Source organism: Pseudomonas sp. JUb42, assembly GCF_024807945.1.
Classification (GTDB): Bacteria; Pseudomonadota; Gammaproteobacteria; order Pseudomonadales; family Pseudomonadaceae; genus Aquipseudomonas.
On sequence record NZ_JANUFD010000003.1, the window covers coordinates 56878 to 284048 of the forward strand.

Consider the following 227171-nt stretch of genomic DNA (forward strand, 5'->3'; position numbering starts at 1 on the left):
GAGCCGCATCTATCTGCACTATAGTGCATTCCACGACTTAAATGCCTGGAGAATATGCAATTTAATGCATTTAAAGGCGAAGAGCGTCGTTATGTCTGCAATTAAATGCAGCTCCGTTTCAACGGGCAAAAAAAGAGGGAGCCAAGGCTCCCCAAGAGGTTAATCGTTAGCGGGTTTGTCGAAGGCGATATCAGCCTTCAATCTCAATCAGGATCTCGCCCGGATTGACCCGATCGCCCTTGGCGACGTGAATGGCGACGACTTTGCCGGCGATGGAGGCCTGGACTTCGGTTTCCATCTTCATGGCTTCGGTGATCAGTACGGCCTGGCCGGCCTTGACCATGTCGCCTTCCTTGACCAGCACGTCGACGATGTTGCCCGGCATGGTGGTGCTGACGTGGCCGGGGCCGGTGGCCTGGTTGCGCTTGCTGGCGCCGCCGCCGACGAATTCGTTGAGCGGTTCGAACACCACTTCTTCCGGCATACCGTCGATGGACAGGTAGAAGTGACGCTTGCCACCGGCCTTGACGCCGACGCCGGTGATATCCACGCGATAGCTTTCGCCGTGTACGTCGATGACGAACTCAGTCGGCACGCCCTCGCCACCCGCCTTGGCTACGCCGCCCGCTTCCGGGATTGGCAGCAGGGCTTCAGGCGCCAGGGTGCCGGCGGCGCGTTCTTCGAGGAACTTGCGGCCAATGTCCGGGAACATGGCGAAGGTCAGCACGTCCTCTTCGGACGCTGCCAGGGTGCCAATGTCAGCGCGAAGCTTGGTCATTTCCGGCTTGAGCAGGTCGGCCGGACGCACGTCGATCAGCTCTTCGTTGCCGATGGCCTGGCGACGCAGTTTTTCATCGACCACACCCGGTGCCTTGCCGTAGCCGCCTTGCAGGTACAGCTTCACTTCATTGGTGATGGTCTTGTAACGCTCACCGGCCAGTACGTTAAAGAACGCCTGAGTGCCGACGATCTGCGAGGTCGGGGTCACCAACGGTGGGTAGCCCAGGTCCTTGCGCACGCGCGGGATCTCAGCCAGCACTTCGCTCATGCGGTTCAGGGCGCCCTGTTCCTTGAGCTGGTTGGCGAGGTTGGAAATCATCCCGCCCGGCACCTGGTTGACCTGAACACGGGTATCGACCGCAGTGAATTCGCTCTCGAACTGGTGATACTTCTTACGCACGGCGTAGAAATACAGACCGATTTCCTGCAACAACTCCAGGTCCAGACCGGTGTCGAACTCGCTGCCCTTGAGCGCCGCGACCATGGACTCGGTGCCCGGATGGCTGGTGCCCCAAGCGAAGCTGGAGATGGCGGTGTCGATGTGGCTGGCACCGTTTTCGACGGCCTTGAGCTGGCACATGGCGGCAAGGCCAGCGGTGTCATGGGAGTGGATGAAGATCGGCAGGGACTGCTCGGCCTTCAGCGCCTTGACCAGTTCGCCAGTAGCGTATGGAGTCAGCAGACCGGCCATGTCCTTGATTGCCACCGAGTCGCAACCCATGGCTTCCATTTCCTTGGCCTGGGCCACGAACGCCTCGATGGTGTGCACCGGGCTGGTGGTGTAAGCGATAGTGCCCTGAGCGTGCTTGCCAGCGGCCTTCACCGCTTCAATAGCCACGCGCAGGTTACGCACGTCGTTCATGGCGTCGAAGATGCGGAACACGTCGATACCGTTGTCCGCCGCCTTGGCCACGAAGGCCTTGACCACGTCATCGCTGTAATGGCGATAACCCAGCAGGTTCTGCCCGCGCAAGAGCATCTGCAGACGGGTGTTAGGCAGGGCGGCACGCAGTTGGCGCAGACGCTCCCACGGGTCTTCCTTGAGGAAGCGTACGCAGGCGTCGAAAGTGGCGCCGCCCCAGACTTCCAGGGACCAGTAGCCGACCTTGTCGAGCTTGTCGCAGATCGGCAGCATGTCTTCAGTGCGCATGCGGGTGGCCAGCAGCGACTGGTGGGCGTCACGCAGAATGGTATCGGTGACGAAGATTTTCTTGCTCATTGTTCTATTCCTCACAGGCCCGCGTGGGCGGCGATAGCAGCGGCGATGGCCAAGGCCAGCTCTTCGGGTTTGCGCTTGATCGAGTAGTTGGTCAGTTCAGGGTGGGCTTCGACGAAGCTGGTGTTGAACTGGCCGCTACGGAATTCCGGGTTACGCAGGATTTCCTGGTAGTACGCCGCAGTGGTCTTGACCCCTTGCAGACGCATGTCGTCCAAAGCACGCAAGCCGCGGTCCATGGCCTCTTCCCAAGTCAGCGCCCAGACGATCAGCTTCAGGCACATCGAGTCGTAGTACGGCGGAATGGTGTAGCCGGTGTAGATCGCCGTGTCGGTGCGCACGCCAGGGCCGCCGGGGGCGTAGTACCGGGTGATCTTGCCGAAGCTGGGCAGGAAGTTGTTCTTCGGGTCTTCGGCGTTGATGCGGAACTGCAACGCGAAACCACGGTGAATAATGTCTTCCTGCTTGACCGAGAGCGGCAGGCCGGAGGCGATGCGGATCTGCTCGCGAACAATGTCGATGCCGGTGATTTCTTCGGTGATGGTGTGCTCCACCTGCACTCGGGTGTTCATCTCCATGAAGTACACCTCGCCCTCGGCGAGCAGGAACTCCACGGTGCCGGCGTTCTCGTAGCCCACGGCCTTGGCCGCACGCACCGACAGGTCGCCGATATAGGCGCGCTGTTCCGGGGTCAGTTGCGGGCTTGGAGCGATTTCGATGAGTTTCTGGTTGCGGCGCTGAATCGAGCAGTCGCGCTCGAACAAGTGCACGACGTTGCCGAAGCTGTCACCGAGAATCTGCGCCTCGATGTGCTTGGGATTGACGATGCATTTTTCCAGGAAGACTTCCGCCGAACCAAAGGCCTTGGTCGCTTCGGAGATCACCCGGGGGAACGCCTGTTCCAGTTCCTCACGGCTGTTGCAACGACGGATACCGCGCCCGCCGCCACCGGAGGTGGCCTTGAGCATCACCGGATAACCAATGCGATCGCCTTCCAGCAGGGCCTCGTGGATATCGGCCACGTTGCCCTCAGTGCCCGGCGTGACCGGCACACCGGCCTTGATCATGCTGCGGCGCGCTTCGGTCTTGTCGCCCATGCGGCGAATGACTTCAGCGGACGGACCGATGAACTTGATCCCACGTTCGGCGCAGATGTCTGCAAGTTCGGCATTTTCCGACAGAAAACCGTAGCCAGGGTGCAGGGCATCGCAACCGGTTTCGACGGCCAGGTTCACCAGCTTGCGTGGATTGAGGTAACCGGCGAGGGGTTCGGCACCAATGCTGTGGGCCTCATCCGCCCGCTTCACATGCAGGGCGTGCCGATCAGCGTCGGAATAGATCGCTACCGAGCGGATGCCCATTTCGGCGCAGGCGCGCACGATCCGGACAGCAATTTCACCGCGGTTGGCGATCAGGATTTTTGTTATCACGAGTATGTCCTCGACCGTTGAACAGACGAACCAGCACAGCGGCAAGCTATGACAAGTTGTTGCGAAGCCACCCTATGCCGGATCAGGGATTAACAAAAATGAGTTAAAGTTGGGTGAACCATAAGTAAAACCTTATAGTCATCACTTCAGCTATTGGCAGGGGTCTATAAAAATGCGTAAGTCATTGATGCGTATGACATTACGTCAGCTGCGAATTTTCAACGAGGTCTGCGACCTTCGCTCCTACAGCCGTGCTGCCGAGGAAATGTCCCTCACGCAACCGGCTGTCAGCTTGCAGATTCGTCAGTTGGAAGAGCTGGTCGGCCAGCCTTTGTTCGAATACGTCGGTAAGAAGTTGTACCTGACCGAGGCCGCCGAGGCTTTGCAAAAGGCCAGTCGCGACATTTTCGGGCGCCTGGAAAACCTCGATATGCAGCTCTCGGACATGCAGGGTTCGCTGCAAGGGCAGTTGAAGCTGGCCATCGAATCCAGCTGCAAATACTTCATGCCGCACCTGTTTGCCGCCTTCAAGCAGCGTTATCCGGAGGTGATGCTGAATCTGACGGTAGTCAACAGGGCCCAGGTCATCAAGCGCCTTTCCGATAATCGTGATGATTTGGTGGTCATGACCATGGTGCCCCAGGACATGGGCCTGGAGTTCCTGCCGTTCCTGAACAACCCGATCGTCGCCGTGGCCCGGGCCGATCACCCGTTGAGCGCGATGGAACAATTGAGCCTGAAGGATCTGGAACCCTACTCCCTGGTGATCCGCGAGCCGGGCTCGGGCACGCGCAAAGCGTGTGAGGAGTACTTCAAGGACAAGCGAGTACACTTTGCCCAGACCATGGAGGTGTCTTCGGCAGAAGCGCAGCGCGAATGCGTAGTGGCTGGCCTGGGGATCGCCGTGCTGACGCGCCACGCTCTGAGCCTGGAACTGGCCACCGGCACCCTAAAGGAGCTACCGGTGACCGAGTTGCCGTTGTATCGCAGCTGGTGCGTAGTGCAAGGCCAGGCCAAGCGGCTGTCGCCGGTCGCCCATGCCTTTCTGGCGTTTATCCGCAGCGAACGTACGCAGATCAGCCAGCTTGTCGAGCGTTTCGACGGGCGCCTTCCGCGGGCGTGACTGCCTGCCAGAAGTTGGCCGACATATCGTCAGCGCCGTAACCGGCCAGTTCCTGATTCAGGCGGCGTTCTTCCGAGTAGCTTTCAATCGCTCGCCGAAAGGCCATGCGACGCTGGTCTTCCTGCTGGCGGCGAGTCTTGGCAGTGCTGTTCTGTTGCGAGTCATCGTAGTGCCGAGGCATATCCTGTCTCCCAATCCGTGTGCGGGAGTACAGAGTGGCCTCGCGCAATGACGATCAGGCGGCGAAAGCATGACAAGTTGGTGAAGGCTGGCGACAGGTCACACTCAGTCTTCGTGGGCCTTGATCGACTTGGGCGACAGACGCAGGCTGCGAAGGCTGCGCTTGACGCTCTTTAGGTGATTGACCAGGCTCGGCCCGCGCGCCATGGCAACGCCCATGGCCAGCACGTCGATCACAACCAGATGGGCGATACGCGAGGTCAGCGGGGTATATATCTCGGTGTCTTCGTGCACGTCGATAGCGAGGTTGACCGTCGACAGCTCGGCCAGCGGTGTCTGGCTCGGGCACAGGGTGATCAGGTTGGCGCCGCTTTCACGAACCAGGTTGGCGGTGATCAGCAAGTCCTTGGAGCGCCCCGACTGCGAAATACAGACCGCAACGTCGGTGGGCTTGAGGGTCACAGCCGACATCGCCTGCATATGCGGATCGGAATAGGCCGCCGCGCTGAGCAGCAGGCGGAAGAACTTGTGCTGGGCATCTGCTGCCACGGCACCGGAGGCACCAAAACCATAGAACTCGACCCGCTGCGCAGTGGCCATGGCCGAGACCGCCATCTGCAAGGCGTGAGGGTCAAGGTTCTCGCGCACTTCCATCAGGGTGTGCAGAGTTGTATCGAAAATTTTCAGGCTGTAGTCGGCGACAGAGTCATCTTCGTGGATCGCGAACTGACCGAAGCTGGCACCGGCGGCCAGGCTCTGGGCCAGTTTAAGCTTAAGGTCCTGAAAACCGGTGCAACCGATTGCGCGACAGAAACGCACAATGGTCGGCTCGCTGATACCTACGCTGTGTGCCAGATCGGCCATGGAACTGTGCATGACGGCCGCAGGGTCAAGCAGCACGTGATCGGCAACCTTGAGCTCCGATTTGCGTAACAGATGGCGTGACTGGGCGATGTGTTGCAGCAGATTCAAAGGACTGACTCGACAAAGAGGGCCGTCTTGGGCCGGATTGTTGTAGCTTTCTTGTAGTTATACTACATGAGCTGCGGCCCGCACAGTTAAACGAGCCTGGCCCTGCATCCGTGCGGCGTTTTTGAGAAAGCCGGCCTGTCGATACGGGGTACCTACAGATCAGTAATCAGTTTCCTTGTGCGCTCGCAGCAGCGCCGCCAAAGCCTCGGCATCAATCGGCCGACTGATCAGATAACCCTGCACCTCATCGCACCGATGCTCCTTGAGGAACGCCAGTTGCTCCTTGTCCTCGACTCCCTCCGCCACTACCTTCAAACCAAGACTGTGGGCCATGGCGATAATGGCGCGGGTGATCGCCGCATCCTCGCTGCCCTCGCCCAGCCCGCGAATGAAAGCCTGGTCGATCTTCACGTAGTCCACCGGGAAGCGCTTGAGGTAACTCAGGGAAGAATAGCCGGTCCCAAAATCGTCGATGGCCAATTGCACGCCCAGCTCATGCAACTGCTGGAAGGTCGCGATGATGTGCTCGACGCTGTCCAGTAACTGGCTTTCAGTAAGCTCCAGTTCCAGCCAGTCAGCCTTCAGGCCGGTTTCTTCCAACACCTGGCGCACCAGACTGACCAGCTTGCCCTGGCGCAACTGATGCACCGACAGGTTGACCGACACGCGGATCGGCCGCATGCCCTGACGTTGCCACTCACACGCCTGCCAACAGGCCTTGCGCAGGACGAACTCGCCAATGGCACCGATCAGGCCGGTCTCTTCGGCCAGACCGATAAAGTCCCCCGGTGGCACCATGCCCAGACTCGGATGGCGCCAGCGCACCAACGCCTCGGCGGCTTCGATACGCCCGGTGGCGAGGCACAGCTTGGGTTGATAGAAAACCTCCAGTTGCTGCTCGTCGATCGCCTTGCGCAGTTGGATCTCCAGTTGCAGACGTTCCAGAGTGCTGGCTTGCAGGCTCTCGGTGTAGAACTGGAAATTATTGCCGCCCAAATGCTTGGCGTGCTGCATCGCCATGTTCGACTGGCTGACCAGCGCCGAGATTTCACGGGCCGAATCCGGTAACAGGCTGATGCCCACCGAAGCACTGATAACCAGCTCATGCCCGGCAATCGAGATCGGCGTGCGCAACTTGGCCAGCAGCCGACTGGTGACCCGGGCCAGGCTCGACAGGTTGGCATAGGCGTCGAACAGCACGGCGAACTCATCGCCGGACAAGCGGGCAATGGTATCGGCCTCGGGCATCGCACTGCCCAGGCGCCGCGCAACATGACGCAGCAATTGGTCGGCAACTTCGTGTCCCAGGCTGTCATTGAGCAGCTTGAAACGGTCCAGGTTGATATGCAGCAACGCCAGGCTTCTGCCGCCCTGGCGCACGCGCTGGTTGCCTTCGCGCAGGCGTTCCTTGAACAGCGAGCGGTTGGCAAGGCCCGTCAATTCGTCGTAATGGGTCAGGTAGCGCATGCGCTCTTCGGATTCGCGGCGCGCGGATAGATCGGCGAAGAAGCCGACAATATGGCTCAATTCGCCGCTCGAATCGCGCACTTCGCTGAGATGAACCCACTGCGGATACAGCTCGCCGTTCTTGCGCGTCTCGACCAGTTCGCCCTGCCAGTTGCCGGTCAAGTCCAGTGAATGGCGTATCGCGGCGAAGTGGCGGCGGATATCACGACTGCTGGCGATATCGGTAACCGTGCGCCCGACCATTTCTTCCTCGGTAAAACCGGTGACCTGACTGAATGCCTGGTTGATCGCCAGAATGCGATAGTCAGGGTCGAAGATGACGATGCCTTCACTGGCCGCCTCGAACACCGTCGCCGCAAGGCGTGGCGGGCTTTTGCTCAGGGTCAGGTTGGCTTCTTCCAACTCGCGGGTGCGCAGGGCCACGCGCTCTTCCAGCTCGGCATGAGCCTTGATCAGATCGCGCTCGGCACGGCGGCGCTGCTCGATTTCCCGCGCTAGTTCGGTATTGAGCTGGTCGCCCTTGATCTGCGCCTGCTGCAAGGATTCGATCAGCGCCTGGTTTTGGAAACGTCGCACCAGCCCGCGCTGAATCAGCCGATTGACCTGCCAGGCCACTACCAGCAAGGCGAGCATCAGGATCAGCCCCAGCCAGCCCCAGCCGCGCATCGGTACATCGCCGCCCCAGAACAGGTAAAGAACCGGTGGCAGCAGGCAGGGCAAGGTAAAGGACAGGAACGCAGGAATACTCGCGGCATAACCGACGCTGGCCGACAGCGTCGCCGCGCCGATCAGACCGAAGACCCAGGCCTGTTGCTCGAAGTTTTCCACCGGCACCAGCGCCAGGGCCGCACTGGCCAGGGTCAGGCCACTGCCTATGGCACCGAGCAGGAACATCCGCCCCCATATCGGCTGGGCCTGGCGTTCAGGGGACGCCGCAGTGAAGGCAGCCACCTGACTGACACGCAGACATACCAATGCCGACAGCCAGCCGACCCAGACGCCGACCATCAGATAGCGTTGCGGGCTCCACAGCAGCCAGGCACAGACCAAACCATTGATGAACATGAGCAGCGTCGGCAGCATCGAGCCTTGATACAACAGGCGCGTACGCTCAACCGCCAGTTGGGTCGCGAACTGCTGTCGTATGGCCCGACGGCTGGTGACAGGCGCATCGGATGCGTTGAAGCTGAATGACATGGTGATGTTCTTATAATAGTGGTGCCTCAAACGTGCACGGAGCATACACAAGCGACGGAGCAGACCAAACTGCCATGCATCATAAAAATATCAATTAGCCAGTAGTTGAATCGGGACTTGTGCTCATACGATAACTGGCCTCGATAGTATGACGTTAAGTTTGCCGACCCAAGCCGGGCGCCATAGAATGCGTCGATGCGCGATGACCTCTCCCTTCTGCTTAATTCACTCAACGATGCCCAACGCCAGGCTGTAGCAGCCTCCGTGGGTCGTCAGTTGGTCCTGGCCGGTGCCGGCTCCGGCAAGACTCGTGTGCTGGTGCATCGTATCGCCTGGTTGATCCAGGTCGAACAGGCCTCGCCCCACTCGATCCTGTCGGTGACCTTCACCAATAAGGCTGCCGCCGAGATGCGCCACCGCATCGAGCAACTGATGGGCATTAGCCCGGCAGGCATGTGGGTCGGCACCTTCCACGGCCTGGCGCACCGCCTGCTGCGGGCGCACTGGCAGGAAGCCGGGTTGGTACAGACCTTCCAGATTCTCGACAGCGACGACCAGCAACGCCTGGTCAAGCGGGTAATCCGCGAGCTGGGCCTGGACGAACAGAAGTGGCCAGCCCGACAGGCCCAGTGGTTTATCAACGGCCAGAAAGACGAAGGGCTGCGCCCGAAACACATTCAAGCGGGCGGCGACCTGTTCCTCGCCACCATGCGCGGCATCTACGAAGCCTACGAAAATGCCTGCCAGCGCGCCGGGGTGATCGACTTCTCGGAGCTGCTGCTGCGTGCCCTCGACCTGTGGCGCGACAATCCCGGCCTGCTGGCCCACTACCAGCGCCGCTTCCGTCATGTATTGGTCGACGAATTCCAGGACACCAACGCCGTGCAGTACGCCTGGTTGCGGCTGCTGGCTCAGGGCGGCGACAGTCTTATGGTGGTCGGCGATGACGACCAGTCGATTTATGGCTGGCGCGGGGCGAAGATCGAGAATATTCACCAGTATTCGTCAGACTTCCCTGATACCGAAGTCATCCGCCTGGAGCAGAACTATCGCTCCACCGCCAGCATCCTCAAGGCGGCCAACGGCCTGATCGTCAATAACAGCGGTCGTTTGGGCAAAGAGCTGTGGACTGACGTCGGTGATGGCGAGCTGATCAGCCTTTACGCCGCCTTCAATGAGCACGACGAAGCGCGCTACGTGGTGGAAACCATCGAAAGCGCGATCAAGACCGGGCTGATGCGCAGCGATATCGCCATCCTGTACCGCTCCAACGCCCAGTCGCGGGTGCTTGAAGAAGCCTTGCTGCGCGAGCGCATTCCGTACCGCATCTATGGCGGCCAGCGCTTTTTCGAACGTGCCGAAATCAAGAACGCCATGGCTTACCTGCGTCTGCTGGAAGGTCGCGGCAACGATTCGGCACTGGAACGGGTGATTAACGTTCCGGCCCGTGGCATCGGCGAGAAAACCGTCGAAGCCATCCGCGAACACGCCCGCCACGCCGACGTGTCGATGTGGGAAGCCATGCGCCAGCTCATCGCCAATAAAGGCCTGACCGGCCGCGCCGCCAGTGCCCTGGGCGCTTTCGTCGAGCTGATCGAAAACCTTGCGGCCAAGGTCATGGAGATGCCGTTGCACCTGATGACCCAGACCGTCATCGAGCAGTCCGGGCTGATCACCTATCACCAGGAAGAAAAAGGTGAAAAGGGCCAGGCACGGGTAGAAAACCTTGAGGAACTGGTCAGCGCAGCACGAAACTTCGAAAACTCCGACGAAGATGAAGAGCTGACGCCACTGGCGGCATTCCTCGGTCATGCCTCGCTGGAGGCTGGCGATACCCAGGCCGACGAGCACGAAGACAGCGTCCAGTTGATGACCCTGCACAGCGCCAAGGGCCTGGAGTTCCCCTACGTGTTCCTGGTGGGTATGGAAGAGGGGCTGTTCCCGCACAAGATGAGCCTGGAAGAACCGGGACGTCTTGAAGAGGAACGACGCCTGGCCTATGTCGGCATCACCCGGGCCATGCAACATCTGGTCATGACCTACGCAGAAACCCGACGCCTGTATGGCAGCGAGACCTACAACAAGGTGTCGCGTTTCGTACGGGAAGTACCGCCCGCGCTGATTCAGGAAGTGCGCCTGTCCAACAGTGTCAGCCGCCCGTTCGGTGGCACTCAGAAAGTCAGCACCAGCAGCCTGTTCAACGGCACCGGCATCCCGGAAACCCAGTTCAGCATCGGCCAGAGCGTGCAACACGCCGTGTTCGGCGAGGGCGTGATTCTCAACTTCGAGGGCGCAGGCGCCCAGGCCCGGGTGCAGGTCAACTTCTCCGAAGGCAGCAAGTGGCTGATGATGGGGTATGCCAAGCTGGTTGCGATTTGACGGAGTGCGGTCATCCACGCAATACCGTAATTGAAATACGTTTGTAGGAGCCGGGCTCGCCCGCGAAGAACGATAACGCGGTGTACTTGATGCACCGCAGCGCCTGATTCGCGGGCAAGTCGGGTCGCCGCATCGCTCGCGCCAACGGATCATCATGTTCACTGACGCGCTGAAGCTGTCCGCTTCCTGTCAGCAAATAAAGAAAAATCCTACAGCGCTTTAACTATTGCCTTACAAGCCCCATAGAAAGGGTATCTGCGAATTTATGCAAAAGCCGGAAACATTTGCTCGCTAGCCAGCGACCTGTCCGCTATGCAAGATGCCGCACGTGCAATCCACAAACGGGAATTCCCTCATGCAACGTTTTCTTAGCATCGTTCTGGCGCTGTGCATCGGGCTCACCATGAGCCTGGACGCCAGCGCAGCACGCTTCGGCGGCGGTAAGAGCATTGGCTCGGCGCCGACTCACCAGGCCCGCCAGACCGCCCCATCCGCGCCTGCAGCCGCGCCTAACGCTGCCGGTCGTCCGACTCCTGCCGCTGGCGGCGCGTCCCGCTGGCTGGGCCCATTGGCCGGTCTCGCTGCCGGTGGTCTGCTCGCTTCGATGTTCATGGGCGGCGGCTTCCAGGGCATGCAGTTCTTCGACATCCTGATCATGGCGGTCATCGCTTTCGTGATCTTCCGTTTCATCGCTGCGCGTCGCCGCAAGCAACAGCCTGAAATGGCCGGTGCCGGTGCGCCGTATCAGCGTGAAGCCGCGCCGCAGCCTGCGCAGAACTCGATGTTCGGCGCCAGCGCCGCATCTTCGGCAGCGCCCGTCATCAATGCACCTGCCTGGTTCAACGAACAGCGCTTCCTGGAGGCCGCCCGCAACCACTTCCAGTCCCTGCAACAGCACTGGGACGCCAACGAAATGGACAAGATCGCCGAGTTCGTGACCCCGCAGATGCTGCAATTCCTGCGCAAGGAACGTGCGGACCTGGGTGATGGCTTCCAGTCGACCTACATCGACAACCTCACCGTGCAACTGGATGGCCTGGATGATCGCGCCGATAAAACCATCGCGACCCTGACGTTCGCCGGCGTCTCCAAGACCTCGCGCTTTGACCAGGGCGAAGTGTTCAGCGAAAGCTGGAACATGGAGCGCGCTCAGGGCGATAACCAGCCATGGCTGGTCGCCGGTATCCGCCAGAACGGTTGAACCACTACGTTTTACCCATGATCAGAACCCCGGACTTGTCCGGGGTTTTGTTTTATCCGTTCGGGTAGTTATTTTGAGAAAGCCTTTACGCTACTGTATAACCCGCGCCAACACGTTAGAGGATCCAGGTCGTGGAAGAAGTCATTGAACAATTGCGTGAAGCCAACGAGCCGGTGCCGGTTCCGCTTGAGCTTCCTGACGAGGACCAACTCGTCGAAGTCGAAGAACAGCTGTTCATCAACATCCCCTTCGTCTTCAAGGAATTCCTGCTGACCGTCAGTGATGTGGTCTACGGCAGTCTTGAACCGGTAACAGTGACCGACCCGCAGTCACACACCTATCTGCCTGAAGTCGCGGCCAACGCCTGGGACATCGGCGTGCCTCGCGAGCTGATCCCGATCTGCCAGGACGGTGAGGACTACTACTGCGTCGAAGAAGACGGCACCGTGGTGCTGTGGTCCGGCGAAGAAGAGTTGGTCACCGAGGAAAGCTGGGAATCGGTCTGGCACTGGGCCCGCGACGTCTGGCTGGAAAGCTGATCGTCGGTGCACCGGAGTGCGCCGGGGCAATCAATGCTCGGGCGGCTCCTGGTGGTTATCCAGAGTCTCCAGCAAGGCAACCTGCATGCGTGTATGCACACGGATGAGCCAGCGCCAGAGCAGAGCCGCGACCAAAGCGGCCAGTGCGACGACCACGAAGAGCAATTCGCTGGTCGGCAGAATGCTCGCCGACAACGCAGCGAGCAGCAGGAAGATCACCAGTAGCGACAACAGCGGGATGACTTCAGCGATCACCTTGCGTACCCGCACCGTATGGCGCCCCGCCATTTCCGGCTTGACCCCCATTTCCGCCAGCAACATCGATAACGCCTTGAGCTTGCGATAAGCCGCAATCAGGAACGGCAGAGATAACAACAGCGCCGCGCCACAGATCACGGCCTTCTGCAGACCGCTGTCGTTGACCCACTCGCTAAGCGTCACGCTCAGCCGTTCGGCGAAATACCCGCCACAGAAGAAAATCGCCACTACCAGCGCCAGGTTGACTCCGACCTGCAGCAGGATCCGGCGAATCATCGAGGCCAGCAACGCACCCTCGCCCTGGGGCTGAATACTGCGCAGCCACTCTCCGTACAGATTGAAAACCCTGGCGACTCGCACCGGCATGGCGCCGGCCAGCTTGTGCGACAGCGGGTCGGCAGCGCGGATCAGATAAGGCGTGAGCAAAGTGGTAATAGCCGAGACCGCTACAGCCACTGGATAGAGGAAATCACTGGTGACCTGCAAGGTCATGCCCAGCGCGGCGATGATGAAGGAAAATTCGCCAATCTGTGACAGCCCCATACCGACCCGCAATGAGGTTCGCCCGTCGTTGCCCGCGATAAACGCTCCCAGGCCGCAGGACAGCATCTTGCCCAGGACCACGGCGACCGTGATCACAGCAATGGGCCAGGCGTAGTCGAGGAGAATCCCCGGATCAATCATCAGGCCGATGGCGACAAAGAAGATCGCGCTGAACATGTCACGAACGGGCTCGATCAGGCGCTCAATCTTCACCAATTGGCGGGATTCAGCCATGATTGCGCCGATTAGAAACGCGCCCAGCACCATGCTGTATTCGAGTTTCACCACCAGCAGGCAGAAGCCGAAACACAGGCCTAGCACCGTCACCAAAAGCATCTCATTACTTTCAAAACGAGCGACGTAGGCCAGCAGGCGTGGCACCAACAGGATGCCTACCACCAGGGCCACGATCATGAATAACGAAAGCTTACCGACCGTGGAAAACACTTCGCCGGAGCTGACCGTGCCACTCACCGCAATGCTCGACAGCAGGGCGATGATGCCGATGCCGAGAATGTCTTCAACGATCAACACACCAAAGATCAGCTGGGCAAAGCGCTGGTTTTTCATCTTCAGGTCATTGAGTGCCTTAACGATGATGGTGGTCGAGGAGATCGCCAGGATCGCGCCAAGAAATAGCGAATCCATGGTGTCCCAGTCGAAGAAGCGGCCAATTTCGTAGCCGATCCAGATCATCAGGACAATTTCCAGGAAGGCGGCGACAAAGGCCGTGGCGCCCACCTTGAACAACTTGCGCAGGCTGAACTCCAGTCCCAGACAGAACATCAGGAAGATCACCCCCAGCTCGGCCAGGGTTTTGATGGTCTGCTCGTCGTGGATCAGGCCCACGGGCGGCGTATGCGGGCCAATAAGGAAACCGGCGACGATATAACCCAGCACCACCGGCTGCTTGAGCCGATGGAAAATAATGGTCACAACCCCGGCCACCAGCATGATCACGGCCAAATCCTGGATAAAACTGATGGCATGCATGGGTAGGGCTCCCTGTCCTGAGTGTTCAGCCGCACCTTGAGTCCGACCAATCAGCGGGCTGGGTAAGGTAAATCGGGCTGTTAACTGCGAAAAATCCGACTTAAATGTAGGAATTGTCCCGTTCCACGGGTTTTCGCAGGTTAACACTGCACATTCATGGGAAAAGCCGGTGCAATATATGGAAACAGATGTGTGTCAGGCGTGACGGCAACCGACCCGCTAGCGTCCCGATATCTGTTGTCTGCAAATCCGCGAGCACCGTCAACAGGTGCCACTTTTGAACGCCTTGATCGTGAGTACGCTATGGAACCCGGAAACGCCCAGCTGTCGATGACTGTATTGATGACCCCGGACATGGCCAACTTCTCTGGCAACGTCCACGGCGGCACCCTGCTCAAGTACCTCGATGAAGTCGCCTACGCCTGCGCCAGCCGTTATGCCGGCCGCTACGTAGTGACCCTGTCGGTAGACCAGGTGATTTTCCGCGAGCCCATTCACGTAGGTGAACTGGTGACCTTCCTGGCATCGGTGAACTACACCGGCAACACCTCCATGGAAGTCGGCATCAAGGTCGTGACCGAGAACATTCGCGAGCGTTCCGTACGCCATACCAACAGCTGCTTCTTCACCATGGTGGCCGTTGACGACCAGCGTAAACCCGCCAGCGTCCCGCCATTGGAGCCGGAAAGCGGCGAAGGCAAGCGCCGCTTCATCCAGGCACAACAACGTCGCCAGATCCGCCAGGAACTGGAAAAGCGCTATCGCGAGATCAAGGACGAGACGTTGTAATCAGGTTGGAATGCTGTTGTGGGAGCCGGCTTGCTGGCGATGGCGGAGAATCAGTCAATGATGCCATTGCGAGCGCTTCGCACTCGATCGCCACCAAGGCGGCTCCCACAAAATCTCACTCTGACTCAATTACAACTGCACCGCCTCAAACCGTACCCGCGGATGGGCGATACGGTCCTGAGCCCTGACCAGCTCCAGTTCATAGCTACCGCAAGCCTGGGTTTCCAGCAGTACCTCGTGCACCGCCGATGCGGCGAACTCGAACGCTGCGACCAGGCTATCGCCCAGCAGCAACCGCGCCAGGAACAACCCCGAGGTCAGGTCGCCGACACCCACCGGCTGACGAGGAAAGGCCAGCAGAGGCCGGCGCAGGTGCCAACTGCCTTCGGGGGTCACCAACAACATCTCGAAACCATCTGGCTCTTTGCCCGGATAATCCAGGTGCTTGACCACAATCGCTTTCGGGCCGCGCTCCAACAACGCCCGCGCCATGCCCAGGCAATCAGCCAGGGACGTCGGCTTGCGCCCTGCGAAGCTGTCCAGCTCCAACTGGTTGGGGCACAGGAGGTCAGCAACTACCGCTGCTTCATCCAATAGAAACCGGCTGACCTCCGGCGCCACGATGCAGCCTTTTTCCGGATGGCCCATTACCGGGTCGCACAGATACAGCGCCTTGGGATTGGCCGCCTTGATCCGCGCCACCCCTGTAAGGATCGCCCGCCCCTGATCGGCAGTGCCCAGATAGCCCGACAACACCGCATCACAGTTGCCCAGCTCGCCAATGGCGGCGATGCCGTCGATCAGTGCCGGTATCTGCTGCGACGCCAGGACCTCTCCCGTCCATTGCTTGTATTGCGTGTGGTTGGAGAATTGCACCGTGTTGAGCGGCCAGACGTTCACCCCCAGGCGCTGCATCGGGAAGACCGCCGCGCTGTTGCCGGCATGACCGAAAACCACATGGGACTGAATGGCGAGCAAATGGGGCGTACGCTTCATGATGGGGTCCTGAACACGATGCAAATGCATTCATTAGAAATTTAAGTCGCGCAGTATGGCCGCAAATCATCGGACACGGTTAAGCTGCAACTACTTAGTTGGAGCGCCCTGCCATGCTGACCCTGGGAAACATTTTCGTGCTGATGCTGCTCTTGAGTGGCGCGGCGTGGTTGTGGCACGGCCACGGCTTGCGTGAGCGGGCATTGAGCCGGGTCAAGCAGCATTGCGCGCGGCTTGATCTGGAGCTACTCGACGAAAACGTCGCCTTTCGCCGCTTTGCCTTTACCCGCGACGCCAACGGCCGCAAGCGCCTGGCCCGTGTGTATAACTTCGAGTTCACCGTGACCGGCGAGCAACGTCATCCCGGCACCATCACCATGTTCGGCGCCAACACCGCGCAGATCGAGCTGGCGCCCTACCCCTTCGAAATCAAGACACCGCCACCGCGCAGCGCCGAGATCATTCAACTCAGCGAATGGCGTCAGGAACACAACAAGTGGAAGCAGTGATCGCCTAAACCAGGCAGGCCGCCAACTGCGCCTGCAGGAAGGCAGCGTCCTGCTCGCGGGCAAAAATCAACTCAAGGCGTGAGTCCCTTCGCCATTCGCTAGGCTGCCAGCTAAACGCCGCGCCATCCAGCGCATTACCGGATACCCAGCCAGCATCGCTGTGGATAACCAGCTTGGCCCGCCGCCAATCCAGGCTTTGCAGCCAGTCCTGCAAGGCTCGCCGATCAAAGCATTGCGATGGATGCCAGCGCCAGCCGATGCTCCAACCTTCCTGCTGGCTTTGACTCAGGCAAATAGGCTGGCGCGGACAGGTCCAAATTGTCGGCATCTGCGCCAGACTGGCGGCAGGCTTGTCCACAGGCAAATTGTCCCCACCGACCTGGCTCTGGTTATCCACACCCGGCAACTCACTCAGCGGCAACACGCCCTGCTCGGTCCAGTACAACGCCCGATCCGGCAAAGCCGCCACCAGTTGCTGACGCACCGCCTCATCGAGCCCGGCAGACTTGTTCAATATCAGCAGCCCGGCATCCGCCAACGCTTCCTGCTGGCTCGATGGCAGCGCCTGTCCTGCTGCCATGGCCGTGGCATCGAGCACCATCACACTGGGCTGTAGCGCCAGCACACCGAGCCATGGTGCCTGCCGCAGCTGTGCCAGCAACTGCGCGGGATGGCCCAGGCCGGAAGGCTCGATAAACAAGCGGTCAGGCCTGGCCTTGCGCAGCAGCCGCCCGAGGCCGATCTGGAACGGCGCGCCATTCACACAGCACAGGCAGCCCCCAGCCACTTCGCCAAGTGCGATACCATCGGCAGCCGTGGTCAGCAGGGCGGCATCCAGGCCGATCTGACCGAACTCGTTGATCAGGATCGCCCAGCGTTCAGCGGCCGGTTTCTGCGCCAGCAGATGCTTGATCAGACTGGTTTTGCCCGCGCCCAACGGGCCGGCAATGAGATGGGTAGGAATGTTTTGCAACATGATGGCGGCTTCTGAGAATGCTTGAGACGACCGGAACAGACGGGAAGATGACGATGCACAGCCTGCGCCTGACAGTGATGATCCTGGTCTTGAGCGCAAGCCAGGCCTGGGCCGAAGCTTGCATCGTGCACAGTCAGGGCGAACGGGTGGACGTCAAGGTCTGCCAGAGCAACCGCACGATCCCGCCGCAACTGTTCCACGACGGTTTTTGCAAACCGCAGCTGGCGGGGCAGAAGGTCGATGTGACCTTCGCCGAGCAATGTCCTACCGGGGCATTTGGCGTATGCAGCAACGCACTGGTCGCCAATATGCCCTATCGCCAGGATATTCACTATTACGGCGTCGCCACCGACACGCGCTTTCTCAAGCCTTTCTGTGAGCAGCAGAGCCAGGGCAAATGGTCGTTAGGCGAGCCAATCCAGAGTCAGCAATAGGCGCCGTTCATTCCGCCCCGGCTGCGGCGAACGATGCACCAGACCGTGCCCCTCATTGCCAATCCAGCGTTCGCCCTTGAGCAGGGCGACATCGCCGCAATTGATTTGCTGGATCAGTTGCGGGTCTTGCGGCTCGGCCTCGGCGCTACCCAGGGCCTTGCGGTCGATAACCCCTTCCTTGAGCCACTGGCTGCCGATACCGGCATAGGTGCTGATCAAGCGCACCGGCACATGATCGACGTGGAAGCGCGGGCACATGGCCTTGTCCAGAATGCGCAGGCGCAAACCCACGCACGAAGCGCCCAGTAGGCAGGCGTAGGCGCTGACCAGCCAGGACACATCGGCGATAAACCCGGCATAGCCCTGCAAGTCGGTGTAGCCCGCCGCCAAGCCCTGTAAATTGGGCTCGCCGTCACCTTCGCCCATTTCCAGGGTCATGGACTCCGCCAGGGGCTGCCCCTGGGCCAGCAGCAAGGCACCGAAGTCTTCGATATGGGCGGGCAATTGCCGTTGCCAGATCGACAGGTTCACACCGTCTTCCAGTATCTGGCTGAGCACCCCGGGGTTGTCACCGCGAATCTGCCGCACCTCAGGGTGCCACCTCAAATCAGGAGCGAGCATCAGGCGGCCTCTTCATGCCAGTCGCCGAACGGATCCGGCAGTTTCTGCCAGCTAATCACGCCTTCGGCCATCTCGGCGTCGGTCAGCAGACAGTCGTTCAACTCTTGGGTCAGCAGCGGGAAATCGATGTTCTGACCGATAAACACCAGCTCCTGGCGGCAGTCACCGGCTTCGACGTTCCAGTTTTCCATGATCGCCTGAGTGTCCTGCTGATCCTGCGGCCAGTGCTCGCGCGGCACAAAACGCCACCAACGCCCGGCAAAGCCATGACGCATCAAGCCACCGGCCTGGGACCAACTGCCAGCCTCTTTGTACTTGCTCGCCAGCCAGAAGAAACCCTTGGAGCGCAGCAACTTGCCGTTAGTCCAGGGCCGGTTGATAAAGGCAAAGAAACGCTCCGGGTGAAAGGGCCGACGTGCCCGGTAAGCGGTGGAGGCGATGCCATATTCTTCGGTCTCCGGGACATGCTCGCCGCGCATTTCCCTGAGCCAACCGGGCGCCTGGGCGGCACGTTCGAAGTCGAAACGGCCGGTATTGAGGATGGTTTCCAAAGGAATCTGGCCCATGACCATGGGCACGACATTGGCTTGAGCATTGAGCCGCTTGAGAATGGCCATCAGCTCTTCACGATCGCTTTGGCTGATGAGGTCGATCTTGCTGATCAGGATCACATCGGCGAACTCGATCTGGTCGATCAGCAGGTCGGTGATGGAGCGCTCGTCGTCCTCGCCCATGGTTTCGCCACGGGTCGCCAGGCTCTCGGCAGCCTGGTAATCGGCGAGAAAATTCAGACCATCAACCACCGTCACCATGGTGTCCAGGCGCGCGATATCGGCCAGACTGACGCCCTCCTCGTCGCGGAAAGTAAAGGTCTCGGCAACTGGCAGCGGCTCGGAGATGCCGGTAGATTCGATCAGCAGATAATCGAAACGGCCATCCCGGGCCAGACGGCTGACTTCTTCGAGCAGATCTTCGCGCAAGGTGCAGCAGATGCAGCCGTTGCTCATTTCGATGAGTTTTTCTTCGGCGCGGTTTAGGCTGACATCGCGCTGGACTTCGCCGCCATCGATGTTGATTTCGCTCATATCGTTGACGATGACCGCAACGCGCAGGTTTTCACGGTTGCGCAGGACGTAATTGAGCAGGGTGCTTTTGCCCGCGCCAAGAAAGCCGGACAAGACGGTAACGGGGAGAGGATTGGACATGTCGGTTCTCATCAGCGGTTTCAGGGTGCCGGCTTTGTTTGCGCTCGGTCGGCCCGTTCAGATCAATGCCAATGTTATATTATAACAATGCAAATTAGCCAACCCCGTTCATCGAAGGACTGCACATGACTTCCCTTGTGAAAACTCTGCTGGTGCTGAGTCTGCTTGCCAGCACGATGGCCATGGCTGCGCCGCCGCAGACGGGCAACGGGCGGGCGCTGTGTGCACAAAGTGCGAATCTGTTGGCGTGCTACGACCCGGACGGCAACACCTACAGCGTCGCCACGGCGGGCAAGACCACCTGGTTGCGGGGGTATGAAGCGGGGACGAATCGACACTGGGTGCAGACCAGCAGCCGCTATGGCCAACTGACCTTTTTCAGCGGCCTGGCCACCGACGGCGAGGCTTGGATCGGCACCATTCAGAGGGTGGGCTGGACGACCATCAGCCGGGTGTCCAGCTCAAGCGGCACGCGCACGAAGATCATTTGCAGCCGGGTGACCGGCTGCCATCAGGGCTAGGGTTTACACCAGCGCCTGATTGATGAGCTTCTGCTCCTCCTGCCAGGCCACGTAGGAACCTACCGGAGGGTTGCGTCGGAAGTACTGTTGCAAGCCATCGAACAGGCCGTCGGCGACTGCCTGTTGGTGACGCGCTGTAACCAGCCGCTGACTGTCCTTGGCGTTGGAGATAAAACCGGTCTCGACCAGAATCGACGGCACATCCGGCGACTTGAGCACGGCAAAGCCGGCCTGCTCGACACGCTTCTGATGCAGCGAGGTGACGTCAGCCAGGCTGCCGAGAATGGTGTTGCCCAGTTGCAGGCTGGCCGCGATGGTGGCGTTCATCGACATGTCGAGAATCACCCCGGCCAGCATCGGGTCCTTGTCCTTGAGATTGAGCAGGCTGTTGGCGCCCAGCAGGTCAGCACCGTTCTCGCGCTGCGCCATGAAACGCGCCGTCGCCGACGTAGCGCCGCCCTCTGACAAGGCGAACACCGAGGCTCCGGAAGCCGTCAGACGCGGTGCAGCATCGGCGTGAACCGAAATGAACATATCGGCGTTGTACTTGTGGGCCAGGTCCACGCGCTTGCGCAGCGGCACGAAGAAGTCATCGTTTCGTACCAGACGCACGTCATAGCCCTTCTCACGCTTGAGGCGCTTGGCCAACAGCTGTGCGATGGAGAGCACCACGTCTTTTTCCCGCTCGCCGCGAGAACCGATAGCACCCGGATCCTTGCCCCCATGACCGGCATCCACCACGACCATAATGTCGCGCTTGCGCTGGCCCTTCTCCGGCGTCGGCAGGCTCGGCGGGGCACTGACTGGCGCTGCTGCGATTACCGCTGCCGGTGCATGGATATGCGCCGAATCGCCCATGTCCAGCACCAGGCGATGGCCCTGAGAGCCCTCCGGGCCAAGCAGGAAGCTGTTGAGCTTCACCGGCGCCGTCAGGTCGAGGACGATCCGCGTGTCTTCGCCAGTGCCGTAGTGCCCGGAGCGAATGGACTTGATCGGGGTATTGGCCAGGGCCAACTGATTGAAATCACCGGTCAGGCGCGCACCGCTGATATCGATGATCAAGCGATCAGGCGAGGTCAGGGTGAAAGTCTTGTATTGCACCGGGCCGCTGAGGTCGAGTACCAGGCGCAACTTGTCGTCGCTGCGCCAGATACGCGCGTTGCGGATTTGCGTTGCGTAAGCGCCCAAAGGCAACGACAGCGCTGCGCTGGCAAGCAGCATATTGAGCAGCATTTGACGTCTATGCATGACATGTCCCACTGAATAAGAGCGAGCATCCCAGCTCAAAAAAGAAATCGTCGCTACAAATGTAATAATATAACATGATGTTTCATACCGACGATGGACCCTTTCATGAATGCCGTGACCCTGCCTGATATCGCCGCGCAAACCGCCAAACAATCTCTTTCACTGAACTGGGTCGGCATGTGTGGCATCGCCCTGCCTGTGCAGCTCGAAGGCCAGCAGGTCAGCGCCGAGGCCGACGTCGGCGTCAGCCTGGATAACGGTGAAGCTCGCGGTATTCATATGTCGCGCCTGTACCTGGCACTGGAGGACCTGGAGAACGGCAACCTGACGCCAGAGCAACTGCGCCAGGTATTGCAACGCTTTCTGGACAGCCACCAAGGCTTGTCCAACAGCGCCTATCTACGTCTTCACACCGAAATCCTGCTGAAACGTCCGGCATTGGTCAGCCCCCTCGCGGGATGGAAATCCTATCCAATCAGTATCTTTGCGCAGTTGGAAAATGGAGTGTTCCACGTGGAACTAAATTTTGACGTGGCCTACTCCTCGACCTGCCCTTGCTCGGCGGCACTGGCAAGGCAGCTCATCCAGCAACAGTTCACTGACGACTTCGCCAGCAAGCATCTCGACTATGACGCCGTACTGGAGTGGCTGGGCTCGACACAAGGCATTGTCGCCACGCCGCATAGTCAGAGAAGTAACGCTAAAATCTGCCTGCAACTCAATGAATTTACAAATGAATTTCTCTTTAAAAATCTCATTGATCAGACCGAAGCTGCACTGGGAACCGCCGTGCAAACCGCGGTGAAGCGTGCGGATGAGCAGGCTTTCGCCTTGGCCAATGGGCAGAATCTGATGTTTTGCGAGGATGCCGCCCGTCGCCTGCATCGCATGCTCAAGCGCAATCCGGCGATAGGCGGTTTCAGTCTGACGGTCGTGCATGCCGAAAGCCTGCATGCCCATGACGCCGTCGCCCAGAGCAGCTGGAACTGGCGAGCTGCCTGAGAGCTGAACAAGCGCAGAGAAATCATGTGTGTGATCGCGGTTCCCTCTAAACTTGGCGACCGCTCCCTTGTTCACATGCCATGAGGTTTCACGATGCGAGTTTTGCTCGTACTGCTTAGCGCGCTGCTGCCGCTGTCATTGTCGGCCGCCGAAAAATTGAATGTTGTGACCAGCTTTACTGTGCTGGCTGATCTGACCCAACAGATCGGCGGCGATCATGTGCAAGTGGTGAACCTGGCCGGGGCCGATCGCGATCCGGCGACTTACCAGCCCGTCGCCGAAGACGCCAGGCGCGTGGGCAAGGCTCGTTTGATCATTGAGAATGGTCTGGGCCTGGAGCCGTGGCTGGATCACCTGGTCGCAGGTGCCGGTGCGGCTTCCCGCATAGTGGTCGCCAGTAAAGGCGCGACGCCGCGCCCATTCGACCCGGAAGGCAAGACCGCGCCTGATGCCTACGCGTGGAACAGCATCGCCAATGCCCAGCTGTACGCGAACAACATCGCCACCGCGCTGATCGCCGCCGACCCGGATAATGCCAAGGCCTACGCGAGCAATGCCAAGAACTACGCGCGCCAGGTGCACCTGGTCATGGCCCAGAGCAAAACCCGCTTCGCTACCCTGCCGCAGAATGGCCGCCACATTCTGGTGACCAGCGATGGCGCGAAATACCTCGGTCATCCCTATACGGTCGATATCGAGGTTGCCAAAGGGCTGCCGCTGGATCGCGAGCTGAATGCCGATGAGGTCGCGTCTCTGATCAACCAGATCAAGCAGAACAAGACCGATGCGGTCTTCGTCGACAACCTCAAGGACACAGCCACCCGGCAAAAGATCGTCGAGCAGATTGGCGTGCGCTTCGGCGGCCCGCTACGCACCCGCTCACTGGCCGCCAGCGGTCCATCGGCTACCTATCTAGGCGCGTATCAGGTGAACATGGATACCCTCTACAACGCCCTGCTCAAGCCTTGATTCAGGTGCGGGGTTTCACCGCCCCGCATTGCTGACCCAGCCATAGCGAGCGCGTATCCATGCTGCCATTCTGCGGCTTGCCCGTGGCATTGAAAGTGCCGGTCACATGCGTGGTGAATTCGCGATCACTCTGGAACTGCGCTTGCCCCGTGCCCTGAGCCTTGGGGCAACTGAACTGGAACTGCCAGGTGTTGCCGGCGCGACTGGTGATCTTCTGCGTGCAGCCTGATTGCGGGTCGGTCAGCGGAATGTCATCCGTCTTGACCTGCTCTGCCGTCAGACACACCCGCACACCCTTGCCACCAAGGGTCACACCCTGCTTCTGCAGCATCTGCTCCATCATCGCCCGCTGCTCCGGCGCCATGGCTTGCAGCTGCGCCAGCATCACTTGCATGTCCGGCAGCGCCTGGCCATCGACCTGCATATTGCTCGTGGTCAGTTCCCACAGGCCAGGTTGCAGCATCTGCGCCTGGGCCAGGGGTGCGGCCAGACAAAACATCCACGCCACTATGCGCTTGTTCATTTCAAAAGCTTCCTTGTCAAAGCGGTTACTTGAGTAAATCGCGGCCCACGGACACGCGATGATGGGGCTTAGACGACAGATGCGTCGCCGCGTTGCATGGATAATAAAATAGCGACAATCCAAGGCAGCTGTGGTCTGTTAGGCAGCAACGATCTTGAGCAGTGGGCACATGGATTATCACAGTCCTTATTTTTTCGGCTACATCATTGGCTTCATTCATCTACTGGGCATTATTGCAGCCATACATGCACTGTTGACCGTTCGTACAGCACAAGGCGCCATCGCCTGGGCCATGCCGCTGTTCTTCATCCCTTACTTCACGCTGATACCGTACCTGGTCTTTGGCCGCAGCTCGTTCGATGCCTATATCAAAGCCAGGCGCCAGGCCAACGAAGAGATGCGTGCAGCCATCAGCCATCAAAACTGGCGGCCCTGGGTCAACGAAGCGGTGGCGGCACGTCGCACCGAGGGCTACGCATCGCTGCGCGCCATGCCCAAGCTGGGGCGCATGCCGGCGCTGACCAATAACGAAGTGAAACTGCTGATCAACGGCAACGCCACTTTCACTGCGATCTTCGACGCCATCACCCATGCCCGGCATAGCATCTTCGTGCAGTTCTTCATTATCCATGACGATGAACTGGGCCGTCGCCTGCAAAACCTGCTGTTGGAAAAAGCCGCCGAAGGCGTCGCTATCTATGTGCTCTACGACCGCATCGGCAGCCATGCCCTGCCCGCCGAGTACAGCGAGCGCCTGCGGGCGAGTGGTGTACAGATCAAGGCATTCGCGACCCGCAGCGGTTGGCTCAATCGCTTCCAGATCAACTTCCGTAACCACCGCAAGATAGTGGTGGTCGATGGCGTGCGCGGCTTTCTCGGCGGGCATAACGTCGGCGATGAATACCTGGGCCTGCACCCGCCCCTGGCGCCCTGGCGCGACACCCATGTCGAAGTGAGAGGCCCGGTGGTGGCCTGCCTGCAGGAGTCATTTGCCGAAGACTGGTTCTGGGCCACCCGCGAGCTGCCGCCGTTGACCCTGCCCGAATCCTTTCCGGAAGACGGCGTGCTTTGCCAGCTCCTGGCCAGCGGCCCGGCCGACGAGCAGGAAACCTGTTCGCTGTTCTTCGTCGAAGCCATTCATGCCGCCACCGAACGGGTGTGGATCACCAGTCCCTATTTCATCCCCGACGAAGCAGTATCCGCCGCCCTGCGCCTGGCGGTGTTACGTGGCGTAGATGTACGTCTGCTGCTGCCCTCGCGGCCGGATCACTATGTGGTCTACGCCGCCTCCAGCCTGTTCGCCTTCGAAGCCGTGCGTGCCGGGGTGCGCGTGTTCCGCTATGAGCCGGGGTTTCTGCATCAGAAAGTGGTGCTGGTGGATGACGAAATCAGCGCAATCGGCAGCGCCAACCTGGACAACCGCTCATTCCGTCTGAATTTCGAATTAATGCTACTGACGGTCGATAAAGCCTTCGCCAGAGAGGTTGAGCACATGCTCAATGAGGACTTTGCTCTTTCTCGGGAAATATCCACCGAAGAGCGCTATGAGATCCATCGCCTGAAACAACTGGGCATGCGCATTGCCCGGATCATCTCGCCCATTCTCTGAACGCCGTTACCGTTTCAGCGGCAACCCACCACTGAAACGGTAATCGCCCAGAAGCTCAGCGGTAGATGTCTTCCCGCGTCCAAGGCAGATCATGGCTGCCATCAGCGAAAGGTTTCACCGCCAGGATCTGGTGCAGGTTGATCCAGCCTTTGCTGAACGCGTAAGAACAACCGGCCAGATACAGACGCCAGATTCGCAGGATATGGGGAGGCACCATCTCCGCCGCCTCATCCAGCTTGTTCTCCAGCCGCGTGCTCCAGTGCTCCAGGGTCTTGGCGTAGTGCAGGCGCAGGCTTTCGACGTCGACGACTTCCAGACCGGCTTCGCTGATGTCGGCACTGATCCGCGCGACATGAGGCAACTCGCCATTGGGAAACACATAGCGGTCGATAAAATCCCCCGCACCACGCCCCACCGGACGACCATCGACGTGCTTGGCTGTAATGCCATGGTTCATCACCAGGCCACCCTCCTTCACCGCACCAAACAGCAACTTGGTGTAGAGCGGCAGGTTGGCATGACCGACGTGCTCGAACATGCCGACGCTGACCACTTTGTCGAAACGACCATCCTGAGGCAGGTCACGGTAGTCAAACAGTTGCAGATCGACCTTGTCCTGCAAGCCTTCAGCCTTGACCCGGGCACGGCCCAAGGCCAGTTGCTCGCGACTCAAGGTAATACCGAACACCTTCACCCCGTACTCACGGGCGGCAAAGCGCGCCAGCCCACTCCAGCCGCAGCCAACGTCCAGCAGGTATTCGCCGGGCTTAAGGCGCAGCTTGCGGCAGAGGTGATGAAACTTGTCCTGCTGCGCCTGTTCCAGCGTTTCTTCACCGGTCTTGAAGTAGGCGCAGGAGTAGACCATCTCCTTGTCGAGCCAGAGCTGATAAAACTCATTGGACAAATCGTAGTGGTAGGAAATGGACTCAGCGTCGGTCGCTTTGTCGTGTTGCGAGCGTGTAGGGAAATTATCGTCATCATCATCCACCAACGCCTGGCTCAGCTCATCGCAGACCCGCACGACTTCGCTGATCGAGCCTTCGAGCTCGAGGCGACCCTCGACAAACGCACTGCCGAGCAGGTCGAGACTTGGATGAGTGAATTCGGAAACCAGCTGAGGATCTTTGACGACGATAGTGACGCTGGGCGTTGGGCCCAGATCCAGCTCGTGGCCGTCCCAGAGTTTCAGTCGCAATGGAAGGTGAAGACTTTGTAAGGCCGTGGGAAGTTGCGCAAGCATTTCGGTAAACCCCCTGATCCAGAAGACCTAAAAAAGGTAATCCAAATGGAGCTCCAGTACTGGAACTCTCAGGCTATCGGCTTAATAGCGACCTGCTATGAATCGACCCCAGGGAACGGCCTTGTGCCCACTGATTCTTGCCAATAGACAGCCTGAAATGGAAAACCCATCCGTAGCTGGCTATTAATTTGTAACAGAATTATTCAAAGCTCAAGCGAATTTTTATACTTAGCCCAGCGCTCTAGCCCGGCTGTTTGCGCCGGGCCAGCGGATTCTCAGGCCTGTGGAGGCGTCTGCAACTTTAGTAGAGGCTCCTGAAAGCGCAACAGACGACCCGCATTTCCGAGGACCAAAAGCGTACTCAGATTATGAAGAATAGCCGCCACCATCGCCCCGGCTGCCCCCAGCAGACCGAAGGCAGCAAAAGCGACAATTGCCAGGGTCCAGCCCAGGCCAATGATAACGTTGACCTGCAGGGTCTGCCGGCATTGGCGGCTCAAGCGAACGCAGGTTCCCAATCGACGAAGATCGCTGCCGATTAGTACGATATCTGCGGATGCGAGCGCAATGTCGGCACCACCGGCACCCATTGCAACACCTACTACACCCGCCTTCAAAGCCAGCGAATCGTTAATCCCGTCACCTACGACCATAGGCCTGAAACCACTGCTGATTTCAGCCGTAACACGGTTCAGTTTGTCCTCCGGCAGGGCCTGGGCCTGGATGTCGCGAATCCCCACTTCACGACCGAGTGTGTCAGCAACACTTTGCCGGTCGCCGGTCAGCAGCAACTGACGGCCAATGCCCAGCTCGCGCAACTCGGCCAGGGCCGCTCGCGCCTCGGGTTTCAGACTGTCGGCCAAAAGGAACCAGGCCAGGAACACACCATTGACCGACAACCCGGCAATCGGTCCGTCGTGACCGGGCACCGGCGTGGTGGCAATACCCAGCTGTTCAAACAGCTCGGGACGCCCCAAAGCCGCCTCGCCGCCTTCAGTGTTGGCAATGACGCCCAGGCCCTGGCGCTCGCGGATATCGCTCAGGGGCAACAACTGATCCTTCTCCAGCAACCCAGCCAACGCACGGCTGACCGGGTGACTACTGGCCGAGCCCAGGCTGGCCGCCAGAGGTAGCAGGTCATCCTGTTCCTCAGTGGCTGCGAGCACCGATTGCAGGCGCAGGCTGCCGTAGGTCAGGGTGCCGGTCTTATCCACCACCAGGGAGGTCAGGTCGGCCAGCTCTTCGAGGAACGCCGAGCTGCGAATCAGAATCCCGTGACGCGCCGCCACGGCGATCCCGGCAATTGCCGTGGCCGGGGCAGAGAGCACCAAGGCACAAGGACAGGCCGCGACCAGCACTGCCAGCATCGCCTGAGCGTTGTTGGTGATAAACCAGGTGACAGCGGCAATCAACAGCACCAGCACCATGTAACTGCCTGCGTAACGCTCCAGCAGGCGAGTGATCGGCGGCTTGGAGCGCTCGGCGCTCTGCATCAGAGCAATGACCTTGCCCAGCGTGGACTCGTTGCCGATGCGAGTGACTTCGATACGCAGCAGGCCATCGAGGTTGATGGCGCCGCCAAACACCTCCATGCCCACCCGCGCTTCCAGGGGCACCGACTCACCGGTGATCGGTGCCGTATCAAGGCTGGCCTGGCCCGACAGCACGCGGCCGTCGGCCGGGACGCGGTCTCCGGCGCGTACTTCGACCACGTCACCTGCGACCAGCGTCGAGTTATCCACTTCGCGAACACTGCCGTCGGCGCCGATCAGCCGCGCATGGCTGCGGGTCAGGCGCCCCAGTGCTTGAATGGCTTCCTGGGAACCGATCACGCTGCGCTCTTCCAGCACATGGCCGAAGATCATGATGATCGGCAACAACGCCGCGGTCATCAGGTCACCCGTGGCCCAGGCGCCCAGCATCGCCAGGGCGATCAACTGGTCGGTGATGCCGTGCAGGCTCGGGTAACGCAGGCTGTGCCAACCGGCGCTGACAACCGGAATCGCTACCAGCAGAGACGCTGCACCGAGCAGCAACTGGCTGACGCCTGTCTGCTGCGGGGCAAAAAATCGCCAGACCAGCCCCAGCGCCAGCAGCCCCAGGGCCAACATCGCCAGGGTCAGCTGACGGGCAGCGCTGCGCTGTTCGGCGCGGCTCAGCATGCTGACGGCAGGTGGCGCTTCGACATGCTCGGCATCATGGTTGTGAACGGCTTCGCCACTCATTGTTCAGCTCCCTGGATGATCAGGCGGGAATCGTCATGGGGATCGACGGTGGTGACCGAACCGGCCTGGCCGAGGATCTTCGGCACATGCTCGCGATACAGACGCAGCAACAGGCCCGGATCGCTCTTGTCGCGGATCGACTCGGCGAGACTGGCGACCGTCGCAGTATCGGTCTGCGCCTTGGCCAGTCGCTCGGACGCCTGGGCGTGAGCCACTTGCAAGGTGCGATCGGCCTGTTGCGTGGCGCTCTGGGTGAGACGCTCGGCGTCGGTACGGGCGTTGGCAACGGCCTGCTCGGCTTGTTGGGTCGCAGTGAGAACCGCGTTGAAGGCACTGACCGCAGCGGCAGGCAGGCTCGATTGCACATCGACCCGGGCGACCTCGATACCAATGCCAACGCCCGAAGCGGTCAGGTCGGCCAGACGCTTATTGATACCCTGCACCAAATCGCCACGCAGCCGCTCACGGCGCTCGGCGGCCTTGCTGTCGGCACTGACCATCTCCGGTCGCGCTACCAGAATGGTGTCCAGGTCACGGGCTGCGGTCAGGGCCACGGCGCTGCGATTAACCAGTCGATCCAGGGCCGGCAGCACATGATCGGTTTGCAGGACATAGGCGTACGGGTCGGTCACCTTGTAGTACACCGTCACATCCAGCTGTACGACACCGGCATCACCGGTCAGCAGAAAACCTGAACCGGCCAAGGCATCGCTCATGGGCGTGGCGAAACTGGCAGTACGGTCGGCCTGCACCGCCGCCGGGGAGCGCAGCAGAGTTTCCACATGCCGCTCGATCACCCGGTCTGCCGAAGGCAACAGCACCACTTGTTCGAAGGGCTGCGGCCAGGCGGTGAGCAGACCGGCGTTCTGAATCCGCTCCAGCGCACCGAGACGCAACACCACCGCGCGATTCTGCGGATCGATCTGGCGCACATTGGACGCCGCCCAGGCCAGAGCGGCCAGCAAGGTCACCGCATACAGGCCGAGGAAGGCCAGGCGGCTGGCTTGCAGCCAGGCACTGTTGCCGCCGGGGCGCTCATGGCTCGCTTCGGGCTCGAGATGTTCACTCATGGCTGGGTTCCAGCCTTGCCGTCCAGGGTTTTGCTGTCCGGCGGACCATCGACCAATACGCGGAACGGCGCAGCGTCGGTGCGCAGGATCAGCTTGGTGCCCGGCGTGACCACAGTGCCCAGGGTGTCCAGGGAACGCAGCATGTTGTACAGCGCCGGCGAGCCGTTATAGGCCTTGCCGTAGATCTGCGCCGCCTCGACCCGGGACTGCGCTTCGATATCGGCAGCCTTGACCGTGGCGTCGGCTTCGACGATCCGCGCATCACGCTCGGCAGCAGAGCGGATCTGCGCCGCCTCACGCTTGCCCACGGCAGTGCGCTCGGTGGCGATGGTCTCGCGCTCAGCACGCATGCGGTCAACCGTGGCATTGAGGGTGACCGATGGCAATGTCAGACGCTCGACTCCCACCTGCAGGACGCGCACGCCGTAGGTAGTCAGCAATTGCTGATCGATCTGCTGGCGCAGCTGGTTTTCGAAATCGCCGATACGCACCTGGCTGGCGTCGGTATTGACCAGGCTCGACAGGTCGAAACTGGCGGCCGTGGTCTCCAGCGCGGAACCGACGAAGGTACGGATCTGCCGTGCGGCTTCGTCCGGCTGGTTCTGCACCGCACGCATGAAGCGTTGCACGTTGTCCGGGTCGCCCTGAACCTGCCAGGCCACATAAGCCTGAACGATGATGCGCAGGCCATCGCGCGTGCCGACATCCTGCAGGCCGCTTGAAGTCGTGCGCAGGCGCAGGTCCACCGGAATTGTCGCCTCGAACGGCGCCGGCCAGCGCCAGCTCAGGCCCGGATCAAGCAGCACCCGGGAAGGATTGCCAAAGCGGGTGATGACCGTGGCTTCACCGGAACGCACCTGAACCAGGCTCGCCGCCGCCACCGCAAAAGCGATCAGCAGCGCAGCCAGGGCCGAACGGCGCCAAGGGAAAGGCGCTGGCGAAGAGCTGTCACCGTGATGGTGATGACCATGGGAATGGCCATGCCCGCTGTGGTCGTGACCGGCGTGATCGTGATGATCGTGGTTATGGAACAGACTCAAGGGGTGACTCCTTACTGATCGGCTTTACGCGGCGTCAACGGGTCTGCCGGTAAGGTGAAAGTTCGCAGGTCGATGGTCGGCGCGCTGCTGCCGCCCAGACGATGATCGAGGACCAGCAGCTTGGCGTGGGCCAGACCCTGGGTCAGTTGGGCCAGATATTGCTCCAACAGAAAGGCCTGCCCGGCCTTGGCGTAGCCCTGGCGTTCGGCGCTGAAGCGCAGGTCTGCGGCCTGGGCGGCGGACATGACTTCCCGTGCCGAGGCGGCAGCCTGATCGCGCGCGACACTGGCATTGAGCTGGGCCAGGTTGGCCTTGTCACTGGCCGCACCGCGCTCGCGGGAAATCAGCGCCTGGGCACTGATCTGCGCAGCCTGCACGCCGTGGTAAGCATTGGCGGCGCCAGCGGGTGGGTGGATCGATTCGACCACCGTGGCGAGAATTTCCACGCCGCTGTCCAGTTTCTTCAGATCAGCCTGCACCGCCTCGCCAATGTCCTGGGACAGCGACGCACGCTGCTCGCCCAACAATTCGTCCAGGGTCCGCGTTGCGAAGTCATGGACCAGCACGCGGCTGGCGGTACTGCGAATCAGCGTCGGCACATCGGCGCTGTTATAGGTAGCCGCCAGCGCCGCCTGATCGTTCAGGCCGATGCGATAGACAAACCGCACATCCATATTGACGATCTGGAAGCCCTGTTTGTCGCCGGTACTGCTGGCGATGACCTGGGATTTCTCGTTGATGTGGCTGGCATCCCACAGACGGTTGGCGCTTTGCGGCGACGGGCCTTCGGCCGGCTCCTGCACCAGCTCGACAGCCGTGGCATCGGAAACACTGGTGGCCAGTTCATGCACCACACCATTCTCCACCGCGATAATCCGCCCGAACGGCCAAGGCAATCCGGCATGCAGGCCGGGACCGACCACCTCGACCGGCTTGCCGAAGCGCTCGTAGATGCCACGCCCCTGCATTGGAATTTCCTGCACGCCGCTCAAGATCCAACCGAGCGCTACAATCACCAACAGCACGGGCAAAAAGGCCCGACGCATGTAGGTAAAGGCCCAGATTTGCCGCAGATCAATACCAAAGCGGTTATGCAATTCGCTCTGCAGTGCCAGCAGAGGTTGTGGCGGCCAGCGCAGCAGACCGGCGACAAAACTGCTGGCGGTCAGACGAGGCTCGAGGCGCTCATTACGCGGGCTGAACAGCGACAACAGCGCACGCAGCAGCAGCTCAATGGCTACCAACCCCGGCAGCAGCCCCATCAACACGGCCAGACGGGCTGGCCATACGCGGTCGGGACTGGACAGGAACAGGCACATGGCACCGATCAGCAGGACCGCGATGGCAACGCGGGTCAATTGCGCCAGCTGCCCGGCTTCCGGCCATTGCGACTGCTGCTCGTGAGCGAACTGGCGCTCGAGCACCAACAGGCCGAAAGCCAGCAGCAGCATGACGCCCGCCGCCAGATTGCCCAGTTGGGACAGCGCGCTGCCTGGCAGCGCCAGATTCCAGGTCATGTCCAGGCTGATCAGCGCCAGCACAGACCAGCCCGCCAGCCAGAGTGTCGATGCCCCCACCTGGGTCAGCATCGATCCGGCACCGCCACTGATGCGTGAAAGCAGGCGTTCGTACCAGCCGTGATCTTCGACGACGCCGGGATCCGCTTCGACAGCCACGACGCTGACAATGGAGCCCAGCGCCCGACCACGCCACAAGGCAATGCCCTGCGCCGACTGCAACGCCGCCGCCAACAGCAGGAAAGCAGCTGCCTGGGTAGTCAGCACCGCTGTCCATAGAGAATTGGGAGAAAAGAGATCAACGAACAGCGACAGGACCAGTCCGAAAATGCCCAGCCCGGCCGTCAGATAAGTCAGTTGCAGTAAGCGCCGAGCCTGAAATGCAGCCCCTTGAAACCGTGGCAGGCTATCCAGCCCTGCGTGCTCAACATCCAGATCAACCTGCATCGATACCCCAGAACCTATTGGAGGCCAGCTCCCATCGCGAAATTGCTTGCCCGGTTGCCAGCCGAGAAAGCGTTACGATATAACAAAAAACGTGAAATTTCTGTCGCTCGGCTGAATTTCACAAACCGTTCAGCCAACGGAAAGGTTGTGACCCCTTGGCACTAGCCTGAATAAAATAAATTATCTTTCAGAATTCCATTTCCCTCGACCATTCAATAACCAAAGCTTTCAACTTACAGCGTTTATATATAAGTCCTACGAACAGAAAGGAAATAGCCACTTTTCGAAAGAATTAAAACGCTTTAGAGACTTAACTTCGCAACATAATCCAACACCTGCACAGCTTGCTGTAGACATGTCCGGTGACTATATTTACATACGTTTCCACGCTCATGATCGACGCTGAAACAGGCGAATCGGAACGCCGGAGGGCCCGCAAGGGGCTGCTCCACATGTAAGGAGTCCACATGCACAAGTTCAAACTTCATCCGCCTGTGCGGCATACAAGCCTGTGTGATCAAGCGCAAAACTGCCTGACCATCAATATTCCCAACTCGACTCTAGGCCTGGATAACTTGCTCGATCTGGTCCGGCACGAAATCATCCACGAGCAGCAGAAACATATACATCGGCTGACCTTTAAAAGCGGTAGAACACTTCATATTGAAGCCGACCAGCAATGGGTCACCGTACGCGGTGCCCATATCAATTATCGCACCCCTGCCGATATGCCATCCGCCACACTGCTCGGCGATCCGGCCCAACCAGTAACCCCCGTCCCCCTCTAAACTGCCGCCTCGGGCCAGCCTCGCCCGGTCGTGGAATCGCGCAGGAATATGCCGGTCATGAGACCTGCCGCACAAACAATGTGGCGTGCCAACGGTTGTGTTGTGTTTCACTAGACGATGAGCCTGGCGCGCCTGCTCATCAGCGCATCGTATTGTTATCCACAGGGCTCTGGATTCACTTCTCGACAAGGACGACTGCCCGTTGATTTCGATCTACCAGCTCAAGCCCCGTTTCCAGAACTTGCTGCGCCCTCTAGTTCAACGTTTGTTCGACCGTGGTATTACCGCCAACCAGGTAACCCTTGGCGCGTGCGCGATTTCCCTGGTAGTGGGTGGTCTGGCTGCCGTTTTCGCCGCCCATGCCTGGGTCTTCGCCCTGATCCCGCTGTGGATGATCGTGCGCATGGCACTCAACGCCATCGACGGCATGCTGGCCAGGGAGTTCGGCCAAAAATCGCGGCTGGGCGCCTATCTCAACGAATTGACCGATGTCATCGCCGACAGCGCCCTGTTTTTGCCCTTTGCACTGCTGCCGGAAGTGAACCTTGTGCTGGTTGTGCTGGTCACTTTGCTGGCGATTTTCAGTGAGTATGCAGGCGTCCTCGGCCCCATGGTCGGCGCTTCCCGCCGCTACGACGGCCCAATGGGCAAGAGTGACCGGGCATTCTGCTTCGGCGTACTGGGCGCAGGCGTGGCCATTGGCTGGCTTTCGGCCCTATGGATAAATAGTGTTCTCGCTGTGATCGCCGCCCTGCTGGTCTATACCCTGATCAACCGTATCCGTCGTGGCCTGGAGGAAGTCTCCAGCCAGGCCGATGCGCCTGGGGAATAAGCAGCCCGCAACATACCGATCGGCATAAGGAAATCGAAATGCGTGAAATGCATGAGCTGCGCTTCAGTACCCACGATGGGGTTGAGTTGTTTTATCGCCACTGGCCTGCCACCGCTCCTGACGTCGACGCGCCGCGCCAGGCGGTGCTGCTGTTTCACCGCGGCCACGAACACTCCGGGCGCATAGCCCACCTGGTCGATGAACTGGACTTGCCGGGTTTCGATTTCTTCGCCTGGGACGCCCGTGGTCACGGCCAGTCGCCGGGAGCACGGGGCGATAGCCCGAGCTTCGCCACCAGCGCCCGTGACGTGCAGACTTTTGTTGATCACCTGGGCGCCACCTTCGCCATCGCCGAGCAGGACATCAGCGTGGTCGCCCAGAGCGTCGGCGCGGTGATCGTCGCCACCTGGGTGCATGACTACGCACCGAAAATCCGCTCCCTGGTACTGGCCTCGCCCGCCTTCCAGGTCAAACTGTACGTGCCCTTCGCCCGGACCGGCCTGGCCCTGATGCAGCGCTTGAAAGGCAATTTCTTCGTCAACAGCTACGTCAAGGCGCGCTTCCTCAGCCATGACCCGGAGCGCGTTGCCTCTTATGACAACGATCCGCTGATCACCAAGGCCATTTCCGTCAACGTGCTGCTCGGCCTGTACGAAGCGGCCGACCGCGTTGTAGCCGATGCCAATGCTATTCAAGTGCCTACGCAGTTGCTGATCTCCGGTGCCGATTTCGTCGTGCATCGTGGCCCTCAGGATCGCTTTTTCGAGCGCCTGGGCAGCCTGCGCAAGGAGAAACACGTCCTGCCTGGGTTCTTCCACGACACCCTGGGCGAACGTGACCGGCACCTGGCAGTCAGCCGGGCCCGGCGCTTCATTCTGCAAAACCTCGAACAACCGGTATCGCGCCCATCGCTGCTGGACGCCGATCGCCTCGGCGCCACCTGTGCCGAGGCTGAAGAACTCGCCGCGCCGCTGCCGCACAACTCGTTGCGCGATCTGTACTGGCGCATGACCCGCGCCAGCATGCGCTTGGGCAGCAAGTTATCCACAGGGGTTAAACTGGGTTTTGACACCGGCTTCGATTCCGGCAGCACCCTGGATTACGTCTACCGCAACAAGCCCACCGGCACTGGCGCCCTGGGCCGCATGATCGACGGCAACTACCTGAAGTCCATCGGCTGGCGCGGTATTCGTCAGCGCAAGGTGAATCTCGAAGAACTGCTGCGCCTGGCCATGGCGCATCTGCGCAATCAGGGCAAGCCTGTGCATATCGTCGATATCGCCGCCGGTCACGGTCGGTACATTCTCGAATCCCTGCAGGGTGTCGACCCGCTGCCCGAATCGATATTGTTGCGCGACTACAGCGATATCAACGTGCGTGACGGCAACGCCTTGATCGAACAAAAGGATCTGGACCCGATCGCACGCTTCGTCAAAGGCGATGCCTTCGACCGTGCCGACCTAGCCGCACTGGAGCCCAAACCAACACTGGCAGTGGTCTCAGGCCTCTATGAGCTGTTTGCCAGCAACCAGATGGTCGGTGACTCCCTGGCCGGGCTTGCTGCAGCGGTGGAACCGGGCGGTTATCTGGTTTACACCGGTCAGCCTTGGCATCCGCAGCTGGAACTGATCGCCCGCGCCCTGACCAGCCACCGTGCCGGCCAGGCCTGGGTGATGCGTCGGCGCACCCAGGCGGAAATGGATCAGTTGGTCGAAGCGGCCGGTTTCCGCAAGATCACTCAGCGGGTGGACGAATGGGGGATTTTCACCGTGTCCCTGGCGCAGCGCATCAAGTGAAACCGCTACGCGAGCCGGGGCTGTGGAAACGTGCCGTGCTGTGGCTGGCGCTACTGGCACCGTTGTTCTTTGCCAGCTACGGCTTCGCCACCTGGCTCACTGCACGGCGCACGGACGTCGGCACGCTGGTCTTCGACTGGGAACAGTACATGCCATTCTGGGCGTGGACCATCGTGCCCTATTGGTCGATTGACCTGCTCTACGGTTTCTCGCTGCTGGCGTGCCTGACACGCCGCCAACTCGATACCCACGCGTTGCGCCTGCTCAGCGCCCAGGTGATCGCTGTCAGTTGCTTCCTGCTCTGGCCCCTGACGTTCACCTTTGCACGGCCGCCGCTGGACGGCGTGTTTGGCTGGATGTTTGCGGTGCTGGCCGGGTTCGACAAGCCGTTCAATCAGGCGCCATCACTGCATATCGCCCTGCTGGTGATCCTCTGGGTCTGTTATGAACGCTACCTGCGCGCGGCTCACCCGGCGTGGCGCTGGCTGCTGCATGGCTGGTTCGGGTTGATCGGCATTTCCGTGCTGACCACCTATCAGCATCACTTCATCGACTTACCCACAGGGGCGCTGGCGGGTTGGTTGTGTGTCTGGCTTTGGCCGGACAACGGCCGTAGCCCGCTGCGTAACGCCCGCCTGACAGGGCAACCACGGCGCCTGCGCCTGGCCTTGGCTTATGGCCTGGGCGCGGCGCTATTGGCGGCGCCTGCATTTACCCTGCGCGGCACTTGGATGTGGCTGGCCTGGCCCGCAGTGTCTTGCCTGTTGGTCAGCCTGAACTATGGGCTGTTTGGCGCCGAGGGCTTTCAAAAACGCAGCAACGGGCGATTGAGCCCGGCGGCCCGCTGGCTGCTGGCGCCCTATCTGGCTGCGGCGTGGATAAACTCTCGCCTGTGGACAAGAAACCAGCCCGATGCCCAGCAGATTGTGGATAACATCTGGCTCGGCCGCCTTCCCGAACGTGGACAATTGCGCCCATTCGCCGCTGTTGTGGATATGTGCGCCGAGCTGTCCATCGTCCCACCCGGCAAACGCGGTTACCAATGCATTCCCGTGCTCGATCTGACCCCACCGGATGCCGCGCAATGCCTGCTGGCCGCCCAGGCCATCGAGCGTCTGCGCGTTAAAGGCCCCTTGCTGGTGTGCTGTGCGCTGGGTTATTCACGTAGCGCCACCGCTCTTGCCGCTTGGCTTTTGTACACTCATCGCGCCCGCACTGTGGATAACGCCATCGACATGGTACGCAATGCCCGGCCGCAGGTAGTCCTGCACGAGGCGCAGTATCAGGCGTTGACGGCGATGCTCGCGTATTTATCCACAGCGCGGGCGGAGCAACATCATGTCTCTTGAAATGCAGTTGCATGTCGTTGCCAGCCTGCTGCGGCGCGGGCGGGCTTTGGATAATTTGTCCACAGGTGTAATGCTGCTGGGCCTGGCATTGGGCCTCAGTCAGCTGTGGATAAATACTGTCAGCCCTTTGTTGCTGATACTAGTGGCGGCGATCGTTCTGATTGGCTTGATCGAAAAGTACTACGCCTTTCGCGTCGCTTTCGATGCCGACCTTTTTCAGAACATCGCCAACGATGCCAATCAGTTGAATGACCGCACCGTCGATCTGGATCATGCATTGATCACGCTGGGTTTGCTGCCTGTGGATAAACAGACCCGGTCCTGGGCTGTTCGCAGCCAGGGCGCCCTGAAACTGTTGCGCCAGCAAGTCTTGTTCCTCGCCCTTGAGCTGGTATTGGTGCTCGGGGCGATTCTGATTTTCCCCTGGTTGCCTTTCGTCCATTAAGGAAACGTCATGTTCGAACCCTTGGTCGCCACGATCATCACCGCCGGAGCGCGCAGTGTGACCGGCGCACGCAGCCTGTGGCTGGGCTGCACGCCCGAGCCCAATCAGCGCATTTATTTCGCCAACCACAGCAGCCACGGCGATTTCGTCCTGCTCTGGGCTTCACTACCGCCACAACTGCGCAAGCTGACCCGCCCCGTCGCCGCAGGCGATTACTGGCAGAAAACGCCGCTAAGGCGCTACATCATCAGTGGCGTATTCAACGGCGTGCTGATCGACCGTGAGCGCAAGACGCCGGAGAGCAATCCGCTGCAGCCGATGCTCGACGCCCTGCAATGGGGGGATTCGCTGATTATCTTCCCTGAAGGCACGCGCAATCTGGAAGACGGCCTGCTGCCGTTCAAGAGCGGCTTGTATCACCTGGCCAAGAGTTATCCACAAGCGGAACTGGTGCCGGTGTGGATAGCCAACCTCAACCGTGTCATGCCTAAAGGCCGGGTCCTGCCGCTGCCATTGTTATGCACAACCAGCTTCGGCGCGCCGCTGCGCCTGGAAGAAGACGAAAGCAAAGAGCAATTCCTCACCCGCAGCCGTGACGCGCTGCTGGCCCTGGCCCCGGAGCAGCATTGATGGATAGGCAGACACAGATGTTGTTCATGGGGATCGGCGCCATTCTGCTGCTGGCCTCGTTGATTGGCTTCATTCTCAAGCGCCGCGCGGGCAGTGAGCCCAACTCGGTGATCGACAACCTCAATGCCCGGATCAACGCCTGGTGGGTCATGGTGGTGGTGATCGGCATCGCCTTCTGGCTTGGCTACAGTGCGGTGATCCTGCTGTTCTACGCCGTATCGTTCTACGCCCTGCGCGAGTTCCTGACCCTGACGCCAACCCGGCGCAGCGATTATCCGGCCCTTGTAGCAGCGTTCTACCTGGCGCTGCCGCTGCAATACATCCTCATCGCCACCAACTGGTATGGGCTGTTCTCGATCTTCATTCCGGTCTACGTGTTCCTGCTGCTGCCGATCCTGGCGTCACTGGGCGGTGACAGCACGCACTTTCTGGAGCGAGCCTCGAAGGTACAGTGGGGGCTGATGATCGCAGTGTTCTGCGTGTCCTATGTGCCGGCCCTGCTGACCCTGGAAATCCCCGGCTACGAAGGGCGCAACCTGCTGTTGATCGCCTATCTGGTCATCGTCGTGCAGCTCTCCGACGTGTTGCAATACGTGTGCGGCAAGCTGTTCGGCAAACGCAAGATCGCGCCGAACCTGTCGCCCTCCAAGACCGTTGAAGGCTTTGTCGGCGGCATCGCCCTGGCTTCACTGATCGGCGGCGCGCTGTGGTGGATCACCCCGTTCAATATCTGGCAATCGACCCTGATCGCCCTGTTGATAAACCTGCTCGGTTTTGCCGGTGGCATCGTTATGTCGGCGATCAAGCGCGACCGTGGGGTCAAGGATTGGGGGCATATGATCGAAGGCCACGGCGGCATGCTCGATCGCCTGGATTCGGTGTGCTTCGCGGCGCCGATCTTCTTTCACCTTGTGCGCTATTGGTGGACGTGAAGCAGCCGCAAGCTGCAAGCCTCTAGCTGCAAGCAAGAGCAAACCGCACCCGCTTTTGCTTGCAGCTTGTAGCTCATCACTTGAAGCTGGTCGCTCCGCGGCCTATATTACGATCATAATTTAATTTCTTGCGACGAACTTCCCCAGGAGTAAGACCATGAGCAGTTATGACGTTGTCATCATCGGCGGCGGCCCCGGCGGCTATAACGCTGCCATTCGCGCTGGCCAGTTGGGCCTGTCGGTGGCCTGTGTCGAAGGTCGCGAGACCTTGGGCGGCACTTGCCTGAATGTCGGCTGCATGCCGTCCAAAGCCCTGCTGCACGCCTCCGAGCTGTACGAAGCCGCTGTGGGCGAGGAATTCGCCAATCTGGGTATCGAGGTCAAGCCGACCCTGAACCTGGCGCAGATGATGAAGCAGAAAGGCGAAAGTGTGGCGTCCCTGACCAAGGGCATCGAGTTTCTGTTCCGCAAGTACAAGGCCGACTGGATCAAGGGCTGGGGCCGTATCGCCGGGCCGGGCAAGGTCATCGTCACCGATGCTGCGGGTGTCGAGACCGAACTGCAGGCCAAGGACATCATCATCGCCACCGGTTCCGAGCCGACCCCGCTGCCAGGGGTAGAGCTCGACCATGAGCGTATCATCGACTCCACCGGCGCCCTGTCCCTGCCGGAAGTGCCCAAGCACCTGGTGGTGATAGGTGCTGGCGTCATCGGCCTGGAGCTGGGCTCGGTGTGGCGGCGTCTCGGCGCCAAGGTCACGGTGGTCGAATTTCTCGACCATGTGGCCCACGGCAGCGATCTGGAGGCGGGCAAGACCCTGCAGCGCTCCCTGACCCGTCAAGGCATGAGCTTCAAGCTCAGCTCGAAGGTGACCTCAGCGGTCCGCTCGGAAAACAGCGTGACCCTGCGCGTAGAACCGGCTGCCGGCGGCGAAGCGGAACTGATCGAAGCCGATTACGTACTGGTGTCCATTGGCCGTCGTCCCTATACCAAGGGCCTGGGCCTTGAGACCGTGGGCCTGCAGGTCGACAAGCGCGGCATGCTGGAGAACAAGGGCCATCGCACCGAAGCACCGAATGTCTGGGTGATCGGTGATGTCACTTCCGGCCCCATGTTGGCGCACAAGGCCGAGGACGAAGCCCATGTCTGCCTGGAGCGTATTGTCGGCAAGGCGGGCGAGCTGAATTACAACCTGATCCCCGGTGTGATCTACACCCGTCCGGAACTGGCCAGCGTCGGCAAGACCGAAGAGCAGCTCAAGGCCGAAGGGCGAGCGTACAAGGTCGGCAAGTTCCCGTTCAGCGCCAACAGCCGGGCCAAGATCAACCACGAGACCGAAGGCTTCGCCAAGGTTCTGGCCGATGAGCGTACCGATGAGGTGCTGGGCGTGCATCTGGTCGGGCCGAGTGCGGGCGAATTGATCGGTGAAGCGTGCGTGGCTATGGAGTTTGCCGCGTCCTCCGAGGATATCGCGCTGATCTGCCATCCTCACCCGACCCGCTCCGAGGCCCTGCGTCAGGCGGCCATGGGCGCGAATGGGCATACCACTCAGGCGTAAGGTGCCCAAACTCGATGTGGTGGGAGCGGATTTATCCGCGAAGACGGTATTTCAGTCGATGAAGATTCAGCGAGTGTACGGGCCCATTCGCGGATGAATCCGCTCCCACAAAAAGTTATCCACAGCGCTCCAATTGGTATCACCCCGGCAAATGCCCCAACGGCAGCGGTCCAGGTGACTTGATCACCTGAATCGCAAAGTTGCTGCGGATATCCCGTACCCCCGGCACCTTCAACAGGCTGCCATTGAGAAAGCGCTCATAGCCGCGCAAATCCGGCACCACGACGTGGAGCAGGAAATCAACCTCCCCCGACACCAGATAAGCGGAAATCACCTCCGGTAACGCCAGTACGGCCAGGCGAAAGCGTTCGGCTTCGCCTTCGTGATGGCGCTCGACCTTGACCCCGACGAAGACCGTCAAACCCAATCCCACCGCTTCACTGTCCAGCGTGGCCTGATAGCCGCGAATCACCCCGGCGTCTTCCAGATTACGCACCCGGCGCAGGCAGGGTGAGGCAGACAGACCGATCTCATCGGCCAGTTGCACATTGGTCAGGCGTCCATCCCGTTGCAGGGCAGCAAGGATTTTGCGGTCGTAGGCATCCAGTTTCGGTGTTGGCATATCAGCGCCTTATGACTAATTGGATTGGCAGATTGTGCCAATTCTAGATCTATATAGGGTTAAAGACGCAAGCACCTGCCCCGCCCTTGGGCCGTAGAATTTTCCTTCATCGCTTCCTTACCGAGACCTTCGACGATGGAAAATATGGCGCTCTACCTGACAGCCCTGATTATGATCATCTTGATGCCGGGGCCGGACATGATCCTTCTGTTGCAGACCGGTGCCCGCCAAGGTCGAGCGCTGGCACTGGCCACTGCACTGGGCCTGGCACTGGCCCGAGCGGCTCATGTCACCCTTGCAGCACTGGGCCTGGCCACCCTGTTCAAGGCGGCACCCTGGACCTTTGACCTGGTGCGTTTCGCCGGGGCGGCCTATCTGCTCTGGCTCGGCGTGAAAATGCTCAAGCCCGGCGCCCTTGGCTCCCTCAGTGGTGCGCCACAAGGCAGCGTGCCACCTTCATGGCTCGGGGCGATCGGTCGTGGCGTGCTGACCAATCTGCTCAACCCCAAGGCGCTGCTGTTCTGTTCGGTGCTGCTACCGCAATTCATCGATCCGAACGGCGCTGCCGTTAGCGTGCAATTCGCCACCTTGGGCGTGATTCTGGTGCTGCTTGCACTGCTGTTCGACTGCGCCTATGCCCTGGTCGGCGACAGCCTGGGCCGCTGGCTTGAACGCAGCCCTTCGGCACGGCGGATCCAGCAATGGCTGTTTGGCGGCTTGTTGATCGGTTTCGCTGTACGTCTGGCATTTATTCAGCAGGCATAAGCCGGTAAACCGGCGTCTGCGGCATATGCCTTGCAAGTCTCTGAGACCTCACAAAAAACCTCCGTTTGCGACTTTTTTGCCTTTTTTTCGAACCGGATGCAGAGTTTGTTATCTGTTGTGGGTAACTTGCGTTCGGCAAGGAGTCGTTGGCGCGTTCTGTGTGCAGGAAGCACAAGCATTATTCAGAGGCTTCACGTTTATGAATCGCAGGAATCTCCTCAAAGCATCCATGGCATTGGCGGCCTACAGCAGTTTGCCTGCCAGCGGGCTATTTGCCGCCCGTGCCCTGGCAGCCGCCGCCGACGGTGAAATCGAGCACTTTGACTTCGAGGGCCTGCAAGCCCAGGCCAAGCAACTGGCCAGTAACGCTTACGTCAGCACCAAACAGGCCTTGCCTCCTGTGCTGGCCAATATGACACCGCAGCAGTTCAACGCCATCAAGTACGACGCCGGGCATTCGCTGTGGCATGACGTGCAGGGCCAGTTGGATGTGCATTTCTTCCACGTCGGCGCCGGTTTCAAGACGCCGGTGCGTATGTACAGCGTCGATCCGGCGAGCCGCCAGGCCCGTGAGGTGCACTTCCGTACCGACCTGTTCAACTATGACAACAGCGGCATCGACAAAACCCAGCTCAAGGGCGCGGGCGATCTGGGCTTTGCCGGGTTCAAGCTGTTCCAGGCGCCGGAAATCGCCATCAACGACATTCTGTCATTCCTTGGCGCCAGCTATTTCCGCGCCATCGACAGCAACAAGCAATACGGCCTGTCAGCCCGCGGCCTGGCCATCGACACCTATTCCTCCAAGGGCAAGGAGGAGTTTCCCGACTTCACCAAGTTCTGGTTCGAAACGCCGACCAAAGACGCGACCCGCTTCGTGGTCTACGCCCTGCTCGACTCGCCGAGCGCGACCGGCGCCTATCGTTTTGACATCGATTGCCAGGCCAACCAGGTGGTGATGGATATCGACGCCCATATCAATGCCCGCGCCGATATCGAGCAGATGGGCATCGCCACCATGACCAGCATGTTCAGCTGCGGCACCCATGAACGGCGTATGTGCGACACCATCCACCCGGAAATCCATGACTCGGACCGCCTGGCCATGTGGCGCGGCAATGGCGAGTGGATCTGCCGCCCGCTGAACAACCCGCTGCGTCTGCAGTTCAATACCTTCACCGACAAAGACCCGAAAGGTTTTGGCCTGGTGCAGACCGATCATAAGTTTGAGACCTATCAGGACACCGTCGACTGGTATCACCGTCGCCCGAGCCTATGGGTCGAGCCGACGACCCCGTGGGGCGAAGGCTCGGTGGATCTGATGGAACTGCCCACCACCGGCGAAACGCTGGATAACATCGTGGTGTTCTGGAACCCCAAGAAGGCGATAAAGGCCGGCGACAGCCTCAACTATGGCTACAAGCTGTACTGGAGCCCGCTGCCGCCCGTGAGTACACCGCTGGCCCAGGTCAACGCAACACGTTCGGGCATGGGCGGCTTTATCGAAGGCTGGGCGCCAGGTGAGCATTATCCTGATGTGTGGGCCCGGCGCTTTGCCGTGGACTTCAGCGGTGGCGGTCTGGATCGCTTGCCTGAAGGTACGTCCATCGATCCGGTAGTGACCGTCTCGGGCGGAGAAGTCAAAGACTTCAACGTCTTGGCACTGCCGAATATCAAGGGCTTCCGCGTAACCTTCGACTGGTATCCGACCAGCGATTCGGTGGATCCGGTGGAAATGCGCATGTTCATCCGCACCCAGGACCGCACCCTGAGCGAAACCTGGCTGTACCAGTACTTCCCGCCAGCGCCGGACAAGCGTCGGTATACCTATAACTGATGCCGCACTGGTGGTGACTGACCCGTAGGAGCGGCTTCAACCGCTCCTACGGTTGATAGCGTGTTTAGCGTCATTTTTTAATCTATATAAAAATCAATCGACTAAATATCCATTCTTTTTACAAGGCCAAAATATCGCTGATATTTTGGCGGATTATTTGACAGCCTCGTCTTATCAGGCTGTTATTGCCCCTGTCTCATCCCACTCCCCAACTGCCAATTGACCGCCCTGCGCCGGCGATGGGCGGTAGCGTTGCCGATCTCTTCCTGAACGCTCTATCGAGGGCACCCTTCTATGTTGCTGAACGCCGCAAACGGCGCCGGGCAGGCACCGTCGAGCCTGTCTGTGCGCAAATCGACCCTGATCGCCGGGATCGCCATCAGCCTGATTCTGGTCGAGACCTTCTCCGGAGCACTGCGTTTTTTCTTCGATCTGGCCGGTATTTCCGCTGTGCTCTACCTGCCCAAAGTCGCTTGCGTGGCGCTGTTTCTCCTTGAACTCAGCGCCCTGAGAGCCAACCGTATCCTGTGGCTGTGCCTGCCCCTGTTGCTGCTCTCGGCATCTCTGGCGATGCTGCATGGCGCCAGCCTGAACAATCTCGGCTTCAGTCTGTTTATCGTCGGCCCTCTACTGTTCGGCCTGGTCTGCGGCCAATACCTGCTGCTGCATCAAAGGCTGCTCGGCTGGGTCATTGGCCTGTGCCTGCTGGCGTCGTGGATCGGCATCGGTCTGGACAAATTCACCGTCGTGCCGTGGAAGGGGTACGCCTACAGCCTCGGCGAAGTGGAACTCAGCGCCAATACCGCCTGGAGCGCCGACTCCCAGGACCGCATCGCCGGCTTCGCCCGGGTCTCGGGTTCGCTGTCGCTGCTCATCGCTATCTACACCCTGTACCTGGCGCTGATCATTCGCTCGCGCCTGCTATGGTTACTGCTGTGTGGCGCCAGCTTCTACGGCATCCTGCTGACCACCAGCAAGGCGCCAGCCGTCGCCTTCGTCGCTACGCTGGCGCTGTTGCCCGTGCTGCACTTTTACTGGACCCGCCGGGTCCTGTTGACGCTTGCAGTGCTGATGGGGATAGCCCTGCCGCTGATTGGCTTAATGAATGACTTCGACAGCAATCTGATCTACAGCGACGGCCCGCTTTCTTCGCTGTACGACCGCATGATCAACACCTGGCCCAATGTCGTGCGGGCCATGGAAAGCCAGGGCTGGGTTATCTCGGGGGCTGGTTTCGGTCTGGTCGGCAGTTCCCTTGCGCCGTTCCCGGTGCCGGACGCACAAGATCTGCAAGTGTCCGACAACGCGGCGATCTATCTGTGGTGCACTTTTGGTGCGGCGGGCCTGCTGCTTTATCTCGCGCAAATCCAACTGATGTTTGCCTTGAGCGACGATCAGACTGGAACCGGCCGCGCACTGTTGAGCATCATCTTCTGCGTTTGCCTGATCAGTTGGACCACCGATGTCTTCGAGTCCAGCATCGCCAGCCTGTTTATCGGGGTCGGTATCAGCCTGGCGATAGCTTCGCGCGATGTCGCCAGCCCCTCCGCGCAACGCCCTCAGGATCTGCCTGAGCTGACCGCCCTGCCGGGCTTGCAGGGAGCATGAAACAAATGAAGCACAAAGCGCTGCACGTCCTTGCCTGGGCCTGTGCCAGTTGGTTTGTGGCGCAACCGGCACAGGCCCAGGAGCCGTTCATCGTCGGCGTCGTCACCCACTTCATGAATGACGAAGCACCACCGTTGCCACGTCTGCGCCTGGCTGCGGCAGCCGGTATCAACTCGGCCCGGGACGCGCCGTACTGGTCCAGCGCCGAGACGGCCCTCGGCCAGTGGCGCGTCGTTCCCGGCTGGCGTACATGGCTCAGCGGCGGCGTGGATCTGAACATGACGCCCATGGCTATCCTGTGTTTCAGCACCTGGTTCCATAACAACATCAAACCCAGCGAACCCCAGGTCAAACCCGGCTATCTGCAATATGTCGACTACGCGACAAGGCAACTGGGCGCGGGCGTCGGCTTCTATGAGATCTGGAACGAGTGGGACCTGGGCAACGATCCCAAGGATCCGGCCCTGAGCGCCGACTACGCCGCCCTGGTGCGCGACACTGCCCCCATCGTAAGGCGCAATAGCCCGCAGTCTACGATTCTGGCCGGCTCCATTACGTCCCATGGTATGCGTGGCGGCTTTGCCGAGCGCCTGATCGATGACGGTGTACTGAATTGGGTCGACGGCCTGTCGCTGCACCCCTATGTGCATTGCGCAAACGGCGAGAACGCCACACCCGAAGGCTGGATCAAGTGGATGCGCAGCTACTCGCAGAAATTGACCAACAAGGTCGGCCGGGAAGTCCCTCTCTATCTGACCGAGATGAGCTGGCCGAGCCATCAGGGCAACTGCGGCAATACACCGGTTACTCAGGCCGCCTATCTGGGCCGAGCCTACTTTCTCGCGCGCACTCTGCCGGCGATCAAGGGTATGTGGTGGTACGACCTGATCGATGACGGTGTGGATAAGTCCAATCAGGAACATCATTTCGGCCTGCTTGAGTACGGCACACTCAAGCCCAAGCCCGCCTATGGCGTGATGCAGGCGGTAGCGCCTGTGGTGCGGGACTTTCGCTATGACGCCCAGGCCAGTCGCCAGGGCGCAGAGGTCTATATGCTGTATTTCGACAAAGGTCCCGAGCGAGTCCTCGCAGCCTGGACCACGGGCTATACCCGCACCGAATCATTGATCAGCCCGACACCGCAGAGTGGTGCCGTGCGTTACGTCGATACCGCAGCGCCAAACAAGGGCCAGCAAACCGGCCCGGACTGGAGCTGCAACGCTGGCAAATGTACCGTCCCCTTGAGCCTGAACGGCTTTGTGAAAATCATCAGCCTGGGATCCGACGGCTGACACCTGACTTTTCGGCGCCAGGGATATTTATCACACTGCTGCCATTTGCAACTGCTAGTGTTTTGCCACTACCCAAGGGAGTGGATCATGAACCTTCGTCAATACCTGTGCGGATGTGCGCTGGCCTGGCTATCGGCGATAGCGCCATTGCAGGCCGCGCCTTTTGTGGCGGGCGGCAGTGAGTGGCGCCCCTTCAGTTATGCCGATGAAACAGGCGAACTGCATGGAGTATCCATCGACATTGCCCGCCGGATATTGCAGCTCTCGGATGTGGACGTGCGCTTCGTCTCCTATCCGGTCAACCGCCTGCAAGCCATGTTGAGCCGCGACCAGATCGACCTCAACTATGCCGACTCCCCGCAATGGAACAGCGCTGAAGACCTGCGCCGCTTCCAGTTCTCCATTCCCTACTTGAATGTCCGCGAGCATCTCTACTTCCTCGCCGGCAACCCATTGCGCGACAAACCCCTTGAACACCTGCAAGGCATGACCGTGGGCATGGTCCGCGGCTACACCTATCGCACCCTCGACCCTGCGTTCGCCGACAACCGCCTGAGCAAACTGGAAGTTTCCCAGGACACCGCCCTGCTCAGCCTGCTGCAGAGCGGCCGAGTCGACGCCGTAGCCATGGTCGATGATCTATTTGACTACCTCATCGTCAAGCAACGCGTCGACCCCGCCGCCTTCGGCCGTGGCGCGCTGCTCAGTGATGCGCCCCTGGGGATAAAAGTACAGCCCGAACACGCCGACCTGCTGCCCAGGATAAACGCAGCAATCAAGGGTTTGGTCGCCAGTGGTGAAGTCGAACGCATCCGCAAAAGCTACCTGCCCATCGATCAGGAGCGGGATATGGCTTGTGATAGCGGGGCTGGCTGCTCGGTAACACCCAAGCGCTGAGCCATCCACCTGTGGATAAATCAACGCCCTTTGCTATATTCGGCCATTCCTGAGCACGCAGCAGTGACTATCACCGGAGCCTTCATGAGCCTGAACAAACCGAACCAAGAGCTGCGCCGCGACCTGCTGGGCATTGCGGCCGATCTGAAGTGGACCGGAGTCGACCTGTTGCAGATCGCCGAAACCCTCAGCCTCGCCGGGCATGAATCAGAAGCCCAATCGGTGCTGAGGATGTCCATGGTGTTGTTAAATGACGAGGAAAAGCTGCAAAGGGTTTTGCATGAAGTGGCGATGGGGCGGATCGTGCGGGAAAGAGGGGAATAGATAGATATACACAGGCCGCTTGCCCTGTAGGAGCAAGCGGCTGTGATGACGGGCGCTGTGGATAACTTATTCCACAGTCACCGACTTGGCCAGGTTGCGCGGCTGATCGACGTCGGTGCCTTTGAGCACCGCCACGTAATACGACAGCAGTTGCAGCGGCACGGTGTAGAGGATCGGGGCCAGGGTGTCGATGATGTGCGGCATGGAGATGACATGGATGCCTTCGCCACTGGTCATGCCGGCTTCTTCATCGGCAAACACCACCAGTTCACCGCCACGGGCGCGGACTTCCTGGAGGTTGGACTTGAGCTTTTCCAGCAGTTCGTTGTTCGGCGCCACGGTCACTACTGGCATGTCGCTGTCGACCAGGGCCAGCGGGCCGTGTTTGAGCTCACCGGCCGGATAGGCTTCTGCGTGAATGTAGGAGATTTCCTTGAGCTTCAGGGCCCCCTCCATCGCTACCGGGAACAGCGCGCCACGCCCCAGGAACAGGGTGTGGTGCTTCTCGGCGAACAACTCGGCGACTTTCTCCACGGTGCCGTCCATAGCCAGGCTTTCGCCCAGACGAGTCGGCAGACGACGCAATTCTTCGACCAGTTCGGCTTCGACGCCTTCGCCCAGCGTGCCCTGGACCTGACCCAGGGACAGGGTCAGCAGCAGCAATGCCACCAGTTGCGTGGTAAAGGCTTTGGTCGAAGCGACGCCGATTTCCGGGCCGGCCTGGGTCAGCAGGGTCAGGTCGGATTCACGCACCAGTGAGCTGATGCTGACGTTGCAGATTGCCAATGTAGCGAGGAAACCCAGTTCCTTGGCGTTACGCAGGGCGGCCAGGGTATCGGCGGTCTCGCCGGACTGGGAGATCGACACGAACAGCGTGCCCGGCTGAACCACGACCTTGCGGTAGCGGAACTCACTGGCGACTTCGACCTGGCAAGGGATGCCAGCCAAAGACTCCAACCAGTAACGGGCAACCATACCGGCGTGGCTGCTGGTGCCGCAGGCAACGATCTGTACGTTGCGCACCTTGGCGAACAGCTCGGCTGCTTGCGGGCCGAACGCCTGGACCAGCACCTGGTTCTGACCCAGACGGCCTTCCAGGGTGCGCTGCACGACTTTTGGTTGCTCGTGGATTTCCTTGAGCATGAAGTGACGGAACTCACCTTTGTCGGCAGCTTCGGCACCTTCGCGGTATTGCACGGCTTCACGCTCGACCGGCAGGCCGTCGGCCGACCAGATCTGCACGCTTTCGCGGCGAATCTCGGCAATGTCACCCTCTTCCAGGTACATGAAGCGGTCAGTGACCTGACGCAGGGCCAGTTGGTCGGAAGCGAGGAAGTTCTCGCCCAGGCCCAGGCCGATCACCAGCGGGCTACCGCTACGGGCGGCGACCAGACGATCCGGTTGCCTGGCATTGATCACCGCCAAACCGTAAGCACCGTGCAGTTCCTTGACCGCCGCCTTGAGAGCAATGGTCAGGTCGGGGGTGTCCTTGAGCTTGTGGTGCAGCAGGTGGACGATGACTTCGGTATCGGTATCGGAAACAAACACATAACCCAGGCCAGTCAGTCGGCTGCGCAGGGCTTCGTGGTTCTCGATGATGCCGTTGTGCACAACTGCCAGCTCATCGCCGGAGAAGTGCGGGTGAGCGTTGCGCTCGCAAGGTGCGCCGTGGGTGGCCCAACGGGTGTGGGCGATACCCAGGCGACCCATCAGCGGCTCACCGGCCAGGGCCTGTTCCAGCTCGCTGACCTTGCCCGAACGGCGACGGCGCTCCAGGGTGCCGTTATTGCTGAATACGGCAACACCGGCGCTGTCGTAGCCGCGGTATTCAAGGCGCTTGAGGCCTTCCAGCAAAATGGCAGTGATATTGCGTTCAGCGACTGCGCCAACGATTCCACACATAGTCTTCTCCTAGCTAACAGCGGCGCAAATCAGCGTTATGCCGCGGGCTTCAATCTGTTCGCGGGCCTCCGGGGCCAGGCGATCATCGGTAATAAGGGTATGGACGCTGCCCCAGGGCAGCTCCAGATTGGGAATCCTGCGCCCGACCTTGTCGGACTCGACCATCACGATCACTTCACGGGACACTTCGGCCATGACCCGACTCAAGCCCAGCAGCTCGTTGAATGTGGTGGTGCCACGATTCAGATCGATGCCATCGGCACCAATGAACAACTGATCGAAGTCGTAGGAACGCAGCACCTGCTCGGCAACCTGGCCCTGGAAGGACTCGGAATGCGGGTCCCAGGTACCGCCGGTCATCAGCAGCACCGGTTCATGCTCCAGTTCGCTCAGGGCGCTGGCCACATGCAGCGAATTGGTCATCACCACCAGACCCGGTTGCTGGCCCAATTGGGGAATCATCGCGGCGGTGGTACTGCCACTGTCGATGATGATCCGCGCATGCTCACGGATACGGGCCACGCCGGCCTTGGCGATTGCCAGTTTGTACGGCGAGATCGGCTGGCCGTGGTCACTGATCAACTCATGCGGCAGAGTCACCGCGCCGCCGTAGCGACGCAGCAGCAAACCGTTGCTTTCGAGTGCAGCGAGATCCTTGCGCACCGTCACTTCAGACGTATCAAAGCGCTTGGCCAACTCATCGACACTGACCTCGCCCCGCTCATTGAGCAGGCTGAGGATATTGTGGCGACGTTGGGGAGTGTTCCGTTTCGACATGACAGCCATAAGTTTCGTTTCGAAAGATAACGAAGGCAATCAAAACTCATCGAAAGCCTGTCGTCAAGTGGCCGAAACAATAAATCACGTCAGGTGAAATGTGCGTCGATGCGGGGGAAATAAGACGTAACCCTTCAGGCTATAGACAGAAAGGTATACGTAGAGGGTTATCCACAGGGTCGTCAGTGTAGCGTCTGAACAGCTCCAGGCCTGTTCAGACACAACCCTGTGGATAATTTTACTCGGGCTTTTTGATTTTTACCGGGCGCTGCCAGCCGTCGATATTACGCTGACGGGCACGGGCCACCCCCAGTTGTTGCGCAGGAATGTCCTGATTGATGGTCGAACCGGCGGCCGTGGAAGCACCATCCGAGATATCCACAGGCGCCACCAAGGAGTTGTTGGAACCGATGAAGACATCTTCGCCCATCACCGTCATGTGCTTGTTGGCACCGTCGTAGTTACAAGTGATGGTGCCTGCGCCGATGTTGGTCCGGGCGCCAATGCGCGCATCGCCCAGATAGGTCAGATGCCCGGCCTTGGCGCCTTCGCCGAGATGAGCATTCTTCAGTTCGACAAAGTTACCCACATGGGCGCGCGCTTCCAGCACGCTGCCCGGGCGCAAGCGCGCGAACGGACCGGCATCACTGCCCTCACCCATGATTGCGCCTTCCAGATGACTGTTGGCCTTGATCATCACGCCTTTGCGCAAGGTGCTGTTCTTGATCACGCAATTGGGGCCAATGACCACGTCGTCCTCGATCACTACGCGGCCTTCGAGAATCACGTTGATATCAATGAGTACATCGCGACCGACCGTGACCTCGCCGCGCACATCGAAGCGGGCTGGATCGCGCAGGGTTACGCCCTGGGCCATCAGACGACGTGCAGCGCGCAGCTGGTAGTGACGCTCCAGTTCGGCCAGTTGCTTGCGGTCGTTGGCGCCCTGCACTTCCATGGTATCAAAGGGTTGTTCGGTGGCGACCACCAGGCCATCACCGACAGCCATGGCAATCACATCAGTCAGGTAGTACTCGCCCTGCGCGTTGTTGTTCGACAGACGCCCCAGCCAGTCCGCCAGACGCTTGCCGGGCACGGCGAGGATGCCGGTATTGCCTTCGGTAATGGCTTTCTGCGCTTCAGTGGCGTCCTTGTGTTCAACAATGGCGCATACGCGGTTCTGCTCGTCACGGACGATACGGCCGTAGCCAGTTGGGTCATCGAGGTTGACCGTGAGCAGGCCCAGTTGCTCGGCATTCACCTGCTTGAGCAGACGCTGCAGGGTTTCGACTTCAATCAGCGGCACATCGCCATAGAGGATCAGCACGTTTTCGGCGGTCAGCACCGGCAAGGCTTGAGCAACAGCGTGGCCAGTACCCAGTTGTTTGTCCTGCAGCACGAAATTCAGATCATCCGCTGCCAGGCGTTCACGAACCAGTTCCGCGCCGTGGCCGATCACCACATGAATGCCTTGTGGGGAAAGTTGCCGGGCGCTGTGGATAACATGGCCAAGCATGGAATCGCCGGCCACTGGATGCAGCACCTTGGGCAAGGCCGAGCGCATGCGGGTGCCTTGGCCAGCGGCGAGAATAACGATATCGAGAGACATGAGAGTTACCAACTGAGCGCGCCGCGACGAGCGTCGGGCTGATCTGAAAAAAGAAAAAGGGTAGCCGAGGCTACCCTTTTACTCAATCGCGCAGAGAACCTCGGCCTTAACCGCCGAACTTCTTGCGAATTTGCTGGACGGTACGCAGCTGGGCTGCGGCCTCGGCCAAACGAGCGGTTGCAGATCCGTAATCGAAATCCGCGCCTTTTTCGTTCAGGGCATTCTCGGCTGCCTTGACGGCGGCCAGAGCTGAAGCTTCATCCAGGTCAGCAGCGCGTTGCACAGTGTCGGCAAGCACTTTGACCATGTTCGGTTGAACCTCAAGGAAACCACCGGAGATGTAGAACACCTCGGCTTCTCCGCCCTGCTTGATCAAGCGGATCGGACCCGGTTTCAGATCAGTGATCAGCGGCGCGTGGCCTGGAGCGATACCGAGATCACCCAGGTTGCCGTGCGCGATCACCATCTCGACCAGACCGGAGAAGATCTCTCCTTCCGCGCTGACGATATCGCAATGGACTGTCATAGCCATTTGCTTGCCTCGACCTGATTAGCGCCCGTTACCGGGCGCCGGGATTACAGTTTCTTGGCTTTCTCGATCGCTTCTTCGATGCCGCCGACCATGTAGAACGCTTGTTCTGGCAGGTGGTCGTAGTCACCGTTGAGGATACCTTTGAAGCCAGCAATGGTGTCTTTCAGGGAAACGTATTTACCCGATGCACCGGTGAAGACTTCAGCCACGAAGAACGGCTGCGACAGGAAGCGCTGGATCTTACGAGCGCGGGATACCAACTGCTTGTCGGTTTCCGACAGCTCGTCCATACCCAGGATCGCAATGATGTCCTTCAGCTCTTTGTAACGCTGCAACACGTACTGAACGCCGCGAGCGGTGTCGTAGTGTTCCTGGCCGATGACGTTCGGGTCCAGCTGGCGCGAAGTCGAGTCCAGTGGGTCAACCGCTGGGTAGATACCCAGGGAAGCGATGTCACGGGACAGAACGACGGTGGCGTCCAAGTGGGCGAAGGTGGTCGCTGGCGATGGGTCGGTCAAGTCGTCCGCAGGAACATAGACAGCCTGGATCGAGGTGATCGAACCGTTCTTGGTCGAAGTGATACGTTCTTGCAGAACGCCCATCTCTTCAGCCAGGGTCGGTTGGTAACCTACGGCAGACGGCATACGGCCCAGCAGTGCAGATACTTCTGTACCGGCCAGGGTGTAACGGTAGATGTTGTCGACGAACAGAAGAACGTCGTTACCTTCGTCACGGAACTTCTCGGCCATGGTCAGGCCGGTCAGTGCTACACGCAGACGGTTACCCGGCGGCTCGTTCATCTGACCGTAAACCAGTGCCACTTTGTCCAGAACGTTGGAATCCTTCATCTCGTGGTAGAAGTCGTTACCCTCACGAGTACGCTCACCCACACCGGCGAACACGGAATAACCGCTGTGCTCGATGGCGATGTTACGGATCAGTTCCATCATGTTTACGGTCTTGCCGACACCGGCACCACCGAACAGACCGACTTTACCGCCCTTGGCGAACGGGCAAACCAGGTCAATTACCTTGATACCGGTTTCCAGCAGGTCGTTGCCGCCCGCCTGTTCTGCGAAGGAAGGTGCGGCACGGTGAATGCCCCAGCGCTCTTCGGTGTCGATCGGACCAGCTTCGTCGATCGGGTTGCCCAGAACGTCCATGATCCGGCCCAGGGTCGCTTTACCGACAGGTACGGAAATGGCAGCGCCAGAGTCAGAAACTTCCAGACCGCGCTTCAAGCCCTCGGTGGAGCCCATCGCAATGGTGCGAACCACGCCGTCGCCCAGCTGTTGCTGAACTTCCAGGGTGGTTTCAGCCGCGCTCACTACTTTCAGCGCGTTGTAGATGCTCGGTACGCTGTCGCGTGGAAATTCCACGTCGATAACGGCGCCGATGATTTGAACGATACGTCCGCTACTCATAGCTGGATCCTCTGAATATTTGAACCGTTAAACCGCGGCAGCGCCGCCGACGATTTCCGAGATCTCTTGGGTGATCGCTGCTTGACGCGCCTTGTTGTAGATCAGCTGCAAATCACTGATCAAATCACCGGCGTTGTCCGTAGCGTTCTTCATCGCGATCATCCGCGCTGCTTGTTCAGCTGCGTTGTTCTCGACCACCGCCTGGTACACCTGCGATTCCACGTAGCGCACCATCAGCCCATCCAGCAGCTCTTTAGCGTCGGGTTCGTAAACGTAGTCCCAGTGATGCTTGAGCTTCTGATCCGGGGTAGCCACCAGCGGAATCAATTGTTCCACTGTTGGCTGCTGGGTCATGGTGTTGATGAACTTGTTCGATACCACGGACAGGCGATCAATTCGGCCATCCAGGTAAGCATCCAGCATCACCTTGACGCTGCCGATCAAGTCATTGATCGACGGCTCTTCGCCCAGGTGGCTGATCGCAGCGACGACGTTACCGCCGAAGTTGCGGAAAAAGGCCGCACCTTTGCTGCCGACCACGCACAGATCGATCTCTACGCCGTTTTCACGGTTTACCGCCATGTCCTTGACCAGAGCCTTGAACAGGTTGGTGTTCAAGCCACCACACAAACCACGGTCACTGCTCACAACGACATAACCGACGCGCTTTACAGGGCGATCGATCATGAACGGGTGGCGGTATTCCGGGTTGGCGTTGGCCAGATGACCAATCACCTGGCGGATGCGCTCCGCGTAAGGACGGCTAGCAGCCATGCGCATTTGAGCCTTGCGCATTTTGCTGACCGCCACTTTTTCCATGGCGCTGGTGATCTTTTGCGTGCTTTTGATGCTCGCAATCTTGCTGCGAATCTCTTTTGCGCCTGCCATGTAACACCTATCAGGTTAGCAAGCGGGGACCTGACGGCCCCCACTGCGGCTTACCAGGTTTGGGTGGCCTTGAACTTCTCGATACCGGATTTCAGGCCGGAGTCGATTTCGTCATTGAAGTCACCCTTCACGTTGATCTTCGCTATCAAATCAGCGTGATCGCGGTTGAAGTAAGCAATCAGCGCTTGTTCAAAGCTGCCAATCTTGGTGATTTCGACGTCAGTCAGGAACCCACGCTCGGCGGCATACAGCGACAGCGACATGTCGGCGATCGACATTGGCGCGTATTGCTTCTGCTTCATCAGCTCGGTAACGCGCTGGCCGTGTTCAAGTTGCTTACGGGTCGCTTCGTCCAGGTCAGAAGCGAACTGGGCGAATGCCGCCAGTTCACGGTACTGAGCCAGAGCGGTACGGATACCACCGGACAGCTTCTTGATGATCTTGGTCTGAGCGGCACCACCTACGCGCGATACCGAAACACCGGCGTTCACTGCCGGGCGGATGCCCGAGTTGAACATGGCCGATTCCAGGAAGATCTGACCGTCAGTGATGGAAATCACGTTGGTCGGAACGAACGCGGAAACGTCGCCAGCCTGGGTTTCGATGATCGGCAGCGCGGTCAGGGAACCGGTTTTACCAGTCACTGCACCGTTGGTGAACTTCTCTACGTATTCTTCCGAAACGCGGGATGCGCGCTCCAGCAGACGGGAGTGGAGATAGAACACATCACCTGGGTAAGCTTCGCGGCCTGGTGGACGGCGCAGCAGCAGGGAAATCTGGCGGTAAGCCACTGCTTGCTTGGACAGATCGTCATAAACGATCAGTGCGTCTTCACCGCGGTCGCGGAAGTATTCGCCCATGGTGCAACCGGAGTACGGCGCCAGGAATTGCAGTGCAGCCGATTCGGAAGCACTGGCAGCAACGATGATGGTGTTAGCCAGTGCACCGTTTTCTTCGAGTTTGCGCACAACGTTGGCGATGGTCGATTGTTTCTGACCGATTGCTACGTAGACGCAGAAGATGCCGCTGTCTTTCTGGTTGATGATCGCGTCGATCGCCAGAGCGGTTTTACCGATCTGACGGTCGCCGATGATCAGCTCGCGCTGGCCACGGCCGACAGGGATCATGGCATCGACAGCCTTGTAGCCAGTCTGTACAGGCTGGTCTACCGACTTACGCCAGATCACGCCTGGAGCAACTTTCTCGACCGCATCGGTCTCGGTGTTGTTCAGCGGACCTTTGCCGTCAACTGGGTTACCCAGTGCGTCGACTACGCGACCCAGCAGTTCCTTACCAACAGGAACTTCCAGAACGCGGCCGGTGCACTTGGCACTCATGCCTTCAGCCAAAGACTGGTAAGCGCCCAAAACAACGGCACCTACGGAGTCTTGCTCCAGGTTGAGGGCCATACCGTAGACGCCGTCAGGAAACTCGATCATTTCGCCGTACATTACGTCGGCGAGACCGTGGATCCGTACGATACCGTCAGAAACGCTGACGACAGTGCCTTCGTTACGGGCTTGGGAGGCTACATCGAGTTTCTCGATGCGACCCTTGATGATTTCACTTATTTCGGAAGGATTGAGTTGCTGCATTGCTCTGCTGCCCCTTCAAACTCAAGATTTCAATGCTTCGGCCAATTTCGCGAGTTTGCCGCGAACTGAGCCATCGATAACCAGGTCGCCGGCGCGAATGACAACACCCCCGATAAGGGTGGCATCCTCCGCAGCGTGCAGGCGCACTTCCCGGCCGAGCCGTGCACTGAGAACCTTGGCGAGTTTGTCTTGCTGTTCTTGGTCCAATGCAAAAGCACTGATGACATCCACATCGACCGATTTTTCCTGCTCGGCCTTGTACAGGTCGAACAGTTCGGCGATCTCCGGCAGAAGCGGGAGACGGTCGTTTTCAGCAACGACATGGATGAAATTCTGTGCCTTGGCATCGAACTTGTCGCCACACACTTCAATAAAAGTGGTGGCCTTGTCTGCGCTCGTCAGTCGCGGGGCCTTGAGCAAGCGCTGCATGGTGTCGTCTTGCGACACCGCAGCAGCCAGGCCGAGCATGGCTGACCAATTGGCCAGTTGCTGGTGCGCCTGTGCATGCTCGAAGGCTGCCTTAGCGTAAGGTCGGGCCAACGTGGTCAGTTCTGCCATGATCGCCCTCGCTTAGATTTCTGCAGCCAGTTTATTAACCAGCTCCGCGTGCGCGTTTTGATCGATTGTGGCACCCAGGATCTTCTCTGCGCCGTTGACTGCCAGGCTACCCAGTTGGGCGCGCAGCGCGTCTTTGACGCCGTTCAGTTCCTGCTCGATCTCGGCCTGAGCCTGAGCCTTGACACGGTCAGCTTCAACGCGAGCCTGTTCACGGGCTTCGTCGACAATCTGAGTACCGCGTTTCTTGGCTTGCTCAATGATTTCAGCTGCTTGAGCTTTAGCATCGCGCAGTTGGTGACCCGCTTTCTCTTGGGCCAACTCCAGGTCGCGAGCTGCTCGTGTAGCAGCGTCCAGTCCATCCGCGATCTTCTTCTGACGTTCGTGCAAAGCCGTAATGACCGGAGGCCATACGAACTTCATGCAGAACAGCACAAAAATGAAGAACGCAACGGACTGGCCAATCAGGGTTGCATTAATGTTCACGCCAACACCTCGCTCGTTCGTTGTCCATCACACCAATCAACTCGAAAATTCGAGCGATTAGCCAGCGAGTTGACCAACGAAGGGGTTCGCAAAGGTGAAGAACAGAGCGATACCAACACCGATCATGGTCACGGCGTCGAGCAGGCCAGCGACGATGAACATTTTGACTTGCAGCATTGGAACCATTTCTGGTTGACGCGCTGCGCCTTCCAGGAATTTACCGCCCAGCAGGCCGAAACCGATTGCAGTACCCAGTGCGCCCAGGCCGATCAGCAGTGCAACAGCGATAGCAGTTAGACCAACTACAGTTTCCATCTTTCCTCCCGACTTTTACGTCGTATTGGTTAGGTTTTTTTAGATTAAAGCGGTAAAGCAAAATCGTTTGTACAACGCCCTCGCGGGCCCCCCACTCATCTGCCTGAATGAGTGGGACATCAGACGCGCGGACGAGTCTTAATGGTTATCTTCGTGAGCCATCGACAGGTAGACGATGGTCAGCATCATGAAGATGAACGCTTGCAGGGTGATGATCAGGATGTGGAATACCGCCCACGCCCATTGCAGAACCACACCCAGGCCACTGAGCCAGAGCAGACCGCTGCCGAACATCACAGCGATCAGGATGAAGACCAGTTCACCAGCGTACATGTTGCCGAACAGTCGCAGAGCCAGGGAAATCGGCTTGGCGATCAGGGTCACGAATTCAAGCAGGAAGTTCACCGGAATCAACAGCGCCTGAACAAAAATGTTCTTGCTGCCGAACGGGTGCAGGGTCAGTTCACCGATGAAGCCGCCGATGCCCTTGACTTTGATGCTGTAGAAAATGATCAGCGCGAACACCGACAGGGCCATGCCCAGGGTAGCGTTCGGGTCAGTCGTGGAAACGGCACGGAAGAAGGTGTGCTCGTTGCCCGACACCTTGACCGCCAGGGCTGGAATCCAGTCCACGGGGATCAGGTCGACGGCGTTCATCAGGAACACCCAGGCAAAAATGGTCAGTGCCAGTGGTGCAATCACCGGGCTACGACCATGGAAGCTGTCTTTTACGCTGCCGTCGACGAACTCGACCAGCACTTCAACGAAGTTCTGCAGAGCGCCAGGCTGGCCGGAGGTCGCCTTTTTTGCCGCCATGCGGAAAATCAGGATGAAAATCAGGCCCAGTGCGACCGACCAGCCGAGGGTATCGACGTGGAAAGCCCAGAAGCCCATTTCCTTCGCTGCGGCTGCATCGTGGGCGAAGCCCCAAGAGCCGTCAGGCAAATGACCAAAGGTCAAGTTCTGCAAGTGGTGCTGGATATAGCCCGAAGCTGTTTGCTCTGCCATGGTTGCCTCAAACGCCCTAAGGTCTCAAAAATCTTATTTTCATTAGCAGGGGAGCGAACCAGCTGACCGCCTGGATCAACATGAACACGCCGAATACAGCCAGCGGCGCCAATGGCTTCACACCTGCAAAGGTCAGCGCAAAAAGCACTGCCGTTAATATCAATTTGCCTGCCTCGCCGGCATAAAAGGACCGGACGATGGCTTGCGCTGCTCTAGCCCCGGAAAACCGGAAAGCCTTGTGAGCAAAGTACAGATTGGGCAGCCAAGCTATCAGGCCTCCGCAAAGACCTGAATACCCAACTACGACACCCTGCCACTGCCAAAGCGTCAATGCCGCCAGCAGCAGGGTAATAACTTGAGCCAGCAGTACTGGAAAAACCGCTAGGCGATGGAAAGGCAGGCGGTTTTGCATGCGTGATTCCATCACAACTGTTCCTCGGAGGTCGGCCGCCAAAATCAACTACTTGGCATAATTTGTGCCGACAAAATGCGCGCAGAGTATAGGGGCGGTTCAGCCCCTATTCAACTGTCGGGTAGTGATTTCCGACTACACGCTACACTGCAATTGTTTCAGCGAATGTGAGCGAGCACTCCTTGCAGCTCATCCAGCGAGTTATAGCGGATCACCAACTGGCCTTTTCCCTTCTGACCATGGCGGATCTGCACCGCAGAGCCCAGCCGTTCGGCCAGACGCTGCTCAAGTCGGCTAATATCCGGATCGGTTTTGACCGGTTGCGCGGGGGCCGGTTTGCCACTTAACCACTGGCGAACCAGGGCCTCGGTCTGACGTACGGTAAGGCCACGTGCGACAACGTGTCGCGCCCCTTCCACCTGCTGTTCTTCGGGTAAACCGAGCAATGCCCTGGCATGACCCATTTCCAGGTCGCCATGGGACAGCATGGTCTTGATTACTTCAGGCAGGGCAATCAGGCGCAGCAGGTTGGCCACGCTGACCCGGGACTTACCCACAGCGTCGGCGACCTGTTGCTGGGTCAGCTGGAACTCCTGCTGCAAACGCTGCAGGGCTACCGCTTCCTCAACAGGATTCAGATCTTCGCGCTGAATGTTTTCGATCAGCGCCATGGCAATGGCGGTTTCATCGGAAACGTCGCGGACCATCGCCGGGATGGTGTCCAGACCGGCCTGCTGGCTGGCGCGCCAGCGGCGTTCACCAGCGATGATTTCAAAACGGTTGTTGCCGACCGGACGGATCACGATCGGTTGCATCACGCCCTGGGCCTTGATCGATGCGGCCAGTTCTTCCAGCGCCTGCGGGTCCATGTCCCGACGCGGCTGGTATTTGCCGCGTTGGATCAGGTCCAGGGGAACGTGCTGCAGCTCACGCTGATCGACCTGGCTGGCCTGTTCTTCCAGCGAACTGACGGTTGGACTGCTCAGAAGTGCGTCCAGCCCACGTCCGAGACCTCTTTTCTTGACGGCCATGGGATTTCCTTAAGTTGGCTGGGCGGCGGTGCGCGAAGGTGTTGCACGGCGCTGACGACGGACCATTTCACCGGCCAGCGCGAGGTAAGCCAGGGCACCGCGTGACGTCTTGTCATAGGCCAGGGCGGGCATGCCGAAACTCGGCGCCTCGGCCAGGCGAATGTTGCGCGGGATCACGGTGTCGTACAGCTGCTCGCCAAAGTGCTCCTTGAGTTGCGCCGAAACATCGTTGATCAGACTCAGGCGCGGGTCGTACATGGTGCGCAGCAACCCTTCGATTTTCAGCTCCGGGTTGAGCAATTCGGCGATACGCTTGATGTTATCCACAAGGTCGCTGAGACCTTCGAGGGCGAAATACTCGCACTGCATGGGGATAATCACGCCATCGGCGGCCACTAGTGCATTGAGCGTCAGCATCGACAGCGACGGCGGGCAGTCGATCAGGATGTAGTCGTAATTCTCGCGGATTGCCGCCAGGGCATTGCGCAGGCGACTTTCCTTCATTTGCATTTCCAGCAGTACCACTTCGGCGGCGGTCAGGTCGCGGTTGGCCGGCAGCAGTTGATAACCGCCGTGCTCGGAGAACTGCATGGCCTGGGCCAGGTCGCATTCGCCGATCAGCAGGTCATAGACCGAATGTTCCAGGCCGTGTTTATCCACACCACTACCCATGGTGGCGTTGCCTTGTGGATCGAGGTCGATCAGCAGCACACGGCGCTTGGTCGCGACCAGTGAAGCTGCGAGGTTGATGCAGGTGGTGGTTTTACCCACGCCACCCTTTTGGTTCGCTATCGCGAATACCTTAGCCATTCTTGCTTGTGTTCCCAATCATGCCGTGCGGCGCAGTATCAGCAGATGGCGTTGGCCTTGGCAACCCGGTACGGTCAAGGCCTGCTCGCTATCCAGGTGAAAGTCTGCGGGCAATGCTACCAGCTCATCAGCGGGATGCAGCCCTTTCATCGCCAGCCAGCGGGTTTCGGTATCGCCCATGTGGCGCGTCCAGCCCGTGAAGTCTTCCAGACTGCTGAAGGCACGGGAAACAATTCCGGTGAACGGTAGTGCCGGCTGCCAGGCTTCTGCCCGACTGTGGATAACTTCCAGGTTAGCCAGCTTCAGCTCCAGTTTGACCTGAGTCAGGAAGCGGGTTTTCTTGCCATTACTGTCCAGTACCGTGACTTTCATGTCCGGGAACAGGATTGCCAATGGAATACCAGGCATACCGCCACCACTGCCGACATCCAGCCAGCGCTCGCCTTCGATGAAGGGCACGACGCTGAGGCTGTCGAGCAGATGACGCGAAACCATTTCGTCCGGATTGCGTACTGCGGTCAGGTTGTAGGCCTTGTTCCACTTGATCAGCAGCGCCAGATAACCCAACAGTTGGGTGTGCTGGGCCTCAGTCAGGCTGACGCCCAGTTGTTCGGCGCCACGGGATAACTCTTCAGCGTGTTGCGGGGTGACCATAGAACTCAAGCGCTTTGCTCCAATTGACGGCCCGCGCCGCGTTTTTTCAGATGGATCATTAACAGGGAAATCGCCGCCGGGGTGACACCCGGAATACGCGACGCCTGGCCAAGGGTCTCGGGACGAGTTATCCCCAGCTTGCCCTGAATCTCTTTCGACAGGCCGGAAATCGTCGTGTAGTCGATGTCTTCCGGCAGGCGAGTGTCTTCACTGGCGCGCAGGCGGGCGATTTCGTCTTGTTGACGATCAATGTACCCGGCGTATTTGGTCTTGATTTCGACCTGTTCGGCGACCTGTGGATCACTTGCACCTTCGCCCGTCAGGGAAATCAGGCTGGCGTAGTCGATTTCAGGTCGGCTCAACAGGTTGAGCAGATTGTATTCGTGGGTCAGCGGCGTGCCGTAATGGCTGGCAATCGCCTCGCCCTGTTCGGTACCGGGACGAACCCAGGTGCTTTTCAGGCGCTGCTCTTCGCGCTCGATGCTTTCGCGCTTGGTACAGAACGCAGCCCAGCGCGCATCGTCGATCAAACCCAGCTCGCGACCTTTTTCGGTCAGGCGCAGATCGGCGTTGTCTTCACGCAGAATCAGGCGGTATTCGGCCCGGGAGGTGAACATCCGATAGGGTTCTTGCGTACCCAACGTAATCAGGTCATCGACCAACACGCCGATGTAGGCCTCATCGCGACGCGGGCACCAGCTGTCCTTGCCCTGTGCACGCAGTGCAGCGTTGGCTCCAGCCAATAAACCCTGGGCGCCAGCTTCTTCGTAACCAGTAGTACCGTTGATCTGCCCGGCAAAGAACAACCCGGCAATGACCTTGGTTTCCAGACTGTATTTCAGATCCCGTGGGTCGAAATAATCGTATTCGATGGCATAGCCAGGGCGAACGATATGGGCGTTTTCCATCCCCACAATCGAGCGCACCACCTGCAATTGCACGTCAAACGGCAAGGAGGTCGAGATGCCGTTGGGATACAGCTCATGGGTGGTCAGGCCTTCGGGCTCGATGAACACCTGATGGCTCTGCTTGTCGGCAAAGCGATGAATCTTGTCTTCGATGGACGGGCAGTAACGCGGGCCGATGCCTTCGATCACCCCGGAATACATCGGTGAACGGTCCAGATTGGCCGCGATGATTTCGTGGGTACGGGCATTGGTGTGAGTAATCCAGCAACTGACCTGCCGTGGATGCTGCTCTTTGGAACCAAGGAACGACATCACCGGGATCGGCGTATCACCTGGCTGCTCGGTCATCACCGAGAAATCCACCGAACGGCCATCGATACGCGGCGGCGTGCCGGTTTTCAGACGGCCGACGCGCAGCGGCAATTCACGCAGACGATGCGCCAGGGCGATTGACGGTGGATCACCGGCTCGGCCACCCGAGTAGTTCTGCATGCCAATGTGGATAAGTCCGCCGAGGAAGGTCCCGGTGGTCAGCACCACGGAGTCGGCCATGATTCGCAGACCCATCTGAGTAACAACGCCGCGTACCTGATCCTGCTCGACGATCAGGTCATCGCAGGCCTGCTGGAATATCCACAGGTTCGGCTGGTTTTCAATGATTTCGCGAATCGCCGCCTTGTACAGCACGCGATCTGCTTGTGCCCGGGTAGCTCGTACGGCCGGGCCTTTGCGGCTGTTCAATACACGGAACTGAATGCCGCCCAGGTCAGTGGCCGTGGCCATTGCTCCGCCGAGGGCATCGATCTCTTTGACCAGATGGCTTTTACCAATCCCGCCAATGGCAGGGTTGCAGCTCATTTGCCCGAGGGTTTCCACGTTATGCGTCAACAGCAGGGTTTTTGCACCCATGCGTGCAGACGCCAGTGCTGCCTCGGTACCGGCATGACCGCCACCGATGACGATCACTTCAAAACGGGAAGGGAAATCCACCACGCACCTCGTGCCTGTTCTAGATAGGAATATTGGGAAAGGTGACAAGTATAGGGACTTCCCCTTCCTGAATGAAACCTCTTGGACAAAATTTAACCAGCTGTGGAAAACTCTCGAATAAAGAAAATAAAAGAGAGAGAAGTTTTATAAAACCTTATTTTAAAGCTTATTTATACTGAGCCACCTTTCTGTGGATAGATCTCTACAGGCCACGTTTTATAATGTGTACAGAGATTCAAAAGTCTGTGATCAGGTGCCATTCAGCGTTCTGGATAACCGGTTTAAGCCTGTGGATTAAATGGCTGTTTGTCCACAGGGGGGGTTATCCTCAGGCAAGAGGCCTGGTTATCAACTGAGCTGAGGCATGGTTATGCACAGGGCTTAATCCACAGAAATGTGTTGCCGTACGTCGAAAAAGGCAGGTACTGGGGTCCTCCTCTACGTAGGCGGGAGGACATCGAGGGCGCTGAGGCGGGAAGCTACAAAGCGAATGGCTATTGTTAGATACAGAAACAAAAGCTAATAATAGCCATTATCATTTGTGTATTTTCACGTCTATGTCTTCTTTCACGCACACCTCTGCCGTCCAGCGCATCTATGAACAGCACCATTCGTGGTTGAATGGCTGGCTCAAGGGCAAGCTGCACAATGCTTGCGATGCGGCTGATGTAGCCCATGACACCTTTGTGCGCATTCTGGTCTCGCGCAATGCCATGCAGATTCGTGAGCCCCGTGACTACCTGACGACCATTGCCCGTGGCCTGGTAATCGATCGCTACCGTCGGCGAGCCATCGAAGCGGCGTACCTGGAAGCCCTGGCGGCGCGTCCTGAGGTCACGGAAATCAGCGAGGAAGATAAGGCTGTGGTGATCGAAACCCTGGTCGCTGTGGATAAAACATTGGCGAGCCTGGGCGCACGGGTGCAGAAGATTTTCATGTTGTCCCAGGTGGAAGGTCTGAGTTATCAACAGATCGCGGATGAGCTGAGCCTGTCTCTTACCACCGTGAAGAAATACATGGTTCGCGCCTTTACCGAATGCTCCCTGATCATGGCCGGCTTGTGATGGCTGTTGCTCCTGATCGTAAAACCTTCACTGCCGCCGCCAACTGGTACGTACAGTTCCAGAGCGAGCCACCGACACCCGCGCAACAGCAGGCCTGGCAACGCTGGCTGGACAGTGATCCGGCGCATCAGGCCGCCTGGCAACATATGGAACAGCTGCAACGCAATCTCGGCGCCCTGCCCCGGGATCTGACCCGGCGCGCGTTATCCGACACCCAACAACGCCGTCAGGTACTGCGCATGCTGCTGATTCTGGCTGGCGTCGGCGGTATTGGCTGGGGGCTGCAGGAGAAGACGTCCCTGGGCAATGTCTGGGCGGACTACAGAACCCGGGTCGGCGAACGCAGGCGCCTGGATCTGGCCGATGGCACTCGGCTGGAGCTCAATACCGATACCGCAGTGGATGTGCTTTTCGATGAACGCGAGCGCCTGATTCGTCTACGTGCCGGGGAGGTGTTTATTCGCACCGGTAAACGCGGCGATACCCGGCCGTTTTTCGTCGAAAGCCATCAAGGCCGTGTGCAGGCCTTGGGGACAAGTTTCTCGGTACGCCAGTTATCCCATAGCACTCATGTCGGCGTCCTCGAGGACCAGGTTCGCATTCTGCCCAATGCCGGCAGCGGTGAAGGCGGCGTGCTCAAGGCCGGAGAGAGCGCGGACTTTGATAGCTACAGTCTCGGGCCGAGTCGCTTGTGTCGGCCTACGGAGACTGCGTGGGTCGATGGCCAATTGATAGTGCTGGATGCGTGCCTGGGTGATGTCATCGATGAGCTGTCCCGCTACCGTACAGGCGCCATGCAGTGCGATCAACGCGCCGCGCGCTTGCATGTATCGGGTGCATTTCGCCTGGACGCCATCGATGCGGTGCTCGCCAACCTACAGACCTCGCTGCCTATCCGGGTGAGTTATTTCAGCCGTTATTGGGTGTCCATCAAGTACGCCAGCTGATCCGAAAATTTTTTATTCACAGGTGCGATCTTTTTTCGACGTGGTTCGGCCCTTGAGGTAATCGCGACTCACGCGTGTATTCGTTACCTTCAGGGCCGACATAACAATGCGCTTTCCACAGATCCCGACACCTGCTCGCCAGCACGTTTCCCGACACTACCTCGCCTGCAGTCTATTACTGAGCAGTGCTATCAGTGCCGCGCTGGTTTCCCCCTATGCCGCTGCTGATACGGCTGTGCATAACTATTCCATCGCCGCCGGTCCGCTGGAGAGCGTGTTGAGCCAATTCGCCTCGGCTTCCAACGTGATTCTGTCGTTCTCTCCAGGCCAGACCGCCAACCGTAGCAGTCCGGGACTTGTGGGTAACTATTCGGTTGAACAGGGTTTCATCCTTTTACTGCGAGGCTCCGGGCTGCAGGCGGCGACCCAGGCTCCGGGTTCTTACACCTTGCAGGCGGTGCCGCAGAATGGTTCGGTGGTGCTGGACCCGACACTTATCAACAGCCGTCAGCTCGCTACCGATGCAGGGGACAGCGCAGACAACCGTGGTTACAAGGCAGAAAAAAGCCGGGCCGGGACCAAGACCAGCACAGCACTCTCTGAAACCCCGCGCTCGGTGTCGGTGGTCACGGAACAGCGCATCAAGGATCAAAAGTCCCAGAGCCTTACCGACGCCCTGGGCTACGTGCCCGGTATCTTCGCCCCGCCCTTTGCGGCCGGCGATAGCCTCGCAGGTGACCTGTTCTTCATTCGTGGGTTTAACGCCACCGATTACGGCTATGGCCTGATGCGCGACGGCTTGCGTGTGCAGGGCAATCGCTATGACACCACCACTGAGCCTTACGGCCTGGAACGGATCGAGATCTTCCGCGGCCCGTCCTCGATCCTCTACGGCGAGAACGCACCGGGTGGTTTGGTCAATCTGGTCAGCAAGCGTCCGACCAGCACGCCCCAGGGCGAGATCCAGCTCAGTTACGGCTCCAACAATCGCCGACAGCTGGGAGTGGATGTTTCCGGGCCGCTGAATGACAGCGGCAATATCCAGGGTCGCCTGGTCATGCTGGGGCGCAAGTCCGATACCCAGGTCGACCATGTGCCTGACGATCGTATGTATATCGCGCCGTCCCTGACCCTGAACTTCGATGATTACAACAGCCTGACCCTGCTGGCCAACTACCAGAAGGACCACACCAATATGGAGCTCGGCCTGCCTGCGGCCGGCACTCTGCTGCATAACCCCAACGGCAAGCTGGACAAGGACACCATGCTCGGTGTTCCGGACTGGAACACCTTCGAGCGCGAGACCTGGAGCGTGGGTTATGAATTTATCCACAGCTTCAATGACGACTGGCAGTTCCGTCAAAACTCGCGCTACATGCAGTCCCGTATCAATCGCCACGAGACTTGGCCTGGCAACCTCAATAACGCGGGCTTCGGCACCCAGTTGAATGTCACGGCCTATGATCGCTTCAATAAATCCATGGTTTATTCGCTGGATAACCAACTGGAAGGCAAGTTTGCGCTAGGCGCTGTGGATAACACCGTGCTGTTCGGCGCCAGCCACGACTTCACTTCATTCAGCCAGGATTGGGACGCCGGCTCAGCCGGGCAGATCAATATCTACAACCCTGTGTATAAAAGTGATCCGGTAACCTCCATCCACGTCCAGAACACGCTGCTGGGCCAGCAGATGGAAGGGGCTTATGCGCAGTTGCAAAGCAAATACGACAAATGGATCTTCCTGCTCGGCGGCCGTCAGGACTGGGTAGAGAGCGATTTTCGTAACAAGTTATCCACAGCCAACAACATCAACAGCCGAGATACCAAGTTCACCTGGCAGACTGGCCTGATGTATCAATTCGAGAATGGCCTGACGCCGTATGTCAGCTATTCGACAGCGTTCGTACCGGTGCAGCAGATCTCCAACGGCGGCTCGCCCCTGGATCCGATCACCAGTACGCAATATGAAGTGGGCCTCAAGTACGACCCGATTGGCTGGAATACCTCGTTCACTGCGTCGCTCTATGATCTGCGCAAGAAAGACGACACCTATTTCGACTCCACCAGCGCCACCTATCGGCAAGTGGGCGAAAGCCGGGCGAAGGGTGTAGAGCTGGAAGTGAACAGCGATATCACCCGCAACCTCAACCTGACAGCCGCCTACACCTATACAGATGCGCGAGTGACCAAAGACGCCGCAGGTTCGTTGATAGAGGGCCATCAGATTACCGGTGTACCGCGTAACCAGGCGTCGGTCTGGGCCAAATACAGCTTCCTGGAAGGCCCGCTTAGCGGCTTCCACGTTGGTGGTGGCGTACGCTACTTCGACAGCACCTTCTCGTACACCCCGAGCAGCTTGTACGGCAAGCTCAATTCGGGTGATGTGACCCTGGTAGACGCAGCCATTGGTTATCAGATCGACAAAAATTGGTCCGTCGACCTGAACGCCAAGAACTTGTTCGACAAGGAATACGTTTCAGGCTGTAACGACGCCGGCCGCTGCTACTGGGGCGATAGCCGGACTTTGCTGGGTTCGGTTTCCTACAACTGGTAAGACTATCCACAGGCTGATGCGAAAAAAATCTGCTCGTCAGCCTGTGGATATCTATTTGCCGATACAGAAGCTGGAAAAAATCCGTCCCAACAGATCATCCGAGCTGAACGCGCCGGTGATCTCTCCCAACGACTGCTGGGCCAGGCGCAAATCTTCGGCCAGCAGCTCCCCTGCTCCTGCCAAGGTCAGTTGATTGCGCCCATGCTCCAGGGATTCGCTGGCATGGCGCAACGCTTCCAGGTGCCTGCGACGGGCGCTGAAGCTGCTTTCCGAGGTCTGTTGATAACCCATGCAGTCTTTCAAATGGTTGCGCAGCAATTCCAGACCGTCCCCACCCGCCTTGGCGCTGAGATTGAGGGTGACATGGCCATCGGCACTGGTGTGCAGTTCAACCAGGTCGCCACTAAGGTCTGCCTTGTTGCGAATCAGTGTGACTTTCGCAGGGTCAGGACGCTCTTCGAGGAATTCCGGCCACAAAGCGAAGGGGTCCGAGGCTTCAGGCGCCGTGGCATCAACCACCAACAGGATCCGGTCGGCTTCGTTGATCGCCTTGAGCGCGCGTTCAACACCGATCATTTCTACCTGATCGTCGGTATCCCGCAGCCCTGCAGTATCAACGATATGCAGAGGCATGCCATCAATGTGGATATGTTCGCGCAGAACATCCCGGGTGGTGCCTGCGATCTCAGTAACGATGGCGGCTTCGCGACCTGCCAGAGCGTTGAGCAGGCTGGATTTACCGGCATTGGGGCGGCCGGCGATTACCACCGTCATACCGTCCCGTAACAACGCGCCCTGCCCCGCTTCGCGCAACACTGTGGATAACTCTTCGCGTACGGCATCGAGCATGGTCAGTACATGGCCATCGGCGAGAAAGTCGATTTCTTCCTCGGGGAAGTCAATCGCCGCCTCGACGTAGATACGCAGGGCGATCAGCTTCTCGACCAAGCTATCCACACGTCGGGAAAATGCCCCTTGCAACGAACGCAGGGCATTACGCGCAGCTTGTGCAGAACTGGCTTCGATCAGATCGGCGATGGCTTCGGCCTGGGCCAGGTCGAGCTTGTCGTTAAGGAACGCACGTTCGCTGAATTCTCCAGGACGGGCCAGCCGAGCGCCCAACTGCAGGCAACGTTGCAGCAGCATATCCAACACAACCGGGCCACCATGGCCCTGCAATTCGAGGACGTCCTCACCGGTGAAGGAGTTCGGGCCAGGGAAATACAGGGCGATACCCTCATCGATGACCTCGTTGTCGGCATCACGAAACGGGCCGTAATGGGCATGGCGCGGCCTGCTTTCGTGACCGGTAATCGCTAACGCAGCCTTGCTTGCCAGCGGGCCGGATATGCGCACAATGCCAACGCCACCGCGGCCTTGGGCAGTGGCGATGGCGGCGATGGTTTCACGAGGAAGGTTCATGGCCAGACTCCTGACTTACTGACAGATAGCAAAACGCCCCACTAGGGGGCGTCTTGTAGAACTTATTCACAGGTTAGATCAGACAGCAGCTTTCTTTGTAGCCGCTTCGATCCGACGAGTGATATACCACTGCTGGGTGATCGACAGGGTGTTGTTCACAACCCAGTACAGCACCAGACCAGCCGGGAACCACAGGAAGAAGAAGGTGAAGATGATTGGCATCAGCTTCATCACCTTGGCCTGCATTGGATCCGGAGGCGTTGGGTTCAGGCGCTGCTGGATGAACATGGTCGCGCCCATGATGATCGGCAGGATGAAGAACGGGTCCTTGATCGACAGGTCGGTTATCCACAGCAGCCATGGAGCCTGGCGCATCTCGACGCTTTCCAGGAGTACCCAGTACAGCGACAGGAATACCGGCATCTGTACCAGAATCGGCAAGCATCCACCCAGCGGGTTGATCTTCTCTTTCTTGTACAGCTCCATCATCGACTGCGACATTTTCTGCCGGTCGTCGCCGTGTTGTTCCTTCAGCGCGGCCAATTTCGGTGCAACGGCGCGCATGCGAGCCATCGACTTGTAGCTGGCAGCCGACAGCGGGAAGAACAGACCCTTGATCAGCATGGTCAGGAAGATGATCGACCAGCCCCAGTTGCCGACAATGCTGTGGATATGTTGCAGCAGCCAGAAAATAGGTTGGGCGATGAACCAGAGAATGCCGTAGTCGACCGTCAGCTCCAGGCCTGGGGACAATTCTTTGAGCACTGCCTGACTCTTCGGACCGGCATACAGCGTGGCACTGACTTCAGTCTTGGCACCCGGCGCAACCGCCACGGCAGGGCCAGTGAAACCGATGATGTAATTGCCTTGGCTGTCTTTACGAGTCTGCACAGCGTTGCTGTCAGCCTTGTTCGGGATCCACGCGGTCACGAAATAGTGCTGCAGCCAGGCAACCCAGCCACCTTGCACGGTTTCTTTCAGCGAACCCTTGTCGATATCTTTCATCGACACTTTTTTGTAGGGCTCGGAAGCTGTCCACAGGGCTGCACCCAAATAGGTGGCGGTGCCGGTGGCGGTGCTCGACGATGGGTCGGAACTGGCATCGCGCTTGAGCTGGGCAAACAGGTTGCCGCTCCAAGGCGTTGCGCTCTGGTTGTCGATGACGTAGCTGACAACCAGGTCATACAGGCCGCGCTTGAAGGTAAAGCGCTTGATGTAATTGACGCCGTTATCGCTGAACTTCAGGTCGACGACCAGCTCATTCTGGCCATCAGCCAGTTGATAAGTCTTCTGTGCGGTCGAGTAAACCGGACGACCGGCTGCGCGAGCATCCGGACCGTTGGCGCCAGTCAGGCCGCTTTGTGCCAGGAAAGTACGCTCGCCGCCGTTATCGAACAGCTGGAAAGGCACATCAGGATGGTCCTGACGACGTGGGTACAGAGGCAGACGCAGCTGCACGACGTCACCGCCGACTGGATCGATGTCCAGGCTCAGTACATCGGTGCGGACCTGGATCAGGTCTTTGCTGGCGGCGACTGGCGCTTCCATCGCGGCGGTGGCATCACCACCTGCGGTGGGAACATCGGCACTTACAGAAGCATTCTTGGCAGCAGCCGTATCCGGAAGGCCCGGTGCGGTAGTGCTGGCAGCAGCATTCTGAGTCGGCAGGGCAGCCTGGCCGTAGTCTTGGTTCCATTTCAGAACCCCGACGTAGGTCACGATTGCCAGGGCGACGATCAGGATCGTGCGTTTAATATCCATGATTACTCGGCCATCGAAGAAGAACGGGAGGTGGGGACAGCAGGTGGAACCGGGTCATAACCACCGGCATTCCACGGATGACAGCGACCCAAGCGACGAAGGGTCAGCCAGCCGCCGCGCAGAAGGCCATGATTATCGATGGCTTCATACGCATAGCAGGAGCAACTGGGGTAGAAACGACAGTGACTGGCCATCAGCGGGCTAATGGCATAACGGTAAAACTGGATCGGGACGAGTGCCAGTTTACGCATTGGGACTGTCCACCCCTGCATGTTCGGTTTTCACTTCAGGCACCGGTTGGCTGCGGGCCAGCCGTTTCCAGAGCTTGCCGAAATGCTGAATCAATTCTGGGTTTTCTATGTCACCCAAGCCTTTGCGCGCGACGATCACGATATCCCACCCGACCAACATCTCTTGGTGCAGGCGAAATGAATCGCGCATCAGGCGTTTCAGGCGGTTGCGCTGAACGGAGAGCTTGACGCTCTTTTTACCAATCACCAGTCCCAGACGGGGGTGATCAAGGTCGTTGTTGCGCGCAAGGAGCAGGAGATTTTTCCCCGGTACCTTGCCGGTAGGGGAGTCAAAGACTGCCTTGAAATGCCGGGGGGTCAGCAAACGCTTTTCCCGACTGAAGTCCTGACTCACCTCCTGTGCCGATTTATCAAACTGCCAGACGCTTACGGCCTTTGGCGCGACGACGCGACAGGACTGCACGGCCGTTTTTGGTGGCCATACGTGCACGGAAACCGTGGGTGCGGGCGCGCTTGATAGTGCTGGGTTGGAAAGTACGTTTCATGGCGTGTTACCTGGTTCGTCTACAACGGGCCGGAATGGCCCCCGTTTTAAGAGACCGGGGATTCTAGAGAAAGCAAGCGTCTAGGTCAATTTCCAACCAGCGTTTCCTTCATTTACTTGTAAAGCCGGTTTTTTGTGGAGGTAAGGATCTGCCGCGTCTTGATCACCAAATCGGCATACAAACATAAAAATAAGAAAGGAACGTATTTAAAGCTTTTCTTTAAAGCTTGTTACTCTTAAGCAGAATTAATCTGTGGATAAAGCTCTGCAACCCCTATTATTAAAGGTGTACAGCGATCAGAAAGGTTGTCGGTAAACGGTGCTGTGCCTGTGCTGCACCCTCGGAAAAGCTGTGCATGGAAGGCGATGTTATCCACAGGGTGGTTATCCACAGAGCTTGACCGGTAGTTATGCAAAGAGCTGAGGCATGGTTATCCACAGACCTTAACAAAGCGTAATGGAATTGTATTTTTACGCATAAATCCTTGAATCATCGTCTGCTTAGGCTCACCTACATGTGGATAAGTCGGCCGCCGATCAGTACAATGGCGGCTGTTTTTGCCTCACCGGCGTTCAACTTAGGGGTTATCCGTGTCAGTGGAACTTTGGCAGCAGTGCGTGGAGCTTTTGCGCGATGAGCTGCCTGCCCAGCAATTCAACACCTGGATCCGTCCGCTACAGGTCGAAGCCGAAGGCGACGAGTTGCGTGTCTATGCGCCGAATCGTTTCGTTCTCGATTGGGTCAATGAGAAGTACCTTGGCCGTCTGCTCGAACTGCTTGGCGAACACGGCCAAGGCATGGCCCCTGCGCTTTCCTTATTAATAGGCAGCAAACGCAGTTCAGCTCCTCGTGCCGCACCCAATGCTCCGTTGGCTGCTGCGGCATCTCAGGCGTTGGCTGCGGCAAGTCCTATTGTTGCGCCGGTTGCTGTAGCGGCTTCGCCTCAGGCTGACGCCGGGCGAGCGGCCGAGATCAATGATGAGCCTTCTCGCGACAGCTTCGATCCGATGGCCGGCGCCAGTTCACAGCAGGCGCCAGTGCGTGCCGAACAGCGCACGGTGCAGGTTGAAGGCGCGCTCAAGCACACCAGTTATCTGAACCGTACGTTTACTTTTGAGAATTTCGTCGAAGGTAAATCCAACCAGCTCGCCCGTGCGGCGGCCTGGCAAGTCGCGGATAACCCCAAGCACGGTTACAACCCGCTCTTCCTTTATGGTGGTGTTGGCCTGGGTAAGACGCACTTGATGCATGCTGTGGGTAACCACCTGCTGAAAAAGAATCCGAATGCCAAGGTCGTGTACCTGCATTCGGAGCGCTTCGTAGCGGATATGGTCAAGGCGTTGCAGTTGAACGCGATCAACGAATTCAAGCGTTTCTATCGTTCGGTCGATGCGCTGCTGATCGATGACATTCAATTCTTCGCCCGTAAGGAACGCTCCCAGGAGGAGTTTTTCCACACCTTCAACGCATTGCTTGAAGGTGGTCAGCAGGTCATCCTGACCAGCGACCGTTACCCGAAGGAAATCGAAGGCCTGGAAGAGCGGCTGAAATCGCGCTTCGGCTGGGGTTTGACCGTAGCCGTCGAGCCGCCAGAGCTTGAGACTCGAGTCGCGATCCTGATGAAAAAGGCAGACCAGGCCAAGGTCGATTTGCCCCACGACGCCGCGTTCTTCATTGCCCAGCGTATTCGTTCCAACGTTCGTGAGCTTGAAGGCGCGCTCAAACGCGTTATCGCTCACTCGCACTTCATGGGCCGTGAAATCACCATCGAGTTGATCCGCGAATCCCTGAAGGATTTGTTGGCACTGCAGGACAAGCTGGTCAGTGTGGATAACATTCAGCGCACGGTGGCCGAGTACTACAAGATCAAGATCTCCGACCTGTTGTCCAAGCGTCGCTCGAGGTCTGTAGCCCGGCCACGTCAAGTGGCGATGGCGCTGTCCAAGGAACTGACCAACCACAGTCTGCCGGAGATTGGCGATGTGTTTGGCGGCCGTGACCATACGACCGTGCTGCATGCGTGCAGAAAGATCAATGAATTGAAGGAATCCGACGCGGATATTCGCGAGGACTACAAGAACCTGCTGCGTACACTGACAACCTGAGTAATGACTTCAACGCAGCTTATTAAGGCAAGGGACTAGACCATGCATTTCACCATTCAACGCGAAGCCCTGTTGAAACCCCTGCAACTGGTCGCCGGCGTGGTCGAACGCCGTCAGACCTTGCCGGTGCTCTCCAACGTGCTCCTGGTTGTAGAGGGTCAGCAGCTGTCACTGACAGGTACTGACCTTGAAGTCGAACTGGTTGGCCGCGTCCAATTGGAAGAACCGGCAGAGCCAGGGGAGATTACCGTTCCTGCGCGCAAGCTGATGGACATCTGCAAAAGCCTGCCCAACGATGCGCTGATCGATATCAAGGTCGACGACGCCAAGTTGGTGGTCAAGGCCGGTCGCAGCCGTTTCACGCTTTCCACTCTGCCAGCCAATGATTTCCCGACAGTCGAAGAAGGCCCAGGCTCGCTGACGTTCAATCTGGTACAAAGCAAGTTGCGTCGTTTGATCGAGCGCACCAGCTTTGCCATGGCTCAGCAGGATGTTCGCTACTACCTCAACGGCATGCTGCTGGAAGTCAGTTCCGGTGTATTGCGCGCCGTGGCCACCGACGGTCACCGTCTGGCCATGTGTTCGATGACCGCTGATATCGAACAGGCTGACCGTCATCAGGTGATTGTGCCGCGTAAAGGCATCCTGGAAATGGCGCGTCTGCTCACTGAACAGGACGGTGTTGTCAGCATCGTCCTGGGACAGAACCATATTCGCGCGACGACCGGTGAGTTCACCTTCACCTCCAAGCTGGTCGACGGCAAGTTCCCGGATTACGAGCGCGTGTTGCCTAAGGGTGGCGACAAGTTGGTACTCGGCGATCGCCAGGCTTTGCGCGAAGCATTCAGCCGCACCGCCATTCTGTCGAACGAAAAGTACCGCGGTATTCGCTTGCAGTTGGCTAACGGCCAATTGAAGATTCAGGCCAATAACCCCGAGCAGGAAGAAGCCGAAGAAGAAATCAGCGTTGATTACAACGGTGGTTCCCTGGAGATCGGTTTCAACGTCAGCTATTTGCTCGACGTATTGGGCGTGATGACCACCGAGCAGGTTCGTCTGATCCTTTCCGACTCCAACAGCAGTGCGCTGGTGCAGGAATCGGACAACGACGACTCCGCTTACGTCGTCATGCCGATGCGCCTGTAACGGAACCTGGATGTCTCTTAGCCGCATCTCGGTCACCGGGGTGCGCAATCTGCACCCGGTGACCTTCTCCCCCTCTCCCCGTATCAACATCCTTCACGGCGCCAACGGCAGCGGAAAAACCAGCGTGCTGGAGGCCATCCATCTGCTCGGCCTCGCGCGCTCCTTTCGCAGTGCTCGTTTGCTGCCGGTGATCCAATACGAACAACCATCTTGCACGGTGTTTGGTCAGGTCGATCTTGCTGAAGGCAGCCATAGCAACCTGGGGATCTCTCGCGATAGACAGGGTGAGTTCCAGATTCGTATCGATGGGCAGAATGCGCGAAGCGCCGCTCAGCTCGCCGAAACATTACCGTTGCAGCTAATCAACCCGGACAGCTTTCGCCTTCTCGAAGGAGCGCCGAAGATCCGCCGACAGTTCCTCGACTGGGGAGTGTTCCACGTGGAACCTCGGTTCATGGCTACCTGGCAGCGCCTGCAGAAGGCGCTGAGGCAGCGGAACTCATGGTTGCGGCGTGGTACACTTGACGTCGCTTCGCAAGCGGCATGGGACCGGGAGTTATGTCTGGCCAGCGATGAAATCGATGAATTTCGCCGCTCGTATATCAAGGCTCTGAAGCCTGTCTTTGAACACACTTTGAGCGAGTTGGTGGAGCTTGAAGGTCTGACCCTGAGCTATTACCGAGGCTGGGACAAGGAAAAGGAGTTGAGCACCGTGCTCACTTCGTCCCTCCTGCGCGATCAGCAAATGGGCCACACCCAAGCCGGACCCCAGCGCGCCGATCTGCGCCTTAGACTGGGTGCGCACAATGCGGCAGATATTCTGTCTCGCGGCCAACAGAAACTGGTGGTCTGCGCCCTGCGCATCGCCCAAGGTCATTTGGTCAGCCAGGCTCGCCGTGGTCAATGCATCTATCTGGTGGACGACTTGCCGTCTGAACTTGACGAGCACCACCGCCGTGCACTTTGTCGCTTGCTTGAAGAATTACGCTGCCAGGTTTTTATCACCTGTGTAGACCACGAATTATTGAGGGAAGGCTGGCAAACGGAAACGCCAGTCGCTTTGTTCCACGTGGAACAAGGCCGTATCACCCAGACCCACGATCATCGGGAGTGATTGCATGAGCGAAAATCAAACGTACGACTCCTCCAGCATCAAGGTGTTGAAAGGGCTAGATGCCGTACGCAAGCGTCCCGGTATGTACATCGGTGACACCGACGATGGCAGCGGTCTCCACCATATGGTGTTCGAGGTTGTTGATAACTCGATTGATGAAGCTTTGGCTGGCCATTGCGACGACATCAGCATCATTATCCACCCGGACGAGTCGATTACCGTGCGCGACAACGGCCGCGGTATTCCGGTAGACGTGCATAAAGAAGAAGGTATCTCGGCAGCAGAGGTCATCATGACCGTGCTCCATGCCGGCGGTAAATTCGACGATAACTCGTATAAAGTTTCCGGCGGCCTCCACGGCGTAGGTGTCTCCGTAGTAAACGCCCTCTCCGAACTTCTGCTGCTTACGGTTCGTCGCAGCGGCAAGATCTGGGAGCAGACCTACGTTCATGGTGTTCCACAAGAACCCATGAAAATCGTCGGTGAGAGCGATACCACAGGCACCGAGATCCACTTCAAGCCTTCCGCTGAAACCTTCAAGAACATTCACTTCAGCTGGGACATCCTGGCCAAGCGCATTCGCGAACTGTCCTTCCTTAACTCCGGTGTGGGTATCGTTCTCAAGGACGAGCGCAGCGGCAAGGAAGAGCTGTTCAAATACGAAGGCGGCCTGCGTGCGTTCGTCGATTACTTGAACACCAACAAGACTCCGGTCAATCAGGTGTTCCACTTCAACGTCCAGCGCGACGATGGCGTTGGTGTCGAGATCGCCCTGCAGTGGAACGACAGCTTCAACGAGAACCTGCTCTGCTTCACCAACAATATTCCGCAGCGTGATGGTGGTACTCACCTAGTGGGCTTCCGTTCGGCGCTGACCCGTAACCTCAACACCTATATCGAACAGGAAGGCCTGGCGAAGAAGCATAAGGTGGCGACTACGGGTGACGATGCACGCGAAGGGTTGACTGCGATCATCTCGGTGAAAGTGCCGGATCCCAAGTTCAGCTCCCAGACCAAGGACAAGCTGGTTTCGTCCGAAGTGAAGACTGCGGTCGAGCAGGAAATGGGCAAGTACTTCTCCGACTTCCTGCTGGAGAATCCGAACGAAGCCAAAGCCGTTGTTGGCAAAATGATCGACGCGGCACGGGCTCGTGAAGCTGCGCGCAAGGCTCGGGAAATGACCCGCCGTAAAGGCGCGCTGGATATCGCTGGCCTGCCGGGCAAATTGGCCGATTGCCAGGAAAAAGACCCTGCCCTTTCCGAACTGTACCTCGTGGAAGGTGACTCTGCTGGCGGTTCCGCCAAGCAGGGACGCAACCGTAAAACCCAGGCGATCCTGCCGCTCAAAGGCAAGATCCTCAACGTCGAAAAGGCTCGTTTCGACAAGATGATCTCGTCCCAGGAAGTCGGCACGCTGATCACCGCTCTGGGCTGTGGTATCGGCCGCGAAGAGTACAACATCGACAAGCTGCGCTATCACAACATCATCATCATGACCGATGCTGACGTCGACGGTTCGCACATCCGTACGCTGTTGCTGACCTTCTTCTTCCGTCAACTGCCTGAGCTGATCGAGCGTGGCTATATCTACATCGCCCAGCCGCCGCTGTATAAGGTCAAGAAGGGCAAGCAGGAGCAGTACATCAAAGACGACGACGCCATGGAAGAATACATGACGTCTTCGGCCTTGGAAGACGCAAGCCTGCATCTCAACGAATCCGCCCCGGGTATCTCAGGTGCTGCGCTGGAGAAGCTGGTTAACGATTTCCGCATGGTAATGAAGACCCTCAAGCGTCTGTCGCGCCTGTATCCACAGGAGCTGACCGAGCACTTCGTCTACTTGCCGCCGGTCACCCTTGAGCAGCTCTCCGATCACGCGGCCATGCAAGAATGGCTGCATAAATTCGACGCGCGTCTGCGCGTCGGCGAGAAGTCTGGTCTGGTCTATAAAGCCAGTCTACGTGAAGATCGTGAACGTAATGTCTGGCTGCCAGAGGTCGAATTGATCTCACACGGCCTGTCCAACTACGTCACCTTCAACCGGGATTTCTTCGGCAGCAACGACTACAAGACCGTTACCGCCCTGGGCCTGCAGATCAGCACACTGCTCGAAGAAGGCGCCTACGTGCAACGTGGCGAGCGCAAGAAGCCTGTCACCGAGTTCAAGGAAGCACTGAACTGGCTGATGACCGAAAGCACCAAGCGCCACACCATCCAGCGCTATAAAGGTCTGGGCGAAATGAACCCTGACCAGCTGTGGGAAACCACCATGGACCCAGCGGTTCGCCGGATGCTCAAAGTCACTATTGAAGACGCTATCGGCGCAGACCAGATCTTCAACACCCTGATGGGTGACGCGGTCGAGCCTCGTCGCGACTTCATTGAGAGTAATGCGTTGGCGGTGTCGAACCTGGATTTCTAAGGTTCTCGCCGGCGGCGTTCATTACAAAAGCTTCACTACCCCGGCCTAGCGCCGGGGTTTTTATTTGCATACCCTGAATCCCTATCAGTCTTCAAACCGCATTTGTTCCACGTGGAACCACTTTTCATTCCTGCCGCCTAACCTCCATTCCTATTTCCCGACACCGGAGCCAGCATGCCCGACGAGTCCAAGCCGAGTCTTTTGCACACCGTTGAAGGTCAGCGTCTGCAAGGCGATGATGCCGAGCGTTGGCGTGAGTGGGGGCCTTATCTGAGTGATCGGCAGTGGGGTACGGTGCGTGAGGATTACAGCGCTGATGGCGATGCCTGGAGTTATTTTCCCCACGATCATGCACGCAGTCGCGCTTATCGTTGGGGCGAGGACGGGTTGGCCGGCTTCTCCGACAAGGCTCAGCATTGGTGCCTCGGATTAGGGCTGTGGAACGGTCGTGACGCCATTATCAAGGAGCGCCTGTTTGGCCTGAACAACGCGGAAGGTAATCACGGCGAAGACGTCAAAGAGTTGTACTTTCACCTCGATGGCGTGCCTAGCCATGCCTATATGCGCATGCTCTACAAGTATCCCCATGCGGCTTTTCCTTATACCGACCTGGTCGAGGAGAACGCGCGTCGTGGCTTGGCGGATCCGGAGTACGAGATTCTCGACACCGGAGTGTTCAACGATAACCACTACTTCGATATTACCGTCGAATACGCCAAGCACGAGGCCGACGATATCTTCATGCGGGTGACCGTGGAGAACCGTTCCGAGCTGGCGGCCCACCTGCATGTGTTACCCCAGCTTTGGGCGCGCAATACCTGGAGTTGGACCGAGGAGGCGCCCTGCCCCACGCTTGAGTTGAATGATGTTCAGGTCCTCGCCCATCGACAAAAACAAGCATCGCGCCAGGCGACTGCCTGGGGGCGGGAAACCTGCGAGTGGCTCTTCTGTAACAACGACAGCAACTGGCCTCGGCTTTCCGGTGAACCTGCCGTGGGGCCCTTCAAGGATGGCATCAACGACTATCTGGTTGCAGGGGATACCCAGGCCATTCGCCGGGATCGCGGTACTTGTGCCGCTGCGCATTTCAGCCTGAAGCTGGAGGGCCGCGCCACTGAGGTGATCTATCTGCGCTTCGCCCCATTGGAGGCGCCCAAGGTCAATGCCAAGGCGTTATTTGCCAAGCGCCGTAGCGAGGCCGACGAGTTTTACGGCATCTTGCAGAGCGGACTGGAAAGCGCCGACGCACGCAACGTACAACGTCAGGCCTTGGCCGGATTGCTGTGGTCCAAGCAGCTCTACTATTACGATGTGAACCTGTGGCTGAAGGGTGATCCGACCCAGGCTGCTCCGCCACCCGAGCGGGTCGACGTGCGTAACAAGCAGTGGCGGCACCTGGTGAATTTCGACATTCTTTCGATGCCGGACAAGTGGGAGTACCCGTGGTACGCCTCATGGGACCAAGCCTTTCAAGCCGTTGCTTTTGCGTTGATCGATCCCGGCTTTGCCAAGCAACAACTGCTGGCCCTGGTACAGGATCGCTTCATGCACCCCAACGGCCAGCTGCCGGCTTACGAATGGCGCTTCGACGATGCCAACCCGCCGGTACACGCTTGGGCATCCTGGCGTGTCTACAAGATGGAGCAGGCGCAGACGGGCACGGGTGATGCCGAATTTCTTGAGCGGATCTTCCACAAGCTGCTGCTGAATTTTTCCTGGTGGGTGAATCGCAAGGACGCCGACGGCCGTAACCTGTTTCAGGGTGGCTTTCTCGGCCTCGACAATATCGGTGTCTTTGACCGCTCGGCCCCGCTCCCTGCGGGTTATCAACTCGATCAAGCCGACGGCACTGCCTGGGTGGCGGCCTACGCCTTGGACCTGATGCGTATCGCCCTGGAACTGGCCAAGCGCAATGCGGTGTACGTGGATATGTCGGTGAAGTTCTTCGAGCACTTCCTGTACATCGCCGGGGCAATCAATCTGGTGGACGACACCGGCGAAGGTTTGTGGGATGAACAGGATGGCTTCTTCTACGACATGCTGCGCTGCCCCGGTGGCGAGCGTCAGCCGGTGCGCCTGCGCTCGATTGTCGGCCTGATGCCGCTGTTTGCCGTGCAAGTACTGGAGCAGCGTGAGCATGAAGGCCTGCCCGGTCTGCGTGAACGCTTGCTGGGCTTTCTGCATCACCGACCGGATCTGGCTGAACTGGTATCGCGCTGGACTGAGCCAGGCAAGGGCAATCGTTTGCTGCTGGCCCTGCTCAGAGGGCAACGCACCAAGGACCTGATCAAGCGCATGCTCGATGAGCAGGAGTTTCTGTCAGCCTACGGTATTCGTTCCATGTCCAAGTCATTCGCTGAGACGCCGTTCAAGATGCGCATGAATGGCGACACCCTGTGTGCCGACTATGAGCCCGCCGAATCTGATTCGCGTTTGTTCGGTGGCAACTCGAATTGGCGCGGGCCGCTGTGGATGCCGATCAATTACATGCTGATCGAATCCCTGCGCGAGTTTCACCGCTACTACGACGAAAATTTCTCTGTGGAGTATCCGACTGGCTCTGGTTATCTGGCGTCGCTGGGAGAGGTGGCACAGGGCCTTAGCGACCGCCTGGTGCGTCTGTTCCTACGTGATGACAGCGGCAATCGTCCGTCGATGGCAGGTTACCCCCAATTGCAGGCGGATCCGGCCAGTCGCGACCTGCTGCTGTTTCACGAGTACTTTCACGGTGAGAATGGCCGTGGTCTAGGGGCTTCGCATCAGACTGGATGGAGCGCCTTGGTCGCACTGCTGCTACAGCCGGCTAAATAGAATTTCGGGCAATAAAAAACCGACCTCTGGAGGTCGGTTTTTTTATCACTGCAAAAACTTATGCACGTTTTTGGGTCTTTAATGAGCTTAAGAAATAAATAACAAAATTAAGCACTTAGCGCTATTTATCAGTCAGTTTTTCAAAAGCGTGCACAGGTTATCCACAAAAGTCAGACAGCCGCTTTCTCGTTGGTCGACAGTGGTGCAACGGGTGAGCCCATTGCGCGCTGAGTGTCTTCATTCCAGGCCTGAACGCGATCATTGAGTGCAGCGATGGCGCGCGGGCCAGTGCCCTCGGCGAACATCGGTTCACCGATCACCAGCTCGATAGTGCCGGGCTTTTTCTGCCAGCCTTCTTTCGGCCAGTATTTACCCGCGTTATGAGCGATTGGCAGCACCGGCAGTTCGGCGTTGACGGCTAGTGCTGCGCCGCTGCGTGAGAATTTTCCAACCTGGCCGTAAGGCACTCGGGTGCCTTCCGGGAAGATCAGCACCCAGACGCGATCCTTGAGCAGCTCGTCGCCCTTCTTCGCCACGACTTTCAGCGCCGCTTTGGGATTGCCCCGATCAATTGCGATAGGCCGCAACATGGCCATGGCCCAGCCGAAGAACGGCACATACAGCAACTCGCGCTTGAGCACCTGGCTCAGGGGATCGAAATAGGCGGACAGGAAAAACGTTTCCCAGGTGCTCTGGTGATTGGAAACAATTACGCAGGGCGTTTCGGGAACGTTTTCCGCGCCTTTTACATTTACCTGGATGTTCAGGAACACCCGCGTCAGCCATAACGCACAGCGGCACCAATAGACATTGATGAAGCGATAACGCTTATGGAACGGCAGGAACGGGGCGACAAAGAAACTCAGCGAGCACCACAGCAACGAGCTGGTGCCCAACAGCAGGTAAAAGAAGAAGATTCTGATTGCCTGCACGATCGACATAGCGGCTTTTACCATACGGGCATTGCCCGCCATTGAAGCGTACCGGTACCGTCGACTAGCGGTTGTACGATACGCCGTTGTGGATAAGTTCTGCGGCTACTGCCGCCAGATCGTCAAAAACCAGCGTGCCTTGCGGCAATTCACCCGCTTCGGTCTTGCGACCTTTGCCGGTCAATACCAAAACAGGTTGTGAATCGACGGCCACGGCGGCCTGCAAGTCACCCTTGCTGTCGCCGACAAACCAGATACCCGCCAGATCCACCGCGTAATGTGCAGCGATGGTCTGCAACATGCCGGGTTTGGGTTTGCGACAAGCGCAGCCTTCGTCCGGGCCATGGGGGCAGTAAACAATCAAGCCGACCTCGCCACCCTGCTCCGCCACCAGCTCGCGCAAACGCGCGTGCATGGCGTCGAGGGTCGCCAGATCGTAATAACCTCGGGCAATGCCGGACTGGTTGGTAGCGACCGCCACCGTCCAGCCGGCTTTGCTCAATTGCGCGATGGCTTCGACCGAGCCGGGAATGGGAATCCACTCCTGCACCGACTTGATGTAAGCGTCGGAGTCTTCATTGATGACTCCGTCCCGGTCGAGTATCAGCAACTTCACGCGTCTTGCTCCGTTCAGCCCAGCAGGGAAATGTCAGCCACGCCCAGGAACAGGCCGCGCAGACGTGCCAGCAAGGCATAACGGTTGGCCCGTACCGCCGGGTCTTCCGCGTTGACCATCACCGCTTCGAAGAACGCATCCACCGGCTCGCGCAGAGCGGCCAGGCGTGCCAGCGATTCGTTGTACTGACGGGCTGCGGCCATTGGCTGCACGGCCTGATCCGCTTGCTGAATCGCCGAGTACAGGGAGAACTCGTTGGCATTGTCGAAGTACTTGGGCTCCACGGTCTGGGCAATATTGCCCTCCGCCTTGCTCAGCAGGTTCGAGACGCGCTTGTTCACCGCCGCCAATGCAGCGGCCTGCGGCAGTTTGCGGAAGCTCTGGACAGCCTGGACACGCTGGTCGAAATCGAGCGCAGAGCCCGGCTTCAACGCGCGAACCGACAGGTACACCGCCACTTCCACGCCTTCGTCTTCGTAACGCGCACGCAGGCGGTCGAAGATGAATTCCAGCACCTGGTCGGCCAGACCGGCAGCCTTGACCTTGGCCCCGAACTGGGTGACCGCGAAGTTCACTGCCTGGATCAGGTCCAGATCCAGCTGCTTGTCGATCAGGATGCGCAGGATACCCAGTGCAGCACGACGCAGGGCGTACGGGTCCTTGCTACCGGTGGGCAGCATGCCGATACCGAAGATACCGACGAGGGTATCGAGCTTATCGGCGATAGCGACGGCAGCACCGGTCAAGGTAGTCGGCAATTCTGCACCGGCACCACGAGGCATGTACTGCTCGTTGAGGGCCAGGGCGACATCTTCCGCCTCGCCGTCAGCCTTGGCGTAGTAGAAACCGGCGATACCCTGCATTTCCGGGAATTCACCGACCATTTCGGTCGCCAGGTCGCATTTGCACAGCAGGCCTGCTCGGGCTGCGCGCTGAGCGTCGCCACCGATGCGTGGCGCAATGTAGGCCGCCAGTCTGGAAACCCGCTCGGCTTTGTCGTAGACGCTGCCCAACTGAGCCTGGAACACGACGTTCTTCAGGCGCTCGTTGAAGGTTTCCAGCTTCTGCTTCTTGTCCTGCTTGAAGAAGAACTCGGCGTCGGTCAGGCGTGGGCGAACGACTTTCTCGTTGCCCAGAACGATCTGGCTCGGGTCCTTGCTCTCGATGTTGGCCACGGTGATGAAGCGCGGCAGCAGCTTGCCTTCGGCATCCAGCAGGCAGAAATACTTCTGGTTGTCCTGCATGGTGGTGATCAGGGCTTCCTGCGGTACGTCGAGGAAACGCTCTTCGAACGAGCACACCAGCGGCACTGGCCATTCGACCAGACCGGTTACTTCGTCGAGCAACTCAGGCGGCACGATGGCGGTGCCTTCATGTTGGGTCGCCAGTTCTTCGACGCGCTTGCTGATCAACTGACGGCGCTCGCTGAAGTCGGCCAGCACGTACGCGTTTCGCAGGTCGTTGAGGTAACCGGCCGGCGAAGAGATGCGTACATCTTCCGGATGGTGGAAGCGGTGACCACGGGAGTCGCGGCCAGCGGTCTGGGCCAGGATCGTGCAATCGATCACCTGGTCACCTAGCAGCATCACCAGCCATTGGGTCGGACGCACGAACTCTTCCTTGCGCGCGGCCCAGCGCATGCGCTTGGCGATTGGCAGGTCGTTCAGCGAATCTTCGACGATGGTCGGCAGCAGGCTGGCGGTTGGCTTGCCCGCGATGCTCTGGGTGTAGCGCAGCTTTGGGCCGCTCTGATCGATTTCGCTCAGCTCGACGCCGCACTTCTTGGCAAAGCCCAGGGCGGCCTGGGTCGGATTGCCTTCGGCATCAAAAGCAGCCTGACGCGGCGGGCCGTCCAGATTGACGCTGCGGTCCGGCTGTTGCGTGGCCAAATCAGTGATCAGGACCGCCAGACGGCGCGGCGCGGCATAGACCTGCTTGGCGCTGTAAGTCAGGCCGGCACTCTGTAGGCCTTTCTCGATACCGGCCAGGAACGCGTCGGCCAGGCTGCTGAGGGTTTTCGGTGGAAGTTCTTCGGTGCCCAGTTCAACCAGGAAATCTTGAGCACTCATTGCGCAGCCTCCAGCTTAGCCAACACTTCATCGCGTAAATCAGGTGGAGCCATCGGGAAGCCGAGCTTGGCCCGGGCCTGCAGGTAGGCCTGAGCCACCGAACGGGCCAGCGTACGTACGCGCAGGATGTACTGCTGACGGGCAGTCACCGAGATCGCGCGGCGGGCATCCAGCAGGTTGAAGGTGTGCGAGGCCTTGAGGACCATTTCGTAGCCCGGCAATGGCAGCTCGAGCTCGATCAGGCGTGCAGCTTCGCTTTCGTAGAAGTCGAAAAACTCGAACAGCTTCTCGACGTTGGCGTGTTCGAAGTTGTAGGTCGACTGCTCCACTTCGTTCTGGTGGAACACATCGCCGTAGGTCACTTTGCCGAACGGACCGTCAGCCCAGACCAGATCGTAGACCGAGTCCACGCCCTGCTGGTACATGGCCAGGCGTTCGAGGCCGTAGGTGATTTCGCCGGTGACCGGATAGCACTCCAGGCCGCCCACTTGCTGGAAGTAGGTGAACTGCGAGACTTCCATGCCGTTGAGCCAGATTTCCCAGCCCAGACCCCAGGCGCCCAGGGTCGGCGATTCCCAGTTGTCTTCGACGAAGCGTACGTCGTGGACCAGCGGGTCCAGACCGATGCGCTTGAGCGAACCCAGGTACAGTTCCTGGAAGTTCTCCGGGTTCGGTTTCAGGATGACCTGGAACTGATAGTAGTGCTGCAAACGGTTCGGGTTTTCGCCGTAGCGGCCGTCAGTCGGGCGGCGACTGGGCTGTACGTAAGCGGCGTTCCAGGTTTCCGGGCCGACGGCGCGCAGAAACGTGGCAGTGTGGAAAGTGCCGGCGCCTACTTCCATATCGTAGGGCTGAAGTACCACGCAACCTTGTTCGGCCCAGTATTGCTGGAGGGCGAGGATCAAGTCTTGGAAGGTACGCACGGCTGGCGTAGGCTGGCTCACGAAATTCACCTGTTTCTTGGGCTGCGATTTAAAGAGCGGGAGTATACCCGATTCGGCCGCGCCTCTACCCTTGGGAGCCCTATGGCACGCTGCTTTTGGTGCAACGAAGATCCAATTTACATGGACTATCACGATCAGGAGTGGGGCGTACCGCTGCGCGACGCGCAGATGTTGTTCGAGTTCCTCATGCTCGAAGGGTTCCAGGCGGGCCTGTCGTGGATCACGATTCTGAAAAAACGCGCGCGTTATCGTGAGGTCATGTTCAATTTTGATGCCGAGCGCCTGGCGCGTTTGACTGACGAAGAGATCGAAACCCTGATGCTCGACCCGGGCATCATTCGCAACCGTCTCAAGCTCAACGCCACCCGGCGTAATGCCTTGGCCTGGCTGAAGCTGGAGGATCCGGTGACCTATCTCTGGTCCTTCGTCGGTGGTCAGCCGAAGATCAATCACTTCAGCGGTCGCGGCGAAGTGCCTGCGGTGACGCCCGAAGCCGAAGCCATGAGCAAGGCACTGAAGAAAGCCGGGTTCACCTTTGTCGGCCCGACCATCTGTTATGCCTTTATGCAGGCCACCGGTATGGTCATGGATCACACCGTCGATTGTGATCGATACGCCGAGCTGACTCGCTGACGGTTACAATGGCCGTCTTGAAACCTGGGGAGTGAGCTGTGGATAAGTTCAAAGGCGCCTTGATCGTCGGGGCGTTGCGATTGTTTGCCCTGTTGCCGTGGCGCGCCGTACAGGCCGTGGGTACAGGCATCGGCTGGTTGATGTGGAAGCTGCCCAACCGCTCGCGGGAAGTAGTGCGCATCAACCTCAGCAAGTGTTTTCCAGAGTTGGACGCCGCCGAGCGCGAGCGTCTGGTTGGGCGTAGCCTGATGGATATCGGCAAGACACTGACCGAAAGCGCCTGTGCCTGGATCTGGCCAGCGCAGAAATCCATCGATCTGGTGCGTGAAGTCGAAGGCCTCGATGTGCTCAAGGACGCCCTGGCGTCCGGCAAGGGCGTGGTCGGCATCACCAGTCACCTGGGCAACTGGGAAGTGCTCAACCACTTCTATTGCAGCCAGTGCAAACCGATCATTTTCTATCGCCCGCCCAAGCTCAAGGCGGTGGATGATCTGCTGCGCAAACAGCGCGTGCAGTTGGGTAACCGCGTAGCGGCGTCGACCAAGGAAGGCATTCTCAGTGTCATCAAGGAAGTGCGCAAAGGCGGTTCAGTGGGCATCCCTGCCGACCCGGAACCGGCTGAGTCGGCCGGTATCTTTGTACCCTTCTGCGCCACCCAGGCCCTGACCAGCAAGTTCGTGCCCAACATGCTTGCCGGTGGCAAGGCGGTTGGCGTGTTCCTGCATGCCATGCGCCTGCCGGACGGTTCCGGCTACAAGGTTGTGCTGGAAGCCGCGCCCGAAGCCATGTACAGCGAAGACACTGCGACTTCAGCGGCGGCCATGAGCCAGGTGGTGGAGAAATATGTGCGGGCCTATCCGAGCCAGTACATGTGGACCATGAAGCGCTTCAAGAAACGCCCGGCGGGTGAAGAGCGCTGGTATTGATCGGGCCGGACACGCGTTACATTGTGGGAGCGGATTTATCCGCGAAGAGGTCGATGCATCTTTATCGTCTGGGATACCGTCTTCGCGGATAAATCCGCTCCCATACAGGAATTTGCGCGCTGGTTAAAAGAAGCTCAACCCCACCTGAAACAGCCGCTCCACATCGCGGATGTACTTCTTATCCACAAGGAACAGGATCACATGGTCCCCGGACTCGATCACGGTGATGTCATGGGCGATCAGTACCTCATCCTCGCGGATGATCGCGCCAATAGTGGTGCCCTGGGGCAGGGAAATATCGCGGATGGCCCGGCCAATCACCTTGCTTGAGCGGGCATCACCATGGGCCACGGCCTCGATGGCTTCCGCCGCGCCCCGGCGCAGTGAGTGGACGCTGACGATATCGCCCCGCCGTACGTGGGTCAGCAAAGTGCCGATAGTTGCCAGCTGCGGGCTGACGGCAATGTCGATCTCGCCGCCCTGGACCAGATCCACATAAGCCGGGTTGTTGATGATGGTCATGACTTTGCGCGCGCCCATGCGCTTGGCCAGCAGCGACGACATGATATTGGCCTCGTCGTCGTTGGTCAGGGCCAGGAACAGATCGGTATTGGCGATATTCTCTTCCAGCAACAGATCACGGTCCGAGGCGCTGCCCTGCAAAATCACGGTGCTGTGCAGGTTGTCCGAGAGATAGCGGCAGCGCGCGGGGTTCATCTCGATGATCTTCACTTGATAGCGGCTTTCGATGGCTTCGGCCAGCCGTTCGCCGATATGCCCGCCACCGGCGATGACGATGCGCTTGTAGCCTGCATCCTGACCACGCATTTCGCCCATGACCGCACGAATGTCGCCCTTGGCGGCAATGAAAAACACCTCGTCATCGGCTTCGATTACCGTATCGCCCTTGGGCAGGATCGGCCGGTCACGGCGGAAAATTGCGGCGACGCGGGTGTCGACATTGGGCATGTGCGCGCGTAACTGGCGCAACTGCTGGCCCACTAGCGGCCCGCCGTAGTACGCCTTGACCGCCACTAACTGGGCCTTGCCTTCGCCGAAGTCGATGACCTGCAGCGCGCCGGGGTATTCGATCAGGCGCTTGATGTAATTGGTGACGACTTGTTCCGGACTGATCAGCACGTCCACCGGAATGGCGTCGTTGTCGAACAGGCCGGCGCGGGTCAGGTAGGCGGCTTCGCGCACCCGGGCGATCTTGGTTGGGGTGTGGAACAGGGTGTAGGCGACCTGGCAGGCAACCATATTGGTCTCGTCGCTGTTGGTCACAGCCACCAGCATATCGGCATCATCGGCCCCGGCCTGGCGCAGGACCGTTGGGAAAGAGCCGCGGCCCTGCACCGTTCGGATATCCAGACGATCGCCCAGGTCACGCAGGCGGTCGGCATCGGTGTCGACCACGGTGATGTCATTGGCTTCGCTGGCCAGGTGCTCGGCGAGCGTGCCGCCGACCTGCCCTGCGCCGAGGATGATGATTTTCATCCGTTCACTCCTTGAAGCTCCCGCAGATTTTGACGCGGGGGATTGTGGGACCGGCTTTAGCCGGGAAGGCGTATTCCCGGCTAAAGCCGGTCCCACCTGAGAAATGCGTTAACTCGCTGCTATTTTGATCAGCTTGGCATAGTAGAAACCATCATGCCCGCCCTCTTGCGCCAATAGTTGGCGACCGTGAGGCTGCTTCAGGCCGGGTGGCTGCTGGCCGTGCTGACCGGCGATATCCAGCTCGCGAGCGCCGGAAGTCCGGGCCAGAAAGGCCTCGATGACTTGCGTATTTTCCGTCGGCAGCGTCGAGCAGGTGGCATACAGCAGGATGCCGCCTACCTGCAGGGTCGGCCACAAGGCGTCGAGCAGCTCGCCTTGCAGCGCGGCCAGGGCCGGAATGTCATCGGCCTGACGGGTCAGCTTGATATCCGGGTGGCGGCGGATTACGCCGGTCGCCGAGCATGGCGCGTCGAGCAGGATGCGTTGGAACGGTTTGCCATCCCACCATTGCGCGGTCTCGCGGCCATCGGCGGCAATCAGTTCGGCGCTCAGACCGAGGCGTTCGAGGTTCTCGCGCACCCGTACCAGGCGCTTGGCTTCCAGATCGACGGCAATGACGCCTGCCAGTTGCGGCTGCACCTCGAGGATATGGCAGGTCTTGCCGCCAGGGGCGCAGCAGGCATCCAGTACCCGTTGACCAGGGGCCAGTTCCAGCAGATCGGCCGCCAGTTGCGCGGCTTCGTCCTGCACGCTGATCCAGCCTTCGGCAAAACCGGGCAAGGCGCGTACGTCTGCCGCTTCGGCGAGCACGATGCCGTCCTGGCTGAAGGTACAGGCGCTGGCCTCAAGGCCGTTGTCTCTCAACAGTTGCAGATACTGGTCACGGGTTTTATGCCGGCGATTGACCCGCAGGATCATCGGCGGATGGGCATTGTTGGCGGCGCAGATGGCCTCCCATTGCTCGGGCCACGCAGCTTTCAGCGCCTTTTGCAGCCAGCGCGGATGGGCGGTGCGTACCACCGGGTCGTGTTCCAGTTCGGCCAGCAGTGCTTCGCTCTCGCGCTGGGCGCGACGCAGCACGGCGTTGAGCAGGGACTTGGCCCAGGGCTTTTTCAGCTTGTCGGCGCAACCAACGGTTTCGCCGATGGCGGCATGGGCCGGAATGCGGCTGTAGAGCAACTGATACAGGCCTACCAGCAGCAGCGCTTCGACGTCAGCATCGGCGGCCTTGAAAGGTTTTTGCAACAGTTTGGCGGCCAGGGCCGACAGCCGTGGCTGCCAACGTGCGGTGCCGAACGCCAGGTCCTGGGTCAGGCCACGGTCACGCAGCTCGACCTTGTCCAATTGTGTGGGCAGGGAGCTATTGAGCGAGGCCTTGCCGCTGAGGACGGCGGCCAGTGCCTTGGCGGCAGCGAGACGCGGGTTCATGCCTCACCCAACACGGTGCCGGTGGCGAATTTTTCACGACGGCTATTGAACAGGTCGGTGAAGTTCAGCGGCTTGCCCCCCGGCAATTGCAGGCGGGTCAGGCGCAAGGCCCGTTGACCACAAGCGACGATCAGGCCGTCTTTGCTGGCTTCCAGAATGGTCCCCGGTGTTCCTTCCCCTTCAGCCAGGCTCGCCGCCAGCACTTTCAGGGCTTCGCCATTAAGCGTGCTGTGGCAGATCGGCCATGGGTTGAAGGCGCGAACCAGGCGCTCTAGCTCATCGGCGGGACGGTTCCAGTCGATGCGCGCTTCATCTTTATTAAGCTTGTGGGCGTAGGTGGCGAGGCTGTCGTCCTGCACTTCACCCACCAGCGAGCCGTCGGCCAGTCCGGCAATGGCTTGCAACACAGCAGGCGGGCCCAGCTCGGCGAGGCGATCGTGCAGGCTGCCGCCGGTGTCTTCAGCGGTAATCGGAGTGCTGACTTTGAGCAGCATCGGCCCGGTGTCGAGCCCGGCTTCCATACGCATCACGGTCACACCGCTTTCTGCGTCACCGGCCTGCACGGCGCGCTGGATCGGCGCCGCACCGCGCCAGCGTGGCAGCAGCGAGGCGTGACTGTTGATGCAGCCCAGACGCGGAATATCCAACACTACCTGGGGCAGGATCAAGCCATAGGCAACCACCACCATCAGGTCCGGCCTGAGTGCCGCCAGCTCAGCCTGGGCCGCTGCATCGCGCAGGGTCGGCGGCTGCAACACCGCGATACCCTTCTCTACTGCCAGCTGTTTGACCGGGCTGGGCATGAGTTTCTGCCCGCGACCGGCCGGCCGATCCGGCTGGGTATAGACCGCAACGATTTCATAAGGGCTGTCGAGCAAGGCCTTGAGGTGTTCGGCGGCGAATTCGGGGGTGCCGGCGAAGACGATGCGCAGTGGCTCAGTCATGGGCTTCTCGTAGGAAAGGAAATTGGAGCCGTGGGAGCGAGGCTTGCCCGCGAAGGCGATTTTTCAGGCATCAAAAGATGCGTTGAATGTCCGGGTCTCTTCGCGGGCAAGCCTCGCTCCCACAGAGGCATGCCGGGAATCAGGCGTTCTGCTTGTGCAGCTTTTCCAGCTTCTTCTTGATCCGGTCGCGCTTGAGGTTGGACAGGTAGTCCACGAACAGCTTGCCGTTGAGGTGATCGCACTCGTGCTGGATGCAGACGGCGAGCAAACCTTCGGCAATCAGCTCGTAAGGTTGGCCATCGCGGTCCAGTGCCTTGATCTTGATCCTTTGAGGGCGATCGACATTCTCATAGAATCCTGGCACCGAGAGGCAGCCTTCCTGATACTGCTGCATCTCATCGGTGAGGAATTCGAACTCGGGGTTGATGAACACCCGGGGTTCACTGCGATCTTCGCTCAGGTCCATGACCACAACGCGCTTGTGCACGTTGACCTGGGTCGCGGCCAGACCGATGCCAGGGGCCTCATACATGGTTTCAAACATGTCATCGACCAACTGGCGAATGCCGTCGTCGACCGCCGCCACTGGTTTGGCGATGGTGCGAAGGCGCGAATCGGGAAATTCGAGGATGTTTAAAATAGCCATATATGTAAGAGCTGCACTGTAGGGTAAAGTCAAAATCGGCTGCTAGGCTTGGACGTCTGAAGCGGGGCAACCCCTGTAGATTCTAGATACCGAGCCTGACGGGACTCAATGTTCACGCGAAGCAACATGATAAAGGGATTCACCGCATGAGGAAAACACTACTCGCCCTGCTGTTGCTGACCGCCAGCGGTCTTGTGCAGGCGCAAGTGCAACTCAGGGAAGGCCATCCACAGACTTACACAGTCGTTTCGGGTGACACACTTTGGGACATTTCCGGCAAGTTTCTGAGCGAGCCGTGGAAATGGAAGGAAATCTGGCACGCCAATCCGCAAATTCACGACCCTGATTTGATCTACCCCGGCGACTCGCTGACGCTCTCTTACGTCAATGGTCAGCCGCAAGTGACGCTCAACCGTGGCGAGTCCCATGGCACGGTCAAGCTCTCGCCGCGCATCCGCAGCACGCCGATGGTCGATGCGATTCCGAGCATCCCGCTGGGCGCAATCAATGCGTTCCTGCTGAGCAACCGTATCGTGGATACCCCCGATCAGTTCGACAAGGCACCCTACATCGTCGCCGGTAACGCCGAGCGCGTACTCAGCGGCCAGGGCGACCGCATCTACGTGCGCGGCAAGCTGGATCCGGCGCATTCGGTCTACGGCCTGTTCCGTCAGGGCAAGACCTATACCGATCCGAAGACCCAGGAAGTGCTGGGCATCAACGCTGACGACATCGGCGGTGGTGAAGTTGTCGCCACTGAAGGCGATGTCTCCACCCTGCAACTGCAACGCTCCACTCAGGAAGTGCGCCTGGGCGACCGTTTGTTCGCCAGCGAAGAGCGGGCGATCAACTCCACCTTCATGCCCAGCTCGCCGCAAACCCCCATCGAGGGCCTGATCATCGACGTGCCGCGGGGCGTGACGCAGATCGGCGAGTACGACGTGGTTACCCTGGACAAGGGCAAGCGCGACGGTCTGGCTGAGGGCAACGTGCTGGCGATTTTCAAGACCGGCGAGACTGTCCGTGATCGCATCACCGGTGAACAAGTCAAGATTCCTGACGAGCGCTCGGGCCTGCTGATGGTTTTCCGCACTTACGACAAACTCAGTTACGGTCTGGTGTTGCGCGCCAGTCGTTCGCTGGCGGTCATGGACAAGGTTCGCAATCCCTGACCTGTTGGTTCAGGTTTGATACGTTTTCCTTCATTAATCCGTCACTTATCAAATTGTTGTCAACAGAGTTATCCACAGGTTGGCTGCATGCCTGAGGAGCACTACAGATCAAGGATGATCTTATGCCACTGTTCGAAAAAGCCGTCCCTTCGCCTGCTGAACTGGAAGCGCGCCTGCGCTTGCATCGCTTGCCGGAGGTCGGCCCGAAACGCTTTCGCAAGCTCATCGACGCCTTCGGTTGCGCCTCTTCAGCCCTCAGTGCACCGGCCAGCGCATGGCGCTCGCTCGGTCTGCCGAGTGCATGCGCCGAAGCCCGGCGCGACCCGCTGATTCGCGACGCAGCCAGTGCCGCGATGGCTTGGCTAGAGCGTCCGGGCCAGCATTTACTGATGTGGGATGATCAGAACTATCCTGCGTTGCTTGCGGAAATTTCCGACCCACCTCCGCTGTTATTTGTGGCAGGCGACCCTTCGATCCTCGACCGACCGCAGTTGGGAATGGTCGGCAGCCGCCGCGCCTCCCGTCCCGGTATCGATACCGCTACAGCCTTCGCCCGCAGCCTGGCGGGTGCCGGTTTTGTCATTACCAGTGGCCTGGCCCTGGGTATAGATGGCGCTGCGCATCAGGGTGCGCTGGACGTCGGCGGGGCCACGATCGGGGTGCTTGGCACGGGCATCGAAAAACTTTATCCACAGCGCCACCGTCAGTTGGCGCAGCGCATGCGCGAAGCGGGTAGCGCGGTCGTTTCCGAGTTCCCGCTGGATGCAGGTCCCCAGCCGCAGAACTTCCCGCGCCGCAACAGAATCATCAGTGGGCTTTCCCTCGGCGTACTGGTGGTGGAAGCCAGTGTGGCCAGCGGTTCGCTGATCACCGCGCGCCTGGCCGCCGAACAAGGCCGCGAGGTGTACGCCATTCCCGGCTCGATTCACCATCCGGGCGCCCGTGGCTGCCATCAATTGATCCGTGATGGCGCCGTATTGGTGGAAACGGTTGAACACATCCTCGAAGCCCTGCGTGGCTGGCAAGTGCCCTGCGCGCCGACCCCCGAGCCCGCCGTCCCGCTCCACCCCTTGTTGACCCTGCTGCATGCGGCACCCCACACCAGTGAGGCGTTGGCGAATTCTGCGGGCTGGTCTTTGCCCAAAGTGCTGGCGGCCCTGACCGAGCTTGAGCTGGAGGGACGGGTGATCTGTGAGGCCGGACGGTGGTTCGCCCGGGCTGGCTGAGGTTAAACTTCGCCCAGCCCTGAATCGGAGAGAAAGCAATGGTCAGCAGTTGGCGTGTGCAACAAGCCGCGCGGGATATTCGAGCCGGAGCGGTGATTGCCTATCCAACCGAGGCGGTGTGGGGGCTGGGGTGCGATCCGTGGGATGAAGAGGCGGTGTATCGCCTGTTGGCGATCAAATCGCGGCCGGTGGAAAAAGGCCTGATCCTGATTGCCGACAATATCCACCAGTTCGATTTTCTGTTCGAAGATTTCCCGGAGTTGTGGCTCGACCGCATGGCCAGTACCTGGCCCGGCCCCAATACCTGGCTGGTGCCTCATCAGAACCTGTTGCCGGAGTGGATCACCGGCATCCACGACACCGTGGCCCTGCGGGTCAGCGATCATCCAACGGTGCGCGACCTGTGCGCCCTGGTCGGCCCACTGATCTCGACCTCGGCCAACCCGGCAGGCCGCCCGGCAGCGCGCAGTCGCTTGCGTGTCGAGCAGTATTTCCGCGGGCAGATCGATGGCGTGCTGGGTGGCGCCCTGGGTGGGCGCCGTAACCCCAGTGTGATTCGTGACCTGGCGACCGGGCAGGTAATCCGCCCGGCCTGATCAAGCCATCACGGAATCAGGATGGTCGACCCCGTGGTGCGCCGGGCGGACAGCTCGGTTTGCGCCGTGGCGGCGTCCTTGAGGTCGTACTGCTGTACCTCGCCGACCTCGATCTTGCCGCTGGCCAGCATCTTGAACAGCTCGTCGGCCATGCCTTGCAGGCTTTCGGCGTTGTTGGCGTAGGTGCCCAGGGTCGGCCGGGTGACGTACAGCGAGCCCTTCTGCGCCAGAATCCCCAGGTTGACCCCGCTGACCGCGCCCGACGCATTGCCGAAGCTGACCATCAGGCCGCGCGGCTCCAGGCAGTCCAGGGAGGTTTCCCAGGTGTCCTTGCCGACGCCGTCGTAAACCACCGGGCACTTCTTGCCGTTGGTCAGCTCCAGCACGCGCTGGGCCACGTTTTCATGGCTGTAATCGATGGTTTCCCAGGCGCCGAGGGACTTGGCGTGGGCGGCCTTCTCTGCCGAACTGACCGTACCGATCAGCTTGGCGCCGATCGCCCGGGCCCATTGGCAGGCCAGGGAGCCGACGCCGCCAGCTGCGGCGTGGAACAGCACGATTTCATCGGCCTTGAGCTCATAGGTCTGGCGGAACAGGTACTGCACGGTCAGGCCCTTGAGCATGACGGCGGCGGCCAGTTCAAAGCTGATGGCGTCCGGCAGCAGCACCAGATTGGCTTCCGGCAGGGTATGCACTTCGCTGTAGCCGCCCAGCGGGCCGCTGCCGTAGGCCACACGGTCGCCGATCTTGAAGCGGGTTACTTCACTGCCGACTGCCTCGACCACGCCAGCACCTTCGGTGCCCAGCCCGGATGGCATCGACGGCGCCGGGTACAGGCCGCTGCGGAAGTAAGTGTCGATAAAGTTGACGCCAATCGCCTTGTTACGCACTCGTACCTGTTGCGGGCCGGGCTCGGCAGGCTCGAAGTCGACATATTGCAGGACTTCAGGACCGCCAATCGTGCTGAACTGGATACGCTTTGCCATGTGCACTCTCCATAGGTGGCATCAAATCACAGATGCGAAGACCGCCTATCCCACTCCTTCAGTTGATCTTCGTCAACTGCGGCTGCACACGGGCCGGTGGTATGCTACGCGGCAAATTTGCCCAACCCCATGTGGGGCGGGCAGCTCAGCCTTTTCAGCCGTTTGAAGGGATCGATATGTCCGCCCGCACCGAGGCCGTAAAAACTTACCTGCTCGATCTGCAAGATCGCATCTGCGCCGCCCTGCAACAGGAAGACGGCAAGGCGAGCTTCGTCGAGGATGCCTGGACGCGTCCGGCAGGTGGCGGTGGTCGTACGCGAGTGATTGGCGATGGCGACGTTATCGAGAAAGGCGGCGTCAACTTTTCCCATGTCTTCGGCACTGGTTTGCCGCCGTCGGCCAGCGCTCATAGGCCTGAACTGGCCGGGCGCGGTTTTGAGGCCCTGGGTGTGTCCCTGGTGATTCATCCGCACAATCCCCATGTGCCGACTTCCCACGCCAACGTGCGATTTTTCATCGCCGAAAAAGAGGGCGAAGAGCCAGTTTGGTGGTTCGGCGGCGGTTTCGATCTGACCCCTTACTACGGCGTCGAAGAAGACTGCGTGCACTGGCACCGCGTCGCCGAAGCCGCCTGCGCGCCGTTCGGTGCCGACGTCTACCCGCGTTATAAAGCCTGGTGCGACACTTATTTTCATATCAAGCACCGCAACGAGCCGCGCGGTATCGGCGGCCTGTTCTTCGATGACCTGAACGAGTGGGACTTCGACACCAGCTTCGCTTTCATTCGTTCCATTGGCGATGCCTACATCGAGGCGTACCTGCCGATCATTCAGCGCCGCAAGGCCGATGCGTACACGGCACAGCAGCGTGAATTCCAGGAATTCCGCCGTGGCCGCTATGTCGAGTTCAACTTGGTCTACGACCGTGGCACTCTGTTCGGCCTGCAATCGGGCGGGCGCACCGAGTCGATCCTGATGTCGCTGCCACCCCAGGTGCGCTGGGGCTACGACTGGAAACCCGAGCCGGGCAGCGCCGAAGCGCGCCTGACCGAGTATTTCCTGCAGGATCGCGACTGGCTCGGCCAGGCTTAAAAACACTTTCAGGAATGCACAATGGATCACTACGTCGTCTTCGGTAATCCCATCGGTCACAGCAAATCGCCGTTGATCCATGGACTGTTTGCCGCACAAACCGGCCAACAACTCGATTACCGCACGGCGCTGGCGCCGCTGGACGGCTTTACCGCCTTCGCCCGGGACTTCTTTGCCCAGGGGCGTGGTGCCAACGTCACGGTGCCGTTCAAGGAACAGGCCTATCGCCTGGCCGACAGCCTGACCGAGCGCGGGCGCCGTGCAGGCGCCGTGAATACCCTGAGCAAGCTGGCCGATGGCACCTTGCTGGGTGACAACACTGATGGCGCGGGCCTGGTACGTGATCTGACCGTCAATGCCGGTATCCGCCTGACCGGCCAGCGCATCCTGCTGCTCGGCGCGGGCGGTGCCGTGCGTGGCGCCCTGGAACCGTTGCTGGCTGAGCGCCCGGCGGTGTTGGTAATCGCCAACCGCACCGTGGAAAAAGCCGAGCAACTGGCGCAGGAGTTCGCCGAACTGGGGCCTGTATTTGCCAGTGGTTTCGATTGGCTGGAAGAGTCGGTGGACGTGATCATCAATGCCACGTCCGCCAGCCTGGCCGGTGAACTGCCGCCGGTTTCACCTAGCCTGATCGAGCCTGGCAAAACCTTCTGCTACGACATGATGTATGGCAAGGAACCGACCGCTTTCTGCCGCTGGGCCACGGAACATGGCGCGGCACAGGCAATGGACGGCTTGGGGATGCTGGTCGAACAGGCGGCGGAAGCCTTCCTGCTATGGCGCGGCGTGCGCCCGGATTCTGCGCCGGTACTGGCTGAGTTGCGGCGGCAGTTGGGGGGTAGTTAAACATTGCGACAGACGACATTTGTGGGAGCGAATTCATTCGCGAATGCAGTTTTACATCCAACAAATTTCTGTCGAATGTACTAGCCCTTTCGCGGATGAATCCGCTCCCACAATTCGATCCCACATTTGTCAGCAGATTAACCGGTCTCTGATTACAACTTGGCCTTCACCGCTGGCAATGCATCTTTGCCGTCCAGGGTTTTCACGCCATCAAGCCACTTGTCCAGCTGTGCCGGGTTGGCCTTGATCCAGGTTTTCACTGCGTCGGCGTTGCTGACCTTGTTGTTGCTCACGTCGGCCATGATGGAGTTCTCCATGTCCTGGGTGAAGGTCAGGTTGGTCAGCAGCTTGCCCACGTTCGGGCAGGCAGCGGCGTAGCCTTTGCGGGTCAGCGTCGAAACAGTACCGGTGTCACCGAAGTACTTCTCGCCACCTTTCAGATAATGCATACCTTTGATCTGCACGTTCATCGGGTGCGGGGTCCAGCCGAGGAAGACCACGAACTTCTGCTTCTTTACGGCCCGACCGACTTCCGCCAGCATCGCCTGCTCGCTGGACTCGATCAGCTTCCATTTGCCCATGTCGAATTCATTTTTCTTGATGATATCGGCAATGTGCTGGTTGGCCGGGGCTCCGGCACCGATGCCGAAGACCTTGCTGTCGAACTTGTCGGCAAATTTGTTCAGGTCGGCGAAGTCATGCACGCCCGCGTCCCAGACGTAGTCCGGTACTGCCAGGGTGAATTCGGTGCCGTCGAGGTTCTTGGCGTACTGGGTTACATCGCCGGTGGCGATGAACTTGTCATAGAAACCCTGTTGCGCAGGCATCCAGTTACCCAGGAAGACATCCATCTGCCCGTCCTTGAGTCCACCGTAGGCAATCGGCACCGCCAGAGTGTCGACCTTGGCCTTGTAGCCCATGCCGTCGAGCAGGAACGAGGTGATCGCGTTGGTTGCCGCGATATCGCTCCAGCCCGGATCGGCCATTTTCACGGTGCTGCAAGATTCCCCATCGGCTTGCGCCGCAAAACTGGTCAGCGCAATCACGCTGGCCGCAAGTGCTGTGGATAGCTTCTTCATGGTTGGTGCCCCTTTGGTTTTTTTGGTCTTGGCAGGGTTCAAGGTTTCGGATAACGCGCCTTACGCTCCAGATCGTCGAGATCGATATGGTTGCGCATATATTGCTGACTGGCGTCTACCAGCGGCTGGTGATCCCAACTCTTCAGCTTGCCGATTGCCAGTGACTTGGCGACGAAGCGCCGACGACGCTGGCTGGCGAGCACCTGGTGGTGTATCGCCGGAATGTCCCACTTGGCCCGTGCTTCAGCCATGAAATCAAAGTACAACGCCTGGTGTTCAGCCGACTGGCTGAGGTCTTCCAGTTCCTTTGGATCGTTCTGCACATCGAACAGCAGGCACGGGTCCTGCTCCGAATACATGAATTTATAAGCGCCACGGCGAATCATCATCAGCGGGCTGACCGTGCCTTCAGCCATGTATTCGCCAAACACTTCATCGTGCCCGCCCTCGCCTTTGAGGTGCGGCATCAGGGAGCGGCCATCGAGCGGCAGACCGACGTCCAGCTCGCCACCGGCCATGTCGACGAAGGTCGGCAACAGGTCGGCGGTGGACACCGAAGCGCTCACCCGGCTTGCCTTGAACTGACCCGGAGCGTAGACCAGCATCGGTACCCGCGCGGCCATTTCAAACCAGTGCATTTTGTACCAGAGGCCTTTTTCGCCGAGCATGTCCCCATGATCGCCGGAGAACACGATGATGGTGTCATCGGCCAGGCCGGTGTCTTCCAGGGTCTTGAGCAGCTTGCCGACGTTATCGTCGATATAGCTGCACGCACCGAAGTAGGCACGGCGGGCGTCACGGATCTTGTCGACCGGCATCGGCTTGTCCCACAGGTCATAGACCTTGAGCAGACGCTGGGAGTGCGGGTCCAGGGCGTCCTGATCGGCGTGGGCCGGTGGCATCGGAATATCGGCGTCGTCGTACAGGTCCCAGAACGGCTTGGGAATGGTGTACGGGTCGTGGGGGTGAGTCATCGAAACGGTCAGGCAGAACGGCGCGTCGCCATCCTCGCGGATGTGATCGAACAGATACTGTTGGGCCTTGAAGACCACTTCTTCATCGAAGTCGAGCTGGTTGGTACGTACGCACGGGCCTGCCTGCAGCACCGACGACATATTGTGATACCAGCTTGGGCGCACATCCGGCTCGTCCCAGTTCACCGCCCAACCATAGTCGGCGGGATAGATATCACTGGTCAGGCGCTCTTCGTAGCCGTGCAACTGATCCGGCCCGCAGAAGTGCATCTTGCCCGACAGCGCCGTCTTGTAACCCATGCCACGCAGGTAGTGGGCGTAAGTCGGGATGTCACCGGGGAAATCGGCAGCGTTGTCGTAGGCGCCGATCTTGCTGGGCAACTGCCCGCTGACCAGAGTGAAACGCGAGGGAGCGCACAGCGGGCTGTTGCAGTACGCGGAGTCAAACACCACGCCTTCGGCGGCGAGGCGGCTCAAATTCGGCATCTTGATTGGAGATGGGGCGTAAAACGGCAACATCGGCGCGGCCATTTGATCGGCCATGATGAAAAGAATGTTCTTGCGCTTCATGTCTTCGCGGCATTCCATAGTGAATATTTATGCGACAGTGCTGGTATTCACTATGGAAGCCGTGGGATTAGCGGTAAAGCCCATGCAAAACAATAGCTAGGATAAGTACAGCTTATGTTTGAAAGCCTTGGGGAAATGTCTCTGGACCTGCTGCGTGCCTTCGAGGCAGCGGCGCGCCTGCGCAGTTTTACGGCGGCAGCGATCGAACTGGGCACCACTCAGCCCGCAGTCAGTCAGCAGATCAAGCGCCTTGAAGAGCAACTGGCGACGCGCCTGTTCGATCGGATCTACCGGGGGATTGAGTTGACCGAAGCCGGGGAGGTGCTGTTCGGCCACGTTCAGGCTGGTTTGCAGTCCATGGACAGCGGCTTGATCGCCGTCACCGGTCACCATCAGCATGAGGTGTTGCAGGTGGCGACGGATTTCGCTTTCGCCGCCTACTGGCTGATGCCGCGCCTGCATCGTTTCCACAAGGCCAACCCGGACGTCGACGTCAGCCTGGTAACCAGTGAGCGCAGCCACAGCATGCTGCGCGCCGATATCGACGTGGCCGTGTTGTTCGGCGATGGTCGTTTCAAACAGGGTGAGAGTCGCTGGCTGTTCAGTGAAGAAGTGTTTCCGGTGTGCAGCCCGCAGTTGCTGGCCGGTCGCGAGCCGCCGTTGCCCATTGATGTGCTGCGCGAGTTTCCGCTGCTGCACCTGCGCGGCGAAGGCAGCAGCAACTGGTTTGACTGGGCCGGTGTCTTCCGTGCCCTGAAAATCCCCCAGGCACCGGCGCCGGGGCAATTGCGCTTCGACAACTACACGCTGCTGATTCAGGCGGCGATTGCCGGAGAAGGCGTGGCTATCGGTTGGCGCCATCTGGTGGACAACTTGCTCGATCAGGGCCTGCTGTGCCGCCCGGTGGAAGCCACGGCGATTTCCGCCTACGGCTATTACGTGGTCCTGCCGCAGCGCAAGCGTCGGGTACAGATTGTTCAGCAGTTCGTCGACTGGCTTGCCAGTGAACAGTCACGCAGTGGCGATCTTCTGGGCGGGCGGCCTTTGCCGTCGATTGCCGTGTGAATCTTGATCTGAGTCTGTGGACAAGTTGCGCAGACAGGCACACTCATCTTTTTGCTGTTTTGGAGGGTTTCAGTAATGCCGGAAGTTCAGGGCTACCACGCCCACGTCTATTTCGACGCCGATAGCCTCGATCAGGCACGCGCCCTGTGTGAGCAGGCAGCGGAACTGTTCGGCCTGAAGATGGGCCGCATCCATGAACGGCTGGTTGGGCCCCATGTGGACTGGAGCTGCCAGCTTGCCTTCGGCCATGAGCGCTTTGCTGACGTCATGCTGTGGTTAGCGCTCAATCGCAAAGGCTTGGTGATACTGATCCATCCCCTGACCGGCGATGACCTTGCCGACCACACCGAACATGCGATGTGGATGGGCGAGGTAAGACCGCTGGATGTTGGGATGTTCAGGGTTTGACGCTTTTCACCGGGCAGTAGCGAATTCTGCGGCAGGCGAATTCAGTGGGAGCGAATTCATTCGCGAAAGCGGTATTCCCGATGACGAAGATCAGTCGACTGTACCGGTCTCTTCGCGGATAAATCCGCTCCCACAAGTGTTCCATTTACAAATCCCGATATGGGATCAGTTCAACACACCCTGCAGAATCTCGTAGACGATTCCGGTGCCAATGGCGACCAGAACTACGTCGGTGCCGGTACGACGCCATTCGTAGCCGTCATAGCGCGGCAGATACTGCAGCGAACGTTGGTCCAGACGCTTGCCATAGCCCCGTGGCAGAGGGTGACCTTTGACGATGTGGATATTCGGCGGCAACGGCTGACCACGGCCGATTACGTCGCGATGTTCTTGAAAAGTGTGTCGAACATCGTCGAAGTTGTCCGGCGGACGATTGCCGCCGCGGTTATTGCCATGGTCGTTGCCATGACCATTGCCTTGCGGACCCGGACCATGCTGCTGACCATGATTATCGTCACGGCCACGACCCTGATCGTGATCATCCGCATGAGTCAGCGGGCTGATACTGATCATCAAGACGCCCAGCCCGGCGAGCAAACGGTTCGGCAATTTCATGGGTGTTACTCCTGGATAATTCAGAGCGACAAAAAAGGCCCAGGACAGAGGTCTTGAGCCTTTTTATGTCGTACCTGATTAGTACCAGTAATGGCCTAATGATTCCTTTGTATCAAAACATTTACCTTCAGCTGATACGGGCCTTGCGTACGCCTTCGGCCAGCGCGGCACACAGGCTTAGGACATCATCGATGGCCTGGTCCGGGGAGGCGGCGTTGGCGATCTTGTCCACCAGTGCCGAACCCACTACGACGCCGTCTGCCAGGCGGGCAATTGCAGCTGCCTGCTCGGGTGTGCGGATGCCGAAACCGACGCTGATCGGCAGCGAAGTGTGGCGGCGCAGGCGAGCAATGGCTTCGGTGACGTGTTCGGTAGTTGCGGAGCCGGCACCGGTCACACCGGCGACCGAGACGTAATAGACGAAGCCGGAGCTGCGTTCCAGCACCGTCGGCAGGCGTACGTCATCGGTGGTTGGCGTGGTCAGGCGAATAAAGTCGATGCCAGCAGCCTGGGCCGGGGTCGCCAGCTCGCCGTCGTGCTCGGGCGGCAGGTCAACGATGATCAAGCCATCGACGCCAGCTGCCTTGGCTTGCGCAACGAAGGCTTCAACGCCAAAACGATGGATCGGGTTGTAGTAACCCATCAACACAATAGGTGTGGTCTGGTTGTCGACGCGGAACTCACGAACCATCTGCAGGGTTTTCGGCAGGGTCTGGCCGGCATCCAGGGCACGCAGGGTTGCCAGCTGGATCGACACGCCATCGGCCATCGGATCGGTGAAGGGCATGCCCAGCTCGATCACGTCGGCGCCGGCAGCGGGCAGGCCCTTGAGTATTTTCAGGGAGGCGTCATAGCCAGGGTCGCCAGCGGTGACAAAGGTCACCAGCGCCGAACGGCCTTCGGTTTTCAGTTCGGCAAAACGTTGTTCGAGGCGGCTCATACCAGCTTCTCCTGAGTTTTTTCAGCGGCGGCCATGTGGTTCATGACGGTTTGCATGTCTTTGTCGCCGCGGCCGGAGAGGCAGACCACCATCAGGTGATCGTCGCGCAGGTTGGTGGCGCGCTTCATGGCTTCGGCCAGGGCGTGAGCGGTCTCCAGCGCCGGGATGATGCCTTCCAGGCGGCAGCAGTCGTGGAATGCTTCCAAGGCTTCTTCGTCGGTAATGCTGACGTATTCGACGCGCTTCACTTCGTGCAGGTAGGCGTGCTCCGGGCCGATGCCAGGGTAGTCAAGGCCTGCGGAAATCGAGTGGGCGTCGGTGATCTGGCCGTCGGCATCTTGCAGCAAATAGGTGCGATTACCGTGTAATACGCCGGGAACGCCGCCGTTCAGGCTGGCTGCGTGCTTGTCGGTATCAACGCCATGGCCACCGGCTTCAACGCCAATGATTTCAACGCTGGCATCGTCCAGGAACGGGTGGAACAGGCCCATGGCGTTGGAACCACCGCCGACGCAGGCAATCAGGCTGTCTGGCAGGCGGCCTTCCTTCTCTTGCATCTGCGCCTTGGTTTCCTTGCCGATGATGGCCTGGAAGTCGCGAACCATGGACGGGTAAGGGTGTGGGCCGGCGACGGTGCCGATCAGGTAGAAGGTGTCGTCGACGTTGGTGACCCAGTCGCGCAGGGCTTCATTCATCGCGTCTTTAAGGGTGCCGGTGCCCGAAGTCACAGGCACGATTTCAGCGCCCAGCAACTTCATGCGGAACACGTTGGCCTGTTGGCGCTCGATGTCAGTGGCGCCCATGTAGATCACGCAAGGCAGGCCGAAGCGGGCGGCAACGGTGGCAGTGGCCACGCCGTGCATGCCGGCGCCGGTTTCGGCGATCAGGCGTTTCTTGCCCATGCGCAAGGCCAGCAGGACCTGGCCGATGCAGTTGTTGATCTTGTGCGCGCCGGTGTGGTTCAGCTCTTCGCGCTTGAAGTAGATCTTCGCGCCGCCGCAGAACTCGGTCAGGCGCTCGGCGAAGTACAGCGGGTTTGGACGGCCGATGTAGTCGCGCTGGAAATAAGCCAGTTTTTCGTTGAACTCAGGGTCAGCCTTGGCCGCTTCGTACTCGCGGTTCAGGTCGAGGACGAGGGGCATCAGGGTTTCGGCGACATAGCGACCGCCAAACGAGCCAAACAAGCCGTTGGCGTCGGCGCCTTTGCTGAAATTGGTCTGGGTCATGGGACCTCCACGTTTGAAGTAATGGGTTTAGCCGATTTGGCAATGAAGCCACTTTAACCAGCGCATGTGACGAAGAAAATCGATAAGATCGGCGCAACCTGTCAGGAAAACTCACAGATACCATGAGCCGCGACCTTCCGCCCCTGAACGCCTTGCGCGCCTTTGAAGCCACCGCCCGTCTGAACAGCGTCAGTCAGGCGGCCGAACAGCTGCACGTCACCCATGGTGCGGTCAGCCGGCAATTGAAAGTCCTTGAAGAGCATTTGGGCCTGGCGCTGTTCAGCAAGGATGGGCGCGGCCTGAAACTCACAGATGCCGGTATCCGTCTGCGCGATGCCAGCGGTGAAGCCTTCGACCGGCTGCGCGCGGTATGCGCCGAGTTAACGCATGACAGTGCCGACGCGCCCTTTGTGTTGGGTTGCTCGGGCAGTTTGCTGGCGCGTTGGTTCATTCCCCGCTTGGGGCGCCTGAATGCGGATTTACCGGACTTGCGCCTGCACTTGTCGGCGGGCGAAGGCGACCTCGATCCACGTCGGCCAGGCCTGGATGCCTTGCTGATATTCGCCGAGCCACCGTGGCCGGTAGATATGCAGGTGTTCGAGTTGGCCAGCGAGCGCATTGGCCCGGTGCTCAGCCCGCACTTCTCCGGCTTCGAGGCCCTGCAACAGGCCCCCGCCCAGGCATTGCTGGGCGAGAACCTGCTGCAAACCACCTCACGACCGCAGGCCTGGCCGAGTTGGGCGCAACAGAATGGCATCGACCCCCAGGCCTTGAGCTACGGCCAGAAGTTCGAGCATTTGTATTACCTGCTTGAAGCCGCAACGGCGGGCTTGGGCATCGCTATCGCCCCCGAGCCGCTGGTGGCCGACGACCTGCGCGCCGGGCGTCTGGTTGCGCCATGGGGCTTCAGTGAAACCCCGGCGCAACTGGCGCTTTGGGTGCCCAAGCGCTCCGCAGATGGCCGTGCGCGGCAATTGGCGCATTGGCTCAAAGCGGAGCTTGGGGGATAGCCTGTAAGTGGTTGGAGCGACCTATTCGCGGATGAATCCGCTCCCACGGGTCTGAAGTGATCTCGTGGGAGCGAATTCATTCGCGAAAGGTGATCTCGCACATAATGATCAGTTAGCGCGCTTGCACAGCAGGTAAGCGGCCAGCAGGCCTACGGCACCAACAGCCACACCGGCCGTAGTCCAAGGGTGTTCTTGAGCGTAGTCACGGGTAGCAACGCCGGTTTCGCGGGTTTTCACTTTGACGTCTTCATAGACATCGCTGAGCAGGCCGCGCGAATGGCTCAGGGCGCGCTCGGCGTTGGCCTTCAGGCTTTTCAGGGTTTTGTGGGACTCTTCCGAAGCGTCGTTTTTCAGGCTTTCCAGGGACTTGAGCAGGCTTTCGATTTCCGCTTCCATGCTTTGCAACGAGGCTTTACGAAGTGAGTTAAGAGCCATGGTGTTTCTCCTTCAGGGTGAGAGGGTGTGTTGTTTCCGACTACACCACTTCGCGAAAGTGCAACGCAGCTTTAGATCAAATATCTGAACTTCTCCCAGGAATTTGCCCACAGAGGTAAGGAGCGTCAGCACTGCTACGCTCCTACTCACCCTTTAGGAGAACTGCCATGACTGATCACCACACCTACAAAAAAATCGAGCTCGTCGGCTCGTCTACCACCTCCATCGAAGACGCCATCAACAACGCTCTGGCCGAGGCAAGCAAAAGCCTCAAGCATCTGGAGTGGTTTGAAGTGACGGAAACACGTGGTCATATCGAAAATGGCAAGGTCCAGCACTACCAAGTGACCCTGAAAGTCGGTTTTCGCATCGCCAATAGCTAAAAGCTGAACTTTTACACTGGCTGATTGCCACAACCTTTGACAAATACGTCGACGTGGCTAATGTTTCCGGGCGATTTCCCCTTCGCGAAATCGCCTGTTTCAGCCTGATCAGGGAGTTTGACCGATGAAGAAGTTACTGTTGGCAGTGGGTCTGTTGAGTCTTGCCAGTGGCGCCATGGCGGCAGGCAAGCCTTGCGATGAGTTGAAGGCTGATCTGGACGCGAAACTGCAGGCGAAAGGCGTCAAATCCTATTCGCTGGAAGTGGTCGACAAAGGTGCTGCGGGCGACAAGAAGGTTGTTGGTTCGTGCGACGCAGGCACCAAAGAGATCGTTTACAAGCGCGGTTGATTGGCTGGCCTGTTTTAAAAAAACCGACCCTCTCAGGCGTCGGTTTTTTTATGGGCGCATCTTGAGCAGTTTGAAAACTGCGGGAGCGGATTTATCCGCGAAAGCGATGGGTCAGACGATGAAGGTGTGTCGACTGTTCCGGCCCCTTCGCGAATGAATTCGCTCCCACAGAATTCGCTTTCAGTGAGTTCACTCCTACAGTTCCTGCTCAGCCCTTGGCCACCTGGGCCAGGATTTCATATGAGCGCAACCGATCGGCATGCTCGTACATGTCACAGGTAAAGATCAGCTCGTCAGCGTCGGTCTGCTCCAGCAATACATCGAGCTTGGCGCGGATTTTTTCCGGGCCGCCGACCATCGCCAGTCCCAGGAAACTCGCCACCGCTTCGCGCTCATGGGGCAGCCACAGGCCGTCCATGGTTTTGACCGGCGCGCGCTGCATCAGGCTTTGCCCGCGCATCAGGGCGAGGATGCGTTGGTACACCGAGGTCGCCAGGTATTCGGCCTGCTCGTCGGTATCGGCTGCCACCAAAGGCACGCCGAGCATGACGTACGGTTTGTCGAGCACGGCCGATGGCTGGAAGTGGTTGCGATAGACGCGAATCGCCTCATGCATGTAGCGCGGTGCGAAGTGCGAGGCGAAGGCGTAGGGCAAGCCGCGCATGCCCGCCAGTTGCGCGCTGAACAGGCTCGAGCCGAGCAGCCAGATCGGCACTTCGGTCCCTGTGCCCGGTACGGCGATCACTTTTTGCTCAGGTTTGCGCGGGCCCAAGTACTCCATCAGCTCGGTGACATCGTCCGGAAAATCATCGGCGCTGCCCGAACGCTCACGGCGCAGCGCGCGGGCGGTCATCTGGTCGGAGCCGGGCGCGCGGCCCAGGCCCAGGTCGATACGGCCGGGATAGAGGCTGGCCAGGGTGCCGAACTGCTCGGCGATGACCAGTGGCGCATGGTTGGGCAGCATGATCCCGCCGGCACCGACGCGAATGGTCGAGGTGCCACCGGCCAGATAGCCCAACAGCACCGAGGTCGCCGAGCTGGCGATGCCGTCCATATTGTGGTGTTCGGCGACCCAGAAGCGCTCGAAGCCCAGTTTTTCAACATGGCGAGCCAGGTCCAGAGAGTTGTGCAGGGACTGGGCAGTGCCTTTGTCCTGGCGCACGGGCACCAGGTCGAGGGTGGAAATCTTCACATCGGCTAAACGTTTCATAGGCCGCAACATATCCTCGTTAGAGTGGTGCGCAGGCCGGTCTGGTACATTGGCCAGTCTTTACGCACAGAATTAGCTTTAGTGTGTATGGGCGAGCGGTAGGATTTCAATGGTTACGTGAAAAATATCCTACGAATTTAGTAGGATTTACCAATCGTTGAACTTTTCAAAGCCGTCTATCCTCAGAACCTTCATACCCGAACGAAACCTCACACCTAAGTCAGGAGACACCATGAGCATTGTCAAGAAAGCGTCCGCCCACTGGGCAGGTGACCTGAAGTCCGGTATCGGCAGCATCTCCACTGAAACCGGCGTGCTGCGTGAAGCGCCTTACGGCTTCAAGGCCCGCTTCGAAGGCGGCAAGGGCACCAATCCGGAAGAGCTGATCGGCGCGGCCCATGCCGGCTGCTTCTCCATGGCCCTGTCGATGATCCTCGGTGGCGAAAATCTCGTCGCTGAAAGCATCGATACCCAGGCCGAAGTGACGCTGGACCAGGTCGATGGCGGTTTCTCCATCACCAAAGTGCACCTGATCCTCAAGGCCAAGGTGCCGGGCGCCACTCAGGAGCAGTTCGAGAAGCTGACCGGCATGGCCAAGGCCGGTTGCCCGGTATCGAAAGTGCTGAACGCAGAAATCACCCTGGACGCTACGCTGCTCAGCTGATCGCAGCCGCGTTGCATCAGTGACCTGCCCGGCCCGTCTGGGCAGGTCATTTTTTTATGCTTAGCCAAGGAGTCGAGCATGAAACGTATTTTGCTGGCCATTGCCTGTTCTGCGTTGTGTACCGCGGCCCTGGCGGCGCCCAAGCCGTGCGAGGAGCTCAAGACTGAGATCGAAGCGAAGATTCAGGCGGCGAACGTCAATGCCTACACCCTGGAGATTGTCAGTAATGACGATGTGCACGATCAGAATATGGTCGTGGGCAGCTGTGAAAACGGCACGAAGAAGATCATCTACCAGAAGAACGATCGCTGATCAGATGCAGTGAATATCACCTTCCCGGGCCACTTCCCGGCGCTCGGCGTCGTACAGCCGCGCGGTGATGTCATTGGCGATATGCCGCACCTCAAGCTTGTAGTGCTCGCCTGCGGCAAAGTGGTCGTAACGCACGTCGATATAGCAGGTCAGTTCGTTATATAGATCCATGGAGATACCCAGGCCACCGGCCTGATACTCGTAGTCATAGCGCACCTTCAGCAAATGGCTGCCGGGCGGCATCTGGAAATAACGCCCATCGTAGGTGGTCTTGCCATCGAGCTTGTCGGCCATCACCAGTTTGCCGGTAAAGGTATGCATATCGACCCAGGCCTGTTGCGGATCGACCGCAGGCAACGGCCCGGCACACCCGGCCAAAGTAGCGACGCAGGCAAGGATTACGAGTGGATAGCGCATCATGGGTCCCCAGGCTGAACGAACTGCCGATGATAGTTGCATTTGAGCCGAGGCGTGCGGCATAACGAACGACGTTTTTCACCTCTGGGCTGCATATGCCGAGACTCAATGTATTACGCCCCGCACTGATGCTGGCGGCGGTATTGCTCAGCGGTTGTTCGAGCCTTTCTTACTACAGCCAATTGGTCGATGGCCAGCTCAGCCTGTTGCACGCTCGCGAGCCGGTGGCCGACGTGATTGCCGACCCCGGCCGTGACCCGAAACTGCGCGAGCGCCTGCGGCACGCCCAGGCTGCGCGGGAGTTTGCCAGTCGCGCATTGCACCTACCGGACAACCGCAGCTATCGACTGTATGCCGATATCCACCGGCCCTTTGTGGTCTGGAATGTCTTCGCCACCGATGAATTTTCCCTGTCCCCGGTCACCCATTGCTTCCCGATTGCCGGTTGCGTGGCTTATCGCGGCTATTACAGCCAGGGCGGCGCTCGGGGCGATGCGGCGTTGCAGCGCCAGGCGGGCAAGGATGTCTATGTCAGCGGGGTCGAAGCCTACTCGACCCTGGGCTGGTTCGACGATCCGATCCTCAGCTCCATGTCTGGCTGGGGCGATGAACGCCTGTCCACGCTGATTTTCCATGAGCTGGCGCATCAGCGGTTTTATGTGAAGGACGACACCGAGTTCAACGAATCCTACGCCAACTTCGTCGAGCAGGAAGGCACCCGCCAATGGCGCACCGCCCAAGGCCTGCCGCCGGAAAGCAAGAGCCAGGCCCGGCAGCGCGAGCAGTTCATTCAGTTGGTGCTCGATACCCGCGAGCGTCTGAAAACCCTGTACGCCCTGCCCTTGCCTGCCGCCGAAATGCGCACGCGCAAGGCCGCCGAATTCGAGCGTCTGCGCCGTGATTACCGGCAGATGCGCGATAGCCAGTGGGGCGGTGACAAGCGTTACGATGCCTGGGTCAACGCGCCGTTGAATAACGCCAGGCTGCTGCCGTTCGGGCTCTACGACCAATGGGTGCCGGCATTTTCGGCGGTGTTCAAGCAGGTGAACGGCGATTGGCCGGCGTTTTTCAGCGCGGTCGAAAAATTGGGTCATTTACCCATTGAAGAGCGCAAAGCGGCACTGCAAAAGTTGATGCCCTGAAGGTTGCCCATCCTCTTACAAACCGATTGTGTGGGAGCGAATTTATTCGCGAAAGCGGCATTTCAGGCGACGAATATGTAGCGAATGTACCGGCCTCTTCGCGAATGAATTCGCTCCCACAGTTGCCCGCCAAGGCCGTGCCATGGGGGACATATCAGCGCTTGGCAAATGCCGCGCGCAAATCCGCCATCGTCTCAAAATGATAGGTCGGCGCCTGCCCCGCCAGCTCTTCGTGACTGCCAAACCCATACCCCACTGCCACCACGTCCAGCCCGTTGCGCGTGCCACCAATCAAGTCGTGTTTGCGATCGCCGATCATCAGGGTTTGCGCCGGGTCCAGGCCTTCTTCGGCCAATAGATGGGCGATCAGCTCGACTTTGTCGGTGCGGGTGCCGTCCAGTTCGCTGCCGTAGATCACTTTGAAATAGCGGGCGAAGTCGAAGTGCCGGGCGATTTCCCGGGCGAATACCCAGGGCTTCGAGGTGGCGATATACAGGGTGCGATTCTGCCCGGCCAGGGTGTCGAGCAGTTCGAAAACGCCGTCGAACACGCGATTTTCATACAGTCCGGTGACCTTGAAGCGTTCGCGATAGAAGTTGACCGCTTCCCAAGCCTTGGCCTCGTCGAAACCGTAGAACTGCATGAAGGCCTGCAACAGTGGCGGGCCGATAAAGTGTTCCAGGCGAGTGATGTCCGGCTCGTCGATGCCCAGGCGTGCCAGGGCGAACTGGATCGAGCGGGTAATGCCTTCGCGCGGGTCGGTCAGGGTGCCGTCGAGGTCGAACAGAATTGTTGGGTAATGCATGGGGTATCCGTTGGCAGGTTCAGGGAGGTCAGGCGCGGTCGTAGCCTTCGGCCAGGTGCTGATCCTTGAGTTTTACGTAGTTGGCGGCGCTGTAGGGGAAGAAGGCGATTTCCTTCTCGGTCAGGGTGCGTACCTGTTTGACCGGGCGGCCGACGTAGAGAAAGCCGCTTTCCAGCACCTTGCCCGGCGGCACCAGGCTACCTGCACCGATGATCACTTCGTCCTCGACCACGGCGCCGTCCATGATGGTGGTGCCCATGCCGATCAGGATGCGGTTGCCGACGGTGCAGCCGTGGAGCATGGCTTTGTGGCCGATGGTCACGTCGTCGCCGATCAGCAGCGGGAAACCGTCCGGGTTGAACGGCCCGGCGTGGGTGATGTGCAGCACGCTGCCGTCCTGCACGCTGGTGCGCGCGCCGATGCGGATGCGGTGCATGTCGCCACGGACCACGGTCAGCGGCCAGATCGAGCTGTCGACGCCGATTTCGACGTCGCCGATAACCACTGCCGTCGAATCGACAAAGGCCCGTTCGCCAAGGGCGGGAGTGTGTTGCTGGAACGTGCGGATGGCCACGATAGGCTCCTTCTTTGCTCGCGATAGTCGCGGGATCGGGGTCTGCTTGCTGCGGTGAGCGCCGATTGTAATTAAGATGCGAGGGTGTTTCTTCCAGCCAAGGTGCAAAACCGTGAGCGCGAACAACCCTCTTTTGCAATCGTACGACCTGCCAGCCTTTTCGGCGATCCGTGCCGAGCATGTAAAACCTGCCATCGACCAGATTCTCGCTGACAACCGCGTGGCCATTGCCGATATCCTCGCCAAGCAGGGCAAGGCCCCGACATGGGCCGGCCTGGTGCTGGCCATGGACGAACTCAATGGGCGTCTGGGCGATGCCTGGAGCCCGGTCAGTCACCTCAACGCCGTGTGCAACAGCGCCGAGCTGCGTGAAGCCTATGAGTCCTGCTTGCCGGGCCTGAGCGCCTACTCCACGGAGCTGGGCCAGAACCGTGAGCTGTTCCAGGCTTATGAGGCGCTGGCCAACAGCCCGGAAGCCGCTGGCTTCGACGTGGCGCAGAAAACCATTCTCGAACATTCCCTGCGCGATTTCCGCCTGTCGGGTATCGATTTGCCGCCCGAGCAGCAAAAGCGCTACGCCGAAGTGCAGAGCAAGCTGTCGGAACTGGGCAGCCAGTTCTCCAACCAGTTGCTGGACGCGACCCAGGCCTGGACCAAACTGGTTACCGATGAATCGGCCCTGGCCGGTCTGACCGAGTCCGCCAAGCAGCAAATGGCTGCGGCGGCCAAGGCCAAGGATCTCGAAGGCTTCCTGATCACCCTGGAATTCCCGAGTTATTACGCCGTAATGACCTACGCCGAAGACCGCGCCCTGCGCGAGGAAGTGTATGCCGCCTACTGCACACGTTCTTCCGACCAGGGCCCGAACGCCGGGCAGAACGACAACGGCCCAGTGATGGAGCAGATCCTCGACCTGCGTCAGGAACTGGCCAAGCTGCTGGGCTTTGCCAGCTTCTCCGAGCTGAGCCTGGCGACCAAGATGGCCGAGTCCAGCGATCAGGTGCTGACTTTCCTGCGTGACCTGGCCAAGCGCAGCAAGCCGTTTGCCGCCCAGGATCTGCAACAACTGCGCGCCTATGCCGCCGAACACGGCTGCCCGGACCTGCAGAGCTGGGACAGCGGCTTTTACGGCGAAAAACTGCGCGAGCAGCGCTACAGCGTTTCCCAGGAAGCCCTGCGCGCCTACTTCCCCATCGACAAAGTGCTGACCGGGCTGTTTGCCATCGTCCAGCGCCTGTACGGCATCGAAATCGTCGAGCAGAAAGGTTTCGATACCTGGCACCCGGATGTGCGCCTGTTCGAGATCAGCGAGAACGGCCAGCACGTCGGCCGCTTCTTCTTCGATCTCTATGCCCGAGCCAACAAGCGCGGCGGTGCTTGGATGGACGGCGCCCGCGACCGTCGCCGCACCGTTGATGGCCGCCTGCAAAACCCGGTGGCCAACCTGGTCTGCAATTTTACCCCGGCAGTGGGCGGCAAACCTGCGCTGCTGACCCATGATGAAGTCACCACCCTGTTCCACGAGTTCGGCCATGGCTTGCACCACCTGCTGACCCGCATCGAACACGTCGGTGTTTCGGGGATCAACGGTGTGGCCTGGGATGCGGTCGAGCTGCCAAGCCAGTTCATGGAAAACTGGTGCTGGGAGCCGGAAGGCCTGGCGCTGATTTCCGGTCACTACGAGACCGGCGCAGCCCTGCCTCAGGACCTGTTGGAAAAAATGCTTGCCGCCAAGAACTTCCAGTCCGGCCTGATGATGGTTCGCCAACTGGAGTTCTCGCTGTTCGACTTCGAATTGCACGCCACTCATGGCGATGGCCGCAGCGTTGCCCAAGTGCTTGAAGGCGTGCGCGACGAAGTGTCGGTCATGCGTCCACCGGCCTATAACCGCTTCCCCAACAGCTTCGCGCATATCTTCGCGGGCGGTTACGCGGCGGGTTACTACAGCTACAAGTGGGCCGAAGTGCTGTCGGCCGATGCCTTCTCGCGTTTCGAAGAAGACGGCGTGCTCAATGCCGACACCGGCCGCGCATTCCGTGAGGCGATTCTGGCCCGTGGCGGCTCTCAGGCACCGATGGTGCTGTTCGTCGATTTCCGCGGACGCGAACCCTCGATTGACGCACTCTTGCGCCACTCAGGCCTGAGCGAGGAAGCGGCAGCATGACCGATACACCGCCAATCGTGACCAAGAAGCGCTTTATCGCCGGGGCTGTCTGCCCGGCGTGCAGCGAACCCGACAAGCTGATGATGTGGAGCGAAAACGACGTGCCGCACCGTGAGTGCGTCGCCTGCGGTTACAGCGACACGCTCAATGCCGATGGCAACTCAGTGCCCAAGGAATTGGGCACGCGGGTCAATAAGCCAGTGGTGAAACCGGCTGATCCGAAGGTGCAGGGCGTGCAGTTTTTCCCCAATCCGAAGCTGAAAAAGCCGGTTGATCCGAGCTAAGAAGTGGTTACGGAATAAATTTGGAGTACGAATGCTGTGGGAGCGAATTCATTCGCGAAGACGGTGCTTCAGCCGATAGATATGTATCGAATGTACCGCCCTCTTCGCGGATGAATCCGCTCCCACACGATTTGCTCCCTGCCACGGTTAGTGTTTGCTGCGTGACAGCGCGGCGTCGTAGACGGGGCGGTATCTCCCACAGACGTGCCCATCCATCGGCTACGCTAGCCTTCTCAGATGCTTTCTTTATACTGTACAAATAACCAGTATAGAGAAGCGTCCCCATGTCCATTGCTCTACCGCCTCGCGGTCGCGGCACGGCGACCAATCCGCATAATCGCTTCGCGCCCAACCGCTCGGTGGCCGAGGACGACGGCTGGTATCAGGAAGTGCCGATGACTCAGGGTACCCAGGTCACCACCGAGACCGCCAAGAGCATCATTACCCGCAACAGCTCGCCGGATATTCCTTTCGACCGTTCCATCAATCCGTATCGCGGCTGCGAACATGGCTGTATCTACTGCTATGCGCGCCCTTCTCACGCCTATTGGGATATGTCGCCGGGGCTGGATTTCGAGACCAAGCTGATCGCCAAGACCAACGCAGCCGCGCTGCTCGAGCAACAGTTGTCCAAGCCCGGCTATACGGTGGCGCCGATTACCCTGGGCGCCAATACCGATCCGTACCAGCCCATCGAGCGCGAGTACAAAATCACCCGCGCCACGCTTGAAGTGCTGCTGCGTTACCGGCATCCGGTGAGCATCATCACCAAGGGTTCGCTGATCCTGCGCGATCTGGATTTGCTGGCCGAACTGGCCAGGCAGCGTTTGGTTTCGGTCTACATCAGCCTGACGACCCTGGATGATGAGCTCAAACGTATCCTCGAGCCCCGTGCAGCAGCGCCCAAGGCCCGGTTGCGGGCGATCCGTGTGTTGCGCGATGCCGGGGTGCCTGTGGGTGTGATCTGCGCACCCATGATCCCGATGATCAACGACAACGAGCTGGAAAGCCTGCTCAACGAAGCCCATGCCGCCGGTGCATTGAGTGCCAGTTACATCATGTTGCGTCTGCCTCTGGAAGTAGCGCCGCTGTTCGAGGAGTGGTTGCAAGCCCATTACCCACAGCGCGCCGAGCATGTGATGAGCCTGGTGCGTCAGAGCCGTGGTGGGCAGGTGTATGACAGTCGCTTCGGTTCACGCATGCGCGGCGAAGGGCCGTTTGCCGATCTGCTGGCCCAGCGCTATGCCGTGGCGATCAAGCGCCTGGGACTCAATCAGCGTCGCGGCTTCAGCCTGGATTGCACGGCTTTCTGCCCGCCGGGTGGGCAGATGTCGTTGTTGTAGTTTTCTTGGCGAGTGAGGTTCTTTAGGAGCTGCCGAAGGCTGCGATGGGGTGCTGCCTGATGTACCGATTTCGCAGCCTTTGGCAGCTCATGCAGATCCATCTTGACCGCCCAGTGGTCGACTACATTCAGTTTCAATTAAGCTTTGCAGACTAGTCTGTCACTCGAAGTGGTCTGTGGATGTCACAGAAAACGGAATTTTCTGACATGGAAAAAAGAAAACCACTTCGAGATAAGGCAATAATCCACATCAATCCGTCAGAGAGGATGAGACATGAGCGACATGGATAAACAGACGTTGGCTGCATCGGCGCCAGCTGCAGATAGCCCCGAGGCAGCCTTGCAACACATCGTTGATGGCTTCAAGCACTTCCGCAAGGAGGTCTTTCCGGAGCAGGAAGAGCTATTCAAGAAGCTCGCGACCGCGCAAAACCCCCGCGCCATGTTCATCACCTGCGCCGACTCGCGCATCGTCCCCGAACTGATTACCCACAGCTCCCCCGGCGACCTGTTCGTCACGCGTAACGTCGGCAACGTCGTGCCGCCGTATGGCCAGATGAACGGCGGTGTTTCCACCGCGATCGAATACGCGGTGCTGGCCCTGGGTGTACAGCACATCATCATCTGCGGTCACTCCGACTGTGGCGCCATGCGCGCCGTGCTCAACCCCGACTCCCTGGAAAAAATGCCGACGGTCAGGGCTTGGCTGCGCCATGCCGAAGTCGCGCGCACGGTGGTCGAGGACAACTGCCATTGCAGCGGTGAAAAAGAAACCATGCATGTGCTGACCCAGGAAAACGTCATCGCCCAGTTGCAGCATTTGCGCACCCACCCTTCGGTGGCCTCGAAGATCGCCAACGGCCAACTGTTCATCCATGGCTGGGTCTACAGCATCGAGACCAGCGAAATCCTGGCCTACGACGCCGAGCAGGATACGTTCCTGCCGCTTGATGGCAGCTCGCATATACCCGTTGCGACACCCAAGTCACGTTTCTAGCCGCACGAGCTGAACACGACTAACGGTCGAATCCTTCTTTAAGCCCGACGCTGCGCCTTGGATGCGCGGCAGGGCTTTGCCATGTCTGAAGAAAAACCCGGAGAGTCGTCATGGGTGCTACAGAACTTAAATCGTTGTTGCCACGGGAGCTGCTGGCGTCCGTGGTGGTCTTTCTGGTCGCCCTGCCCTTGTGCATGGGCATTGCCATCGCTTCGGGCATGCCGCCTGCCAAGGGCTTGGTCACGGGTATTATCGGCGGCCTGGTAGTGGGCTGGCTGGCGGGATCGCCGTTGCAGGTCAGCGGCCCGGCTGCGGGGCTGGCGGTGCTGGTCTTCGAGTTGGTACGCGAGCACGGCATGGCCATGCTCGGGCCGATCCTGCTGCTGGCGGGTTTGCTGCAAGTACTGGCCGGGCGTTTCAAGCTCGGCTGCTGGTTCCGGGTCACGGCGCCAGCAGTGGTCTACGGCATGCTGGCCGGGATTGGCGTGCTGATTGTACTGTCACAACTGCATGTGATGTTCGACAGCGGGCCGCAGCCCTCGGGGCTGGATAACCTGATCGCCTTCCCTACGACTCTGCTTGGCGCCTTCGGCCCCGGCAGTGCCCTGTACGCCGGGCTGTTGGGGCTGGGCACGATCCTGATCATGTTGGCCTGGGAAAAGCGCCGCCCGCAAGCCTTGCGCTTCGTACCGGGGGCCTTGCTCGGTGTCGGTGCGGCGACCGCTGCCAGTCTGCTGCTGGCGCTGCCGGTCAAGCGCGTCGAAGTGCCTGCCAACCTGGCCGAAGCCATCGACTGGCTGCGCCCGGCGGATCTGCTCAACCTGGCGGATCCAGCCATTCTGGTCGCCGCCTTTGCCGTGGCCTTTATCGCCAGTGCTGAAACCCTGTTGTCGGCGGCAGCGGTGGACCGCATGCACAACGGCGTGCGCTCTGACTTCGACAAGGAGCTCAGCGCCCAGGGCGTGGGCAATATGCTTTGCGGTCTGGTCGGTGCGTTGCCAATGACCGGGGTGATCGTGCGCAGCTCAGCCAACGTGCAGGCCGGTGCCAAGACCCGGATGTCAGCGATGTTCCATGGCCTGTGGCTGCTGGCCTTCGTGTTGCTATTGTCCAGTGTGCTGCAGAGCATTCCAGTGGCGAGCCTGGCGGGGGTGTTGGTCTACACCGGCCTCAAGCTGGTGGACCTGAAAGCCTTTCGCGGCCTGGGTCGCTACGGACGCATGCCGATGTTCACCTACGCGGCGACGGCCATCGCGATTGTTTCTACGGACCTGCTGACCGGTGTGCTGATCGGTTTTGCCCTGACCCTGGTCAAGCTGGCCTTCAAGGCGGCGCGCCTGAAAATCAGCCTGGTCGAGCTGGAGCCACAAGGGGAAATGGAGTTGCGCCTGATCGGTGCCGCGACCTTCCTCAAAGTGCCGGCCCTGACCCAGGCCTTGAACAGCATCCCCAAGGGCAGCACTGTGCATGTACCGTTGAATAACCTGAGTTATATCGACCACTCGTGCCTGGAGTTGCTGGAAGAGTGGGGGCGCGCGAATGCGGCGCAAGGTTCGCGGTTGATCATTGAGTCGCGGGGCTTGAAGCGTCGATTGGAAGGGCGTGTGCGCACGACGGTGGGAATGGGTAGCGCGGTATCGTAGGGAAAATAGGACCCGCAGTTACCTGCGGGTCATATACAGCAAGGGCTTCAGCCCTTGCCTTGTTCCATTTCCAGGCCAATGCCCAGTTGCCGTGACAGGCTCGGCCAACGCTTCCAGGCAGCCTCGGTATCGGGGCTGGCAAGGCGGTCGCGATAGGCTTCCACGGATTCCAGGGCAAAGCTGTCGTCGTCAAGCATGCCGTCTACTGCATGATGCACGGCCTCATCCAGCTGGTTGGCGAACGCTTCGCCGATCAGTTGATGAGCGATCACGCTGGCAACCGTCGTATTGGACGGAATCAGCGGCTGACCGAAATGCTTGATGTACAGATCGTTCACTTCCTCCACCAGACGATGGGCCAGATAGGCTTCGTCCAGGAGGCTGTCGAGTCCTTCGTGGCCTTCCATGATGGCCGGAGGAGCGGTGAAAAAGTGCTCGGCAATCTTCAGTACCGGCTTGATCTGCCCTTCGATGCCGGCTTCGACGGCCACCTCATGGGCAGCATCCAGCAGGTCCGGGACCAGATCGATATAGGCGGTGACAAAGCGGGTCAGTACGTCCCGTGCATCGACTTCGGGTAAATGAATGGCTGGGTGCAGGTGGGGCAGTTGGACTTCCAGTTGCTTTACCAGTTGGCCAGTTGCGGCCTCGTGCTGATGGGCACGTCGTATCTGCTCGCGCAAAGCGGCGGTGTTCATGCAGTCTCCTGAAAACGGTATAACCAGGCTGTTATTGATGGGAAGTCATACGTTAGCTCGCTTAAGCGAATTGCTAAGACGTATTTGTCATAACGGCGTCACCTTTATGTGTGTTCACGACTAAAAACCCCTGTTTTTATGGGATTTGCCATTTTTTCCAGGGGGACGGGTGGGGGGACGACCTGACTTTGGGCGATTTGCGCGCCTTGCACGCGGCAGGCGCTGTCTATACTGCGACCTGTAAGGAAGATGGCTGATATCCAATTGCCTCCCTGCTCAAGCAGGTTTGGCGTGGATCGGAGTATCTTGTGACAGCCAGCTCCCTTGTCCGCAGGTCATCACTTGCGGGAGAAGAAAAACAGGGGAGCCCCGCAATGATGCGACATCCACACGCCTGGATGGGCCTGTTGTCGTGGTCGTTATCCGGTGAGGCGCTGGCCGCATGGACGACGAACATGGCGCCGGGAGCGACGCAAGTCAGCCAGGCCGTCTTCGACCTGCACATGACCATCTTCTGGATCTGTGTCGTGATCGGCCTGATCGTCTTCGTGGCGATGTTCTGGTCGATGATCGTGCACCGTCGTTCAACCGGCCAGGTTGCCGCCCGCTTTCACGAAAGCACCACGGTCGAGATTCTCTGGACCGTCATTCCCCTGCTGATCCTGATTGCCATGGCCGTGCCAGCCACGCGCACGCTTATCCATATGTACGACAACAGTGAGTCGGATCTCGATATCCAGATCACCGGCTACCAATGGAAGTGGCATTACAAATACCTGGGCCAGGACGTCGAGTTCTTCAGCAACCTGGCCACCCCCGCCGAGCAGATTCATAACCAGCAGGCCAAGGGCGAACACTACCTGCTGGAAGTGGACGAGCCGCTGGTGGTGCCGGTGGGGGTGAAGATCCGTTTCCTGGTCACCGCCGCCGACGTGATCCACTCCTGGTGGGTGCCGGCCTTTGCGGTCAAACGCGACGCCATTCCCGGCTTCATCAACGAAGCCTGGACCCGCATCGACAAGCCCGGCATCTACCGCGGCCAGTGCTCTGAGCTGTGCGGCAAGGATCATGGCTTCATGCCCATCGTCGTCGATGCCCGTCCCCAGGCCGATTACGAGGCGTGGCTGGCTGGACGCAAGGCTGAAAGCGCCAAGCTCAGGGAGCTGACCAGCAAGGACTGGACCCGGGAAGAACTGGTCGAGCGCGGCGACAAGGTCTATCACACCACCTGCGTGGCCTGTCATCAGGCCGAGGGTCAGGGCATGCCGCCGCTGTTCCCGGCGCTCAAGGGTTCCAAGGTTGCCACCGGGCCGGTGGAAGAGCATCTCAAGGTTGTGTTCAACGGCCGTCCGGGTACGGCCATGGCCGCCTTTGGCAAGCAACTCTCGGAAGTTGATATTGCCGCTGTGGTGACTTACGAACGCAATGCCTGGGGCAATAACAAGGGCGATATGGTCACGCCAAAAGACGTGCTGGCCCTCAAGCAGGCGCAGAGCAAATGAACGCAACGATGATGAAAACAGGGGGGATTTGTGGGAGCGGATTCATCCGCGAAAGCGGTATTTCAAGCGATGAAGCTGTAGGGATTGAACCGGCCTCTTCGCGAATGAATTCGCTCCCACAGAGTTCGCATCCACAGGCCTGTCCATGCAACCGATCTCCCATTGCAGGAGAACCAACATGAGCGCAGTCATCGACGACCACGGCCATGCCGATCACGCCCACGGCCCCGCCAAGGGCCTGATGCGCTGGGTGCTGACGACCAACCATAAAGACATCGGCACTCTGTACCTGTGGTTCAGCTTCTGCATGTTTCTGCTGGGCGGCTCGTTCGCCATGGTCATTCGTGCCGAACTGTTCCAACCGGGCCTGCAAATCGTCGAGCCGGCGTTCTTCAACCAGATGACCACCATGCATGGCCTGGTCATGGTCTTTGGTGCGGTGATGCCGGCCTTTGTCGGTCTGGCCAACTGGATGATCCCGCTGATGATCGGCGCGCCGGACATGGCCCTGCCAAGGATGAATAACTTCAGCTTCTGGCTGTTGCCTGCCGCGTTCATTTTGCTGGTATCGACCCTGTTCAGCCCCGGCGGCGGGCCGAATTTTGGCTGGACCTTCTATGCGCCGCTATCCACCACTTACGCCCCGGCCAGCGTGACCTTCTTTATCTTCGCCATCCACCTGATGGGCATCAGCTCGATCATGGGCGCGATCAACGTGATCGCCACCATCCTCAATCTGCGTGCCCCTGGCATGACGCTGATGAAAATGCCGTTGTTCGTCTGGACCTGGCTGATCACCGCCTTCCTGCTGATCGCGGTGATGCCGGTGCTGGCCGGTTGCGTGACCATGATGCTGATGGACATTCACTTCGGCACCAGCTTCTTCAGCGCCGCAGGCGGCGGCGACCCGGTGCTGTTCCAGCATGTGTTCTGGTTCTTCGGGCATCCCGAGGTGTACATCATGATCCTGCCGGCCTTTGGCGCCATCAGCTCGATCATCCCAGCGTTCTCGCGTAAACCGCTGTTCGGCTACACCTCCATGGTCTACGCCACGGCGAGTATCGCCTTCCTGTCGTTTATCGTCTGGGCTCACCATATGTTCGTGGTCGGCATTCCGCTGGTGGGCGAATTGTTCTTCATGTACGCGACCATGCTCATCGCCGTGCCCACCGGGGTGAAGGTGTTCAACTGGGTCAGCACCATGTGGCAGGGCTCGCTGACCTTCGAGACGCCGATGCTGTTTGCCGTGGCCTTCGTCATCCTGTTCACCATCGGCGGCTTTTCCGGGTTGATGCTGGCGATTGCACCGGCGGACTTCCAGTACCAGGACACCTACTTTGTCGTCGCCCACTTCCATTACGTATTGGTGCCGGGGGCGATCTTCGGCATCTTTGCCTCGGCCTATTACTGGCTGCCGAAATGGACCGGCCACATGTACGACGAAACCCTGGGCAAGCTGCATTTCTGGCTGTCGTTCGTCGGCATGAATATGGCCTTCTTCCCCATGCATTTCGTTGGGCTGGCGGGCATGCCGCGGCGGGTGCCGGACTACAACCTGCAATTCGCCGACTTCAATATGGTCTCGTCCATTGGTGCCTTTACCTTTGGTGCCACGCAGATCTTCTTTCTATTTATTGTCATCAAGACTATTCGTGGCGGCCCGCCCGCCCCGGCCAAACCCTGGGACGGCGCCGACGGTCTGGAGTGGACCATCCCCTCGCCTGCGCCCTATCACACCTTCACCACGCCTCCGGAGCTGGACGAGCATCCGCTGGATCACGGCAGTGAACGGCCATGAAATCAGCACCCGAACTGCGCCGCCTGGTCGGTCGCCTGCTGTTGCTTGCGGTACTGATGTTTGCCTTCGGTTTTGCCCTGGTGCCGCTGTACACCGTGATGTGCAAGGCGTTCGGTATCAACGGCAAGACGGGAGATGCCTATCAGGGCAGCCAGCTGATCGACGACAGCCGCAAGGTGCGCGTGCAGTTTCTCTCGACCAACGCGGCGGATATGGTCTGGGGCTTTTACCCCGAGGCCCAGGAGCTGGATGTGCATCCCGGCGCGGTCAACCAGATGCTCTTCGTGGCGCAGAACCCCACCGACAAGCCTATGACCGCCCAGGCGGTGCCGAGCATTTCACCGGGCACGGCGGCGGTGTACTTCCACAAGACCGAATGCTTTTGCTTTACCCAGCAGGTCTTGCAGCCGGGTGAGCGTATCGAAATGCCGGTGCGTTTCATCGTCGACCGTGCCCTGCCTGACGAGGTGAAACACCTGACCCTCGCCTACACACTGTTCGATATCACCGCTCGCCAGCCGCCGCCCGCGCCCGTCGCACGAAATGGCGGTTAGCCAGGAGAAATGCAAATGGCCACTCATCACGAGCATTACTACGTTCCGGCCCAGAGCAAATGGCCGATCATCGCCACGGTTGCCCTGGCCGTGACCATGTTCGGCCTTGGCACCTGGTTCAACGATATGAAGGCGGCGCGTGCGGGTCATGGGCCGTGGATCATGCTGGTGGGCGGGCTGCTGGTGGCGTACATGATGTTCGGCTGGTTCGGCACGGTGATCCGCGAAAGCCGCGCCGGGCTGTACAGCGCGCAGATGGACCGCACCTTCCGCTGGGGCATGAGCTGGTTCATCTTTTCCGAGGTGATGTTCTTCATCGCCTTCTTCGGCGCGCTGTTTTATGTGCGCACCTGGTCTGGACCCTGGCTGGGCGGCGAAGGCAGCAAGGGCATCGCCCATATGCTGTGGCCGGATTTCCAGTACGCCTGGCCAATGCTCAACACCCCCGATCCGGCCCGCTACCCGGCGCCCAAGGGCATCATCGACCCCTGGCATCTGCCGTTGATCAACACGATCCTGCTGGTCAGCTCCAGTGTGACTATCACCATCGCCCACCATGCGCTGAAAAAAGGCCATCGCGGCGCCTTGAAGCTATGGCTGGCCATTACCGTACTGCTGGGCCTGAGCTTCCTGACCTTGCAGGCCGAGGAATATGTGCACGCTTATAAAGAGCTGGGCCTGACTCTGGGCTCGGGCGTCTACGGCGCGACGTTCTTCATGCTCACCGGTTTTCACGGCGCCCACGTCACGATTGGCTCGATCATTTTATTGGTGATGCTGATCCGCGTTCTGCGCGGGCATTTCGATGCCGAGCATCAGTTTGGCTTCGAGGCGGCAAGTTGGTATTGGCACTTTGTCGATGTGGTGTGGGTGGGGCTCTTTGTATTTGTGTACGTCCTGTAGAGGCGCGCGTTTGCGGGTGCTAGCTGTGGGAGCAAATTTGTGGGAGCGAATTCATTCGCGAAGAGGCCGGTTCATTCCCTACAGCTTTATCGTCTGAAATACCGCTTTCGCGAATGAATTCGCTCCCACTTGGAAATCACACGGCTTACCAAGGAACATGCGACACCAACTGCCCGCTATAGAACCCCCAGGTAATTAACCCGAGGGTAATCACCGCCAGGCACACGCGTAGGGTCAGGGCCTTGAGCAGGCGGGTGGAATGGCCGCCGTCCTTGACCAGAAAGAACAGCCCGCTGAACAGGCTGGCGATAGTGGCGAAGAGCATGACGACGATAGCGACTTTAAGCATGGCGAAGCCTGCGGGAGTCAGGACATGCACATGAGTATAGGAGGCCGCTTGCCGACCCTGGTGGTCCTGGCGTTGCTGCCGTTGTTGATCAGCCTCGGCTGCTGGCAATTGAGCCGGGCCGAAGAGAAGCGGGTGATGCTGGCTCAGTACGCTGAGCGCAGGGTAGCCGAGCCGGTGAGCAGCGCCCAGCTTGCCAGCATGACCGACCCGTCCTGGCGTCGGGTGCGCGTGACTGGGCATTTCGATCCGGACCACAGCCTGCTGCTGGACAACAGCCAGCGCGACAGCCGGATTGGCGTCGAGCTGCTGCAACCCTTCGAGGATCAGACCAGCGGGCTGTGGCTGTTGGTCAATCGCGGCTGGCTGCCCTGGCCGGATCGGCGCACTCCGCCAACTTTCGACACCCCGGGGCAGGCGTTGAATCTCGAGGCTTGGGTCTATGTGCTGCCCGGTGCCACCTTTCAGCTGCATGCCGACCCGACGGGCGCGCCCTGGCCGCGACTGGTCACGGCGGTGGATCCAGCGAAGCTCTGGGCCGAGTTGGGCCGCGAAGGTTTTGCTCAGCAATTGCGCCTGGCACCCGGCCCGGCGGCTTACCGACTGGACTGGCCGGTGGTGGCCATGGGGCCGGAGAAGCATCTGGGCTATGCGGTGCAGTGGTTCGCCATGGCGGCGACCCTGACAGTGCTGGCCCTCTACCTGGGATGGCGCACGCGCAAAAATCGCAAGGAGAACGTCCATGGCCGCGACCAGCAACCCGTTCCACGCCTCTGAACCACGCCCGGACCGACGCAAAGGCCGCTTGCAGCTGTTGTTGGTGCTGCTGGTAGCGCTGGGGCCGATGATCCTGGCCACCAGCATGTACAAGTTCAAGTTCTGGGTGCCGGACAGCCGCATCTATCACGGCGAACTGATTGGCAATGGCCAGACCCGCGCTGATCTCGGCGTGCAGAGTGACGAAAAGCGCTGGCAGTTGCTGGTCAGCGCGCCCGGAAGTTGCGAGGCCGATTGCCAGCAACTGGTGTACCTGGCCCGGCAGATTCAGATCGGCCTGGGACGGGATGCCGGACGCGCCAGCCATGCCCTGAGCAGCGCGCAACCTTTGGATGCGGTCTACACGGCGAAGCTTGCGCGTGAATATCCGCAGTTGCAGCGCTATCCGCTGGATTTACCGGTTTTTCGCAAGGCCGTGCCCGGCCTCGACGCTCCGCGACTATGGATCGTCGATCCACACGGCAATCTGGTGCTGCGTTATGGCGCCGAGGTCAACGGCAAGGATCTGCTCAATGACCTGCGGCATCTGCTGAAGCTGTCGAATATCGGCTAGGAGGTCAGCATGACCAGGCCCGGATTTCGTCTTGCGTTGCTGGCCACCGTGTTGGCCTTTCTGGTGGTCATGCTGGGTGCCTACACCCGGCTGACCCATGCCGGTCTGGGCTGCCCCGACTGGCCCGGCTGCTATGGCTTTATCAGCGTGCCGCAAACGCCCGCGCAACTGGCTCATGCCGAGCGCCATTACCCGGACACCCCGGTGCAGGCTGACAAAGGCTGGAGCGAGATGACCCACCGTTATTTCGCCGGGGGCCTGACATTGTCGATTCTGCTGCTGGCCGCTCAGGCCTGGCGGCGTCGGCAACTGGCCGGGCAACCGGTGAAACTACCCTGGCTGATCCTTGCCGTGGTCATGGCCCAGGCCACCTTCGGTATGTGGACGGTGACGCTCAGGCTCTGGCCGCAGATGGTCACCGCGCATCTGCTGGGCGGCATGCTGACCCTGAACCTGCTGTTTCTGCTGACGCTGCGCCTGAGTGGCGTCTGGGCTGCGATGCCGCAGCTGTCGTCACGCCTTCGTCGGCTGGCCGCTATCGGGCTGGTGCTGGTGGCGGTGCAGGTAGCCTTGGGGGGCTGGGTCAGCGCCAATTATGCGGCCATGGCCTGTACCGATCTGCCGACGTGCCAGGGGCAATGGTGGCCCGAGGCGGATTTCGGCAATGGCTTTCATCTGACGCAACCCATTGGTGAGCATTACCTGGGCGGCAAGCTCGACAGCGAAGCCCGCACGGCGATCCACCTGACCCATCGCCTGGGCGCGGTGCTGGTCACGCTGTCCGTGCTGGGTCTTGCCTGGCAGCTGCGGGCGGCCGGGCTCAAGGCGTTGGCCGGATTATTGGTCGCGGCCCTGGTCCTGCAAATTGGCCTGGGCCTGAGCAACGTGTTGTTTCATCTACCCCTGCCGGTAGCCGTGGCCCATAACTCGGGGGCGGCGCTGTTGCTGCTGGGAATGACGCTGGTCAATTACCGGTTGCGGGCTGTCGCCAGAGCAACAGAGAACCTTGTGGGAGCGAGATTGCTCGCGAAGGCTTTCTATCAGGCCCCGAAAATCGGTCGGATGTAATGGCGCTTTCGCAAGCAAGCTTGCTCCCACAGGGTGTTTGCTTCGCGACAGCGCGGTGTCAGGGGCGCCTTGTTGGCTCCCACAGTTGCAGTCTGTTTTCAGGAGTCATCCGTGAACCTATTGATCGAGACCCGCCACCCCCTCTGGTGCGACTACCTGGAACTGACCAAACCCAAGGTCGTCGCGCTGATGCTGATCACTTCGCTGATTGGCATGCTCCTGGCCAGCCACCAAGCGCTGCCCTGGACGCTGCTGCTGTTCGGCAATTTGGGCATCGGCCTGTGCGCGGGCGGTGCGGCGGTGGTCAATCATGTGGTGGACCGGCGCATCGACGCGCTGATGTCGCGTACCCACAAGCGGCCGGTGGCCGAAGGGCGCATTTCGCCGCCTGCGGCCCTGGCCTTTGCCCTGCTTCTGGCGGTGAGCGGGCAAGTGCTGTTGCTGGTATTCACCAATAGCCTGGCGGCCTGGCTGACCCTGGCGTCGCTGCTGGGTTATGCGGTGATCTACACCGGCTTTCTCAAGCGCGCCACGCCGCAGAACATCGTTATTGGCGGTCTGGCCGGAGCCGCGCCGCCGCTGTTGGGCTGGGTGGCGGTCAGTGGTCAGGTCAGCGCCGAGCCCCTGCTGCTGGTGCTTATCATCTTCGCCTGGACCCCGCCGCACTTCTGGGCCCTGGCGATTCATCGCAAGGAGGAATACGCCAAGGCCGCCATTCCCATGCTGCCGGTGACCCATGGCGAGCGTTACACCAAGTTGCATATCGTGCTCTACACCGGCATCTTGTTGGCCGCCAGCCTGATGCCCTTTGTGATTCGCATGAGTGGCGTGCTGTACCTGATCTGCGCCACGGCTCTGGGCCTGCGCTTTCTGTATTGGGCCTGCGTGCTGTACCGTGGCACTCGACCGCACGCGGCGATCAGTACCTTCAAGTACTCTATTTATTACCTGTTCCTGTTGTTTGCCGCCCTGCTCGCCGACCATTACTTTTCGTTGATGCCATGACCCGAACCCAGAAGACCGTTTTCATTCTTGTCGCCATCGTCACGCTGATCATGGGCCTGACGGTCTATCGGGTGCTGTCCGGCAATAACCAGGGCGCTCAGGTCGGGATGATCGACGCCGGCATCATCCTGCTGCCCCAGAGCCGCCCGTTGCCGGACATGGCGATGACCAACCAGGACGGTCAGGCGGTGTCGCTGAGCGACCTGAAAGGCAAGTGGACGCTGCTGTTCTTCGGCTACACCTTCTGCCCGGATATCTGCCCGACCACTCTCGCACAACTGCGTCAGATCAAGAGCGAGCTGCCCAAAGACGCGGTCAGCAACCTGCGCGTGGTACTGGTCAGCGTCGACCCGAACCGCGACACCCCGCAGCAGCTCAAGCAGTACCTGGGCTACTTCGATAAAGATTTCGTCGGCCTCAGCGCCCCGGTGGCGCAGATCCAGAAACTGGCCAATGCCGTGAGCATCCCGTTTATTCCCGCCGATACCAGCAAGCCGAACTACACCGTTGATCACAGCGGCAACCTGGTGATCCTCGGCCCGGACGGCACTCAGCGCGGCTTTATCCGTGCGCCCATGAGCAATCCAAAGCTGGTCGCGCAACTGCCCAATCTGCTTGGCCGACAGTAGCCACGCCGCTCGGCAAAATTCCCTTACATGTCCTTGCGCTTAGTGGCAACGTACAACGGTGAACCAAACATTTACGAAGGAGCCGTTCATGTCACGTCCTGAACACTCGTCCTTCGCCAACCATTTCGTCCCGGCGCCGGGGCTGGGCAATCCGCATCTGCAAACCCTGTGGGGGCCGTTGTGGCGCCGCACCATCCATCTGGAGCGCCCGCGCGAGCGTATCTGGCTCAAGGACGGCGACTTTCTCGACCTGGACTGGCACGGTCCGCATCAAGCCGATGCGCCACTGGTATTGGTGCTGCACGGCCTGACCGGCTCGTCCAACTCGCCCTATGTGGTGGGTCTGCAACAGGCCATGGCCGAGCAAGGCTGGGCCTCCGTGGCGCTGAACTGGCGCGGCTGCTCCGGTGAGCCCAACCTGCTGTCGCGCAGCTATCACTCCGGCGCCAGCGAAGACCTGGTCGAAGTGATCGCCCACTTGCGTGCCCTGCGGCCCATGGCCCCGCTTTACGCGGTGGGCTATTCATTGGGCGGCAATGTGCTGCTTAAGCACCTGGGAGAATCCGGCGCCAACAGTGAACTGCTCGGCGCCGTGGCGGTGTCGGTGCCGTTTCGTCTGGACGAGTGCGCTGATCGCATCGGCCAGGGCTTTTCGCGGATCTATCAGCGGCACTTCATGCGCGAGATGGTCAATTACATCCGCGACAAGCAACGGCGCTTCCAGCATGAAGGGTTGAGCGAGGGCCTGGCCGAGTTGTCCGCCCTTGGCTCCCTGGAAAACATGCGCACCTTCTGGGATTTCGATGGTCGGGTCACTGCGCCCCTGCATGGCTTTGCCGACGCCAAGGACTACTATCGCCGCGCCTCCAGTCGTTATTTTCTTGGGCAGATTCGTACGCCGACCCTGATCATTCAGTCCACCGATGACCCCTTTGTGTTTATCCACAGCCTGCCCGAAGCCCATGAATTGTCGTCCTGCACCGAGCTGGAATTGCAGGCCCGGGGCGGTCATGTCGGATTTGTCGACGGCACGCTGAAAAAACCGGGGTATTACCTGGAACGGCGTATCCCCTTGTGGCTGACCAGTGCCCACAGCGGCGAGTTGCACAGCTGAGCTGCACAAATCTTCGAGACGATGCCTTTGTGAGTCTTTAAGCTGCCGGGACAAGGAGAACTATCTATGTCTCGCAGTCAGTTTTTTTCTCGCGGTCTTCGCGACAGCGTACCGATGCTGGTCGGTATAGCGCCATTCGGTATCATTTTTGGCACGTTGGCCGGTGTTTCCGGCCTGTCTCTGTGGCAGTCGGTTGGCATGTCGCTGTTCGTCTACGCCGGTTCGGCGCAATTTATCGTGATCAGCCTGATGGGCGCCGGGGCCAGTGCCGTGGTGATCCTGCTGACTACCTTTATCGTCAATCTGCGCCATGTGCTGTACAGCGCGACCCTGCAACCTCAGGTCAGCGAGCTGCCGCAGAGCTGGCGTCTGCTGTTGGCGTTCTGGCTGACTGACGAGACCTTTGCCGTGGTCCAGCGCTTCTACCTGGTCCATGGCCGCACGCCTCTGGCGCACTGGTATTGGCTGGGCGTGGCGAGTTCGCTGTACGCCTGTTGGGTGCTTAGCTCGCTGGTTGGCGTGTTGTTCGGCCAGGCCGTGCCGGATATGGCCGGTTGGGGCCTGGAGTTCGCCATGTTGGCGACATTTATCGGCATCGTCGTGCCGCTGTTGCGCAATAAGCCGCAGATCGCCGCCGCCCTGGCTGCCGCCGCAGTCGCCCTGCTGACCTATAGCTGGCCGTACAAACTCGGGCTGATGGCCGCCGCCTTCAGCGGGATTGCCGTAGGCGTGCTGCTTGAGCGGCGCAAAGCCGACGTGGCCCAGGGCGATGAGGTGCACTCATGAGTTACTGGTGGCTGATCCTCGGCATGACTGCCATTACCTTTCTCATGCGCTATAGCTTGTTTGCCTGGCCCAACATCAGCTTCCCGCCGGTGGTTCGTCAGGGGCTGCACTATGTGCCCACCGCCGTGCTGACTGCCATCGTCGCCCCCGGCATGCTGTTGCCCGATGGCGAACACTGGCAGGTGAGTTTCGATAACGCTTATTTGCTGGCGGGGATCGTGGCGATTGCCATTGCCGCGTTCAGCCGCAATTTGCTGGCGACCATTGGCGGTGGGTTGCTGGTGTTCTTTGCGTTGCGTTGGGTGTTGGGGCAGTAACCCTCAGGTGAATGTCGTTTTGTAGGAGCTGCCGGAGGCTGCGAATGCGGTGTTTCGACCTTTTCGCAGCCTTCGGCAGCTCCTACAAACTCGATTGGGGGCGGGTCAGGCAAAAATGTGTCGCCTGTAATACCGCCATCGCCAGCAAGCCGGCTCCCACACATTCATTCCAAATCAGGTCCGGGTTTACTCCCCCGTCGCAACCTCGCGGGATGGATCGGTAATCCACTCGCTCCACGACCCCGCATACAGCTTGCCTAACGGATAACCGGCCAGGCACATGGCGAACAGGTTATGGCAGGCGGTCACGCCGGAGCCGCAATAAGACACCAGCTTGTCCGGTGAGCGTCCCTTCAGCTGTTCTTCGAAGCGCTGCTTGAGCTGTTCTGCGGGCAGGAAGCGTCCGTCCGGGCCAAGGTTGTCGGTGAAGGCGACACATTGCGCCCCCGGGATATGCCCGGCCACCGGGTCGATGGGCTCGACTTCGCCACGGAAGCGCGCACCGGCACGGGCGTCGATCAGGGTCATCTCTGGATTGCCGAGTTTTTTCTGCAGTTTTTCGGCTGTCAGTAGCAGGTCCATGTCCGGCTTGCCGGTAAAGCGGCCCTGATAGTTGCTCGGTGGATCGAGGCTCAGAGGCAGACCCGCCGCATGCCAGGCCTTGAGGCCGCCATCGAGCAGGTACACGCCGCTGCGCTTGCCCAGCCAGGCCAGGCTCCACCAGGCGCGGGCCGCGTACATGCCAGGGCCGTCGTCATAGAGCACGACTTCGCTGTCCGGGTCGATGCCCCAGTTCTGCAGGCGTTGCACCAGTGCCTGGGGGTCAGGCAGTGGATGACGGCCGGTCTTGCCCTTGCTGATCGGACCGCTGAGGTCGCGCTCCAGGTCGGCAAAATGAGCCCCGGCAATGTGCCCTCCGGCATAGCTGCGCTGGCCGTAATCCAGGTCTTCCAGGGCAAAGCGGCAATCGAGAATGACCAACCCCGGTTGCTCCAGACGGTCGGCCAGTTGTTGCGGGCTGATCAGTTGCGCAAGTGACATCTCGGACTCCTGTGGATAAGTCATGGACGGTTACTCCAGCGCCTGTAGCAAGGGCACGTAGAACGCCTCGCACAGCGCATTCACCTCGTCCCGCGCCAGGGCGGTAACGTAGGCGGATTCAAGCATCAATACCTGATAGACACCGCGACGGATGGCATCTTCGTTCAGGTATGCAGGATTTTCCCGAGTGGTGCACAGAAAGCGCACCCACGAGGTGAGGATAATCCAGGTATTGAGGGTCAGGGATTCAATCTGCACCTTGTCCATGGCCAAGATGTCAGCCTCGACGAAGCTGGCGTAGATCGCAGTGGCCTGGATCAGGCAATGCTGGGAAAAACGCCGGTAGCGTGCTGCCAGCTCCGGATCGGCGTCCAGCAGGTGTTCGAGATCGCGGTGCAGAAAGCGGTAGCGCCACATGCCGTCGAGAATTTCCAGCAGGTACTGGCGCATGTCTTCGACCTTGGGCAGGCGGCCCTTGGGCGGGTGCAGAAAGCTCTGGACCAGGGTTTCGTACTCGCCGAACAGCTCGGCGATGATCGCCTGCTTGTTGGGGAAGTGGTAGTACAGATTGCCCGGCGAAATCTCCATGTGCGCGGCGATGTGGTTGGTGCTCACACTGCGCTCACCGTGCTGGTTGAACAGCGCAAGGCTGCTCTGCACGATGCGTTCACGGGTTTTCAGACGTGGGGCCATGCTTGATCGACATGTTATTGGAGTGTTGCCGATCTTAACGCAGCTGTGGCTAAACTTTCTTTCATCTTGCGCGAGCTTTGTCTTCTCTGCGCGTTGCCACACTATGCCACTGTCACAGGGGCGCCCATCGGCTGCCCGGTCTAATAAAAATTTCAGGGAGCGCATTGCGCCCATGACTCATGTACTCGTCATCGAGGACGATTGCGCGACTGCCAATGAAATCGAAGCCGCTCTGCAGGACCACGGTTTTACCGTGATCTGCGTGGATAACGGCCGTGAAGGCCTGTCACAGGCCTTTACCGACAGGTTCGACCTGATTGTGCTGGACCGCATGTTGCCCGGCACCATTGATGGCCTGGGCGTGCTCACTGCTCTGCGTGCGGCCAGTATTGCCACACCGGTGCTGATCCTCAGCGCCTTGAGTGCCTTGGACGAGCGAGTCCGTGGGCTGCGCGCCGGGGGTGACGATTACCTGACCAAGCCTTTCGAGTTCATTGAGCTGACCGCCCGCCTGGATGCCCTCATGCGGCGCCGCAGCGTGACCTCCAATCCGGAGCGCGAAAGCCGCCTGAAAGTCGGCAAGCTGGAAATCGACCTGCTGAATCGCAGCGTGCGGCGTGGCGATCGTGTAATCGAATTGCTACCTCGTGAATACGCGCTGCTCGAACACTTGATGCGCCATGCCGATCAGGTGATGACCCGCACCATGTTGTTCGAGACCGTGTGGAATTACAGCTACGACGAGCACACCAATGTCATCGAAGTGCATATCGGCCGTCTGCGCCGCAAGATCGATGGCGAAGGTGAAGCGCAAATGATCCATACCGTCCGGGGGGCCGGCTATGTTCTTCGTTCATTTGAATGACATTCCGCGCACCATCAGTTTCCGCACCGGGCTTATGTTTCTGGGGTTGTTCGGCTTCTCGTTCCTGGCACTGTTCGGTTATATCTACTGGCAGACAGCGTTTTATCTCACCACTGAAACCGACGCCACACTGCATCGCCAAGTAGAAAATCGCAGCCGGCAACCGCCTGTACTGATGGAGCGGGAGATTCGCAAGCATGAGGCGCAGGATGCCGAAGGCCGCTTGCCCCATACCCTTTATGACGAGCAAGGCAACTACGTCGCAGGTGCCATGCGCACGCTGCCATCGTTCAAGGCTTTTGATGAGCCCGTCGAGTTTCTATGGTTGAACCCCAATGGCCTTCAGCGGATGGTGCGCTTCATGGTTCACCGGCTGGACGACAACAGGATTCTGTTGGTCGCCCAGGATATGCAGGACATTCGCGAGTTCGACGAACTGCTGGTCAACGCCCTGATCTCAGGCGGCTGCCTGCTATTGCTGGTCGGGCTGTTGGGGGCGATCTGGCTGGGTCACTCCGCACGACGGCGGCTGGACACCCTCACGGATGCGATCAAGGGCATTTTCGAGGGTGACCTCAGCGGGCGCTTGCCTACCCGTGGTAATCACGATGACATCGACCGTATCGCTCATGTGGTCAATGGCATGCTCGATGAACTTGAACGGCTGATGAGCGAAGTCAAAGGCGTCTGCGACGACATCGCCCACGACCTGCGCACACCACTGACACGCCTGATTGCCGGGCTCGAACGCGCCCAGCGTCGGGGTCTGCGCGATGATGAATATGCCGACGCCATCGATGCGGCAATTACCGAGGCCCGCGGGCTGATGCTGACGTTCCGGGCGTTGCTGCGTATTTCCGAAATTGAAGGCAGCGCCCGGCGCAGTAATTTCACTGAAGTCGACCTGAATCAGATTGGTGCCGATGTCGCCGAGTTTTTTACGCCATTGGCTGAGGACAGAGGCATTACCCTCAGTTTTACCCCAGCCGATACTCCTGCCGTGCGCTTGGGTGATGCGCAGTTGCTGTTCGACGCGGCCTGCAATCTGCTGGACAACGCGGTCAAGTTTTCCCCGGATAACGGGCGGGTTCAGGTAGACATCATCGTCACCGCTCAAGGCCCAGGCCTGCGAGTCAGCGATAACGGCCCCGGCATTGCGCCAGAGGAACGTGAGGCAGTGTTCCGCCGTTTGTACCGCTCGGAGTCGAGTCGGCAAACGCCAGGCAACGGTTTGGGGCTGAGCATGGCAGCGGCGGTGGCCCGGCTGCATGAGATGAGCCTGACCGTACATGACGCTGAACCGGGTTGCCGCATGGAATTGCTTAGTGTGCGTGGGCTTTGATCGCAGGAGCAAACCCGTTCGCGAACCGCAGGAGCCGGCTTGCCGACTCCCACAGCACTCTACTTCAACCCATGATCAGGTTGTTGTCAGGCCAGATCAAACCGATCCAGATTCATCACCTTGGTCCACGCCTTGACGAAGTCGGCAACGAACTTGCCTTCGGCGTCGGTACTGCCATAGACCTCGGCAATCGCCCGCAATTGCGCGTGTGAGCCAAACACCAGGTCGACACGGGTCGCGGTCCATTTCGGCGCACCGGTCTTGCGGTCACGGCCTTCGAAGGTCGTGCGCGATGCCGGTTTCCACTCGGTGCCCATATCCAGCAGGTTGATGAAGAAGTCATTGCTCAGCGCTTGCGGGCGTTGGGTAAAGACGCCGTGGGCGCTGTCGCCGACATTGGCCTTGAGCACGCGCAGGCCGCCGAGCAGTACAGTCATTTCCGGCGCGGTCAGGGTCAGCAACTGTGCCTTGTCCACCAGCAGGGCTTCGGCGGATACGGTGTACTGGCCCGCCAGATAGTTGCGGAAGCCATCGGCAATGGGCTCCAGGTAGCCGAACGACTCGACATCGGTCTGCTCCTGACTCGCGTCCATACGCCCCGGAGTAAACGGTACGCTGACGTTATGCCCGGCGTTCTTGGCTGCCTGTTCCACGCCGACGCTACCGGCCAGCACGATCAGGTCGGCGAGGGAAACTTGCTTGCCGCCGACGTTGAAGGCGTTCTGGATACCTTCGAGGGTGCTCAGTACGACGGCCAGTTGCTCAGGCTGATTGACCGCCCAGTCCTTTTGCGGCGCCAGGCGCAGACGGCCACCGTTGGCGCCACCACGCTTGTCCGAACCACGGAAAGTCGAAGCGGCTGCCCAGGCGGTGGAGACCAGTTGTGTAACGGTCAGGTCCGAGGCAGCGATCCTGGCCTTGAGTGCGGCGATATCGTTGTCATCGATCAGCGGGTGATCGACTGCCGGAATCGGGTCCTGCCAGAGCAGCTCTTCAGCGGGCATTTCCGGGCCGAGGTAACGGGCCAGCGGGCCCATGTCGCGGTGGGTCAGCTTGAACCAGGCGCGGGCGAAGGCATCGGCCAACTGCTCGGGATTGTTCAGGAAGCGTCGGGAAATCGGCTCGTAGATAGGGTCGAAGCGCAGGGCCAGGTCTGAGGTGAGCATGGTCGGCGCATGACGCTTGCTCGGGTCATGGGCGTCCGGGATCTTGCCTGCACCTGCACCGTTTTTCGGCGTCCACTGATGGGCGCCAGCCGGGCTCTTGGTCAGTTCCCAGTCGAAGGCGAACATGTTTTCCAGGTACTCGTTGCTCCATTGGGTCGGCGTCGAGGTCCAGGTGACTTCTAGGCCGCTAGAAATGGTGTCGCCGCCTTTGCCGCTGCCGAAGCTGTTTTTCCAGCCGAAGCCCTGGTCTTCAAGGCCAGCCGCTTCCGGTTCAGGGCCGACGTTGGAAGCCGGGCCTGCGCCGTGGGTCTTGCCGAACGCGTGACCGCCGGCGATCAGGGCGACAGTTTCTTCGTCATTCATGGCCATGCGGCCGAAGGTTTCGCGGATGTCTTTTGCCGACGCCACTGGGTCGGGCACGCCTTCCGGACCTTCCGGGTTCACGTAGATCAGGCCCATCTGTACGGCGGCCAACGGGTTTTCCAGAGTGCGGTCGCCCTGGTGGGTACGGCTTTCTTCGTTGCCGTGCTTCTCCGGCTCGGCGACCAGGGTGCCTTCGCCCGGTGGCTGGGTCTGCTGGCCATAACGGACGTCGCCGCCCAGCCAGGTTTTTTCGTTGCCCCAGTACACGTCCTCTTCCGGCTCCCAGACGTCAGGACGTCCGCCGGAGAAACCAAAGGTCTTGAAGCCCATGGATTCCAGGGCAACGTTGCCGGTGAGGATGATCAGGTCGGCCCAGGAAATCTTGCGGCCGTACTTCTGCTTGATCGGCCAGATCAGGCGGCGGGCCTTGTCCAGGCTGACGTTGTCCGGCCAGCTGTTGAGCGGCGCAAAACGTTGCTGCCCTGCCCCGGCGCCGCCACGGCCATCAGCTGTGCGATAAGTACCGGCGCTGTGCCAGGCCATACGAACGAAGAACGGGCCGTAATGACCGAAGTCCGCTGGCCACCAGTCCTGGGAATCCGTCATCAGCGCGTGCAGGTCGCGCTTTACCGCTTCCAGATCCAGGCTTTTGAATTCCGTGGCGTAGTCAAACGCCTCGCCCATTGGGTCGGACAGTGCTGAATGCTGATGCAGGATTTTCAGATTCAATTGGTCCGGCCACCAGTCACGGTTACTGGTGCCACCGCCTGCGGCGTGGTTGAACGGGCATTTGGATTCGGTCATATCTGCTCCTATCTAGGTCGTTTTTTCGCAAAACCTGTGGGAGCCGCCTTGGTGGCGATGACGCCGGAACTGGCGACAGCGTGAGCCATGTCGATCTGCGTCGCTCATGACAGCGCTATCGCCAGCAAGCCGGCTCCCACAAAAGCTGTGTTTATCCCCTCGGCTTGCCGCGCAACATGCTGCCCAGCACCTCGTCCCTTCTGATCCAGCCATGAAAAAGCGCCGCCGCGAGATGGGCGAGGATGGTCAGGAAAAATAGGTAGGCCAGGTAGCGATGAGCTTTGCGCAGGAATGCAAAGGTCTCGGCATTGGCGGCCAGAATCGATGGCAGGCGGATCGAGCTGCTGAGCATCACCGGGTCTCCGGCGGCCGAAATCATTGCCCAGCCAATCAGCGGCATCGCCAGCATCATTGCGTACAGCAGGTAGTGGGAAAGCTTGGCGGCCAGGGCTTGCCATGCAGGCAGGTCGGCTGGCAGCGGCGGCTGAGTGGTCGACAGGCGTACGGCAATGCGCACGATCACCAGCAGCAGAATGGCGATGCCCAGCGGCTTGTGCAGATGCAACAGCCATTCATGCCGCTCGGAGACCGAAGCGACCATGCCCGCGCCGATAAACAGCATGGCGATCACCATCACGGCCATCAGCCAGTGCAGCAGGCGCGCCAGTGGCGCGAAATGTGAAGTTGGCTGGTTCATGGCTGTTGCCCCTTGGCGGGTGCCGCCTGCAATTGATCGACTTCTGCGGTGCGGCGCATGTAGGACGTCGCGTAGGCGGCCGAGCGGGCGGCGAGCAATGGATCGTCTGAGCCCTCGATGCCACTTGGCAGCACCAGCGGGTCGAAGTTGATATCGCGGCAGTCACCGCTGAGCTGCGGTGTGGTGCTGTCCACCACCAGGGTGCCGGCGTTCACTGTCTTGCGCTCGGCAGGCCATTGTTTGGTGGCATCGCCGGTAGGATCGCCGGGGTTGGCCAGGGTCAGCACCAAGTCCCAACGTTGCGGGCCGCTGGCTACTTTTTGAGTCAGGTCACTTTCAAGATAGTCCTTGGCGTCCGGGGTCGGTGCCGGGTCTTTCGCTTGAGCCACCAGGCTCCAGCGCACGGCCTGACGCTGGCCGCTGTCGTTGACCAGGACGAACGCGTTGACGCTGTTGTAGGTCTCGGTGACGAAGCTGGCGGACGGCTTGGCGGTTTTCACCCAGGCCAGGAACGGTTGGGCTTCCGGGTGCGCGGCGAAGAATGCCGGGGGCTTGGCCGGGTCGGGCTTGCCGGTGCTCGGGTCTGGCGCGGTGGCCTTGAGCAGGTCGGTAAACGCCTGGGGCGTGGCCACCGGAAACACCGGCATGCTGTTCATGCCGCTGCGCCATTGTTCACCGTTGGCCTGCCGATACTCCACGGCAAAGCTGCGGATCGGCGCAGCGCTGTCCGGCGAGTACGGATTGCCGGTGGGCAGGGCGAAGCGACCGATGATGGGCGTACGGCCGCTGGCGAAAACCTGGGCTTTGGACAGGGACGCGGCAGCGCCATTGCTTTCGAAGTAGCCCGCTACGCATTGGCCTTTGGGGTGATTGCGGCGGTAGCCGGGGAATACGCCGTTGTTGTGTTCGAAGGTGTCGACGATTCGTGCGGGCGTCAGGCGTTGTGGGTCAAGGGCGCCACTGACGTAGGCAAAGGTGGCGGCAGCAATGCCGACGACGATGCCAATGCCTGCCAGGCGCAGAATGATGGCGCATTTGCTTAGCGGCGGTTTGCGATGCATGGGCGGTTCACGGTCGCTCATCAGGAAACTCCGGGCCTTCGGCCTCTATAAAAAGTAGGAATAGCATGACGCCGCTCAGGGCGGCTTATTCCGGTATAGAAATATAGTGGCTGACGGCCGGAGTAGCGCTGGTCAGGCGCCGCTCGGCTCAACGGTGCCTGAGCGGCAGTTACTGTGGGGGCGAGGAAGGGAGACGGGCTATAACGAATGCGCGCAAATGTCGGGTCTGGCGAATCGCAGCTTATGGCTGTTGAGACAATGGAATGAAGGTACAAGGCGCATGGCCCGAATAGCCGATTGCCGCGCCTTGCTGCAGAAGGCTGGCGGCCAGATTCTGATCTGCCAGCTGGAACGTCCACCCATGGTTGCCATCAGCCTCATCGACTTGTGCGGCTGCGGCAAGGAACGCGGATCTGTCCGGCAGGTACGTGGCGAAGCCATCACTCTTCAAGGCGGTGGTGCTGATGCCCAGGCGTTCGCAAATAGCGGCCTTGGCGCGAATGTCCTCGCGGTCTGCCTGGCGCGATTGTTCAATCAGCGCTTGCAGCTCCGTATCGACCAACTGCCCACCGACAATCAGCTGCGGCCCCTGCTCCCATGATTCGGGCGGGCAGTCCTTGCGTTCCGGTCGCAGGGGGATGTGCGGGTTGATTTCCATCGGATAGATGCGACAGACCAGCGGGCGCGACTCGTAAATACCGCAACGGTTATCGGCATCGAGGTTTCGGCAGGGACCGGCGTTGTAGGCGGCAAAGGTAATCGCCAGCCAGGCTTGCGCAGTGCCGCTGTTGACCCGCACGGAGCGGCGCAGGGCGTGTTCGCGTTGCGTATCGGCAATGCCGAGGCCGCCATCGAGAAAGGCTTCGACCAGTACAATGACCGTGCCACCATCCCCGGCCCAGCGCCGCGCTTCAGCCAATGTCAGCGGCACATGATGATCGTTACAGCATTTGCCGCAGCCAACGCATGAATAGGTTGTGCTGATCAACTTGCCACCTCTCCGGACTTTTTCTTGGAAGGGACCAAGGATGTCGGTTCGGCAGCGTTAAGGTTGTCACATTTAATTTAACTATTCGGGAGGATTTGGGGATAACTCTGCTTTATCCGTAGGGAAATCGGACTCATTCAGAAAAACTATTGGATATATTTAAAATAAAAAACGCCGCATCGCGTGCGGCGTTTGGTTTTTTACATTGAGCATAGTCGCGCCAGAATCAATTAACCGTTTTGACGACCGTAGCCCATGGTGGTGTATTCAAAGTTGTGTGTCGCGCCAGTGCTATCAACATAAGTCAGCTGGGTTTTAACCAGGCCGTCGAATTTTTCAGGGTCCTGGGAGTTGCTGACGCTGGTGACCTTGGCGACGTCCAGGCCTTTGTGTTGGTTGTACTGCTCTACCTGGGTCAGCGGTTTGGCGCTGGCAGAGGTATCGGTAAGTTCATTGGCCGAGGCAAAAACACTGAACAATGAGAATGCGGCAAAGGCTACGTATTTCATGTGAATCTCCAATAAATTAGTTTGAGTCTAAAGTGAACCAAGCGGTTGTTCGTTGGCTTCTGGAGTTGATTCTGTTCGCTTATTGCATCGAGGGTAAATATTTGCGGTCGATAGGTGACATCAGTGATATCGATGTTTGCTTATTTGCCTGTTGATAGTTTCTCCGCGTCCATTTGACTTCATCGTGCCAAGGCTCTAAACACATGGGCTGATCCCCTTTGCGCGAGCCCGTCATGTCCGGCCCTTCCCAACCAGCTTCTGAGCTTGATCATTTATTCACTCGACAGCGCCAGGCCTATGCCGCCAACCCGCTGCCTGTGGTCGGCCAACGCCTGCAATGGCTCAAGAGTCTGGGCGAGCTGCTGCTGGGTGAGCAGGAGACACTCATCGCCGCCATCAGCCAGGACTTCAGTAATCGCAGCGCTGATGAAACCCGCCTGGCCGAATTGATGCCCAGCCTGCTGGGCATCAAGGACGCGCGCCGGCATCTCAAGCAATGGATGAAACCGTCGCGGCGCCGGGTTGGCCTGGCGTTTCAGCCGGCGTCGGCCAGGGTGGTTTATCAGCCACTGGGTGTGGTCGGGATTATCGTGCCGTGGAATTACCCGTTGTTTCTCGCCGTCGGCCCGATGATCGGCGCCCTGGCTGCAGGCAATCGAGTGATGCTCAAACTCAGTGAGTCCACCCCGGCCACTGGCGAGTTGCTCAAACGCCTGTTCGCTCGGGTGTTCCCCGAGGATCTGGTCGCCGTGGTGCTGGGTGAAGCCGAGGTGGGCATGGCGTTCTCCAGCCTGCCTTTCGATCATTTGCTGTTTACCGGCTCGACCAGCGTCGGCAGGCATGTCATGCGCGCTGCAGCAGAAAACCTGACGCCGGTTACCCTCGAGCTGGGCGGCAAGTCCCCGGCCATTGTCTCTGCCGATGTGCCGCTCAAGGATGCCGCCGAACGCATTGCCTTCGGCAAGACCCTGAATGCTGGGCAGACCTGTGTGGCGCCGGACTACGTACTGGTGCCCCATGATCGTGTCGAAGGCTTCGTCGAGGCCTACACCCAGACGGTCAGGGCGTTTTATCCGACCCTGGCGGATAACCCGGACTACACCGCAATCATCAATGAGCGACAGCTGGCCCGGCTCAATGACTATCTGGAAGATGCTCGCAGCAAGGGCGCGCGGGTGATTTCGCTGTTCGAACAGGGTCAGGGGCGGCGCCTGCCGTTCAGTCTGCTGCTGGACGTCAGCGACGAAATGAGCGTCATGCAAGACGAAATCTTCGGGCCGTTGCTGCCCATCGTTCCCTATACCGACCTCGCTGAGGCATTGGCCTACATCAACCATCGTCCTCGGCCATTGGCGCTATATTACTTTGGCTACGATAAGGGTGAGCAAAAGCGTGTGTTGGAACAGACGCATTCCGGCGGCGTTTGCCTGAATGACACCTTGCTGCATGTGGCCCAGGATGACTTGCCTTTCGGCGGCGTCGGGCCTTCCGGGATGGGGCATTACCATGGGCGCGAGGGCTTCATGACGTTCAGCAAGGCCAAGGGCGTGTTCATCAAACAGCGTTTCAACGCCGCGCGGCTGATTTACCCGCCCTATGGCAAGGCGATTCTACGTTGGGTGTATAAGCTATTTATTCGCTAGGACAGACTTTATTGGGAGCGAAGTCAGTTGGAGCGAATTCATTCGCGAAGGGGTCAGTGAATTCAATACCGCTTTCGCGAATGAATTGGCTCCCACAGTAAAATCGTTCCTATAAACAGTTCTTAGGTGTTGGCCACAGGGCTGATTAAACGTTTGCGCAATGACAGCCAGTGCTCTGTTGCGGCGCACTAGACCTTTGCCCGACTTGGCCGACCGGGATTGCTGCGATACCATCCGATTCCCCAACGGACTCCCGATCAGGACGACGCGATGAACCGAGTGTTGTACCCAGGCACCTTCGACCCAATCACCAAGGGCCATGGCGATCTGGTCGAACGCGCCTCGCGCCTGTTCGATCATGTGATCATCGCTGTCGCCGCCAGCCCGAAGAAAAACCCGCTGTTTGCACTGGAACAGCGCGTGGAGCTGGCCCGAGAGGTCACTAAACACCTGCCAAACGTGGAGGTCATGGGGTTCTCCACCCTGCTCGCGCATTTTGCCAAGGAGCAGAACGCCAACGTATTCCTGCGCGGCCTGCGGGCGGTTTCCGATTTCGAATATGAGTTTCAGCTGGCCAATATGAATCGCCAGTTGGCGCCGGACGTCGAAAGTCTGTTCCTCACGCCATCGGAACGTTATTCGTTCATTTCTTCGACGTTGGTCCGTGAAATCGCGGCCTTGGGCGGCGATATCAGCAAGTTCGTGCACCCGGCAGTGGCCGAAGCGTTGACTGAACGCTTCAAGCGATAGAAAGGTCGGGGTGCATATAAAGGTCTAATGCGGCACAATTCGCCGCATTGGCTTTTGTATGCCCCGGCGTCGGCCGCGGCTGGAGTGTTTCATGTCCCTGATCATCACTGACGATTGCATTAACTGCGATGTCTGCGAACCCGAGTGCCCGAACGAGGCGATTTCACAAGGCGAAGAGATCTACGTGATCAATCCGAACCTGTGTACTGAGTGCGTGGGTCACTACGATGAGCCGCAATGCCAGCAAGTCTGCCCCGTGGACTGCATCCCGTTGGATGAAGCCCATGTCGAGAGCAAGGACGATTTGATGGCTAAATACCTGATTCTGACCAGCAAGGCCTGATCTGGCGCCGATCAGCGTTCCAGCGTGCCGCCGGTGTTGTCGCCGTAACCGTCACCCGAGCAACCCAGGCAGCGTACGAAGGCTGCTTTGGCCGGGCCTACCACCAGCGCGTTGCCGGTTTCTTTGAGGTTACCGCCCAGCGCTGCGAATGGTGAGGCGATGATGAACAGGCCCGTGCCGATGATCGTTGCGCCAATCAGCAGCGGACGCGCGATGATCAGGTCGCCGACCATGGCGTAGGTAGGCGGGTTCTGAATGCTGTAGACCGGATCACCGCTGCCGTGAGCTTCTTTCTCGGCCATGGCAGGCATGGCCTGCATGCCCAGAAGCAGCGCCAGAGTGGCAGCAAGAATACGAAACGGGCGCATGGCGTGATCCTTCAGGCTCAACAAAATGGAATGCTGCTCACTATAAACCGGGCTATCGGTTAAGCAAGTGCTGCGGTGTATGGGTTTTGTTACGTTGATGTGCAGCAAACACCGGCGGTAGGAGCCAACGTGTTGGCGAGGCGTCCATTGCTCGCACCACCGTAGGACCGGCTTTAGCCAGGAGAGCGCCTCCCGGCTGAAGCCGGTCCTACGGCCGGTTCACTTCTGGCACTTCGGACAATACACACTGGCCCTCTGCCCCAGCTTGACCTCTCGCAGTGTCGTGCCGCACACCTTGCACGGCTCCTCGCCCCGCCCGTAGGCGAACAGCTCCTGCTGAAAGTAGCCCGGTTGGCCGTCGCCACCGATGAAGTCGCGCAACGTCGTGCCGCCGCGTTCGATAGCGTGGGCCAGGATGCGTTTGATCTCCATCGCCAGCTTCACGTAGCGCGCCTTGGAAATGCTGCCTGCCTCGCGGCGGGGATCGATACCGGCGGCGAACAGCGCTTCGGTCGCGTAGATATTGCCGACCCCGACCACCACCGCGTTGTCCATGATGAACGGCTTGACCGCCATCGACCGCCCCCGTGACAGCTCGAACAGGCGCAGGCCGTCGAACAGCTCGGTCAGCGGTTCAGGCCCCAGACGAATCAGCAGTTCATGATTGAGCGGATCCAGGCTCCACAGCATGGCGCCGAAACGCCGTGGGTCGGTGTAGCGCAGGGCCAGGCCCGATTCCAACTCGATATCGACGTGCTCATGCTTGAGCGCAGGCAGCCCCGCCTCCACCAGGCGCAGATTGCCTGACATACCCAGATGGCTGATCAGGGTGCCGACCTCGGCTTCGATCAACAGATATTTAGCGCGGCGATTGACCTGCACGATGGTCTGCCCGGACAGGCGCACATCAAGGTCCTCAGGGATCGGCCAGCGCAGGCGGCGGTCGCGCACGATTACGCGGCTGACGCGCTGCCCCACCAGATGAGGGGAAATGCCTCGGCGGGTGGTTTCGACTTCAGGTAATTCAGGCATGGATGGCTCGACAGGCAGCGGCGCGCAGGATCAGTGCGCGCCGAGTTCGCGGATGCTTTCCTTGAGGTTCTCGAAATCGTATTCCGACAGACCGACATAATCGAGAATCAGGTGGCCGATGGCGGCCCACTCGCGATCCTCGGTCTGGTTGCCGAGCACCCGATAGGACTCGCAGATATGCTCGGCCATTTTCAACACGCTCAGCAGGTTCTTCAACGGCGGATTGCTGCCCGTGTCGTCCTTGAAGATCGCCAATGCGTTGTGGTGGTTGGCGATGGCGTTGCTGACATGATCCGGCAGGCGCCAGGATTTGGCAGTGTAGTAGCCGACCACCGAGTGATTGGTGTTGAGCACCGTGTTTTCGGTGTCGACCACCCGCGTTTCCGGCCCGGCATTGGCGTAGGCCTCTTCGAGGGTATCCATGTAGTCGGGAAAGCGCTTGAGCATCAGCGGAATGCCGCAGTCATGGAACAGCCCCAAAGCGTAGGACTCATCCACCGTCTGGGAGCCGATGCGCTTGGCCAGCGTGAGGCTGGTATTGGCTACATCCTGTGCGGTGTCCCAGAAGCGGTTGAGGGTGACGATGGTCTCGTCGCTCATTTCGCCCTTGATCGACTGGGCGTTGATGATATTGATCACCGAACGGCTACCCAGCAGATTAACGGCGCGCTCGATCGAAGCGATCTTGTTGGACAAGCCATAGTGGGCCGAATTAACGATTTTCAGCAGTGCGCCGGACAGGCCGGGGTCTTGCGAAATCAGTCGGGCAATCACACCCAGGTCCGGGTCCGGCATGTACTGTTCCATCTGCAGATCAACCATGATCTGTGGCTGTGGTGGCACAGTGATACCTTGAAGGGCCTCGGTAATTTGCTCGGCAGTCAGCTCTTGGGACATAAGTACACACTCAGGGTCAGGCGGCGATTCTACCCCTTCCCGTGTGCTGAACCACACCGGCAAGGCACCATGAAGCCGTCCGAAATCGCGCAAGCCTATGTAGATAAAGACGTTGGCCTGGAAAAAAAAATTCCATCGGGCGTACGAAGTCCTACAACTGCTGTCGCGACTCTGAACATTCGTTGCTTAATTAGCCCGATGGCCGTTACGACGCGGAATCCCGCGCTATAATCCCGCTCTTTTTTTCGGAGCGACGTCATGTCTCTGCCTAGCTTGCGCCTCAAAGCCAACGCCGACCGTCGCCTGCGCGCCGGCCACTTGTGGGTCTACAGCAATGAAATCGATGTTGCGGCGACCCCGCTGAACGGTTTCGCCGCCGGTGATCAGGCTGTACTGGAAGCAGCGGGCGGCAAGCCGCTGGGCATCGTCGCCATGAGCCCCAACAACCTGATCTGTGCGCGTTTGCTGTCGCGCGACGTCAAGCTGCCGCTGGACAAGTCGCTGCTGGTGCATCGCCTCAACGTCGCCCTGTCCCTGCGTGAGCGTCTGTTCGACAAGCCGTTCTATCGTCTGGTCTACGGCGATTCGGACCTGCTGCCGGGCCTGGTCGTTGACCGTTTCGGTGACATCCTCGTGGTGCAACTGGCCTCCGCCACCATGGAAAACCACAAGGAAGACCTGTTGGCCGCCCTGGTCCAGGTGCTCAAGCCAAGTGGCATCCTGTTCAAGAACGACTCCGCTGCCCGCGATGCCGAAGGCCTGAACCGTTACGTCGAAACCGCATTCGGTCTGGTCCCGGAGTGGGTCGCGCTGGAAGAGAACGGCGTGAAATTCGAAGCGCCGGTCATGGGCGGCCAGAAGACCGGCTGGTTCTACGACCACCGCATGAACCGCGCGCGTCTGGCCCCTTACGTCAAGGGCAAGCGTGTACTGGACCTGTACAGCTACATCGGCGGCTGGGGTATCCAGGCTGCGGCCTTCGGCGCCAGCGACGTGACCTGCGTCGATGCTTCGTCCTTCGCCCTGGACGGTGTTGAACGTAACGCCGCCCTCAATGGTTTCAGCGAAAAAGTCGCCTGTATCGAAGGCGATGTTTTCGAAGCCCTCAAAGAGCTGAAAGCCAGCGAAGAGCGTTTCGACGTGATCGTGGCCGACCCGCCTGCGTTCATCAAACGCAAGAAAGACCTGAAAAACGGCGAAGGCGCCTACCGTCGTCTCAACGAACAGGCCATGCGCCTGCTCAGCAAGGACGGCATCCTGATCAGCGCCTCGTGCTCGATGCACCTGCCTGAAGACGACCTGCAGAACATCCTGCTGACCAGCGCGCGCCATCTGGACCGCAATATCCAACTGCTCGAGCGCGGTGGCCAGGGCCCGGACCACCCGGTGCACCCGGCGATCGTCGAGACGCGCTATATCAAGAGCATGACGGTGCGGTTGTTGCCCAATAGCTGATCAAGCCGCTGGGGGCTGGGAATAAAACCGGCTCCCTGCACAGACCCGATTCTGTGGGAGCGAGGCTTGCCCGCGAAGACGGCTTGTCAGGCGCAGAAGGTGTGTCGGATGGACTGGCCTCTTCAAGGCGGTGCGGCGATCCGACAAGCCTCGCTCCCAAGGCGCCATTACGGTTTCTGCGTAGGCTGCGGAGTAAACCGCACCCCACCAAACTCAAGATTATTGAACGCCGGCTTGATCACCTTCCCCTCGCCCTTCTCGATCAGTTCGATGACCTGGAAGGTATTGCGCATCCCGTTCACCAGCCCGGCCTGGGTCCACTTGCCTTCGACACTGCGAGTGAAGAAGTAGATCGGGTAGACCGAGTCCTTCTTGGATATCTCCAGCACTTCCGGCTGACCATCGTCGTTCAGATCCACTGCCCAAAGCACACAGCCGACGCCATCACAGGGCATTTCGCCGACGTCCTGCTCGGCAAACTGTTCGCTGCCTTCGACGGGCGGGCCGATCCAGGTGAGGTTTTTCGGGCGTTGGCGGTAGCGTTCCCAATCTGCCGTTGGCTCGTCGGCCAGCAGCAGGTCGCGGGAGGCTTTGTCGAACAGTTGCTCTTTGGCGATGTTTTCCAGCAGAACCTGATAGTGGCGACGGCCGATCTCGCCGGTGCCATTGCGCAGTGCATTGGCATCGAAGTCTGCGACTGCAGTGCGGCCGTCCAGCAGGCGCGCGATCTGGTTGCGGGCGCTGAGCTCCAATGGGTTAAGCCACGGGGTATTGGTGGCGACCAGGATCACGAAAGTCAGCATGGCAAGCCACGGGTTGCTGATGCGCAGGCTGCCCAGCCAGGTGTTGTGCCGCAGGATCACCGCCCCGGCCACCGCCAGGCTGTAGAACAGGCTCAGGATGACCAGCGTCATTGCCGAAAAGCGTTGGGGGGTCAGGCCATATTGGTCAATGCGCAGCCAGGTGGAGTAAGCCGCCAGCCCGGCGAGGACGGGCAGGCACAGCAGGCTCAGGTTGATCAGCGCGACCATCGAGCGTGGGTAGCCCGTCGGCTGTAGGCCATCCTGGAATACGCCGTTGATCAGGAAGATGCTCACCGCCACCATGCACAGCAGGATCGGCGTCGAGTAGCCGGTCTGCCAGATGGTGGCGAGGCCGGTAAACGGCAAGGTCGCGGTAAATAGCAGCACGATCAGCGCCGCCAGCGGCATCAGGAACCGGCACAGGGTCAGCAATACGCCGCGCAACAGGGCGATGACCTGGGCGTTTTCCCGGCCCATGCGCATGCCGAGGGAAAACAGCAGCGCCAGGCTGAAGATAATGAACGCTGTGGAGGAGAACAGTCGGTCGAAAGCATCGATGCCGAGCATGCTGAACAGATGGCTGCACAACCACAGCAGCAGCCAGAACAGGCCGGTCAGCAACAGCGCCAGCAGGACGATAAAGCCATTGTTCCAGGCATGGCGGAACAGCACCTCATAGGGCGGCAAATAGCCCTGCTGCCCCGGCCAGGCCTGGATCAGCGCCGTGGCGATATAACCGGCAGCCAGGGCGCTCATGATCCAGCAACCCGACAGCCGCGAATCTGCGGGAATGTCGGCGCCGGTGTAGCCGAATACCCAGGCGCTGACCGCCGCGAACAGCAGCCCCAGGCCCAATATCCCCAGCCAGGTACGCCGCTGTCCGGCCTGTTCGCCGAGCAGTTGCAGATTGGTTCCCACCACCAGCACCAGTGATATCACCGCCGCGACCAGCGCGGGGTGCTCCAGGCCGACTAGCGCGAGCACCACCAGTGCCTGGACCACGGCGATGGTCAGGTAGAAATACAGCGAGCCTTTAAGGGCGGGCATTACAATTCCTTTTGAGACCACGGGGCAGCGCAGTCTAACCACATGGCTTGAATCGGGCTGTGATATTGGCCACAGACGGGGCATTAAGTTTCACCGCATCATACATAGTTAGTCGTTTTGTAGGACGTATAGAACGTAACTCCGTGAAATGTGCGCAAGGCGGTCGCTGATATATAACAATGTACGTGACGAAATGTCGAATCGTACATTTGTATAAGTAAATATACTGTGGTGGTTCAGCGGGTTGTTATTTTTTTTCGCACCTTGATGGGTAACGCTTGTAAAAGTATCACCAAGGTTAATTATTTAACTTAAATGGACTTAAAAAATGATTGACGACACTTCAGTAGAGTACATTCGCGAAAATATGGCCCGCATGGTGGCCGAGCAACAATCCCGTGGTCTGCTCAGCCCGGCCGGTGCCGAGTTGCTCAACAGGCTCATTCATGCCGACCAGGCAGTGGAAGGCGACGGCCTGGAGGTCGGTAGCCTGCAGATGCCGCAGCATGGCGGCGTGAGTCTCAAGCGCCTTTTCGTGATGCGCGGCGAGCCCGACCAATACATTCTTTATGTGCCAGAACAGCCTCAATCGCCGGGCGATCGTATTTTCTACGAGAACTATGACTGGAAGCGCACGGGGTTTGTCCTGGCTGAGTTCCTGGGCAGGCCGGGCGGTCTGGATTATATGATGAACCAGGTGCCGGAAGATCAAGTTGATCGGGTGGCCGGCTACTTTGAAGAAGTCAGCCGAATGCCTTCGAGCTGGAGTGCGAGTGCGATCCTGTTTGCGCCTGCCCAGGGGCAAACTTATCTGCACCAGATTCAAAGTATTGTAAGGCGATAAAGTAGTCGGTTGCGATTTTACTGTAGGAGCGGCTTTGGCCGCGAGGTCGGCCTCCGGCTAAAGTTGCTCCTACAGGTTAGCGATATCGCGCATGTTCCGCTCCCTCAGCGCACTGTTCATCATTCCCCTGCATCACCGGCATGCCATCGCCCCCCTTCAGGTGTAGAATCGCCGGTATTCATCGCCAGTCATCCCCCGGCGGGTTTATGAGCTCAAGCCGAGCGCCCGGTGATCCCGTTGCGTGCGGTTCCTTCGTTGCAGCGTTGACTGACGCGTGCACATGAAGCCTACAGAAGCTCACTCCCTGTTCTGATTAGCCTTTTTTGCCGGAGTGCTCCAATGCCTGATTACCGTTCGAAAACGTCCACCCACGGCCGCAACATGGCTGGCGCACGTGCCTTGTGGCGCGCCACGGGCATGAAGGACGAAGATTTCAAAAAACCGATCATCGCCATCGCCAACTCCTTCACCCAGTTCGTGCCGGGCCATGTGCACCTCAAGGACCTGGGCCAACTGGTCGCCCGTGAGATCGAGCGCGCAGGCGGCGTGGCAAAGGAATTCAACACCATCGCGGTCGACGACGGCATCGCCATGGGCCATGACGGCATGCTGTATTCCCTGCCGAGCCGCGAAATCATCGCCGACTCCGTGGAATACATGGTCAACGCCCACTGCGCCGACGCCATCGTGTGCATCTCCAACTGCGACAAAATCACCCCTGGCATGCTCATGGCCGCACTGCGCCTGAACATTCCGGTGGTGTTCGTCTCCGGCGGGCCGATGGAAGCGGGCAAGACCAAGCTGGCCAGCCACGGCCTGGACCTGGTCGACGCCATGGTCATCGCCGCCGACTCCAGCGCCAGCGATGAAAAAGTCGCCGAATACGAGCGCAGCGCTTGCCCGACCTGCGGTTCGTGCTCCGGCATGTTCACCGCCAACTCGATGAACTGCCTGACCGAAGCCCTGGGCCTGGCCCTGCCGGGCAACGGTTCGGTACTGGCGACCCACAGCGACCGCGAACAACTGTTCCTGCGCGCCGGCCGCACCATCGTTGACCTGTGCAAGCAGTACTACCAGGGCAACGATGACTCGGTCCTGCCGCGCAACATCGCCAACTTCAAGGCATTCGAAAACGCCATGACGCTGGACATCGCCATGGGTGGCTCGACCAACACCATCCTGCACCTGCTGGCCGCTGCCCAGGAAGCCGAGATCCCGTTCGACCTGCGCGATATTGATCGCCTGTCGCGCAAAGTGCCGCAGCTGTGCAAAGTAGCGCCGAACATCCAGAAGTACCACATGGAAGACGTGCACCGCGCCGGTGGCATCATCAGCATTCTCGGCGAACTGGCCCGTGGCGGCCTGCTGCACACCGAAATGCCGACCGTGCATAGCAAAACCATGAGCGAAGCCATCGCCAGGTGGGACATCACCCAGACCACCGACGAAGAGGTGCACACCTTCTTCAAGGCAGGCCCGGCCGGTATCCCGACTCAGGTTGCGTTCAGCCAGTCGACCCGTTGGGACACCCTGGACGATGACCGTGAAAACGGCTGCATCCGCAGTGTCGAGCACGCCTATTCGCAAGAAGGCGGCTTGGCCGTGCTGTACGGCAACATCGCGCTGGACGGCTGCGTAGTGAAAACCGCCGGTGTCGACGAGTCGATTCACGTCTTCGAAGGCAATGCCAAGATCTTCGAAAGCCAGGACAGCGCCGTACGCGGCATCCTCGCTGACGAAGTGAAAGCGGGCGACATCGTGATCATCCGTTACGAAGGCCCGAAAGGCGGCCCGGGCATGCAGGAAATGCTCTACCCGACGTCCTACCTGAAGTCCAAGGGCCTGGGCAAAGCCTGCGCACTGCTGACCGATGGTCGTTTCTCGGGCGGCACCTCGGGCCTGTCCATCGGCCACGCTTCGCCGGAAGCGGCAGCAGGCGGCGCCATCGGCCTGGTGCGCGACGGCGACAAAGTGCTGATCGACATCCCGAACCGCTCGATCAATCTGATGATCGACGACGCCGAGATGGCCCAGCGTCGTGCCGAGCAGGACAAGAAAGGCTGGAAACCGGTCGAAGCGCGTCCACGCAAAGTCACCACTGCCCTCAAGGCCTACGCCCTGCTGGCCACCAGCGCCGACAAGGGTGCCGTGCGGGACAAGGCGATGCTGGATAAATTGGTGCCGTAAGCGACATCGGTTGAACAAAAAAACCGCCTGCATGCAGGCGGTTTTTTTGTGTCTGTGATGGGAGCAACCCTTGAGAATTGAGGGAAACAGGTACAACTCAATGTCAATGAGGTTGACATCAGCGGCGCCTGTTTTGATAAACTGTAGGAGTCGGCACAGACTGGAACCTTGAGAAAGGGGTGTCGATCCGGAGGCAGAAACGCCTCTCCGAGCCTTGGCTGGATAAGCGTGTAATGCGCGAAAAGGTAGACCTTTAACTGGATTCACGGAAAGCCCCGACGCGAAAGCGCCGGGGCTTTCTGCTTTGCGGTCAGAGCGTAATGCCCTTGGCCCGCTGGCTGAGCACCCAGGATAGATTGTGGCTTCGTCCCTTGGGCATGCTTGAGCGTCCCCATTGATCCAGCGGGTAGGCTGATATGACGAAGAGCTTCAACGTGTTCACTGTTTTCTCTGGCTTGGTGATTTGAAAGAAAATCGCGTAATCGTAGATATCCAGGCAAAACAATCGACGCTGGTTTGAGCTGTGATGCAAGGTCACATGTGCATCACCCATACGGTCACAAATCCAGTGACGCAGCTCTTTACTGGCTTCCCATCTGGATGGCGAGAAGTTTCGCTTTTCGCCGCGATTGAAAATCAGCTTGCCTTCATTTTTCTGATCGGTGAAGCAATGGAAGCCGAATGTGAAATGAATGGTGATGTCGACGTCGTCAATTCGAAGTGCATGAGTAAAGGGCAGTAAGTGCGCCATGCTGTAGGTGCGCCCATTGTCATTGATATCTGTCCAGCGCATACCCACTCCCATAAATCCAGGGCATCAAGGGTATTGCGCCCATGCGTACCACAAGGTCACCTCAGGCCTTGCAGCCGAATTTGCCAATGGCGACGCGCAGGCTAGTTATGGGAGCCAGTAGAGACAAGGGGGCGGGATCGATAAGGACATTTCACTCAAAAGAAACAGAGTGTTCCTTCGCATTCGCTAACCTGCATATGTTCATGAACGTCTGCGGGGACCAAGGCGAAGTCAAAGCGGATTTCGTCTGCGACGGAACCCGGCAGCTCAAGGCGGCCGGCGGTTTTATAGCCAATTATAGAGCGACTATAGACCAATTATAGAGAGCGCTATGGGCACAAAAAAACCGCCTGCATGCAGGCGGTTTTTTTAACTCTTCACACCGCCCGCTGTGCCTGAAGCTGTTCCAGTTGATGATTGGCCAGGGCCTTGGCCATATCGATCAGGTACATCGCCGCAAAGGGCAGATCGCGTTTGGCGCCGCTGTGCTGATCGCCGGATTCATAGACGACGGCTGCGGCGCAACGCAGGATCTCGTGTATGCGCAGCAGGGTTTCTTCGGTGGTGTGGGGTGGATCGGGGATTAACTTTTCAGTCATGAAGGTTTTCTCGCTGCGAATAGCCAGCCCTTCGTTGTTTCTCACGCGACAAAGGGGGTGGCGGCTGTGAAGCGGGGTGAGAAACCGGTGAGAAACCCAGACAAAAGACCCGGCCAGACCGAAGTCTGCCCGCCACAGCCGCCATAAAGCATCTGCCGATAAACCACTCGGCAAAATAACGCGGTGAAGCTTGTACTGGATTTACGAACCGGGTTCTCACGCCCGACCACCGAATTTTTCAGTGGCGGGACGCAGGCTAGTCCCGGAAATTCGCAGAAACAAGCGGTCGGGATTGTTTCGGAAATTTCACTCAAGAGATAGAGAGCGGTCCTTCATATTCGTCACATTTGTTGTGTCGGGCCCATCGTCGCAAGAGCTATAAGACTGAGTTTTATGGAAGCGAATTCTGCGAATGCGAATTGAGTGGGAACGAACTGGAGGACAAACTGTGGGAGCGAATTCATTCGCGAAGGGGTCAGTAAATCCCACGCATTGGTATCGTCTGAAATAGCGCTTTCGCGAATGAATTCGCTCCCACAATTTCATGCAGGGCTCGGCCCCACAGGGTCAGCAGATAGCCCCATCCACCAACACCTGCAACGAATCCCGCGAACACCGTTCGACCCGCGCCTGTACCCCATACACCTCGGCAAACAGCGCCGGGCTCAGTGTCGCTTCGGCAGCCCCGAAAGCGAACAATTGGCCATCGCGCAGCACCGCCAGGTTGTCGGCGTAGCGCGCGGCGAGGTTGATGTCGTGCAGCACCACCACGGCAATCAGCTGATGCTCCCGGGCCAGGCTGCGTACGCATTCCATGACCTTGAGCTGGTAGTTCAGGTCCAGGGCGCTGGTGGGTTCGTCCAGCAGCATCACGTGCGGGCGACGGGCGATCAGTTGCGCCAGGCTGACCAGTTGCCGCTGCCCGCCCGACAGGCCATTGAGCAGGCTGTCAGCCAGGTGGCCGATGCCGATCCGTTGCAGGGCCTTGAATGCTTCCTCCAGGCAGGCATTCTCCGACAACGGCACGCCATCGAGCGGGCTGACCCGCAGCGCGGCCATGACACTTTCCATCACGCTCAGCGCCAGGCCCGGCGGCAGGTTTTGCGGCATGTAGGTGATCAGCCGGGCGCGCTCAGCCACTGACATGCGGGTCAGTTCGCTGCCACCCAGCACCACGCTGCCGTGCATTTTTTCCAGCCCCGCCACGGCCCGCAACAGGGTCGACTTGCCCGCGCCATTGGGGCCGATCAGCGCCGTCAGGGTGCCGGGCAGCAGTGGTGGCAGGGACAAATCACGCACCACCTTGCGCCTGCCGTAGCTGACCTGTACCTGGCCGACCTGCAAACCCGGATTCATAGCTGTCTCCCACGCTTGAACACCAGCACCACGAAGATCGGCACGCCGACCAGTGCAGTGACGATGCCCACCGGCACTATCACCCCCGGCAAAATCGCCTTGCTGACAATCGACGACAGCGACAGCAACAAGGCGCCGACCAGCGTGCTCGATGGCAGCAGGAAGCGCTGGTCTTCACCGACCAGTAACCGAGCGATATGCGGCCCGACCAGGCCGATAAAACCGATGGTGCCGACAAAGGCCACGGCGGTGGCCGACAGCAGGCTGATGCGCAGCAGCGAGAGCAGGCGCAAGCGCCGTACATCGACGCCGAAGCTCTGCGCCCGGTCTTCGCCCATGCGCAGCAGGGTCAGGCGCGACGAGGCGGCCAGGGAAAACGGCATGACCACCGCCAGGACCAGAGCGAGAATGCCGAGTTTGTCCCAGGTCGCCCGCGCCACGCTGCCCAGGCTCCAGAACACCAGTTGCTGCAGGACGTCTTCGGTGGCGACCAGTTGCAACAGCGCCACCAAAGCGTTGCAACTGAACACCAGGGCGATGCCGAACAACACCAGGCTCTCCACCCCGGCACCGCGCAGGCGCGACATGGCTTGCAGCAGAAACACCGACGCTGCGGCGAAGACAAACGCCGATAGCGACACCAACGTATTACCCGACAGCCAGCCAATCGATATCGGAAACACAATCACCAGGGACGCGCCCAACGCCGCCGCCGAGGACACGCCGAGGGTAAAGGGGCTGGCCAGGGGGTTATTGAGGATTGCCTGCATCTCGGCCCCGGCCAGGGACAACGCACCGCCGACCAGAATCGCCATCAGCGCGTAAGGCCGGCGCACGTTCCAGATGATCACCCGGTCGGTGATTGCCAGATGCGCCGGGTGCAGAATGCCGTCGATCAGGGTGCCGATGCCCATGCCCGAGGGGCCGGTGGCCAGGTCCATCAATACCGCGCAGAGCAAGGTCACGACCAGGCCGGTCAGCAACAGCACGCGCCGGGCAACCAGGCGCCGATAACCCTGGCGGGCATCGATCAAGCCCTGCCCGTCTGCTTCAGGCAGTGCGTTGGCTCGTGCATTCACTTGGCTGCGTCGATCCAGTACTGCCCGGCCAGGGGCATGGACAGGAACGAGTGGTTCAGCTCGTCCATGGTCGCTTGTGGGTCAAGGCTGCCGAGCTTGTCGGGGTTGATCCACTTGGCCAGGGCTTCGATCGCGAGAATGTTGTACGGCGAGTTGTAGAAGTCATGCCACAGGCCATGGGCTTGCCCGGCCTTGATCGGGCGCAGGTCGGCGAATTCGGGGCGAGCCAATACACGTTGCAGAGCAATCCGGGCAGGCGCCTCTTCGACACCGGCGCCCAACAGCAGGCCCGGCTCGTGGTTGCCAGTGGCAATGTAGATATCCGGATCGGCCTTGAGCACATACTCGACGCTGACATCACCCAGTGAACCCGGCACCACGCCATCGGCGATATTGCGCCCGCCGACCATCTTGATCACTTCGCCCAGGCCGCTCTTGCCGGTGGTGTGCCCTGGCGCCAGCCAAACGCCGGCGAGCAGTTCGAGGAAGACTGATGGCCGCTCGCTGTCTTTCACGGTGCCGAGGGTGTCAGTGATGTGCTTGAGGTGACGGTTATAAAAGTCGACAAAGGCGGTGGCTTCAGCCTCGCGATTCAACGCCTGGCCCAGCGCCTTCATGCTGGTGCGGGTGCCTTCCACCGGGTTGACCCGGAAGTCGATGAACAGCACCGGGATACCGGCCTGGGCCAGGGTGTCGGCCACCGGGCTGTGTTCGGTCGGGCCGTGGCCGGAGATGCTGAACACCGCCAGATCGGGCTTGAGAGCCAGGATCGCCTCGGCGCTGACGCTCTGCTCGGAGGCCTGGCCGATCAGGGGGATGTCCTTCACGTGCGGGAATTTCGCCGCATAGGCGTTATAGGTGTTGGGGTCGAGCTTCTTCAGATCCGCCTGCCAGCCGACGATGCGCTGGAAAGGATTGTCGCGATCGAGCAGGGCAAACACTGAAATCAGCCGACCTTCGCCCAACACCACGCGCTGTACCTGATCGGGCACGTTGACGTGGCGGCCGAGCACATCGACCACCTCTCTGGCAGAAGCCGTGGAGGCCAGGCCAAGCCAGGTGCTCAGGACCAGCAGCAACGCAAGGCCAAGGCGCTTGCGTACAGCGATGAAGATGAATTCGATCAACATTCGGGCTTCCCACCGTAAATTACAATGACTCGCATTTAGATTCGGTAGTTTAATAAGCGCCGTCGCCAGGGATTGCGGGAGTTTGTATTGGGAGTGCAGCAAAGGCCGGGCTACAACATTCCATTACATTTGCCGCCGTTGCTGCCCTGTGTTTATCCAGAGAATCATTGCCCCCGAAGGCTTCGCTGACCTCATGTCCAAGCAAGATCACCTGCTGATCGTCGATGACGACCCCGAAATCCGCCAGTTGCTCGCCGATTACCTGCGCGATGCGGGCTACCAGACCTCCACCGCCTGCGACGGCAAGGAAATGCGCCGCCGCCTGGAGTTGAACGTGATCGATCTGATCGTCCTCGACCTGATGCTCCCCGGCGAAGACGGCCTGAGCCTGTGCCGCGATCTGCGCGCCACGTCGAATATCCCGGTGATCATGCTCACGGCTCGGGGCAGCCTGATCGACCGCATCGTCGGCCTGGAAATCGGCGCCGATGACTACTTGCCCAAGCCTTTCGACCCTCGCGAGCTGCTGGTGCGGATCAAGGTCGTCCTGCGCCGGGCCCAGAGCTTTCCCGAGCGGGCGCGCATCGATGAGGCGCCGTCGGTGCGCTTCGACGGCTGGCTGCTCGACACCCGCACTCGCCAGGTCACCTCCCCCGCCGGCGTGACCCTGGCTCTGGGCGGCTCGGACTACCGGGTGCTGCGCCTGCTGCTGCAACATCCAAACCGACCCCTGAGCCGCGACTTCCTGCTCAATCATGTGTTCGACAAGGACAGCACGCCCTTCGACCGTTCCATCGACGTATGCATCAGCCGCCTGCGCCAGCAATTGCAGCCGGGCCTGATCAAGACCGTGCGCAACGAGGGTTACATGCTCACCGCTGCTGATGTAGTGAGCGAGTCTTGAAGCTGCTGCCGCGCACCCTGTTCGGACGGCTGATCATCATTCTGGTCACGGGCATGCTGGCGGCGCAGATCCTCACCAGCAGCATCTGGTACGACGTGCGCCACAGCCAGGTGCTGGAAATTCCTACGCGCCTGATCGCCAGCCGTCTGGCCGATATTGTGCGCATGGTGCAGCAGGACCCGGTGCATGCCGAGCTGTTCCTGCGTCATCTGCAGTCGGAGGATTTCGACCTGCGCCTGATCGACAAGCCGATGCCCGCCAACAAGGCCCTGAGCAGCGCCGATATGGCTACGGAGCATCTGCTCAACGAGGTGATCGAGCGCAAGAGCGGCTTTGCCAGCAACCTGCATCTGCTGAGCCTGTCGCTGCTCGATGAGCGCGGCCATATCGCCGGGTTGCCGGCGCTGTTCGGTTCCAGCCCCGCTGCCGGGCAATTTCTGTTGGAACTGAATCTGCCCGATGGCCGTTGGTTGCGGGTGCAAGCCTACGAGGAACAGGGCTGGACCAGCCTGACGCCGGTGCAGGTGCTGTTCGATTACTTCATGCGCATCTATCTATTGCGCATCATTGTGGTAGTGATCATTGCGCTGCTGGCGGTGCGCCTGGCGATTCGCCCGCTGATCGAGCTGACCCGCGCCGCCGAAGCACTGGGCCGGGATATCCAGCGCCCGCCGCTGCCGCTGGAAGGCCCGGTGGAAGTGCGCCGGGCCGCCCAGGCGTTCAACAGCATGCAGCAGCGCCTGATCGCCAGCATCGCCGAACGCACGCGTTTTCTCGCGGCGATTTCCCACGACCTGCGCACGCCCATCACCCGCATGCGCCTGCGCACCGAAATGCTCAACGACGAAGTGGTGCAGGGGCGTCTGCGCAAGGACCTGGACGATATGGAAGCCATGGTCACGGCCACCATGACATTCGTCAGCAGCGGCGAAACGCGCGAGGCGCGGCAGAACGTCGAGATCAATGCGTTATTGCAGGCGTTGCAAGCGGATCTTGCCGATATCGGTGCACAGGTGTTGATCCATGGGCGCGCTCACTCGCCGCTGTCGGGCTACGCCGACAGCCTCAAACGCTGTGTGCAGAACCTGCTGGAGAACGCGATTCGCTATGGCCGGGACGTGGAAATACAGGTCGAGGATCAGCCGCAACTGCTGCGCATCATCGTGCGCGACCGCGGACCGGGGGTGCCCGAGGACATGCTTGAACAGATCATCGAACCCTTCTACCGCCTGGAAAACTCACGCAATGCCGACACTGGCGGCCACGGCCTGGGCCTGAGTATCGCCCACACCATTGCGGCAGCGCATAACGGCACGTTGAAGTTGCGTAATCGGGACGGGGGCGGGTTGGAGGCGGTGGTGGAGTTGCCGAGGTAGAACGCAGGCGCGATTTGTGGGAGCGAGGCTTGCCCGCGAAATGAACGGCGCGCAGTATCAGCAATACCGTGTCGCTCCATTCGCGGGCAAACCTCATTCCTACAGGGTCTATCTGGCTTTATTGGATGTCTTCAGGCTTGACGATGACCCAGTTCTTGTCTGCGGTCACCGGCAGACCTTCCTTGGCTTGCGCCTCGGCGTTGGACTTCATCATGCCGTCGATCTGCTTCATGTATTTGTCTTTGCGGTTGACCCACAGGTGCACGCCGCCTTTGCTGACGTCGACGCTGTGGAACAGCATGTAGCCGTCGCTGCTCGGGGTGTCGCCGCCGACCAGGACCGGTTTCTTCCATTGGTCGATGTAGGTCAGGATCGCCGCCTGTTTGCCCGCCATCCAGGTCGCCGGGGTCCACAGGTATGGGGTCAGTTCCAGGCCCATGTTGGCTTTCGGGTCGTATTTGCCAGCGCTGATCTGCTTGCGTGCAGTGGTCAGCTCGCCGGTCTTGCGATCCTTGAGCAGGGTCGTCACGCCGATCACGTTCTGCGGTTTGACGTTGTAGCCGTATTTCGGATCGGCAGCGACCATGCGCACCAACTCTTCGGACGCGGCGGTCATTACATAGACCTCGATGCCGTTCTCCATCAGCTTGTTGTACAGCTCGGCTTGACCTGTGAAGACTTTCGGCGGCTCGACGTTGATCTGCTTGACCACGTCGCCTTCGTAATAGGTGCTCGGCACTGGCTTGCCGGAGGCCATCAGCTCGTCCACATAGCCTTTGAGTTCTTGCAGAGTGAAGCCGGAGAACACTTGCGCGACCCATGGGTAGCAGACCATGTCATCGACTTCGCACAGGCGGTAGTAGTAGCTGAACAGGCTTTCCTTGTGGTCAGCCGTGTCTTTGAAGGGGATCAGTTTCAGCGACGGGTCGAGTTTTTCCCGCGTCAGCACGCCTTTGTTTTCCAGGAACGGCAGCAGGGACTCTTCCAGATCGTAGCGATAGCTGGTGTTGTCCATGTCGAAGACCGCGAAATTGCCCTTGTTGGCATTGGCGGCAATCATGGCGTCGAGCTGCTTGGCGGCAGCTTCCGGCCAGTGCTTCAACTCGGTGGCAGCGGCCTGGCCGGCAAGGCCCAGACCCAAGCCTAAAGTGAGTGCGGCGGCTAGCAGTGTTGGCGCGAATTTCATATCCGTATCCCCTCCGACAAATAAAGGAGACCGACCGTAACAAAATCCTGTGACAGTTCAGGCACGTCAACGACCGCATGCGTTCTGAGTGCGTCATGGCGAGAACCATTCGCGACAACAAGGTCAAAAGCGACACTTTTGTTACAGTTTGAAATGGTTGACCTAAGCGCGCTCCCAGACCTCGAAGCGGTACGCAGGCTTACCATCCGCAGCAGGATTCGCTGTATCGGAAACCAACTTCCACTGCTGCGGATCGAACTCAGGGAACCAGGCATCGCCTTCGGGACTCAATGCCACGCGGGTCAGGTACAGGCGATCGGCGTCGGGCAGGCCTTGGGCATATAACTGTGCACCACCAATCAACATCACTTCGTCGGCACCCTGCTCCTGTGCCCAGGTTTCGGCGCGAGCGACCGCGGCCTCCAGTGAGGTGAAGACTTCAGCGCCTTCCAGTTGCAGGTCGGCCTGGCGGGTGACTACCAGATTGAGGCGACCGGGCAGCGGGCGACCGAGGGAGTCCCAGGTCTTGCGGCCCATGATGATCGGCTTGCCGAGGGTCGTGGCCTTGAAATACTTGAAATCCCCCGGCAAATGCCAGGGCATGGAATTGTCGACGCCGATCACCCGGTTTTCACCGAGAGCGGCAATCAGGCTGAGGGGGAGATGTTTTTTCATGGCGGCGAGAATAACACTGCGCGGGTATGCTTCAGAATCGGTTAATCAATTGGCAGGAGCAAATTGTGGGAGCGAATTCATTCGCGAAGAGGCAGGTACACTCAATACATCTCGACGACTTCACCACCGCCTTCGCGAATGAATTCGCTCCCACAGACTTCGCTCCCCAATTGGACCGCGCAGTTCGCTGTGGGTACTCGGAATTTAGTTAATTTGAATGGTTATAGATGTGACTGCTTTAACCCCACTCGACACTCTCTGGCTCACCGAAACCATCCGCCTGCGCGAAGAGCAGGCCGGGGCGCTGGAGGATCAGGAAGCCAATCGCCGCGCCCGCGCCGAGGGCGGTGACCTGCGCACGCGCATCACCCGCCGTGCCCTGTGGCTGGCCGAGCGTGATGGCCTGACCGGGGCGCTGCGTCACTGGAAGCAGGGTGCGCGCCTGGCGTTGCTGGCGCTGTTGGTCGTCGCGCTAGTCAGCGGTGCGGGTCTGGCGTTGGCCGCCATGGGCGATGGTCAGCATCCGGTCAATGTGTTCTGGGCCCTGGGCAGCCTGTTGGGGCTGAACCTGATTCTGCTGCTGGGCTGGTTGGCGGGCCTGCTGCTGGCCGGTGAACACGGCGCCATTCTTGGGCGCCTGTGGTTGTGGCTCAGTGACAAGCTCGCCCGTGATGCCAGGGCCGCGCAACTGGCGCCGGCGCTATTGGTGCTGCTGCAACGCCAACGGCTGAATCGCTGGGCGTTGGGCCTGTTGGTCAACAGCCTGTGGACAGTGGCGTTGCTCTGCGCCCTGGCGTTGATGCTGTTGTTGATGGCGACGCGGCGGTACGGCTTTGTCTGGGAGACCACCATTCTCGGCAGCGACACCTTCGTCCACCTGACCCAGGCCCTCGGCGCGTTGCCTGCGCTGCTGGGCTTTGGCGTACCCGATGAAAGCCTGATCCGCGCCAGTGGCGATGGCAGCATCGAAGCCGCCCGCCAGCTTTGGGCGACCTGGCTGGTGGGCGTGCTGCTGGTCTACGGCATCCTGCCGCGCTTGTTATTGGCTTTGCTGTGCCTGTGGCGTTGGCGACGGGGGCGCGACCAGTTGGCCCTGGACCTCAATCTGCCCGGCTACGGCACTCTGCGCGAGCGGCTGATGCCCAGTAGCGAGCGCCTGGGGGTGAATGATCCGGCACCGGCTGCCCTGCATCAGGTGCCCAGCGGCGTCTCGGCGCAGTACAGCGATGGCGCTGTGCTCGTCGCCATCGAACTGGACGAGCAACGCAGCTGGCCGCCCGCTTTGCCAAAAACCATTGCCGATGCCGGAATTCTCGACAGCCGCGAGTCGCGCAAGAAACTCCTCGATCAATTGACCCGCTTCCCCCCTGCCCGCCTGGCCATCGCCTGTGACCCGCGGCGCTCGCCGGACCGGGGCAGCCTGGCGCTGATCGCCGAACTGGCCCGTTGTGCCACCGCTACACGGGTCTGGCTTTTACCTGCACCTGCCGGGCAGGCGCTGGACTCCGCGCGTCTCAGCGACTGGCATGAGGCCCTGCAACAACTGCAATTGCCATGGGCCGACAGCGCGCCGCTGAGCTGGCTGGAGAAGGGTCATGACTAAAGCCTTGAAGCTCGCCGTGGTCGGCCATACCAATGTCGGCAAGACCTCGCTGCTGCGCACCCTGACTCGCGACGTAGGCTTTGGCGAAGTCTCCCACAGGCCCAGCACCACGCGGCATGTCGAAGGCGCGCGGCTGTCGGTGGACGGCGAGGCGCTGTTGGAGTTGTACGACACTCCGGGCCTTGAAGACGCCATCGCCCTGCTCGACTATCTGGAAAACCTCGATCGCCCTGGCGAACGTCTGGATGGCCCGGCCCGTCTGGCGCGGTTTCTTGATGGCAGCGAAGCCCGGCAACGCTTCGAACAGGAAGCCAAGGTGCTGCGTCAGCTGCTGACCTGCGATGCCGGGCTGTATGTCATCGATGCCCGTGAGCCAGTGTTGGCCAAATACCGCGATGAGCTGGCGGTGCTGGCCGGCTGCGGCAAGCCTTTGCTGCCGGTGTTGAACTTCGTCAGCAGTGCCGGGCACCGCGAGCCGCAATGGCGCGAGGCCCTGGCCCGGTTGGGCCTGCATGCACTGGTGCGTTTCGACAGCGTGGCGCCGCCGGAAGATGGCGAGCGGCGGCTGTATGAAAACCTGATGTTGTTGCTCGAACATGCTCGGGATCAGTTACAGCGCCTGATCGTCGATATTGAAGCCCAACGTCAGGCCCGTTGGCAGAGCGCGAGCCATCTGATCGCCGAGCTGCTGATTGACTGCGCCGCCTGCCGTCGCAGCGTGGTGACCGAGGCGGGCCATGTGCAACAGGCCATCGATGAGCTGCGCAAGAGCATTCGTCAGCGCGAGCAGCGTTGTGTCGAGTCCTTGCTCAAGCTCTATGCCTTTCGCACCCAGGACGCTGCCGCAGCGGATTTACCTTTGCTCGATGGGCGTTGGGGCGATGACCTGTTCAATCCGGAAACCCTCAAGCAGCTTGGCGTGCGAGTCGGCGGCGGGATCGCTGCGGGGGCGGCGGCCGGTGCCGGGGTTGATCTGTTGGTTGGCGGCATCACTTTGGGTGCGGCGGCACTGGTCGGTGCCTTGGCCGGGGGCGCACTGCAAACTGCACGCAGCTACGGCTCGCGGCTGTTGGGCAAGCTCAAGGGGCAGCGCGAGCTGACGGTGGATGATGCGGTGCTGCGCCTGCTGGCCTTGCGTCAGCGGCAACTGCTGCAAGCGCTCAATGTGCGTGGCCATGCGGCCATGGAGCGCATCCAGCTCGATGGCCCGCAGGATAAAACCTGGCGTGAAGGCAGGCTGCCTGAGGCCTTGCGCAAGGCCCGCGCTCACCCGCAGTGGTCGTCGCTCAACCCCCAGGCGAAGCTGGGTCAGGCCGAGCGTCAGGAGCAGATCAGCGAGCTGGCGCGGCACATTACCCCCGACCGGTAGTCGCATCTGGCATTTTGCAGTATTGCAAATGCCCGGCGCCCGGTATGATCGCGCGCCCTGATACACCCGGAACCGGACCTGATGAAACCCACCCTGATCGCCGCCGCAGAGCTCGACCGTCTTGAGACCTGGCAGAAATACTCCAGCTACATGTGCGGAGGCTGTGTGTCCAGCTGCTGCACGTTGCCCGTGGAAGCGAAGATCAAGGACCTGATCCGGATCGGTATCGTTGACGAGTTCGAACAGGGCGATAACCCGAAGAACATCGCCAAGCGCCTGCAAAAGGAAGGTGTCGTCGAGCGCTTCAATCAGAAGACCGGGATCTTCACGTTGCAGCGCATGAGCAACAACGATTGCTTGTACCTGGACCGCAAGAGCCGCCTGTGCACCATCTACGACAAGCGCCCGGACACCTGCCGCAACCACCCAAAGATCGGCCCGCGCCCTGGCTATTGCGCCTACAAGCCCAAGGAAGTGGTACGTCAGGACCACGGCACCCTGAATGCCAATTCGGGTCGGGTGCCGATCAAGTTCTGATCTCGTTGTGACACTGGCGCGGCGCTGTCGCCCGGTAAACACGGTTTTGTAGGAGCTGCCGAAGGCTGCGAATGGGTCTATCAGATAAACCGCTTTCGCAGCCTTCGGCAGCTCCTACATTCATATCGCATTGCAAAATCATGGTCTGTGCATGAATCCCAGACATAAAAAAACGCCCCCGGTCGTAAGGCCGGGGGCGTTTTTGTTCAGCCAGGACTAATTATCAGATCTTGGCTTTCTTGGCAGCGCGGGTACGCTCGCTTTCGTCGAGGATCTTCTTGCGAAGACGGATCGACTTAGGCGTGACTTCGCACAGCTCGTCTTCCTGGATGTATTCCAGAGCCTGTTCCAGAGTGAATTTCACCGGTGGAACCAGAGCGATGGTTTCGTCTTTACCCGAAGCACGCATGTTGTCGAGCTTCTTGCCCTTGGTAGGGTTGACGCCCAGGTCGTTGTCACGGCTGTTCTGACCAACGATCTGGCCGTTGTAGATTTCCTGACCGTGTTCAACGAACAGCTTGCCACGCGCCTGCAGGGTTTCCAGGGAGTAGGTCAGTGCCTTGCCGGTCTCAACCGATACCAGTACGCCGTTCTGACGGCCGGACATGTGGCCCGATTTGACGGTGTCGTAGCGATCGAAGATCGAGGTCAGGATGCCAGCACCGTTGGTCAGGGTCAGGAACTGGTTACGGAAACCGATCAGACCGCGAGCAGGGATGTTGTATTCCAGACGAACACGGCCCTTGCCATCCGGCACCATGTTGCTCAGGTCGCCTTTACGCAGACCCATTTCTTCCATGACCTTGCCCTGCGCTTCTTCAGGGATGTCGATGGTGACGTTTTCGTACGGTTCTTGCTTGACGCCGTCGACTTCACGAATGATCACTTCAGGACGGCCCAGGGCCAGTTCGAAGCCTTCGCGACGCATGGTTTCGATCAGAACCGAGAGGTGCAGCTCACCACGGCCGGAAACCTTGAACTTGTCAGCCGAGTCGCCTTCTTCAACGCGCAGTGCAACGTTGTACAGCAGCTCTTTGTCCAGACGGTCCTTGATGTTACGGGACGTCACGAACTTGCCTTCTTTACCGCAGAATGGCGAGTCGTTGACCTGGAAGGTCATGGAAACGGTTGGCTCGTCAACGGTCAGCGGCTTCATCGCCTCAACGTTCAACGGGTCGCACAGGGTGTCAGAGATGAACAGCTCTTCGAAGCCGCTGATGCAGACGATGTCGCCGGCAGCTGCTTCTTCGACGTCTACACGGTGCAGACCGTGGTGACCCATCAGCTTGAGGATACGACCGTTGCGACGCTTGCCGTCAGCGCTGATCGCGACAACCGGGGTGTTCGGCTTGACGCGACCGCGAGCGATACGGCCAACACCGATGACGCCCAGGAAGCTGTTGTAGTCCAGTGCCGAGATTTGCATCTGGAAAGGACCGTCACGGTCAACTTTCGGCGCAGGAACGTGATCCACGACCGCCTGGTACAGCGGGGTCATGTCTTCGGCCATGTCGGTGTGATCCAGACCGGCGATGCCGTTGATCGCCGAGGCGTAGACGACTTGGAAGTCCAGCTGCTCTTCGGTAGCACCCAGGTTGTCGAACAGGTCGAAGATCTGGTCCAGAACCCAATCCGGACGCGCGCCTGGACGGTCAACCTTGTTGATGACCACGATTGGACGCAGGCCGGCTTCGAAAGCCTTCTTGGTCACGAAACGGGTTTGCGGCATAGGGCCGTCTTGAGCGTCAACTAGCAGCAGAACGGAGTCGACCATCGACATTACGCGCTCTACTTCACCACCGAAGTCGGCGTGGCCCGGGGTGTCGACGATGTTGATGTGGTAGCCATTCCAGTTGATCGCGGTGTTCTTCGCGAGAATGGTAATACCGCGCTCTTTTTCCTGGTCGTTGGAGTCCATCACGCGCTCGTCGTTGAGCTCGTTACGCTCAAGGGTACCGGACTGGCGCAGCAGCTTGTCGACGAGGGTGGTTTTACCATGGTCAACGTGAGCAATGATGGCGATGTTGCGTAGATTTTCGATCACTTGTGTATCTCGATCAGAGGATTCGGTCAGCTGTCAGCAAAGCAGGCAGCGATTAACAGGTAGAGTCGGCCAAGGCCGTTACGGCTTGACGACAAGCGTCGGGGGGCCGGTGACGCAAGCCACAGGCAAACAGCCCCGGGCACTTAGCTCGGTCGATAAACGCGCACATTGGCATGCCCCTCACTGAGCAAATGGTGAGCATGCAGGCGGCTCATGACGCCTTTGTCGCAATACAACAGGTACTGGCGAGTTTCATCCAGTTCCTTGAAACGGCTGTTCAGTGCGTAGAACGGCAGTGTCTGTATCTCAATGCCGGGCAGTTGCAGCGGCTGGTCTTCCTGGGCATCCGGATGACGGATGTCGAGAATGACCTGCCCGGCCAGTGCCTGGCTGACTTCTTCTATTTCGACATCCTTGCTCAGATCGTCGATGACGCGATCGATCGTGACCAGTTTGGCGCGTTCGAGCGCACGCTCGAGAATCGCCATGTCGAATTGTTTTTCTTCATACTCAACGCGGTTGCGCTTGGCGTTGGTCTTGGGGTTGACCGAAATCACCCCGCAATACTCAGGCATGTGTCGGGCGAAGTCGGCAGTGCCGATCTCGATCGCCTGATCGATGATGTCCTGTTTGTGGCTGGTGACCAGAGGCCGCAGCACCAGCTTGTCGGTCGCCGAGTCGATCAGCGACAGATTGGGCAGCGTCTGGCTGGACACCTGTGAAATCGCTTCGCCGGTCACCAGCACGTCGATTTCCAGGCGATCGGCAACAGAGGAAGCTGCGCGCAACATCATACGCTTCAAAACCACGCCCATATGACTGTTGTCGACTTTTTCGAGAATTTCTCCAAGAACTTCCTCGAACGGTACGCTGACGAACAGCACGCGTTGGGAGCTGCCGAACTTCTTCCAGATGAAATGGGCCACTTCCATCACGCCCAGTTCATGGGCGCGACCACCGAGGTTGAAGAAGCAGAAGTGCGCCATAAGCCCACGGCGCATGACCTGGTAGGCCGCAACCGTGGAGTCGAACCCGCCGGACATCAGCACCAGCGTCTGCTCCAGGGCGCCAAGCGGGTAGCCGCCCATGCCGTCGTGCTGGCTGTGAACGACGAACAACCGTTGGTCGCGAATTTCCATGCGCACTTCGATTTGCGGCTTGCGCAGCTCGATTCCGGCGGCCCCGCACTGACGGCGCAACTGGCTGCCGACGTACTTTTCCACGTCCATCGAACTGAACGGATGCTTGCCCGCCCGCTTGCAGCGTACGGAAAACATCTTGCCAGGCAGCAAGTCACCGTAGTGCTGCTTGCACTTGGCAACCACGTCGTCCATGTCGCCCAGCGGGTATTCGGCCACCTGGAGGAAGTTGGCGATGCCCGGCATGCAGCGCAGGCACTCGTTTATTTCCTCGAGCTTTTTCGGCTCGGTGAGCTGGGTCTCGACTTCGAGGTTGTCCCAAACGCCACCCACCACCACGTCCGGGTCTACTTCACGCAGGACCGTACGGATGTTCTTGGCCAGCTGGCGGATGAACTTCTTGCGCACCGGCGGGCTTTTGATAGTGATTTCTGGGAAAACTTTAACGATTAGTTTCATGGAAACAGCGCGCGAGGTGCCAGCCGAAAAAGAGGGGGCGGGATTATAGCGGAAATTGCTCAAGGTTTAACCAGTTATCGTGCGACCAATCATCGACGCACCAAAATGGATCTGTCGCGCAATATATAGATCCATAATGGTGCGTGTATTTTCAGAAAAAACTGATTTAACGGCGAAATCGCCAGTGTTTCAGATAAAAAACCCATCTCGGGGCACTGGCATGCAATTTGCTCCCTTGTGAGGCAGGTTGCCTTGGCCGACTATCGCGCCCGGCATCACCCAAATTAAAGGGCTCACTACTACCCAGCCCTCATTCACCCCGGAGGACAGCATGTCGAAGTCGGTTCAACTCATCAAAGATCATGACGTTAAGTGGATTGATCTGCGCTTCACGGACACCAAAGGCACTCAGCACCACGTGACCATGCCGGCTCGCGATGCGCTGGAAGACGACTTCTTCGAAGTCGGCAAGATGTTCGACGGCTCCTCCATCTCCGGCTGGAAAGGCATCGAAGCTTCCGACATGATCCTGCTGCCAGACGACGAAACTGCCGTTCTGGACCCGTTCACCGAAGAGCCGACCCTGATCCTGGTTTGCGACATCATCGAACCTTCGACCATGCAAGGTTACGATCGCGACCCACGCGCCATCGCTCATCGCGCCGAGGAATACCTGAAGTCCACCGGTATCGGTGACACTGTATTCGCAGGTCCCGAGCCAGAATTCTTCATCTTCGACGAAGTGAAATTCAAATCCGACATCTCCGGTTCCATGTTCAAGATCTACTCCGAACAAGGTTCCTGGATGTCCGACGCTGACATCGAAGGCGGTAACAAGGGCCACCGTCCAGGTATCAAAGGCGGCTACTTCCCGGTTCCACCGTTCGACCACGACCACGAAATCCGCACCGCAATGTGCAACGCTCTGGAAGAAATGGGCCAGGTCGTAGAAGTTCACCACCACGAAGTGGCAACTGCTGGTCAGAACGAAATTGGCGTGCGCTTCAACACCCTGGTTAAAAAGGCTGACGAAGTTCAGACCCTGAAATACGTTGTTCACAACGTTGCTGACGCCTACGGCCGTACCGCTACCTTCATGCCTAAGCCTCTGTACGGCGATAACGGTTCGGGTATGCACGTTCACATGTCCATCGCCAAAGATGGCAAGAACACCTTCGCTGGCGAAGGCTATGCCGGCCTGTCCGACACCGCTCTGTACTTCATCGGCGGTATCATCAAGCACGGTAAGGCGCTGAACGGCTTCACCAACCCTGCGACCAACTCCTACAAGCGTCTGGTTCCAGGCTTCGAAGCTCCAGTGATGCTGGCCTACTCGGCTCGCAACCGCTCCGCTTCGATCCGTATTCCTTACGTTTCCAGCCCACGTGGCCGTCGTATCGAAGCACGTTTCCCGGATCCAGCAGCCAACCCGTACCTGGCTTTCGCTGCTCTGTTGATGGCTGGCCTGGACGGCATCCAGAACAAGATCCACCCTGGCGATGCAGCTGACAAAAACCTGTACGACCTGCCGCCAGAAGAAGCAGCAGAGATCCCACAAGTTTGCGGCAGCCTGAAAGAAGCCCTGGAAGAGCTGGACAAAGGTCGTGCGTTCCTGACCAAAGGCGGCGTTTTCAGCGATGATTTCATCGACGCTTACATCGCTCTGAAAAGCGAAGAAGAAATCAAGGTACGTACTTTCGTACACCCACTGGAATACGAGCTGTACTACAGCTGCTAATCCGGTCGAGTCAGCGCAGGCTGCTTGAACAAGAGGCCTCCTTCGGGAGGCCTTTTTTATGGGGGCGGTAAATAGGTATGGGCTTTTTCCGATTTTCTTTGGCACCCTTGTGTTCTGCATTCCGGCACAGGATGGAACCCCACCATGCGTTCGCTTTTTCTCGCTGTTTCCCTTTCGACCCTTGCCTGCCTGTCCATGACGGGTTGCGCCACACAAAAGAGCCCGGCTGAGCTGGATGCCCTGCTCGGCGTGATCGGCGAGCGCCTGACCATTGCCGACCCGGTGGCCCTGAGCAAATGGGACAGTGGCAAGCCGGTGGAGGATCTGCCCCGCGAACAGCAGGTCATCGACGGTGCCGGAGCGCGTGCGGCCGAGTTCGATCTGGAACAGAACGATGTACAGCAGCTGTTCCGCGCCCAGATCGAAGCCAACAAGCTGGTTCAGAACGCCCTGCTCGCCCAGTGGCATGCTGCAGGCGCCGCGCCTGCCCTGCCACGCCGCAGCCTGACTGGCGATATCCGTCCGCAGCTGGATATTCTGCAAACCCGCCTGCTGCAGACCTACAGCGCCTTCGTCCCCCTGCGCAAAGACCCGAATTGCCAGGCGTGGCTGGATGCTGCACGGCAGCGGCATACCACTGATGCCATTCATGATCAGGGGCTGGTTCGCGCGACCTTGGGGTTGTGTGCTGGCAAGTAAAAATGCACTGATCTGAATTGAAATGCGATTTGAATGTAGGAGCTGCCGAAGGCTGCGAAAGCGGCGTATCAGGTAGCCCTCGTTCGCAGCCTTCGGCAGCTCCTACAGATTCTGTGTTGTTTGTGTGATGCCACAGTATGTCTGCCACCCATACATGATGTGTTCTATGCTGGCGCCTCGTGGCTCGCAGTTGCCCGCACTACCGTTTCCGGAGACCCCATGCGTCGAAGTCTTGTCTGGCTGTTGTTACTGGTCGCCCTGCCCGCTGCTGCGCAGATCTACAAATACACCGATGCTGAAGGCAACACCGCTTACAGCAACCAGCCGCCCGCTGGCACAAAAGCCCAGGAGGTCGAGCTGCCACCGCTGCCGACCATCAACACTGTCAAGCCCGCGCCTGTAGTGCCCGCCGCGCCGACCACTCCTGCCGCGTCCTCAGGCCAGCAGTACACGGTGCTTGAGCTGACCGACCTGCCTGACGATGAAGCCTTGCGCGCCAATAACGGCAACTTCACGGTGGGCGTGAAGATCCGGCCGAAACTGGACCCCGGCTTCATGTTTCAGCTGCTGGTCGATGGCAAGCCGTATGGTCAGCCGACCAACGTGCCGCGCCTGCAGGTGATCAATATCGACCGCGGTGAACACAGCCTTGCCGTGCAGGTGCTCGACAGCAAGCGCGTGGTTCAGCAAAGCCCGACCGTCACCCTCAGCGTGCAGCGAGCCCATGTCGGCAAACCTTGACGTGCGTGCCCTGCTGCTGTGCCTGCTGTTGTTCTGGATTTTGCCTGCGGCGGCCGATGTCTTTACCTACATCGACGCCAACGGTAATCGGGTCTTTACCGATCAGCCGAAGAAAGGCGCCAAGCGCGTCGAGATCCCGCCTACCAATAACCTGAACGGCGCCCCGCCCGCGCAAAAGGCACCCGCCACGGCAAAAGCGGCCAAGCCCAAGCCAATGTTTCATTACCAGCTGTTGCGCATTCTGGTGCCGGAACCGGATGCGACGATCCGCAGCATCGAGGGCAATCTGATCGTCACTGTAACCAGCGAGCCCGCCTTGCAGGACAGCCATGTTTATCGCCTCCTGCTCGATGGCCAGCCGGTGGGCGATAGTGGGCGCAGTCCGGTGTTCCCGTTGAATAACATCGATCGCGGCACTCATCAGCTATCAGTGGAAATAGTCGATGAGCTGGGCCGGGTCGTCGAGCGAACCCCCAACCAGCCTTTCCATATGCAACGCACAAGTCTGGCGCAGAAACGCCAGGCGCATCCCTGCAAAGAGGGTGACTACGGTGTGCGGCCGGAATGTCCGTTGGTACTCAAGCCTGCCGATTGACGAGGGCGCGGGCCCAAAGTGGTTTGAATTGGAATGCGATCCCCGTAGGAGCTGCCGCAGGCTGCGAAAGCGATGTATCAGATACACCCATTCGCAGCCTATCGCAGCTCCGACAGATTTTTCCTGCACTGTGCGCACATAAATGGTGCGTTAATTCCCCATTCCTGAACGGGCTCAGCCCATTTTGGTTCGAAAAGAACCGGAGCAAGCTGCGTAATGTTGCATGCTGTCCAAAAAACGCCCGATTTTCCGGCTTTAACGCTTCTTTTCGGAGCCTTGGTTTGGTTTTTGCAACTTCAGCGTATTAACGCCCCATTCGCACTGTAACAACGGCGTGCCAAAGCTGGCGAAGGTTCACCAGCATCAGCACTCCGGGGCCGCCTGAATTGCAATGTGCCAAAAGAGGTCAACGATATTCATGACTATCAGCGACACGCTGCACCGACTGTTACTCGACAACCTGACCACTGCCACCATTCTGCTCAATGCCGATCTGCGCCTTGAATACATGAATCCGGCGGCGGAGATGCTGTTGGCGATCAGTGGTCAGCGTAGCCACGGGCAATTTATCAGCGAACTGTTCACCGAGTCCGCCGAGGCCCTGAGTTCGCTGCGTCAGGCGGTTGAGCAGGCGCACCCGTTCACCAAGCGCGAGGCGATGCTCACCGCCCTGACTGGCCAGACCCTCACCGTCGACTACGCCGTTACCCCGATTCTCAGCCAGGGCCAGACCATGCTGTTGCTTGAGGTGCATCCTCGCGACCGCTTGTTGCGCATCACCAAGGAAGAGGCTCAGCTGTCCAAGCAGGAAACCACCAAGATGCTGGTCCGTGGCCTGGCCCATGAGATCAAGAATCCTCTGGGTGGGATCCGCGGTGCCGCGCAACTGCTGGCCCGGGAGCTGCCGGAAGAAAGCCTCAAGGACTACACCAACGTCATCATTGAAGAGGCTGACCGCCTGCGTAACCTGGTCGATCGCATGCTTGGCTCGAACAAGCTGCCGTCCCTGGCCATGACCAACGTGCACGAAGTCCTCGAACGCGTATGCAGTCTGGTCGAAGCGGAAAGTCAGGGCTGCATCACGCTGGTGCGCGACTATGATCCAAGTATTCCGGATGTATTGATCGACCGCGAACAAATGATCCAGGCCGTACTCAATATTGTGCGCAATGCCATGCAGGCTATCAGTGGCCAGAACGAGTTGCGTCTGGGCCGGATCAGCCTGCGCACCAGGGCCATGCGCCAGTTCACCATCGGGCATGTGCGTCATCGCTTGGTGAGCAAGATCGAGATCATCGACAACGGCCCCGGTATTCCGGCCGAGCTTCAGGAAACCATTTTTTACCCGATGGTCAGTGGGCGCCCGGATGGCACAGGGCTCGGTCTTGCCATTACCCAGAACATAATCAGTCAGCATCAGGGCCTGATCGAATGTGACAGCCATCCTGGCCACACCACCTTCTCGATCTTCCTGCCGCTGGAACAAGGAGCAGCTTCGACATGAGCCGTAGTGAAACTGTCTGGATCGTAGATGACGATCGCTCGATTCGCTGGGTACTGGAAAAGGCCTTGCAGCAGGAAGGCATGACCACGCAAAGCTTCGACAGTGCCGATGGCGTAATGAGCCGCCTGGCGCGTCAGCAACCGGACGTGATCATTTCCGACATCCGCATGCCCGGCGCCAGTGGCCTGGACCTGCTGGCGCGAATCCGCGAGCAGCATCCGCGCCTGCCGGTGATCATCATGACCGCCCATTCCGACCTCGATAGCGCCGTGGCGTCTTATCAGGGCGGGGCTTTTGAATACCTGCCCAAGCCGTTCGACGTCGATGAAGCAGTGTCCCTGGTCAAGCGCGCCAACCAGCACGCACAGGAACAACAGGGCATGGACGTTGCGCCGACCCTGACCCGCACCCCGGAAATCATCGGTGAAGCACCGGCGATGCAGGAAGTGTTTCGCGCCATCGGGCGTCTGAGCCACTCAAATATCACCGTGCTGATCAATGGTGAGTCGGGTACCGGTAAAGAGCTGGTCGCCCACGCCTTGCACCGTCACAGTCCGCGTGCGGCGGCGCCGTTCATTGCCTTGAATATGGCGGCGATCCCCAAGGACCTGATGGAATCCGAGCTGTTCGGCCATGAAAAAGGCGCCTTTACCGGCGCGGCCAACCTGCGTCGCGGCCGTTTCGAACAGGCGGACGGCGGTACACTGTTCCTCGACGAAATCGGTGACATGCCGGCCGACACTCAGACCCGCTTGCTGCGCGTACTGGCTGACGGCGAGTTCTATCGGGTCGGTGGGCACACGCCGGTCAAAGTCGATGTGCGCATCATCGCTGCGACCCACCAGAACCTGGAAACCCTGGTACAGGCCGGCAAGTTCCGCGAGGATTTGTTCCACCGCCTGAACGTGATCCGTATCCACATCCCGCGCATGTCCGACCGTCGCGAAGACATTCCGACCCTGGCCAAGCACTTCCTCAGCCGCGCTGCGCAAGAGCTGGCGGTGGAGCCGAAGCTGCTCAAGGCCGAGACCGAGGAATACCTCAAGCATCTGCCATGGCCGGGCAACGTTCGCCAACTGGAAAATACTTGCCGCTGGATCACCGTCATGGCCTCTGGTCGTGAAGTGCATATCAGCGACCTGCCGCCGGAGCTGCTGAGCCTGCCGCAGGACGCCGCGCCGGTCACCAACTGGGAGCAGGCCCTGCGTCAATGGGCCGACCAGGCTCTGGCGCGTGGCCAATCCAGCCTGCTCGACAGTGCCGTGCCGACCTTCGAGCGCATCATGATCGAAACCGCCCTCAAGCATACCGCCGGCCGCCGTCGCGACGCCGCCGTTTTGCTGGGCTGGGGCCGCAATACCTTAACTCGCAAGATCAAGGAATTGGGCATGAAGATCGATGGTGGCGACGATGATGAGGGCGACGACGCCTGAGTTTGCAGGTGCCTTAGGAGCGGCTTTAGCCGCGAGGCCGTCTCCCGGCTAAAGCCGGTCCCAAAACCTGGTGATGGTCGAGGGTGAGCGTTGGCAGGTGGTAATGGAACTACCAACCTGCCGCAGGTATCCAACGCTCACTATCAATGCAGGAGTGCCTCACCATGCGTCTCAAGTTCGCGGTCGCCACGTTAGCGTTGCTTTCCCTGCCGGTCGGTTCAGCGATGGCTGATGGCTTCTGGCGCGATGTCATTTCTTCCGGTGCAACCACCGGCTCCACCTACCTGACCTTCAAGGATCACAAGCTGATCGTCGCCGCTCAGGATGACGCCGGCAGCTTCGTCGCCAGCGACGGTGGCATTCGCGGGCCGTTCCTGGAAGCGGCTATTGAGCAGGTGCGTCGCGATAACCCTGGCCTGAAGGCTACCGACATGGACCTGGCCAACGCCATCCTGGCGAAGAATCTGGTCGCAGAGAACCAGTAAGGTTTTGCGCTGAATAGAACTGTGGGAGCGGATTCATACGCGAAGAGGCCGGTTTGACCGATATATCTCTATCGATCAAACGCCCCATTCGCGAATGAATTCCCTCCCACCGTTTTTTGTGTTTCCACTGGCGAAGTGTGTTACTCGCCAATAGCCGCCTTGTAACCCGCAGCGTCCAGCAACTTGGCCAGATCGCCCGCGGCATCGCTTGGCTTGACCTTGAAGATCCACGAGCCATAAGCATCGCTGTTCAGCGACTCAGGGCTGTCGCCCAGGGATTCGTTGACTGCGACCACTTCACCGCCAACCGGGGAGTAGATGTCCGAAGCGGCTTTCACCGACTCGACCACGCCTGCTGCGTCGCCAGCAGCGAAGACCTTGCCGATTTCCGGCAGCTCGACGAATACCACGTCACCCAAAGCTTCCTGGGCATGGTCGGAAATACCGACAACGATCAAGTCACCCTCTTGCCTGGCCCATTCGTGGCTTTCGGCAAAACGCAGTTCGGCGGGAATATTGCTCATTTATTCATCCTCGGATCGGGTCAGCGGAATTCCGCAAAAAATATTATTAGATCAGGGTTTTGCCATGACGTACGAAGGTCGGTTGCACCACGCGTACCGGATACCACTTGCCGCGAATCTCTACTTCGGCGCGGTCGGCTGTCGCCATCGGTACCCGAGCCAGAGCAATCGATTTGCTTAGCGTAGGAGAGAAACTACCACTGGTAATCTCTCCTTCGCCAATTTCTGCGATGCGCACCACTTGATGGGCGCGCAATACACCGCGCTCTTCCAGGACCAAGCCGACCAACCGCGATGAGACGCCTGCCGCGCGTTCGGCAGCCAGGGCGGCGCGGCCGATGAAATCGCGCTCAGCCGGTTCCCAGGCAATGGTCCAGGCCATGTTGGCAGCTAGTGGCGACACCTGTTCGTCGATGTCCTGGCCGTAAAGATTCATACCGGCTTCCAGGCGCAGCGTGTCGCGGGCGCCCAGGCCGATGGGGGAAATGCCGGCACCGACCAGATCGTTGAAGAAACCGGGGGCCTGTGCGGCGGGCAGGATGATTTCCAGGCCGTCTTCGCCGGTGTAGCCAGTGCGGGCGATGAACCAGTCGCCGTCTTCCTGGCCTTCGAAGGGCTTGAGGCGATGGATCAGCTCGCTGCGTTGAGCCGAGACCAGCTCGGCGATCTTGCGCCGGGCGTGGGGGCCCTGAATGGCCAACATCGCCAGGTCCGGGCGCTCGATAAGCTGTACGTCGAAGCCTTTGAGCTGGCGCTCCATCCAGGCCAGGTCCTTGGCGCCGGTGGCGGCGTTGACCACCAGGCGATAACCGCTGTCGGTGAGATAGACGATCATGTCGTCGATAACCCCGCCGTCAGCGTTGAGCATGGCGCTGTAGAGGGCCTGGCCGATATTTTTCAGGCGGCCGACGTCATTGGCCAGCAGATGTTGCAACCAGGCCTTGGCCTGACTGCCGGTGACATCGATCACATGCATGTGCGAGACGTCGAACACACCGCAATCGCGTCGCACCTGATGGTGCTCCTCGACTTGCGAGCCGTAATGCAGCGGCATGTCCCAACCACCAAAATCGACCATCTTCGCGCCCAGCGCGAGGTGCAGGTCAAAGAGGGGCGTACGCTGTCCCATGGGTTTCTCCTTCCGGGCGTGGCGAAGGTGTGGGCTGCTGTGGCTCAGGCAAGTCTCATCCCTGTGAACAGGGAGCGAAACCGTCGCTGGCACGCAGAATTGTCTGACAGACCACACCGATTGCGGCGCATTGTAGCCGCAAGGCGAGAGACCCGCACCTAAGCGATCTGTCGCGCCGAGCGGCGGATCAGACCGATGACCGGCAGCAGGCCGACCAGTACCAGTGTCAGGGCTGGCAGAGCAGCCCGAGCCCATTCGCCTTCACTGGTCATTTCAAAAATTTTCACGGCGAGGGTGTCCCAGCCAAATGGGCGCATCAGCAGGGTCGCGGGCATTTCTTTGAGTACATCGACGAAGACTAGCAAGGCAGCACTCAGGGCACCCGGTGCCAGTAACGGCAGATACACCTTGAAAAACAATCGTGGCCCACTGACACCCAGACTGCGTGCTGCTTCAGGCAGCGATGGGCGAATACGTGACAGGCTGTTTTCCAGCGGCCCGTAGGCGACGGCGATAAAGCGCACCAGATAGGCCAGCAACAGCGCGGCGAGACTGCCCAGCAGCAACGGCTTACCCGCGCCACCGAGCCAGCTGGACAGCGGAATGACCCATTCGCGATCCAGATAACTGAATGCCAGCATGATCGACACGGCCAGTACCGAACCCGGTAGCGCATAGCCCAGATTGGCCAGGCTCACGCCGACACGAACGCCTCGGGTCGGCGACAGACGCCGGGCGAACGCCAGGATCAGGGCGACGCAAACGGTGAGCAGCGCCGCCGTACCGCCCAGGTAAAGGGTGTGCAGGATCAGATCGAGATAGCGTTCGTCGAGATCGAAGCGCCCGCGTTGCCAGACCCACACCACCAATTGCAGCACCGGCACGACGAAGGCGCAGGCGAATACCAGCCCGCACCAGCTACTGGCGGCCAACGCTTTGACACCGTGCAGGTGATACAGCGCCGTGCTCCGCGGGCGCTCGTTGGCGGCACGATTGGCACCGCGTGCGCGATGCTCGCCGTACAGCACCAGCATCACCGCCAGCAATAGCAGACTGGCCAGCTGCGCCGCGCTGGACAGGCTGAAGAAGCCATACCAGGTCTTGTAGATGGCCGTGGTGAAGGTATCGAAGTTGAACACCGAGACCGCCCCAAAGTCCGCCAGGGTTTCCATCAGGGCCAGAGCTACCCCGGCACCAATGGCAGGCCGCGCAATCGGCAGGGCGACCCGCCAGAAGGCCTTCCAGGGCGATTGCCCGAGTATTCGCGCTGCCTCCATCAGGCCCTTGCCCTGGGCGAGGAACGCCGTGCGCGCCAACAGGTAGACATAGGGGTAGAACACCAGCACCAGAACAAAAATCACTCCGCCGGTGGAGCGTACCCGTGGCAGACGTACACCGTTGCCGAACCACTCGCGCAGCAGGCTTTGTACCGGCCCGGAGAAGTCCAGCAGGCCGACGAAGACAAAGGCCAGCACATAGGCCGGAATCGCAAACGGCAGCATCAATGCCCAGTCCAGCCAGCGCCGGCCGGGAAACTCGCAGAGACTGGTCAGCCAGGCCAGGCTCACACCCAGCAAGGTCACGCCAACGCCAACGCCGAGCAACAGGAAGGCGGTATTGCTCAGCAGGCGAGTCATCTGGGTTTCCCAGAGGTGCGACCAGATCTGCTGATCGATGGACTGCCAGGACAGCAGCAGGACGCTCAATGGCAGCAGCACCAACGCGGCGATGGCGTAGACCAGTGGATACCAGCGGCGTTGGGCGGGATGAGCCAAGGGGAGGGATTCTTATGGTGAGAGAGTAAGGGTCGGAGCCGCTAAGCAACGGATCACTAGGTGCGCAGCTTCTAGGGCCTCAATTCCAGCCAACCCGATCCATCATGCGAATAGCCTCGGCCTGGCGTTTGCCGGCGACTTCCACCGGCAGCGCATCAGGCTTGAAGCTGCCCCAGCTCGACACTTCTTCGGATGGCGACACCGCCGGGTTGGCCGGGAATTCCTGGTTGATGCCGGAGAAGATGGTTTGCGCCTCGGTGCCGGTCATCCATTCGACCAAGGCCTTGGCGGCTTCCGGGTGCGGCGCGTATTTGGTCAGGCCGATGCCCGACAGGTTGACGTGCACGCCACGGTCGTTCTGGTTCGGCCAGAACAGCTTCACCGCAAGTTTGGGGTTCTGTTTGTGCAGGCGGCCATAGTAGTAGGTGTTAACGATGCCGACGTCGCACTGCCCGGCGTTGATCGCCTCAAGCACGGCAATGTCATCGGAGAACACGTCGGTGGACAGGTTGTTGACCCAGCCTTTGAGGATTTTCTCCGCAGCTTCGGCGCCATGGGTTTCGATCAGCGTGGCGGTCAGGGACTGGTTATAGACCTTCTTCGCCGTACGCAGACACAGGCGACCTTCCCAGTTCTTGTCGGCCAGGGCTTCGTAGGTGGAGAGTTCTTCGGTTTTAACCCGGTCGGTGGAGTAGGCGATGGTCCGGGCGCGCAGGCTCAGGCCGGTCCAGGCATGGGTGGACGAGCGGTACTGGGCGGGAATATTGGCGTCGATCAGCGCAGTGGTGAAGGGCTGCAGGATGCCCATCTGCTCGGCTTGCCAGAGGTTACCGGCATCGACGGTCAGCAGCAGGTCGGCGGTGGCGTTCTGGCCCTCGGCCTTGATGCGCTGCATCAGCGGCGCTTCCTTGTCGGTGATGAACTTGACCTTGACCCCGGTCTTGGCGGTATAGGCGTCGAATACCGGCTTGATCAGTTCGTCGATCCGCGATGAATACACCACCACTTCATCGGCGGCCTGGGCGCCGCTGCCCAGCACGGTCAGGGTCAAAGCGGCGAGGAGAGCCTTGCTTGCCTTCATGGGAATGTCTCGTGTGCGCAAAATGAGGCGAAATGGTAGTGAATCCCATTTGTCATCTCAATCGAACAACGGACGGAGGAGTTACCGGATGTTGCAGAGCTTCATGGGTATTTGAATTGAAATGATCATTGTGGGAGCGAGGCTTGCCCGCGAATAGGGTTTTTCAGCCTTAGAGGATGCGGCGCACGCGTTGGCCTCTTCGCGGGCAAGCCTCGCTCCAACGGTCCTGGCGGACTACAACCTGGCCAATTCCGGCAGATCCCCGGTCAGGCCAAGTGCCTGGCGTACGAACAGGGCTTTGGCTTCAGGCAGTTGATCGACCACTTTAAGGCCAGCATTACGCAGCCAGCGCAGGGGCAGGCGGTCGGTCTGGAACAGGCGCTCGAAGCCTTCCATGGCCGCCATCAGCGCCAGGTTGTGCGGCATGCGCCGACGCTCGAAGCGGCTCAGCACCCGCACATCCGCCAGGCGTTCTTCGCGCTCGCTGGCGTGCAGCAGAACTTCGGCGAGGACGGCGGCATCGAGAAAACCGAGGTTGACGCCCTGCCCGGCCAGCGGATGAATGACATGGGCAGCATCGCCGATCAGCGCCAGGCCCTCGGCGACGTAGCGCTTGGCGTGGCGCTGGCGCAGCGGTACGCACAGGCGCGGGTCGGCAGCCAGCACCGAGCCAAGGCGACCCTCGAAGGCGCGCTCCAGCTCGCGGCAGAACAGTTCATCTTCAAGCGCCATCAGGCGTTCGGCTTCGCTCGGAGTGACCGACCAGACGATGGAGCACCAATTCTCGCCCTCGCGTTGCAATGGCAGGAACGCCAGCGGGCCATCGTCGGTGAAGCGCTGCCAAGCGGTCTTGTGATGGCCGTCCACAGTGCGCACGCTGGTAACGATGGCATGGTGCAGGTAATCCCATTCACGGGTCGCTGTACCGGTCAGGCGCCGCACTGCCGAGTTGGCGCCGTCGGCGGCGACTACCAAGGGCGCGCGCAGGCGGCGGCCATCGGCCAGAGTCAGCAGCCAGTCATCGCCGGAGCGCCGCATCTGCTCCAGGCGGGCGTTGGCCAGCAGGCCGATATCGCTGTCATGCAGTTGCTCAAGCAAAGCGTCCTGCACCACTTTGTTCTCGACGATATGGCCGAGCACTTCGGCATGCACGCTGGACGCGGAAAAATGGATCTGCCCGGTGCCGCTGCCGTCCCAGACCTGCATTTCGCCATAAGGGCTGACGCGGCGCGCGGCGATGCCATCCCACACATCAAGGCGTTGCAGGATGCGCTGGCTGGCCGCCGACAAGGCGCTGACCCGCGGCTCGAAAGCTGCTTGCGGGTCGAACGGCTTGACGCTCAGCGGGCTGCCGTCGAGCACAAGAATATCCAGGCCGCTGCCGCGTAACGCCAGGGCAAGGGCACTGCCGACCATTCCGGCCCCGACAATCAGCACATCTGCGCGGGTTTCCATGTGTTAAATCGCTCTTGCTGGCGGCAACTGCCGGGTGTGGGAAAGGTCATGCATCGGGGCGTGTCCCCAGGCCCATGGCCTGACGGGCAAACCAGCGCTTGGCGGGTGGCAGCAGGTCGAGACCGAGCAGGCCGAGGTTGCGTCCGGTGGTAACCAGCGGCTGGGTGCTGCCGAACAGGCGGGTCACCTTGTCGGAAAAGCCTACCGTCAGCTGTTGATCCAGGCGCTGACGTTCGCGGTAGGCCAGCAAGGTCGCCAGATCACCCGGCTGCTTGTCGCTGGCCAGCAGGGCGTCGGCCAGCGCCTGGGTATCGCGCAGGGACAGATTGAAGCCCTGCCCGGCAATCGGGTGCAGGCTGTGGGCGGCGTTACCGAGGACCACCAGATGGGAGCGGACTTGTTCGTCGGCCTCGATCAGATTCAGTGGATAGACATGACGCACGCCGACCTGGCGCAGGGTGCCGAGGCGGTAGCCGAAGGTGTTCTGCAGTTCGCTGAGGAATGCCCGGTCATCCAGCTCGACCAGACGTTGGGTGTCTTGGCCGGTGCGGGTCCAGACCAGGGCGCAGCGGTTTTCCGGCAATGGCAGCAAGGCCATCGGGCCTTCATCGGTGAAGCGCTCGAAGGCCTGGCCCAGATGCGCTTCGCTGGGGGTGATATTGGCGATCAGCGCGCTCTGGTTGTATGGCCGCTGGCGCACGCCGATGCCCAGTTGCTCGCGCAGGCTGGAGCGGCCGCCGTCAGCCAGGACGGCCAGGTCGCAGTGGATTTCGCTGTCGTCATCCAGGGTCAGGCGGTAGCCTTCGGCTTCGGGCTGCATGCGCTTGACCTCGGCGGGTACGCGCCAGGTGACCACGTCCTTGTCCAGGCCCTGCCAGAGGCATTGGCCGAGCCAGGCGTTTTCCACCACATAGCCAAGCGCCGGTACACCCTCTTCCAGGGCGGACAAGCGGGTCGCGCCGAAACGGCCGCGATCGGACACCTGAATATGCAGGATCGGCTCGGCACGTCGGGCAATGTGCTGCCACAGGCCCAGACGCTCATAGATCTGCCGGGCACCGAAGGACAGCGCCGAAGAGCGTGCGTCATAGCTTGGCTGGTAGCTGTCACCGGGGGCGAACGGCTCGATCATGACGATCTTCCAGCCGCGCTCCTTGGCGCCCGCCTGCAGGGCCAGGGCCAGGCTGGCGCCGACCAGGCCGCCGCCGATAATCGCCAGGTGGAAACGGCTCATGCGGCTTGACTGCGGGCAGCGGCCATCAGGGCCTCGATTTCAGCAACAGTCTTGGGCACGCCACCGGAAAGAATTTCACAGCCTTGTCGGGTCACTACGACGTCATCCTCGATTCGCACGCCAATCCCTCTCCATTTTTTCGCCACGCTCTGATTGTCGGGCGAAATGTAGATCCCCGGTTCCACGGTCAGTGCCATGCCGACTTCCAGCACGCGCCACTCACCGCCAACCTTATACTCACCGACGTCATGCACATCCATGCCCAGCCAGTGCCCGGCACGATGCATGTAGAACGCTTTGTACGCCTCAGTCGCGATCAGGGTATCGACCTCGCCCTGCAACAGCCCCAGTTCCACCAGCCCGCTGGTGATCACCCTGACGGTAGCTTCATGTGCCTGATTCCAGTGCTTGCCCGGACCAATGGCAGCGAATGCCGCTTCCTGGGACGCCAGCACCAGCTCATAAATCGCCTTCTGCTCCGGCGAAAACGTGCCGTTGACCGGGAAGGTTCGGGTGATGTCGCTGGCGTAGCAGTCGATCTCGCAGCCGGCGTCGATCAGCACCAGATCGCCATCCTTGAGCGGCGCGTCGTTTTCCTGATAGTGCAGGATGCAACTGTTGCGGCCCGAGGCGACGATGGAGCCGTAGGCCGGCATTTTCGCGCCGCCCTTGCGGAATTCGTAGTCCAGTTCGGCTTCCAGGCTGAATTCGTGCAGCCCGGCGCGGCTGGCCTGCATCGCTCTTACGTGGGCGCGGGCAGAAATCTCTGCGGCTTCGCGCATGACCTTCACTTCTGCCGCCGATTTATACAGGCGCATGTCGTGCAGCAGGTGATCCAGGGCAACGAATTCGTTCGGCGGCTGCGCGCCCAGATGCGCCTTGGAGCGGATTACGTTGATCCAGTCCATCAGGTGGCGATCGAACTCGGGATGGCTGCCCATGGCCGAATAGACCCGGTCGCGGCCTTCGATCAGGCCTGGCAGGATGTCGTCGATATCGGTAATCGGAAAGGCATCGTCCGCGCCATAGTCACGAATCGCACCTTCCTGCCCGGCGCGCAGGCCATCCCACAATTCTCGCTCGGCGTTGCGTTCGCGGCAGAACAGCACGTACTCGCCATATTCACGGCCCGGAATCAGCACCACCACCGCTTCCGGCTCGGGAAAACCGCTGAGGTACTGGAAGTCGCTGTCCTGACGATAGACATGCTCGACGTCGCGATTGCGGATCGCCACAGCCGCTGCGGGCAGGATGGCGATGCTGTTGGGTTCCATCTGCGCCATCAGGGCCTTGCGTCGACGGGCGTATTCCGACTTGGGGATATGGATCATGGGCAGGTGGTGTTCCTCTGTCGAACGGGCCGGTCAGTACCTGATGCACAGGCGCCGACCGGATCGCGGGGATGGGCAATCAATGCAGCGAAGGCTTGGCCTCGGCTGGCGCAGGCTTGTTGCACTCGGTGAACAGCAGCAGTGGTGCGACACGCAGGTATTCCATGACTTCCATGTAATCGCTTTCACCGTCCTCGGATTCTTCCAGGGCGTCCTGGACCTGAGCGATGGCGGCGAGGTCCTGCAGTACTTCCTTTGCTTCGGCGCTCAGGTCCTGGCCACCGATGGTCAAGCCGAAGCCCGACAGGAAGCCATCGCACCACTTGCCAAGCGCAGCTGCACGATCGGTCAGGGGCTCGTCGTCGCCAGGCAACAACAGGACCACGGTCATGTCGTCACTGGTCAATTCGCCTTTGACCATCTCTTGCAGGCCGATCAGGGCCAGGCGCACGTTGTCTTGCGGCTCGGTTTCCAGCAGCTGTGAGGCATCGGCAAACCAGCCTTCGTTATCGAAGCCGGCTCCGGCGCAACTGCGGCCGAGCAACAGACCGTGGAGTTCTGCCGGTGAAACAGGATGGCCGCTGTTTTCGAGCAGGGTGGCGAAGGCTTTGTACGGGGAATTCTGAGTGGGCATGGGCAGCTAGTCGCCAAAGGGCGCAATGTCTAGAATGAAGGTCTTGTATCGTAGGGTTACTGGACTATCCGCGCAACAAGATCACCAAAGCGGCGGTCAATGGTATTGGCGCAAAGCCAGCTCGTGCACCACTCATCAGAAAGTATTCAGTGGAAAACAATGGAAGACACCGACCTGCAAGCGCTGATGACCCGACTGGAGTTGTTGATCAATCGTGTCGAGCAACTAAAAAGCCAAAACGGACTCCTATTAGCTCAGGAAAAATCCTGGCGCGAGGAACGCGCTCACCTCATTGAAAAGAACGAAATCGCCCGGCAGAAGGTCGAGTCCATGATTTCGCGCCTCAAGGCCCTGGAGCAAGACTCATGAGTAATGGCAACAGCGTCACCGTTCAAATCCTCGACAAAGAATATTCGATCATTTGTCCGCAGGAAGAACGTACCAATCTCGTCACCGCCGCCCGTTATCTGGACGGCAAGATGCGCGAAATCCGCAGCAGCGGCAAAGTTATCGGCGCCGACCGCATCGCTGTCATGGCCGCCTTGAACATCACCCATGATCTGCTGCACAAGCAGAGCCTGCCTGACGTACAGGTCAGCGGCTCGACCCGTGAACAGGTGCGTGACCTGGTCGGACGCATCGATCTGGCCCTGGCAGAGGACGGCGATTCCAAGCCGGGAACACCCCAAGGCTGATTCTTGCGAGATGTTTCGGTATACTGGCGCCCGCTCCCTGGAGTGCTTGCCAGTCGGTCATGTCCCTGAGCCGATACGCACAACCACGGGGGTTGCACGTTGGGGTCGGTGTGCATGTCCGCTTGACGGAAAGCCTTAAGACCTCCTGCAATCTCCACCTTGAACTTTCGGGTTCAAGGGCTACACCGACAGCGGTTCGTCGGGGAGTCTCACATTTATGTTCATTGCCTGCACAGCGGGCAATGGGCAGCATGAAGTCATCGTCCTGATGGCTTTGTTCCCGGTTCGACCATCGATGGATCAGCCCGCATGACCGATGTCGCCCCGCTCTCGCGCCAGCAATTGCGTCGCCAGCTGCGCAAGGCCCGCCGTTCACTCAGCCCCAATCAACAACGCCAGGCCGCTCTTGGGCTGTATCGCCAATTGGCGCAACACCCGTTGTTTCGCCGTGCCCGGCATGTCTCGCTGTATTTGCCGATGGACGGCGAAATCGACCCGCGCCTGTTGCTGCGCGCCGCTCAACGCCGGGGCAAGGCCACCTACTTGCCGGTGCTCAATGCCTGGCCGCGAACCAAGATGGTGTTCCAGCGCGTACGGCCGGGGGAAAAATTTCGGCCCAACCGCTTCCGCATTCCAGAGCCGCTGATCAATACCGGGCGGCAACGCAAGATCTGGGCGCTGGATCTGATTCTGATGCCGCTGGTGGGCTTCGATGACGAGGGTGGGCGACTGGGGATGGGCGGTGGTTTTTATGACCGCAGCCTGGCGTATCGGTCGCGCCGCAAGACCTGGAAGAAGCCGACGCTATTGGGCCTGGCCCATGAATGCCAGAAGGTCCCGCGCCTGGCCCAGGCCAGCTGGGATGTGCCGCTGGCGGGGACGGTGTCGGATAAGTGTTGGTATCTGGCCTGATAGATATCGGCAACCTGGCTCAAACGATATGAGAGCCAGTTGCGGGATCAAATTGTGGGAGCGAATTCATTCGCGAAGAGGCCGGTCTATTCAATCCATTCCATTGGGGGGTAAAACCGCTTTCGCGAATGAATTCGCTCCCACAGTCCGCTCCCGGATCGAATTAATGCTTACCCGGCTTTTTCTGCTGTTGCTGGGTGATTTCCATCGGGGCCGCATCTGACTTGTTGGCCCACAGGCTCTGGGCATAGCCCGTGGTCACGATGCCCAAGCCGAACAAAATGACCAGAATCCATAGTAAATCCGGCTTGCGTTTCATTGACTGCCCCCCTTCGGCAAATCAATACGATGTCAGCATCGGTTTTTGTATAGGCCGCGCAACAGCGTGAAGCTTAAAATGGCGGCATTCTCCGACAACATGACGCAGTTCGCAAATACTGGCGTCAGCCGACTGTCGGTTTGTCATCAAACTGTCTGACAACCTGCCCAATTCCCTGCTTAAGGAGTCTCGATGATGGCTTATTGGCTAATGAAATCCGAACCCGATGAGTTGTCGATCAGCGACCTGAAAGGCCTGGGTACGGCTCGCTGGGATGGTGTGCGCAACTATCAGGCGCGCAATTTTCTGCGCTCGATGGCGGTGGGGGACGAGTTTTTCTTCTATCACTCCAGCTGCCCGGAGCCGGGTATCGCCGGTATCGCCCGGATCAGGCAAGCGGCTTACCCGGACCCGACAGCACTGGATGCGCAAAGCCACTATTTCGATGCCAAGGCCAGTGCCGAAAAGAACCCGTGGAGCGCTGTTGACGTAGAGTTCGTCGAAGCATTCCCGAAGGTCTTGGGGTTGGGCTATCTGAAACTGCAGAGTGCATTGGAACAGCTGCCCTTGGTGCAAAAGGGCAGCCGCCTGTCAGTGATGCCGGTCACCGCGGAGCAATGGGCGGCGATCCTGGCACTGCGCTGAGCGCGCTTATTGCACGATCAGGTTGTTGAACAGCAGGTCTTCGACGATGGGCTTGCCCTCTTCGTCGGTCATCACCTGTTGCACCTGCTTGAGGGCTTCCTGACGCAGTTTTTCCTTGGCGTCGGCGCTGCTCATGCTATCGACGGTCTGCTGCGAGAACAGCGCGACCAACTGGTTACGGATCAGCGGGTCGTTGCGCTTGACCGCAGCCTGGGCGTCAGGACCGGTCACGCGCAGGGCGATATCAGCCTTGTAAACGCGCAGCTTGGGGCCGCCATCCAAGGCATAGTTGCCCACGAACGGAGGGGTCAAGGATACATAAATAGCCTTTGGCGGACCTTCCTCTTTGGCTTCTTCGTTGGCCAGAGCAGGCAGTGAGAAGGCCACCATCATCATCAGAATCCACGCTTTCACAGTCCACTCCTCAATACTATTTGTTGGCTAGCATACGTCAGCTTATAGAAAGCCATCATGGCCGGGCATGCTGATTGACCGAAAAAACTCGCCACCTACACTTATCGGCCATCACCGCGAAAGGAATAGCCCCGATGAAAGCCGTGCTGTGCAAAGCTTTCGGCCCTGCCGAAAACCTGGTGCTCGAAGAAGTGGCCAGCCCTGAAGCCAAGAAAAACGAGATCCTGCTCGATGTTCATGCCGCCGGGGTCAACTTTCCGGACACCCTGATCATTGAGGGTAAATACCAGTTCAAGCCGCCCTTTCCCTTTTCGCCGGGTGGCGAGGCGGCGGGTGTCGTGGCTGCAGTGGGGGAAAAGATCAGCCACCTCAAGGTTGGTGACCGGGTCATGGCCCTGACCGGTTGGGGCAGCTTCGCCGAGCAGATCGCCGTGCCGGGCTACAACGTCTTGCCGATCCCGTCCGCGATGGACTTCACCACGGCCGCCGCTTTCAGCATGACCTACGGCACTTCCATGCACGCCCTCAAGCAGCGCGCACAGTTGCAACCCGGTGAAACCCTGTTGGTCCTCGGCGCCTCAGGTGGCGTTGGTCTGGCGGCTGTAGAGATCGGCAAGGCCATGGGGGCCCGGGTCATCGCTGCCGCCAGCTCCGCAGAGAAGCTGGCAGTGGCGAAGAATGCCGGTGCCGACGAGCTGATCAACTACAGCGAAAGCAATCTCAAGGAAGAGCTCAAGCGCCTCACCCAAGGCAACGGCGTCGACGTCATCTACGACCCGGTCGGCGGCGATCTCTTCGACCACGCTATTCGCTCCATCGCCTGGAATGGCCGCCTGCTGGTGGTGGGCTTCGCCAGCGGACGCATCCCCGAACTGCCGGTGAACCTGGCGCTGCTCAAAGGCGCGGCGGTACTGGGCGTGTTCTGGGGCTCATTTGCCCAGCGTCAGCCCCAGGATAACGCGGCCAACTTCCAGCAGTTGTTTGCCTGGCATGCAGAGGGCAAGTTGAAGCCGCTGGTGTCTCAGGTCTACCCGCTGGAAAAGGCGGGCGAGGCGATTGATTCGCTGGCCAATCGCAAAGCGGTGGGCAAAGTGGTGGTTGCGGTGCGATGAGTCCTCTGTTGCTCCGCTGTTCAGGCGGAGCAACGGCTTCTGTTACATCTGCTCACAATGTTCACAAATGAACACGGCAATCCAGCCATTTCCTACAAATAAGCCGACGAGAAACTCTCCTTTTTTCTGTAACGAAAATGTAACATTCACTTTCGCACTGAAAAAAACAAAAAATGGAGATTTCGATGTTTGCTTTTTTTCGTCCTGCCGCTCACCGGGCGCCCCTGCCCGAAGAAAAGATCGATAGCACTTACCGCCGCCTTCGCTGGCAGATTTTCGCAGGCATCTTCTTCGGTTATGCCGGGTATTACCTGCTGCGCAAAAACTTCTCCCTGGCCATGCCATACCTGATCGACGAGGGTTACACCCGTGGGCAGTTGGGCGTGGCCATGTCGGCCATTGCGATTGCCTACGGTTTGTCGAAGTTCCTGATGGGCATTGTCTCGGACCGTTCCAATCCACGCTATTTCCTGGCGTTCGGGTTGCTGGTGTCGGCGGCGGTGATGTTCGTGTTTGGCTTCGTGCCTTGGGCAACCTCCAGTGTTGCCATCATGTTTATCCTGCTGTTCATCAACGGCTGGGCCCAGGGCATGGGTTGGCCGCCGAGCGGGCGGACCATGGTGCACTGGTGGTCGCAGAAAGAACGTGGCGGCGTAGTGTCGGTGTGGAACGTGGCGCACAACGTCGGCGGTGGCCTGATCGGCCCGTTGTTCCTGTTGGGTATGGGCTGGACCAACGACTGGCACGCGGCGTTCTACGTCCCGGCCGCTGTGGCCCTGCTGGTCGCGCTGTTTGCCTTCGCGACCATGCGTGACACCCCGCAATCGGTCGGCTTGCCGCCCATCGAGCACTACAAGAACGACTATCCGGAAGGCTATGACGAGAGCCATGAGGAAGAATTCACCGCCAAGGAAATCTTCGTCAAATACGTACTGCGCAACAAAATGCTCTGGTACATCGCCCTGGCCAACGTTTTCGTTTATCTGCTGCGCTACGGCGTACTGGACTGGGCGCCGACCTACCTGAAAGAAGCCAAGCACTTCACCGTCGACAAGACTTCCTGGGCCTACTTCTTCTACGAGTGGGCGGGCATTCCCGGCACGCTGCTGTGCGGCTGGATGTCGGACAAACTGTTCCGGGGTAATCGCGGCCTGACCGGTGTCGTATTCATGGTCATGGTGACCATTGCCACCCTGGTGTACTGGCTCAACCCGCCGGGTAACCCGACTATCGACATGATCGCGCTGATCTCCATCGGCTTCCTGATCTACGGTCCGGTCATGCTGATCGGCTTGCAGGCACTGGAGCTGGCGCCGAAGAAGGCGGCAGGTACGGCAGCAGGCTTTACCGGTCTGTTCGGATATCTGGGCGGTTCGGTCGCAGCCAGCGCAGCGATGGGCTACACGGTGGACCACTTCGGCTGGGACGGTGGTTTTGTCCTGTTGCTGATCGCGTGTGTGCTGTCGATTGTCTTCCTGCTGCCGACGCTTTGGCATAAGCAGGTGGCGAGTGTGAGTCGTGACAAATAACGACTGCATAATGGCTGCACGGGTGGAGTAATTGTGGGAGCGAATTCATTCGCGAAAGCGGTTCCGGGTTAGAGAAATATGTTGGATGTACCGGCCCTATTCGCAAATGAATTCGTCCCACAGACACAGATTTAACGCCCGCACAGGCGGCCATTAAACCGTCTGGCAATCAACCCGACAGCGTTTGAGCCGGGCCTCGAGGTTGAGGTCTGGCATGGCGTGGCTGCGCAGGGCGCTGGCGGTCTGCTCGACGTAGTCGCGGGTAGTGCCGTAGCGACCGCTGGCACTGGCCAGTACCTGGCTGAGTACGCTGTCGGGCAGGTTGCCGGCGTAGCTGGGCAGATGCCGTTCCAGAACAAAACCCAACGCCTGAACCCGGCGGCCGTCTTCCAGGCGGCAGCTGAGCCAGTGTGGGCGATAGGATGGATACGGCATTTCCCGTTGCCACAGTGCGAGCAACGATTCCTTGAGGTTTTCTTCCGGCAGGCGGTAGGCGAAGCCACTGCATGAGCCGCCGCGGTCGAGGCCGAACACCAGCCCCGGTTGTTCCGGCGTGCCGCGATGTTCGTGGGACCACAGATACAGACCGCGATGGTAGCCGTGCACGCGCCCCCGCTGGCGCTCTACGGCGGAGCATTCGGGGCGCCAGATCAATGACCCATACGCGAACAGCCAGACCGGGCCGCCATGATGGCGCTGCAAGGTATTTTCCATCGAATGGATCAATTGCTCGTGGGTCAGCTGCGGACCCAGGTCAATGACCGGCGGGTACGTCAGGCCCAGGCCGTCGTGCACAGCCGTCGCCAAGCTATTGATTTGGTTGTTCATTGGGCTCCCCCTGGCCGAAGCATGACCAGTTGTAGCGTTCCGTGCGTGCAAAAAAAGCAGTGCATCAGCCAATCAGCTTACTGGCTATATGACTATCAGACAGCCTCAAAAAGCTATCAGTCACTCTTTGACGCTGAATCGATTCAAAAACACATGATGCAATTAGTAATCCAGCAAATCTCCCGCTTGGCGCAAATTTGGGAAATGTCCTACGTTCACCGCTGACTTTTCAGCTATCGAGCGGATAAACGCTTTGTTTATAAAACCGCCCTTTGTGAGCGATAGGCAGGGTGGCGCGATGAAAGCTGTGCTGTTGGTAGCACTGATACTGTTATGCGGTGTGGTGCAGGACACCCATGCCGGCGAAGACGGCGCGTTCTGGCAGGTCCAGAGCAGCGTCTATACCCGTCACTTCAACCCGGATCCTGAACATAACAATCGGCAAAACCTGATTGGCCTGGAGCGCAATGAGGCTTCGGGTTTGCTGTACGGGGCGGCGACTTTTCGCAATACCTACGAGCAGCGCTCGGTGTACGCCTACGGTGGCATGCGCTTCGACAGCGCCGACTATCCGCTTTACCTGAAGGTCAGCGGTGGCTTGCTGCACGGCTACCGGGGCAAGTATCGCGACAAAATCCCCTTGAATCGCTTTGGTGTCGCGCCGCTGGTGGTTCCCGCCCTGGGCATGCATCTGGGGCCGATCACGACGGAAGTGGCGCTATTGGGCGCTTCCGTCGCGATTCTCAATCTGGGGCTGCGTTTCTAGATTCGCTTAGCCGCGCGGTGCATAGGCGAACACGTCGGCGCGCATCTGATGCGCGTCCATGCCCGCAGCCACCAGGGCGTCGAGAGTGGCATAGATCATTGCCGGTGAGCCGCTGCCATACACGTGCACCCCGGACAGATCGGCCAGATCCTCGCAGACCGCTTCGTGCAACATGCCGCAGCGGCCTTCCCAGCCGCACAGGTCGCTGACGATCTTATGCAGATACAGGTTGGGCAGGCTTTTCCATTCATCCCAATGGCGGATTTCGTAGAAGTCTTCCGGGCGACGAACGCCCCAGTACAAGTGCACCGGATGCTTGAAGCCCTTGGCGCGGCAGTGTTCGATCAGGCTGTGCATCTGCGCCATGCCGGTCCCGGCAGCGATCAGCACCAATGGCCCGTCGGGCAGCTCGGCCAGGTGGGTATCGCCAAAAGGCAGATCGACCTTGGCGATACCGTTGCGTTGCAGTTGTTCGATCAGGCTCTGGGCGCTGGCTTCGCGCACCAGCACGTGCATTTCCAGGTCGCGGCCGCTATGGGGCGCGCTGGCCAGGGAGAACGCCGATTTCTCGCCGTTCTCGCGATGGATCATCAGGTACTGACCGGCGTGATAACGCGGCGCCTTGCCTGCTGGCGCCCGCAGCCCTACACGCCAGACATCGCCGCCAACCTCGGCGCATTCACTGACCTGGCAGGCAAAGGTACGCACGGGCAGTTCGCCCGGTGCCAGGATACCGTCCCACAGCAGCTCACAGTCTTGCAGCGGCTCGGCGACACAGGTGTAGATCTCGCCATGGGTGAGCGTCTCGCCGTTCTGGCTGACCTGGCCCGAGACCAGCAGCGCCGCGCAGACATGGCAATTGCCATTGCGACAGCTCTGCGGGCATTCGTAGCCCAGGCGCTGGGCGGCGTCGAGAATCCGCTCACCCGGCAAGGTTTCCAGCACTGCGCCCGATGGCTGCAAGGTTACGCGCATCAATCTATTCCCAACTGATTCCAGATGTCGTCGATCCGGCGGGTTACGGCCTCGTCCTTGACGATCGCCCGACCCCATTCGCGGGTCGTTTCACCCGGCCATTTATGCGTTGCGTCCAACCCCATCTTCGACCCCAGCCCCGATACCGGTGACGCGAAGTCCAGGTAATCGATGGGCGTGTTGTCGATCATCACCGTATCGCGCTTGGGGTCCATGCGCGTGGTGATGGCCCAGATGACGTCGTTCCAGTCACGGGCGTTGATGTCGTCGTCGGTGACAATAACGAACTTGGTGTACATGAACTGTCGCAAAAACGACCACACGCCCAGCATCACACGCTTGGCATGACCCGGGTACTGCTTCTTCATGGTCACGACGGCCATGCGGTAGGAGCAGCCTTCGGGCGGCAGGTAGAAGTCGGTGATCTCCGGAAACTGCTTTTGCAGGATCGGTACGAACACTTCGTTCAGCGCCACGCCGAGAATGGCTGGCTCATCCGGTGGCCGGCCGGTGTAGGTGCTGTGGTAAATCGGCTTGATGCGATGGGTGATGCGCTGCACGGTAAACACCGGGAAGCTGTCGACTTCGTTGTAATAGCCGGTGTGGTCGCCATATGGACCTTCATCGGCCATTTCGTTCGGATAGATCACCCCTTCCAGAACGAATTCGGCGCTGGCCGGGACCTGCAGGTCGTTGCCACGGCATTTGATCAGCTCGGTGCGACTGCCCCGCAGTAGGCCGGCGAAGGCATATTCGGAGAGGCTGTCCGGCACCGGCGTCACGGCGCCGAGAATAGTCGCAGGGTCTGCGCCCAGGGCCACGGCCACCGGGAACGGCTCGCCGGGGTGCTTGTCCTTCCACTCCTTGAAGTCCAGGGCGCCGCCGCGATGGCTGAGCCAGCGCATGATGACTTTGTTGCGACCGATGACCTGCTGGCGATAGATGCCCAGGTTCTGCCGCTCCTTGTTCGGCCCGCGAGTGACGGTCAGGCCCCAGGTGATCAGCGGGGCGACGTCGCCCGGCCAGCAGGTCTGCACCGGCAACATGCCGAGGTCGACATCGTCACCGTCGATGACGATTTCCTGGCAAGGCGCGTCCTTGACCACTTTCGGCGCCATGGCGATGACTTTCTTGAAGATCGGCAGCTTGGACCAGGCATCTTTCAAGCCCTTGGGCGGCTCGGGCTCCTTGAGGAATGCCAGCAGCTTGCCGATCTCGCGCAGTTCTTCGGTCGATTCGGCGCCCATGCCCATGGCCACGCGCTCAGGCGTGCCGAACAGGTTGCCGAGCACCGGAATGTCGAAGCCGGTGGGTTTTTCAAAGAGCAGTGCCGGGCCCTTGGCGCGCAAGGTCCGGTCACAGACTTCGGTCATTTCCAGCACAGGGGAAATGGGCACTTGGATGCGTTTCAGCTCTCCGCGCTGCTCTAACTGCTGCACGAAATCGCGTAGGTCGTTGAATTTCATTAACCCGGCCACTCATAAAATAGACGCACATCCTACCTGCTCTGAAGCATGGCGCCATCCTTGGAGCGTGCTAACGGGCGTTTTCGCTCAAGAAGATCGGGGCCAACAGCGGCTTCATGCGCTCGCCGCCCTGATCCGACAGGTGATTTTCGTCCATGTACTGCGAATAACCGTCGAACTCGGCCCGACAGACACCCGACTGACACAGCAGTGGCGCCGGGTCGAGCACCTGCACCTGCGGGTCCTGTACGCTGAGGCGATGGAATAGCGTGGCGAGAAAATGCTGGCGCTCTTGATGCTCGGCCAAAGGTCGCCCGACGGCTTCGGCAGAGCGCCCGACCATTGCCAGGCTGCTCAGGCGGGCTACGGTGCCCTGGCGTTGCAGCGGCACCTCCTTGAAAATCCATACCCGCGCCCCGGCTGCACGCAGGGCGGCAATCATGCGCGTCAGATCGCGCGCTACCTGCTGTTCGGCGTCAGGCACGTTGTCACGGTGATACAACACATGCTCGCGGTCGCCATCCTCTTCGCCGTAGAGGTACAAGCTCCAGCGCGCGGCGAGGATCACGTCATGAATCTTGTGTTGCTTGACTGCTTCCAGAGTCCGGGCGTTGAAGTCCTGGCATTGGTCGCGGGTTTCGTGGCTCTGGATCGGCGGGCAACCGGACAGGGCCGCCAGCCACACGGCGATGCCATAGCGCCGGGCATCAGCCTGAATGGCGGGCAGCAGCGCGGCGGCATGGCTGTCGCCCCAGACCAGTTGCACGGGCGGGGTGTTTTCATCGCCGCCGAATCGGCAAATTTTGTCCAGGTCCGGGCTGTCCTTCTGCAGCAGGCAGTCCATTTGCCCTTGCTGCCAGTCCCGGGCTTCGGCGTAGCGCATGGCCTGACCTGACAGGCGTTCGGGCACGCCATCGACGGAGCGAACCCATTGGCCCGCCAAGCCCAACACCAACAGGCAAACCAGACCTGCCGAGAGCATCGAACGCTGGCTGACGAAAAACTGCTTTTCCCGGAACGGCAGTTCGACGAAGCGCCAGGTCAGGCAGGCCAGGGCGACGCTGAGGGCGATCCAGGCCCAGGCTTCCAGTGGCTGCATGCCGTCGATCGAAATGGCATTGGCGTAGACGAAAACCGGCCAGTGCCACAGGTACAGCGAATAGGAAATCAGCCCGACCGCCACCAGCCAGCGTAGGCTGAGCAGGCGGCCAACCACGGTCGCAGCCTGGCCGTTGGCCCAGATCATCGCCGTGGCGCCCAGCACAGGAAATAGCGCCGCCCAGCCGGGGAACAGGGTTTCTCTATCGAAAAAGAACAGGGCGTACAGCACCGCCAACAGGCCTGCCAGGCTGACGCTTTCGAAGACCCACGGCTTGGGTTTGTGTTGTAGCGGCGGCAATATGGCCAGCATCGCTCCGCACAGCAGTTCCCACGCGCGCATGGGCAACAGGAAGAACGCCGCATCCGGTTCGCGTTTGATCACCCAGACGTTAAGCCCGAACGACACCAGCAACAGCCCGAACAGCAGCCATCTCCAGTGGCGCATATAGCGGCTGAGCAGCACCAGCAGCAACGGGAAGAAAATGTAGTACTGCTCTTCCACCGACAGTGACCAGGTGTGCAGCAGCGGTTTGAAGTCCGAAGCGGGGTTGAAATAGCTGTCCTGGCGCATGAACAGGATGTTGGAGATAAACATGGCCTGGTAGCGCGCGGCCCGGCCCAGCTGCGAGTAATCGTGGGGCGTGAGCAGCAGCCAGCCCGCGGCCAGAGTCGCCAGAATGACCACGCTCAGGGCGGGAATGATGCGCCGCGCCCGGCGCGCCCAGAAGTCGACGAAACTGAAGCGCCCTGCCGCGATTTCGCGGCAGATCACGGCGGTGATCAGATAGCCGGAGATGACGAAGAATACGTCGACGCCGACAAAGCCGCCGCTCACCCCGCCCAGGCCGAAGTGGAACAGCACCACGGGAATGACCGCCAGCGCCCGTAGACCGTCGATGTCGCGCCGATTGCCAAAGGTATGCATAGGACTCCCTGTCTGTGCTGTCCCAAAAGAAACGCAAAAAAAATGGTGTCCCTAAGGACACCATTTTTATCGAGCGGTTCAGCCGATTACTTGCGTTTCATCGACAGGAAGAACTCGTCGTTGGTCTTGGTCTGCTTGAGCTTATCGATCAGGAACTCGATGGCAGCGACCTCGTCCATCGGGTGCAGCAGTTTGCGCAGGATCCACATGCGCTGCAGCTCGTCATCGGCAGTCAGCAACTCTTCGCGGCGAGTGCCGGAGCGGTTGATGTTGATGGCCGGGAAAACGCGCTTCTCGGCGATCTTGCGATCCAGAGGCAGCTCCATGTTGCCGGTACCCTTGAACTCTTCGTAGATCACTTCGTCCATCTTCGAGCCGGTTTCAACCAGCGCGGTGGCGATAATGGTCAGCGAGCCGCCTTCTTCGATGTTACGTGCCGCACCGAAGAAACGCTTTGGTTTTTCCAGGGCGTGGGCATCGACACCACCGGTCAGGACCTTGCCGGAGCTCGGGATGACGGTGTTGTAGGCGCGGGCCAGGCGGGTGATGGAGTCAAGCAGGATGACCACGTCTTTCTTGTGCTCGACCAGGCGCTTGGCCTTCTCGATCACCATTTCGGCGACCTGTACGTGCCGGGTTGGCGGCTCGTCGAACGTCGAGGCAACCACTTCGCCGCGCACGGTGCGCTGCATTTCGGTCACTTCTTCCGGGCGTTCATCGATCAGCAGCACGATCAGGTGAACTTCCGGGTTATTGCGCGTGATGTTAGCCGCGATGTTTTGCAGCATGATGGTCTTGCCCGCTTTTGGCGGAGCAACGATCAGGCCACGCTGGCCCTTGCCGATCGGGGCGCACAGGTCGATGACACGACCGGTGAGGTCTTCGGTGGAACCGTTGCCGGCTTCCATCTTCATGCGCACGTTCGGGAACAGTGGCGTGAGGTTTTCAAACAGAATCTTGTTCTTCGCGTTTTCCGGACGGTCGAAGTTGATCGTGTCGACCTTCAACAGTGCGAAGTAACGTTCGCCTTCCTTCGGAGGGCGGATCTTGCCAACGATGGTGTCGCCCGTACGCAGGTTGAAGCGACGGATCTGGCTTGGCGAGACGTAGATATCGTCAGGGCCGGCCAGATAGGAAGCGTCTGCGGAGCGCAGGAAACCGAAGCCGTCCTGGAGGATCTCCAGCACGCCATCACCGGAAATTTCCTCGCCGCTTTTGGCGTGCTTTTTCAGCAGGGAGAAAATCACATCCTGCTTGCGCGAACGGGCCATATTTTCTATGCCCATCTGTTCGGCCATTTCGAGCAGATCGGTAATCGGCTTTTGCTTGAGTTCAGTCAGATTCATATGGGAATGACGTAATCATGTATGGAGGGAGAAATTAAGCTTTGGGAGCTTAAAGAGGCTGCGCCGCAGAGAAGGCGAAAGGATCGCGAACAAGCATCGAAAGGAGAGCGTCGGCGACGGCTAGCAGGGGGCAGCGGAGAAACCGTTGCGGGGCCGAATTTAACACTTGATTTTCAGGACGTCTAGTGCGAATCCCGAAAAAAACCCCGCTATTTGCGGGGCTTTATGCATCATCAGATGTTTGCATCCAGGAATGCTTGCAGCTGCGATTTCGACAGGGCGCCGACCTTGGTGGCCGCGACTTCGCCGTCCTTGAACAGCATCAGGGTCGGGATACCACGTACGCCGTGCTTGGCCGGGGTTTCCTGGTTCTCGTCGATGTTCAGCTTGGCGATGGTCAGTTTGCCTTCGTAAGTACCGGCAATGTCGTCCAGCACAGGCGCGATCATTTTGCATGGGCCGCACCACTCAGCCCAGTAATCCACCAGCACAGGGCCGGAAGCCTTGAGGACGTCGGCTTCGAAGCTCGCATCGCTAACGTGTTTGATCAGGTCGCTACTCATGAAATTCTCCGAGGTCGTAGGCTAAAAAACGTGCACCATCATAGCGGGCCTCGTCCTGTACAGGAAGCTGATGATCATTGAGCCTTACTATGGTTGCGTTTAAGTGGCCTTATGGCACTGCTCAGCCAGTCGGTGCCGTGAAGACAATACCGGTGCGCAATGCTGCGCCGCGGATATGCTCCTGCATGGCTTTTTGCGCGGGCCCGGCGGCATGTCGCCCTAGCGAACGGAGGATCTTGCGGTGCTCCTGCCAGGTTTCCATGGCTCTGCCGGCGCGGATGAACGGTAGCTTCTGGCTTTCCAGAAAAATGTCCGCACCCGCCGTGATGATCCCGAGAATGGCCTGATTGCCACTGGCTACGAGGATATGCCGGTGGAATTCGAAGTCCAGGCGCGCGGCGGCCTCGAAATCGCTGGCGCGTAATTCCAGGCGCATGGCTTCGACATTGTCTTCCAGGATGTCGTGTTCGTCGGCGGTCAGGGTCACGGCGGCCAGCCCGGCAGCGAAGCCTTCCAGAGCGTAACGCAGCTGAAAAGTGTCGGACGGTGAAGCCTGGGCGGCGAATGGCCAGGAAAATCCACTGCTGCGCTGTTCTGGTTCAGAAAGCGACTGGACGAATACGCCCTTGCCCGGCTGCACGCTGACCATGCCCAGGGCGCTCAGCGACGACAATGCTTCGCGCAGTGAAGCGCGGCTGACACCCAGCAATAGCGCCAGATCCCGCTGCGAGGGCAGGCTGTCGCCGGGTTGATAGCCTTGCTCGACAATCAATTTACGGATTGCCCGGAAGGCTGTTTCAGGTACTGCAATCGGATTCTGAGGCATAACTGTTCAGGCTGGTCAGTCCGGGAAAACTTCCTTTTATAGACATCCGAACAATCCGGCAAGCGACGCCCAGGCGTGGCGCGCCGGGGCTTTTGGGCGCTCCAAAGCGGTGCGCCTGAGGTCTTACTGGTCTGACCAGTCGGAGGTGCGGGTACCTTCCGTAGAACCAGCTTAAGTCGGGAGATCGCCCTCCCGGCTTAAGCCGGTCCTACATAGAGGTGATGATTGCTGGCAAAAGCCCATGAATGGCATGGGCTGTGCACTGCACTGGATATCGCAACGAACCCTCTTTCGCACGAACCGGAGATTTCCTATGACCAAGCGTTACAGCGCCCTGCTCTCTGCTCTGTTTGCCAGCCTGATGCTCAGCCAGGCACCTGCCCATGCCAATGGCCTGGACGACATCACGGCGCGTGGCACCTTGAAGGTCGCGGTGCCTCAGGACTTCCCGCCGTTCGGTTCGGTCGGCCCGGACATGAAGCCGCGCGGTCTGGATATCGATACTGCACAGCTGCTGGCTGACCAGCTCAAGGTCAAGCTTGAGCTGACTCCGGTCAACAGCACCAACCGCATCCCTTACCTGACCACCGGCAAGGTCGATCTGGTCATCTCCAGCCTGGGCAAGAACCCGGATCGCGAGAAGGTCATCGACTTCTCCCGCGCCTACGCGCCGTTCTATCTGGCGGTGTTTGGCCCGCCTGAAGCGGCCATCGCCAATGTTGACGATCTCAAAGGCAAAACCATCAGCGTGACCCGTGGTGCTATCGAAGATATCGAGCTGACCGCCGTTGCGCCGAAAGAGGCCACCATCAAGCGCTTCGAGGACAACAACTCCACCATCGCCGCTTACCTGGCCAACCAGACCGACCTGATCGCCAGCGGCAACGTGGTGATGGTTGCGATCAGCGAGAAGAACCCCAAGCGCATCCCGGCGCTGAAAGTGAAGCTCAAGGATTCGCCGGTCTACGTCGGTGTGAACAAGGGCCAGCCTGAGCTGCTCGCCAAGGTCAACGAGATCCTCAACGGTGCCAAGGCTGACGGCGCGCTGGAGAAGAACTCCCAGACCTGGCTCAAGCAACCTCTGCCAGCCGATCTTTGATCGCCCAGCTCTGATCACCGCGTCCGGGAACTGCCAATGGCTTATCACTTCGACTTTCTACCGGTCCTGCAAAACACCGATCTGTTATTGCGCGGGGCCTTGTTCACGCTGGAGCTGACGGCCATCGGTACGGTGCTCGGGGTTGCCCTGGGCATCGTCGGCGCCATCGTCAGGGCCTGGAAGATTCAGCCGTTCTCGGCGATTTTCGGGGTCTATGTCGAGCTGATCCGCAACACGCCGTTCCTGGTGCAGCTGTTCTTTATCTTCTTCGGCCTGCCGTCATTGGGTGTACAGATCTCCGAATGGCAGGCGGCCGTGCTGGCCATGGTGGTCAACCTGGGGGCCTATTCGACGGAGATTATTCGCGCCGGTATCCAGGCCATCCCCCGTGGTCAGCTGGAAGCGGCAGCAGCCCTGGCGATGAACCGCTTCGAAGCGTTCCGTTACGTGGTGCTGATTCCGGCTCTGGGCAAGGTCTGGCCGGCGTTGAGCAGCCAGATCATCATCGTCATGCTTGGCTCGGCGGTGTGCTCGCAGATTGCTACTGAGGAGTTGAGCTTCTTTGCCAACTTCATCCAGTCGCGCAACTTCCGCGCCTTCGAAACCTACATCATTACCACGCTGATCTATCTGTGCATGGCGTTGTTGATCCGCCAGTTGCTGGCGTGGATCGGGCGTCGCTACATATCGAGGAAAGGCTGATGGATTTCACCCTTTGGGATGTGGTGCGCAACCTGCTCACAGGCCTGCAATGGACCCTGGCGCTGTCCCTGGTCGCGTTTATCGGCGGCGGGCTGATCGGTCTTGCGGTGATGACCGCGCGGATTTCCGAAAAGGCCCTGCCACGACGTCTGGCGCGGGTGTACATCGAATTGTTCCAGGGTACGCCACTGCTGATGCAGCTTTTCCTGGTGTTCTTCGGTGTTGCGCTGATCGGTTTCGATATTTCGCCTTGGGTCGCTGCGGCTTTGGCGTTGACGCTGTTCACCAGTGCCTATCTGGCGGAGATCTGGCGCGGTTGCGTCGAGTCCATCGCCAATGGCCAGTGGGAAGCCTCGGCCAGCCTGGCCCTGACGCCCTTCGAACAATTGCGCTATGTGATCCTGCCTCAGGCCCTGCGTATTGCGGTGGCGCCAACGGTCGGCTTCTCGGTGCAGGTGGTCAAGGGTACGGCGGTGACCTCGATCATCGGCTTCACCGAGCTGACCAAGACCGGCAGCATGCTGGCCAACGCCACCTTTCAGCCTTTCATGGTCTACGGCTTCGTTGCCCTGGGCTATTTCCTGCTTTGCTACCCCTTGTCGCTCAGTGCCCGCTACCTGGAAAGGAGACTGCATGCCTCTGCTTAGAATTTCCGCCCTGCATAAATACTACGGCGATCACCACGTTCTCAAAGGCATCGACCTCTCGGTCGAGGAAGGCCAGGTCGTGGCCATCATCGGCCGCAGCGGCTCGGGCAAAAGCACCCTGCTGCGCACACTGAACGGCCTGGAGTCGATCAACGACGGCGTCATCGAAGTCGATGGCGAATATCTGGACGCCGCCCGCGCCGATCTGCGCTCGCTCAGGCAGAAGGTCGGCATGGTGTTCCAGCAGTTCAACCTGTTTCCGCACCTGAGCGTCGGCGAGAACGTGATGCTGGCCCCGCAGGTGGTGCAGAAGGTTTCCCGGCCTGACGCGGCGAAGCTGGCCAGGCGCATGCTTGAGCGGGTCGGCCTGAGCGAGAAATTCGATGCCTTCCCGGACCGGCTGTCCGGCGGCCAGCAACAGCGCGTGGCGATTGCCCGGGCGCTGGCCATGTCACCCAAGGTATTGTTGTGCGACGAAATCACCTCGGCCCTCGACCCTGAGCTGGTCAATGAAGTGCTTAGCGTCGTGCGGCAATTGGCCGCCGATGGCATGACCCTGATCATGGTGACTCACGAGATGCGTTTTGCCCGCGAAGTCGGCGACAAACTGGTGTTCATGCATCAGGGCAAGGTGCATGAGGTGGGTGATCCGAAAGAGTTGATGGCCAATCCGAGAACCCCGGAGCTGGCAAATTTCATCGGTTCCACCGAGCAATAACCCTTCACCCCGCAGCCGCTGACGCGCTTCGCGTTGGCGGCAGGCATGGATCATGGCAGGATGGCGCGGTTATCGACCGAGATTTGCTGACCATGCCGAATTCCACCGCCAAGAATCTTTCCCTGATTGCCGCCATCGACCTGGGCTCGAACAGCTTCCATATGGTTGTTGCCAAGGCCAATCTCGGGGAAATCCGCATTTTGGAGCGCCTTGGCGAGAAGGTTCAGCTGGCGGCGGGCATCGATGACGAGCGGCGCCTCAGCGAAGAGTCCATGCAGCGCGGCCTCGATTGCCTCAAGCGCTTTGCCCAACTGATCAACGGTATGCCCCTGGGCGCCGTGCGTATCGTCGGTACCAATGCCCTGCGTGAAGCGCGTAACCGTGGCGAGTTCATCCGCCGTGCCGAAGAAATCCTCGGTCACCCCGTCGAAGTCATTTCCGGCCGCGAAGAAGCGCGCCTGATCTACCTTGGCGTGTCCCATACCCTCGCCGATACCCCCGGCAAACGCCTGGTGGCCGATATCGGCGGCGGCAGTACCGAATTCATCATTGGCCAGCGCTTCGAGCCGTTGCTGCGCGAGAGCCTGCAAATGGGTTGCGTCAGCTTCACCCAACGCTACTTCAAGGACGGCAAGATCACTCCTGCCCGCTATGCCCAGGCCTACACGGCTGCGCGCCTTGAGATCATGAGCATCGAGCACGCGCTGCATCGCCTGAAGTGGGATGAAGCGATCGGCTCCTCGGGCACCATCCGCGCCATCGGCCTGGCCCTCAAGGCTAACGGTCACGGCTCCGGCGAGGTCAACGCCGAAGGCCTGGCCTGGCTCAAGCGCAAGGTGTTCAAGCTGGGCGACGTCGACAAGATCGACTTCGACGGCATCAAGCCTGACCGCCGCTCGATCTTCCCGGCGGGCCTGGCGATTCTCGAAGCGATCTTCGATGCCCTGGAACTGCAGCGCATGGACCATTGCGAAGGTGCCCTGCGTGAAGGCGTGCTCTACGACCTGCTGGGTCGCCATCATCACGAAGACGTGCGTGAGCGCACCCTGACTTCGCTGATGGAGCGTTACCACGTCGATATGGAGCAGGCCGCCCGCGTCGAGCGCAAGGCGCTGCTGGCACTGGAGCAGGTCGCCGGTGCCTGGGATCTGGAAGACGATCTGTATCGCGAGCTATTGAGCTGGGCCGCGAAGGTGCACGAAGTAGGTCTGGATATCGCCCACTATCACTACCACAAGCACGGCGCCTACCTGATCGAGCACTCAGACCTGGCTGGCTTCTCCCGCGAAGACCAGCAAATGCTGGCCCTGCTGGTGCGTGGCCACCGGCGCAATATTCCCAAGGACAAGTTTGCCGAGTTCGGCGATGAAGGCATCAAGCTGATTCGCCTGTGCGTGCTGCTGCGCTTTGCCATCCTGTTCCACCACATCCGTGGCACCCAGGAAATGCCGCAGCCGGTATTGAACGCCAGCGGCAATCAGCTGGACATTCAATTCCCGGATGGCTGGCTGGAAAACAACCAGCTGACTCAGGCCGACTTCGCGCTGGAAGCGGAGTGGCTGACCCGAGTCGGTATCGTCCTTACTGTACGCTGAGGACGGGGATGCTCAGGCGCTCCAGGAGAGTGGCCTGGGCACTGCGCGGGTTCTGGTTGCCGGTCGGCGTGCTACGGGTGTAGCGGCCGTCTGAGTGCAGAATCCAGCTGTGGGTGTTGTCCGTCAGATAGCTTTCCAGCTCCTTCTTGACCCGCAGAATCAGTTTCTTGCCCTCGACCGGGAAGCAGGTCTCGACGCGCTTGTCGAGGTTGCGCTCCATCCAGTCGGCACTGGACAGGAACATCTGCTCCTCGCCGCCATTGAGGAAGTAGAACACCCGGGTGTGCTCCAGGAAGCGGCCGATGATCGAGCGCACATGGATATTGTGCGAGACCCCGGCGATGCCTGGGCGCAGGCAGCACATGCCGCGCACCACCAGATCGATACGCACGCCCGATTGGCTGGCCTTGTACAGCGCGCGGATGATCTTCGGATCGGTCAGTGAGTTGAACTTGGCGATGATATGGGCCGGTTTGCCCTCGAGAGCGAACTGGGTCTCCCGGGCGATCATATCGAGCATGCCTTTCTTCAGCGTGAAGGGCGCGTGCAGCAGCTTCTTCATGCGCAGGGTCTTGCCCATGCCGATCAGCTGGGTGAACAGCTTGCCCAGGTCTTCGCACAGGGCGTCGTCCGAGGTCAGCAGGCTGTAGTCGGTGTACAGACGGGCGTTGCCGGCGTGGTAGTTACCCGTGCCCAAGTGCGCATAACGAACGATCTCACCGGCCTCGCGGCGCAGGATCAGCATCATCTTGGCGTGGGTTTTGAAGCCCACCACACCGTAGATCACCACCGCACCCGCTGCCTGCAGGCGGCTGGCCAGTTGCAGGTTGGATTCTTCATCGAAACGCGCGCGCAGCTCGATGACCGCAGTGACTTCCTTACCGTTGCGCGCGGCATCGACCAGAGCGTCGACGATTTCCGAGTTGGCGCCGCTGCGATACAGGGTCTGGCGCACAGCCAGAACGTGCGGGTCTTTGGCCGCCTGGCGCAGCAGGTCGACCACCGGGGTGAACGATTCAAACGGATGCAGCAGCAGAATGTCCTGCTTCTTGATCACGTTGAAAATGTTGTCGCTGTTCTGCAACAGCTTGGGGATTGCTGGAGTGAACGGCGGATATTGCAGTTCCGGGTGGCTGTCCAGGCCAGTGATGCTGAACAGGCGAGTCAGGTTGACCGGGCCGTTGACCTGATACAGCTCGGTTTCGGACAGGTTGAACTGCTTGAGCAGGTAGTCCGACAGCTGTTTGGGACAGGTATCGGCCACTTCCAGGCGCACTGCGTCGCCGTAACGCCGCGAGAACAGCTCGCCGCGCAGGGCGCGGGCCAGGTCTTCAACGTCTTCGGAGTCCAGTGCCAGGTCGGCGTTACGGGTCAGGCGGAACTGATAGCAGCCCTTGACCTTCATGCCCTGGAACAGATCATCGGCGTGGGCGTGGATCATCGACGACAGGAACACATAGTTGTCGCCAGGGCCGCCTACGTCTTCCGGCACCTTGATGATGCGCGGCAGCAGGCGCGGGGCCGGGATGATCGCCAGACCCGAGTCGCGACCGAAGGCGTCGATACCTTCCAGTTCGACGATGAAGTTCAGGCTCTTGTTCACCAGCAATGGGAACGGGTGCGTCGGGTCGAGGCCAATCGGGGTGATGATCGGCGCAATTTCGTCGCGGAAGTAGCGGCGCACCCAGGTTTTGATCTTCACCGTCCAGCTGCGGCGACGGATGAAGCGAATCTGATGCTTCTCCAGCTCAGGCAGGAGAATGTCATTGAGAATGGCGTATTGGCGGTCCACATGGCCGTGGACCAGTTCGCTGATGCGTGCCAGCGCCTGATGCGGCTGCAGGCCGTCGGCTCCCGCCTGTTCGCGGGCGAAAGTGATCTGCTTCTTGAGACCGGCGACACGAATTTCGAAGAACTCATCCAGGTTGCTGGAGAAGATCAGCAGGAACTTCAAGCGCTCCAGCAGCGGATACGACTCGTCCAGCGCCTGTTCCAACACGCGAATGTTGAATTGCAGCTGGGACAGCTCACGATGGATGTAGAGGCTGCTGTCGTCGATATTGAGGCTGACGACGGCCGGAGCTGCCACAACGGGCGGCTCGATGGCCGGGATGACCTCAATGCTTGGCTCGACCACTGGCAAAGCTTCCTGAGCGTCGACTTCGACTTTTGCTTCGACAGCGGCCTGGGTGAGTCCTTCGGTATTCATGAATAATCCTGGGGGTGGTTACCCTTTTAACAGTTGAGCAGCGCGGACGGCAAAGTACGTGAGAATGCCATCAGCTCCTGCGCGTTTGAAAGCGGTAAGGGATTCGAGAATCACCCCTTCGCTCAGCCAGCCGTTCTGGATCGCGGCCATGTGCATCGCGTACTCGCCACTGACTTGATAGACAAAAGTCGGGACCTTGAATTCATCCTTGACCCTGAAAAGGATGTCCAGGTAAGGCATGCCCGGCTTGACCATGACCATGTCGGCGCCTTCGGCCAGGTCCGCCGCCACTTCATGCAGGGCTTCGTTGCTGTTGCCCGGATCCATCTGATAAGAGGCCTTGTTGGCCTTGCCCAGATTCAATGCCGAGCCGACCGCATCGCGGAACGGGCCGTAGTAGGCGCTGGCGTACTTGGCCGAGTAGGCCATGATCCGCACATTGACGTGACCGGCGTGCTCCAGGGCTTCACGGATGGCCTGGATGCGACCGTCCATCATGTCCGAGGGGGCGACGACCTGGGCACCGGCTTCAGCGTGGGACAGTGCCTGCTTGACCAGGGCTTCGACGGTGATGTCGTTCTGCACATAGCCGCTGTCGTCGAGGATGCCGTCCTGACCGTGAGTGGTGAAGGGGTCGAGGGCGACGTCGGTGATCACGCCCAGCTCTGGGAAGCGCTCACGCAGGGCGCGGGTGGCGCGCTGGGCGATGCCGTCCGGGTTCCAGGCTTCGGCACCGTCCAGGGATTTCTTTTCCACAGGGGTGACCGGGAACAGGGCCAGTGCCGGAATGCCCAGGGCAACCCAGGCTTCGGCTTCCTTGAGCAGCAGATCGATACTCAGACGTTCGACACCCGGCATCGAAGCGATGCTTTCGCGCTGGTTTTCACCATCGAGTACAAAAACGGGAAGAATCAGGTCGTCGACGGTCAGAACATTCTCACGGACCAGTCGGCGGGAAAAATCGTCGCGACGGTTACGACGCAGGCGAGTGAGAGGAAACAGGCGGTTTGCGGGGGTAAAGCTCACGGCGAGACTCCTGAGCCCGCATACGCGGGCAAGCGCGACAGTTATAAGCCGCCATTATGACTAATGTGTGACAGTCTGACTCAGGCTGCGACTCGAGGCCGCAGCTGTGCGGTTCAGACGGGTATCACAGGACCTCTAAACATAATGTTCAGAGGGTGTTGCCATTGTCTTCGTCACAAACTTTAACGTCGAGACACATCTCCACACTTTCCTCAATGACACTGGCGGGTTAGGCTGCGCGTTCATTTCGCCAGCACCCAGAAAATGCTCCAACATTTCTTGCAGGAATTTGGTTACTTTGCCCTCTTTCTCGGCACCTTCTTTGAAGGCGAGACCATTTTGGTTCTTGCCGGATTCCTTGCGTTCCGGGGTTACATGGATATCTATGTGGTCGTGGTCGTGGCTTTCTTCGGGAGCTATGCCGGTGACCAGCTCTGGTATTTCATGGGGCGCAGACATGGCCGCAAACTGCTCGCGCGCAAGCCGCGCTGGCAACTCATGGGCGATCGGGCGCTGGAGCATATCCGCAAGCACCCGGATATCTGGGTCCTGAGCTTCCGCTTCGTTTATGGCCTGCGCACGGTAATGCCCGTGGCTATCGGCCTGTCCGGCTATCCGCCGGGGCGCTACCTGCTGCTAAACGGCATCGGTGCAGCGATCTGGGCGGCGGCACTGGCGGCGGCGGCCTATCACTTTGGCGCCGTGCTGGAAGGCCTGCTGGGCAACGTCAAGAAATACGAGCTATGGGTCCTGGGCGGCCTGCTGCTGCTCGGTCTTGCCCTGTGGCTGCGTCGGCGTGTCAAGAATGCCCGTGCGGCGCGTATCAAGGCTGCAGAAGCCGCAGAGGCCAGTTCGACGCCTGTGCCGGTGGAAGTGCCGGTCGAGATCAAGAAGCCGGCTGACGAGTGAGCTGTATTATCCAGGCATTTTTTGTCAGATCGCTGGAAAATCTCGCGCCAGCCGCGTCAGAATCCGGTCCAGGGCGTTGGCAAATGCTTGCCTTTCCCGCTCGCCATAAGGCCCCTGGCCTCCTCCCATCTGGCCCTGCTCACGCAGATCGGTAAACAGATTGCGCACCGCCAGGCGCTCGCCCATGTTCTGCGGATCGAACTCCTTGCCGCGTGGATCGAGGGCGGCCACGCCTTTCTTGATCAGGCGGTCCGCCAACGGCACATCACTGCAAATCACCAGCTCGCCGGGCACGGCCTGTTCCACCAGATAGTCGTCGGCCGCATCGGGTCCTGCCGGGACCACGATCAGTTTCACGCAACTGAAGGCTGGCTTGATCTGGGCCTGGCCGGCTACCAGCACCACCTCGAATTTGCGCTTGAGGGCAAATTTGACCACCTGGTCCTTGGCGGCCTTGGGACAGGCGTCGGCATCTATCCAGACGCGCAGGCTCATGCCTCGCACCCGAACAGGGAAGGCGCCGGGATCAGGCAGGTTGGTAAGCGCAAGCTCAGTGACATGGGAGGCTCGGTCAGGATTTTCAAAGGCCTGCATTGTCGATGTGAAAGGCCGCCTCGCTCAAGGCAGATATCAATATTTATTACCCGCAATGCGGGCGCAAAAGGTTCAATACCGCTCGTCGAAAGGGCTGTGATCTCATTCACATGCTGGCAAATAGGGCCGAAAAGGCCATTGTTTTCATATTTCTGCTGTTTATAATCCCCGCCTTCCTGCAAGCGTCGCAACCGCTCTGCTTCGCAGGAATCCGACCCGGAACCCATTACCGGGGCAAATGGACTTGCATGACGGCCTCTCAATCGGCGCGTCATGACTCTCTCTAAGGATTGAACGCACCATGTCCTCTCGTGTCCTGACCGCGGCTGCTCTGATCGTTTCCCTGCAGTTGGCCGGCTGTTCCGCATTCCGCAGTTACGACACCGAGCTGAAGGAAACCAACCAGCAGTTGTCGGGCGGCAACGTCGACGGCGCCCTGCTGACCCTGGAAAAGAACAACACCGGCGCCGACAAGGACCTTCTTTATTACTTCGAGAAGGGCGAGATCCTGCGCGCCAAGGGCGACCTGACCGGCAGCCAGACTGCCTGGCGCTCGGCTGATGACGTAGTGTTCAAGTGGGAAGAGTCGGTCAAGTTCGATACCGACAAGTACGTCGCCCAGTTCGGCAGTTATCTGGTCAACGACAAGGTCCGTCGTTACGAAGGCTATGACTACGAGAAAGTCATGCTGACCACGCAGATGGCCCTGAACCTGCTGGCCCAGAACGATTTCGACGGTGCCCGTACCGAGATCAAGAAGACTCACGAGCGTGAGGCCGTGATCGCCGATCTGCGCGACAAGGAATACCTCAAGAGTGAAGACGAGGCCCGTGAAAAGGGCGTTACCACTCAGTTCAAGGACCTCAAGGGCTATCCGGTCGCCTCTCTCGATGCCCCGGAAGTCGTCGGCCTGAAAAACAGCTATCAGAGCGCGTTCAGCCATTACCTGTCCGGCTTCGTCTATGAAGCCCTCGGTGAAAAAGACCTTGCCGCACCGGGCTATCGTCAGGCCGCCGAACTGCGTCCTAACACCCCTCTGCTCGATCAGGCCCTGCTGAACCTGGACGACGGCGGCAGTAAAGTGCCCGCCAGCAAGGGCGGTAAGGGTAAAAAAGGCAGCAAGGAGAGCAAGTCCGTCGTTGAGGCCGCGCCAAGCACGGAAGGCACCAGTGACGTGCTGATCGTGGTGCAGAGCGGCTTTGCTCCGGCCCGTGACTCGGTGCGTATTCCGCTGCCGCTGCCAATCGCCAATAACATTGTGATCACCGCCCTGTCGTTCCCGGTGATCAAGCCGGATACCTCGACCCAGCGCTTCTCGCAGATCGTCGTCAACGGCGCGCCGGTTAACCTGACCCTGCTCAACAGCACCACGGACATGTCGCGCCGTGCCCTGCGTGACGACATGCCAGGCATCATCGTGCGTACCACCGTACGCGCCATCAGCCGTGGCGTTGCGCAGAAGCAGCTCAATGACGTCAACCCGCTCGCGGGCTTGGCCATGGGCATCACCTCGGCCATCGTCGAAGGCGCCGATACCCGTACCTGGCGCACCCTGCCGGACACCACTCAGGTTGTGCGCCTGCGGCTGAAGCCGGGCGAGCACGACGTTGTGCTGCCGTCGGTCACCGGCGGCACCCACGTCAAGGTCAAGATCGACCGCCCTTATCAGGTCGTGGCCCTGCGTGCCGTCAGCAATCAGGTCTATGCCGATGGCCTGATGGCCCAGGTCGTGCCATCGACCCTGCCGCAAGCCGTGGCTACCAAACAACCTTGAACGGAGACACCCGCATGCGTATGAAGATGCTTGGCGCGCTGGCCTTGGCCCTGCTCGCCGGATGCGCCACCCCGCCGCCACCCGCACCGGGCAGCGCAGCCAGCAAAGTAGTGTCGCTGGGCAGCATGGACAATATTGAAGTCGGTGCGATGCGCGTCGCTCGTGAGAACGGCTTCATGACCGTCAAGGTCGAGCTGCACAACACCAGCTTCCGCAACAAAAGCATGTTCTATCGCTTCGCCTGGCTGGGCAACGACGGTTTCCCGGTAGGGGATGAGGACAGCTGGAAGAGCGTGACTTTGTACGGCTCCCAGACCAGCTTCCTGTCCGCCATCGCGCCGCTGCCGAAGGCCACTGACTTCCGCCTTGAAGTCAAAACCCCTTGATCCGTCTTCCCTTTCGATCAGTTCAAGAGAAACCGCATATGTTGTCTATCCGCCTCTGCTCCATTGCCGCTGTGGCCCTGCTGGCTACCGGTTGCGTTAACAACTCCCCGACCCTGGGCAGCAAGAACATCAGCTACGGCGACACCAAGGCCGTAGAAACCGTTACCAACGAGTTCGGTTCCACCGACCTGCAGATGATTGCCGAGAGCATGACCCGCTCCCTGGCGCAGTCCGGCGTCCTGCAAGGCCGTCCGGTGGTGCAGGTCTACGACGTGAAGAACAAGACCAGCGAGTACATCGATACCCGCGAAATCACCACGTCGATCAAGACCCAGCTGATGAAGACCGGCACTGCCCGCTTCGCCAGTGACAACACCGACATGCAGAGCCAGGTCGACCAGCTCAAGCTGCAGAACCAGAGCGGCCTGTACAAGAAATCCACGGTCAGCAAGACCGGCAACATGCTGGCGGCCAAATACCGCATCGAAGGTTCCATCAGCTCCATCGTCAAGCGCAGCAGCGACTACAAGGACGTCTTCTACAAATTCAGCCTGCAGCTGATCGACGTCGAGAGCGGCATTGCTGAGTGGATGGACGAGAAAGAAATCCGCAAAACCACGGAGCGTTAATCAATGCGTGCATGGATCGGTATCCTTGGCCTGATGTGCGCCTTTGGCGTGCAGGCCGCGCCTAAGGTCGCAGTGGCTGACCTGGCGTTCCAGCAGCGTGTGGAGCAGTACATCCACACGGTGTCCGCCCAGACGAATATGCAAGCCAACCGCTACAACGCCAGCGCCTCGGGCAGCTACAACGAATACGAGGAGCGCAGCAGCTATATCGAGCAGGGCGAACTGCGTAAATTCACGGGCGACATCAAGGGCGAGATTCTGCGTACCGGGATGTTCCAGCTGGTCCAGGGCACGCCTTACACGGCCAAGTCCACCGAGGACGTCTACGACGTCATCAAGCGGATCAAGAACGGCAGCTTCAAGGGCGCTGACTATGTGCTGTTCGGGACGGTGTCGGATATCGACTTCAATCAGGACATGAACGAGCTGGCCAATACCGACAGCTACTCGGCCATCTTGAGCCTGACCCTGGTCGCAGACTTCAGCCTGATCAATACCCGTACGTTCGAGATCACCTCGGCGTTCACGGCGACGGGCGAAGGCCAGGACACCAAGCTGGTCAACGGCCGCGACGTGCATGTCTCGCTCAACCGCGGGCGTGTGGTGCGTGACGTGTCGAAGTCGATCGGCGAAGACGTGGCAGGCCAGTTGCGCCTGCAATTGCGCGGTGAAGTGCCGTACGACCAGCCGCAGCCGATGCAACGCAACAACCTGCCGCCTGATGAGGCACCACGTATTCTGCGTTGAGTCTCGCTTGGCTTGGTTATGTAGAGTGAATCCTGTGGGAGCGAATTCATTCGCGAAGAGGCTAGTACATTCGACGTACTTGTACCGTCTATAAGTCAGCCTTCGCGAATGAATTCGCTCCCACAATCGCCTCTGTAACTCGCTCCAACATCCCCTCTCCCTATATCAAGCCCGATGCAATGTCGCCAGGAACGCCGCCGCGCTGACAAACAGTCCGGCAAAGGTGCGGTTCATGCGGCGCTGCTGCTTCGGCGTCTTCAATGCCCGCAGCACCTTCGATGCCAGCCCGGTATAGCCCGCCATCACCGTCAGGTCCACCGCCACCATGGTCGCGCCGATGATCAGGTATTGCGCCAGCAGCGGCGCGTTAGGGTCTATGAACTGCGGCAGGATTGCCAGCATGAACACCAGCGCCTTGGGGTTGCTGATGTTCACCAGAAAACCACGGAATACCAGGCTCAACGGCTTGCCGATGGGGCGCGGTGTCGCGTCGTCGGAGAGATCGCTGGGCAGGGCCCGCCATTGCTTCACGCCCAGATAGACCAGGTAAGCCACGCCGAACCATTTGATCAGGGTAAAGGCGGTGGCCGAGGTAGCCAGAACGGCGCCAAGGCCGGCGGCGATGATCGCGATTTGCAGGATCAGCGCCAGTTGCAGGCCCAGAGCATTCCAGTAACCACGCCAGAAGCCGTATTGCAGACCGCTGGACATGGACGCAATCGCGCCCGCCCCCGGCGACAGGCTGATAACCCAACAAGCGGCAAAAAACGCCAGCCACGTTTCCAGTGACATCACACACCTCAGGCAGAATGGAGTACCCGTTAAGCTAATGGGTGTTGCAAAAAATGACCATTGATTTCTGCGGCGCGGCTGACTCAGGAATCTCGTGGCTTGTCGATCAGCGAGGTCAGGGGCATGGCATCACTGCCACGCCAACGCCGCACCGACTTCTGGAAGAACTGACTGTTGGGCACCTGTACCAGCGCACCGCCGTTTTCCGGCGGTTCGATCAGTGTGGTGAACATCAGGTTGATCGCCGTGACCCGGCCTTTGACGCCTGGCTTGTCGAGGGTGTCGATCAGCTCCACAACATCGCCGATGCGAAACGGCCCGATGGTGAAGATCAGCACCGCACACAGCAGGTTGGACAGCACGCTCCACATGGCGAAGAACGCCACCGCAGCAACGGCGACAAAGCCCGACAGGGCCGTCCACAACACGGTGGCCGAGACCCCGAGCCGTCCCAGCACGATCACGAAGGCGCTGCCCATGATCAGCCAGCGCAAGCCGCCGCGTACCGGAATCAACAACTCGGGTGGCAACGGATAACGCTCTCCCAGGTTGTTGAGGAAACGCGCCACCAACCGTTGCGCCAGGTAACCGGCCAGCAGGATCAAGAGGATTTGCAGGCCCAGCCAGATCGGTTCGATCCAGTGGGCAGGCAGGTTTACTCCGAAAAACTCCATTACCACTCCTGAATTACGACGACAGGGCTTCCAGCTCGGCCTGCATCGACTCCAGCACCTCCAGAGCTTCCATCCAGGCCTCTTCGAGCTCGCTTTCGCGAACCTTCAGCTTGGCCTGCTCGGCGAGCATGTCACGCAGCTTGTCCTTGTTCGCCGCCTCGTAGATGTCGCTGTCACCCAGGGCCGCTTCGACCTTGGCCAGCTTCTCGTGCAAGGTGCCAAGGTCGCGCTCCAGCTTGTCGGCTTCGCGCTTGTGCGGCGCCAATTGCTGGCGCAAGGCCGCGGCCTGTTGGCGCTGGGCCTTCTTGTCGGTCTTGTCGGCATTGACCGGTGTGTTGCTGGCCGGGGCGTTGCGCAGACGGTAGTCGGCAAGCCAGCGGGCGTAGTCTTCCAGATCACCGTCGAACTCCTGAACGCGACCGTCGGCCACCAGCAGGAAGTCGTCGGTGGTGCTCTTGAGCAAGTGACGATCGTGGGAGACCACCAATACCGCGCCGCTGAACTCTTGCAAGGCCATGGTCAGGGCCAGGCGCATCTCCAGATCCAGGTGGTTGGTCGGTTCGTCGAGCAGCAACAGGTTGGGCTTGTCCCAGGCAATCAGGGCCAGGGCCAGACGAGCCTTTTCGCCGCCGGAGAAATTCAGCACCGGCTCATCCAGGCGCGCGCCACGGAAGTCGAAGCCGCCGAGGAAGTCGCGTAGGGTCTGTTCACGCTCGGTCGGCGCGATGCGTTGCAGGTGCAGCAGCGGGCTGGCCTTGGCGTCGAGGGAGTCGAGCTGATGCTGGGCGAAGTAGCCGACCACGGTGTTTTCACCGCGAGCCAGGCGACCGCTCAGGGGCTCGAGTTCACCGGCCAGGTTCTTGATCAGGGTCGATTTACCGGCGCCGTTGGGCCCGAGCAAACCGATGCGCGCACCGGGAGTGAGCTGTAGTTTGACCTTCTCCAGGATGGTCTTGTCGCCATAACCCAGGCGGGCGTCGGACAGGTCCAGCAAGGGGCTGGAGATCTTGTCGGACTCGCGGAAGGTGAAGTCGAACGGTGAGTCGACATGGGCAGCCGATAGCTCCTCCATGCGCTCCAGCGCCTTAATCCGGCTCTGGGCCTGCTTGGCCTTGGTGGCCTGGGCCTTGAAGCGCGTAATGAATTTCTCCATGTGCGCGCGTTGCGCCTGCTGCTTCTCGTAAGCTTGTTGCTGCTGGGCCAGGCGTTCGGCGCGGGCGCGCTCAAAGGCGCTGTAGCCGCCGCGATAAAGCGTGATCTTGCGCTGTTCGACATGGGCGACGTGATCAACCACGGCGTCGAGGAAATCCCGGTCGTGGGAAATCAGCAGCAGAGTGCCGGGGTAGCTCTTGAGCCAGTCTTCGAGCCAGAGAATGGCGTCCAGGTCCAAGTGGTTGGTCGGTTCGTCGAGCAGCAGCAGGTCCGATGGGCACATCAAGGCTTGCGCCAGGTTCAGACGCATCCGCCAGCCACCGGAGAAATCTGCGACTTGACGTTCCATTTGTTCGTTGGTGAACCCCAGTCCGGCCAACAGTTTGCGCGCCCGGGCGTCGGCGGTGTAACCGTCAGCACTGTCCAGTTCGGCATGCATGCGCGCCTGGGCGGCACCGTCCCCGGATGCTTCGGCGTCGGCCAGCTCGCGCTGCACCTGACGCAAACGCAGGTCGCCGTCCAGGACATAGTCCACGGCCAGGCGCTCCAGGGTGTCTACCTCCTGGCGCATATGGGCGATGCGCCAGTCGGCAGGCAGCAGACAGTCGCCGCCATCGGGGGTCAGTTCACCCCGCAGCAAGGCGAACAGGCTGGATTTACCGGCGCCATTGGCACCGATCAGGCCGGCTTTCTGGCCGGCGTGCAGGGTCAGCTCGGCGTCTTCTAGCAGACGTTGCGGACCACGCTGTAAGGTAAGGCTTTGAAGTCGAATCATAATGGCGGCGGAGTCTACCAGCTTCGTCCCGAACAAGTGGATCACTATGCCTTCTGACCTGTGGAGTTTCACCCTCGATTTCTATGCCCGACCCGGAATCGAGCAGGCCTGCCTGGACTTGCAGGCCCGTGGCGGCAATGTCTGCCTGCTGTTGCTGGGAATCTGGCTGGATAAGCGCGGCGTGGTTTGGGAGGCTTCCCGGACACAGCAGATCGTCGAGTTGGCCGGGCCGTGGGACGAGGCGGTCGTGCAGCCCCTGCGTCAACTGCGCACGAATTGGCGGGCAGCGGCGAGCAGCGATGCGACGCTGGGCGGCATGCGTGACGAGATCAAGGCGTTGGAGTTGAAGGCTGAGCGCGAGTTACTGACGCGCCTGGAAATGCTGGCGCAGGACTGGCCGGTGCAGATCACTAGGGGCGAACATCAATGGCTGACGGCGTTGGCGGGTGAGGCAGGAGGCCTGAGCCGCGACGCGCTGAATAAATTGCGCGTCGCGGCGGACTAGGCTTGACGCTTAGGAAGCGCTTGGCGTTGTCGAGCTGGTTGCAGGTGCAGCAGGAGCGGTTGTTGCCACTGGTGCAGCTGGAGCTGTTGTTGCAGCAGACGCAGTAGTGGCCGGTTTGGCAGCGGCCGGCTTGGCTACTGGTTTGACGGCAGCAGGTTTTGCTGCTGGTTTAGCAGCTGCTGTTGTGGCCGGTTTTGCGGATACTGGCTTGGCAGCAGGTTTAGCCGCCGGTTTTGCAGCGGCAGGTTTAGCGGCTGGTTTGGCTGCTGCAGGTTTGGCAGGCGCCTTGACGGCTGCTGGCTTGGCAACAGCTTTCACTGGTGCTTTTGCAGCGGCTGGCTTGGCGGCGGCAGCGGCCGGAGCTTTTGCTGCTGCGGCCTTGGCAGCGGCAGGTTTGGCTGCTGGCTTGGCAGGTGCTTTGGCGGCAACCGGCTTGGCAGCAGGTTTGGCGGCGGCAGGTTTTGCCGCTGCGGTTTTAGCAGCTGGCTTGGCGGCCGGTTTTGCGGCAACTGGTTTAGCAGCCGGCTTGGCAGCAGCCGGTTTGGCCGCAGGTGCAGCCTTGCTGGCTGCAGCTTTGACAGGGGCTTTAGCCGGTGCCTTGGCAGGCGCTTTGGCCGCGACCGGTGCCTTGGCAGCAACAGCTTTGGCTGCTGGCTTGGCGGCAGGCTTGGCAGCGCGATCGATCAGCAGCTTACCAACGGCCTCTTTAACGCGGCCAACACCCTGGGCCAGCTTCAGGCTTTCCTGAGCGTCGCGCTTGAGTTGCAGGATGTAGGCGCGGGTTTCGGTCTGGCGATCTTTCAGGGCGTCAAGCAGGCCTTCAAGCTCGGCAACGCCGCTCTTGGCTTTGTCCTGGGCCTTGGCCTTGCCAGCGGTGGCAGCGGCTTGCAGCTTGGTGCGCGACTTGTGCAGTTTTTCCTGCGCTTTGACGCGTTGTTTTTCGAGTTTGGCGAGCAGTTTTTCTGCATCAGTCAGAGCTTGCGAGCAGGCACTTTCGAGATGCTCGAGCAGGCTGCCCGATAGTTGTTGGAGCAAATGCAACGGCGTGTTTACGGTCTTCTTCTTGGCCGACATGGTTTACCTCCTGACTGACTGAAATTGCGGCCCATACTAGCCCTCTGATTGCAGTGCCGCTAGCGCATGTTGACAGCGTCTTCCCGTACCTGTTGCACGTTGAGGTAAATACTTGAAGGCCTGAGCTTAATTTCCTTTGTAACTTCATCACACACATGCGCCCGCACTGGCATAATCGCTGCCTTCCCGGGTCGGAGAGCATGTATGTCGCGCTACCTGTTAACGTCTTTGTTCCTCTTGCTGCCGCTGGCTCAAGCCGCTGAGCCAGAACCTTCCACTGATGCCCATGACCTCGCTTACAGCCTGGGGGCAAGCCTCGGTGAGCGCCTGCACCAGGAGGTTCCGGATCTGGATCTCAAGGCGTTGGTCGATGGCTTGCAGCAGGCCTACAAGGGCAAGCCGCTGGCGCTGAAGAAAGAGCGCATGGACCAGATCCTCGCCGATCATGACGCCGCCGTGGCGCAGGCCGAGGCCAGCGGTGATCCCGAGCCGCAGAGTGAAGCGGCTCTGGCGGTCGAGCACAAGTTCATGGACGCGGAAAAGGCCAAGCCGGGGGTCAAGGAGCTGGCTGACGGTATCCTGATGACTGAGCTCAAGGCCGGCACCGGGGCCAAGCCGACGATCAACAGCCGGGTGCAGGTCAATTACGTGGGGCATCTGCCCGACGGCACCGTCTTCGATCAGAGCAGCCAGCCGCAATGGTTTCGTGTCGACAGCGTGATCAGTGGGTGGACCACGGCGCTTGAAAGCATGCCGGTCGGGGCTAAATGGCGTTTGGTGATCCCGTCGGCGCAGGCTTATGGCGCTGAGGGTGCGGGCGACCTGATCGACCCTTACACCCCGCTGGTTTTTGAAATCGAGTTGTTGGCCGTCGGGCAGTAAAAGCTTTGCGCCAGGCATGAAAAAGGGGCGCCTTCAGCACCCCTTTGTCTACCTCCATCAGTGTAATCAGGCCTGAGCCGTATTTTGCTCTTGATGGGCGTTATGCAGCACTTCGATCAGGCAATCTTCCAGCTCGAAGCGCTCGTGCAGTTGGCTGCCGAGCTTTTTGAGCTTCTCTGCAACCTGTGCGCTATCCGAGCAATCACCCTTGTCGCAATGATCATTGAAAGCCAGCGCCGACTCGGTCAGTGCTTCAATGCGCGGGTAAATGGTTTTGGCCAGTTCAAGGCCGCGTTCATCATTGAAAGCCTTGGCCTCGCTGTTGAGCTGCTCGTAAATTTCGAAGTGCCCGGCCGAAACGTAATCAAGCAAGGCCTGACAGAGCTTCTGCAATGCAGCGCGCTCCGGCGCCTTTGCACCCAACTCGTCGTAGGTATTGATCAGCTTGGTGCGATCCTGCAGCCAACGATCAATCAGCAGGTGGACACCACCCCAGCGTTCCTGAGCATTCCGACAACTTTCCAGCATGATCTTCTCTCTTCCCTTATGGGGTATGCGCTCTGCGCCGGCCTCAAGACAGGAATCAACTCTGTGCAAGAGAGGGGCCTGATAACGCAGCAGATGCGACATCGTTCCAGTGATTCATGCGGCCCAGATTATGCCCGCATGACAACCCCTTCAAGGTACGCAGGAGAGAAAGTTCATACAAGTGTTTAATCCTCGGCGGTCGAAAAGCGTCGCCAGCCCCTGCACAGCGCCCATAGTGCAAACAGACCCACGGTGCAGAACGCCAGCAGGCTCCACTCCGGAATACTGAAGCCGAACAGTGACCAGTTGATCTCGGCACAAGCAAGCACTTTGGCCCGCAACGGGTCGATCTCCTGGAACAGATGAAGGGCGTAGAGAATGCGCTCTACCACAGCCATGAGCGGCACAGAGCGTCCATCGAGGCGGTTTGCAGCCAGACCTGGGTCCCCGCCGCGATGCAGCCACTCAACGCCGTCAGCAGGAGCAGCGCGCTGTAAAAGCGCCCGGCAACTACGCCGGGCCCATGGATCGCCACCCACAGGCAGATGATTGCGCAGGCAAGCATGACCAGGCGCTGCGCTGAGCACATCAGGCAGGGGTCAAGAAGAAAGGCTTGTTGCAGGTAAATGGCTGCGCCAAGGATCGATGCACATGCGATGAACGCCAGGAGGAACAGGAAGCGCAGGTGGGCCAGAGGCATGGCAGATCCGTAACAAAAAACGAAGGCAGTTACGGTAGAGGAAAGCCCGTAGCCCTTTCAAGGCGCCGAAGTAGGGATATTTCCTTAATCCGATGGGTGTTTGCGGACTTGTAAGTGCGATTTTTTACCAATGCTTGCAGGAATAATCTCGAAACATAAAAACTCAGAGAATATTCCTACAAGGCGGGCCTTTGTGGGACCGGCTTTAGCCGGGAAGATGATATGGCCGGCGACAGAAATGTATCGCTCCTGCCTATGCCTTCCCGGCTAAAGCCGGTGCCACACAGTGGGGTGTGTTTGCTGCGCTCATGCCCGCGCCAGCGCCGGTAACGGCCGTGACAGGAAGCGTTCATCAAGCAGGCCGAGACCTTCCTGGAACAGCTGGTTACTGCGCTCCGTCTCGCCCAGCTGTGCGAGCAGGCGGGCCAGTTCGGCGCAGGCTTCGGGGCTGCGTTGTTCGCGCAGGCTGCTTTCCAGATAATCCCGGGCTTTGCCCCACAAACTGTTCTGCAGGCACAGGCGGCCGAGGGTCAGCAGCAGACTGGGGTCGTTGGCGTGCTGTTTGAGCAGCCCCTCGGCCATTTGCAGTTGCTTGGTCGGTTCGGCGCCATGCACCAGGCCGTAGAGGCGGGCCAGATGGCTACTGTATTCGCGCTTGAGGGCAGTGCGCAGGATTTCTTCGGCCTGGGCATCGGCACCCAGGCGACGCAGCTGCTCGGCATACGCCAGTACCAGCGCTGGTTCCTGGCGCTGGGCCGAGGTCAGTTGCTGCCAGGCCTTGTCCAGTGACGGCAAGCCGGTCAGGCCCTCTTCACCTTCATTCTCGCGGTAGGCGGCAAGGCTGAGGTTCTCGCCCCAGGCTCGGCGCTCCAGTTCGGCCAGCTCCTGGGCGGGCAGGATCTTGTCCTTGCGCAGTTCCGGCATCAGGCGAATCAGGGCCGACCAGTCGCCGCGCTGCTGATAGAGGCGCTGCAAGTGACGCAGCACCTGCGCGTTGTGCGGGTGGCGCTCGCGCATGGCTTCCAGTGTCGCCAGGGCGCCGTCGATTTCGCCGCGGTCCTGTTGCAGTTGGGCATGGCTCAGGGCAATTGCCAGCTCTGCCTGTGGCTGACGCTCCAGGGCGCGCTCGAGCAGGTTGTCACTTTCTTCGTAGCGGCCCTGCTCGTTTGCAGCACGGGCGGCGCCGAGGTAATACAGCAGCGGCTGGCGCTCGGCTTCGGCGGCGCGGTGCAGGTGGCGTTGGGCGCTGGCCCAGCGGCCTTCGGCCAGGTCCATCTGGCCCTGCGCGATGGCGACCTGGGCGCGACGGCTGCGATGACGACGCGACCACGGGTTGACCAGCCCGCCCGAGGTGGTCACCAGGCCGATCAGGGCGCGGATCAGTACCACCAGCAACCAGACCACGGCCAGCAGCGCCAGGGTTGCCCACAGGCTCGATTCATAGCGGAAGTTCTGGTACGCGATCAACACGTAGCCGGAGTGCTCGGAGATGGCGATGCCGATCAGCGCTGCGATCAGGATGGCTGCGAACAGCAGCAGATAAGTCCGCTTCATGGGCTCGTCTCCTGATGCGTCTGGTCAGGCTGACCGCTCTTGCGCACCAGATCTTCAGCCGGCGCGTGGCGTCGATTGAGGTAGGCCTGTACCGAACTGAGGCTCTGGGTCAGGTCCGGTGTCATCACGGCTACTGGCTGCTTGGCCAACTCGTCCAGGCGCTCATTGAGGCCTTTGCTCTGCGGGTTGTCCGGGTTGAAACTGCCCTGCAGGACGTTCTTGGCTTCAACCAGCGCCTGGCTGTAGACCTTGGGTTCGCCATTGAGGGCAGCCCACTGCGCCTGTTCCAGCGCCAGGCTCAGGGCCAGGCGTACCTGACTGAGGCTCTGCCCCGCCAGCAGCGGACGCACGCTCTTGTCGGCACTGAAGTCGATGCGCACGTAATGGGAGAGGTCATTCCACCATTGCGTCCAGTAGTTGTCCTGCTCTTTGCCGGTGGTCAGGCCGAACAGGGATTCGCCCTTGTCGACGTATTCAGGGGCAAGCTCGGTGAGTTGGGCGACCTGATCGCGCAAGGCGGCCAGTTGCAGGAACAGACCGGTGCGGTCTGGCTGATCGATGCTGCGCAGGGCGGCCAGGCTCTTGGCCAGTTGCTCGCGGGCGGCAAAGGCACCGGGATCGTCCTGCTCACGCAGAATTTCGTCGGCACCCTGGACCAGCGCCTGGGCGCTGTTGATGTCCTGCAGTGCGGACAGGCGCAGGCTGGCCAGACGCAACAGGTGCTCGGCTTCGGCCAGGCGCCAGTCCTTGCGGCTGGCGCCAAGCACGGTCTCCAGGCGCTGGCTCAGACGTTGCTGATCGCCCTGCAACTGGGTGACCAGCCGGCGGCGGTCTTCCAGTTCGCTGGCGCCCGGCAACTGCGCCAGGCGCGCAGACATCTGCTGCTCGCTCTGGGAAAGTGCCTGGGTCTGGGCAACGATATCTTCCATCTGGCTATGTTGCTGCAGGTGGCTCGATTGCAGAGTGCGCAACTGCAACACACCCCAGCCGGCGACTGCGATACCTGCGGCGCCAAACAGCAAAGCGAGTATGGCCAAACCATTGCCGCGACCGCTCGTACGTTGCGGGCGGGTTGCATCGGGCGTGGGTGCGGAAGTTGTCAGCACCGGCTCTGCATTATCTTTGGGCAAGATTGTTTCGCTCACGTATCCATCCTTTGCATGGGGGCGTAGGTAATTTCAATACGCCTGATCAGCGGGCGCGGGATGTGCCCGCAACGCCGCCAGCAAGGCCGCGGCGTTCGCGCCACGGCAATCCACAACTGTCAGAGCCCCGGCGCTACGTGCCAATTCGGCAACCCGGGGGCTCGGTACGAACAACGGCAGGCGGGCAAGATTTACCCAGCCATCTCCTGCCAACTGCTGCAAGTGTGCAAAACCCTGCCCACTGCTGACCACCAGCCCGTTCAAGCGTTCCTCAGATACCCGTCGGGGTAGGGCCGACGCAGGGTAATCCGGCAGGAAGCGGCGGTACAGCGGCAGATAATCGACACTAACACCCTGTTCGCGCAAGCGCTCGGCCAACATCTCTCTACCGTCTTCGCCACGCAGGATCAGGACCCGGGCGCCGGGAATGTTCAAGGCGTCCCGAAAGGCGGGTAGATCGAGCAGGGCTTCGCTGTCGTCACCCTGCTGTGGCCAGGTGACGTCCAGTCCATAGTCGCGCAGCAGTTGACCTGTGCTGGCGCCGACACTGAACCATGGCTGGATGGGTGGCTGCGGCCACCATTCGTCCAGCAGCTCGATAGCCGCGCGGGCAGCGGGTTTGCTGACGACGATAACGGCGCAGTAACGCAGCAGTTCGAGAATCGGCCCGCGCTGAACATCAGTTATTTCCAGTGGCTCGGTTTCCAGCAGCGGCAGGCTGCTGCTGAAAATTCCGACGTCAGCCAGCTGTTGTGCCAGCGCCGCCGACTCATCGGCAGGGCGGGTCAGTAACAGGCGCCAACCTGTCACTCCTCCCCTGCCTCGCCATAGACGGCTTGCAGGATTGCCTGTGCGCCCTGAGCCAGCAAGGCTTCGGCGACTTGCACGCCGAGGGCTTCGGGTTCGGTCTGCGGGCCGTAGGCATCGGCATTGAGCAGCAGGCTGCCCGCCGGATCACCGACCAGGCCGCGCAGCCAGATCTGCTCGCCTTGCAAGATTGCGTAGCAGGCGATGGGCACCTGGCAGCCGCCGTTGAGGTGCTTGTTCATGGCACGCTCGGCGCGCACGCGCAGGGCGGTTTCCTGATGATGCAGGGGCTTGAGCAGTTCGCGGATATCCGCATCGCCGCTGCGGCATTCGATACCGACCGCGCCTTGGCCACCGGCCGGCAGGCTGTCGTCGATGCTGATCGCCGAAGTGATGCGGTCTTCGAAGCCCAGGCGGATCAGGCCGGCCGCGGCCAGGATGATCGCGTCATATTCACCGGCATCAAGCTTGGCCAGGCGCGTATTGACGTTGCCGCGCAGGAAATGAATCTTCAGGTCGGGACGTCGGGCCAGCAGTTGCGCCTGGCGACGCAGGCTGGAGGTGCCGACGATGCTGCCCGGCGGCAGTTGCTCAAGGCTGGTGTAGGTGTTGGAGACAAAGGCGTCACGGGGGTCTTCACGCTCGCAGATGCAGAACAACCCAAGGCCTTCGGGAAAATCCATGGGCACGTCTTTCATCGAATGCACAGCGATATCGGCCTGGTTCTCCAGCAGGGCTGTTTCCAGTTCTTTGACGAACAGGCCCTTGCCGCCGATTTTCGACAGTGGCGAGTCGAGCAGCTTGTCGCCCCGGCTGACCATGGGCACCAGGACCACGCTCAGGCCTGGATGCGCCTGCTCGAGGCGAGCCTTGACGTATTCGGCCTGCCAGAGGGCCAGGGCGCTTTTGCGCGTAGCAATGCGGATTTCGCGAGAGGACATGGATCAATCCGTACCTGAATAGATGCGGCGGATGATAACAGCTCAGCCCCCATGGCTTGAGTGCTGTCGTTAAACATCCGCCGCCTACTGATCACGGTCAATGTTTCAGCGATCCCCTGACTCGAGCGCGTACTCATTCATCATTTTGCGCACGCCGGCGACATGTCGGCGGCTAACGATCAGTGCATCGCCGTCGTGACCCTTGAGGAACAGCTGGAAATGCCCCAGGGGCGTACGTTGCAGGCGCAGGATTCGCGCGCGGGACACCAAGGCATTGCGGTGGATACGCACGAACCGGTTACCGAATTCGTCCTCCAGCGCCTTGAGTGGCTCGTCGAGCAACACCTCGCCGGTCTCGTGACGCAGGGTCACGTACTTGTGATCGGCGATAAAATAAATCACGTCATCCAGCGGGATCAGCTCAATACCTTTGCGGGTCCGCGCGCTGATATGACTGCGTGGACCATTGCCGCTCACGGCAGCCGGGCGGGTCAGTGCCGCCAGTTGCACGCGGTTGGGTCGCTCGGCCTTTTTCAAGGCTTCCTGCAGGTCTTCGGGGCGTACCGGTTTGACCAGATAGCCGACAGCACTGACCTGGAATGCATCCAGGGCAAATTCATCGTGTGCGGTACAAAAAACCACGGCGGGCGGTGTTTCTCGCTCGCACAGTTTTGCCGCAACCTGCAGGCCATCGAGGCCCGGCATGCGGATGTCGAGTAACACCACATCCGGCTTGAGGTTGTCGATCAGTGCCAAGGCTTCTTCGCCATTGGAAGCACTGGGTTCTAAGACCCGGTAGCCCTCGATTTTGCCGACCATACGTTCAAGTCGTTCGCGGGCTAGGGGTTCGTCATCAACGATCAGGACATTCATATTGCTCTGGCTTCCTGCGTGAGTCTCGCACAAGGATAGCGTAGACAGGTGAAGTGACGACCGTCACGGCGCTCCACGCTCAGACTCGCGTGAGGGCCAAAAAGTGCCGTAATACGAGCACCAATATTTACCAGGGCCTGTTGAGTACCGTTGGAAGTCTGCCGCGTGGCAACATCTTCATAGGGATTGCTTACACACAATACGAACTCTCCCCGCTCATAATCTGCCTGGACTCTCACCACGCCGCCCTCGACGCGCGGTGCGATGCCATAGATCAAAGCGTTTTCCAGTAGTGGCTGCAAGGTTAGCTGTGGAATCGGCAAGTCTTCCGGGATTGCACTCACCGCCCACTCCAACTGTAGACGCTCGCCAAGACGATATTGCTCAATCGATAAATATCGTTTCGCCAATTCCAGTTCATCACGCCACATCACCACGTTGCCGGGGCGGGCCAGGCTGGCGCGAAAAAGGTCCGACAGATCGAGCACCGCCTGCTCGGCCTTGACCGGGTCACTGGCTACCAGGCTGGCAATGCTGTTGAGCGTGTTGAACAGAAAATGCGGCTGAATCCGCGCCTGCAACGATTCGAGTCGGGCACGCAGCTCGGCCTGCTGCTGCTTTCGCCACTGACTCTGCAGATAAAAGTAGCGTAGCAAAAGCGCGGACATGATCAGGGCGATCAAGGCATAACGGATATAACGTTCGACGATACCCACCGCCGAAGCGGTGCCCGTCAGCTCACAGGCATCGGTCACCGCCGTGCAGGCCATGGTTATTCCCACTACCAGCAAGCAGCACAGCGTGCCAGCGACCCCCGTGGGCAGGCGTGCCAGCCAGGGCCGCAGACCGCACAGCAGAGCGGCCGACAGCAGTACGATCCACTGCACGAACAGCGAAATCAGCGCCAGGCGCACCCAGTCGAAATTCGGGTGCATGGGTTCGACCAGCACCAGGACCATGACCAGCAGCTCGGCTAAAACGACGAGCACCAGCAGCGCCTGGGGCAGGCACAGTTCAGGGATGAAAAATTCTTTGCCGGGGCTCGCGCCGGCTTTCAGCCAGTTGTTTTGCATGGGCCCAGTCTCGGCGCTGGCGAGGGCCCCGGCAAGCGGCCCGGGGATAAATAAACGACAACCCTGTTATTATCTGTAACGGCCCGAAACAAGCACGGGCACGTCACTATTTCTGCAGATCATTCGAGCGAATCCATGAGCACCGACAAGACCAACCAGTCCTGGGGCGGCCGCTTCAGTGAACCCGTCGACGCCTTCGTCGCGCGCTTCACGGCCTCCGTCACTTTCGACCAGCGCCTTTACCGCCACGACATCATGGGCTCCATTGCCCATGCGACCATGCTCGCCCACGTTGGCGTGCTGACCGATGCCGAGCGCGACACCATCATCGACGGCCTGAAGACCATTCAGACCGAGATCGAGGCCGGTACTTTCGAATGGCGCGTCGACCTGGAAGACGTGCACATGAATATCGAAGCCCGTCTGACCGACCGCATCGGCGTGACCGGCAAGAAGCTGCACACCGGCCGTAGCCGCAACGACCAGGTGGCGACTGATATCCGTCTGTGGCTGCGTGATGAAATCGACCTGATCCTGGCCGAAGTCAACCGTCTGCAACAGGGCCTGCTGGGCCTGGCCGAGCGCGAAGCCGAGA

General features: G+C 59.9%; 217 protein-coding genes, 1 other RNA gene and 1 pseudogene (1 of these 219 running past the window's edge). 106 read left to right on the forward strand and 113 right to left on the reverse strand.

Features of this window, described 5'->3' with window-relative positions; genetic code table 11:
* Positions 1–190: 190 nt before the first annotated feature.
* Positions 191–1999, reverse strand: coding sequence for a sodium-extruding oxaloacetate decarboxylase subunit alpha (gene oadA, locus M2401_RS06770; protein ID WP_259100929.1), 1809 nt, complete (start codon positions 1997–1999; stop codon positions 191–193).
* Between the two features lie 11 nt (positions 2000–2010).
* Complete coding sequence (locus tag M2401_RS06775) at positions 2011–3426, reverse strand: acetyl-CoA carboxylase biotin carboxylase subunit (RefSeq protein WP_259100930.1); 1416 nt, start codon at positions 3424–3426, stop codon at positions 2011–2013.
* A gap of 172 nt (positions 3427–3598) precedes the next feature.
* Between M2401_RS06775 and M2401_RS06780 the strand changes: the two genes are divergently transcribed.
* The gene (locus M2401_RS06780) at positions 3599–4549 is read left to right on the forward strand and encodes a LysR family transcriptional regulator (RefSeq protein WP_259100931.1); all 951 of its coding nucleotides are present in this window, start codon (positions 3599–3601) and stop codon (positions 4547–4549) included.
* On the opposite strand, the gene M2401_RS06785 is transcribed toward M2401_RS06780, so the two are convergent.
* The 3 genes from M2401_RS06785 to M2401_RS06795 form a co-directional block, all read right to left on the reverse strand.
* Positions 4503–4730: a PA3496 family putative envelope integrity protein gene (locus M2401_RS06785; protein ID WP_259100933.1), complete on the reverse strand. Its 228-nt coding sequence runs from the start codon at positions 4728–4730 to the stop codon at positions 4503–4505. The genes M2401_RS06780 and M2401_RS06785 overlap by 47 nt on opposite strands.
* Before the next feature lie 104 nt (positions 4731–4834).
* On the reverse strand, positions 4835–5701 hold the full coding sequence (gene hexR, locus M2401_RS06790; RefSeq protein WP_259100935.1) for a transcriptional regulator HexR: 867 nt from the start codon (positions 5699–5701) through the stop codon (positions 4835–4837).
* Between the two features lie 159 nt (positions 5702–5860).
* Complete coding sequence (locus M2401_RS06795) at positions 5861–8365, reverse strand: bifunctional diguanylate cyclase/phosphodiesterase (RefSeq protein WP_259100937.1); 2505 nt, start codon at positions 8363–8365, stop codon at positions 5861–5863.
* A gap of 195 nt (positions 8366–8560) precedes the next feature.
* On the opposite strand from M2401_RS06795, the gene uvrD reads away from it, so the two are divergent.
* From uvrD to M2401_RS06810, 3 genes are all read left to right on the forward strand, one after another.
* On the forward strand, positions 8561–10744 hold the full coding sequence (gene uvrD / locus M2401_RS06800) for a DNA helicase II (protein ID WP_259100939.1): 2184 nt from the start codon (positions 8561–8563) through the stop codon (positions 10742–10744).
* Between the two features lie 355 nt (positions 10745–11099).
* A complete protein-coding gene (locus M2401_RS06805; RefSeq protein WP_259100941.1) occupies positions 11100–11945 on the forward strand; it encodes a Tim44 domain-containing protein in 846 nt (281 codons plus the stop codon).
* A 131-nt stretch (positions 11946–12076) separates the two neighbouring features.
* Positions 12077–12484 carry an SMI1/KNR4 family protein gene (locus M2401_RS06810; protein WP_259100943.1) on the forward strand — a complete coding sequence of 136 codons (408 nt, stop codon included), beginning with the start codon at positions 12077–12079 and terminating at the stop codon, positions 12482–12484.
* 30 nt (positions 12485–12514) lie between these two features.
* On the opposite strand, the gene M2401_RS06815 is transcribed toward M2401_RS06810, so the two are convergent.
* Positions 12515–14278 (reverse strand): cation:proton antiporter, encoded by a 1764-nt coding sequence (locus M2401_RS06815; RefSeq protein WP_259100945.1) that lies wholly within the window; start codon positions 14276–14278, stop codon positions 12515–12517.
* A 303-nt stretch (positions 14279–14581) separates the two neighbouring features.
* Here M2401_RS06815 and M2401_RS06820 point away from each other — a divergent pair, with 303 nt between their 5' ends.
* Positions 14582–15067, forward strand: a complete 486-nt coding sequence (locus M2401_RS06820; protein WP_259100947.1) for an acyl-CoA thioesterase — start codon at positions 14582–14584, stop codon at positions 15065–15067.
* Between the two features lie 129 nt (positions 15068–15196).
* On the opposite strand, the gene pdxY is transcribed toward M2401_RS06820, so the two are convergent.
* Entirely contained in the window at positions 15197–16063 is an 867-nt protein-coding gene (gene pdxY / locus M2401_RS06825; RefSeq protein WP_259100949.1) for a pyridoxal kinase PdxY, read from the reverse strand.
* A gap of 113 nt (positions 16064–16176) precedes the next feature.
* Here pdxY and M2401_RS06830 point away from each other — a divergent pair, with 113 nt between their 5' ends.
* On the forward strand, positions 16177–16572 hold the full coding sequence (locus M2401_RS06830) for a DUF3301 domain-containing protein (RefSeq protein ID WP_259100951.1): 396 nt from the start codon (positions 16177–16179) through the stop codon (positions 16570–16572).
* Positions 16573–16576: 4 nt separating this feature from the next.
* Here M2401_RS06830 and M2401_RS06835 read toward each other — a convergent pair whose 3' ends face one another.
* Positions 16577–17548, reverse strand: a complete 972-nt coding sequence (locus tag M2401_RS06835) for a GTP-binding protein (RefSeq protein ID WP_259100954.1) — start codon at positions 17546–17548, stop codon at positions 16577–16579.
* A gap of 53 nt (positions 17549–17601) precedes the next feature.
* Here M2401_RS06835 and M2401_RS06840 point away from each other — a divergent pair, with 53 nt between their 5' ends.
* Positions 17602–17982 (forward strand): NADH:ubiquinone oxidoreductase, encoded by a 381-nt coding sequence (locus M2401_RS06840; RefSeq protein ID WP_259100956.1) that lies wholly within the window; start codon positions 17602–17604, stop codon positions 17980–17982.
* Here M2401_RS06840 and M2401_RS06845 read toward each other — a convergent pair.
* The gene (locus tag M2401_RS06845; RefSeq protein ID WP_259100958.1) at positions 17953–18603 is read right to left on the reverse strand and encodes a DUF1826 domain-containing protein; all 651 of its coding nucleotides are present in this window, start codon (positions 18601–18603) and stop codon (positions 17953–17955) included. The two genes, M2401_RS06840 and M2401_RS06845, sit on opposite strands and share 30 nt — an antisense overlap.
* Complete coding sequence (gene zigA, locus M2401_RS06850) at positions 18603–19808, reverse strand: zinc metallochaperone GTPase ZigA (protein ID WP_259100960.1); 1206 nt, start codon at positions 19806–19808, stop codon at positions 18603–18605. Before zigA ends, M2401_RS06845 begins: the two co-directional genes overlap by 1 nt.
* Positions 19809–19933: 125 nt before the next feature.
* On the opposite strand from zigA, the gene M2401_RS06855 reads away from it, so the two are divergent.
* Positions 19934–20329, forward strand: a complete 396-nt coding sequence (locus tag M2401_RS06855) for a glutamine synthetase (RefSeq protein WP_409033882.1) — start codon at positions 19934–19936, stop codon at positions 20327–20329.
* 3 nt (positions 20330–20332) lie between these two features.
* On the opposite strand, the gene M2401_RS06860 is transcribed toward M2401_RS06855, so the two are convergent.
* On the reverse strand, positions 20333–21577 hold the full coding sequence (locus M2401_RS06860; RefSeq protein ID WP_259100962.1) for an N-acetylmuramoyl-L-alanine amidase: 1245 nt from the start codon (positions 21575–21577) through the stop codon (positions 20333–20335).
* Between the two features lie 105 nt (positions 21578–21682).
* Here M2401_RS06860 and folE2 point away from each other — a divergent pair, with 105 nt between their 5' ends.
* Both folE2 and M2401_RS06870 read left to right on the forward strand, forming a co-directional pair.
* Positions 21683–22579, forward strand: a complete 897-nt coding sequence (gene folE2 / locus M2401_RS06865; RefSeq protein ID WP_259100964.1) for a GTP cyclohydrolase FolE2 — start codon at positions 21683–21685, stop codon at positions 22577–22579.
* A gap of 93 nt (positions 22580–22672) precedes the next feature.
* Positions 22673–23548 carry a metal ABC transporter solute-binding protein, Zn/Mn family gene (locus M2401_RS06870; protein WP_259100966.1) on the forward strand — a complete coding sequence of 292 codons (876 nt, stop codon included), beginning with the start codon at positions 22673–22675 and terminating at the stop codon, positions 23546–23548.
* Between the two features lies 1 nt (position 23549).
* Here the strand turns inward: M2401_RS06870 and M2401_RS06875 are convergent, their stop codons facing one another.
* Positions 23550–24071 carry a DUF3617 domain-containing protein gene (locus M2401_RS06875; RefSeq protein ID WP_259100969.1) on the reverse strand — a complete coding sequence of 174 codons (522 nt, stop codon included), beginning with the start codon at positions 24069–24071 and terminating at the stop codon, positions 23550–23552.
* 169 nt (positions 24072–24240) lie between these two features.
* On the opposite strand from M2401_RS06875, the gene cls reads away from it, so the two are divergent.
* Positions 24241–25680 carry a cardiolipin synthase gene (gene cls / locus M2401_RS06880; protein WP_259100970.1) on the forward strand — a complete coding sequence of 480 codons (1440 nt, stop codon included), beginning with the start codon at positions 24241–24243 and terminating at the stop codon, positions 25678–25680.
* A 55-nt stretch (positions 25681–25735) separates the two neighbouring features.
* On the opposite strand, the gene cfaB is transcribed toward cls, so the two are convergent.
* From cfaB to hflK (M2401_RS06905), 5 genes are all read right to left on the reverse strand, one after another.
* The gene (cfaB, locus tag M2401_RS06885) at positions 25736–26920 is read right to left on the reverse strand and encodes a C17 cyclopropane fatty acid synthase CfaB (RefSeq protein ID WP_259100972.1); all 1185 of its coding nucleotides are present in this window, start codon (positions 26918–26920) and stop codon (positions 25736–25738) included.
* 275 nt (positions 26921–27195) lie between these two features.
* Positions 27196–29082: a cation-translocating P-type ATPase gene (locus M2401_RS06890; RefSeq protein WP_259101671.1), complete on the reverse strand. Its 1887-nt coding sequence runs from the start codon at positions 29080–29082 to the stop codon at positions 27196–27198.
* A gap of 59 nt (positions 29083–29141) precedes the next feature.
* On the reverse strand, positions 29142–30215 hold the full coding sequence (gene hflK / locus M2401_RS06895; RefSeq protein WP_259100974.1) for a protease modulator HflK: 1074 nt from the start codon (positions 30213–30215) through the stop codon (positions 29142–29144).
* A complete protein-coding gene (hflC, locus tag M2401_RS06900; RefSeq protein ID WP_259100975.1) occupies positions 30212–31255 on the reverse strand; it encodes a protease modulator HflC in 1044 nt (347 codons plus the stop codon). Before hflC ends, hflK (M2401_RS06895) begins: the two co-directional genes overlap by 4 nt.
* 11 nt (positions 31256–31266) lie before the next feature.
* Positions 31267–33219: a protease modulator HflK gene (gene hflK, locus M2401_RS06905; protein WP_259100977.1), complete on the reverse strand. Its 1953-nt coding sequence runs from the start codon at positions 33217–33219 to the stop codon at positions 31267–31269.
* Between the two features lie 467 nt (positions 33220–33686).
* On the opposite strand from hflK (M2401_RS06905), the gene M2401_RS06910 reads away from it, so the two are divergent.
* The 8 genes from M2401_RS06910 to lpdA all read left to right on the forward strand — a co-directional run bounded on the left by M2401_RS06910 (position 33687) and on the right by lpdA (position 41549).
* Positions 33687–34007: a hypothetical protein gene (locus M2401_RS06910; RefSeq protein WP_259100979.1), complete on the forward strand. Its 321-nt coding sequence runs from the start codon at positions 33687–33689 to the stop codon at positions 34005–34007.
* Between the two features lie 202 nt (positions 34008–34209).
* Positions 34210–34839, forward strand: a complete 630-nt coding sequence (locus M2401_RS06915; RefSeq protein ID WP_259100981.1) for a CDP-alcohol phosphatidyltransferase family protein — start codon at positions 34210–34212, stop codon at positions 34837–34839.
* Between the two features lie 38 nt (positions 34840–34877).
* The gene (locus tag M2401_RS06920) at positions 34878–36635 is read left to right on the forward strand and encodes a bifunctional alpha/beta hydrolase/class I SAM-dependent methyltransferase (RefSeq protein ID WP_259100983.1); all 1758 of its coding nucleotides are present in this window, start codon (positions 34878–34880) and stop codon (positions 36633–36635) included.
* Entirely contained in the window at positions 36593–37984 is a 1392-nt protein-coding gene (locus M2401_RS06925) for a phosphatase PAP2/dual specificity phosphatase family protein (RefSeq protein WP_409033883.1), read from the forward strand. Before M2401_RS06920 ends, M2401_RS06925 begins: the two co-directional genes overlap by 43 nt.
* Entirely contained in the window at positions 37974–38429 is a 456-nt protein-coding gene (locus M2401_RS06930) for a hypothetical protein (protein WP_259100987.1), read from the forward strand. The genes M2401_RS06925 and M2401_RS06930 overlap by 11 nt, the downstream gene beginning before the upstream one ends.
* A gap of 9 nt (positions 38430–38438) precedes the next feature.
* Positions 38439–39059 carry a 1-acyl-sn-glycerol-3-phosphate acyltransferase gene (locus M2401_RS06935; protein WP_259100989.1) on the forward strand — a complete coding sequence of 207 codons (621 nt, stop codon included), beginning with the start codon at positions 38439–38441 and terminating at the stop codon, positions 39057–39059.
* Complete coding sequence (locus M2401_RS06940) at positions 39059–39991, forward strand: phosphatidate cytidylyltransferase (protein ID WP_259100991.1); 933 nt, start codon at positions 39059–39061, stop codon at positions 39989–39991. Before M2401_RS06935 ends, M2401_RS06940 begins: the two co-directional genes overlap by 1 nt.
* 157 nt (positions 39992–40148) lie before the next feature.
* Positions 40149–41549 (forward strand): dihydrolipoyl dehydrogenase, encoded by a 1401-nt coding sequence (gene lpdA, locus M2401_RS06945; protein WP_259100993.1) that lies wholly within the window; start codon positions 40149–40151, stop codon positions 41547–41549.
* A gap of 139 nt (positions 41550–41688) precedes the next feature.
* Here the strand turns inward: lpdA and M2401_RS06950 are convergent, their stop codons facing one another.
* Positions 41689–42171 (reverse strand): Lrp/AsnC family transcriptional regulator, encoded by a 483-nt coding sequence (locus tag M2401_RS06950; RefSeq protein ID WP_259100995.1) that lies wholly within the window; start codon positions 42169–42171, stop codon positions 41689–41691.
* 144 nt (positions 42172–42315) lie between these two features.
* Between M2401_RS06950 and M2401_RS06955 the strand changes: the two genes are divergently transcribed.
* The 6 genes from M2401_RS06955 to M2401_RS06980 all read left to right on the forward strand — a co-directional run bounded on the left by M2401_RS06955 (position 42316) and on the right by M2401_RS06980 (position 48891).
* Entirely contained in the window at positions 42316–42936 is a 621-nt protein-coding gene (locus tag M2401_RS06955) for a LysE family translocator (RefSeq protein WP_409033884.1), read from the forward strand.
* A gap of 199 nt (positions 42937–43135) precedes the next feature.
* A complete protein-coding gene (locus tag M2401_RS06960) occupies positions 43136–44770 on the forward strand; it encodes a glucan biosynthesis protein (RefSeq protein ID WP_259100997.1) in 1635 nt (544 codons plus the stop codon).
* Positions 44771–45064: 294 nt separating this feature from the next.
* Positions 45065–46378, forward strand: coding sequence for a hypothetical protein (locus M2401_RS06965; RefSeq protein ID WP_259100998.1), 1314 nt, complete (start codon positions 45065–45067; stop codon positions 46376–46378).
* A 5-nt stretch (positions 46379–46383) separates the two neighbouring features.
* Positions 46384–47670, forward strand: a complete 1287-nt coding sequence (locus M2401_RS06970) for a hypothetical protein (RefSeq protein ID WP_259100999.1) — start codon at positions 46384–46386, stop codon at positions 47668–47670.
* A gap of 87 nt (positions 47671–47757) precedes the next feature.
* Positions 47758–48567, forward strand: coding sequence for an ABC transporter substrate-binding protein (locus tag M2401_RS06975; RefSeq protein ID WP_259101000.1), 810 nt, complete (start codon positions 47758–47760; stop codon positions 48565–48567).
* Between the two features lie 84 nt (positions 48568–48651).
* Complete coding sequence (locus M2401_RS06980; protein ID WP_259101001.1) at positions 48652–48891, forward strand: hypothetical protein; 240 nt, start codon at positions 48652–48654, stop codon at positions 48889–48891.
* Positions 48892–48957: 66 nt separating this feature from the next.
* Here the strand turns inward: M2401_RS06980 and glmS are convergent, their stop codons facing one another.
* The 16 genes from glmS to mnmG all read right to left on the reverse strand — a co-directional run bounded on the left by glmS (position 48958) and on the right by mnmG (position 64787).
* On the reverse strand, positions 48958–50793 hold the full coding sequence (gene glmS / locus M2401_RS06985) for a glutamine--fructose-6-phosphate transaminase (isomerizing) (RefSeq protein ID WP_259101002.1): 1836 nt from the start codon (positions 50791–50793) through the stop codon (positions 48958–48960).
* Between the two features lie 9 nt (positions 50794–50802).
* Positions 50803–51570 carry a DeoR/GlpR family DNA-binding transcription regulator gene (locus M2401_RS06990; RefSeq protein ID WP_259101003.1) on the reverse strand — a complete coding sequence of 256 codons (768 nt, stop codon included), beginning with the start codon at positions 51568–51570 and terminating at the stop codon, positions 50803–50805.
* Between the two features lie 238 nt (positions 51571–51808).
* Positions 51809–53179: a bifunctional UDP-N-acetylglucosamine diphosphorylase/glucosamine-1-phosphate N-acetyltransferase GlmU gene (glmU, locus tag M2401_RS06995; RefSeq protein WP_259101004.1), complete on the reverse strand. Its 1371-nt coding sequence runs from the start codon at positions 53177–53179 to the stop codon at positions 51809–51811.
* A 106-nt stretch (positions 53180–53285) separates the two neighbouring features.
* On the reverse strand, positions 53286–53711 hold the full coding sequence (locus M2401_RS07000; RefSeq protein ID WP_259101006.1) for a F0F1 ATP synthase subunit epsilon: 426 nt from the start codon (positions 53709–53711) through the stop codon (positions 53286–53288).
* Positions 53712–53755: 44 nt separating this feature from the next.
* Positions 53756–55135 carry a F0F1 ATP synthase subunit beta gene (gene atpD / locus M2401_RS07005; protein WP_259101008.1) on the reverse strand — a complete coding sequence of 460 codons (1380 nt, stop codon included), beginning with the start codon at positions 55133–55135 and terminating at the stop codon, positions 53756–53758.
* Between the two features lie 27 nt (positions 55136–55162).
* On the reverse strand, positions 55163–56023 hold the full coding sequence (atpG, locus tag M2401_RS07010; RefSeq protein WP_259101010.1) for a F0F1 ATP synthase subunit gamma: 861 nt from the start codon (positions 56021–56023) through the stop codon (positions 55163–55165).
* 50 nt (positions 56024–56073) lie between these two features.
* Positions 56074–57618, reverse strand: a complete 1545-nt coding sequence (gene atpA / locus M2401_RS07015) for a F0F1 ATP synthase subunit alpha (protein WP_259101011.1) — start codon at positions 57616–57618, stop codon at positions 56074–56076.
* Between the two features lie 21 nt (positions 57619–57639).
* On the reverse strand, positions 57640–58176 hold the full coding sequence (locus tag M2401_RS07020) for a F0F1 ATP synthase subunit delta (RefSeq protein WP_259101013.1): 537 nt from the start codon (positions 58174–58176) through the stop codon (positions 57640–57642).
* 12 nt (positions 58177–58188) lie between these two features.
* A complete protein-coding gene (locus M2401_RS07025; RefSeq protein ID WP_259101015.1) occupies positions 58189–58659 on the reverse strand; it encodes a F0F1 ATP synthase subunit B in 471 nt (156 codons plus the stop codon).
* 57 nt (positions 58660–58716) lie between these two features.
* Positions 58717–58974, reverse strand: a complete 258-nt coding sequence (atpE, locus tag M2401_RS07030; RefSeq protein WP_002555987.1) for a F0F1 ATP synthase subunit C — start codon at positions 58972–58974, stop codon at positions 58717–58719.
* 138 nt (positions 58975–59112) lie between these two features.
* Positions 59113–59982, reverse strand: a complete 870-nt coding sequence (gene atpB / locus M2401_RS07035) for a F0F1 ATP synthase subunit A (RefSeq protein WP_259101017.1) — start codon at positions 59980–59982, stop codon at positions 59113–59115.
* A gap of 16 nt (positions 59983–59998) precedes the next feature.
* Positions 59999–60406, reverse strand: coding sequence for a F0F1 ATP synthase subunit I (locus M2401_RS07040; RefSeq protein WP_259101018.1), 408 nt, complete (start codon positions 60404–60406; stop codon positions 59999–60001).
* Positions 60407–60552: 146 nt separating this feature from the next.
* Positions 60553–61425 (reverse strand): ParB/RepB/Spo0J family partition protein, encoded by an 873-nt coding sequence (locus M2401_RS07045; RefSeq protein ID WP_259101019.1) that lies wholly within the window; start codon positions 61423–61425, stop codon positions 60553–60555.
* A gap of 9 nt (positions 61426–61434) precedes the next feature.
* On the reverse strand, positions 61435–62235 hold the full coding sequence (locus M2401_RS07050) for a ParA family protein (RefSeq protein WP_259101020.1): 801 nt from the start codon (positions 62233–62235) through the stop codon (positions 61435–61437).
* 18 nt (positions 62236–62253) lie between these two features.
* Positions 62254–62889, reverse strand: coding sequence for a 16S rRNA (guanine(527)-N(7))-methyltransferase RsmG (rsmG, locus tag M2401_RS07055; protein ID WP_259101673.1), 636 nt, complete (start codon positions 62887–62889; stop codon positions 62254–62256).
* A gap of 5 nt (positions 62890–62894) precedes the next feature.
* Positions 62895–64787 carry a tRNA uridine-5-carboxymethylaminomethyl(34) synthesis enzyme MnmG gene (mnmG, locus tag M2401_RS07060; protein WP_259101021.1) on the reverse strand — a complete coding sequence of 631 codons (1893 nt, stop codon included), beginning with the start codon at positions 64785–64787 and terminating at the stop codon, positions 62895–62897.
* Positions 64788–65344: 557 nt separating this feature from the next.
* Between mnmG and M2401_RS07065 the strand changes: the two genes are divergently transcribed.
* The 3 genes from M2401_RS07065 to M2401_RS07075 all read left to right on the forward strand — a co-directional run bounded on the left by M2401_RS07065 (position 65345) and on the right by M2401_RS07075 (position 69352).
* Positions 65345–65851: a sigma-70 family RNA polymerase sigma factor gene (locus M2401_RS07065; protein WP_259101022.1), complete on the forward strand. Its 507-nt coding sequence runs from the start codon at positions 65345–65347 to the stop codon at positions 65849–65851.
* A complete protein-coding gene (locus M2401_RS07070; protein WP_259101023.1) occupies positions 65851–66798 on the forward strand; it encodes a FecR domain-containing protein in 948 nt (315 codons plus the stop codon). The genes M2401_RS07065 and M2401_RS07070 overlap by 1 nt, the downstream gene beginning before the upstream one ends.
* Positions 66799–66904: 106 nt before the next feature.
* The gene (locus tag M2401_RS07075; protein ID WP_259101024.1) at positions 66905–69352 is read left to right on the forward strand and encodes a TonB-dependent siderophore receptor; all 2448 of its coding nucleotides are present in this window, start codon (positions 66905–66907) and stop codon (positions 69350–69352) included.
* A gap of 51 nt (positions 69353–69403) precedes the next feature.
* On the opposite strand, the gene mnmE is transcribed toward M2401_RS07075, so the two are convergent.
* From mnmE to rpmH, 5 genes are all read right to left on the reverse strand, one after another.
* The gene (mnmE, locus tag M2401_RS07080; RefSeq protein ID WP_259101026.1) at positions 69404–70774 is read right to left on the reverse strand and encodes a tRNA uridine-5-carboxymethylaminomethyl(34) synthesis GTPase MnmE; all 1371 of its coding nucleotides are present in this window, start codon (positions 70772–70774) and stop codon (positions 69404–69406) included.
* Positions 70775–70852: 78 nt separating this feature from the next.
* Positions 70853–72535, reverse strand: coding sequence for a membrane protein insertase YidC (gene yidC / locus M2401_RS07085; RefSeq protein ID WP_259101027.1), 1683 nt, complete (start codon positions 72533–72535; stop codon positions 70853–70855).
* Positions 72536–72537: 2 nt separating this feature from the next.
* Positions 72538–72786, reverse strand: coding sequence for a membrane protein insertion efficiency factor YidD (yidD, locus tag M2401_RS07090; protein ID WP_259101028.1), 249 nt, complete (start codon positions 72784–72786; stop codon positions 72538–72540).
* A complete protein-coding gene (gene rnpA / locus M2401_RS07095; protein ID WP_259101029.1) occupies positions 72779–73180 on the reverse strand; it encodes a ribonuclease P protein component in 402 nt (133 codons plus the stop codon). The genes yidD and rnpA overlap by 8 nt, the downstream gene beginning before the upstream one ends.
* A 16-nt stretch (positions 73181–73196) precedes the next feature.
* Complete coding sequence (gene rpmH / locus M2401_RS07100; protein WP_002551315.1) at positions 73197–73331, reverse strand: 50S ribosomal protein L34; 135 nt, start codon at positions 73329–73331, stop codon at positions 73197–73199.
* Positions 73332–73921: 590 nt separating this feature from the next.
* On the opposite strand from rpmH, the gene dnaA reads away from it, so the two are divergent.
* The 5 genes from dnaA to M2401_RS07125 all read left to right on the forward strand — a co-directional run bounded on the left by dnaA (position 73922) and on the right by M2401_RS07125 (position 82929).
* Positions 73922–75436, forward strand: a complete 1515-nt coding sequence (gene dnaA, locus M2401_RS07105; protein WP_259101031.1) for a chromosomal replication initiator protein DnaA — start codon at positions 73922–73924, stop codon at positions 75434–75436.
* A gap of 42 nt (positions 75437–75478) precedes the next feature.
* Positions 75479–76582, forward strand: a complete 1104-nt coding sequence (gene dnaN, locus M2401_RS07110; protein ID WP_259101032.1) for a DNA polymerase III subunit beta — start codon at positions 75479–75481, stop codon at positions 76580–76582.
* A 10-nt stretch (positions 76583–76592) separates the two neighbouring features.
* A complete protein-coding gene (gene recF / locus M2401_RS07115) occupies positions 76593–77696 on the forward strand; it encodes a DNA replication/repair protein RecF (RefSeq protein ID WP_259101034.1) in 1104 nt (367 codons plus the stop codon).
* 4 nt (positions 77697–77700) lie between these two features.
* Positions 77701–80118: a DNA topoisomerase (ATP-hydrolyzing) subunit B gene (gene gyrB, locus M2401_RS07120; protein ID WP_259101036.1), complete on the forward strand. Its 2418-nt coding sequence runs from the start codon at positions 77701–77703 to the stop codon at positions 80116–80118.
* A gap of 174 nt (positions 80119–80292) precedes the next feature.
* On the forward strand, positions 80293–82929 hold the full coding sequence (locus M2401_RS07125) for an MGH1-like glycoside hydrolase domain-containing protein (protein WP_259101038.1): 2637 nt from the start codon (positions 80293–80295) through the stop codon (positions 82927–82929).
* Between the two features lie 170 nt (positions 82930–83099).
* On the opposite strand, the gene M2401_RS07130 is transcribed toward M2401_RS07125, so the two are convergent.
* Genes M2401_RS07130 through glyQ form a run of 4 tightly spaced genes read right to left on the reverse strand, consistent with a single transcriptional unit; the run spans position 83100 to position 87490 of the window.
* Complete coding sequence (locus M2401_RS07130; RefSeq protein ID WP_259101675.1) at positions 83100–83870, reverse strand: 1-acyl-sn-glycerol-3-phosphate acyltransferase; 771 nt, start codon at positions 83868–83870, stop codon at positions 83100–83102.
* Positions 83871–83925: 55 nt separating this feature from the next.
* Entirely contained in the window at positions 83926–84477 is a 552-nt protein-coding gene (gmhB, locus tag M2401_RS07135) for a D-glycero-beta-D-manno-heptose 1,7-bisphosphate 7-phosphatase (protein ID WP_259101039.1), read from the reverse strand.
* A gap of 14 nt (positions 84478–84491) precedes the next feature.
* The gene (gene glyS, locus M2401_RS07140; protein ID WP_259101040.1) at positions 84492–86546 is read right to left on the reverse strand and encodes a glycine--tRNA ligase subunit beta; all 2055 of its coding nucleotides are present in this window, start codon (positions 86544–86546) and stop codon (positions 84492–84494) included.
* Positions 86543–87490 (reverse strand): glycine--tRNA ligase subunit alpha, encoded by a 948-nt coding sequence (gene glyQ, locus M2401_RS07145; protein ID WP_259101041.1) that lies wholly within the window; start codon positions 87488–87490, stop codon positions 86543–86545. The genes glyS and glyQ overlap by 4 nt, the downstream gene beginning before the upstream one ends.
* An 81-nt stretch (positions 87491–87571) precedes the next feature.
* Between glyQ and M2401_RS07150 the strand changes: the two genes are divergently transcribed.
* Complete coding sequence (locus M2401_RS07150) at positions 87572–88123, forward strand: DNA-3-methyladenine glycosylase I (RefSeq protein ID WP_259101042.1); 552 nt, start codon at positions 87572–87574, stop codon at positions 88121–88123.
* Between the two features lie 38 nt (positions 88124–88161).
* The gene (locus M2401_RS07155) at positions 88162–89049 is read left to right on the forward strand and encodes a lysophospholipid acyltransferase (protein ID WP_259101043.1); all 888 of its coding nucleotides are present in this window, start codon (positions 88162–88164) and stop codon (positions 89047–89049) included.
* Positions 89050–89172: 123 nt separating this feature from the next.
* Here M2401_RS07155 and trkA read toward each other — a convergent pair whose 3' ends face one another.
* The 4 genes from trkA to def form a co-directional block, all read right to left on the reverse strand.
* The gene (trkA, locus tag M2401_RS07160) at positions 89173–90546 is read right to left on the reverse strand and encodes a Trk system potassium transporter TrkA (RefSeq protein ID WP_259101045.1); all 1374 of its coding nucleotides are present in this window, start codon (positions 90544–90546) and stop codon (positions 89173–89175) included.
* A 108-nt stretch (positions 90547–90654) separates the two neighbouring features.
* On the reverse strand, positions 90655–91974 hold the full coding sequence (rsmB, locus tag M2401_RS07165; RefSeq protein WP_259101047.1) for a 16S rRNA (cytosine(967)-C(5))-methyltransferase RsmB: 1320 nt from the start codon (positions 91972–91974) through the stop codon (positions 90655–90657).
* Complete coding sequence (gene fmt / locus M2401_RS07170; RefSeq protein ID WP_259101049.1) at positions 91971–92918, reverse strand: methionyl-tRNA formyltransferase; 948 nt, start codon at positions 92916–92918, stop codon at positions 91971–91973. Before fmt ends, rsmB begins: the two co-directional genes overlap by 4 nt.
* A 139-nt stretch (positions 92919–93057) precedes the next feature.
* Entirely contained in the window at positions 93058–93564 is a 507-nt protein-coding gene (def, locus tag M2401_RS07175) for a peptide deformylase (RefSeq protein ID WP_259101050.1), read from the reverse strand.
* 146 nt (positions 93565–93710) lie between these two features.
* Here def and M2401_RS07180 point away from each other — a divergent pair, with 146 nt between their 5' ends.
* The 3 genes from M2401_RS07180 (at position 93711) to M2401_RS07190 (ending at position 96558) form a co-directional block, all read left to right on the forward strand.
* On the forward strand, positions 93711–94736 hold the full coding sequence (locus tag M2401_RS07180) for a LysM peptidoglycan-binding domain-containing protein (RefSeq protein WP_259101052.1): 1026 nt from the start codon (positions 93711–93713) through the stop codon (positions 94734–94736).
* A gap of 122 nt (positions 94737–94858) precedes the next feature.
* Positions 94859–95962 (forward strand): DNA-processing protein DprA, encoded by a 1104-nt coding sequence (gene dprA, locus M2401_RS07185; protein ID WP_259101054.1) that lies wholly within the window; start codon positions 94859–94861, stop codon positions 95960–95962.
* A 38-nt stretch (positions 95963–96000) separates the two neighbouring features.
* Positions 96001–96558: an L-threonylcarbamoyladenylate synthase gene (locus M2401_RS07190; protein ID WP_259101056.1), complete on the forward strand. Its 558-nt coding sequence runs from the start codon at positions 96001–96003 to the stop codon at positions 96556–96558.
* 8 nt (positions 96559–96566) lie between these two features.
* Here the strand turns inward: M2401_RS07190 and M2401_RS07195 are convergent, their stop codons facing one another.
* Positions 96567–97544 (reverse strand): NADPH:quinone reductase, encoded by a 978-nt coding sequence (locus tag M2401_RS07195; RefSeq protein ID WP_259101058.1) that lies wholly within the window; start codon positions 97542–97544, stop codon positions 96567–96569.
* A 176-nt stretch (positions 97545–97720) separates the two neighbouring features.
* Here M2401_RS07195 and hemF point away from each other — a divergent pair, with 176 nt between their 5' ends.
* Both hemF and aroE read left to right on the forward strand, forming a co-directional pair.
* Positions 97721–98635, forward strand: coding sequence for an oxygen-dependent coproporphyrinogen oxidase (gene hemF / locus M2401_RS07200; protein WP_259101059.1), 915 nt, complete (start codon positions 97721–97723; stop codon positions 98633–98635).
* 21 nt (positions 98636–98656) lie between these two features.
* Positions 98657–99481 (forward strand): shikimate dehydrogenase, encoded by an 825-nt coding sequence (gene aroE / locus M2401_RS07205; protein WP_259101061.1) that lies wholly within the window; start codon positions 98657–98659, stop codon positions 99479–99481.
* A gap of 152 nt (positions 99482–99633) precedes the next feature.
* Here aroE and choX read toward each other — a convergent pair whose 3' ends face one another.
* On the reverse strand, positions 99634–100560 hold the full coding sequence (gene choX / locus M2401_RS07210; protein WP_259101063.1) for a choline ABC transporter substrate-binding protein: 927 nt from the start codon (positions 100558–100560) through the stop codon (positions 99634–99636).
* A gap of 38 nt (positions 100561–100598) precedes the next feature.
* Positions 100599–102104: a choline-sulfatase gene (gene betC, locus M2401_RS07215; RefSeq protein WP_259101065.1), complete on the reverse strand. Its 1506-nt coding sequence runs from the start codon at positions 102102–102104 to the stop codon at positions 100599–100601.
* A 114-nt stretch (positions 102105–102218) separates the two neighbouring features.
* On the opposite strand from betC, the gene M2401_RS07220 reads away from it, so the two are divergent.
* Positions 102219–103169 (forward strand): choline sulfate utilization transcriptional regulator, encoded by a 951-nt coding sequence (locus M2401_RS07220; RefSeq protein ID WP_259101067.1) that lies wholly within the window; start codon positions 102219–102221, stop codon positions 103167–103169.
* Between the two features lie 75 nt (positions 103170–103244).
* Entirely contained in the window at positions 103245–103577 is a 333-nt protein-coding gene (locus M2401_RS07225; protein ID WP_259101069.1) for a DOPA 4,5-dioxygenase family protein, read from the forward strand.
* 165 nt (positions 103578–103742) lie between these two features.
* Here the strand turns inward: M2401_RS07225 and M2401_RS07230 are convergent, their stop codons facing one another.
* The 3 genes from M2401_RS07230 to trpB form a co-directional block, all read right to left on the reverse strand.
* Positions 103743–104192, reverse strand: coding sequence for an RcnB family protein (locus M2401_RS07230; protein ID WP_259101071.1), 450 nt, complete (start codon positions 104190–104192; stop codon positions 103743–103745).
* Positions 104193–104319: 127 nt separating this feature from the next.
* On the reverse strand, positions 104320–105132 hold the full coding sequence (trpA, locus tag M2401_RS07235) for a tryptophan synthase subunit alpha (protein WP_259101073.1): 813 nt from the start codon (positions 105130–105132) through the stop codon (positions 104320–104322).
* Complete coding sequence (trpB, locus tag M2401_RS07240) at positions 105129–106358, reverse strand: tryptophan synthase subunit beta (protein ID WP_259101074.1); 1230 nt, start codon at positions 106356–106358, stop codon at positions 105129–105131. Before trpB ends, trpA begins: the two co-directional genes overlap by 4 nt.
* A gap of 122 nt (positions 106359–106480) precedes the next feature.
* Here trpB and M2401_RS07245 point away from each other — a divergent pair, with 122 nt between their 5' ends.
* Positions 106481–107368, forward strand: a complete 888-nt coding sequence (locus M2401_RS07245; protein WP_259101075.1) for a LysR family transcriptional regulator — start codon at positions 106481–106483, stop codon at positions 107366–107368.
* Positions 107369–107476: 108 nt separating this feature from the next.
* Here M2401_RS07245 and M2401_RS07250 read toward each other — a convergent pair whose 3' ends face one another.
* Positions 107477–107803: a YqjD family protein gene (locus M2401_RS07250; RefSeq protein ID WP_259101077.1), complete on the reverse strand. Its 327-nt coding sequence runs from the start codon at positions 107801–107803 to the stop codon at positions 107477–107479.
* A gap of 167 nt (positions 107804–107970) precedes the next feature.
* Between M2401_RS07250 and M2401_RS07255 the strand changes: the two genes are divergently transcribed.
* Both M2401_RS07255 and M2401_RS07260 read left to right on the forward strand, forming a co-directional pair.
* Positions 107971–108186 carry a dodecin gene (locus tag M2401_RS07255; protein WP_259101078.1) on the forward strand — a complete coding sequence of 72 codons (216 nt, stop codon included), beginning with the start codon at positions 107971–107973 and terminating at the stop codon, positions 108184–108186.
* Positions 108187–108310: 124 nt separating this feature from the next.
* A complete protein-coding gene (locus M2401_RS07260) occupies positions 108311–108535 on the forward strand; it encodes a DUF1161 domain-containing protein (RefSeq protein ID WP_259101079.1) in 225 nt (74 codons plus the stop codon).
* Between the two features lie 208 nt (positions 108536–108743).
* On the opposite strand, the gene M2401_RS07265 is transcribed toward M2401_RS07260, so the two are convergent.
* Positions 108744–109745 carry an LLM class flavin-dependent oxidoreductase gene (locus tag M2401_RS07265; protein WP_259101080.1) on the reverse strand — a complete coding sequence of 334 codons (1002 nt, stop codon included), beginning with the start codon at positions 109743–109745 and terminating at the stop codon, positions 108744–108746.
* Between the two features lie 232 nt (positions 109746–109977).
* Here M2401_RS07265 and M2401_RS07270 point away from each other — a divergent pair, with 232 nt between their 5' ends.
* Entirely contained in the window at positions 109978–110409 is a 432-nt protein-coding gene (locus M2401_RS07270) for an OsmC family protein (RefSeq protein ID WP_259101081.1), read from the forward strand.
* A 78-nt stretch (positions 110410–110487) separates the two neighbouring features.
* Entirely contained in the window at positions 110488–110721 is a 234-nt protein-coding gene (locus M2401_RS07275) for a DUF1161 domain-containing protein (RefSeq protein ID WP_259101082.1), read from the forward strand.
* Here the strand turns inward: M2401_RS07275 and M2401_RS07280 are convergent, their stop codons facing one another.
* Complete coding sequence (locus tag M2401_RS07280; protein WP_259101083.1) at positions 110722–111138, reverse strand: hypothetical protein; 417 nt, start codon at positions 111136–111138, stop codon at positions 110722–110724.
* A 95-nt stretch (positions 111139–111233) separates the two neighbouring features.
* Between M2401_RS07280 and M2401_RS07285 the strand changes: the two genes are divergently transcribed.
* Positions 111234–112280 (forward strand): aminopeptidase, encoded by a 1047-nt coding sequence (locus M2401_RS07285; RefSeq protein WP_259101084.1) that lies wholly within the window; start codon positions 111234–111236, stop codon positions 112278–112280.
* Positions 112281–112434: 154 nt separating this feature from the next.
* Here the strand turns inward: M2401_RS07285 and M2401_RS07290 are convergent, their stop codons facing one another.
* Together M2401_RS07290 and M2401_RS07295 are read right to left on the reverse strand one after the other, a co-directional pair.
* Complete coding sequence (locus tag M2401_RS07290; protein ID WP_259101085.1) at positions 112435–113085, reverse strand: HAD family hydrolase; 651 nt, start codon at positions 113083–113085, stop codon at positions 112435–112437.
* Positions 113086–113113: 28 nt separating this feature from the next.
* Positions 113114–113659 (reverse strand): gamma carbonic anhydrase family protein, encoded by a 546-nt coding sequence (locus M2401_RS07295; protein ID WP_259101086.1) that lies wholly within the window; start codon positions 113657–113659, stop codon positions 113114–113116.
* 76 nt (positions 113660–113735) lie between these two features.
* On the opposite strand from M2401_RS07295, the gene prlC reads away from it, so the two are divergent.
* The 5 genes from prlC (at position 113736) to M2401_RS07320 (ending at position 120089) form a co-directional block, all read left to right on the forward strand.
* Positions 113736–115823: an oligopeptidase A gene (gene prlC, locus M2401_RS07300; RefSeq protein ID WP_259101087.1), complete on the forward strand. Its 2088-nt coding sequence runs from the start codon at positions 113736–113738 to the stop codon at positions 115821–115823.
* Positions 115820–116107, forward strand: coding sequence for a YheV family putative zinc ribbon protein (locus M2401_RS07305; RefSeq protein ID WP_259101088.1), 288 nt, complete (start codon positions 115820–115822; stop codon positions 116105–116107). Before prlC ends, M2401_RS07305 begins: the two co-directional genes overlap by 4 nt.
* A 284-nt stretch (positions 116108–116391) precedes the next feature.
* Complete coding sequence (locus M2401_RS07310) at positions 116392–117450, forward strand: PA0069 family radical SAM protein (RefSeq protein WP_259101089.1); 1059 nt, start codon at positions 116392–116394, stop codon at positions 117448–117450.
* A 282-nt stretch (positions 117451–117732) separates the two neighbouring features.
* Positions 117733–118446, forward strand: a complete 714-nt coding sequence (locus tag M2401_RS07315; RefSeq protein WP_409033893.1) for a carbonic anhydrase — start codon at positions 117733–117735, stop codon at positions 118444–118446.
* Between the two features lie 110 nt (positions 118447–118556).
* Entirely contained in the window at positions 118557–120089 is a 1533-nt protein-coding gene (locus tag M2401_RS07320; protein ID WP_259101093.1) for a SulP family inorganic anion transporter, read from the forward strand.
* A 47-nt stretch (positions 120090–120136) separates the two neighbouring features.
* On the opposite strand, the gene M2401_RS07325 is transcribed toward M2401_RS07320, so the two are convergent.
* Positions 120137–120787: a hypothetical protein gene (locus tag M2401_RS07325; RefSeq protein ID WP_259101095.1), complete on the reverse strand. Its 651-nt coding sequence runs from the start codon at positions 120785–120787 to the stop codon at positions 120137–120139.
* Positions 120788–121161: 374 nt separating this feature from the next.
* On the opposite strand from M2401_RS07325, the gene coxB reads away from it, so the two are divergent.
* The 4 genes from coxB to M2401_RS07345 all read left to right on the forward strand — a co-directional run bounded on the left by coxB (position 121162) and on the right by M2401_RS07345 (position 125544).
* Positions 121162–122289 (forward strand): cytochrome c oxidase subunit II, encoded by a 1128-nt coding sequence (gene coxB, locus M2401_RS07330; protein ID WP_259101097.1) that lies wholly within the window; start codon positions 121162–121164, stop codon positions 122287–122289.
* A gap of 178 nt (positions 122290–122467) precedes the next feature.
* Complete coding sequence (gene ctaD / locus M2401_RS07335) at positions 122468–124087, forward strand: cytochrome c oxidase subunit I (RefSeq protein WP_259101099.1); 1620 nt, start codon at positions 122468–122470, stop codon at positions 124085–124087.
* Positions 124084–124641, forward strand: coding sequence for a cytochrome c oxidase assembly protein (locus M2401_RS07340; protein ID WP_259101100.1), 558 nt, complete (start codon positions 124084–124086; stop codon positions 124639–124641). The genes ctaD and M2401_RS07340 overlap by 4 nt, the downstream gene beginning before the upstream one ends.
* A gap of 15 nt (positions 124642–124656) precedes the next feature.
* Positions 124657–125544 carry a cytochrome c oxidase subunit 3 gene (locus M2401_RS07345; RefSeq protein WP_259101102.1) on the forward strand — a complete coding sequence of 296 codons (888 nt, stop codon included), beginning with the start codon at positions 124657–124659 and terminating at the stop codon, positions 125542–125544.
* A gap of 145 nt (positions 125545–125689) precedes the next feature.
* Here the strand turns inward: M2401_RS07345 and M2401_RS07350 are convergent, their stop codons facing one another.
* Positions 125690–125893: a twin transmembrane helix small protein gene (locus M2401_RS07350; RefSeq protein ID WP_259101104.1), complete on the reverse strand. Its 204-nt coding sequence runs from the start codon at positions 125891–125893 to the stop codon at positions 125690–125692.
* A 24-nt stretch (positions 125894–125917) separates the two neighbouring features.
* Between M2401_RS07350 and M2401_RS07355 the strand changes: the two genes are divergently transcribed.
* The 8 genes from M2401_RS07355 (at position 125918) to M2401_RS07390 (ending at position 132139) form a co-directional block, all read left to right on the forward strand.
* Positions 125918–126667 (forward strand): SURF1 family protein, encoded by a 750-nt coding sequence (locus M2401_RS07355; protein WP_409033885.1) that lies wholly within the window; start codon positions 125918–125920, stop codon positions 126665–126667.
* Positions 126633–127220 (forward strand): hypothetical protein, encoded by a 588-nt coding sequence (locus M2401_RS07360; RefSeq protein ID WP_259101107.1) that lies wholly within the window; start codon positions 126633–126635, stop codon positions 127218–127220. Before M2401_RS07355 ends, M2401_RS07360 begins: the two co-directional genes overlap by 35 nt.
* A 9-nt stretch (positions 127221–127229) precedes the next feature.
* On the forward strand, positions 127230–128288 hold the full coding sequence (locus M2401_RS07365; protein ID WP_259101108.1) for a heme A synthase: 1059 nt from the start codon (positions 127230–127232) through the stop codon (positions 128286–128288).
* A 111-nt stretch (positions 128289–128399) separates the two neighbouring features.
* Complete coding sequence (gene cyoE / locus M2401_RS07370) at positions 128400–129293, forward strand: heme o synthase (protein ID WP_259101109.1); 894 nt, start codon at positions 128400–128402, stop codon at positions 129291–129293.
* On the forward strand, positions 129290–129922 hold the full coding sequence (locus tag M2401_RS07375) for an SCO family protein (RefSeq protein ID WP_259101110.1): 633 nt from the start codon (positions 129290–129292) through the stop codon (positions 129920–129922). Before cyoE ends, M2401_RS07375 begins: the two co-directional genes overlap by 4 nt.
* Before the next feature lie 88 nt (positions 129923–130010).
* Positions 130011–131036 (forward strand): hydrolase, encoded by a 1026-nt coding sequence (locus M2401_RS07380; protein ID WP_259101111.1) that lies wholly within the window; start codon positions 130011–130013, stop codon positions 131034–131036.
* A 66-nt stretch (positions 131037–131102) separates the two neighbouring features.
* Positions 131103–131822, forward strand: coding sequence for an AzlC family ABC transporter permease (locus M2401_RS07385; RefSeq protein ID WP_259101112.1), 720 nt, complete (start codon positions 131103–131105; stop codon positions 131820–131822).
* Complete coding sequence (locus M2401_RS07390) at positions 131819–132139, forward strand: AzlD domain-containing protein (protein WP_259101113.1); 321 nt, start codon at positions 131819–131821, stop codon at positions 132137–132139. The genes M2401_RS07385 and M2401_RS07390 overlap by 4 nt, the downstream gene beginning before the upstream one ends.
* Before the next feature lie 186 nt (positions 132140–132325).
* Here the strand turns inward: M2401_RS07390 and M2401_RS07395 are convergent, their stop codons facing one another.
* Together M2401_RS07395 and M2401_RS07400 are read right to left on the reverse strand one after the other, a co-directional pair.
* Entirely contained in the window at positions 132326–133180 is an 855-nt protein-coding gene (locus M2401_RS07395; RefSeq protein ID WP_259101678.1) for a sulfurtransferase, read from the reverse strand.
* 30 nt (positions 133181–133210) lie between these two features.
* Entirely contained in the window at positions 133211–133873 is a 663-nt protein-coding gene (locus M2401_RS07400; protein ID WP_259101114.1) for a TetR/AcrR family transcriptional regulator, read from the reverse strand.
* Positions 133874–134045: 172 nt separating this feature from the next.
* Between M2401_RS07400 and M2401_RS07405 the strand changes: the two genes are divergently transcribed.
* Both M2401_RS07405 and M2401_RS07410 read left to right on the forward strand, forming a co-directional pair.
* Complete coding sequence (locus M2401_RS07405; RefSeq protein ID WP_259101116.1) at positions 134046–134738, forward strand: response regulator transcription factor; 693 nt, start codon at positions 134046–134048, stop codon at positions 134736–134738.
* The gene (locus M2401_RS07410; RefSeq protein ID WP_259101118.1) at positions 134716–136080 is read left to right on the forward strand and encodes a HAMP domain-containing sensor histidine kinase; all 1365 of its coding nucleotides are present in this window, start codon (positions 134716–134718) and stop codon (positions 136078–136080) included. Before M2401_RS07405 ends, M2401_RS07410 begins: the two co-directional genes overlap by 23 nt.
* Positions 136081–136166: 86 nt before the next feature.
* Here the strand turns inward: M2401_RS07410 and katG are convergent, their stop codons facing one another.
* The 5 genes from katG to M2401_RS07435 all read right to left on the reverse strand — a co-directional run bounded on the left by katG (position 136167) and on the right by M2401_RS07435 (position 141668).
* Positions 136167–138413: a catalase/peroxidase HPI gene (katG, locus tag M2401_RS07415; RefSeq protein ID WP_259101120.1), complete on the reverse strand. Its 2247-nt coding sequence runs from the start codon at positions 138411–138413 to the stop codon at positions 136167–136169.
* Between the two features lie 151 nt (positions 138414–138564).
* Entirely contained in the window at positions 138565–139110 is a 546-nt protein-coding gene (locus M2401_RS07420) for a cytochrome b (RefSeq protein WP_259101122.1), read from the reverse strand.
* Positions 139107–140192 carry a catalase family peroxidase gene (locus tag M2401_RS07425; protein WP_259101124.1) on the reverse strand — a complete coding sequence of 362 codons (1086 nt, stop codon included), beginning with the start codon at positions 140190–140192 and terminating at the stop codon, positions 139107–139109. Before M2401_RS07425 ends, M2401_RS07420 begins: the two co-directional genes overlap by 4 nt.
* 220 nt (positions 140193–140412) lie before the next feature.
* Positions 140413–141156, reverse strand: a complete 744-nt coding sequence (locus M2401_RS07430) for a YkgJ family cysteine cluster protein (RefSeq protein WP_259101680.1) — start codon at positions 141154–141156, stop codon at positions 140413–140415.
* A gap of 233 nt (positions 141157–141389) precedes the next feature.
* A complete protein-coding gene (locus tag M2401_RS07435; protein WP_259101126.1) occupies positions 141390–141668 on the reverse strand; it encodes a DUF2790 domain-containing protein in 279 nt (92 codons plus the stop codon).
* Between the two features lie 233 nt (positions 141669–141901).
* Between M2401_RS07435 and M2401_RS07440 the strand changes: the two genes are divergently transcribed.
* The 3 genes from M2401_RS07440 (at position 141902) to M2401_RS07450 (ending at position 144404) form a co-directional block, all read left to right on the forward strand.
* Positions 141902–143311, forward strand: coding sequence for a coniferyl aldehyde dehydrogenase (locus M2401_RS07440; RefSeq protein ID WP_259101128.1), 1410 nt, complete (start codon positions 141902–141904; stop codon positions 143309–143311).
* 270 nt (positions 143312–143581) lie between these two features.
* A complete protein-coding gene (gene coaD, locus M2401_RS07445; protein WP_259101130.1) occupies positions 143582–144061 on the forward strand; it encodes a pantetheine-phosphate adenylyltransferase in 480 nt (159 codons plus the stop codon).
* Between the two features lie 91 nt (positions 144062–144152).
* Positions 144153–144404, forward strand: a complete 252-nt coding sequence (locus M2401_RS07450) for a YfhL family 4Fe-4S dicluster ferredoxin (protein WP_259101132.1) — start codon at positions 144153–144155, stop codon at positions 144402–144404.
* Positions 144405–144415: 11 nt separating this feature from the next.
* Here M2401_RS07450 and M2401_RS07455 read toward each other — a convergent pair whose 3' ends face one another.
* The 3 genes from M2401_RS07455 to M2401_RS07465 all read right to left on the reverse strand — a co-directional run bounded on the left by M2401_RS07455 (position 144416) and on the right by M2401_RS07465 (position 146647).
* The gene (locus M2401_RS07455) at positions 144416–144772 is read right to left on the reverse strand and encodes a multidrug transporter (protein WP_259101133.1); all 357 of its coding nucleotides are present in this window, start codon (positions 144770–144772) and stop codon (positions 144416–144418) included.
* Positions 144773–144991: 219 nt separating this feature from the next.
* Positions 144992–145804, reverse strand: a complete 813-nt coding sequence (mutM, locus tag M2401_RS07460) for a bifunctional DNA-formamidopyrimidine glycosylase/DNA-(apurinic or apyrimidinic site) lyase (protein ID WP_259101135.1) — start codon at positions 145802–145804, stop codon at positions 144992–144994.
* Positions 145805–145834: 30 nt separating this feature from the next.
* On the reverse strand, positions 145835–146647 hold the full coding sequence (locus M2401_RS07465) for an HDOD domain-containing protein (protein WP_259101683.1): 813 nt from the start codon (positions 146645–146647) through the stop codon (positions 145835–145837).
* Between the two features lie 312 nt (positions 146648–146959).
* Between M2401_RS07465 and M2401_RS07470 the strand changes: the two genes are divergently transcribed.
* Positions 146960–148156 carry a class I SAM-dependent rRNA methyltransferase gene (locus tag M2401_RS07470; RefSeq protein ID WP_259101136.1) on the forward strand — a complete coding sequence of 399 codons (1197 nt, stop codon included), beginning with the start codon at positions 146960–146962 and terminating at the stop codon, positions 148154–148156.
* A 167-nt stretch (positions 148157–148323) separates the two neighbouring features.
* On the opposite strand, the gene M2401_RS07475 is transcribed toward M2401_RS07470, so the two are convergent.
* Positions 148324–150006: a DUF4153 domain-containing protein gene (locus M2401_RS07475; RefSeq protein ID WP_259101137.1), complete on the reverse strand. Its 1683-nt coding sequence runs from the start codon at positions 150004–150006 to the stop codon at positions 148324–148326.
* Positions 150007–150334: 328 nt separating this feature from the next.
* On the opposite strand from M2401_RS07475, the gene M2401_RS07480 reads away from it, so the two are divergent.
* Positions 150335–150850, forward strand: coding sequence for a dermonecrotic toxin domain-containing protein (locus M2401_RS07480; protein ID WP_259101138.1), 516 nt, complete (start codon positions 150335–150337; stop codon positions 150848–150850).
* Positions 150851–151189: 339 nt separating this feature from the next.
* Entirely contained in the window at positions 151190–153037 is a 1848-nt protein-coding gene (gene ilvD / locus M2401_RS07485; RefSeq protein ID WP_259101139.1) for a dihydroxy-acid dehydratase, read from the forward strand.
* A gap of 310 nt (positions 153038–153347) precedes the next feature.
* Here ilvD and M2401_RS07490 read toward each other — a convergent pair whose 3' ends face one another.
* From M2401_RS07490 to M2401_RS07510, 5 genes are all read right to left on the reverse strand, one after another.
* On the reverse strand, positions 153348–153830 hold the full coding sequence (locus tag M2401_RS07490; RefSeq protein WP_259101140.1) for a hypothetical protein: 483 nt from the start codon (positions 153828–153830) through the stop codon (positions 153348–153350).
* 377 nt (positions 153831–154207) lie between these two features.
* Entirely contained in the window at positions 154208–154429 is a 222-nt protein-coding gene (locus tag M2401_RS07495; protein WP_259101141.1) for a DUF6124 family protein, read from the reverse strand.
* Positions 154430–154996: 567 nt separating this feature from the next.
* Positions 154997–155785 carry an ABC transporter ATP-binding protein gene (locus M2401_RS07500; protein ID WP_259101142.1) on the reverse strand — a complete coding sequence of 263 codons (789 nt, stop codon included), beginning with the start codon at positions 155783–155785 and terminating at the stop codon, positions 154997–154999.
* A complete protein-coding gene (locus M2401_RS07505; protein WP_409033894.1) occupies positions 155782–156843 on the reverse strand; it encodes a FecCD family ABC transporter permease in 1062 nt (353 codons plus the stop codon). The genes M2401_RS07500 and M2401_RS07505 overlap by 4 nt, the downstream gene beginning before the upstream one ends.
* A 17-nt stretch (positions 156844–156860) precedes the next feature.
* The gene (locus M2401_RS07510) at positions 156861–157994 is read right to left on the reverse strand and encodes an ABC transporter substrate-binding protein (RefSeq protein ID WP_259101143.1); all 1134 of its coding nucleotides are present in this window, start codon (positions 157992–157994) and stop codon (positions 156861–156863) included.
* Positions 157995–158187: 193 nt separating this feature from the next.
* Between M2401_RS07510 and M2401_RS07515 the strand changes: the two genes are divergently transcribed.
* Both M2401_RS07515 and M2401_RS07520 read left to right on the forward strand, forming a co-directional pair.
* Positions 158188–158898, forward strand: coding sequence for a response regulator (locus tag M2401_RS07515; protein ID WP_259101144.1), 711 nt, complete (start codon positions 158188–158190; stop codon positions 158896–158898).
* The gene (locus M2401_RS07520; protein ID WP_259101145.1) at positions 158895–160274 is read left to right on the forward strand and encodes an ATP-binding protein; all 1380 of its coding nucleotides are present in this window, start codon (positions 158895–158897) and stop codon (positions 160272–160274) included. Before M2401_RS07515 ends, M2401_RS07520 begins: the two co-directional genes overlap by 4 nt.
* 118 nt (positions 160275–160392) lie before the next feature.
* Here M2401_RS07520 and M2401_RS07525 read toward each other — a convergent pair whose 3' ends face one another.
* Together M2401_RS07525 and M2401_RS07530 are read right to left on the reverse strand one after the other, a co-directional pair.
* Positions 160393–161460: a haloacid dehalogenase-like hydrolase gene (locus tag M2401_RS07525; RefSeq protein ID WP_259101146.1), complete on the reverse strand. Its 1068-nt coding sequence runs from the start codon at positions 161458–161460 to the stop codon at positions 160393–160395.
* Between the two features lie 162 nt (positions 161461–161622).
* Complete coding sequence (locus M2401_RS07530) at positions 161623–162135, reverse strand: dihydrofolate reductase (protein WP_259101149.1); 513 nt, start codon at positions 162133–162135, stop codon at positions 161623–161625.
* Between the two features lie 217 nt (positions 162136–162352).
* Between M2401_RS07530 and M2401_RS07535 the strand changes: the two genes are divergently transcribed.
* From M2401_RS07535 to M2401_RS07545, 3 genes are all read left to right on the forward strand, one after another.
* A complete protein-coding gene (locus M2401_RS07535; protein ID WP_259101152.1) occupies positions 162353–163738 on the forward strand; it encodes a DUF2868 domain-containing protein in 1386 nt (461 codons plus the stop codon).
* Positions 163731–165107 carry a GTPase/DUF3482 domain-containing protein gene (locus M2401_RS07540; protein WP_259101155.1) on the forward strand — a complete coding sequence of 459 codons (1377 nt, stop codon included), beginning with the start codon at positions 163731–163733 and terminating at the stop codon, positions 165105–165107. The genes M2401_RS07535 and M2401_RS07540 overlap by 8 nt, the downstream gene beginning before the upstream one ends.
* Positions 165108–165188: 81 nt before the next feature.
* A complete protein-coding gene (locus M2401_RS07545; RefSeq protein ID WP_259101158.1) occupies positions 165189–165644 on the forward strand; it encodes a YkgJ family cysteine cluster protein in 456 nt (151 codons plus the stop codon).
* Between the two features lie 223 nt (positions 165645–165867).
* On the opposite strand, the gene typA is transcribed toward M2401_RS07545, so the two are convergent.
* Together typA and thiI are read right to left on the reverse strand one after the other, a co-directional pair.
* Complete coding sequence (typA, locus tag M2401_RS07550; RefSeq protein WP_259101161.1) at positions 165868–167688, reverse strand: translational GTPase TypA; 1821 nt, start codon at positions 167686–167688, stop codon at positions 165868–165870.
* Positions 167689–167831: 143 nt separating this feature from the next.
* Complete coding sequence (gene thiI, locus M2401_RS07555; RefSeq protein WP_259101164.1) at positions 167832–169286, reverse strand: tRNA uracil 4-sulfurtransferase ThiI; 1455 nt, start codon at positions 169284–169286, stop codon at positions 167832–167834.
* 331 nt (positions 169287–169617) lie between these two features.
* On the opposite strand from thiI, the gene glnA reads away from it, so the two are divergent.
* From glnA to M2401_RS07590, 7 genes are all read left to right on the forward strand, one after another.
* Positions 169618–171024 (forward strand): glutamate--ammonia ligase, encoded by a 1407-nt coding sequence (glnA, locus tag M2401_RS07560; RefSeq protein ID WP_259101166.1) that lies wholly within the window; start codon positions 169618–169620, stop codon positions 171022–171024.
* A gap of 144 nt (positions 171025–171168) precedes the next feature.
* Complete coding sequence (locus M2401_RS07565; protein WP_259101168.1) at positions 171169–171723, forward strand: chorismate mutase; 555 nt, start codon at positions 171169–171171, stop codon at positions 171721–171723.
* Positions 171724–171942: 219 nt separating this feature from the next.
* Positions 171943–172464, forward strand: coding sequence for a DUF4124 domain-containing protein (locus tag M2401_RS07570; protein ID WP_259101169.1), 522 nt, complete (start codon positions 171943–171945; stop codon positions 172462–172464).
* The gene (locus M2401_RS07575; protein ID WP_259101171.1) at positions 172448–173059 is read left to right on the forward strand and encodes a DUF4124 domain-containing protein; all 612 of its coding nucleotides are present in this window, start codon (positions 172448–172450) and stop codon (positions 173057–173059) included. Before M2401_RS07570 ends, M2401_RS07575 begins: the two co-directional genes overlap by 17 nt.
* A 418-nt stretch (positions 173060–173477) precedes the next feature.
* Positions 173478–174563 carry a nitrogen regulation protein NR(II) gene (gene glnL / locus M2401_RS07580; protein WP_259101173.1) on the forward strand — a complete coding sequence of 362 codons (1086 nt, stop codon included), beginning with the start codon at positions 173478–173480 and terminating at the stop codon, positions 174561–174563.
* On the forward strand, positions 174560–175996 hold the full coding sequence (ntrC, locus tag M2401_RS07585) for a nitrogen regulation protein NR(I) (RefSeq protein WP_259101175.1): 1437 nt from the start codon (positions 174560–174562) through the stop codon (positions 175994–175996). The genes glnL and ntrC overlap by 4 nt, the downstream gene beginning before the upstream one ends.
* A gap of 164 nt (positions 175997–176160) precedes the next feature.
* Complete coding sequence (locus M2401_RS07590; protein ID WP_259101176.1) at positions 176161–176481, forward strand: DUF2388 domain-containing protein; 321 nt, start codon at positions 176161–176163, stop codon at positions 176479–176481.
* A gap of 140 nt (positions 176482–176621) precedes the next feature.
* On the opposite strand, the gene gcvH is transcribed toward M2401_RS07590, so the two are convergent.
* The 8 genes from gcvH to M2401_RS07630 all read right to left on the reverse strand — a co-directional run bounded on the left by gcvH (position 176622) and on the right by M2401_RS07630 (position 185644).
* Complete coding sequence (gene gcvH, locus M2401_RS07595) at positions 176622–177005, reverse strand: glycine cleavage system protein GcvH (RefSeq protein ID WP_259101178.1); 384 nt, start codon at positions 177003–177005, stop codon at positions 176622–176624.
* Positions 177006–177051: 46 nt separating this feature from the next.
* Positions 177052–178134 (reverse strand): glycine cleavage system aminomethyltransferase GcvT, encoded by a 1083-nt coding sequence (gene gcvT, locus M2401_RS07600; RefSeq protein WP_259101180.1) that lies wholly within the window; start codon positions 178132–178134, stop codon positions 177052–177054.
* Positions 178135–178292: 158 nt separating this feature from the next.
* Entirely contained in the window at positions 178293–179909 is a 1617-nt protein-coding gene (locus M2401_RS07605) for an iron ABC transporter permease (protein ID WP_259101182.1), read from the reverse strand.
* Positions 179910–179988: 79 nt separating this feature from the next.
* Complete coding sequence (locus M2401_RS07610) at positions 179989–180990, reverse strand: extracellular solute-binding protein (protein WP_259101185.1); 1002 nt, start codon at positions 180988–180990, stop codon at positions 179989–179991.
* A gap of 234 nt (positions 180991–181224) precedes the next feature.
* On the reverse strand, positions 181225–182445 hold the full coding sequence (locus tag M2401_RS07615; RefSeq protein ID WP_259101186.1) for a 2-octaprenyl-3-methyl-6-methoxy-1,4-benzoquinol hydroxylase: 1221 nt from the start codon (positions 182443–182445) through the stop codon (positions 181225–181227).
* Between the two features lie 46 nt (positions 182446–182491).
* Positions 182492–183679, reverse strand: a complete 1188-nt coding sequence (gene ubiH, locus M2401_RS07620) for a 2-octaprenyl-6-methoxyphenyl hydroxylase (RefSeq protein ID WP_259101188.1) — start codon at positions 183677–183679, stop codon at positions 182492–182494.
* Positions 183676–185010, reverse strand: a complete 1335-nt coding sequence (gene pepP, locus M2401_RS07625; protein ID WP_259101190.1) for a Xaa-Pro aminopeptidase — start codon at positions 185008–185010, stop codon at positions 183676–183678. Before pepP ends, ubiH begins: the two co-directional genes overlap by 4 nt.
* A gap of 79 nt (positions 185011–185089) precedes the next feature.
* Positions 185090–185644, reverse strand: a complete 555-nt coding sequence (locus M2401_RS07630; RefSeq protein ID WP_259101192.1) for a YecA family protein — start codon at positions 185642–185644, stop codon at positions 185090–185092.
* A gap of 159 nt (positions 185645–185803) precedes the next feature.
* Between M2401_RS07630 and M2401_RS07635 the strand changes: the two genes are divergently transcribed.
* The 4 genes from M2401_RS07635 (at position 185804) to M2401_RS07650 (ending at position 187251) form a co-directional block, all read left to right on the forward strand.
* Positions 185804–186013, forward strand: a complete 210-nt coding sequence (locus M2401_RS07635) for a TIGR02449 family protein (protein ID WP_259101194.1) — start codon at positions 185804–185806, stop codon at positions 186011–186013.
* Positions 186010–186339, forward strand: a complete 330-nt coding sequence (locus tag M2401_RS07640; protein ID WP_259101196.1) for a cell division protein ZapA — start codon at positions 186010–186012, stop codon at positions 186337–186339. The genes M2401_RS07635 and M2401_RS07640 overlap by 4 nt, the downstream gene beginning before the upstream one ends.
* Positions 186340–186370: 31 nt before the next feature.
* Positions 186371–186549: non-coding RNA, 6S RNA (gene ssrS / locus M2401_RS07645), on the forward strand.
* Positions 186550–186648: 99 nt separating this feature from the next.
* Complete coding sequence (locus M2401_RS07650) at positions 186649–187251, forward strand: 5-formyltetrahydrofolate cyclo-ligase (RefSeq protein WP_259101198.1); 603 nt, start codon at positions 186649–186651, stop codon at positions 187249–187251.
* Between the two features lie 163 nt (positions 187252–187414).
* On the opposite strand, the gene M2401_RS07655 is transcribed toward M2401_RS07650, so the two are convergent.
* Positions 187415–187570: a hypothetical protein gene (locus tag M2401_RS07655; protein WP_259101199.1), complete on the reverse strand. Its 156-nt coding sequence runs from the start codon at positions 187568–187570 to the stop codon at positions 187415–187417.
* Between the two features lie 192 nt (positions 187571–187762).
* Between M2401_RS07655 and M2401_RS07660 the strand changes: the two genes are divergently transcribed.
* Positions 187763–188215, forward strand: coding sequence for an EVE domain-containing protein (locus M2401_RS07660; RefSeq protein WP_259101201.1), 453 nt, complete (start codon positions 187763–187765; stop codon positions 188213–188215).
* Positions 188216–188221: 6 nt separating this feature from the next.
* Here the strand turns inward: M2401_RS07660 and M2401_RS07665 are convergent, their stop codons facing one another.
* Positions 188222–188629: a flagellar basal body-associated protein FliL gene (locus tag M2401_RS07665; RefSeq protein WP_259101203.1), complete on the reverse strand. Its 408-nt coding sequence runs from the start codon at positions 188627–188629 to the stop codon at positions 188222–188224.
* A gap of 134 nt (positions 188630–188763) precedes the next feature.
* Between M2401_RS07665 and M2401_RS07670 the strand changes: the two genes are divergently transcribed.
* A complete protein-coding gene (locus M2401_RS07670; RefSeq protein WP_259101205.1) occupies positions 188764–189741 on the forward strand; it encodes an NADPH:quinone oxidoreductase family protein in 978 nt (325 codons plus the stop codon).
* 185 nt (positions 189742–189926) lie between these two features.
* A complete protein-coding gene (gene glpT / locus M2401_RS07675; protein ID WP_259101207.1) occupies positions 189927–191270 on the forward strand; it encodes a glycerol-3-phosphate transporter in 1344 nt (447 codons plus the stop codon).
* A 153-nt stretch (positions 191271–191423) separates the two neighbouring features.
* Here glpT and M2401_RS07680 read toward each other — a convergent pair whose 3' ends face one another.
* A complete protein-coding gene (locus tag M2401_RS07680) occupies positions 191424–192098 on the reverse strand; it encodes a gamma-glutamylcyclotransferase (protein WP_259101209.1) in 675 nt (224 codons plus the stop codon).
* Positions 192099–192396: 298 nt separating this feature from the next.
* Here M2401_RS07680 and M2401_RS07685 point away from each other — a divergent pair, with 298 nt between their 5' ends.
* A complete protein-coding gene (locus M2401_RS07685; protein ID WP_259101211.1) occupies positions 192397–192864 on the forward strand; it encodes a sn-glycerol-3-phosphate transporter in 468 nt (155 codons plus the stop codon).
* A 6-nt stretch (positions 192865–192870) separates the two neighbouring features.
* Here M2401_RS07685 and M2401_RS07690 read toward each other — a convergent pair whose 3' ends face one another.
* The 6 genes from M2401_RS07690 to M2401_RS07715 all read right to left on the reverse strand — a co-directional run bounded on the left by M2401_RS07690 (position 192871) and on the right by M2401_RS07715 (position 200066).
* Positions 192871–193839: a CDP-6-deoxy-delta-3,4-glucoseen reductase gene (locus M2401_RS07690; RefSeq protein WP_259101213.1), complete on the reverse strand. Its 969-nt coding sequence runs from the start codon at positions 193837–193839 to the stop codon at positions 192871–192873.
* A complete protein-coding gene (gene ubiD / locus M2401_RS07695; protein ID WP_259101216.1) occupies positions 193839–195305 on the reverse strand; it encodes a 4-hydroxy-3-polyprenylbenzoate decarboxylase in 1467 nt (488 codons plus the stop codon). The genes M2401_RS07690 and ubiD overlap by 1 nt, the downstream gene beginning before the upstream one ends.
* 70 nt (positions 195306–195375) lie before the next feature.
* Positions 195376–197331 (reverse strand): acyltransferase family protein, encoded by a 1956-nt coding sequence (locus M2401_RS07700; RefSeq protein WP_259101219.1) that lies wholly within the window; start codon positions 197329–197331, stop codon positions 195376–195378.
* Positions 197332–197417: 86 nt separating this feature from the next.
* Positions 197418–198677 carry a transcription termination factor Rho gene (gene rho, locus M2401_RS07705; protein WP_259101221.1) on the reverse strand — a complete coding sequence of 420 codons (1260 nt, stop codon included), beginning with the start codon at positions 198675–198677 and terminating at the stop codon, positions 197418–197420.
* Positions 198678–198910: 233 nt separating this feature from the next.
* Positions 198911–199240 (reverse strand): thioredoxin TrxA, encoded by a 330-nt coding sequence (gene trxA, locus M2401_RS07710; protein ID WP_081564805.1) that lies wholly within the window; start codon positions 199238–199240, stop codon positions 198911–198913.
* A 121-nt stretch (positions 199241–199361) separates the two neighbouring features.
* Positions 199362–200066 carry a FadR/GntR family transcriptional regulator gene (locus tag M2401_RS07715; protein ID WP_259101225.1) on the reverse strand — a complete coding sequence of 235 codons (705 nt, stop codon included), beginning with the start codon at positions 200064–200066 and terminating at the stop codon, positions 199362–199364.
* A 313-nt stretch (positions 200067–200379) separates the two neighbouring features.
* Between M2401_RS07715 and M2401_RS07720 the strand changes: the two genes are divergently transcribed.
* From M2401_RS07720 to ppx, 5 genes are all read left to right on the forward strand, one after another.
* Positions 200380–201165, forward strand: coding sequence for a transporter substrate-binding domain-containing protein (locus tag M2401_RS07720; RefSeq protein ID WP_259101228.1), 786 nt, complete (start codon positions 200380–200382; stop codon positions 201163–201165).
* A gap of 36 nt (positions 201166–201201) precedes the next feature.
* Positions 201202–201867, forward strand: coding sequence for an amino acid ABC transporter permease (locus M2401_RS07725; protein ID WP_259101229.1), 666 nt, complete (start codon positions 201202–201204; stop codon positions 201865–201867).
* The gene (locus tag M2401_RS07730) at positions 201864–202514 is read left to right on the forward strand and encodes an amino acid ABC transporter permease (protein WP_259101688.1); all 651 of its coding nucleotides are present in this window, start codon (positions 201864–201866) and stop codon (positions 202512–202514) included. Before M2401_RS07725 ends, M2401_RS07730 begins: the two co-directional genes overlap by 4 nt.
* A complete protein-coding gene (locus M2401_RS07735; protein WP_259101231.1) occupies positions 202501–203232 on the forward strand; it encodes an amino acid ABC transporter ATP-binding protein in 732 nt (243 codons plus the stop codon). Before M2401_RS07730 ends, M2401_RS07735 begins: the two co-directional genes overlap by 14 nt.
* A gap of 92 nt (positions 203233–203324) precedes the next feature.
* Positions 203325–204827, forward strand: a complete 1503-nt coding sequence (gene ppx, locus M2401_RS07740; protein WP_259101232.1) for an exopolyphosphatase — start codon at positions 203325–203327, stop codon at positions 204825–204827.
* Here the strand turns inward: ppx and ppk1 are convergent.
* Positions 204814–207036: a polyphosphate kinase 1 gene (ppk1, locus tag M2401_RS07745; protein WP_259101234.1), complete on the reverse strand. Its 2223-nt coding sequence runs from the start codon at positions 207034–207036 to the stop codon at positions 204814–204816. The two genes, ppx and ppk1, sit on opposite strands and share 14 nt — an antisense overlap.
* 18 nt (positions 207037–207054) lie before the next feature.
* Positions 207055–208062 (reverse strand): porphobilinogen synthase, encoded by a 1008-nt coding sequence (hemB, locus tag M2401_RS07750; protein WP_259101236.1) that lies wholly within the window; start codon positions 208060–208062, stop codon positions 207055–207057.
* A gap of 264 nt (positions 208063–208326) precedes the next feature.
* Between hemB and M2401_RS07755 the strand changes: the two genes are divergently transcribed.
* On the forward strand, positions 208327–208971 hold the full coding sequence (locus M2401_RS07755; protein WP_259101237.1) for a DedA family protein: 645 nt from the start codon (positions 208327–208329) through the stop codon (positions 208969–208971).
* Positions 208972–208995: 24 nt separating this feature from the next.
* On the opposite strand, the gene M2401_RS07760 is transcribed toward M2401_RS07755, so the two are convergent.
* Together M2401_RS07760 and M2401_RS07765 are read right to left on the reverse strand one after the other, a co-directional pair.
* A complete protein-coding gene (locus tag M2401_RS07760) occupies positions 208996–209460 on the reverse strand; it encodes a YaiI/YqxD family protein (protein ID WP_259101691.1) in 465 nt (154 codons plus the stop codon).
* Positions 209461–209462: 2 nt separating this feature from the next.
* On the reverse strand, positions 209463–209840 hold the full coding sequence (locus tag M2401_RS07765) for a hypothetical protein (protein ID WP_259101239.1): 378 nt from the start codon (positions 209838–209840) through the stop codon (positions 209463–209465).
* A gap of 26 nt (positions 209841–209866) precedes the next feature.
* Here M2401_RS07765 and M2401_RS07770 point away from each other — a divergent pair, with 26 nt between their 5' ends.
* Genes M2401_RS07770 through M2401_RS07785 form a run of 4 tightly spaced genes read left to right on the forward strand, consistent with a single transcriptional unit; the run spans position 209867 to position 213101 of the window.
* The gene (locus M2401_RS07770; RefSeq protein ID WP_259101240.1) at positions 209867–211339 is read left to right on the forward strand and encodes a COG3014 family protein; all 1473 of its coding nucleotides are present in this window, start codon (positions 209867–209869) and stop codon (positions 211337–211339) included.
* Between the two features lie 14 nt (positions 211340–211353).
* Positions 211354–211725 (forward strand): YcfL family protein, encoded by a 372-nt coding sequence (locus tag M2401_RS07775; RefSeq protein WP_259101242.1) that lies wholly within the window; start codon positions 211354–211356, stop codon positions 211723–211725.
* Positions 211726–211763: 38 nt separating this feature from the next.
* Entirely contained in the window at positions 211764–212354 is a 591-nt protein-coding gene (lpoB, locus tag M2401_RS07780; RefSeq protein WP_409033886.1) for a penicillin-binding protein activator LpoB, read from the forward strand.
* 3 nt (positions 212355–212357) lie between these two features.
* The gene (locus M2401_RS07785; protein ID WP_259101245.1) at positions 212358–213101 is read left to right on the forward strand and encodes a penicillin-binding protein activator LpoB; all 744 of its coding nucleotides are present in this window, start codon (positions 212358–212360) and stop codon (positions 213099–213101) included.
* A 165-nt stretch (positions 213102–213266) separates the two neighbouring features.
* On the opposite strand, the gene M2401_RS07790 is transcribed toward M2401_RS07785, so the two are convergent.
* The 3 genes from M2401_RS07790 to M2401_RS07800 form a co-directional block, all read right to left on the reverse strand.
* Complete coding sequence (locus tag M2401_RS07790; protein ID WP_259101248.1) at positions 213267–213893, reverse strand: LysE family transporter; 627 nt, start codon at positions 213891–213893, stop codon at positions 213267–213269.
* A gap of 83 nt (positions 213894–213976) precedes the next feature.
* Positions 213977–214567, reverse strand: a complete 591-nt coding sequence (locus M2401_RS07795) for a mechanosensitive ion channel family protein (RefSeq protein WP_259101250.1) — start codon at positions 214565–214567, stop codon at positions 213977–213979.
* Positions 214568–214580: 13 nt separating this feature from the next.
* Complete coding sequence (locus M2401_RS07800) at positions 214581–216494, reverse strand: ATP-binding cassette domain-containing protein (protein ID WP_259101253.1); 1914 nt, start codon at positions 216492–216494, stop codon at positions 214581–214583.
* 46 nt (positions 216495–216540) lie between these two features.
* On the opposite strand from M2401_RS07800, the gene M2401_RS07805 reads away from it, so the two are divergent.
* Positions 216541–216999 carry a TIGR02444 family protein gene (locus tag M2401_RS07805; RefSeq protein ID WP_259101255.1) on the forward strand — a complete coding sequence of 153 codons (459 nt, stop codon included), beginning with the start codon at positions 216541–216543 and terminating at the stop codon, positions 216997–216999.
* Positions 217000–217008: 9 nt separating this feature from the next.
* On the opposite strand, the gene M2401_RS07810 is transcribed toward M2401_RS07805, so the two are convergent.
* Positions 217009–218073, reverse strand: a complete 1065-nt coding sequence (locus M2401_RS07810) for an AlgP family protein (protein ID WP_259101258.1) — start codon at positions 218071–218073, stop codon at positions 217009–217011.
* A gap of 204 nt (positions 218074–218277) precedes the next feature.
* On the opposite strand from M2401_RS07810, the gene M2401_RS07815 reads away from it, so the two are divergent.
* Positions 218278–218955: an FKBP-type peptidyl-prolyl cis-trans isomerase gene (locus M2401_RS07815; RefSeq protein ID WP_259101260.1), complete on the forward strand. Its 678-nt coding sequence runs from the start codon at positions 218278–218280 to the stop codon at positions 218953–218955.
* A 66-nt stretch (positions 218956–219021) separates the two neighbouring features.
* On the opposite strand, the gene rsd is transcribed toward M2401_RS07815, so the two are convergent.
* From rsd to M2401_RS07860, 8 genes and pseudogenes are all read right to left on the reverse strand, one after another.
* A complete protein-coding gene (gene rsd / locus M2401_RS07820) occupies positions 219022–219483 on the reverse strand; it encodes a sigma D regulator (RefSeq protein WP_259101695.1) in 462 nt (153 codons plus the stop codon).
* A 185-nt stretch (positions 219484–219668) separates the two neighbouring features.
* Positions 219669–220183: pseudogene (locus M2401_RS34425) on the reverse strand (disulfide bond formation protein B).
* Positions 220184–220489: 306 nt separating this feature from the next.
* Positions 220490–221737, reverse strand: coding sequence for a heme biosynthesis HemY N-terminal domain-containing protein (locus M2401_RS07835; RefSeq protein ID WP_259101263.1), 1248 nt, complete (start codon positions 221735–221737; stop codon positions 220490–220492).
* Positions 221734–222882: a uroporphyrinogen-III C-methyltransferase gene (locus M2401_RS07840; RefSeq protein ID WP_259101265.1), complete on the reverse strand. Its 1149-nt coding sequence runs from the start codon at positions 222880–222882 to the stop codon at positions 221734–221736. Before M2401_RS07840 ends, M2401_RS07835 begins: the two co-directional genes overlap by 4 nt.
* 33 nt (positions 222883–222915) lie before the next feature.
* Positions 222916–223692 carry a uroporphyrinogen-III synthase gene (locus M2401_RS07845; RefSeq protein WP_259101266.1) on the reverse strand — a complete coding sequence of 259 codons (777 nt, stop codon included), beginning with the start codon at positions 223690–223692 and terminating at the stop codon, positions 222916–222918.
* On the reverse strand, positions 223689–224630 hold the full coding sequence (gene hemC, locus M2401_RS07850) for a hydroxymethylbilane synthase (protein WP_259101268.1): 942 nt from the start codon (positions 224628–224630) through the stop codon (positions 223689–223691). The genes M2401_RS07845 and hemC overlap by 4 nt, the downstream gene beginning before the upstream one ends.
* 105 nt (positions 224631–224735) lie before the next feature.
* Complete coding sequence (locus M2401_RS07855; protein WP_259101270.1) at positions 224736–225503, reverse strand: LytTR family DNA-binding domain-containing protein; 768 nt, start codon at positions 225501–225503, stop codon at positions 224736–224738.
* A complete protein-coding gene (locus M2401_RS07860) occupies positions 225500–226576 on the reverse strand; it encodes a sensor histidine kinase (protein ID WP_259101273.1) in 1077 nt (358 codons plus the stop codon). Before M2401_RS07860 ends, M2401_RS07855 begins: the two co-directional genes overlap by 4 nt.
* 135 nt (positions 226577–226711) lie before the next feature.
* Here M2401_RS07860 and argH point away from each other — a divergent pair, with 135 nt between their 5' ends.
* Positions 226712–227171 carry the 5' portion of an argininosuccinate lyase gene (gene argH / locus M2401_RS07865; protein ID WP_259101277.1) on the forward strand. It continues 935 nt past the right edge of the window, so only the first 460 of its 1395 coding nucleotides appear in the window; it begins with the start codon at positions 226712–226714; its stop codon lies beyond the right edge, outside the window.

Coding starts and splice junctions, on each gene's coding strand:
- oadA (WP_259100929.1), bottom strand. CDS start 1,999: ATGAGCAAGAAAATCTTCGTCACCGATACCATTCTGCGTGACGCCCAC.
- M2401_RS06780 (WP_259100931.1), top strand. CDS start 3,599: ATGCGTAAGTCATTGATGCGTATGACATTACGTCAGCTGCGAATTTTC.
- M2401_RS06785 (WP_259100933.1), bottom strand. CDS start 4,730: ATGCCTCGGCACTACGATGACTCGCAACAGAACAGCACTGCCAAGACT.
- M2401_RS06795 (WP_259100937.1), bottom strand. CDS start 8,365: ATGTCATTCAGCTTCAACGCATCCGATGCGCCTGTCACCAGCCGTCGG.
- uvrD (WP_259100939.1), top strand. CDS start 8,561: ATGCGCGATGACCTCTCCCTTCTGCTTAATTCACTCAACGATGCCCAA.
- M2401_RS06805 (WP_259100941.1), top strand. CDS start 11,100: ATGCAACGTTTTCTTAGCATCGTTCTGGCGCTGTGCATCGGGCTCACC.
- M2401_RS06815 (WP_259100945.1), bottom strand. CDS start 14,278: ATGCATGCCATCAGTTTTATCCAGGATTTGGCCGTGATCATGCTGGTG.
- M2401_RS06820 (WP_259100947.1), top strand. CDS start 14,582: ATGGAACCCGGAAACGCCCAGCTGTCGATGACTGTATTGATGACCCCG.
- pdxY (WP_259100949.1), bottom strand. CDS start 16,063: ATGAAGCGTACGCCCCATTTGCTCGCCATTCAGTCCCATGTGGTTTTC.
- M2401_RS06830 (WP_259100951.1), top strand. CDS start 16,177: ATGCTGACCCTGGGAAACATTTTCGTGCTGATGCTGCTCTTGAGTGGC.
- M2401_RS06835 (WP_259100954.1), bottom strand. CDS start 17,548: ATGTTGCAAAACATTCCTACCCATCTCATTGCCGGCCCGTTGGGCGCG.
- M2401_RS06840 (WP_259100956.1), top strand. CDS start 17,602: ATGCACAGCCTGCGCCTGACAGTGATGATCCTGGTCTTGAGCGCAAGC.
- M2401_RS06845 (WP_259100958.1), bottom strand. CDS start 18,603: ATGCTCGCTCCTGATTTGAGGTGGCACCCTGAGGTGCGGCAGATTCGC.
- zigA (WP_259100960.1), bottom strand. CDS start 19,808: ATGTCCAATCCTCTCCCCGTTACCGTCTTGTCCGGCTTTCTTGGCGCG.
- M2401_RS06855 (WP_409033882.1), top strand. CDS start 19,934: ATGACTTCCCTTGTGAAAACTCTGCTGGTGCTGAGTCTGCTTGCCAGC.
- M2401_RS06860 (WP_259100962.1), bottom strand. CDS start 21,577: ATGCATAGACGTCAAATGCTGCTCAATATGCTGCTTGCCAGCGCAGCG.
- folE2 (WP_259100964.1), top strand. CDS start 21,683: ATGAATGCCGTGACCCTGCCTGATATCGCCGCGCAAACCGCCAAACAA.
- M2401_RS06870 (WP_259100966.1), top strand. CDS start 22,673: ATGCGAGTTTTGCTCGTACTGCTTAGCGCGCTGCTGCCGCTGTCATTG.
- M2401_RS06875 (WP_259100969.1), bottom strand. CDS start 24,071: ATGAACAAGCGCATAGTGGCGTGGATGTTTTGTCTGGCCGCACCCCTG.
- cls (WP_259100970.1), top strand. CDS start 24,241: ATGGATTATCACAGTCCTTATTTTTTCGGCTACATCATTGGCTTCATT.
- cfaB (WP_259100972.1), bottom strand. CDS start 26,920: ATGCTTGCGCAACTTCCCACGGCCTTACAAAGTCTTCACCTTCCATTG.
- M2401_RS06890 (WP_259101671.1), bottom strand. CDS start 29,082: ATGCTGAGCCGCGCCGAACAGCGCAGCGCTGCCCGTCAGCTGACCCTG.
- hflK (WP_259100974.1), bottom strand. CDS start 30,215: ATGAGTGAACATCTCGAGCCCGAAGCGAGCCATGAGCGCCCCGGCGGC.
- hflK (WP_259100977.1), bottom strand. CDS start 33,219: ATGCAGGTTGATCTGGATGTTGAGCACGCAGGGCTGGATAGCCTGCCA.
- M2401_RS06910 (WP_259100979.1), top strand. CDS start 33,687: ATGCACAAGTTCAAACTTCATCCGCCTGTGCGGCATACAAGCCTGTGT.
- M2401_RS06920 (WP_259100983.1), top strand. CDS start 34,878: ATGCGTGAAATGCATGAGCTGCGCTTCAGTACCCACGATGGGGTTGAG.
- M2401_RS06925 (WP_409033883.1), top strand. CDS start 36,593: ATGGGGGATTTTCACCGTGTCCCTGGCGCAGCGCATCAAGTGAAACCG.
- M2401_RS06930 (WP_259100987.1), top strand. CDS start 37,974: ATGTCTCTTGAAATGCAGTTGCATGTCGTTGCCAGCCTGCTGCGGCGC.
- M2401_RS06935 (WP_259100989.1), top strand. CDS start 38,439: ATGTTCGAACCCTTGGTCGCCACGATCATCACCGCCGGAGCGCGCAGT.
- M2401_RS06940 (WP_259100991.1), top strand. CDS start 39,059: ATGGATAGGCAGACACAGATGTTGTTCATGGGGATCGGCGCCATTCTG.
- lpdA (WP_259100993.1), top strand. CDS start 40,149: ATGAGCAGTTATGACGTTGTCATCATCGGCGGCGGCCCCGGCGGCTAT.
- M2401_RS06950 (WP_259100995.1), bottom strand. CDS start 42,171: ATGCCAACACCGAAACTGGATGCCTACGACCGCAAAATCCTTGCTGCC.
- M2401_RS06955 (WP_409033884.1), top strand. CDS start 42,316: ATGGCGCTCTACCTGACAGCCCTGATTATGATCATCTTGATGCCGGGG.
- M2401_RS06960 (WP_259100997.1), top strand. CDS start 43,136: ATGAATCGCAGGAATCTCCTCAAAGCATCCATGGCATTGGCGGCCTAC.
- M2401_RS06965 (WP_259100998.1), top strand. CDS start 45,065: ATGTTGCTGAACGCCGCAAACGGCGCCGGGCAGGCACCGTCGAGCCTG.
- M2401_RS06970 (WP_259100999.1), top strand. CDS start 46,384: ATGAAGCACAAAGCGCTGCACGTCCTTGCCTGGGCCTGTGCCAGTTGG.
- M2401_RS06975 (WP_259101000.1), top strand. CDS start 47,758: ATGAACCTTCGTCAATACCTGTGCGGATGTGCGCTGGCCTGGCTATCG.
- M2401_RS06980 (WP_259101001.1), top strand. CDS start 48,652: ATGAGCCTGAACAAACCGAACCAAGAGCTGCGCCGCGACCTGCTGGGC.
- glmS (WP_259101002.1), bottom strand. CDS start 50,793: ATGTGTGGAATCGTTGGCGCAGTCGCTGAACGCAATATCACTGCCATT.
- M2401_RS06990 (WP_259101003.1), bottom strand. CDS start 51,570: ATGTCGAAACGGAACACTCCCCAACGTCGCCACAATATCCTCAGCCTG.
- glmU (WP_259101004.1), bottom strand. CDS start 53,179: ATGTCTCTCGATATCGTTATTCTCGCCGCTGGCCAAGGCACCCGCATG.
- M2401_RS07000 (WP_259101006.1), bottom strand. CDS start 53,711: ATGGCTATGACAGTCCATTGCGATATCGTCAGCGCGGAAGGAGAGATC.
- atpD (WP_259101008.1), bottom strand. CDS start 55,135: ATGAGTAGCGGACGTATCGTTCAAATCATCGGCGCCGTTATCGACGTG.
- atpG (WP_259101010.1), bottom strand. CDS start 56,023: ATGGCAGGCGCAAAAGAGATTCGCAGCAAGATTGCGAGCATCAAAAGC.
- atpA (WP_259101011.1), bottom strand. CDS start 57,618: ATGCAGCAACTCAATCCTTCCGAAATAAGTGAAATCATCAAGGGTCGC.
- M2401_RS07020 (WP_259101013.1), bottom strand. CDS start 58,176: ATGGCAGAACTGACCACGTTGGCCCGACCTTACGCTAAGGCAGCCTTC.
- atpE (WP_002555987.1), bottom strand. CDS start 58,974: ATGGAAACTGTAGTTGGTCTAACTGCTATCGCTGTTGCACTGCTGATC.
- atpB (WP_259101017.1), bottom strand. CDS start 59,982: ATGGCAGAGCAAACAGCTTCGGGCTATATCCAGCACCACTTGCAGAAC.
- M2401_RS07040 (WP_259101018.1), bottom strand. CDS start 60,406: ATGGAATCACGCATGCAAAACCGCCTGCCTTTCCATCGCCTAGCGGTT.
- M2401_RS07045 (WP_259101019.1), bottom strand. CDS start 61,425: ATGGCCGTCAAGAAAAGAGGTCTCGGACGTGGGCTGGACGCACTTCTG.
- M2401_RS07050 (WP_259101020.1), bottom strand. CDS start 62,235: ATGGCTAAGGTATTCGCGATAGCGAACCAAAAGGGTGGCGTGGGTAAA.
- rsmG (WP_259101673.1), bottom strand. CDS start 62,889: ATGGTCACCCCGCAACACGCTGAAGAGTTATCCCGTGGCGCCGAACAA.
- M2401_RS07065 (WP_259101022.1), top strand. CDS start 65,345: ATGTCTTCTTTCACGCACACCTCTGCCGTCCAGCGCATCTATGAACAG.
- M2401_RS07070 (WP_259101023.1), top strand. CDS start 65,851: ATGGCTGTTGCTCCTGATCGTAAAACCTTCACTGCCGCCGCCAACTGG.
- M2401_RS07075 (WP_259101024.1), top strand. CDS start 66,905: ATGCGCTTTCCACAGATCCCGACACCTGCTCGCCAGCACGTTTCCCGA.
- mnmE (WP_259101026.1), bottom strand. CDS start 70,774: ATGAACCTTCCTCGTGAAACCATCGCCGCCATCGCCACTGCCCAAGGC.
- yidC (WP_259101027.1), bottom strand. CDS start 72,535: ATGGATATTAAACGCACGATCCTGATCGTCGCCCTGGCAATCGTGACC.
- yidD (WP_259101028.1), bottom strand. CDS start 72,786: ATGCGTAAACTGGCACTCGTCCCGATCCAGTTTTACCGTTATGCCATT.
- rpmH (WP_002551315.1), bottom strand. CDS start 73,331: ATGAAACGTACTTTCCAACCCAGCACTATCAAGCGCGCCCGCACCCAC.
- dnaN (WP_259101032.1), top strand. CDS start 75,479: ATGCATTTCACCATTCAACGCGAAGCCCTGTTGAAACCCCTGCAACTG.
- recF (WP_259101034.1), top strand. CDS start 76,593: ATGTCTCTTAGCCGCATCTCGGTCACCGGGGTGCGCAATCTGCACCCG.
- gyrB (WP_259101036.1), top strand. CDS start 77,701: ATGAGCGAAAATCAAACGTACGACTCCTCCAGCATCAAGGTGTTGAAA.
- M2401_RS07125 (WP_259101038.1), top strand. CDS start 80,293: ATGCCCGACGAGTCCAAGCCGAGTCTTTTGCACACCGTTGAAGGTCAG.
- M2401_RS07130 (WP_259101675.1), bottom strand. CDS start 83,870: ATGTCGATCGTGCAGGCAATCAGAATCTTCTTCTTTTACCTGCTGTTG.
- glyS (WP_259101040.1), bottom strand. CDS start 86,546: ATGAGTGCTCAAGATTTCCTGGTTGAACTGGGCACCGAAGAACTTCCA.
- M2401_RS07150 (WP_259101042.1), top strand. CDS start 87,572: ATGGCACGCTGCTTTTGGTGCAACGAAGATCCAATTTACATGGACTAT.
- trkA (WP_259101045.1), bottom strand. CDS start 90,546: ATGAAAATCATCATCCTCGGCGCAGGGCAGGTCGGCGGCACGCTCGCC.
- rsmB (WP_259101047.1), bottom strand. CDS start 91,974: ATGAACCCGCGTCTCGCTGCCGCCAAGGCACTGGCCGCCGTCCTCAGC.
- fmt (WP_259101049.1), bottom strand. CDS start 92,918: ATGACTGAGCCACTGCGCATCGTCTTCGCCGGCACCCCCGAATTCGCC.
- def (WP_259101050.1), bottom strand. CDS start 93,564: ATGGCTATTTTAAACATCCTCGAATTTCCCGATTCGCGCCTTCGCACC.
- M2401_RS07180 (WP_259101052.1), top strand. CDS start 93,711: ATGAGGAAAACACTACTCGCCCTGCTGTTGCTGACCGCCAGCGGTCTT.
- dprA (WP_259101054.1), top strand. CDS start 94,859: ATGCCACTGTTCGAAAAAGCCGTCCCTTCGCCTGCTGAACTGGAAGCG.
- M2401_RS07190 (WP_259101056.1), top strand. CDS start 96,001: ATGGTCAGCAGTTGGCGTGTGCAACAAGCCGCGCGGGATATTCGAGCC.
- M2401_RS07195 (WP_259101058.1), bottom strand. CDS start 97,544: ATGGCAAAGCGTATCCAGTTCAGCACGATTGGCGGTCCTGAAGTCCTG.
- hemF (WP_259101059.1), top strand. CDS start 97,721: ATGTCCGCCCGCACCGAGGCCGTAAAAACTTACCTGCTCGATCTGCAA.
- aroE (WP_259101061.1), top strand. CDS start 98,657: ATGGATCACTACGTCGTCTTCGGTAATCCCATCGGTCACAGCAAATCG.
- choX (WP_259101063.1), bottom strand. CDS start 100,560: ATGAAGAAGCTATCCACAGCACTTGCGGCCAGCGTGATTGCGCTGACC.
- betC (WP_259101065.1), bottom strand. CDS start 102,104: ATGAAGCGCAAGAACATTCTTTTCATCATGGCCGATCAAATGGCCGCG.
- M2401_RS07220 (WP_259101067.1), top strand. CDS start 102,219: ATGTTTGAAAGCCTTGGGGAAATGTCTCTGGACCTGCTGCGTGCCTTC.
- M2401_RS07225 (WP_259101069.1), top strand. CDS start 103,245: ATGCCGGAAGTTCAGGGCTACCACGCCCACGTCTATTTCGACGCCGAT.
- M2401_RS07230 (WP_259101071.1), bottom strand. CDS start 104,192: ATGAAATTGCCGAACCGTTTGCTCGCCGGGCTGGGCGTCTTGATGATC.
- trpA (WP_259101073.1), bottom strand. CDS start 105,132: ATGAGCCGCCTCGAACAACGTTTTGCCGAACTGAAAACCGAAGGCCGT.
- trpB (WP_259101074.1), bottom strand. CDS start 106,358: ATGACCCAGACCAATTTCAGCAAAGGCGCCGACGCCAACGGCTTGTTT.
- M2401_RS07245 (WP_259101075.1), top strand. CDS start 106,481: ATGAGCCGCGACCTTCCGCCCCTGAACGCCTTGCGCGCCTTTGAAGCC.
- M2401_RS07250 (WP_259101077.1), bottom strand. CDS start 107,803: ATGGCTCTTAACTCACTTCGTAAAGCCTCGTTGCAAAGCATGGAAGCG.
- M2401_RS07255 (WP_259101078.1), top strand. CDS start 107,971: ATGACTGATCACCACACCTACAAAAAAATCGAGCTCGTCGGCTCGTCT.
- M2401_RS07260 (WP_259101079.1), top strand. CDS start 108,311: ATGAAGAAGTTACTGTTGGCAGTGGGTCTGTTGAGTCTTGCCAGTGGC.
- M2401_RS07265 (WP_259101080.1), bottom strand. CDS start 109,745: ATGAAACGTTTAGCCGATGTGAAGATTTCCACCCTCGACCTGGTGCCC.
- M2401_RS07270 (WP_259101081.1), top strand. CDS start 109,978: ATGAGCATTGTCAAGAAAGCGTCCGCCCACTGGGCAGGTGACCTGAAG.
- M2401_RS07275 (WP_259101082.1), top strand. CDS start 110,488: ATGAAACGTATTTTGCTGGCCATTGCCTGTTCTGCGTTGTGTACCGCG.
- M2401_RS07280 (WP_259101083.1), bottom strand. CDS start 111,138: ATGCGCTATCCACTCGTAATCCTTGCCTGCGTCGCTACTTTGGCCGGG.
- M2401_RS07285 (WP_259101084.1), top strand. CDS start 111,234: ATGCCGAGACTCAATGTATTACGCCCCGCACTGATGCTGGCGGCGGTA.
- M2401_RS07290 (WP_259101085.1), bottom strand. CDS start 113,085: ATGCATTACCCAACAATTCTGTTCGACCTCGACGGCACCCTGACCGAC.
- prlC (WP_259101087.1), top strand. CDS start 113,736: ATGCGAGGGTGTTTCTTCCAGCCAAGGTGCAAAACCGTGAGCGCGAAC.
- M2401_RS07305 (WP_259101088.1), top strand. CDS start 115,820: ATGACCGATACACCGCCAATCGTGACCAAGAAGCGCTTTATCGCCGGG.
- M2401_RS07310 (WP_259101089.1), top strand. CDS start 116,392: ATGTCCATTGCTCTACCGCCTCGCGGTCGCGGCACGGCGACCAATCCG.
- M2401_RS07315 (WP_409033893.1), top strand. CDS start 117,733: ATGGATAAACAGACGTTGGCTGCATCGGCGCCAGCTGCAGATAGCCCC.
- M2401_RS07320 (WP_259101093.1), top strand. CDS start 118,557: ATGGGTGCTACAGAACTTAAATCGTTGTTGCCACGGGAGCTGCTGGCG.
- M2401_RS07325 (WP_259101095.1), bottom strand. CDS start 120,787: ATGAACACCGCCGCTTTGCGCGAGCAGATACGACGTGCCCATCAGCAC.
- coxB (WP_259101097.1), top strand. CDS start 121,162: ATGATGCGACATCCACACGCCTGGATGGGCCTGTTGTCGTGGTCGTTA.
- ctaD (WP_259101099.1), top strand. CDS start 122,468: ATGAGCGCAGTCATCGACGACCACGGCCATGCCGATCACGCCCACGGC.
- M2401_RS07340 (WP_259101100.1), top strand. CDS start 124,084: ATGAAATCAGCACCCGAACTGCGCCGCCTGGTCGGTCGCCTGCTGTTG.
- M2401_RS07345 (WP_259101102.1), top strand. CDS start 124,657: ATGGCCACTCATCACGAGCATTACTACGTTCCGGCCCAGAGCAAATGG.
- M2401_RS07350 (WP_259101104.1), bottom strand. CDS start 125,893: ATGCTTAAAGTCGCTATCGTCGTCATGCTCTTCGCCACTATCGCCAGC.
- M2401_RS07355 (WP_409033885.1), top strand. CDS start 125,918: ATGCACATGAGTATAGGAGGCCGCTTGCCGACCCTGGTGGTCCTGGCG.
- M2401_RS07360 (WP_259101107.1), top strand. CDS start 126,633: ATGGCCGCGACCAGCAACCCGTTCCACGCCTCTGAACCACGCCCGGAC.
- M2401_RS07365 (WP_259101108.1), top strand. CDS start 127,230: ATGACCAGGCCCGGATTTCGTCTTGCGTTGCTGGCCACCGTGTTGGCC.
- M2401_RS07375 (WP_259101110.1), top strand. CDS start 129,290: ATGACCCGAACCCAGAAGACCGTTTTCATTCTTGTCGCCATCGTCACG.
- M2401_RS07380 (WP_259101111.1), top strand. CDS start 130,011: ATGTCACGTCCTGAACACTCGTCCTTCGCCAACCATTTCGTCCCGGCG.
- M2401_RS07385 (WP_259101112.1), top strand. CDS start 131,103: ATGTCTCGCAGTCAGTTTTTTTCTCGCGGTCTTCGCGACAGCGTACCG.
- M2401_RS07390 (WP_259101113.1), top strand. CDS start 131,819: ATGAGTTACTGGTGGCTGATCCTCGGCATGACTGCCATTACCTTTCTC.
- M2401_RS07395 (WP_259101678.1), bottom strand. CDS start 133,180: ATGTCACTTGCGCAACTGATCAGCCCGCAACAACTGGCCGACCGTCTG.
- M2401_RS07400 (WP_259101114.1), bottom strand. CDS start 133,873: ATGGCCCCACGTCTGAAAACCCGTGAACGCATCGTGCAGAGCAGCCTT.
- M2401_RS07405 (WP_259101116.1), top strand. CDS start 134,046: ATGACTCATGTACTCGTCATCGAGGACGATTGCGCGACTGCCAATGAA.
- M2401_RS07410 (WP_259101118.1), top strand. CDS start 134,716: ATGTTCTTCGTTCATTTGAATGACATTCCGCGCACCATCAGTTTCCGC.
- katG (WP_259101120.1), bottom strand. CDS start 138,413: ATGACCGAATCCAAATGCCCGTTCAACCACGCCGCAGGCGGTGGCACC.
- M2401_RS07420 (WP_259101122.1), bottom strand. CDS start 139,110: ATGAACCAGCCAACTTCACATTTCGCGCCACTGGCGCGCCTGCTGCAC.
- M2401_RS07425 (WP_259101124.1), bottom strand. CDS start 140,192: ATGAGCGACCGTGAACCGCCCATGCATCGCAAACCGCCGCTAAGCAAA.
- M2401_RS07435 (WP_259101126.1), bottom strand. CDS start 141,668: ATGAAATACGTAGCCTTTGCCGCATTCTCATTGTTCAGTGTTTTTGCC.
- M2401_RS07440 (WP_259101128.1), top strand. CDS start 141,902: ATGTCCGGCCCTTCCCAACCAGCTTCTGAGCTTGATCATTTATTCACT.
- coaD (WP_259101130.1), top strand. CDS start 143,582: ATGAACCGAGTGTTGTACCCAGGCACCTTCGACCCAATCACCAAGGGC.
- M2401_RS07450 (WP_259101132.1), top strand. CDS start 144,153: ATGTCCCTGATCATCACTGACGATTGCATTAACTGCGATGTCTGCGAA.
- M2401_RS07455 (WP_259101133.1), bottom strand. CDS start 144,772: ATGCGCCCGTTTCGTATTCTTGCTGCCACTCTGGCGCTGCTTCTGGGC.
- mutM (WP_259101135.1), bottom strand. CDS start 145,804: ATGCCTGAATTACCTGAAGTCGAAACCACCCGCCGAGGCATTTCCCCT.
- M2401_RS07470 (WP_259101136.1), top strand. CDS start 146,960: ATGTCTCTGCCTAGCTTGCGCCTCAAAGCCAACGCCGACCGTCGCCTG.
- M2401_RS07475 (WP_259101137.1), bottom strand. CDS start 150,006: ATGCCCGCCCTTAAAGGCTCGCTGTATTTCTACCTGACCATCGCCGTG.
- M2401_RS07480 (WP_259101138.1), top strand. CDS start 150,335: ATGATTGACGACACTTCAGTAGAGTACATTCGCGAAAATATGGCCCGC.
- ilvD (WP_259101139.1), top strand. CDS start 151,190: ATGCCTGATTACCGTTCGAAAACGTCCACCCACGGCCGCAACATGGCT.
- M2401_RS07490 (WP_259101140.1), bottom strand. CDS start 153,830: ATGCGCTGGACAGATATCAATGACAATGGGCGCACCTACAGCATGGCG.
- M2401_RS07495 (WP_259101141.1), bottom strand. CDS start 154,429: ATGACTGAAAAGTTAATCCCCGATCCACCCCACACCACCGAAGAAACC.
- M2401_RS07500 (WP_259101142.1), bottom strand. CDS start 155,785: ATGAATCCGGGTTTGCAGGTCGGCCAGGTACAGGTCAGCTACGGCAGG.
- M2401_RS07510 (WP_259101143.1), bottom strand. CDS start 157,994: ATGTTGATCGAATTCATCTTCATCGCTGTACGCAAGCGCCTTGGCCTT.
- M2401_RS07515 (WP_259101144.1), top strand. CDS start 158,188: ATGTCCAAGCAAGATCACCTGCTGATCGTCGATGACGACCCCGAAATC.
- M2401_RS07525 (WP_259101146.1), bottom strand. CDS start 161,460: ATGAAATTCGCGCCAACACTGCTAGCCGCCGCACTCACTTTAGGCTTG.
- M2401_RS07530 (WP_259101149.1), bottom strand. CDS start 162,135: ATGAAAAAACATCTCCCCCTCAGCCTGATTGCCGCTCTCGGTGAAAAC.
- M2401_RS07535 (WP_259101152.1), top strand. CDS start 162,353: ATGGTTATAGATGTGACTGCTTTAACCCCACTCGACACTCTCTGGCTC.
- M2401_RS07540 (WP_259101155.1), top strand. CDS start 163,731: ATGACTAAAGCCTTGAAGCTCGCCGTGGTCGGCCATACCAATGTCGGC.
- M2401_RS07545 (WP_259101158.1), top strand. CDS start 165,189: ATGAAACCCACCCTGATCGCCGCCGCAGAGCTCGACCGTCTTGAGACC.
- thiI (WP_259101164.1), bottom strand. CDS start 169,286: ATGAAACTAATCGTTAAAGTTTTCCCAGAAATCACTATCAAAAGCCCG.
- glnA (WP_259101166.1), top strand. CDS start 169,618: ATGTCGAAGTCGGTTCAACTCATCAAAGATCATGACGTTAAGTGGATT.
- M2401_RS07565 (WP_259101168.1), top strand. CDS start 171,169: ATGCGTTCGCTTTTTCTCGCTGTTTCCCTTTCGACCCTTGCCTGCCTG.
- M2401_RS07570 (WP_259101169.1), top strand. CDS start 171,943: ATGCGTCGAAGTCTTGTCTGGCTGTTGTTACTGGTCGCCCTGCCCGCT.
- M2401_RS07575 (WP_259101171.1), top strand. CDS start 172,448: ATGTCGGCAAACCTTGACGTGCGTGCCCTGCTGCTGTGCCTGCTGTTG.
- glnL (WP_259101173.1), top strand. CDS start 173,478: ATGACTATCAGCGACACGCTGCACCGACTGTTACTCGACAACCTGACC.
- ntrC (WP_259101175.1), top strand. CDS start 174,560: ATGAGCCGTAGTGAAACTGTCTGGATCGTAGATGACGATCGCTCGATT.
- M2401_RS07590 (WP_259101176.1), top strand. CDS start 176,161: ATGCGTCTCAAGTTCGCGGTCGCCACGTTAGCGTTGCTTTCCCTGCCG.
- gcvH (WP_259101178.1), bottom strand. CDS start 177,005: ATGAGCAATATTCCCGCCGAACTGCGTTTTGCCGAAAGCCACGAATGG.
- gcvT (WP_259101180.1), bottom strand. CDS start 178,134: ATGGGACAGCGTACGCCCCTCTTTGACCTGCACCTCGCGCTGGGCGCG.
- M2401_RS07610 (WP_259101185.1), bottom strand. CDS start 180,990: ATGAAGGCAAGCAAGGCTCTCCTCGCCGCTTTGACCCTGACCGTGCTG.
- M2401_RS07615 (WP_259101186.1), bottom strand. CDS start 182,445: ATGGAAACCCGCGCAGATGTGCTGATTGTCGGGGCCGGAATGGTCGGC.
- ubiH (WP_259101188.1), bottom strand. CDS start 183,679: ATGAGCCGTTTCCACCTGGCGATTATCGGCGGCGGCCTGGTCGGCGCC.
- pepP (WP_259101190.1), bottom strand. CDS start 185,010: ATGATCCATATCCCCAAGTCGGAATACGCCCGTCGACGCAAGGCCCTG.
- M2401_RS07630 (WP_259101192.1), bottom strand. CDS start 185,644: ATGCCCACTCAGAATTCCCCGTACAAAGCCTTCGCCACCCTGCTCGAA.
- M2401_RS07635 (WP_259101194.1), top strand. CDS start 185,804: ATGGAAGACACCGACCTGCAAGCGCTGATGACCCGACTGGAGTTGTTG.
- M2401_RS07640 (WP_259101196.1), top strand. CDS start 186,010: ATGAGTAATGGCAACAGCGTCACCGTTCAAATCCTCGACAAAGAATAT.
- M2401_RS07650 (WP_259101198.1), top strand. CDS start 186,649: ATGACCGATGTCGCCCCGCTCTCGCGCCAGCAATTGCGTCGCCAGCTG.
- M2401_RS07655 (WP_259101199.1), bottom strand. CDS start 187,570: ATGAAACGCAAGCCGGATTTACTATGGATTCTGGTCATTTTGTTCGGC.
- M2401_RS07660 (WP_259101201.1), top strand. CDS start 187,763: ATGATGGCTTATTGGCTAATGAAATCCGAACCCGATGAGTTGTCGATC.
- M2401_RS07670 (WP_259101205.1), top strand. CDS start 188,764: ATGAAAGCCGTGCTGTGCAAAGCTTTCGGCCCTGCCGAAAACCTGGTG.
- glpT (WP_259101207.1), top strand. CDS start 189,927: ATGTTTGCTTTTTTTCGTCCTGCCGCTCACCGGGCGCCCCTGCCCGAA.
- M2401_RS07680 (WP_259101209.1), bottom strand. CDS start 192,098: ATGAACAACCAAATCAATAGCTTGGCGACGGCTGTGCACGACGGCCTG.
- M2401_RS07685 (WP_259101211.1), top strand. CDS start 192,397: ATGAAAGCTGTGCTGTTGGTAGCACTGATACTGTTATGCGGTGTGGTG.
- M2401_RS07690 (WP_259101213.1), bottom strand. CDS start 193,839: ATGCGCGTAACCTTGCAGCCATCGGGCGCAGTGCTGGAAACCTTGCCG.
- ubiD (WP_259101216.1), bottom strand. CDS start 195,305: ATGAAATTCAACGACCTACGCGATTTCGTGCAGCAGTTAGAGCAGCGC.
- M2401_RS07700 (WP_259101219.1), bottom strand. CDS start 197,331: ATGCATACCTTTGGCAATCGGCGCGACATCGACGGTCTACGGGCGCTG.
- rho (WP_259101221.1), bottom strand. CDS start 198,677: ATGAATCTGACTGAACTCAAGCAAAAGCCGATTACCGATCTGCTCGAA.
- trxA (WP_081564805.1), bottom strand. CDS start 199,240: ATGAGTAGCGACCTGATCAAACACGTTAGCGATGCGAGCTTCGAAGCC.
- M2401_RS07715 (WP_259101225.1), bottom strand. CDS start 200,066: ATGCCTCAGAATCCGATTGCAGTACCTGAAACAGCCTTCCGGGCAATC.
- M2401_RS07720 (WP_259101228.1), top strand. CDS start 200,380: ATGACCAAGCGTTACAGCGCCCTGCTCTCTGCTCTGTTTGCCAGCCTG.
- M2401_RS07725 (WP_259101229.1), top strand. CDS start 201,202: ATGGCTTATCACTTCGACTTTCTACCGGTCCTGCAAAACACCGATCTG.
- M2401_RS07735 (WP_259101231.1), top strand. CDS start 202,501: ATGCCTCTGCTTAGAATTTCCGCCCTGCATAAATACTACGGCGATCAC.
- ppx (WP_259101232.1), top strand. CDS start 203,325: ATGCCGAATTCCACCGCCAAGAATCTTTCCCTGATTGCCGCCATCGAC.
- ppk1 (WP_259101234.1), bottom strand. CDS start 207,036: ATGAATACCGAAGGACTCACCCAGGCCGCTGTCGAAGCAAAAGTCGAA.
- M2401_RS07755 (WP_259101237.1), top strand. CDS start 208,327: ATGCTCCAACATTTCTTGCAGGAATTTGGTTACTTTGCCCTCTTTCTC.
- M2401_RS07765 (WP_259101239.1), bottom strand. CDS start 209,840: ATGACGCGCCGATTGAGAGGCCGTCATGCAAGTCCATTTGCCCCGGTA.
- M2401_RS07770 (WP_259101240.1), top strand. CDS start 209,867: ATGTCCTCTCGTGTCCTGACCGCGGCTGCTCTGATCGTTTCCCTGCAG.
- M2401_RS07775 (WP_259101242.1), top strand. CDS start 211,354: ATGCGTATGAAGATGCTTGGCGCGCTGGCCTTGGCCCTGCTCGCCGGA.
- lpoB (WP_409033886.1), top strand. CDS start 211,764: ATGTTGTCTATCCGCCTCTGCTCCATTGCCGCTGTGGCCCTGCTGGCT.
- M2401_RS07785 (WP_259101245.1), top strand. CDS start 212,358: ATGCGTGCATGGATCGGTATCCTTGGCCTGATGTGCGCCTTTGGCGTG.
- M2401_RS07790 (WP_259101248.1), bottom strand. CDS start 213,893: ATGTCACTGGAAACGTGGCTGGCGTTTTTTGCCGCTTGTTGGGTTATC.
- M2401_RS07795 (WP_259101250.1), bottom strand. CDS start 214,567: ATGGAGTTTTTCGGAGTAAACCTGCCTGCCCACTGGATCGAACCGATC.
- M2401_RS07800 (WP_259101253.1), bottom strand. CDS start 216,494: ATGATTCGACTTCAAAGCCTTACCTTACAGCGTGGTCCGCAACGTCTG.
- M2401_RS07805 (WP_259101255.1), top strand. CDS start 216,541: ATGCCTTCTGACCTGTGGAGTTTCACCCTCGATTTCTATGCCCGACCC.
- M2401_RS07810 (WP_259101258.1), bottom strand. CDS start 218,073: ATGTCGGCCAAGAAGAAGACCGTAAACACGCCGTTGCATTTGCTCCAA.
- M2401_RS07815 (WP_259101260.1), top strand. CDS start 218,278: ATGTCGCGCTACCTGTTAACGTCTTTGTTCCTCTTGCTGCCGCTGGCT.
- rsd (WP_259101695.1), bottom strand. CDS start 219,483: ATGCTGGAAAGTTGTCGGAATGCTCAGGAACGCTGGGGTGGTGTCCAC.
- M2401_RS07835 (WP_259101263.1), bottom strand. CDS start 221,737: ATGAAGCGGACTTATCTGCTGCTGTTCGCAGCCATCCTGATCGCAGCG.
- hemC (WP_259101268.1), bottom strand. CDS start 224,630: ATGTCCTCTCGCGAAATCCGCATTGCTACGCGCAAAAGCGCCCTGGCC.
- M2401_RS07855 (WP_259101270.1), bottom strand. CDS start 225,503: ATGAATGTCCTGATCGTTGATGACGAACCCCTAGCCCGCGAACGACTT.
- M2401_RS07860 (WP_259101273.1), bottom strand. CDS start 226,576: ATGCAAAACAACTGGCTGAAAGCCGGCGCGAGCCCCGGCAAAGAATTT.